Raw genomic sequence first — 226,410 nt, forward strand, 5'->3', positions numbered from 1 at the left:
GCAGGCCCACGAGGGCATCGCCGCCGTCCTCGCCGAGAGCGACCCGGCCGCCGCCGCCGAGCACCGCGCCGCCGGCCAGGCCATCCTGAACGAACTCGCCGAACTCTCGTAACGCCCGTAAATCGGAGCGCGCGTTACGCCGCGCCGCTCGCGGACGCCTCGTCCGCGCCGAGGCTCAGGATCGGGTCGAGCAGGCCCGGGAAGCGGTCGCCGAGATCGCCGTAGCGCGGCCGGATGCGCCGGTGCCGCCCGTCGACGGCCATGCTGATCAGCCCGGCCTCGCGGAGGATCCGCCAGTGGTTGGTCATCGTGGACAGCGGCACGTTCATGCCCTCGGCGAGCGCGGCGCAGTGCGAGTCGGGGCTGGTCCAGGCGCGCCGCACGAGCTCCAGCCGTACCGGATCGCCGAGCGCGTGCAGCACCGACGGCAGCGTCATCGACTCGCGCGCGGGCTCGGGTAGCAGTCGCATGCCCCGACGATACCCTATGGTTCGACAGTACGAGATTATCGAACTATCTTTGCCGGACGGCATCCCGCCTCACGAAGGGAACAGCGTTGTCCGCACCCGAAAACGCATCGTCCACTGGCGGAGGAATAAGCTCGAAACGGGCCGTACTGTTGGCCGTCGCCTGCCTGGGCCAGTTCATGGTGCTGCTCGACAGCACGATCGTCGGCGCGGCGCTGCCCGATATGCGGGAGCGGTTGCACACGGGGTTGAGCGGCCTGCAATGGATCGTCGACTCCTACGTCCTGCTGGTCGCGATGCTGCTGCTGTCCGGCGGCGTGTTCGCCGACCGCTTCGGCCGCAGGCGCGTGTTCCTCGCGGGTGTCGCGGTGTTCACGGCCGCGTCCGTGCTGTGCTCGGTCGCGCCCTCGCTCGGCTGGCTGATCGCCGGACGGGTGCTCCAGGGCGTCGGCGCCGCCGCGCTGAGCCCCGCTTCACTGGCCCTGCTCGCCACCGCTTATCCCGTCCCGCAGGAACGGGTGAGGGCGATCGGATTGTGGGCCGGATTCAGCGGAATCGGCCTTGCCGCCGGGCCGCTGGCCGGTGGAATTCTGGTGGACGCCTTCAGCTGGCCCGCCATTTTCCTCGTCAATGTTCCGATCGGCGCGGTGCTGCTCGCGGCCGGTCTGCGCGTCCTGGGGGAGTCGCGCAACCCGGGCGCGCCGGCGATCGACGTCCCGGGGACGGTCCTGTCCGTCCTCGGCGTGGGCGTGCTGACCTACGGGCTGATCGAGGGCGGCTCCCGGGGCTGGACCTCGCCCCTGATCCTGGGCTCCTTCGTCGCCGGGGCCGTGCTCCTCGCCGTCTTCGTCGCCGTCGAGGCGCGCACCGCGGCGCCGATGCTGCCGCTGCGGCTGTTCCGGCAGCGGCTGTTCACCGTCTCCAATACCGCGATGGTCGTCGTCGGCTTCGCGCTCATGGGCTCGGCGTTCTTCTTCTCCCAGTTCTTCGTGTACGTCCAGGGGAGCTCGATCCTGCGCGCCGGGCTCCAGACGCTGCCCAGCACGCTCGCGATGGTGGTCGTCAGCCCGTTCGCGGGCCGGCTGGCGGCCAGGTACGGCTTCCGGATCGTCGTCACGGTCGGCCTGGTGCTGGCCGGGCTGGGCCTGCTGGCCATGGGTTTCGCGCACGCGCACACCCCCTACGCGAACGTGTGGTGGCGGCTGGCCGTCGTCGGCGTCGGGTTCGCGCTGACGATGTCGCCGCTGACCGGAGCCGCCATCCAGGCGGCCGGCCCGCGCGAGGGCGGGCTCGCGTCCGGCGTCAGCAGCACCACCCGGCAGATCGGCGCGGTGCTGGGCGTGGCGGTGCTCGGCGCGGTCGTCCGCGCGCGGGAGTCGGGCGGCGCGTCGTTCGGGTCCGGGCTCGACAGCGCATTCCTCACGGCCGGGGCCGTCACGCTGGTCGGCGCGGTCCTCACCGGCCTGTGGCTACGACCGCAAAGCCACCAAGACATTACTTTTCGACCAGGCCAAGGGGACCGTGAGGGCAGTGTTGCCTCTCGGTGATACGGGGACCACGGAAAGGTGGCGACCCCCTTTCAGCGAGACAAGGTCCGGCTGGTCTTCGACGCCCTCGACCGCGACGGCGACGGCACCCTCCGCGCGGGCGACTTCGAGGCCCTCGCCCGCCGGTGGGCGGCGACCCGCGTGGCGGGCGACGAGGAACACCTGCTGGCGGCCATGCGCGGCTGGTGGACGACGCTCGCCGCGCACTCCCGCACCCCCGACGCGGTCGCGATCGAGGACGTGCTGACCGTCGTCGACCTGCTCACGACCATGTCCGAGGCGGTCACCACGACCGCCGCGCTCATGTTCGAGGCCGTGGACGAGAACGGCGACGGCCGCATCTCCCCGGCGGAGTACCGCCAGATGATCGAGGCGTGGCAGGGCGGCCCCACCGACGTCGCCGACACCTTCGCCCTGCTCGACACCGACGGCGACGGCGTGATCTCCCGCGAGGAGTTCGCCGCCCACTGGTACGAGTTCTGGGCCGGGGACGACCCCGCCGCCCCGGGCAGCCGGGTCTTCGGCCGCGTCCCGGGCTGACCCGGCGCCCCCTACCCGGTCAGCCCGGCCGCCGTCAGCGTGAGGTGCAGGGCCAGCACCTCGGCCGCCGCGCCGGCGTCGCGGGCCAGCGCCGCCTCCTCCAGCCGCCGGTGCTCGGCGATCCCGTCCCGGCCCGGGTCGCGGTGCGCCGACCAGCGGCGGGCCAGCTCGCTCGCGGTCCACATGCGGTCGAACGTCTCCAGCAGGACGGGGTTGCCGCAGCCCTCCAGCAGCGTCCGGTGGAACACGCGGTGCGCCTCGGACCACTCCTCGGTGTAGTACTCGCCGCCGTCGGACGCGTGGACCGGCGTGCGCGCCAGCCGGTGGTGGGCCGCCCGCACGCGCGCCTCCCAGTCGAGATCGCCGCGTTCGACCGACATGCGCAGCACGACCGGCTCGATCGTTCGGCGGGCCTCGGCGATCTCCTGCCAGCGGCGGTCGGAGTGGGACGGGACGGCGAAACCGCGGTTCGGCAGCCGGTCGGCGAGGCCGTCGCCGACCACCCGCACCAGCGCCTCGCGCACGACGGCCAGGCTCACGCCGTGCTGCTTGGCGAGCTCGTGCGGTTTGAGGGGGGCGCCGGGGGCGTGCTCCCCGCGCATGATCGCGTTCCGCAGGTGCGCGTAGACCTGCTCGGAGAGCATCCGCTTCCCGGACGCGGCTGAGGTTCCGGCCGTCTGGCTCATGCCGTCAGCATAGACGATTTGGCAAATAATCGATTATTACTGTTATGGTCGATCTGGTGGCGGGGCGATCCACCGAGATCGCCCGCCGCCCCGACGGCACGACCCTTGAGAGGAACGACCCGATGAACGACCCCTTCGCCCGCCTTCCCGAGGCGGCCTCCTTCACCGTCACCAGCGCGTCCGTCGCCGACGGCGCCGCCTGGCCGTCCGAGCAGCTCTCGTCCGGCGTCCCAGGCGGGAAGGACGTCTCCCCGCAGCTCTCCTGGAGCGGCGCCCCCGACGGCACCAAGAGCTTTGCCGTCACCGTGTACGACCCCGACGCGCCCACCGGCTCCGGGTTCTGGCACTGGGCGGTCGCCGACATCCCCGCGTCCGTCACCGAACTGCCGGAGGGCGCGGGCGACGACACCGGCTCGGCCCTGCCTGGGGGCGCGTTCCAGGTGCCCAACGACGCCCGCCTCGCCCGCTACATCGGCGCCGCCCCGCCCGCCGGGCACGGCCCGCACCGCTACCACGTCGTGGTGCACGCCCTCGACGTCGAGTCCCTCGGCGTCCCGGCCGACGCCACGCCCGCCTACCTCGGCTTCACGATCGCGGGCCACATCCTCGGCCGCGCGGTCCTGGTCGCCACCGCCGAGACGCCCGCCTGACCAGCGCTGCCCAGGCCCCGCTACCTGGTGAACCGCACCGTGATCGAAAGGCCGCCCCCGGGGCGGGCGGTGGCGGTCAGGGCGGCGCGGTGGGCCCGGGCGACGGCGTTGACGATGGCGAGGCCGAGACCGTGGCCGTGCCGGTCGGGCGACCCCTTCTGGAAGGTCTGGAAGAGCCGCTCGACCTGGTCTTCGGGAACGACCGGCCCGCTGTTGGCGACGGTGACGGCCGCCTCCGCGCCGAACGCCCGCGTGGTGACCGTCACCCACCCGTCCGCGTGGTTGTGGCGGACGGCGTTGTCGACGAGGTTGGCGACGAGGCTCTCGACCAGCCTCGGGTCCCCGGCCGACGTCGCGGGCGCCAGGCTCTCGGTGATCTCGATGCCCGCCTCCGCCGCCCGGGCCCGCCGGGAGGCGAGCACCTTCCCGGCCGTCTCGGCGAGGTCCAGCTCGTCCCAGCAGGTGACGCCGCGCTCGCTGGTCGCGAGGACGAGCAGCGACTGGACGAGCCGCTCCTGGTATCCGCCCAGGTCGAGGGCCTCCTCGCAGACCGCGCGGAGGGTGGCGGCGTCGGCGTCCGGATCGGCGAGCGCGACCTCCAGGAGGGTGCGCAGGCCCGCGAGCGGCGTGCGCAGCTCGTGCGAGGCGTTCGCGACGAAGTGGCGCTGCGCGTCGAAGGACGCCTGGAGGCGCGCGAACAGGTCGTCGAGCGTGCGGCCCAGCTCGGTCAGCTCGTCCACCGGTGCGCCGAGGTCGAGGCGCCGGTGCAGGTCCCCGGCGGAGATCACCTGGGCGGTGGCGGTGATGGCGCGCAGCGGACGCAGGAACCGTCCGGCCACGAACCAGCCGAGGGCCAGCGCGACCGGGACCAGCACGGCGAGGGCGACGGCCGAACCCGCGAGCAGGCGGGGGAGGCCGACGCCCGCCCCGGCGTCGGCCGGTGCGGGCGCGGCGCCCTCGGGCGTCGTCGACCCGACGCTGGCCAGCGGCACCGCGACCATGACGACCACGAGGAACCCGGCCGCGTAGATGCCCGCCGCGTAGGCGAGCGCGAGCCGGGTGCGGAGAGAGTGCCGCAGCGGGCGCCGCGCGGTCACGCCGGTCCGATGCGGTAGCCGCCCTCGCGGACGGTCTCGATCACGGGCGGGTCGCCGAGCTTGGCCCGCAACCGGTGCATGGCGTGCTTGACCGCGCTGCTGAACGGGTCGGCCGCCTCGTCCCAGACGCGTTCGAGCAGTTCCTCGGCGGACAGCACGCGGCCCGGCACGGCGAGCAGGCATTCGAGCAGCGCGAACTCGCGGGGGCTCAGCGCAAGCGGCCGCCCGGCCCGCGTCGCGACCCGGCGGGCCGGGTCGAGCGTGATGTCCCCGCAGGTCAGCACCGGCGGCAACGGCGGGGTGGCGCGGCGGGCCAGCGCGCGGACGCGGGCGACCAGCTCGGCGAACGCGAACGGCTTCGGCAGGTAGTCGTCCGCGCCGAGGGCGAGCCCGCCGACCCGGTCCTCGATCGTGCCGGACGCGGTGAGCATCAGCACGCGGACCTCCCGCCGGTCGTGGGCGAGGCGGCGGCAGATCTCGTCGCCGTGGACGCCGGGCAGGTCGCGGTCGAGGATCACCACCTCGTAGCGGGTGACCGCGAGGCGTTCGAGCGCGGCCGTCCCGTCGAGGACGACGTCGACCGCCATGCCCTCGCGGCGCAGCCCGGCCCCGAGCGAGCGGGCGAGGACCTCGAAGTCCTCGACGACGAGGACCCTCACCGCTCCGCACCAGGCCCGCCTGGTTGGAATGCCATGCGGGGCACGATGCCAGATGCCCGGTTCCAACCGGGTCGCAGTCGCTGCGACCCGGGTGAAACCGGGTACCGCGTACAACCGTCGGCATGAATCCAACCGGAATCACCGTCGCGGGCCTCCGCAAGCGCTACGGCGCGGCCCTCGCCCTCGACGGCATGTCGTTCTCCGTCCGCCCGGGGGTGGTGACCGGCTTCGTCGGCCCGAACGGGGCCGGGAAATCAACGACGATGCGCGTGATCCTCGGCCTGGACGCGGTCGAGGCGGGCACGGCGCTCATCGGCGGCAAGCCGTACCACGCCCTCCGGCGTCCGCTGACCCATGTCGGTTCCCTGCTGGACGCGGCGGCGCTGCACCCCGGCCGCAGCGGGCGCGACCACCTGCTGTGGCTCGCGCATGCCCAGGGTCTCGCCGCGCGGCGCGTCGACCAGGTGATCGAGCAGGTCGGCCTCGCCCCGGTGGCCCGCCGCAAGGGCGGCGCGTACTCGCTCGGCATGCGGCAGCGGCTCGGGATCGCCGCCGCGCTGCTCGGCGACCCGCCGGTCCTCATGCTGGATGAGCCGTTCAACGGCATGGACCCCGACGGCATCATGTGGATGCGCGGGTTCCTGCGGGCGCTGGCCGCCGAGGGCCGCGCCGTGCTCGTCTCCAGCCACCTGATGGGCGAGATGCAGGACGTGGCCGACCATCTCGTCGTGGCCGGACGCGGCCGGGCCGTCGCCGACGCCGCCGTGGCCGACCTGATCGCTGCCGTCTCCACAGGCCGGGTGACGCTGCGGACGAGGGCGGCCCCGCAAGCGATGCAGGCCCTCGTCCATGCCGGGGCGAGTGTGGCGGCGAGTGGGCGCGACACCGTCACGGTCTCCGGGCTGTCCGCCGATCGGATCGTGGCGCTGCTCGGCGCGAAAGCGGTGCCGTTCTCCGAGATTTCCGCGCACCGCGCCACCTTGGAGGACGTCTACCTCGAACTCACCCGCGAGGCGGTCGAGTTCCGCGCCGCGACCTCCACGGGGGAACCGCGATGACGCGCGGCGGCTTCCTCTGCCTGCTGCATGCGGAATGGACCAAGTTCCGGACCGTCCGGGGCTGGGTGGGCGGCATGGTGGCGGCGGCGCTGATGGTGGTGCTGATCGCCGTGCTGACCGGGCTCAGCAGCGCCGATGACGGCGGGCCGGACGTCCCGATCGGGCCGGACGGGAGCCCGGTCACCGACAGCTTCTACTTCGTCCACCGCCCGATGACCGGGGACGGCAGCGTCACCGCCTCCGTCTCCGCGCTGCGCAGCAGCCTCCCCCAGGGCCTGGCCGAACTGCGCCCCGGCAGCGTGCCGTGGTCGAGGGCCGGGCTGATCATCAAGGCGGGCACCCGGCCGGGATCGCCCTACGCGGCGATCATGGTGACCGGCGGGCACGGCGTGCGGATGCAGGACGCCTACACCGGCGACATGCCGGGCCCGTCCGGCGCGTCCCCGCGCTGGCTGCGGCTGGACCGCTCGGGCGACACGGTCACCGGCCTCGCCTCCGCCGACGGCGCGCACTGGACCAGGGTGGGCACCGTCCGCGTGCACGGGCTCGGACCGTCCGCGCAGGGCGGACCGTTTGTCGCGTCCCCGCCCGTGGTGCAGGGCATGGGCACGAGCGGCAGCGTGTCGACGGCCGTCTTCGAGGACCTCCACGTCCAGGGCACCTGGGCGAACGGCGACTGGAAGGGCGAGCAGGTCGGCCCGCGATCTCCCACCTTCTCCGGCTACCCGCAGAACGTTTCGGGTTCCGTGACGGAAGAGGACGGCCGGTTGACGGTGACCGGCGCGGGCGACATCGCGCCCGCCGTCCGCGAGACCCTGCCGACCGGCGGCACCGTCGGCGAGATCCTCACCGGCGCGTTCGCCGCGCTGGTCGCGGTGGCCGTCGTCGGGACGCAGTTCATCACCGCCGAGTACCGCAGGAAGCTGATCCACGTCACGCTCGCCGCCAGTCCGCGACGCGGCCGGGTGCTGCTGGCCAAGGCGATCGTGCTGTGGACCGTCACGTTCGTCGCCGGGCTGGCGGGGGCGGCCGTCGCGGTCCCGCTCGGTGTGCGGCTCGCGCGGGCGAGCGGCGTCTACATCTTCCCGGTCACGTTCGCGACCGAACTGCGGGTGGTGACCGGGGTCGCGGCGCTGCTCGCGACCGCCTCGGTGCTGGCCCTCGCCGTCGGCGCCGTCCTCCGGCACGGCCCGGGCGCGGTCACCGCCGTCGTCGTGGGAATCGTGCTGCCCCACGTCCTCGTCGCGATCCCGTTCATGCCCGCGAGCGCGGCGAACTGGCTGGCCCGGGTGACCCCGGCGGCGGCGTTCGCCGTCCAGCAGACGCTGGTGCCCTACGACCAGGTCGCGAGCATCTACACGCCGTACGAGGGCTACTATCCGCTGCCGCCGTGGGCCGGGCTCGGCGTCCTGGCCGGGTACGCGGCGGCGGCCCTCGCCGTGGCGGCCGTCCTCCTCCACAGGAGGGACGCGTGAGAGCGGCCCTGCATGCGGAATGGACGAAACTGCGCACGGTGGCCGCCCCCCGCTGGCTGCTGCTCGGCACGATCGCCGCGACGGTGGCCCTCGGCGCCGGGGCGGCCTCGGTGGCGACGTCCGCGACCGGCGGCGACGCGGCCGGGCTCAGCCTGATCGGGGTGCGGCTCGGGCAGGCGCCGGTGGCCGTCCTCGCCGTCCTGGTGCTCTCCGGCGAGTACGGCACCGGCATGATCCGCATCACCCTGACGGCGACGCCGCGCCGGGTCACCGTGCTCGCCGCGAAGGCGATCACGCTCACCGGCGTCGTGGCCGTGGCCGGGACCGTCGCCGTCCTCGGGGCGGTGGCGGCCGGACGGCTCGTCCTGCCCCCGGACGGCGACCCGGCGCCGCGTGCCGCCGCCGGGTCGGTCCTCTACCTGGTCCTGATCGCCCTGCTCGGCCTGGGCGTCGCCGCCATCGTGCGGGACGCGGCGTCCAGCGCCGGTGCCGTCCTCGCCCTGCTCTATCTCCCGCCGATCCTCGCCGGGGCCGTCGGCGACCTGCGGTGGCTCCAGCGGATGGGGCCGGCGGGCCCCGACGGCACCTGGACCGGCCTCGGCGCGACCGCGGGATGGGCCGCCGCAGCACTGCTGGTCGGCGGCCTGCTCCTGCACGTCCGCGACGCCTAGCCGATCATCACTCGACGGCGGTGCCCTCGAGCTCGACCATCAGCTCGGGGATCGCCAGCCGCGACACCCCGAGCATGGTGGTGGTCGGTGCGACCCCGGCGGCGCCGAGCCGCCCGGCCAGCACGCCGTAGTGCTCGAACAGCAGGTCGACGTCGGTGGTGTAGACGTTGAGCCGGACGAGGTCGGCGAGCGTCATGCCCGCCTCGCCGAGGACGGCCTCCAGGTTGTCCAGGGCCAGCGCCAGCTGCGCCGCCATGTCCCCGGCGTGCTGGGGCTTGCCCTCGTCGCTCATCGCGGTCTGCCCGGAGCAGTACAGGGTCCGGACGGCCCCGGAGACGACCTCGCCCTGGTTGTACCCCAACTGCGCCGACCACGGCCACGGGTTGACCGTCGTTCGCTCCACAGCCATATCTGCTCCATCCTTGACTGATTGATGTCGAGGTCAGAGCCTCGCAGGGCATATACGACATCCACTGTCGTGTATTTCGTAGAGTTCTCTCATGCGCGCCGATCGGTTGGTCTCGCTGGTCCTGCTGCTGCGGCAGCACGGCCGGCTGTCGGCGGCCCGGCTGGCGCGCGAGCTGGAGGTGTCGACCCGCACCGTCCTGCGCGACATCGAGGCGCTGTCGGCGGCCGGCGTCCCCGTCTACGCCGAACGCGGGCGGCACGGCGGGTTCGCGCTGCTGCCCGGCTTCCAGACCGAGCTGACCGGGCTGAACCACGACGAGGCGCTCGCGCTGCTGGTCGCCGGGTCGCGACGCGGCGCGCAGGTGTTCGGCCTCGGCTCCGCGCTCGCCTCGGCCATGCTCAAGGTGGCGGACGCCCTGCCCGAGGGCCACCGGAACATCGCGGCTGGGGCGGCGCGGCGGCTGCTCATCGAGCCGGAGACCGACCTGCTCTCGCGGCGCGCGCCCGCCGAGGAGGTGCCCGACGCCGTGGTCGGCGAGGTCCGGCGCGCGGTGTTCGCCGGGCACCGGCTGCGCATCCGGTACGCGCCCGCGGGCCAGACCCCGACGTGGCGCACGGTCGACCCGCTCGGCCTGGTCACCGCGCGCGGCCAGGGCTACCTGCTGGCCGTGCGGTCCGGCGAGGACCGCACCTACCGGCTCTCGCGACTCCTGGCCGCCGAGGAACTGGACGAGCCCGCGGAGCGTCCGGACGACGTCGATCTCGACCGGGCCTGGCAGGAGCGCAGCACGCGGTTCCGGACCGGCGGCGACCAGGTCGCGGTGCGGCTCCGGATGCACCCGGCGCGGCGGAAGGAGCTGGTGGACACCGCGCTCGCCGTCCTCGCCGAGCAAACGGAGGAGGGCGGCTGGCTGCGGCTAGAGGCGACCTTCCAGGACGCGCGGCACGCCGTGTGGGCGCTGTGGCAGCTCGGCGTGAGCGCGGAGGCCCTGTCCCCGGAGTGGCTGCGCACCTCCCTGCGCGACCGGGCCGTCGCGATCGCCGCCCGCTACGAACCCTGACGAGGGCCGGGACGGGTCAGCGGCCGGTCGCGCCGTCGATCAGCTCCCGCAGGATGTCCGCGTGGCCCGCGTGCCGCCCGGTCTCCTCGATCATGTGGGCGAGGGCCCAGCGGACGCTCGGCGCGGGACGTCCCGCCTGCGGCCGGGGGACCGGAGCGTCGAGGTCGGCGCAGCCGTCGAGCACCGCGTTGGCCCGCTCCACCGCCTCGTTGTAGCGGGCGACGACGTCGGCCGCGCTCGCGGTCGGCGCGGCGCGGAACGTCGCCTGCCAGTCGGTGACCTCCTCCCCGAGGAACATCGAGCGTTCGACGAAGGTCAGGTGGTTGAGCAGGCCGAGCAGGTTCGTGCCCGAGGGCACCGCCGCCTCCCGCACCTGCGGCTCGGGCGCGTCGACGACCTTCGCGGCGACCGACGTCCTGAGGTAGTCGAGGAAGCCGCGCAGGACGTCGGCCTCGCCGCGTCCGGTCCGGGGCGGCGGTGTGTCACGGCGCCTGGGCATGATGATCTCCTCCTGGTCGGAACATGCCCAGCCTGACCGCCGTGCCCACGATCCGGCACGAATTCTTGCGGTTCTGGCAAGCTGGCCGCCATGGACCCTGGAACGGAGGACGTCCTCGACGCGGTCGGCCCGCGCCTGCGCGCGCTGCGCCGCGACCGCGGCATCACGCTCGCCGACCTCGCCGCCGCGACCGGCGTCTCGGAGAGCACCCTGTCCCGGCTGGAGAGCGGGCAGCGGCGCGCGACCCTGGAGCTGCTGCTGCCGCTGGCCCGCATCTACGACGTCCCGCTGGACGACCTGGTCGGCGCCCCGCGCACCGGCGACCCGCGCATCCACCTGAAGCCGGTCCACCGGTTCGGCATGACGTTCGTCCCGCTGTCGCGGCGGCCGGGCGGCACGCACGCGTTCAAGATGATCATCCCAGCTCGGCCGGAGCCGCTGGAGCCGGTACCGCAGACGCACGAGGGCTTCGAGTGGCTGTACGTGCTCAACGGGCGGCTGCGGCTCGTCCTCGGCGAGCGCGACCTGACGCTGCCGCCCGGCGAGGCGGCCGAGTTCGACACGTCGCTGCCGCACTGGCTGGGCAGCGCCGACGGCGGCGCGGTCGAGCTGCTCATCCTGTTCGGGCAGCAGGGCGTCCGCTCGCACGTGCGCGCGACCTCGCACAGCCCGTTCCAGGGCTAGGACGCGGGTCAGCGCCCCTGCACCAGCGCCGCCAGCTCGCGCCATTCGGCCTCCGGCGCGGTGGACGGGTCGGCCGTGAGCACCTGAAGGCACACGTGATCGGCCCCGGCGTCGAAGTGGGCCTGGACGCGCTCGGCGATGGCGTCGAACGCCTTGGGCCCGCCGCCCGCCACCAGCGCGTCCACGACCCGGTCGGACGGGGTGCCGGTCAGCTCCTCCTCCGTGAAACCGAAACGCAGCTTGTCCTTGGCCTGCGCGCCCTTCATCCGGAGATATCCGGCGACATGGGCCCGCGCCACCTCGCGGGCCCGGTCGGCGTCGGGGTCGAGGACGACCGCCTGCTCGACGGCCAGCACCGCGTCCGGGCCGAGCCGGGGCCGGGCGTCCTCGGTGTGGGCGACCGGCACCAGGTAGGTCAGCGCGCCGCTGGTCCGCGCGGCGGACAGCGCCAGCATCTTCGGCCCGAGCACGCCCAGCACGCGGTGGTTCGGGACAGCCGGGGCGGGGCTCTGGAGCGGCACCGCGTCCATCGCGTCGAGGTAGTTGCCCACCGTTTCGACCGCGCGCCCGCCGGACGGGATGCGGTACCCCAGGTGGACCAGGGGCCGGTCGTCGGTCCGGTGCCCGCCGAGGCCGAGGACGAACCGTCCGGGGTGGGCCTCGGCCAGCGAGCGCTCCCCGGAGGCCATCGCGATCGGGTCGCGGAAGTAGATGTTGGCGATCCCGGTGCCGACCACGAGGTTCTCCGTCGCGTCGAGCAGCATCCCCGCCTGCGTCAACGCGTTGCGGCCGAACCCCTCGCCGACCCACAGCGCGCCGTACCCGAGCTCCTCGATCTCGGCGGCCAGCTCGCGGACGCGGGTGGCGGGCTGGGTGTCCAGGGCGAACGTCCACAGGCCGAGGCGGCCGGCAGCGAAGTCCATGCGTCCTCCAGTAGAGTGAGTGCCTCTCACCTTACGATAGTGAGGGGGTCTCATCTTGTCGAGGAGGTCGCGTGCCCGAACCGAAGGCGATGCGCGCCGACGCGCGCCACAACCGCGAACGGCTGCTCCGGATCGCGGACGAGACCTTCCGGCGCGAGGGCGTGGACGCCTCGCTCGCGGAGATCGCGCGCACCTGCGGGATCGCGATCGGCACCCTCTACCGGCACTTCCCGACCCGCGAGGCCCTGCTGCTGGCGTTGATCCACGACCAGGTCACGAGCCTGCGGGAGAGCGCGGAACGGCTCGCCGGCGCGCCCGCCCCCGACGAGGCGCTGATCGAGTGGTTGCAGGAGTTCGGCCGGTGCGCGTCGGGCTACCGGGGCCTGGCGGAATCGATACTGACCGCCGCCAGCGCCGAGGGATCGGACCTGAACTCCAGCGTCGAGAGCATGCGCGCCGCCGCCGGTGTGCTGCTGGCCAGGGCGCAGGACACGGGAGCCGTCCGCGCCGACGTCTCCCGCGCCGAGGTGTTCGCCCTTGCCTGCGGCGCGGGCACCGCGAGCCAGTACACCGGCGCCGACCCCGACCGCCTGCTGCGCCTCGTCGTCGAGGGCCTCGCGCCACGCTGAGCGCGCTTTCACCGGACGCGCGGAGGCGCCGCCCGGCCTGATATCGACCGGGCGGCGCCTGTCACGCGGGCAGCGCGAGGGTCTGCTTGCGGATCTTCATGGACGCAACTCCTTGGGAGCGTGGGAAATCACGTACGGTGTCACCGGTGGCGCAATACGTAGGCCGGGTCCTTTTTTGGAATGCGGCCCGGAATGCAGGCCCATCATTAGGCGGCCGCGAGCCGCCGGGAAATGTCTTAGGTCATAAAACTAAGCTATGACCGGCCGGGCCCTGCGAATATCAATGAATGCTGAGAGTCATTGGCCGCGTCCAATTTTTCTCCGAATATTTGATAGGAAATCTGGGCATCGACGGCCTAGGCTCGCCGCCATGACGATCATGTACGAGTGGCGGGGCGGCTTCGAGAACGCCTCCCTCAACGCCCTGCACGCGGAGGGCTTCGACCACCCCGTCCTGGACATCGACTGGCGGGCGCAACTGCACCGCCACAGCCTCGGCTGGGTCTGCGCCCGGGACGGCGCCGACCTCGTCGGCTTCGTGAACGTCGCGTGGGACGGCGGCGTCCACGCGTTCATCCTGGACACCCTGGTCAGGGCCGAGCACCGGCGCCGCGGGATCGGCACCGCGCTCGTCGCCGCCGCCGTCGCGGGCGCCCGCGACGCGCGGTGCGAATGGCTGCACGTCGACTTCGACGACGACATGCGCGCGTTCTACTTCGACGCCTGCGGATTCCGCCCGACGGAAGCGGGCCTCATCCCCCTGTGACCCCCGTCCACGCTCCGCCGCCCGTCCACCGCGCCTCCCGCCAGGGCGAGCCGGTCCGCACCCGCCAGCGGACACGCCCCTACCTGTCCGTCGCCTCAAACGAACAGGTCGCGATGGCCGCCCTCTGTCTTACCCCGCCAGATGTCCGAATCGATCGGATCTACCATTCAGTAGATCATGAAACCGACCAGGTTAAACATCTTCAAAAAGGATCTACCCGATAGCCGCTTTTCAGAGACTTGCTGTCGACTCTATAGTTGGGATGCAGGGCGAGCCGCGTGCGTGGAAGAGCGTCATGTGACCGAGACTTCATTCTCGAAGCGGCTTGCGTAGTACTCATTCGTGCAGCGCCATGATCTGTTCACTCCTCGCGCATTCATCGAACATCAGGGAGATGCACTGTGATCAAACGCAATCTGGGAATCGTGCTCGGAGTCGCCATCGCCGGCAACATCATGGGGGTTGTCCTGGCTCCGATGTCGCTCGCCGCCACGTCCGGGCCGCCTACCGAGGCGCAACTCCTCAAGCGCGCAGCTGATCAGTGCGAGGCCGGAGTGATCTGTTTCTGGGCGAACCGCGACTTCAGCGGGAACCATTGGAGCTGGAGCCCCAGGAACGGCTACCGGGACATGCCTCCCTACCTGCATGATAATGTGGCGTCGTTCTACGCTAATGCCGCAGGCTGCTTTATCGACTGGGAGCCGCGGCTGTACGTAAGAGTGGCTGTTGGAGATTACTCCAAATCCTACAAGGCGGGCGGCAAATTCGGCAGCAGAATCGACGCGGTCACAAAGCTCGGCGACTGTCACGCGTAGGTGCATGGAGTTAACCGATAAACAGGCCTGCCTCGCCCAGGCAACATGACGGTAGGCGTCAACGAGCAGGACTGGACGAGGCCCGAAGCCGGCTCACCCGCCTCTGCCGGATCTGGGCCGACAGGCTGGCCGCGCTCACCGCCGTCCAGCTCGACCGGTCGCCCGACGAGGGCTGGACGATCCGTCGGCTCGCGTTCCACGTGGCCGAGTCGACGTACTACGCCGACAGCGTCGGGAACCTGTCGGCGGCCCCTCGGATCGCGCGGGCCGGCCGGGGTGATCACAATCAGGTAAGCGGCACTACCGGTCCGTGAGCCGGCGTGGTTGTGTGCGACTGTGACACGGGACGTGGGAAGGGTCGTGCTCGGCCGCTACCGGCTGGTGGACGTGCTGGGCGAGGGCGGAATGGGCGCGGTCTGGCGCGCGCACGACGAGCGGATGCGCCGGGACGTGGCGCTCAAGCAACTCAAACTCCCGCCGGGCCTGGACGCCGGACAGCGCGAGCACCTCGTGGCGCGCATGGAGCGGGAGGCGCGGTCGGTCGGAATGCTCAAGCATCCGAACGTCGTCACCGTCCACGACCAGTTCCATGACGAGGACGGGCTTCCCTGGATTGTCATGGAACTCGTGCGCGGCCGCTCGCTGGCCGCCGTTATCGGCGACGAGGGCCCGCTGGACGAGGCGCGCGTCGCCCGGATCGGCGCGCGGATCGCCTCGGCGCTGGCCGCCGCGCACGAGGCCGGGATCGTGCACCGCGACATCAAGCCCGCCAATGTCCTGCTGGAGGACGAGCGGGTCGTCGTCACCGATTTCGGAATCGCCGCCGTCGCGGGGGAGACGACCCTCACCGCCAGCGGCGCATTGGTGGGCACCCCGGCCTATCTCGCTCCCGAACAGGTGAACGGCGCCGAGGCCACCGCCGCGTCCGATGCCTGGTCTCTGGGCGCCACCCTTTATGCCGCCGTCGAAGGCCGTCCCGCATTCACCGGCGGCACCCTCGCGGCGCTTCTCCTCGCCGTTTCGCAGGGGCGACCCGCTCCCACCCAGCACGCCCGGCGGCTGGCACCGGTGCTGCGTGAGCTGCTGCGTCGTGACCCCGCGCGGCGTCCCACCGCCGAGGCCGTCGCCGCCACACTGACCGCGCTGACCGACTCGGAACCCGCTCCGGAACCCGCGCCCGCACCGGTCCCGCCGCTGTTTCCGCAGCCCACGCGGCGCGCGCTTCTCGTCTCCGGGGCCGCCGCCGTCGCGGCCTTGTCCATTCCGATCGGCTTCGTTATCCGGCGCGACCACCGGACCGTCTCGCGCGGCCCTGTCGCGACTCCCGCCTCACGGCTGTCCGCGGGCCATCCCCTCATCGGTCACACCGATTCCGTCACCGCGATCGCATTCAGCCCTGACGGAAAGACCCTCGCCACCGCCAGCGAGGACGGAACGGTGCGGATGTGGGACGTGTTCACCCGCGCACCCACCGGCAATACGCTCGTCGGCCATTCCGGCACGGTCCAGGCGCTGGCCTTCAGCCCCGACGGCAAGACGCTGGCCACCGGAGGCGACGACAAGACCGTGCGGCGGTGGGACGCGGCGACCCATGCCCCTCTCGGTAAGCCTTTCGCCGAGCACACCGATTCCGTCCGGGCAGTGGCCTACAGCCCCGACGGAAAGACCCTGGCCACCGCCGGACAACTGGTGTTCCTGTGCGACGCGAACACCCTCAAAATCGTCGGCGATCCACTGGTGACCAGCGGTCTCGTCGGCACGCTCGCCTACAGCCCCGACGGCGAAATACTGATCACCGCGAGCAACGACAACATCGTGCGGCTGTGGGATATCACGGACCGCACACCGATGTTCCGGCAGCTCAAGGGCGACACCAATGCCGTCGGCGCGGTCGCTTTCAGCCCCGATGGAAAGACCCTCGCCACCGCGGGCCACGCCTGGGCGGTGTCGCTGTGGAATATGCGCACTCGCGTCCCCATCGGGAAGCCGTTGGTGTCCAGGGACGCGGTCGGCGCGGTGGCGTTCAGCCCTGACGGAAAGACCCTCGCCACCGCGGGCGAGGACAAGTCGGTGCGGTTGTGGGACGCGCACGCCCGCACACCCCTCGGCAAATCCCTCACCGGGCACACCGGCGCGATCACGGCGCTGGCGTTCAGCCCCGACGGCAGGACGCTCGCCAGCGCGAGCGACGACCGGACCGCGCGGCTGTGGGACGTGACGTCCACACCCCGCCCCACCGGGAACGGCGGCTAGGCCGACGCGCACACCGCGACCGGGAGCGGCTCCCCACCCGTCCGGGCGGGCTCCCGCCCCAGCCGCCGGACCGGCTTGATCAGCAGCAGCGCCACCACCATGCCCGTGGTCACCAGCGCCGACACCAGCATGAACGCGCGCGGCTCGACCACCGCCGTGACCGGGCCGGCCAGCGCCTGCCCGACCGCCATGCCCGCCACCGACCCGGCCACCTGGTAGGCGTTGACGCGGTTCAGCACGTCCGGCGCGACCTGGGTCTGGACGCTCGTCGACCACATCACCGACCAGAACGCCATCGCGCAGCCCCCGAGCAGGTGCCCGGCCATCAGCGCGGGCACCGGCGCACCGAGCGCGACCGTCAGCGGTGCGGGCACGTAGCCGATCAGCGCGATCGCCCCCGCCGCCAGCGGCCGGCGCGGCCGGAGCCGGATCGCCACCAGCCCGCCGAGCACGGTGCCGAGGCCGAGCGCCGCCATCACCCAGCCGTAGTCCGACCCGATGACCTGCGACGCCAGCGGCACCGACGGGCCGATCACGAGGACGCCCCAGAAGACCCACACGAGGATCACCGACCACATCCACGTCCTGGCCTTGAACTCCTCCCAGCCCCGGCGCAGGTCGCTGAGCACGTCGGAGGGTTCCGGCGTCGGCACCGCGACCCGGACCAGGAGCAGGCAGACCCCGCTGACCAGGAACGTCGACGCGTCCACCGCGTAGACGACGACGGGCCCGGCGAGCGTGATGAGCACCCCGGCGAGCGCGGGACCCATCAGCTGCGTGACCGCCTCCGCGATCTTCAGCGTCGCGTTGGCGCGCTGCGGATCGTCCGAGACGAGCGGGACCATGCCGTTGACGCCCGGCTCGAACACCCCGGCCGCCATGCCCGACAGGACCGCCATCGCCAGCAGCAGCGCGTACGGCGGGGCGCCGCCCACGAAGGCGATGGCGACGGTGCCCTGGGTGAGCACCCGGACCGCGTCCGCGCCGATCATCAGGCGGCGGGCGCCGATCCGGTCGGCGACGACCCCGCCGAACAGCATGACCAGCACGGCCGACGCCGTCCAGAGCGCGAGGACGTAGCCGACGCCCGCGATCCCGTAGTACCTGCCGACCGCGAGCGCCGAGGCGACGGGCATCATCGCGTCGCCGAGCAGGGAGATCGTGCGGGCCCCGAAGTAGAGGGTGAAACTCCTCGTCCACATGGGCCCAAGTCTGGATATTTCCAGCTCAGTCCGCCGGTGTCCTAAATGACATCGTTGGGTACATTTACGCCATGCCCCTCGACTGCCCGGAGACTCCGCCGGAGCCCGCCGCCCCGCACCGCGTGGTCGCGCTGGTCGCCCCCGACCAGGAACTTTATCCGGTGACCTCCGCCTCGGCCGTCTTCGGCTGGCACGGTCCCGACATCCCCCAGCACTACAGCTTCCGGCTGTGCGCGGAGCACCCCGGCTCGCTGCCCACCACGCTCGGCGTCCCGATCCAGGTGGACGGCGGCCTCGACGCCCTCGACGACGCCGACACCGTGCTCATCGCGGGCTGGACGCATCGCCGGTCGCCCGCCGTGCTCGACGCGGTGGGCCGGGCCCACGCCCGGGGCGCCCGCGTCGTCGCCGTCGCCGCCGGGATCTTCATCCCCGCCGCCCTCGGCATCCTGGACGGCCGCCGCGCCTCCGTCCACTGGGAGCTGGCCGCCGAACTCGCCGCACGGCACCCCCGCGTCATCCCCGACGGCACCGTGATCTACGTCGACCACGGCGACGTCGCCACCGCCGGGGCCTCGGCCGCCACCCTCGACCTGTGCCTGCACCAGGTGCTCCAGGAGTACGGCGCCGCCTACGCCATGCGCGTCGGCCGCCAGCTCGCGGCCGGTCCGCACCGCGAGGGCTGCCAGCGCCAGTACCCGCCGCTCCCCACCACCGGCCCCATGCCGGACTCGCTGGCGCCCCTGCTCGAATGGCTGCTGTCCCGGCTGCCCGAGCAGACCACGGTCGAGGACATGGCGGCCCGCTCGGGCGTCTCGCCCCGCACGCTCACCCGCCAGTTCACCGAGCAGCTCGGCGTCCCGCCCGGCCGCTGGCTGCTGGAACGCCGCCTGGCCGCCTGCCGCGCCCTGCTGGAGGAGACCGAACTGCCCGTCGAGACCATCGCGACCCGCGTCGGGCTCTCCTCGGCGGTCAACCTCCGCCGCCGCTTCCACACCGCCCTGCGCACGACCCCGGCCGCCTACCGCCGCTCGTTCCGCTGAGAACGCCGGGCGGGCGCATGGCCCGCCCGGCGTCCCCACCGCTCAGTTCACCGCTTGGTTCACCGCTTGGTTCACCGCGTTCCGAGCAGGACGGACGGCGGGATCCGCGTCGCCACCGGCGGCAGCTTCGCGTCGTGCCCGGCGGCCATCACGCTCGCGTCCGCCGGCCCCCGCGGCTTCAGCGCCGTTCCCGGGGCCTTCTCGAACGGCTGGATGTCGCCGACGCACACCTTGCCCGCGGGCGGCAACGTCCCCTTGACGAGGTAGGTCTCGATCGCCCCCGTCACGCACGCCGAGGTGCCGTAGGCGGTGTGCCCCCAGCTGTCGCTGGACAGCAACCGGCTGTTGGGCAGCAACTTGCTGGACGAGACCGCGTCGTTGTAGTTGGTGGCCGGGTCGTAGTAGTCGCCGACGAACAGCACGGGCGCGCTCGTCCGCCGGTTGAAGGGACCGTTGTAGGCGTCCTCGTCGCGGACCGTCCAGCTCTGGCGGGCGCACTGGACGGTGGTCCAGCCCCATCCGCCTCCGAAGTAGGGCGCCCGCCTGTCGGCCGCCGCCGTCAGCGCGGGCCAGTCCTCGGCCTTCTTCGGATGCGAGGCGTCGGTACAGATGACGCTGCTGAGCGCGTCGGGGCTGTTGTCGTAGGGGAAGTCCTTGGCCAGGACGTTCGCCGCGGCCTTCTGCTGCGCCTCGACCTCGGCCCGCCGCTGCGCGATGCGGGTCGCCAGAGCGTGGCGCGCGGCCTCCGCCTCCTCCGCCTTGATGGACGGCGCGGTCGCCTTCCACAGGTCGGTCAGCGAGGCGTCGATGATCAGGTAGCCGTCCGGCGAGTAGAGGTAGCCGAGCGTCCCGGCGACGAGGTCGGCGTAGGTGACCTTCTGCCCCTCGATGTCGGCGGGCTTCGCCTTCAGCCTTTTGGCGAGGACGTCGAAGTTCTTGACGGGATCCCCGTACGCCGCGAACGAGCACTTCTTCTTGCCCGCCTTGCCGCAGCGGACGAGCATTTCCTTCAGCGCCTTGTACGAGCCGTCCCCGGACTTGAGCCGGTCATCGAGAAGCTGCTTCTCATTGGCGCCGTGGCCGACCCAGGAAACCGGGTTGAGAACGCCGTCGGCGACCATGACGCGCAGCCGGTCGGGGAACATGTTCGCGTAGTACTGCGCGAGCGCCGTACCGTAGCTGAACCCCAGATAGGACAGTTTCTTGTCACCGACCGCACGGCGCAGGACGTCCATGTCGCGCGCCACCTCGGCGGTGGACATCGACCCCGACAGCGGCTTCCCGGTCGTCGAGCACCCCTTGGCGAGCGCCTTCGCCGACTTGATGTAGGCCCCCTCCTCTTTCGCGCCGACCGGGAAGGGCACCCTCATGCCCTCCATCGCGAGCGTCTGGTCCCTGGTGGACTTGAAGCACGTGACGTTCGAGCTGAACCCGATGCCGCGCGGGTCGAACCCGACGATGTCGAACCGGTCGAGGACGTCCGCGCCGAGCATGTCGGGCGCCGCGTAGGCCAGCGCGGTGCCCTGCCCACCGGGCCCGCCCGGGTTGACGAACAGGCTGCCGATCCGCTTCTTGGCGTTCCGCGCCTTCACCCGCAGCACGGCGATCTCGGTGGTCGCGCCCTTGGGATCGTCGTAATCCAGCGGCAACCGAACGGTCGCGCATTCGGCGTAGTCGTAGCACTTGTACCAGCCGAGCTTCGGGGTGGGCACCTGGTCGACGCGTTTCGCCTCGACCGGGCTCGTCCTGTCGCCGACCTGGGCTCTACCCGTGCCGGGGTCGGCGAGCGCGCTGACAGTTAAGGCGGGTACGAGCGCCGCCGCGGCCACACCGGCCACGAGAATTCTGGGTCCGAGGCGCATGCGATTCCCTTCGGGAGATGGATGCCTTTTCCGCGTGCGAGGCGGATGGGTGCACCGATTGTCGTTCGCGCGCCGTCCTCCCGTGATCCACCAATGGGACTCGTCCTTCGCCCGCAAAGATCACACCGATGACCGATTGACGCGCATCCCTGCGGGGCGTACCTGCCCCTCCGCTCCGGGATCGGCCCTGCGCCGGTGGTAGGCCAGCGTCGCGAGGGCGAGCAGCGGCCCCCAGGCGAGCATGGGCACGTAGGTGAGGCTCATCACGACCGCCGCCCCGCCCTCGGGGAAGTTCGGATCGGCATCGGCGCCGCTCAGCACCCATACGATCTTGAAGGCGAAGGCGACGCCGAACGCGGTCAGCAGCACGGAGGCGGCCGCCGCCGGGACGATGGCCGCAAGCGGACGAACCGTCCGGCCGCCGATGAAGGGAATCCACCCGGGCGCGCGCTCTCCCCACGGGCGGACCAGCCCCAGCGCCAGGAGCGCGCAGCCCTCGGCGACGAGGCTCAACACGATCGGCCATACCGACCCCGCACCCGGGATGTCGGCTTGATCGAGCCAGGCCTGGTCGAACCCGACGGGAGTGCCGGTCGCCATGGCGATCCGCCAAAGACCGGCGGGGGCGGGTGCGAGTGCTGCGGCGTGGGCCGTCCAGACGGCCTTGCGAGATGGTTTCTGCATGCGATCCACACTCGGCCGCGATGGCCATGCGCCACCAGATGCCGTTCGGCCTCGTCCCGCCTGGTAAGAGGTGCCGTTCGGCACGGGTCGGGCACCGGCGCGACGACCTAGGATCAGCGCCATGCACGTCCGCCGCCTCTGGCCCCTGGGGCTCGTCCTGGGCTCGGGCCTGGCCGTTCCCGCCTTCGGCTGGACGGCCGTGACCGCCGCCCTGGCCGGGTCGTCCGCCGTGCTCGGCGTCCGGCCGCGATCCGGGCCGAGCACGCGGTGGAGCGCGGGCGCGGCGGCGGCCGCCTCCCTCGGCGCCAGCGCCGCGTACCTGTGGACCGGCGCCCCCGAGCCCGTGATCGCGCTCGGTTACGCCGAGATGGCGGCGCTCACGATTCTGGTCTTCGGGCTGGCCCGCCGGGCACCGCTCCGGGAGGCGGTCGCGCTCGCGGCGGCCGCGAGCGCCGCGGTCGCCGCGCTCGTGCTCAGGCTCATCACGGCGAGCACCGACGTGCCGGCGGCGACGGCGGCGATCGCCTGCGCGATCTTCCTGACCGGCCCCGCCGCTGCCGCCGCGACCGGCGTCTACCTGCGCCTGCTGGACGCGCGCCGCCGCCGCGCGGTGACCGACGCGCGCCGCGACCAGCGCCTGGCGCTCGCCCAGGACCTCCACGACTTCGTCGCCCACGACGTCAGCGCCATCGTCGCCCAGGCCCAGGCCGGGCAGGTGATCGCGGCGGCCGACCCGGCCCGCGCCGCCGCCCTGTTCGCGGGCGTCGAACAGGCCGGACTCCGCGCCCTGGCCTCGATGGACCGCGCGGTCGAGGCCCTCCACCCGGACCGGGGCCTGGCGCCCATGCCCGGCCTCGCCGAGCTGCCCGAACTCGCCGCCGGATACTCGGCGGCGGGCCCCGCACAGGTCCGGCTGTCCCTGGAGCCGGGCCTCGCGGTTCCCCGGGAGCTGGGCGCCGCCGCCTACCGGGTCGTCGTGGAGGCGCTCACGAATGTGCGCCGGCACGCGTCCGCCACGAGGGTGGACGTGCGGGTCCGGTGCGTCCAGGGCGACCTGCTGGTCAGCGTCACCAACGACGGCGGGCCCCGGCGCCGCGTCGCCTTCGGCCGCGCCACCGCGGGCGGACTGGGCCTGCGCGGCCTGGACGAACGCGTGCGGGCCCTCGGCGGCACGTTGACCGCGGGCCCGCACGAGCAGGGCTGGCGCGTCCAGGCGACCCTGCCCTGCCAGGGGCGGGACGCATGATCGACGTCCTGCTCGCCGACGACCAGCAGGAGATCCGCGGCGCGTTCCGCCTCATCCTGGAGGCACAGCCGGACATCCGGGTCGTCGCCGAGGCCGCCGACGGCGCCGAGGCCATCGAACTGGCGCGGCGCCACCGTCCCGACGTCGTCGTCACCGACATCCGCATGCCCGTCATGGACGGCCTGGCGGTGACCCGCGCGCTGGCGGGCGGCGACGTCCGCGTCGTCGTGGTCACGGTCTTCGACCTGGACGAATACGTCGACACGGCGCTCCGCGAGGGTGCCTGCGGCTTCCTGCTCAAGCGCTCGGGCCCCGCGCTGCTGGTCGAGGCCGTCCGCGCCGCCGTCGCCGGGGACGCCCTGATCAGCCCGCAGATCACCGTCCGCATGCTGAGCCGCCTCGCCCGTCCGCGCCCGCCGAGCCCGGCGAATCCGGCGACCGAGCCGCTGACCCCGCGCGAGACCGACATCGCGCGGGGCGTCGCGTCCGGGCAGACCAACGCCGAGATCGCCGCCGACCTCCATCTGGCGCCCGGCACGGTCAAGAACCACATCGCCGCCATCCAGCGCAAGCTGAACGCCCGCAACCGCGTGGGCATAGCCACCTGGGCCTGGGACCACGCGCCGCCCCCTCGCTAGTCTGTGTTCATTGAAGTCCCGGCCCACTGCCCTCGCCTGGCGGCTCGGGCAGTGACCGTGCCTTTGCGGGCGCGGATCGCTTCGCGATCTTCCCGGTGGGGCCTCGCCTCCGCCTTCGGCCCCACCGCTCAGCTACGCGGGACGCAGCGTGCGGGCGAAGTGGGCCGCCGCGGCGTCCGCCGCCGTCGTGACCTGCGGTTCCTGGTCGTAGAAGGCGAACTGGTCGCCCCCGGTCCAGATGAACTCCTTCGGGCCGGCCAGCGCGGCGTGGAAACGCCGTGCCCCGTCCGGGATGGCGGCGTCCTCGCTGTGGACGAGCAGGACGGGCTGGGAAAGGCGGGGAGCGAGTGACAGCGAGTCGTAGCCGAGCCAGTCCGGCCATGCCATCACCGCGAAGCGGTTGGGCCACCGCGGAAGGCCGCCGCGCTCGGGATTGAGGTAGAAATCGATGTCGAAGGGCATGGCGGCGCGGGGGTCCGAACCGCTGACGACCGGCACGTACTCGACCTCGCCCGTGGACTCGTACCTCGCCCGCGCCCGCGAGGCCTCGGCGAGCCTGCCCTCGACCCCCTCCTCCCCGCCGTACACCTCCCGGCAGATCTCGGGGTCGTGCAGCCAGGGGGCGATGAGCGCCAGCGACCGGACGCGGGGGTCGCCCGCCGCGTTCCCGCTCATGTACATCGCGGCGGCGCAGACGCCGAGGGCGCCGAGCCGATCGGCGTCCACGGCGGGATGATCGGCGAGGAAGCCTACCGCGTGGTTGATGTCACGGACCTTGAGTTCCGGCACCTCGCAGTCGCGGGGCTCGCCCTCGGACTCCCCGTAACCGGTGAAGTCGAAGGACAGGGCGGCGAAACCGCGGTCGGCGAGCCGTTCGGCGTACCGGTCGGCCATCTGCTCCTTGACGCTCGTCCACGTGCCCGCGACCACGATCCCCGGAACCGGCCCGGCGCCGCCGGGCAGGAAGAGGTTCCCGGTCAGTGTCACGTCGCCGGCGGCGAATTTCACTTTCGTCACGGTGGTCATGAACGTTCGCTCCTTCGAGGAGTGCCCATGGGGCTGTTCGGCCTGGTGGACGAGCCGTCCAGGGGGAAGGGAGAAGAAGTCTCGGGCGGCGAGGCGGCGCGGTCCCGGTCAGCGGAAGTCGTCCGCGTGGGCCTGGGCCCATTGCTCGAAGGTGCGGGGAGCCCGGCCGGTGACGTCGCGGACGGTCGAGCGGACGATCGACTCGTCCAGCGTCCCGTTCACGTAGAAGTCGAAGAAGGCGTCCACGTACTCGGCGGGCGTGGTGGCGAGCAGGTCGGCGCGCGCCTCCTCGTTGGTGAGGCCGACGAATTCCAGGTCGCGGCCGAGGGCCTTGGCCAGCACGGCGACCTGGTCGGCGGGCGGCATCGCGACCGGGCCGGTCGGCTGGAGGATCTCGCCCCGGTAGTCGTCCGACAGCAGCGCGCGGGCGGCGACGGCGCCGATGTCGTGCGGGTCGACGCTCGCCGTCTGCACGTCCGGGAACGGAACCCGCACCCGGTCGCCCGACCGGATCTGCGGCGCCCAGCGCAGAGCGTTGGACATGAACGCGCTCGGACGCAGGAACGTCCACGGCAGCCCGGACTCGCGCACGGCCGACTCGGAGGCGACCATGAAGCGCGTTACCGCGTTGGTCATGTCGCCGCTCCCGGCCGAGCCGCCCGACAGCAGCACGACCCGCTCCACACCCGCGCGGCGGGCCTCGGCGACCAGGCCCGGCATGTCCGCGTAGCCGGGGAGGAGGAACACCGCGCGTGCCCCGTCCAGCGCCGCGGTCATGCTCTCCGGCCGGTTGAGGTCGCCCGCAACCGGCTCGACACCGTCCGGTAGCGACGCGGTCTCGGGGTTCCGTACCAGTGCCCGGACGGGTTCACCGTCCGCGACCAGCGCCCGGACCACCTCGGCGCCGACGTTGCCCATCGCGCCCGTAACCAAGATCATCCTGTTTCCTTCACGTGTGCTCACCAGGGGAGGGGGCGGCCGTCGCGGAAGAACCCGCCGGTCGGGCCGTCGTCGGGCAGCGTGGCCGCCCACACGATGCCCTCCGCGCCCTCGGCGACCGGACGCCCGCCGGGGCCTCCCATGTCCGTCGCGACCCAGCCCGGGCAGATCGCGTTCACCAGCACGCCGTCGCCCCGGAGCTCGGCCGCCAGCATGCGGGTCAGCGCGTTCAGGGCCACCTTGGTCGTGTTGTACGCCGGGGTGCCGCCGCCCATGTTGGTCAGCGACGCGGCCTCGCTGGACACGTTGACGATCCGGGGATGCGCGCTCTCGCGCAGCAGCGGCAGCAGCTCCTGGACCAGCCGCCAGGGGCCGTACAGGTTCGTCTCGGCCGCCGCGCGGACGACTTCCAGGTCGGCGGACGCGGCGTCCTGCCAGGTGTCGTAGGTGATGGCGGCGTTGTTGACCAGGACGTCCAGCTTTCCGTAACGCCCGGTAACCGTGGCCGCCGCATGCACGATGTCTTCCTCGGAGGTGACGTCCAGCCGCACCGGGGCGACGTCGCCGCCGATCTCCTTGGCCGCGGCCTCGGCCGCCTCCAGCGACCGGGCGGTCAGCAGGACCGTGTGCCCGCGTCCCGCCAGCTCACGGCAGACCTCCCGGCCGATGCCCCGGTTGCCGCCGGTGACGAGCGCGATCACTGCTCGCCCGCGGCGAGGGCCGTCAGGTTCCTGTTGCCGTCGGCCCAGGTGGCGGTCATGACCAGGCCGCCGATCCGCCACGCGCCGTCCGTCCGGACGAGGTCGAAGCGGTAGTTCCCGCCCAGCGTCCACAGCGGCGAGCCGAACGGGTCGGCGAGGCGGTGCGTGGCCTGGAACGCGGCCGTGCAGACCGCGGTGTCGCCGTCGACGGTCACCAGATGGTTCGTGATCAGATGCTGCGTGGCCTCGAACGCGCCGAGCGTGCCCGACCAGGCGTCGATGATCTGCGCCGGGGTCAGCACCGCGGGCTCGCCGCCGTTCAGGCTGGTGTAGTCGAGCGTCACCGCGTCCGTGAAGATCTCGCTCAGCCGGTCCCATTCACGCTGGTCGGCGTGCCATGCCAGACGGGTGCAGGTCTCGATGATCGCCAGGCGATCCTCCGTGGTGCTCATCCCGCAATCATGGTGTCGATCTTCCGGGCCCGTCCAATATCTGCTGTAATAACCAACGGTTATGGATGCTCATCTGCGTGACCTGCGCTACTTCGTGGCCGTGGCGGAGGAGCTCGGCTTCACCCGCGCGGCCGAGCGCCTGTTCATCTCGCAGCCCGCGCTCAGCAAGCAGGTGCGCCACCTCGAAACGCAGCTGCGGGTGCGGCTGTTCGACCGCGACCGGCGTACGGTGCGGCTCACCGCCGCGGGCGAGGCGCTGCTGCCCGCCGCCCGCGACCTGCTCCAGCGGTGGGACGAGGCCCAGCGCGCGGTCGGCGACGCCGCCGGGTCCTCCAGCCTGACCGTCGGCATGTCCACCAGCGTCGGACGCGGCCTCCTCGGCACGCTGCGGGACCGGTTCGCCGCCCGCCGCCCCGCCTGCGACCTGCGGCTCCGCCAGATCAACTGGGCCGACCCCACGGCGGGCCTCGCCTCCGGGGAGGTCGACGCGGCGTTCGTCTGGCTGCCGTTCCCCGGCCAGGACGACCTCAACGTCCGCGTCGTCGCCCGCGAACCGCGCTGGGTCGCCTTCCGGGACGACCACTGGCTTTCCGGACGGGACGAGGTCGAATTCGCCGAACTCCTCGACGAGAAGTTCCTGGCACTCCCCGAAAGCGCGGGCCCCCTCCGCGACCACTGGCTCGCCATCGCCGAGCGCGCCGGCCGCCCCCCACTGATCTGCACGACCGTGACGAACGCCGACGAGACCTTCGCCGCCCTCGAAAGCGGAATCGGCATCGTCCTCCTCGCCGCCGGAAACGCCGGGATCTACCGGCGCGAGGGCATCACGACCATCCCGGTCACGGACCTGCCGCCGACCGAACTGGCTCTGGCCTGGCGCCCCGGCGACCACCGCGGCACCATCCGAGCCCTACTCGAATCCCTGGACGACGTGACCGCGCGATAGGGGGCGCATCAGCCCCGCCGTTCGCCCGTGCGGAAACCGCTGGCGAGCATTTCCCGGAGCCGTCCCGCGGTCTCGCAGTCCGCGGCCTTGCGCGGCTTGGTCGCCTGGGCGGCCGTGGAGAGATAATCGGCCACGAGGCGGCTGAACGCGGCGTACCGCTGCGGTTCCGACTCGTTCCGGCCCGCCAGGGAACGCGCGTACTTCCGCACGAGCGGATGGAGACGGTAACGAGGTGTGGTGACCTGGCGGACGAGATGCTTGTCCAGCAGCGATTCCAGGACGGCTTCCGCCTCGCCGACCGGAACACCGGCCAACGCGGCCGCCGACGTCGCGGTGAGGTCCTCTCCGGAATGCTGCCCGATCATCTGGAAAATGTGCCGGTGATGCTCCGGGAGGCCGTAATAGGAGGCATCGAAAGAGGCCGCGTGTACCGACCCATCGTCCGCGTCGAGATGACGGAGGACACGGCGCAGCGCCCAGGCCGGACGGCATTGCAGCAGCCGCGCCGACGAAGCGATCGCGCCCGGCAGCCTTCCGCACGCCTCGACGATCTGCACGGCGGCCCGAGGATCGGCCGCGACCCGTTCCGGGCCGACGATCCGGCTCAGCAGGTCGATCGCCTCGCCGACGGGCAGCTCCTCCAGCGTCAACGGCCGGGCGCCCTCCAACCCGGCCAGGCTGTTCCGGCTGGTGATCAGCACCAGCGACCCGGGAGAACCGGGCAGCAGCGGCCGTACCTGGTCCTCGTCGGCCGCGTCGTCGAGCACCACCATCGCGCTCTTCCCAGCCAAGCAACTTCGATACAGCGCCGCCCGATGCTCCGACTCCATGGGAATCTGCTCCGCCGCCACGCCCAACGCGCGGAGGAAACCGTCGAGCACCACACCGGCATCGGCGGGCGACCGGTCCAGGTCGCGCCCATGCAAATCGGCCCATAACTGGACTTCGGCGAAGCGGCCCCGCAGGACGAGCTCGTGGGCGGCCCGGACCACCAGCCGTGTCTTACCGACCCCGGCCATTCCGCGCACCGTCACAACGTTCACTGGCCCGCTTGCCGACTCCTCCTCAGAACGGGCGCCGGCGAGGTCGGACAACCGCTGGAGTTCGACGGCCCGCCCAGTGAACTCGCCGATATCCCTGGGCAATTGCCGTGCGGCGATGGCGACACCGGCGGCATGCGACGGTGCCCCCTGCGCATCACATGCCGCCGCATCCCAGCCCTGCGGCACCGCCTCGCCTTGAAGCACCTCAAGATGGGCGCGACGTAATGGCTCGGAGGGGTCCACGCCGAGGACGTCCGCGAGCCTGCCCCGGGTGGCCTCGTAATGCCGCAAGGCCTGCGCCCGCCGTCCGCACGCGTCCAACACGCCAGCGGCGTCTCGGGAAAGACCTACTACTTCCACTTCAAGCTCTCGAAGAAGCACTCGATCGAGGCCAAGGCCTACTACGGCACGTAATCAGCCCCCCGCGTGACGAGAACCATCGCGCAGCAAGGGCCTCGGCCGGCAGCCCCCAAGGCTGCCGGCCGAAACCTTGACCGATAACGGCTCGAAAACACGGCGTGCTCCCGGCTCAGCCGCCCGACTCGCGAAGGACACGAACGGCTTTCGGCCCGACTCCGTGCATCGCCAGCAATTCGGCGTCGGACAGCGCAGCAACCTGGGCAAGCGTCGTAATGCCCGCCCCGGCCAGGGCCCGGGTAGCAGGCCCTCCAATCGACTTAGGCAGGTCACCGACCCCACCGGGCGCAGCGGCGTCCCCGGCGGCCACCCGTTTCGCCAACCTTTCCGGCGCCTGCGAAAGCCATGCGCGGCGCACCCAATGGTTGAGCTGCTGACCATTGATGTCCCCGATCGGCACACACGCACCGACCACCGCCCCTTCACTGCCCAGCGGCCGCGCCGTCGAATGCTCGCCAAGGACCCTCTCCGCCTCCGACGCGGGAAGCCGCAGCTCCACCAAACCGCCCTTGTCCATCGACACGAACCACTCCTCGTGCACCGCGAACTCGACGATTCCCGAATCAGTGACCCGCTCGACGGTCTCGGGACACGAAAAGGCGGCCTTGCGAAGCTGCGCGAGAGTCGTCATAGCCTCAACCCAACCACGCGAGGCTCGAATCCGGTCAGGGGTCGCCTGGCGCGCGGGGGTCGTCCGCCTCGTCGCCGAGGCTGAGCAACAGTGTGCGCAGAATCGCGGCGAGGTCGTCCCGCTGGCGCGGGTCGAGCGCGGCGAGGATGCGGCGCTCATTGTCGAGGTGGGCGGCGACGGCGCGGTCGATGAGGTCGCGGCCGGCGGGGGTGAGGGCGACGATGACGGTGCGCCGGTTGGCGGGATCGAGGTCGCGCGTGACGTAACCCTTGGCGACGAGGCGGTCGAGCCGGTTGGTAACCGCACCCGAGGTCACCATCGACGAGCGGGCCAGCATGCCCGCCGTCAGCCCCTCGGGGGAGCCGCTGCGCCGGAGGGTGGCGAGGACGTCGAACTCGCCCCGTTCGAGACCGAACTCGCTGAATAGCGCCTTGAGTTCGCGCTCGGCGAGCCGTGTCACCCGGGAGAGACGTCCGAGCACGCTCATCGGGGACGGGTCGAGGTCGGGGCGGGCACGGGCCCACTGCTCCAACACCAGGTCGACGGCGTCACGCGCCACGGCCGCACCTTTCAACGCTGAACTGTTTGACATCAAATTAGCACCCGTCCCACGCTCCTCAGCGCTGAACATTTCAACGTTGAAAGGTTCCCCATGTACCGTCCCGCACTCTCCGCCGCGCTGGTGCTCGGACTGGCCGCCGCGATGAGCGCCCCCGCGCGGGCGTCCGTCGCCCACCCCGATCACCGTCCCGGCGCGGCGGTGTACCCGACCACGATCCGGCTGCCCAACGGTTTCCAGCCCGAAGGCATCGCGACCGGACCGGGCCCCTTCGCCTACATCGGCTCGATGGCCGACGGCTCCGTCTACCGCGCCGACCTGCGTACGGGAGGTGGCGTGATCCTCAGCCGCGGGCCCGGCACCCCAGCCCTCGGCCTGAAGACCGACCAGCGCGGACGGCTCTTCGTGGCGGGCGGCACGGGCGGCGACGCCCGCGTCCTCGACACCCGCACCGGCAGGGTCCTGGCCTCCTACCGCCTGGCTACCGGCCCCGCCTTCGTCAACGACGTCATCCTCACCCAGGGCGCCGCGTGGTTCACCGACTCCACCAACCCGGTGCTCTACAAACTGCCGCTGCGCGGTGGACGGTTGCCCTCCGCCGCCGTCCGGATCCCCCTCACCGGTGACCTCGTCTACCACGGCGGCTCGGACAGCGCCGCCTTCAACGCCAACGGCATCACCCCGACACCGGACGGCCGGGGCCTGATCGTCGTCCAGTCGAACACCGGCGGCTTGTTCCGCGTCGACCCGGCGACCGGCACGACCCGTCGCGTGAACCTGCACGGCGAGTCGCTACCGGAAGGCGATGGCCTGCTCCTACGCGGCCGGACGCTGTTCGCGGTGCAGAACCGCTTCAACACCGTGGCCGTCCTGCGGCTGAACCCCGCAGGAACCGACGGCCGCCTCATACGGCGGGTGACACATGCCCGGCTGAACCTACCGACGACCGTGGCGGCCTTCGGCTCCCGCCTGTACCTCCCCAACATGCAGTTCTTCGCGACCGGCCCGACCCCTCACATCTCCTACACCGCCGTCGCGATCCCGCGCCCCTGACCGCGCGGTCAGGCTTCGGGACGTCCGGAGCCTCACGCGTACGGCTGCGATGGCCGTCATCGCCACCTCGCAGGGCGCGGACGGACCCGGCGACCCGCCCTGCCTGACCAACGGCTTCCAGACCGCCTTCATCGGAGCCGTCGTCGCCCCGGCAGGCGCCGCCCAGGCCCCCAACCCGGAGCGGCGCTGCCCTCGGCGGCGGGCCGTCCGCGGTCTGCCTCCGGGTCGTCAGCCGTCCGGGCGCAGCACTGTTCGGCCGGTCTGCATGACGAAGGCGACCTCGCCCATGGCCGTCATGTCGGTGAACGGGTTCCCGCGCACCGCGACGAGGTCGGCGACGGCACCGGGACGGATCCTGCCCAGGTCGGGACGGCGCAGCAGGTCGGCCGCGGTACTGGTGGCGGCCCGCAGCGCACGCAGCGGGCTGATGCCGACGCGGGTCATCGTCGGGAACTCGTGCCAGGTGTCGGCGTAGGGCACCACGCTGGCGTCGGTGCCGAACGCCAGCCGTACCGGTGAGTCCGTCAGCAGCCCGGCGAACCGCCGGATCCGGGCGTCGTGCCTGCGGAACTTCGCCCGCATGTGCTGCGGGAGATCGGACCAGAACTCCTCGTCGTCGAGGCGGTCGAGGTGGCGGAACACCGCGTACAGGGTCGGCACAAGGTAGACGTCGTGCTGGACCATCGACTCCAGCGTCTCGGGGCCGCACAGGCTGGCGTGCTCGACCGACCGCACCCGGGCTCTGACCGCGCGGATCACCGCCGTGTCGTTGACGGCGTGCACGGCGGTGCCCAGGCCAAGATCCTCCGCGGCGGAGACCAGCGTGGCCATCTCCGACCCGGTGTAGGTGACCGCCGTCGGGCTGTCGACGCGCGAGCCGAATCCACCGCTGGCGGCGAACTTGATCCAGTCCGCGCCGGCCCGGAACTGGGCGCGCACACACCGCAGGATCTCCGCGCTCCCGTCGGCGACCGTGCCCAGTTCGGCGTCCAGTTGCACCGCCAGACCGACGTCCTTGTCGCCGTGCCCTCCGCGGGCGGAGATGATGTGCGGTGCGGTGATCAGCCGCGGGCCGTCGATGAGGCCCTCCGCCTGGGCGCTCCGTAGTTCGATCGCGTTGGCCAGGTCGGTCCCGCCCAGATCGCGCACGGTGGTGAAGCCGTGCTCCAGCAGCGTCCGCAACACGGTCAGCGCCCGCAGGTTCTGTGCCGCGGCGGAGCTCAGTTTCCGGTCGTCCCGCAAGACGTGCACGTGGCAGTCGATCAGTCCCGGCAGCAGGGTGTGGCCGGGCAGTTCGACGACGTGGGCGTCCAGCGGGACGTCGACGTCGCGTCCGACGGCGACGACTCGGTCGTCATGGACCACGACTCGCACGCCGGGCACGGGGTTCCGCTCATCGCCGTCCCAGGTCAGGCCGGCGGCGATGACCTGGTGCGCCGGGGGCGCGCTGGGTCTGGCGGTCGAGCGGTGGGGGGATCGGTGCTCGGCGGTGGCGGTCTCCTCGGTGGTGGGCGGCCGGAAGTCCGGGTCGGACCACACATCCCCCGGGCCCGGGTTGTCGGGGAATGTCGATCCGCCCAGGTACCGCAGCACGCCCCAGGCGGCGTTGAGGCCCGAGGCCATCGCGTGGTCGAGCCAGCCTGACGACCACGCGGTGTCGTCTCCGGCCAGGAACAGGGGGTTCGGCGGCTCGCCCGGCACGGCCGCGGCCCCGGCGAAGTCCTTCATGAAGTGGGAGAACAGATCCCACTGGTAGCCGTACTCGCCGGGACGGGAGAACCGGCACATGCCGCGGAAGTTGCGCTGCCGCTCCCAGGAGATCGTGCACGCCTTCCCGGTGCCGACCTGGCGCAGCAGCTCTCCGGCCACCTCGGGGTGGATCTTTCCGAGCTCCCTCGCGAACAGCGCGGTCCTCTCCTCCAGGGTGGACGAGGAGACCTTCATCGCGTCCTGCGCCCAGGTGAAGCTGAGGAGCAGGACGGCGCGATCCCCGCCGGCGCCCGCCGGGGGGCCGTAGTCCAGGGTGTAGGCCGCCCGCGGCAGCCGATCGGTCAGCGTCACCCCGTCCAGGCTGGTCGACTCCCAGAACGGCTCGGAGGCCACCAGCGCGGTCTTGGCGGATTCCCAGTAGCTGACCCGCCGGATGGCCCGCAGCATCCGGGGCCCGAGCGGCGGCGTGCCGGTGCCCGGGGCGGGACGCACGTCCACCGAGGTCTCCAGCACGTGCAACTGCGGCGTGAAGATCACCGCCGGGAACCGTTCCGCCCGGCCGTCCTCGCTGTGCACCACGACGCCGGCCGTCCGGTCGGCGCCCACCTCCAGGGCGGTCACCGCCGGCCGCGGAGCGCCGTCGTTGACGTCGGCGAGGCTTGCGGTCTCACCGGAGGCGGTGCTGACCGGCCGCGACCAGAACGCCTCCGCGAGCGCGCTGCTGCCCTCGCGCAGGTGCCATACCCGGGCCGGTTCGCTACAGAGCAGCAGCCGGAGGATCTCGACGAACGACAGGTCGAAGAAGGAGTCCCACGCCGCCGTGGCGATCCCCGCCGTGCCCAGCAATCCGGCCTGGTCCTGGGTCAGCCCGACGCCGGCGGGATCTCGCAGGAAGCGCAGGAAGCTCCAGTGGTCGAAGCGGGTCACGAGCTCGGTCCACAGCGCTCGCAGACCCGCCAGGTCACGGGCCTGAACCCGCTCCCGCAGCTCGTCGAGACCGATCCGGCGCAGCGCCTCCAGCCACCGGGTGTGGGCCTCGCGGAACCGCTCGTCGCGCTGGTACAGGTCGGTGATCTCGCGTACGTCGTGACGGACGCCGCCGACGTCGAGCACCGTACGGGGCGTGGTCTCGGGGTCATATGCCTCGCGGAACGGCTGCGTGTGCAGCCCGAACCGGCCGACGTAGTGCCGCAGCAACCGGGCGGTGTCCGGAAAGCGCATGCATCCCAGCTCGACGACGGCGCTGTCGTGCGGACCGAGCCGCCGGGAGTACATGCGCCCGCCCAGGCGCCGCCCGCCCGGGCCAGCCGCGTCGGCCTCGGCCTCGTACAGTACGGGCCGGTAGCCGACGCGCAGAAGCTCGTAGGCGGCCGTCAGACCGGCGCCGCCGGTGCCGACGACGGCGATCGAGGTGCCCTCGGTCCCGGGCGCGGCTCGCCCGATGCGGCGGTCATCGCGCACATAATCGGCGTAATCGAACGGAAAGTCGACCTGGACGTCCGAGGCGCGCGCACTGCTGGCCATTCTCGCCTCCTCTGACGAGGCACTGATGACGGGTCAAAGCGAAACTATCCCGGCGAGAGTATCCACTTCTCCATCATGCTGACGGGGTGCTCGCCGCGACGGCCGGCGGCGGAGTTCTCTTCGTCCAGGACCGGTTCCGCGACGCAGGACCCGTCCGTGTGACTGGCGCGTTCGTTCTCCATGGGAACGCGACAGTTGTGCCGAGATCATGCCACGGGATTCAAGAACCCGATCAATACCGCTGCCGAGGGGACGAACCGCCCCAAGTCTAACGATTTCTCTCGCGCCGGTCGACGTGCGCTTCGAGTGGTCACAGGGTGTCCTGACATTCGGCGCATCACTATTGCCCGTCGCGCCACAGGCGGGCGTCCGCCCTTCTTGGGCGGGCCGGCGCAGGGGCTGCGGCCAGGTCGCATGAGGTGCACTCTAAGCCTGGAAATTCCCAGGTTCTGGATTAGTGCCGTGATTTTCCTGCGGGTGGTGGTCGGATGGAACCGGAAGATGTGCGTCCGGGGCGCCGGGCGGCAGCCTGTTGAGGAGCACACCGGTCATCGCGGTGGTGACCATGGCCATGACGATCATCGCCGCGTAGATGCCCGTGTCGATCGCGCCGAGCCTGAGGCCGATGGTGAGGAAGACTATCTCGGTGAGGCCGCGGGTGTTCATCAGCGCGGCGAAGGTCATCGCCGCTCTGGGGCACTGACCGCTCCACCGGGCGCCGAGATAGCAACCGCCCATCTTGCCGGCCACGGCCGCGATGACGACGGCGACGGTTTCGCCGGCCAGCCGCACATCGACGTCCGACAGGTCGATCTGCTGTCCGGCCCGCACGAAGTACAGGGGCATCAGCAGCGCGCCGACCGGCCGCAGCAGCCGGAGGGGAGCCTGCTCCCGCCGGCCGGGGTCGGCGGTGGAAGGGGGAGCGAGGACGAGGCCGGCGATGAGCGCCCCGAGCGCGAAGTGCCATCCCGTCCACTCGGTGGCGGCCGAGGACGCGCAGACGATCGCGACCGCCGTGTACTGCCGTGCTCCGCGACGCAGATGGAGGCGGTACAGGGGCCGCACCACCGCGAACATGATCACCAGGTAGGGCGCCCCCAGCACCAGCCGCCAGGGGGAGCCGCCGTGACCGCCCGTCGTGGTGGTCGCGGCGATGACCGCGAGCATCGTCCAGGCGATGGCGTCGGTGAACGTGGCCGCTTGCAGCGCTCGTGTCCCCGCGGGTGAGGAGGTCATCGACCGGTCGTCCAGTATGCGGGCCAGGACGGGCAGCGCCGTGACGGACATGGCGCCCGCGATGAACAGGACGAACGAAGCGGTGCTCCCTGGCGCGTGACGCGGTGCCAGCCCTACGGCCAGCAGCGCTCCCAGTCCGAACGGCGGCACCGTGGCCCCCGCCACGTGTTTGACGACGGAGGACGCTCGCTCGGTTGCGCGGGAGCGGGCCAGCTCGGAGCCGACGCCGTAGAGAAAGATCACGAGTCCGAGTTGGGCGGTGGCGTCGATCAGGGGAGCGAGCTCGTCCGGCGGTCTGTGGGGAAGGCAGGCCGCCAGCCCGGTGAGCAGCGCGCCGCAGAGGATCTCTCCGATGACCCGGGGCTGCCCGACCCGCGCGGCCAAAGCGCCGAAAAGGTTGGCCAACGCGATCAGGGTGGCGAACGCCGCGAGGAACGCGGCCGGCTCGAGCATGGGCGTGCACCTTTCGAGCCCGTGGGTTCGTCGAAGACCGTCCTGGGGGGCGCCGGGCTCCGGCCGATTCGGACCTGCGCCCGGCCGGCGTGGTCATGACCTCGGCGACGGGCCGGTCCCCGCCGCGCCCGGCTGGACCGAATCGCGGTACAGCGGTGAGGTGGACGTCTCCCACGCCCGCCCGACCTGGAGCGGTGCCGAGGAAGCCGAAGCCGGTTGGCGGGGACGGTCCGCCGGCAGGCCCGGGCCGTCCTTCGGCGCAGCGGTGACCAGCGTGTCCGGCCAGGCGGGGTCCGTCACCGCGACGCCTCCCACTCCCAGGCCGCGCGCCCTACGGTCTCCAGCGCCTGGAGGGGGTTGAGCCGAGGATCGCAGGCGGTTCCGTATCGGCGCGGAACCTCCGCGGGCGTTACGCCGACGATCCCGCCGGTGCACTCGGTCACCGAACCGGTGGCGGTCTCCAGATGCAGCCCGCCCGGCCACAGGCCGGACGAACGGCACGTCTCGAAGAAGGCGGTGACCTCGTCGAGCACGGCGTGCAGACCGCGCGTTTTGTGACCCGAGGGCAGTTTCGTCGTGTTGGCGTGCATGGGGTCGCAGCACCAGATCACTTCGTGCTCCTCGGCGCGGACCGCGTCCGCCAGGACGGGAAGCCGCCGGCGAAGGGTCGACGCCCCCATCCTGGTCACGAGCGTGAGCCTGCCGGGAATCCTGCGAGGGTTGACGGTGCGGCAGATCGCCAGCACCTCGTCGCCGGTCGCGTTGGGGCCGATCTTCACTCCGACGGGGTTGGCCACCGATGCCGCGAGGTCCAGATGGGCGCTGCCCGGCTTCCGGGTGCGTTCACCGACCCAGAGCATGTGCCCGGACAGCTCGTAGCGGGTGGCGGTCTCCTCATCGATCCGGATGAGGGGCTCCTCGTAGTCGAAGAGCAGGGCCTCGTGGGAGGTGTAGGTCGTCTTCCAGACGGGCGCCTCCTCCACGAAGAGCAGGACGTGCGAGGCGTCGGTCACCAGCCTGAGCCAGTCCGGGCCGCCGTCGGAGCCCGCGAACTCCTCAAGCGGGGCGAGGGCCTCCCGAATCCATACCCGGTCGATGCCCTGCCGGTCTGCGGCACGCAGGGCGTTCATGGTCGCGCCGGCGTGCAGGTAGGCCGCGATGAGGCGGTTCGGGTCGGGGCGGCGATCGGCCGGGGTCGGCTCCTGCCGGTTGACGGCGTCTCCGCGGTAGGTGGGCAGTGACCGCCCCTCGACCGTTTCCGTCTGTTCGCTGCGCGGCTTGGCGTACTGGCCGGCCATCCGGCCGACCGCGGTGATCGGAAGCCCCGTCCCGTAGGCGAGCACCGCGGCCAGCAGGTGCAGATGCGAGTGGCGGGCCCTGGTCTGGTGCGCCGTCAGCTCGTCGAAGGTCTCCGCGCAGTCGCCCACCTGGAGCAAGAGGGCCTCGCGTGCCGCGACCCGGGCCAGTTCCCGGGCCAGTTCCCTGGTCTCGGCCGGGCAGACCACCCCCGGCAGCCTCGCCAGTTCCTCGCGCACGGCCGCCGCCTGGCGGCGGTCCCAACTCGGCTGCTGCGACACGGACCCGGTCGCCCGCACTGCGGCACCGGCCGCGGACGGGGGAGCTGGCTCGGGGTGGTACGGACCGAACCTCTCCGACGCCGGAACATCCCGGCTCGCGGGGGAGACCAGCGAGGGGTTGAACAGCTCCTTCAGGTACATCAGCGGCTCTCCCGCCCGCATCACCACGTAGACCTTGCACGCCGCCGGTGCGCCGTCGGGTGGCCAGCGATCCAAGCCCGTCTCCACGATCTGGCGGTAGTGCTCGAAGGCGGTCTGCTCCATCGCCGCGCCGATGCCGTCGGCGACGCCGGTGAGCATGACGCTCGCCAGATGTTCGACGTCGTTCCGCATGACGACGCGGTTCAGCGACACGAGTCTCAGGTGCGCGTCGACCAGCGCCGAGCTCCGCTCGATCACCAGACCCTCGTGCGTGGTCGCCAGGGCCGCGCGCACCGCCCGCTCCAAGTCCCTGGCCTGGCCGACCCGCTGGTTCAGCACACGTATCCGGACGGCGTCGGCGTCCTGGCCGGGCAGGAGCGCCTTCAGAAGCCGGGTGGTCGAACCGTCACTCGACAGCAGCATGCGCGTGGCCGGGCTGTCGAACGATGACGGCGGGACCGTCAGCCGTACGTGCTCGCCCGTACCGACCGTGTCCATCTCAGTCGCGCCTCTCCCGTTGCGTATCTCGTCCACCCGCGGCAGTGGTTCGATGGATCAGTGCCGGCCGTCAGGCCGCCGGCGGAGGCCCAGGGCGGGGTCGACCACAAGCTGCAACACCTCGCCGGTGTCGGTGGGCGCGGCCAAGTCGAACGGCACGGAGTGGACGGGATAGAAGTTCAGGCCGCCGGGGGTGGTGCCGGGCTGGTGGGGCGAGTTGACCTGCTCCTCGCGCGCCTGCGCCGCGAACCGGTCCACGACGGCACGTGTCCACCGGTCGTCGCCGGTCAGGTCTCGCAGGTCCGCGAGCCCCGCGGACAGATCGACGAAGTCCCGTACCGAAGGCTCGTCCTCCGCGGAGGAGGCGGAGCCTCGGTTCAGCCGTCGTGCGGTGCGCAGGTAGTACTGGGGATCGGCGCGGCGCTCGTACATGTTGGCGACGAGGGTGAACAGGCGCACGTACGTGCCCCGCAGACCGTACTCGTAGAACTTGCGGGCCTCCTCGTCGGTGACCGTGCCGTCCAGGGTCGACACGATGCACGCACTGGCCAGCATGGCCGAGAACAGGGCGAGGTGGACCCCGGTCGAAAGGAGCGGATCGAGGAAGCAGGCGGCATCGCCGATCAGGTAGTAGCCCGGTCCGCAGAACCGGCCGGCCATGTACGAGTAGTCCTGTTCGATGCGCGTCCTGGCGCAGCGCGAACCCCCGGCCAGCAGTTCGCGGACGGCGGGGACCGCGTCGATCAGGTGCTCAAGGAGCTCGTCGTCGGTGGCGTGGCGGCGGCGCTGTTCGCGGAAGACGTCCCGATGGGTGACGTAGCCGACGCTCCATTGGCCGTTCGCCAGCGGAATGACCCAGAACCATCCGTCCTCGGTCGAGATCGAGTTGATACCGCCCGCCGGTGTCCCCGGCAGGGGCCTCGCCCTGTCCCAGTAGCTCCATATGGCGACGTTCTCGAACGCCTCGTTGCTCTTCCGGTCGTGGTGGTACTGGGCGGAGATCAGGCCCGCGCGGCCTGAGGCGTCGACGAGATAGGAGTACTGGGCCTCGTTGGCGACTCCCTCCGGGTCCGTCCACCGCACCCACGGATGCGCCTCGGAAAGGTCGATGCGCTCGACGCGCGCCCCTTCGAGGACGTTGACGCCCTGCTCTTCGGCGTTGTTCAGAAGTATCGCGTCGAAGGAGGAGCGGTCCACCTGCCATGCGTGGTGGTCCTCCCCGTACATCTCCTTCCAGTCCACCACGGTGTCGACACCGCCCCAGCGGAAGATCGCCCCCCACTTCTTGGTGAAGCCATGGGAGTCGACCGCTCTCTTGGCGCCGCTGAGCTCCAGAATCGGCACGACGGTGGGGAGGAGGGACTCGCCGATGTGGTAGCGCGGGAACCCGGTCCTTTCGAGCAGCGTGACTTTTTTTGCCCGCTTTCGCCAGAAGCGCGGCGGCGGTTGAGCCCGCCGGCCCGCCCCCGGCGACGAGCACACGATCCGAGACCATTAGCACTTCCCTTTCCAAAAATTCCCAAGAAAACGATGGCGAGCCGCTCGGCGAACTCGCCGTATGACGCTGCCGCAAGCAACCGTGCAGCGCATTTATCGCACGTCCGTCCTGTTTGCCTACCGCCTTCCGTCCGCAGTCGAGGCCCTTGCTCGGACGGTGTTCTCCTAGGCGACCGCCATAAACACGAGATCAGAAATTGGTGTTCTTGGGTAGAATGAGGTGCGCTGAATGAGCACGTATCTCCCGTGGCCCGAGTAGGCCCCGGCACGTCCTGCGAGCCGTCGCCCTCGATGGTGCTCCTGCTCTGCTTCTCGCCCCCGTGGCCTGTGTTCTCAGCCGGCTGTCATCTTCCGTGGCGGTCACGGATGCGTGACCGCCCCACGGGGCGTCGCCGGCCACTTTTGGAATGCGTTGGAAACGGGGCCGCGACTTGCGCTCGGCCTCCCGGAGGCGCGACATCGTCCAGGGGTCGGCGGAGCGGACCGACGTTGAGTCCGGGCCCGACGTTGTCGGCGGGCTATGGCGGGGGGCGCGGGTGCCGTTTAGGGCGTGGGGCATGAGGGTTTCGTACATCGCCCACGTCCACACGGCCAGGGCGCTGTGGGCGGGGGAGTAGATCAGGGAGCGCGGGATCTGGACGTGGCCGCGCGGCGCCGCGGTCATCCGGTGCGCCTGGGGCGGGGGTGCCCTTGATCATTCCGCGGATATTCCGTGGGCGGTGGCGTTCGGTGGCGGGCGCTGGCCTGCCGTGGCACACGGTGAGGGGTGGATCGCGGGGTGTTTGGGCAGGTGGGGGTGGTGATCGGGGTGGTGGGGGTGGCGCGCCCGGCAGGATTCGAACCCGCGACCGTCGGTTTAGAAGACCGATGCTCTATCCAGCTGAGCTACGGGCGCTCGGCGGCCCGGGAGGGCGCCGGGTGACAGTGTAAGGGGGGTGGTGGCTGGGCTCCACCTCTAAAACGGTCGTTACGGGCGTTGGTGGTGGCCGGGGGGTCATATCTTGGGGTGCTGTGGCGGTGGACAGGGAGATGCCGCTCTCCGGCGGGGACGTGACGGAGGGCGTGGTGCGGGTCGGGGACACGGTGCGCAGGCCGTTGCGGGCGCACAGTCCGGCGGTGCACGGGTTGCTGCGGCACTTGGAGCTGGTGGGGTTCGAGGCGCCGCGGGTGCTCGGGGTGGACGAGCGGGGGCGGGAGATCCTCAGTTGGGTGCCGGGGGAGGCGGCGTTGCGGCCGCTGGCTCCGCATGTGGTGACGGAGGGGGCGCTGGAGGGGGTGGCGCGGCTGCTGCGGGGATATCACGAGGCCGTCGCGGGCTATGTCGCGCCGGACGGGGCGCCGTGGGAGTCGGAGGCGTCCAACCTGGACGGGGAGCCGGAGATCATCGGGCACTGCGACGTGACGCCGGAGAACGTCGTCTTCCGGGACGGGGTGCCGGTCGCGCTGATCGACTTCGATCTGGCGCGGCCCACGACTCGGTTGTACGACGTGGTGACGGCGTTGCGGCACTGGGGGCCGATCGCGGATCCGGCGGATCGGGACGCGTTGCTCTACCGGGTGGACGTGGGGCGGCGGCTCCGGGTGTTCTGTGACGCGTACGGGCTGGATCGGGAGGAGCGGAGGCAGGTGCTTCCGGCGGCCCGGGTGAGGTTCGAGCGGTCGTACCGGGCGATGGAGTCGAAGGCCCGGCGCGGGGGCGGGTGGGCCCGGATCTGGCAGGGTGGGGCGGGGCCGCGGATCAGGCGGGCCCAGGACTGGTTGGAGCGGCACTGGGATGAACTTGACGCGCGTCTCTCCTGAGGGATTGCTCCTCGGGGTCGGGTTGGACCTTTTGTTGGGTGATCCGAGGCGGGGGCATCCGGTGGCCGGATTCGGCCGCGTCGCCTCTTGGGTGGAGCGGAAGGTTTACAAGGATTCGCGTGGGCGGGGTGTTGTTTTCGTTGGGGTTGTGGTTGGTGGGGCTTTTGGTGCTGGGGTTGTTTTGGGGCGGGTGGGGAAGGGGGAGGTTTCGCGTGTTGTTGTGACCGGGGTTGTTACCTGGGCTGTTCTGGGTGGGACGTCTTTGGGGCGTGAAGGGCTTTTCATGGCCTCGGCGTTGGAGCGGGGTGATGTGGAGGCTGCTCGGGCGCGGTTGTCGCATTTGTGTGCGCGGGATCCCAAGGGGTTGGAGAGCGCGGAGTTGGCGCGGGCGACTGTTGAGTCTGTGGCGGAGAATACGTCCGATGCGGCCATCGCGCCGTTGTTCTGGGGAGCCGTTGCCGGGGTTCCTGGGCTTGTGGTTTATCGGGCCATCAATACGCTTGACGCGATGGTGGGTTATCGGAACCCGCGTTACGAGCGGTTCGGGTGGGCGGCGGCGAGGCTCGACGATGCGGCCAACTGGATTCCGGCGAGGGTGACGGGGGTGCTGACCGTGGTGTACTCGGGGAGCGCGGAGGCGTGGCGGGTCCTGCGGAGGGACGGAGGGAACCATCCGAGTCCCAATGCGGGACGGTGCGAGGCGGCGTTCGCCGGGGCGCTCGGGGTGCGGCTCGGGGGCGCCAATTCGTATGGGGGAGAGGTCGAGCGTCGTCCTGAAATGGGGGACGGGCGTGCTCCCGAGGTGCGGGACGTGCGGCGGGCGGTGCGGTTGTCGAGAAGGGTCGGGCTCGCGGCGGCGGGAATGGCGGCGCTGGTCGCGTGGGGGTTGCAATGAGCGGGGCGCTGCTGGTGGCGGGGACGACGTCCGACGCGGGAAAGAGCGTGGTGACGGCGGGGATCTGCCGTTGGCTGGCGCGGCGGGGAGTCGGGGTCGCGCCGTTCAAGGCGCAGAACATGTCGCTGAACTCGATGGTGACGGTGGACGGCGCGGAGATCGGCCGCGCGCAGTACATGCAGGCGCAGGCGGCGGGGGTGCAGGCCAGGGCCGTGATGAATCCCGTGCTGCTCAAGCCGGGGAGCGATCGGCGCAGTCAGGTCGTCGTGCTGGGACGTCCTGTGGCGGAGGTCGACGCGCTGGGGTACGGGGCCCACAAGGAACGGCTCAGGGGGGTCGTCCAGGAGAGCCTTGCCGAGTTGCGGGACGAGTTCGACGTGGTCGTTTGCGAGGGGGCGGGCAGCCCGGCGGAGATCAATTTGCGGGCCGGGGACATCGTCAACATGGGGCTCGCACGGGCCGCCGACATCCCCGTCGTGGTGGTGGCGGACATCGATCGGGGCGGTGTCTTCGCGTCGCTTTTCGGGACCGTCGCGCTTCTGGAGGAGAAGGATCAGGCGCTTATCGCGGGGTTCGTGATTAACAAGTTTCGCGGGGCGCTGGAGTTGCTGGAGCCCGGGCTGGAGCAGTTGCGGGCGTTGACGGGACGGCCGACGTTCGGTGTCCTGCCTTGGAAACTGGGGTTGTACCTGGATTCGGAGGATACGCTTTCGCTGGACGCGCCGCGCCCGCACGCGAGGGCCCCGTACGGCAGGGAGACGCTGAGGATCGCGGTGGTGCGTTTCCCGAGGATCTCCAATTTCACCGACCTGGACGCGCTGGCGTGCGAGCCCGGGGTGGTGGTGCGCTATGCGGCCAGCCCCGGGGACTTGGCGGACGCGGACCTGGTGATCCTGCCGGGGAGCCGCGCGACCGTAAGCGATCTGGCGTGGCTGCGGGAAAGGGGAATGGCCGACGAGGTGCTGCGCCGGGCCCGGGACGGACGGCCCGTCCTCGGAATCTGCGGCGGATACCAGATGCTCTCCCGGGAGATCGAGGACCCCGTGGAGTCCGGCGCCGGACGGGTCGAGGGGCTCGGGCTGCTTCCGGTGCGGGTCGTGTTCGGCGAGGAGAAGGTGCTCGGGCGGCCGGAAGGGCGCGCGTACGGCGAGGACGTCCGTGCCTATGAGATCCACCATGGGGTCGCGGAAAGCGATGGTGGGGAGCCGTTCCTCGATGGGTGCCGGGAAGGCGTTGTATGGGGGACGACCTGGCATGGCGCTTGGGAGAACGACGGGTTCCGCCGCGCGTTTCTGAGGGAGGTCGCCGAGGTCTCGGGGCGTGATTTCACTCCCGCCCCCGATGTGTCGTTCGCGGCGCTGAGGGAGTCCACCCTGGACGTCCTCGGGGACCTCGTCGAGGAGCATCTCGACACCGAGGCGTTGTGGCGGCTGATCGAGGGCGGGGCTCCGGCGGGCCTGCCGGTGGTCCCTCCTGCGGGGCCCCCGAAGGCTATTTGACCAGGCCCTGGGCGCGCATCCAGTCGCGGGCGACGAACGCCGGGTCCTCGCCGTCCATGTCGACCTTGCTGTTCAGGTCGCGCATCGTGCCCGTGGTCAGCTTCGGGCTGATCCTGGCGAACAGCGCGGTCAGCTCGGGGTGCTCCCGCAGCACCCGTTCCCGGACCATGATCGCCGGGTTGTAGTTGGGGAAGAAGTGCCGCGAGTCCGTCAGCACGGTCAGGCCGTTCGCCTCGATCCGGGCGTCGGTGGAGGTGACCTCGCCGAGCACGCACCGGTTGTCGCTGACGCCCTGGTAGATGACGCCCTCGGTCATCACCCGGAAATTCCGCGCGGGGACGCCCGAGCCATAGGGGATTCCGTATGCCTTCAGCATTCCGCGGATACCGTCGTTCCGGGCGAGGAATTCCGGCGCGATGCAGAACGTCCGCTGCCCGGTGGGGAGTTTCGCGATGTCGGCGAGGTCGCGCAGCCCGTACTTCCGCTGCGCCTCCACCTTGACGGCGAGCGCGTAGGTGTTGTTGTAGGGCGCGGGCGGCGCGAGCCAGGCGATCTTGTTCTTGCGCAGGTCGAGGTCGCGGACGGCGTCGAACTGCGCGCGCGGGTCGATCAGCGGGTCCTCGCGTCCGAGATAGGTGATCCACGCGGTGCCGGTGTACTCCCAGCCGAGGTCGTTCTCGCCGCCGGTGATGGACTTGCGGAAGGTGACGCTGCCCTGCGCGCCCGTGTGGTCGACGACGTCGGCCCCGGCGGCCTTCAGCGCCAGCACCGCGATCTTGCCGAGGATGAGCTGCTCGGTGAACTCCTTGGAGGAGACGCGGATCCTGGCGTCCCGCAGGCCGGGGATCGGCCGGATCGAGCCCGGCTCGACGGCGGGGATGAACGCCGAGGCGGGCTTCAGCCCGCACGCGCCGAGGGCGAGCAGCACCGGGGTCAGCACCGCCGCGAGCGTCCGGCGCGAGACGAGGGACGGCATCACAGTCCCTTCGGCGCGAGGAGGCGGGTCGCCATGCCGCCGAGCCAGTCGATCAGCAGGGCGAGCAGGCCGATGAGGACGCAGCCGGTCAGCAGCACCGGCGTCCGCTGGGTGGTGACGCCGGTGGTGATCATGTCGCCGAGCCCGCCGCCGCTGATGAAGGACGCGATGCTGGCCGTGCCGACCATCAGGACGAGCGTGGTGCGGATACCGGCGAGGATGACGGGAGCGGCGAGCGGCAGTTCGACGCGGCCGAGGACGCGCGCGGGCGACATGCCGATGCCCCGGCCCGCGTCGGTCAGGTCGGGGTCCACCTGCTGGAGGCCGACCATGGTGTTGCGCAGCGCGGGCAGCACCCCGTAGGCGACGAGCGCGACGATCGTCGTCCAGAACCCGATGCCGAGCAGCACCGCGAGCAGCACGACGACGCCGATCGCGGGGGCGGACTGCCCGATGTTGGCGACGGCGAGCACGACCGGCGTGGCCGGACGCGCCCACGCGCGGCTCAGCACGATCCCGAGCGGGACGGCGATCACCAGCACGATCAGCGTGGACACCAGCGTCAGCTCGATATGCTCCCAGGTCCTCTCCCACACGTAGCGGGGCTTGAGGCTGCGCTCCTCGATGCTGTCGAGGTCCGAGGTCTCCACGTACAGCATCCACGCGGCGCCGACGACGAGGACGACCACAGGTTCGAGGAACATCCGCCAGGACCGGCCGGTCGGCGCGTGCAGCGCGGCGGCCGGTTCGTCCGCGCGGGCGGCGGTCTGGAGCTCGGACGGCGCGCTCACGCGTCCGCCGTCCCCTGGCGCCGGGCGCGGGCGCGGTCCTTCATCTCCCGCAGCGCGTTCTGGAGGGTGCCGAGCGTGACGGTGCCCTGGTAGACCTCGCGCGGGCCGACGACCGGAACCCATTCGTGCTCGATCTGGATCAGCCGTTCGAGGGCCTGCTGGAGCGTGAAGCGGGCGCGGATCGGCGTGGCCGTCGCCATGCCGCGGGTGCCGATCGGGCCGGTGACGCCGTCGAGGTCCTCCGGGTGGATCCAGCGGACGGGACGCCGCCGCTCGTCCAGCACGATCGCGAACCCGGTCTCCCCGGCCGCCATCCGCTCCCGGACGTCCGCCGCGTCGTCCTGCGGCGCGGCCTCGGGGACCCGTTGCAGCGGCACGTCCGCGACGCGGCCGACCTGGAGCAGGCGCATCGCCCCGCCGCCGCCGACGAACTGCTCGACGTACGCGTCGGCGGGGCTGAGCAGGATCTCCTTCGGCGTCGCGTACTGCGCGACGCGCGAGCCCTTGTCGAGGATCGCGATCCGGTCGCCGAGCTTGAGGGCCTCGTCGATGTCGTGGGTGACGAAGACGATCGTCTTGCCGAGTTCCTCCTGGAGCCGCAGGAGGGAGTCCTGGAGGTGCTCGCGGGTGATCGGGTCGAGCGCGCCGAACGGCTCGTCCATCAGCATGGCGGGCGGGTCGGCGGCGAGGGCGCGGGCGACGCCGACGCGCTGCTGCTGGCCGCCCGACAGCTCCCTCGGGTAGCGGTCGCGGAACGTCGCCGGGTCCATGTCGACGAGTTCGAGCAGCTCGTCGACGCGGGCGGCGATGCGGTCGCGGTCCCATTTCAGCATCTGCGGGACGAGCCCGACGTTCGTCGCGACCGTCATGTGCGGGAACAGACCGGCGTTCTGGATGACGTACCCGATATGGCGGCGCAGCTCGGTCGGGTCCAGGCCGTGCGCGTCGCGCCCGGCCACGATGATCTTGCCGGAGGTCGGCTCGATCAGCCGGTTGATCAGCCGCATCATCGTGGTCTTGCCGCTGCCGGACGGGCCGAGCAGCACGACGATCTCGCCGCCGGGGATCGTCATCGTGACGTCGTCCACGGCGGGCGTCCGCTGGCCGGGGTAGCGCTTGGTGACGTTGATCAGCTCGATTCCGCGCGCGTTGTCGGCGACGGGAGCGGACGGAGGGGCGGCGGCCGCGGTGGCGCCGCCGGGCGCGGGGTCGGACGCGGCGTCAGACACGGATGCCTCTCGGGGTGGTCAGGCGGCCGATCAGCATGAAGCAGCCGTCGAACAGCAGGGCGAGGAGGACGATGCCGAGCGTCCCGGCGAGCGTCATGTTGATCGCGTTCGCGCCGCCGAGCCGGGCGAGGCCGGCGAAGATCTGCTCGCCGAGCCCGGGGCCGTTGACGTAGGCGGCGATGGCGCCGATGCCCATGGCGAGCTGGGTGCTGACGCGCGCGCCGGTCAGGATCACCGGCCAGGCGAGCGGCAGCTCGATCCGCAGCAGGATCGCGGCGCGGGTCATGCCGATGCCGCGCGCCGCGTCCACGAGCGTGCGGTCGACCCCGGCGAGCCCGACGATCGTGTTCCGGACGATCGGCAGCAGCGAGTACAGCGTCAGCGCGACCACGCTCGGCGCCACCCCGAGCCCGAGCGGGGTGATGAGCAGGCCCAGCAGGGCGAGGGAGGGGACGGTGAAGAAGACCCCGGCGGCGCTGGTCGCGAACGCCGACAGCCGCGCGCTCCGGTAGACGGCGACACCGATCAGGACCCCGAGGACGAGCGCGACCAGGACGGTCTGGAAGACCATGCTGGCGTGCTGCCAGGTCTCGAAGAAGAGCCGCTCCCGCCGGCTGCCCAGATACTCCCAGAAACTCACGGTTCCCTCCGGGGAGATCATTACCCCCTCCCCACCACGGAACACCCAAGCGCGGGTCACGGATTCGGCGTGCGGACCCGTCGCGGCGGTAGTGTGATCCACTCTGGAAGGCGCGCGGGGCCAGTGCCAGCGGTCGTGTGAACACGGTCCTGCGACACCGCGCGCAGGCCGTCCGGAACGTCGTGCGGAAGCCATCAGGAGGAACGCCCCGTGACCGAGCCGCGGTCCAGTCTCATCGTCCCGCTGATGAAGGCCCGGGTGCCCGCCGAGGTCCAGCTGGAGTTCCCGCTGCCGCCGGAGGAGGAGCCGGTCCGCGACCCGTTCGCCGGTGACCTATATGTCACCTATGCGCTGGAGGTCGCGGACGAGGCCGCCCCGCTCGGCCGCCGCTACGAACATGTGGCGCGGCGGCACTGCGCGGAGCTCGGCGTGGTGGCGGACGAGCTGCGCCGGCTCGCGACGATCAACCTGCGGAACCGGCGTCCCGACCTGAGCCTGAGCTGGTATCCCGACGTCCGCGCGGTGACCGTGACGCTCGGCGACGGCGGCGGCCCCGCCGCTGCCGCGGGTGCCCAGGGCGGGCGGCGGGCGCGGCGCGGCGGCCTGGAGGCGGCCCTGCTGCTGGACGAGGGCTTCCTGGAGAAGCTCGCGCAGGACGTGGACGGCGACCTCGTCGTCGCGGCGCCCGCGCGGGACGTGTTCGTCGCGTCCGGTACCGGACATCCCGACGGCGTCGACAAGCTCCGCTGGGCCGTCGCGCAGGTGTGGGCGCAGGACCGGGGCGACGGCGCCGATCCCGCGTGGGACGTCCCCGCCGGGAGCCTGCTCACGCACGAGCTGATGGTGCGGCGCGGCGGAACCTGGAACACCCTGACCGCCTGACGCGCGACTGACCACCCGGCGGCGCGGAAAAATAGGTGGGAAACGGGCGGGACCGCCGCATAGCGTGCGGGCCATGGTGTCGACGCAGCAACTCCTGGCCTTCGCCGCGATGGCGCTGGCCATCATCGTGATCCCCGGTCCCACGGTGCTGTTCGTGGTGGGACGCGCGCTCGCGCACGGCCGCGCCACGGCAATGACCAGCGTGGTCGGCAACGAGCTCGGCGTCGTCGCGCTGACGGCGGCGGTCGCGTTCGGGGTCGGCTCGATCGTGGAACGCTCCCTCATCGTGTTCACGACGTTGAAGCTCGCGGGCGCGGCCTACATCGTCTACCTCGGAGTGCAGGCGTTCCGGCACCGGCACGCCCTGCACGAGGCGATCGGCCAGCCCGCCGCGCCCGACCCGGGACGCGCCAGGGAGCTGTGGCAGGGCTTCGTGGTCGGCGTGACCAACCCCAAGACCACGGTGTTCTTCGCCGCCGTCCTGCCCCAGTTCGTCGACCGCGACCTCGGGCACGTCCCGTTGCAGATGATGGTGTTCGGGCTGGTCTTCGCCGTGCTCGCGCTGCTGTGCGACAGCGTCTGGGGCCTCGCGGCGGGGACGGCGCGGGCCTGGTTCGCCCGCTCGCCCCGGCGGCTGGCGGCGGTCGGCGGCACCGGCGGCCTCATGATGATCGGCCTCGGCTTCGCGATCGCGACGACCGGCCGCAAGGACTGAGGAGCCCTCTACGCTGGTCCCGGACGGAGAAGGGGTCGGAACGTGATTCCAGACGCTGTGCCAGCCGCCAAGCCGGACGTGCTCGGGGACGGCTACGAGGCGATCGAACTGCCGATGGGCCGCGACGCCGAGGGCGAGGTCGTGGCGACGCTCGTCCGGCGGCGCGGCGCCGGGGCGTCCCGCGACCGCGCGGTGCTCTACCTGCACGGGTTCGTCGACTACTTCTTCCAGCGGCACCTGGCCGACTTCTACGTCGACCTCGGCTTCGACTTCTACGCGCTCGACCTGCGCAAGTACGGGCGGTCGCTGCGTCCGCACCAGACGCCGAACCTCATCGGCAGCCTGTCGGAGTACTTCCCGGAGATCGACGAGGCCGTCCGGATCGTCCGGGAGGTGGACGGGCACGGCACGCTGCTGCTGAACGGCCACTCGACCGGCGGGCTGATCGCCGCGCTGTGGGCCGACCGGGTACGCGGCCAGGGTCTCGTGGACGGCCTGTTCCTCAACAGCCCGTTCCTGGACCTCCCCGAGCCGCTCGTCACGCGCAAGCTCGGCGCGGGTCTGGCGCGGGCGCTGCGCTCCCGGTTCCCGAAGGCGCCGCTGCCCGCGAAGGTGTCCGACCTGTATCCGCGCAGCCTCCACCGCGATCACGACGGCGAGTGGGAGTTCGACCTGGAGTGGAAGCCGCTGCTCGGGTTCCCGGTGCGGGCGGCGTGGCTCGCGGCGGTGCGGCGCGGGCAGCTCCGCCTGCACCGGGGCCTCGACCTGGACGTGCCGGTGCTGGTGATGGCCTCGGCGCGCAGCGTCCGGCCGACGCGCCGGGCGCCGGACGTGACGGGCGCCGACGCCGTCCTGGACGTCGAGCACATGGCCCGCTGGGCGCCGCGGCTCGGCCGGACGGTCACGCTCGTCCGGATCGACGGGGGCCTGCACGACCTGGTGCTGTCCGCCGAGCCCGTGCGGGCGCGGGTGTTCGAGGAGCTGGCCCGCTGGACGAACGGCTACCTTCCCGCGCGCTGACGCGGCCCTAACCCAGGATCTTCGACATGTCGAAGTCGTCGAAGTCGGCCACGATCTGCTGCGCCGGGTTGCCGCCGCGCTCGACCGCGATCCCGGTCCACCCGGCGCCGAGCGGACGGTCGGTGTCGGTCGCGTCGATGACCCGCGCGCCGTTGACCCAGAGCCGCAGGCGCACCCGCTTGCCGCCGCCCTGGCTCTCGCAGGCGATCTGGACCTTGTTCGGCCCGCCGCGCCGGAACCCCGGGACGGAGTCGGGGGCCGCCAGCTCCTTCGCGCCCTGGCTGCCGTTGGCCTTGCGGAGCTGCGCGCCCTTGCCGTCGTTGCGGACGAGGAAGGCGTACCCGCGCTCGCCGTTGTCGTTCGCGCGGCAGAGCAGCCCGAAGCGGCTCTCGGGCGCCCCCTGGAGCACGCCGACCGTGGCGGTGGCGAGCACCGGGTCGGGGATCTCCTCCGCCTTCTCGGTCGGCACCCACTGCTCGCGGGCGTCGCTGCCCGCGTCGGTCTCCATCCGGTACTTGCCGTCCTTGTAGCCGTTCTGGCTGGTGAAGGGGCCGCCGCTCCAGCCGGATTCGGTCCGGGAGAAGTCGTCGCTGAACACGGTGGCGAGCCTGCCGGGCGGGCCGTCCGAGCCGCGGAGGCTGAACCCGACGACCGCGAGGACGGCCACCACCACGACGCCGACCGCGCCGCCGGCGATCAGCGGCCGGCGCGGCAGCCGCCGCGTCCGCGACCCGCCGGGGTCCCCTCCCGGAGCCGGGGGCGCGTCGCTGCGCGTCGTGTCGGGGCCGAGCAGGGCGGTGGCGGTGGCGGTCGCGGTGGCCGGCGCGGGCGTGCCCCCCGAGCCCGCCGAGCCCGCCGAGCCCGCCGAGCCCGCCGAGCCCGCCGCGGACGCCGACGAGGCGCCCGTGCCGCCGTGCCAGCTCGCCTGGACGGTCTCGGCCAGCTCGGCCGGGTCGGCCTGCCGGTGTCCGACGAGCCGTCCGAGCAGGTCCTGCACGGACGGGCGGCGCCGCGGGTCCTTGTCGAGCGCGGCGGCGACGACGTCCCGCAGCGCCGGGTCGAGGCCGTCCAGCTTCGGCTCGCCGTGCGCGACCCGGTAGAAGATCTCCGGGACGGTGTTCCCGGCGAACGGCGCGGTGCCCGTCCCGGCGTAGGCGACGACGCAGGCCCAGGAGAACACGTCGGACGCGGGCGTCACCGGCTCGCCGCGCAGCAGTTCGGGCGGCAGGTAGTTCGGGGTGCCGACGAACTGGCCGGTGCGGGTCGGTCCCTCGGCCGCGTCCAGCGCGCGGGCGATGCCGAAGTCGATGACGCGGGGGCCAGTGGCCGACAGCAGCACGTTCGCGGGCTTGAGGTCGCGGTGCACGATCCCGGCGCCGTGGATGGCGGCGAGCGCGGTCGCGACGCCGACCGCGAGGCCCTCCAGGTCGGAGCCGGGCAGCGGGCCGCGCTCGGCGACCGCGCGCTCCAGGCTCGGGCCCTCGATGTACTCGGTGACGACGTACAGCGGGTCGCGGTCGAGCTCGGCGTCCAGCACCGGCGCGGTGCAGAACCGCCGGACCTGTCCGGCGGCGGTCACCTCGCGCCGGAACCGCTCCCGGAACGCGCCCTCCCCGGCCAGCTCCCGGTTGATCACCTTGACCGCGACGCGGCGTCCGGTCCGGTCCTCGCCCAGGTAGACGGTGCCCATGCCGCCGCGCCCGAGCCGCCCGAGCAGCCGGTACGGGCCGACCTCCTCGGGGTCGAGGGGGCTCAGCGCCTCGCCGTGGTCTCCTGCGCGCGTGGTCATGGTGATCCTGGGAAATCGGGGGGCTTGTATCCGATGAAACCCTAGCGGGCCCCAGGAAACGAGAGGTTCGAGACGGCGAGGTCAGCGGCGAGGTCAGCGGCGCGCGCGCCGCGCCCGGGGGAGCGTCCGGAACGGCGGCAGCGTCTCGCCGGTGAGCCCGAACGCGTACGCCACGACCCGGCTCGACCAGCGCTGGCAGCCGACGACGAGCCGGTAGAGCGCGCGCGGGTAGGCGCCGGTGAACGGGATGAGCAGGCAGCTCGGCACCATCACGATCACCAGCAGCGCGTACATGACGAGCATGACGAACAGGTGCGGGATGACGAGCACGCCGCGCAGGAGGCTGAACCAGCGCTTCGGGCCGCGCCACGCCTCGGGGTAGGGCAGGTCGACGAGCACGGTCTGGTCGTCCAGCGCGAGCGCCGGGGGCCGGGGCTCGGCGGCGGGCGGCTCACCGGTGATCGCGTCGGACGTCGTGCGCGGCGGCGGGACGCTCGCGGCGGGCGCCGGGTTCGCGCCGTTCCCGGCGCCGGTCCCGGTACCGTTCCGGGCACCGCGGTCGCGTTCCTCGCGGTGCCAGGTCGCCGACACCGACTCGGCGACCTGCTCCGGGTCGGCCTCCTCCTGCCCGACGAGCCGCGCGAGCAGCGCCCGCGCCGTCGGACGCGCGGCCGGGTCCTTCGCGAGCGCCGCCGCGACGAGCGCGCGGAGCCGGGGGTCGAGGCCCTCCAGCACCGGCTCGGCCGTCCCGATCCGCTCGAACGTCTCCGCGACCGTCTTCCCGAGGAACGGCGGGCGTCCCGTCCCGGCGTAGGCGACGACGCAGGCCCAGGAGAACACGTCCGACGCCTGCTCGACCGGGTCGCCGTGCAGCACCTCCGGCGCGATGTAGGCGGGCGTGCCGACGAACTGGCCGGTGCGGGTGGGGCCGTCCGGGGCGTCCAGCGCGCGGGCGATGCCGAAGTCGATGACGCGCGGGCCGGTGGAGGACAGCAGCACGTTGGACGGCTTGAGGTCGCGGTGCACGATCCCGGCGCCGTGGATGGCGGCGAGGGCGGTCGCGACGCCGACTGCGAGACCCTCCAGGTCCGAGCCGGGCAGCGGGCCGCGCTCCAGCACGGCCTTCTCCAGGCTCGGCCCGTCGATGTACTCGGTGACGATGTAGGGCGGGTCCTGGTCGAGCTCGGCGTCCAGCACCGGCGCCGTGCAGAACCGGTGGACGCGGCGCGCTGCGGTGACCTCGCGGCGGAACCGGGCGAGGAACTCCGGCTCGCCCGCCAGCTCCCGGTTCACCACCTTCACCGCGACCCTGCGGCCGGTGGACTCGGCGGCGAGGTAGACCGTTCCCATCCCGCCCCGCCCGAGCCGTCCGAGGAGGCGGTAGGGGCCGAGGACGCGGGGTTCGTCGTGCTCGAGCGGTCCGGCGGCGTAGGTCGTCATGGGTGCTCGGGCTCCTTGATGATCTGTCTCTCCCGCGCACAGCCTAAGGTAGCCCGGGCCCCCGTTCCCCCGAAAGGGAGATCAGGGGCGGCCACCTCCGGGCGATGGTGCGGGGCCGATTCAGGGGATCAGCAAGAGCTTGCCGGTGGTCCGGCGGGCCTCCAGGTCGGCGTGCGCGGTGCCCGCCTCGCCGAGGTCGTAGCGGTGCCCGACGTGGACGTTCAGGTCGCCCGACGCGACCCACCCGTACACGGCGGCGGCGCGTTCGAGCAGCTCCTCGCGTTCGACTGTGTAGTCCACGAGCGTCGGACGGGTCAGGAACACCGAACCGGCCGGGTTGAGCCGCTGCGGGTCGAACGGCGGCACCTTCCCGCCCGCCGCGCCGTACAGCGCGAGGACGCCGCGCCGCCGCAGGCTCGCGAGGCTCCCGTCGAAGGTGGGGGCGCCGACGCCGTCGTAGACCGCCGCGACGCCCTCGCCGCCGGTCAGCTCACGGACCCGGTCGGCGAAGCCGTCGTAGCCGAGCACCTCGTCGGCGCCCGCGTCCCGCGCGAGCTTCTCCTTCTCCGCGGTGGACGCCGTCCCGATCACCCGGGCGCCGAGCGCCTTCGCGACCTGGGTGAGCAGCAGTCCCATCCCGCCCGCCGCCGCGTGCACGAGGACGGTGTCGCCCGGCCGGACCTCGTACGTCGAGTGCGTCAGGTAGTGCGCGGTCATGCCCTGGAGCAGGGTGGCCGCCGCGTCGTCCAGGCTCACCGCGTCCGGGACGGGGACGAGCCGCTCGGCCGGGACCGCGGCCCGCGCCGCATAGGCGCCGGGCACGTTCGCCCAGGCCACGCGGTCGCCCACGGCGAGGCCGGTGACGCCCTCGCCGAGCGCGGCGACGGTGCCCGCGGCCTCCACGCCCGGGACGGCCGGGAGGTCCAGCGGGTAGGCGCCCGTGCGGTAGTACACGTCGATGAAGTTGACCCCGCTCGCCGCGACGTCCACCAGCGCCTCGCCCGGCCCGGGGACCGGGTCCGGCCGCTCCGCCTCCCGCAGGACCTCCGGCCCGCCGGTCTCGGTCACGACGATCGCACGCATACCCACTCCTCAGTTCCTATTTTCAGCGGCAACCCGGCATGCTGACCAGCTATTCCGGCCGGATCCCCTTATCTCCGACCAGGCCCGCGCCATTCACGGGCCGTTTCCGGTCACGCCCATTCGCGCATGGTCGCGACGGCGAGCGCGAGGGACTCCTCGACCCGCGCCGCGACCGTCTCCGGGTCCCAGATATCGTGCCGCGCGCAGTCCTCGAAGGCCACCCGCGCCGCCGCCGTGTGGAACGCGACGACGAAATGGGGCCGCAGGTCGCGCGCGGGGTCCAGGCCCTCGCGGCGGGCGATCTCGGCGGCGAGGGTCTTCTCCGCCGCCGAGTAGCGGGCCGTCTGCGCGGCCTCCAGCGCGGGCGTCGACTCCAGCACCTGCCGGATGCGGCGGAACCGGGCGCTGTCGCCGCCGCCGGCGGCCACGCTCGTCCACAGCACCACCCGCAGCGACTCCAGCAGGGCGGTGAACGGCCGCTCGTGCGCCGGACGCGCGGCGAGCGCGTCCGCCATCAGCTTGTCGTACTCGCTGAGGAACGCGGTGACCACGTCCTCCTTGGTGGCGAAGTAGCGGAAGAACGTCCGCTGCGACACCTCCACCGCCGCGACGATCTCGTCGATCGTCGTCGCGTCGTAGCCCTTCTCCAGGAACAGGTCCAGGGCGGCGTCGATGAGCGCCAGCCGCGTCCGCCGCTTCTTGCGCTCGCGCAGGCCGGTGATCGCGGGGCCGAGCTCCGCCGGGCAGGGGAGCGCCGGGCGGCGGGCGCCGTCCGCCGGATCGGGCACGTCGCCGTCGGGGGCGGCGGTCATCGCTGGCTCCTTCGACCTGTCGCGGACGCCGGGCCGCGCGGGCCCGTCCTCGTCTCCGTCACCTCGTTCCCCTGGCTTCTATCATGACGCCGATTCCGGTGCCGGAGGCGGGTTCCGGCGTGTGACGAACCCCGCGCGCGGACCGCCGGGAAGGCCGAAGGGAAGGCCTCGGGGAAGGGCGCGGGGGGCCGATTGGCGCGGCCGGGCGGGGTGCGGCCCGCCCGCGGCCCGGGTCCATCGCGGGCGGGCCGGGAAAACCTCGCCGTACTCTCGGATTCCTCCTGCGCAGCAGCGGGTTTCGGGTCATGCTTGAACCCGGTCACCAGTTGTCGTCACGCGATCGCCCATGGTCATGGCATGGTCATGACCCAACCATGGCCCGGCCATGGCGGGGCGTCGGGATGACGGCCCGACCCGGTGCTGAGGCGGCTGATCAAGTGTCTGTAGTCGGTGGGCGGGAGATCCCCGAGGTGCGGCGGCGGCACCTCGCGGCGCTCGCGTACGAGGTCGAGGCGCGCGGTCTGTCCTGGCGGTTCGCCGGGCCCGCGGAGTCGGTGCTGAGCGTGCTCGGCCCGCGGACGCGGCGGCAGGTCATGGTGGTCGCGACGCCGGTCGCGGCGGGCTGGTCCTACCTGTGGCCGGGCGGCGGGATGGCGGACGTGGCGGAGGTCGCGCACGTCGCTGACCAGCTTGTCCGTCTCCTGGCCTAGCCGCGGGCGGGAACCTCGGACGGGGCGGTATCCCGTCTTGCCTCCGGGTCTCGTGCTTCCCTAGACTCCCCGCGAACGTGTGTTCGAATGTCCGCATGTCTTCCCCCGTGCGGCGAACCTGAGGGGGAGGCAGATGACGCGCGTCTTCGGCGATCCGGTGGACGTCTGGGTGAGCGACGGACGTCCGGTCCGGTTCGTCTGGCGTGGCCGGCTCCACACCGTGCGGCGGGTGCTGGAGCACTGGGTCACGACCCGCGACTGGTGGCGGGAGCGGCAACCCGACGGCGAGGCCACCGGCGAGCGGGAGTTCTGGCGGGTCGAGGCGACCCCGGGCGGGGAGATCGGGGTGTACGAGCTGCGCTATGACGGTGCGTCCGAAACCTGGCTGCTTTCCCGGGTATGGGACTGATTGTGCACCTTCATGTCGCTTCGGGGTATTCGCTCAGGTACGGCGCGGCGGCTCCCGCCGCGCTGGCCGAGCGTGCCGCTGCCCTGCGCATGGAGACGCTGGCGCTGACCGACCGCGACGGCCTGTACGGGGCGGTCCGGCACATGCGGGCCTGCCAGGACGCGGGTCTCGGCGCCGTCGTCGGCGCCGACCTGCGCCTCGGCCCCGAATCCGACGACCGCGTGGTCGTGCTGGCGGAGGGCCGGGCCGGATGGCGGTCGCTGTGCCGCCTGGTGACGGCGGCACACGCGGCAGGGGAGCGGGGACACCCTTTCGTCACTCAAGAGATGATCGCCGATCACGCGGACGGCCTGGTGGTGCTGCTCGGCCCCGCGTCAGACGTGGGACGGGCCGTCGCGGCGCGCCGTCCCGACCTCGCGGCCCGACACCTGGCCGCCTGGCGCGCCGCCGCCGAGACCGTGGTCGAGATCGTCGACCACCACGACCGGGGCGACGGGCACCGCGCCGCGCGGATGCTCGCCCTCGCCCGCGAGGCGGGGACACCGGCGGTGCTCGGCAACGCCGTCCGCTACCTGGAGGCCGCCGACCACCCGGTCGCACAGGTACTGGACGCGGCGCGCCGCCTCGTCCCGCTTGATCGGCGGCACCTGGACGACCGGACCGGCCAGTCCTACCTCAAGTCGGTGCCCGAGATGCGCCGCGTCGCCGAGGGAATCGCCGGCGCCGAGGCGAGGGCGCTGCTCGACGCGACGCGGCGGCTGTCGGAGCGCTGCGTCCTCGACCCGTCCGACCTCGGCATGGACGGCGTGCACCTGCCCGCCGTCGACGGCGACCCGCACGCGAAGCTCCTGGCGCGCTGCGCGGACGGCATGGCCCGCCGGGGCCTCGAAGGCTCGCGCGCGGCGGCCGACCGGCTCGCCACCGAGCTCGGCGTGATCGCCCGCAAGGGCCTGGCCGCCTACTTCCTCACGGTCGCGGACGCCGCCGCGCTGATCCGCGCGCGCGGCATCCGGTGCGCGATCCGCGGCTCGGGCGCGGGCAGCCTCGTCAATCACCTGCTCGGCATCGGCGACCTCGACCCGCTCCGCCACGACCTGGTCATGGAGCGGTTCCTCGCCGACAGCCGCGAGGGCCTGCCCGACATCGACCTGGACGTGGAGTCGGCGCGCCGCCTGGAGGCCTACGAGGCGCTGTTCGCCCGCTTCGGCGCGGACGGCACGGCGTGCGTGTCGATGATGGAGACCTACCGGGCGCGCAGCGCGCTCCGCGACGTCGGCGCCGCCGTCGGGCTGCCGCCGCACGAGATCGACGTGATCGCCAAGGCGTTCCCGCAGATCAGGGCCAGCCAGATCGGCGCCGCGCTGGAGGAGCTGCCCGAGCTGCGGCAGAGCGGCCTCGCGACCGCGCGGCTCGGGGTGCTGTTCCGGATCGCCGAGCGGCTGGACGGCCTGCCCCGGCATATCGCGATGCACCCGTGCGGCGTCCTGCTGTCGGACGCGACGCTCCGCGACCGCACCCCGGTCGAGACCAGCGCGGTCGGGTTCCCGATGAGCCAGTTCGACAAGGACGACGTCGAGGCGATGGGCCTGCTGAAGCTCGACGTGATCGGGGTGCGGATGCAGTCGGCGATGGCGCACGCCGTCGCCGAGGCCGCCCGCACCTCCGGCGACGAGATCGACCTGGAGGCCGTCCCGCGCGACGACCCGGCGACGTTCGAGCTGATCCGCACGTCCCGGACGCTCGGCTGCTTCCAGATCGAGTCGCCCGGCCAGCGCGAGCTGATCGGCCGGCTCCAGCCCCGCGACCTCGGCGACCTCGTCATCGACATCTCCCTGTTCCGGCCGGGCCCGGTGAACTCCGACATGGTCTCGCCGTTCCTCGCCGCCCGCGCCGGGACGCGCGAGCCCGAGTACCCGCACCCCGACCTGGAGCCCGTGCTGCGCGAGAGCCTCGGCGTGGTCGTCTTCCACGAGCAGGTGCTGCGGATCTTCGACGTGATGACCGGCTGCGGCCTCTCCAAGGCCGAGGCCGCGCGGCGGAACCTCAACCACGAGCAGGGCCAGGCCGTGGTCGGCGCGTGGTTCCGGGAGCGGGCGCTCGCGCGCGGCTACGACGTGCCGTCGGTCGAGCGGGTCTGGCGGACGCTGACCGCGTTCGGCGCGTTCGGCTTCTGCAAGGCGCACGCCGCCTCGTTCGCGCTGCCCACCTACCAGTCGGCGTGGCTGAAACGGCACCACACCGCCGCCTTCTACGCCGGGGTCCTCACCCACGACCCCGGCATGTACCCCAAGCGCGTCATCCTGGACGACGCCCGCCACTTCGGCGTCCCGATCCTGCCGCTGGACGTCAACCGGTCGGCGGCGGCCTGGCACGCCGAGCCGGTGTCACGGGGCGGGCCGTCCGGCATCCGGGTCGCGTTGAGCGAGGTCAGGGGGATCAGCGACGCGGAGGTCGGCCGCATCGTGGCGGGCCGCCCGTACGCGTCGCTGACCGACTTCTGGCGCCGCGCCCGGGTGTCGCGGCCGGTCGCGGAGCGGCTCGTCCTGGCCGGGGGGTTCGACGCGCTGTACCGGGAGCCGCCGGTGCCGCGCCGCGACCTGCTCTGCCGGGTCGGCGCGCTGCACCGCACCGGCCGCGCCGACCGCGCCGTCCCCGAGGGGCAGCTCCCGCTCGGCGGCCCGGAGGGCCTGGACCTCGCGGAGGACGTCCCCCTGGGCGAGCTGCCGCCGATGACGCCCGCCGAGATCGTCGAGGCGGAGCTGGACATCCTCGGCATGGACGTGAGCCGCCACGTCCTCAGCTTCTACGACGGGCTGCTCGGCGACCTCGGCGTCGTCCGCGCGGGCGCGCTGCCGGGCCGTCCCGACAAGAGCGACGTGCTGGTCGCCGGGGTGAAGGTCGCGACGCAGACCCCGGCGGTCAGGTCGGGGCAGCGCGTCATCTTCGCGACGCTGGACGACGCGTCGGGCCCGGTCGACCTCACGTTCTTCGAGTCGGTGCAGGAGCGGTGCGCCGCGACCGTGTTCGGCTCGTGGCTGCTGGTCGCCCGGGGCCGGTTGCGCCGGGCGGGCGAGCGCGCCTTCTCCGTCACCGCCACCGCCTGCTGGGACCTCGCCGCCCTGCACGAGATCTGGCGGCGGGACGGCCTGGACGCGGTCCGCGCCGCGATGGCCCGCCCCGGGCCGGTCGGCCGTCCCGTGGGGCACCGGATCGTCCAGCCGACGGGCTTCGCGATGTCCCGCTACTCCGACATCGGCCCGGCGGGACCGGCCGTCAGGCGCCCGCCCCGAGCCCGCCTCTGGCACACCAGCCAGGGCAGTTCGGGTTAGGTGTTGCGGGCGACCTGGAGGCGGGTGATCTGGAAGACGTTGGCCATGCACAGCGCGGCGGCGAGGGCCTGGAACGCGGCGGCGGCGACGCCGACGTGGACGTCGAAGCGGGCCTCGGCGAGCGTCTCCACGCTGCCGGCGGTGAACACGCGGGCGAGCAGGACGGCGAGCAGCGCGCACGTCCACCAGGCGGCGACGACGAGCCCCGCCGCCTGCCGCTCGGCCGTCCGGTACCGGCCACTGTTCACCCACACCTCGTAGACCAGGCGGGGCGGCAGCCACAGGTTGACGATCGGGCAGAGCCAGCCGAGCACCACCCACGCGCGGTGGTGCCGGTGCGGGCCCGGCGACTGCCGGTAGGCCCGCCACAGCCAGCCGAGATACAGCAGTCCGGTGACCGCCGCCATGATCGAGCAGATCAGGAACACGTCGGTGTAGGGCGCGAGCGCCCGGTGGGTGGCGCCCGGATCGTAGGTGTCGTGGGTCTCGCCGCGCAGCGGCCGCGCCATCCGCAACAGGCTGATCCCCGAGCCGAGCGCGACGAACGCGTTGAAGCCGAGCAGCATGAACACCGCGACGCCGACGGCCCGGAAGTCGCGGCGCCTGGCCCACGCGCCGCAGGCCGGGCAGCGGGCGACCTCGGTCGGGATGATGTCGCCGCACAGTGCACACGGCATGCTCCACCTCCGAGGGTTTCGAGCCGTTCCGGGGGGACGTGGGGCCGCCCCCCACACTGGACCGGCCCGCCTTGGCCATCCGTCGCTTCGGATACTACGTACGTTTGACTGACGTCGCCCAACGCGGGTTCACCCGTCCGGCGGGGTTCCTCGGAGGACCCGGCGGGGTTCCCTAGAGGACGAGGTGGCCCCCGAGGAGCGTCCCGGCGGCGGCGACGGCGGCCCACGACGCGAGCCTCCCGAGCCCGCCCGTGGCGACCAGCCGTTCCGGGCGCAGGCCGGTGACCAGCAGCAGCGCCCACCACTCGGCGGCCAGCACGATCAGCGACTGGAGCGAGCCGAACCCGATCAGCGAGCACAGCAGGACGACCGACGCCGGGGTCAGCGCGTGCGCGAACAGCGCGGGCCCGCGCGAGAGACCGTGCAGGCCGCGCCGCAATCCGACGTAAACGGCACCCCACCCGAGGACGCACATCGCCCACACGATCAGGACGGCCGTGGGCAGCCCGTTCATCGACTCCGGTGCCAGTGCCGTCCCCCCGTCGCTTCTTCCATCGTGCCCCGCTCCACCGCCGGTGCGGCGTCAGGTCATGAGGCCCGACTCCCACGCCCACGCGGCCGACTCGACCCGGTTCCGGGTGCCGAGCTTGCGGTGGATGCTGCCGAGGTGCGTCTTGACCGTGGACAGCGACACGAACAGCTCGCCCGCGATCTCCTCGTTCGTCCGGCCGCGCGCGACGAGCCGGACGACCTCCAGCTCGCGGTCGGTGAGCGCCTCGCGCGGCCGCACCGGCGCGGGCGGCGGCGTCGCCAGGTGCTCCAGCAGCCGGACGGTGATGGACGGCGACACCAGCGCCTCCCCGTTCGCGGCGGCGCGCACCGCCTCCACCAGCAGCGCGGGCCCGCTGTCCTTGAGCAGGAACCCGACCGCGCCGCCGCGCAGCGCCCCGTAGACGTACTCGTCCATGTCGAACGTCGTGACGATCACCACGCGCAGCGGGTCGGCGACGGTGGGGCCGGCCAGCAGCCGGGTCGCCTCCAGGCCGTCCATGCGCGGCATCCGGATATCGAACAGGCACACGTCGGGACGCAGCCGCCGGGCGAGCGCGACGGCCTCGGCGCCGTCGGCGGCCTCGCCGACCACCTCCATGTCGGGCTGGGAGTCGACGATCATCCGGAACCCGGTCCGGACCATCTGCTGGTCGTCGGCGATCAGTACGCGGATGGTCACGTCCCCGATTCTCTCAGGCCCGCCGGGCGCCGTGGACGGGCAGGACGGCGACGACCTCCCAGCCGCCCTCGGGGCGCGGCCCCGCGCTCAGCCGCCCGCCGAGGGCGTCGACCCGCTCGCGCAGGCCCGAGAGCCCGAACCCGCTGGAGGGCAGCCGCCGGCCGCGTCCCTGCCCGTCGTCGCGGACGGCGACCTCGACCGCCCCGTCCCCGAGCCGCGCGACGCTCACCTGGACGGACGTCGCGTCGGCGGCGTGCTTGCGGACGTTGGTCAGCGCCTCCTGCACTACCCGGTGCACCGAGGTCGCGACCTCGGGCGGCAGTGAGCCGAGGTCGGGCGCCCGCGCGAGGACGGCGGGCGGATGCCGGAACCCCTCGACGAGCCGCTCCAGCTGCGCGAGGTCGCCGACCGGACGGGTCGCCGACCCGCGCTCACCGGACGCGCGGGCGGGGTCGCCGAACGCCTCACCGTCCGCCGCGCTTGCGCCGTGCTGCGCGTCCCGCAGCAGCCCGACCATCCGGCGCATCGACGTGAGCGCCTCGGTGCCCGCCTGCTCGATGCCTTCGAACATCGTGTCGAGCTGCTCGGGGGACTGCCCGGCGCCCGACCGCGTGGCGAACCGCGCCGCCTGCGCCTGGACCACGATGCCGGTCACGTGGTGGGCGACGAAGTCGTGCAGGTCGCGGGCCAGCTCCAGCCGCTCGTCGCGCCGCGCGGCGGCCAGCGACCTGGACCGCCGGGCGTCCACGGCGCGCAGGTAGAGCCCGGCGCCGAGCGCGATCGCCACGCAGATGCCGAGCGGCGCGGTGAACAGCACGGCGCCGACCACCGACCAGCGCAGCGGGACGATCAGCACCGCGACGGCGAGCGCGACCGTGATCCAGACGAGCCGCCGGCGCGGCGCCCGCCAGACGACCCGGGCGACGACGATGAGCAGCCCGCCGATCTCGGCGAACATGCTCGGGTTGCCGAGGTCCGGCCCGATCACCGGCGCGATCAGCAGGGTGCTGAGCGCCGACGCCAGCGCCGCCGACGCCGCCCACACCAGCGGGAACCGGATCGTCACGGCGGCGACGTTGACGACCGCCGCCACCGCGATCAGCCACAGGCTCGTTCCGGTCTTCGGGGTGCCGAGCAGGCAGGCCAGCAGGTACAGGCCCGCGAAGCCGCCGTAGGCGCCGCGCACCAGGCAGCCGCCCACGGAGTGGATGCGGTCCAGCCGCGCGCCCGGGTCGTTCCGGGGTGTGCCCCTGCGGCGGGCCAGGTCGGTCATGGAACACGAGGCTACGACCCGGAGCCGACCCGGGGATCGACCGTTCGGCCGATGCCGAAGCCGCGGGCCTGGCCCCGCGCCCGATGCCGCGATGTGCGGCCCCGGCGCACGCTTGAGTCATGGAACTCATCTATGTGCCGCTGTTCATCGCTTTCGTCGTGTTCGTCGTCTATGGCGGGGTCGTCCTGCCCGCGCGGGAGATCGCCGACTCCGTCCGGAAGCACCGCCCGTGAGCCTGCCCGCCCCCGCCCCGCCGGAGGCCGTGCTCTCAGGGCACGGCCTCGTGAAGCGCTTCGGCGCGACCGTCGCGCTGGACGGCGTGGACCTCGCGGTCGGCCGCGCCGAAGCCGTCGCGATCATGGGCCCGAGCGGGTCCGGAAAGTCCACGCTGCTGCACTGCCTCGCCGGGATCACCCGTCCGGACGCGGGGGAGGTGCGGCTGCTCGGCCAGCGCGTCGACACGCTCGGCGAGCGGCGCCGGAGCGCGCTGCGCCGGTCCCGGTTCGGGTTCGTGTTCCAGTTCGGGGAGCTGCTGCCCGAACTGCCCGCCGAGGAGAACGTGGCGCTGCCGCTCATGCTGGACGGCACGTCCCGGCGCGAGGCGGTGAAGGCGGCCCGGGCGTGGCTCGGCCCGCTCGGCCTCCACGGGATGGGGCACCGCCGCCCCGGCGAGCTGTCGGGCGGGCAGGCGCAGCGCGTCGCGATCGCCCGCGCGCTCGTGCCCCGCCCGGCCGTGGTGTTCGCGGACGAGCCGACCGGCGCCCTCGACCAGGCCACCGGCCACGACACGATGCGGCTGCTCGTGGAGGCCACCAAGCACAACGGCGCGTCGCTGGTCGTCGTCACCCACGACCCGTCGGTCGCGGCCTGGTGCGACCGGGTGACCGAGGTGCGGGACGGCCGCGTCCAGAGGGCGGCGTGATGCGCGCGTCCCTCGGGCTCGCCTGGCGGCTGCTGCGCGGCGGAGGCGGCCGCGGGCTGCTCGGCTCCGTGCTCACGCTCGCCGCCGTCGCCGTCTCGACCGGGCTGCTGCTGTTCGCGATCGGCGCGAACCACGCGTTCCAGCAGCGCGCGCACCCCGACGCCTGGCGGCACCCCGAGAAGGCGGCCGCGGCGCCGACCGCGATCGAGGCCCTGTCGACCGACTACGTCCGGGGCCGGCCGATCTCGGTGATCGACCTCGCGGCGCTGAACGGCGCCGCGCCCGTCCCGCCCGGCATGCCGCGCTTCCCGAAGCCCGGCGAGGCGTGGACGTCGCCCGCCCTCGGCCGCCTCATGAAGGACCTGCCCGCCGACCGGCTCGCCGCGCGGTTCCCCGCGCCCGCCGGGACGCTCGGACGCGACGCGCTCGTCCACCCCGGCGAACTCGTCATCGTCATCGGGCGCGCCCCCGCCGACCCCGCCATGACGGCCGACCGGAACGCGTCCGAGTCGCTGGAGACCACCGACGGGCCCGTCCGGATCGACCGGTATCCGACCGCCGCGTCCACGCTCTCCAACACCTACCGGGTGCTGATGGCGATCGCCTCGGTGCTGATGGTCGCGCCGCTGCTGGTGTTCGGCGGCGCGGCGGCCCGGCTCACGGTCGCGCGCCGCGACCGGCGGCTCGCCGCGCTCCGGCTGGTCGGCGCCACTCCCGCGCAGGTCGTCGCGATCACCGTCGCCGAGGCCGTGCTGACCGCCGCCGCGGGCGCGGTCGCGGGCCTGCTGCTGTACGCGGCGGCGATCCCGGCGCTCGTCCACATCAGTGTCGCGGGCGGCGGCTGGTTCGCCGGTGACCTGTGGCCCGGAGCGCTCACCGTCCTCGGCGTGCTCGCGGCGGTGCCCGTCCTCGTCGGCGTCAGCGCGGTCGCCGGTCTGCGCCGCGTCGTGGTGAGCCCGCTGGGCGTGGCGCGCCGCGAGACCCCGCCGCGGTTGCGCGCCGTCCGGCTCGCCGCGCTCGTCGCCGTGCTGGTCTCGTTCGGCGCCGTGAGCGGCTCGCTGATGAGCCTCGGCCGGGCGGCGCTGGTCGTCCTGCTGGTCTTCCTCGCGCTGGCCTTCCTCACGATCAACCTCGCCGGACCGTGGGTGGTGGCGCTGATCGGCCGCGTCACCGTCCTGACCGCGCGCGGCCCGGCGCGGCTGCTGGCCGGACGCCGCCTGCTGGACGACCCGCGCGCCGCCTGGCGGACGGTCGCGGGCGTCGCGCTGACCGGCTTCGTCGCGGGCTTCCTCGCGCTGCTGAACACGCCGCCGTCGCTGTCCACGGACGGTATCCGCGACCCGCACGCGCTGCGGTTGACCGTCCCGCCGGCGCGGTCGGCCGCCGTCGCCGAGCAGGCGCGGCACCGGCTCGCCGGGACGGGCGCCACGGTCGGGGTGAAGGAGGTCAAGACCGAGGACGACCCGCTGGCGGAGCACGGCCGCATGACGGGGAAGGGCGTCGTCACGATCACGGTCCCCGGGGGCGCCGCGTCCACCGACCGCGCCCGGACGGCGCTGGCCGGCCTCGTCCCCGGCAAGGTCGCCACCAGCCGGCACGACGAGGACGTCTACGGGAACTACCTGCTCGGCGACCTGCGGACGGGCGCGTTCACCGTCCTGTTCGTGTCCTTCCTCATCGCGGTCACGAGCGCGGGCATCACGAGCGCGTCCGCCGTCCTCGACCGCAGGCAGGCGTACGCGATGCTGCGCCTCGCCGGGACGCCGCTGCGGGTGCTCGACCGCGCGCGGCGGCAGGAGACCCTGATACCGCTCGCCGTGATGGGCGGCGGCTCGCTGCTGACCGGCCTGTTCTTCTCCGCGCCGTTCGCCACCGGGTTCGGGACGCCCGGCCTCCTCACGCTCGTCGGCTTCGTCGTGATCGGTTTCGCGGGCGTGCTCGGGGCGAGCGCGCTCAGCCGCCCGCTGCTGCGCTCGGTCACGACCGACCCGGCGCCGCGTCCGGACTGACGGCGGGCCCGGCCGGGGCGAATATCTGTTCGAAAATGTCAGTGGTGGTGCGTAGCGTGAGCGCTGTGATCTCGGAGACATCCGGGAACACGGAACGAACCAAGTGGCTTGTACACGCGTACCAAGGGGTATGTGACAACCGGTGGTACCCGCAGGTGACGCGGCCACCGGGCATCAAGGAAGGGGTGTTGGCAGTGAGCGAGACGACCGGCACATTCCATCTCACCCACCCGCGGCTGGGCGGGCCCGCCGAGCGGACCGTCGTGCAGCCCTGGCTCACCGAACTCACCCACGCGACGCTGAACGCCTACGCCGAGACCGACACCTCGCCCGCGCTGGCGGTGGTCGAGGCGCTTCCCGTCCATACCTCCGATCCCGTCCCGGTGCCCGCCCGCGCCCCGGAACGCCGTATCGCGCTGGCCGCCTGACACCCGGCCGACCACGAGCCCGAGGCGTGCCGCCTCGGGCTCGTCCCATCTCTGGCTGTCTTGAAATATGAGACACGATTCTCATTTTGTGAGAAACGTCGTAAGGTTCGGGACATCCGCACAAAGAGGTGATGCCCGATGACCGCCGACGCGTCCTACACCCACGGCCACCACAGCAGCGTGCTCAGCTCGCACCAGTGGCGGACGGTCGAGAACTCCGCCGCCTACCTGATCGACCACCTGCGTCCCGGCCTGTCGGTGCTGGACGTCGGCTGCGGCCCCGGCACGATCACCGCCGGGCTGGCCCGCCGCGTCGCCCCCGGGCCGGTCACCGCCGCCGACGCGGCCGAGACCGTGCTGGACGAGGCGCGCAGGAGCACCGAAGGCCTGGACAACGTCGCCTTCGCGGTCGCCGACGTCCACGCGCTGCGCTTCGCCGACGACACCTTCGACATCGTCCACGCGCACCAGGTGCTGCAACACGTCGCCGATCCCGTGCTCGCCCTGCGCGAGATGCGGCGGGTCGCGAAACCCGGCGGGACCGTCGCCGTCCGCGACGCCGACTTCGGCAGCATGATCTGGTACCCGGACCCGCCCGGAATGGACTCCTGGCTGCCTGTCTACTACAACGTGGCGCGCGGCAACGGCGGCGAGCCCGACGCCGGGCGCCGCCTGGTGTCGTGGGCGCGCGCGGCGGGCTTCACCGACGTCACCGCGTCCGCGTCGAGCTGGTGCTACTCGACCCCGGCGGAGCGCGAGTGGTGGAGCGAGTCCTGGGGCGGGCGGCTGCGCGACTCCTCGGTCGCCGACAAGGCCGTCGCCGGAGGCCACGCCACCCGCGCGGAGCTCCAGCGCTTCTACGACGGCTGGAAGGCGTGGGCCGCCGCCGACGACGGCTGGTACTCCGTCACCCACGGCGAGGTCATCTGCCGCGCCTGACCTTATCGGTGGGGCCTCACATGGCCCAGCGGCGGAACCCGCCCTCGGAGTTGATGACCTGCCCGGTGATCCAGCGCCCGTCGTCGGAGACCAGCCAGCGCACCAGCCGCGCGACGTCGTCGGGCGCGCCCCACCGGCCGAACGGCAGCGCCCCGACGACCTGCGCGGTCAGCTCCTCGTCGGCCCAGCCGGTGTCCACCGGCCCCGGGTTGACCGTGTTGACCGTGATGCCCCGGTCGGCGAGCGCGTCGGCGAGCGTCAGCGTCATCTGCTGGATCGCGCCCTTGCTGATCGCGTACGGGATCTCCCGCCGCATCGGCCCGAGATGCTGGCCCGAGGTGAACAGCACGATCCGCCCGCCCGGCCTGGCGTCGTCGTGCGCGGCCGCGAACTCCTGCGCGAGCAGGGCGCTGGCCCGCGCGTTCACCGCCCAGCACATGTCGAGCTCGGCGGCCGTCAGCTCGCCGAGCCCCTGGAGCGAGCTGCGCGCGTGGTTCGCGACCACCACGTCGACCGCGCCGAACGTCTCCACCGCGTACTGGACGACGCGTCCGGGCGTCTCCGGCGCGGCGAAGTCGGCCGCGAGGTAGGCCAGCCGGGGGCCGGTCCCGCCGAGCGACTCCAGCACCCCGTCGATCCCGGCGGGGTCGGCGCCCCACGGCTGCTCGTCGTCGTGCGGCGTCCACGACTGCACCAGCACGCTCGCGCCCGCCGCGAGCAGGTCCCGGGCGATCGCGAACCCGATCCCCGCGCGCCGTCCCGCCCCCGTCACCACCGCCACCCGCCCGGCGAGGGGCCCGTCACCGTTGATCGCCATATCGCCAGGCTAGGGCCAAGGCGTACCGGACATTTGTGTCAGCGGCCATGCCCGGAACGACGCGCGCGCCTCAACGCGGGACCCGCGCCGGAGGGCGGTCGCGTCAGAACGGATCGGTGAGTTCACCCAGCTTGTCGGTGAGGCGGAGGTTGTGCGAGTAGTCGACCGGGACGGTGATGACCGAGACCGCGTCGTCGGCGAGCGCCTTGCGCAGCGTCGGCAGCAGCTCCTCGGCGGAACCGACCCGGTAGCCGCGCGCCCCGAAGCTCTCCGCGTACCTGACGAAGTCGGGGTTGCCGAACTTCACGTTCGAGCTCGTCCCGATGTCGAGGTCCATCTTCCACTCGATCAGCCCGTACGCCGAGTCGTCCCAGATCAGGACGGTGATCGGGATGTTCTCGCGGACGGCGGTCTCCAGCTCCTGCGAGTTCATCAGGAACGCGCCGTCACCGGTCGCGGCGAGCACCCTCCGGTCGGGGCGGGCCAGCTTGGCGGCGATCGCGCCCGGCACCGCGAACCCCATGGACGACAGCCCGTTCGACACCAGCAGCGTGTTCGGCTCGTAGGTCGGGTACATGCGCGCCATCCACATCTTCACCGCGCCGGTGTCGGCGAGCACGATGTCGTGGCGTCCCATGGCGGCGCGGACGTCGGCGACGATGCGGCGGGGCGAGAGCGGGAACCCGTCCTCGACCGCGCCCTCGGCCAGCTCCTCGCTCATCATCCGGCGGATCTCGCGCCCGGTCCCGTTGACGTCGAAGCGGCGGTGGACGGCCTCGGCGAGCGCGTGCAGCGAGCGGGAGATGTCGCCCTGGATGCCGACCTCGACCGGGTAGTGGTCGTCCACCTCGGCGGGGAACTGGTGGATGTGCAGGATCTTCTTGTCCGCGGCCGGGTTGATCTTGACGGGGTCGAACTCCTGGAGCTCGTAACCCACGGCGATCAGCACGTCCGCCTCGTCGAACCCGAAGTTCACGTAGTCGTGCCGCATGAACCCGACGGCGCCGAGCGCATGCCGGTGGTCGTCGGGGAACACGCCCTTGCCGTTGAACGTGGTCGCGACCGGCAGCCCGAGCCGCTCGGAGAAGTGCACGAGCGCCTCGCCCGCGCCCGCCCGGGCCGCGCCGTGCCCGGCGAGGATGATCGGCTGCCGGGCGAGCGCGATCACGTCCGCCGCCCGCGCGATCTGCGACGCCGACGGCTCCTGCGGCCGGACGACGTTCACCTTCAGCGGCTTCAGGTCCGCCGCGACCTTCGCGGACTCCACGTCCTCGGGGATCGCCAGGTACACCGCGCCGGGACGCTCGGTCTGCGCCGTCTTGAACGCCTTGCGCACCATCTCCGGCAGCGCCTCGGCCGTCGGCGCCAGCTCCGCCCACTTGGTGATCGGGCGGAACAGCGACACGAGGTCGACGATCTGGTGCGACTCCTTGTAGATCCGGTCCAGCCCGACCTGCGCGGAGATCGCCACGACCGGCGTGCTGTTGGTGGTCGCGTCCGCGACGCCGAGCTGGAGGTTGATCGCGCCTGGCCCGAGCGTGGCCGAGGCGACCCCGGCCCGGCCGGTCAGCCGCCCGTAGATCTCGGCCATGAACGCCGCGCCCTGCTCGTGCCGGACGAGCACGTAGCGGATGCTGGACTCGTTCAGCGCGTGGACGAAGTGGATGTTCTCCTCACCTGGAATGCCGAAGACGTACTCGACGCCCTCCGCCTCCAGGGTCCTGACGAGCAGCCGGGCCGCGTCCTGCTGCTCCGGCGCGCCTCCCGGGCCGTCCGGCCCGGGCGCGGAGGCCCCTTCCCCTACGGATGCGGCTTCGCTCGCGGGCGCGGCTTCTCCCGCGGGCGCGGTCTCGTGCACGGACGCGGCTTGCTCAGCGGACATCGTGTGCCCATCTCCACTCATCGATCGCTATCCGGGGAGCCGGGTTCCCGCTCCCCGAAGGTGCAGCCCCCGCTCGGTCCCTCCCATTCCTCTCCCCGTTGTGCGATCCCTCACGTGCCAATTCGGACGGGTCCGAAATAGGCCGGGCAGGCCGAGGGGCCGCGGCGTCCGCCGCGGCCCCTCGGGTCGTGCTCGCTGCTGCTATGCCTCCCGGAGCGAGGTGAGCAGGGTCCGCCAGGCGGCCTGCGTCAGCACCAACGCGGGCCCGGCGGGGTCCTTCGAGTCGCGGACCGCGCGCAGGTCACTGGCCAGGGGGGCCACCTCGACGCACTGGTCTCCGCTGCCGCTGTGGGACGACTTGCGCCAGCACGCTCCGGTGAGTTCGCGCTGCAGGTTGGTCACGGGCTGCTCCTTGCTGCCTCGGCGATGAGGTGCGCGGAATCCTCGGGGGACAGGGCCTCCGCCTCGATCCGATCGAAGCGGTCCCTATGTTTTGCTATTTCCTCGGCGCTCTCAAGGTAAACGTCGCCCATGGTGCCCTCGACGTAGGCGATATCGGGGTCCGCCGCATTCGGATACGACAATATGGTGAAACGTCCGTCAAGGCCTGCATGCTCCTGGGCTGTATAAGGAAGTACCTGAACGCATACGAATGGGCGAGTTTCGACCGCCAGGTTGAGCGCCTCCAGCTGGGCGCGCATCACCTCGGGCCCGCCGATCTGCCGGTGCAGCACCGACTCGTCGAAGATGACGTGCAGTTTCGGCGCGTTCTCACGGTCCAGCAGCGCCTGCCGGATCGTGCGCGCGGCGATCCGCCGCTCGATCTCCTCCTGGGCGGGCAGCAGCCGCCCCGCGGTGATCACGGCGCGGGAGTACTGCTCGATCTGCAACAGCCCGTGGATGAGCTGCGGGTCCCAGGTGCGGATGTGCGACGCCTCGTCCTCCAGGGCGACGTAGCTGCCGGTGAAGACGTCCTGGTAGGCGGTCCACCAGCCGCGCTGGCCGGCCTGCCGGGCGAGCGTGATGAGCGCGTCCCTGGCCGGGCTCGGGACCCCGTACAGGTCGAGGATGTCGGCGATGTCGCCGGGACGCGGCCGGGTCTGGCTCGTCTCCAGCCGGGACACGGTGGCCCGCGACCAGTCGAGCCGGTCGGCGACCTCCTGCAAGGTCAGCCCCTGCTCCTCGCGCAGCTTGCGCAACTCCCGGGCCAGCCGCCGTCCACGAACCGTTGGTCGGTAGGTCATGGGCATGGAGTCTTCCCACTCTGGCGCCGCCCCACAACGCGAATGGCGAACCCGGCGCCCCGGGCAGAGCAATCTCCTCAAGGCGGTTGCGATTGTGAGATTCTCACGGGAGTCTGGATGCTGTGACCATCCGGGGACGTAAAGTAACCGACGAAGGTCGCGCGTCCCTGCGCGCGTAGACCACGGGAGGACCCGTGAAGACCTCGCCCGACATCACCGGCGGCGCCATCCCCGCGGCGTCGCCGCCCCGGACGCCGGCCACCGCGAGACCCGGCCGGGCGTGGGCGCTGCCCCGCGGCCCGGGCTGCGCCGGGCACGCGCGCCGCGTCCTCGCCGGCGCGCTCGCCGCGATCGGCGCGCCCCCGGACGTGATCGCCGACGCCCGGCTCATGGTCAGTGAGCTGGCCACCAACGCCCACCAGCACGCGGGCGAGCACGGCCCGCACGAGCTGTGGCTCGACCGCGACGGCCCGCTGGAGGTGCGCTGCGCGGTCTTCGACGCCTACGCCGACGCGTTCGGCGACGCCTGCGCCGACCCCCTCTACGACACGCGGCTGCCCGGCTACTCCTGGACGTCCGGCGACTGCGGGCGGGGGCTCAGCATCGTCCGGGAGCTGTCGGAGGGGTGCTGGGGCATGCACCGGACGCTGTCGCGGCTCGGGCCGCCCGTCCAGGGGAAGGCCGTCTGGTTCGCGGTGCCCGCGCGCGACCTCGGCGAGCCGTCCTTCCCGGGCTCCTGACCCCCGCGGGGGACTCCTCGCGGGCGTGATCCGCTCGGGTGTGCGATCCTGTGCCTTGCGACGGAAGCGGAGGAACCCGGTGCGAATCCGGGGCTGTCCCGCAACTGTGACCAGGGGAGTTCCCCCTCGCTCGCGCCACGGCCGCCTTCGGGACGGCTGGAAGGCCGAGGGGGAGCCGTGATCCGGGAGCCAGGAGACTCCGGCCGTCGGACAGGAACCGCCACGGGCGTGGACACCCGAGGAAAGGACGACGAGGCATGCCCCCTGCCGAACCGGCGCCGACCCGCGAGACGTCGCCGCCCCCCGCGACACCCCCGAACCCCGAGCGCGGACGCGCCGCGCGCTACCCGTTCTCCGCCGTCGTCGGGATGGCCGACCTCAAGCTCGCGCTGCTGATCAACGCCGTGTCGCCGGGCGTCGGCGGCGTGCTGGTGCGCGGCGAGAAGGGCACCGCGAAGTCGACGATCGTCCGCGCGCTGGCCGCGCTGCTGCCGCCGGTCGAGGTCGCCCACGGCTGCCGCTTCTCCTGCGACCCGCGGACGCCCGATCCGGGCTGCCCCGACGCACCGCACCCCGGCGCCGGGGGCGAGCGGCCCGCGCGGCTGGTCGAGCTGCCGGTGGGCGCCTCGGAGGACCGGCTCACCGGCTCGCTGGACATCGAGCGCGCGCTGACCGAGGGCGTGCGGGCGTTCGAACCCGGCCTGCTCGCGGCGGCGCACCGCGGCGTCCTGTACGTGGACGAGGTCAACCTGCTGCACGACCACCTGGTCGACCTGCTGCTGGACGCGGCGGCGATGGGCGAGTCCCACGTCGAGCGCGAGGGCGTGTCGGTGCGGCACGCGGCGCGGTTCCTGCTGGTGGGGACCATGAACCCGGAGGAGGGCGAGCTGCGGCCGCAGCTGCTCGACCGGTTCGGGCTGACGGTGGAGGTGGCCGCGACCCGCGACCCCGCCGAGCGCGCGGAGGTCGTCCGGCGGCGGCTGCGGTTCGAGGACGACCCAGAGCGCTTCGCCGCGGGCTTCGCCGACGACGAGGCCGCGCTGGCCGAGCGGATCGCCGCCGCCCGCGACCGGCTGCCCGGCGTCGAGCTGACCGACGCGGCGCTCCGCCAGATCACGGCGGTGTGCGCGTCGTTCGAGGTGGACGGGCTGCGCGCCGACCTCGTCACGGCGCGGGCGGCGATCGCGCTGGCCGCCTGGCACGGGCGGGCCGCCGTCACCGCCGACGACGTGCGGACCGCCGCGCGCCTCGCCCTGCCGCACCGGCGCCGCCGCGACCCGTTCGACGCGCCGGGCCTCGACCGGCAGAAGCTCGACGAGGTCCTGGACGAACACGGCGACCCCGATCCCGACCCCGACCCCGATCCCGGGCCGCCGGACGACGGGCCGGACGGCGGGCCCGGCGGCGGCCCCGACGGCGGGCCGAGCGTGGAGGCGCCGGGGGACGTCCCCCAGGACGGCGGGGAGTCGTCCGAGCCGTCCGTGGAGAGCGGACAGGGGCGGTCGTCGGACACCGAGCCCGCCCCGGCCGACGCCGCATACAGGCCTCGCCTGTTCACCGTGCCCGGCGTGGGCGCGGGCGCCCCGGGACGGCGTTCCAAGGCGCGCAGCCCCTACGGACGCGTGTCCGGAGCCCGTCCGGGCGCGCGCGGCCTGCACCTCACCGCGACGCTGAGGGCCGCCGCGCCGCACCAGGTCGCGCGCGGGCGCGCCGGGCACGGGCTGGTCGTGACGCCGGAGGACCTGAGGGAGGCCGTCCGGGACGGCCGTGAGGGCAACCTCGTGCTGTTCGTCGTGGACGCGAGCGGGTCGATGGCGGCGCGCAAGCGGATGCGCGCGGTCAAGGGCGCGGTGCTCAGCCTGCTCATGGACGCCTACCAGCGGCGCGACAAGGTCGGCCTCATCACGTTCCGGGGCGCGGACGCGGAGCTGGCGCTGCCGCCGACGTCCTCGGTCGAGGCCGGGGCGCGCCGCCTCGACCGGTTGCCGACCGGCGGCCGGACGCCGCTGTCGGCCGGTCTGCTGCGCGCCGCCGAGGTGCTGCGGGTGGAGCGGCTGCGCGACCCGGCGCGCCGTCCGCTGCTGGTCGTGGTCACCGACGGGCGCGCCACGCACGGGCCAGATCCGGCCAGGGTCGCGGGGCTGCTCGCGGGCTCGCTCGGGAGCGGCGCGGCGGTGGTCGTGGACTGCGAGTCGGGGCCGGTGCGGCTCGGGCTCGCGGGCGCGCTCGGCGCCCGGCTCGGCGCGGAGGTCGTGCACCTCGACCGGCTGGGCGCGGACTCGCTCGCCGGGGTCGTCCGGGACGCGCGGAGCGTCGCATGACAGTCGTGGGAACCCGAGCCTTCGTAGGACGCCGCGAGAAGGGCGGAAGCTGATGCCGCAGGGCAAGCCGGAGTACGTGCCGCAGGACGGGATGACGACGCGGGAGCGCCGCAACCGTCCGCTGGTGGTGGTCCACACCGGGCCGGGCAAGGGCAAGTCGACCGCCGCGTTCGGGTTGGCGCTGCGCGGGTGGAACCAGGGCTGGCCGATCGGGGTGTTCCAGTTCGTGAAGTCCGCGAAGTGGCGCATCGGCGAGGAGAACGCGCTGCGCGCGCTGGGCCGCCTGCACGACGAGACCGGCGAGGGCGGGCCGGTGTTCTGGACGAAGATGGGCGAGGGCTGGTCGTGGATCCAGCGGCCCGGCTCCGAGGCCGACCACGAGGCCGACGCGCGCGAGGGCTGGGAGCAGATCAAGCGCGACCTCGCCGCCGAGACCTACCGCCTCTACGTACTGGACGAGTTCACCTACCCGATGAAGTGGGGCTGGGTCGACGTCGAGGACGTCATCGCCGCGCTCCGCGACCGGCCCGGCAACCAGCACGTCGTGATCACCGGCCGGGACGCCGACCCGCGGCTGATGGAGTTCGCCGACCTCGTGACCGAGATGGGCAAGGTCAGGCACCCGATGGACCGGGGGCAGAAGGGCCAGAGGGGCATTGAGTGGTGAGCGGGTGGTGACCGGGTGGTGAGCGGGGTTCCGCGGATCGTCGTCGCGGCGCCCGCGTCGGGGAGCGGCAAGACGACCGTGGCGACCGGGCTGATGGCCGCGTTCACCGCGCGCGGGCTCGCGGTGTCCCCGCACAAGGTGGGCCCGGACTACATCGACCCCGGGTACCACGCGCTCGCCACGGGACGTCCCGGGCGCAACCTCGATCCGTGGCTGACGTCGGAGGACCTCGTCGTCCCGCTGTTCCTGCACGGCGCGGCCGGCGCCGACGTCGCGGTCGTCGAGGGCGTGATGGGCCTGTACGACGGCACGGCCGGGACGGTGCCGTCCGGCTCGCTGGGCGGCGGGGACTACGCGTCCACCGCGCACGTCGCGACGCTGCTGGACGCCCCGGTCGTGCTGGTCGTGGACGCCTCGGCGGCGGCCGGGCGCTCGGTCGCCGCGCTCGTGCACGGGTTCCGCTCGTTCGGGACGGCCAGGGTCGGCGGCGTGATCCTCAACCGGCTGGGCTCGGACGGGCACGAGCGGATGTGCCGCGAGGCCCTCGCGGAGCTGGGGCTGCCGGTGCTGGGCGCGCTGCGGCGGCACGAGGACGCGGCGACGCCGTCCCGGCACCTCGGGCTCGTCCCGGCCGCCGAGCGCAGGCCGGACGCGGTGGCGAGCGTCCGCCGGATGGGCGAGATGGTCGCCTCGTCCTGCGACCTGGACGCCGTGCTGGCGCTGGCCCGCGACGTCCCCGCGCTGGACGCCGCCCCCTGGGACCCGGCCGAGGAGGTGGACGCACCTTCCGGCGGCGAAAGGCCGCGGATCGCCGTCGCCGGAGGGCCCGCGTTCACGTTCGGCTACGCGGAGAACGAGGAACTCCTGGACGCGGCGGGCGCGGAGGTCGTCCGGTTCGATCCGCTGCGGGACGAGGCGCTCCCCGAGGGGACGCGCGGCGTCGTCATCGGCGGCGGGTTCCCCGAGGTGTACGCGGCTGAGCTGTCGGCCAACGAGCCGCTGCGCAAGGACCTGGCCGCGTTCGCGCAGTCGGCGCGTCCCCTCTACGCGGAATGCGCGGGCCTCCTCTATCTCGCGGAGGAGTTGGACGGCGCGCCGATGTGCGGCGTCCTGGACGGGGTCAAGGCGACCATGGCCCCGCGCCTGACACTGGGCTATCGTGCCGCGGTGGCGGTGACCGACTCGGTCGTCGCCCGGACGGGGGAGCGGCTGCGCGGCCACGAGTTCCACCGCACGGTCACGGAACCGGGCCACGGGGGCTCGTCAGGCAAGCCCGGCGGGCCCGGCGGGACGTGGCGGGCGGCGTGGCAGTGGTCGACGTCCGGTCCGGAGGGTTTCGTGAAGGGCGAGTGTGTCGCGTCCTACCTGCATCTGCACTGGGCCGGGTCGCCGTGGCTCGCGAGCAGGATGGTGAGGGCCGGCGGAGGGGACCGTCAGTGAACGCCTTCAAGGAGATCGAGCGCCTGGAGGGCGGGCGGCTCGTCCTGCGCCCGTTCGGGCTCGACGACGCCGCCGACGTGATCGAGGTGATCCGCGCCGGGGAGGACTTCCTCCCGCCCAACTTCCCGACCGTGCTGGAGGCCGAGCCGATCGCCTGGTTCCTCCAGGAGGGCATCCACAACGTGCAGCGGCTCGGGTTGGCCCTGCACCTCGCCGTGACCGACCGCGAGACGAGCCGCCTGCTCGGGACCATCGGGCTCTTCCGCCTCGACTGGAACCACCTCACCTGCGAGGTCGGCTACGGGGTGCGGCCGAGCGCGCGCGGGAACGGCTACGCGACGGAGGCCCTGAAGCTCGTCACCCGGTGGGCCCTACGCGAATGTGGGCTGTTCCGGGTGGAGCTGCGCGCGCTGGTCAGCAACCACGCCTCGATCCGCGTCGCGGAGAAGGGCGGCTACCAGCGCGAGGGGGTGGCGCGGGGGGCGGAGCGCCGTTCCGACGGCGTCAACGAGGACATGGTCGTCTTCAGCATGCTCGCCACCGACCCGCTCGTCGCGTTCCCCGGCAGCCTTGTCGACCAGGGGGAGCGGCGGACATGACGGCGGCGGACGCGGCGTCGCACGGCGAGACGACCCTGGTGCTGTACGGGGAGGGCGCGGGCGAGGCCGCCCGGCGGATGCTCCCGGCGCTCCCGGACGCCTGCTTCGCGCCCGTGGATCTGGACGAGCTGGCTGAGCTGACCGCCGCCGTCGAGCACGGCCTCGCACAGGTCGTGCTGATCGCGGGCCTGGACGAGCAGGCCGCGCTCGCGACCGCACCCGCGTCGGACGTCCTCGGTTCGATCACGCGGGACATGGACGGCGGCCCCGCGCTGTCCGCCGAGATAGCGGGCGCCCCCCGGCGCGCCTACGAGCTGTGGGAGGCGGCCGGGAAGCTCGGCCCGTGCGGCCGCGAGCTGTGCCGCCGCACCGCCGGTGAGCTGGAGCGGCGCGCGGCTCAGGTTGCGGGCTCGGCGGAGAGCCCGATCGCGGCGCAGGTCGTGCTGGTGGACTCGACCGGGCAGCGCATGGTCGGCATGTTCGGGCGGATGGCGCGATGACACGCGTTTCCCTGGCGGGTCTGGCGTTCGCGCGGGCAGGCCTTTCCCCGGACGGCGCGCTCGTCGTGTCGGCGCGCGAACTGCGGCGGGCGGTGAACGTGTGCCGCGCCCACCCGAAGGTGGCGGTGCTGACGGCCCCCGACGCGGGGCCGGCGGAACTGGCGCGCGCGTTGTTCCCGCAGACCCCGCGCTCGTTCGTCGTGTGCGAGGGGCTGGACGGGCCCGAGGAGCGCATCGTGCACGTCCGCCCGGCGGAGGCGACCACGCGGCCGTGGACCAACCCGGATGTGGTCCTTGTCCTGGACGACCGTCGTCCGCCGGAGGAGAACGGCTGGATTCACGGTGCGGCCCTGGGGCCGTCCGAGTGGGCCCTTCCGCAGGAGGCGTTCGGTGACGCGACGGGCCTGGAACCGGGGATTCGCGCGTTCGTGCTGGCGAAACTGGGGCCGCGCCTGGGCGACATGGTCTGGGACGTGGGTTCCGGCGACGGTTCGGTGGGCATCGAGTGCGCGCGCTTCGGCGCCGCCGTGGTCGCCGTCGAACGCGACAAGGCCGACTATGAGCGCGTGCGGGAGAACGTCCGCGCGCACGGGGTGAGGGTGGCGGTGTCGCGGGGGGAGGTCCCGTCCGTCCTCGACCATCTGCCCGAGCCCGACGCCGTGTTCACCGGACGCGGCGGCCCCGAGACCCTCGCGGCCTGCGCCGAGCGTGCGCTGAGCCGGGTCGCCGCCGTCGCGACGGCCGAGGAGGCTCCCGCCCTGCTCGAGGTCCTGTCCGGGCGGGGGTTCACCGCCGGAGCGGTCGAGCTGCGGGCGGCCCCGATGCCCGCGCCGGTGACGGTCGTCTGGGGACGGCGCGGCGGGCCCGCCGCGCCGTCGCGCCCGCCCAGGGACGTCCGGCGGGTGGAGACGATCCCGATCGTGGGCCTCGGGCCATGACGCGCGCGGTGGTCGGTGTCGGCGCGTCCAGCGGAGCCGGCGCGGGCGAGGTCGCCGACCTCATCGGCAGCGTCCTGGACGAGGCGGGCCTGGAACCCGGCGCGGTCTGGTGCGTGGCGACCGCCGACGGCCGGGCCGCCGAGCGCGTCCTGCGCGCCGCCGCCGGACGTTGCGGGCTGCCGCTCGTCGCCTACCCCGTGGACGTGCTGGCGCAGGTGGAGGTGCCCTCCCCGTCCGACGCGGTCCGGGCGCGGACGGGAACCGCGAGCGTCGCGGAGGCCGCCGCCCTGCACGCGGCCCGCTCGGCCGGGGGCGAAGGCGTCCGGCTCGTCGTGCGCAAGCGCAGATCGGCCCGCGCCACCGCGGCGGTCGCCCGAACCGCCACAACAACCGAAATAGACCGTCATGCTCGTCTATTTATCGACAAGTCAGGCGGAGACTGTTCAAAGGCGTGATGTCCGGCAACCCGTGCCACCCTGGTTCGGGACCCCGCGCCGTCCCCCCCAACGCCCCCGACCCCCGAGCCCGACACCGGCCCGCCCATCCCGGCGACAGCGAGGAAGACCATGACCAGCCTGGAGGCTCAGTGAGCGTACGCCAGCCCCATCCGATCGAGATCCGGTCGTATGAGATCCTGCGCTCCCGCGTGGACCTGTCCGCGCTGCCGCCGCTGTCGCGCGCCGTCGCCGAGCGGGTGATCCACGCCACCGGCGACCTCGCGTACGCCGACGACCTGGTCACCGAGGAGGAGTCCCTCCGGCAGGGCTGGGCCGCGCTGCGCACCGGGGCGCCGATCGTCACCGACGAGGGCATGGTCGCCGCCGGGATCAGCGCCCGCGAGACGCTCTGCCACGCCACCGATCCCGCCGCCGCCCGGATGGCGCGCGCCGCCGGCGTCACGCGCTCGGCCGCCGCCGTCCGGCTGTCGTACTCGGAGGTGGGGCCGGGCGCGGTGTGGGCGATCGGGTCGGCGCACGAGGCGATCACCGAGATCATCGAGCGGCGGGTGCGGCCCGCGCTGGTGGTCGGCGTGCCGGCGGGCTTCGTCGGCGCGTCCGAGGCCAAGGAGGCGCTGCGCGCCAGCGGACTCCCGCAGCTCAGCAACGTCTCGGAGAAGGGCGGCTCGGTCGTCGCGGCGGCGGCGGTCAACGCGCTGCTCTACCACGAGCCCGCCGCGCCCTGAGCGGGGAGACGGGGCCACAGCATGCGAGCACGACGATGTCGGACGATCGAACAGGGGGTTCAGCGGTGAACGGGCCCACGGGGCACGCCGAGACGGCGGCGCCCGACGAGGTGGATCTGCGGCACCACGGGGACGCGGAGGTCGGCGACGGGCTCGCCGACTTCGCCGTGAACGTGCGCACCGGGACGCCGCCGCCATGGCTGGCCGAGCGGCTGCGCGCGTCCGTCGCGGGCCTGGCCGCCTACCCCGACCCGCGCCCCGCGCGCCGGGCGGTCGCGCGGCGGCACGCCAGGGCGGCGGGGGAGGTGCTGCTCACCTCGGGCGCCGCCGAGGCGTTCGTGCTGCTCGCGCGGGTCCTCGCGCCGCGCCGGGCGATCGTGGTGCACCCGCAGTTCACCGAGCCGGAGGCCGCGCTGCGGGCCGCCGGGCACCCGGTGGGACGGGTCGTGCTCGGCAAGGACTTCACGCTCGACCCCGCCGCCGTCCCCGACGACGCCGACCTCGTCGTGATCGGGAACCCGACCAACCCGACCTCCGTCCTGCACCCGGCCGACGCCGTCGCCGCGCTGGCCAGGCCCGGCCGGACGGTCGTCGTCGACGAGGCGTTCATGGACTGCGTCCCGGGCGAGCCGGAGACGCTCGCCACCCGCCTGCCGTCCGGCGTCGTCGTGATCCGCAGCCTCACCAAGACGTGGGGGCTCGCCGGGCTGCGCGCCGGATACGTCCTGGCCGCGCCCGGCCTGGTCGCGCGGCTGGCCGAGGCGCAGCCGCTCTGGGCCGTCTCCACGCCCGCGCTCGTCGCGATCGAGGCGTGCTCCGCGCCGGACGCGGTCGCCGAGGCGGAGCGGTGGGCCGTCGAGGCGGCGGCGGAACGCGACCGGCTCGCGGCCGAGTTCGCCGCGCGCGGGCTCTACGTCGTCCCGGAGGCGCGCGCGTCGTTCCTGTGCCTGCGCGTCCCGGACGCCCTCGGCATCAGGGCGCTCCTGCGCCAGCGCGGATACGCCGTCCGCCGGGGCGACACGTTCCCGGGGCTCGGCCCGGACTGGCTCCGGATCGCCGTCCGCGACCGCGCGGCCAACGACGCGCTGCTCGGGGTGCTCGGTGAACTCGGCATCTAGCGACGTCTTCGACGAGGCCGAGATCGACGCCGTCTACCGGGTCGTCACGGAGCGGCGCGACATGCGCGACGGCTTCCTCCCGGACCCCGTGGACGACGCCGTCCTCACCCGCGTCCTGGAGGCCGCCCACCGCGCCCCCTCGGTCGGGCTGACCCAGCCCTGGGACTTCCTCATCGTCCGCGACGCGGCGAAACGGCGCCGCATCCGCGACCTCGCCGCACGGCAGCGCGCCGTCTACGCGGCGAGCCTGCCGCCCGCGCGCGCCGCCGTCCTGGACGGCCTCAAGGTGGAGGCCATCCGCGAGGCGCCCGTCAACATCGTCGTGACCTGCGACCCCACCCGGGGCGGCCGGAACCCGCTCGGACGCCACGTCCAGCCCAGGACGGCCCACTACTCCGTCGCCTGCGCGGTCGAGAACCTGTGGCTCGCCGCCCGCGCCGAGGGCCTCGGCGTCGGCTGGGTGAGCTTCTTCGACGAACGCGAACTGGCCGCCGAGCTGGGCCTGCCCGCCCACCTGGAGATCATCGCCTACCTGTGCGCGGGACGCGTCGAGGCGTTCCCGCCCGCCCCCATGCTCGCGCTCACCGGCTGGGCGCGGCGCCGTCCCCTCGCGTGGGCGGTGCACGACGAGGAATACGGGCGGCGCGCGCTGCCCGGAGAGGACATCGTGAACCCCATCGAGCAGACCGTCGCCGCGATCCGTCCGCTGGACGAGGCCGCCATGCGCGACGCCCGCGACCACCAGGCCCGCCTCACCAAGCCGCCCGGCGCGCTCGGCGTGCTGGAGGACCTGTCGGTCCAGCTCTCCGGGCTGGCCGGGCAGTGCCCGCCGCCGCTCCCCGAACCCGCCGCGGTCGCGGTGTTCGCCGCCGACCACGGCGTCCACACGCAGGGCGTGACCCCCTGGCCGCAGGAGGTCACCGCGCAGATGGTGGCCAACTTCCTGGCCGGGGGAGCGGTCGTCAACGCGTTCGCCGCGCAGGTCGGCGCCGAGGTCAGCGTCGTGGACATCGGCGTCGCCGCCGAACTCGACCCCGCCCCCGGACTGCTCCCGCGCAAGATCGCCCACGGCACCGCCGACATGACCCGCGGGCCCGCGATGACCATGGACGAGGCCCGCCGCGCCGTCGAGACCGGCATCGAGGTCGCCCGCGACCTCGTCTCCTCCGGTGCTCGCTGCCTGGTCACCGGCGACATGGGGATCGCCAACACCACCGCGTCCGCCGCGCTCGTCGCCGCGTTCACCGGCCTGCCGCCCGAGCGCGTCACCGGCCGCGGCACCGGCATCGACGACGCCACCCACGCCCACAAGATCGAGATCGTCCGGACGGCGCTGGAGCTGCACGGCCTCCCGGGCGAGCGCGATCCTCTGGAGGTGCTCGCGGCGGTCGGCGGGCTGGAGCACGCCGCGATCGCCGGGTTCGTCCTCGGCGGGGCGGCGCTGCGCGTCCCCGTGGTCCTGGACGGGGTGATCGCCGGGTCCGCCGCGCTCGCCGCCGCCGCGCTGTGCCCCGGCGTCCTCGGCGCCTGCGTCGCCGGGCACCGCTCCGCCGAGCCGGGCCACACCGCCGCGATCGAGGCGCTCGGCCTGCGCCCGCTCGTCGACCTGGAGCTGCGGCTCGGCGAGGGGACCGGCGCCCTGCTGGCGTTGCCGCTGGTCCAGGCCGCGGTGCGGGTCCTGCACGAGGTCGCCACGTTCGACTCGGCGGGGGTCAGCGGCAAGGACGCCGAACGGCGTAACGACGCGATCACGGAATGAGTCACGCTCGGCTATCGACTCGCCCGCGGACCTCTCCATGAGCTCGCCAACCCGAGTACCGTTGTTCCACAAAGACCGGCGCCGGTCACCGACGCCCGCGAGAAACGACCCCGGACACCCGATCGAGAGATTCACCACGTGCCCCCGTACCTGCTAGGCCTGCGACTCGGCGGGCGACGCGTCCTCGTCGTCGGCGGGGGCCGGGTCGCCCAGCGCCGCGTGCCCGCGCTGCTGGCCGCCGGAGCCGACGTGGTGCTCGTCTCCCCGCACGTCACCGCCTCCCTCGAAGGGCTGATCGACGCCGGCCGGGTCGACTGGCGGGCCCGCCGCTACGAGCGCGGCGACTGCGCGGGCGCGTGGCTCGTCCAGGCCGTCACCGACGACGCCAAGGTCAACGCCGCCGTGGTCGCCGAGGCCGAGGCGGCGCGGATCTGGGCCGTCCGGTCCGACGACGCCGAGTCCTCCCCGGCCTGGACGCCCGCGAGCGGCCAGGCCGGGGACGCGACCGTCGGCGTCCTGCTCGGCGGCGACCCCCGGCGCGCCGCCGGAATCCGCGACGCCGTGGTCGACGGGCTGCGCTCGGGCGGCCTCGAATCCCGGCACTCCCGGCGCAAGCCCGCCGGGGTCGCGCTCGTCGGCGGCGGCCCGGGCGACCCGGGGCTGATCACCGTCCGCGGGCGGCAGCTGCTCGCGATGGCCGACGTCGTCGTCACCGACCGGCTCGCCCCCGGCTCGCTGCTGGACGAGCTCGCCGACGACGTCGAGGTCATCGACGCCGCCAAGATCCCCTACGGCCGCACCGTCACCCAGGAGCGCATCAACGAGCACCTGGTCGAGCAGGCCCGGCAGGGCAAGTTCGTCGTCCGGCTCAAGGGCGGCGACCCGTTCGTGTTCGGACGCGGCGGCGAAGAGGCGCTGCACTGCGCCCGGCACGGCATCCCCGTCACCGTCGTCCCCGGCATCACCAGCGCGGTCGCCGTGCCGTCCGCCGCCGGCATCCCGGTCACCCACCGCGGCGTCGCGCAGGAGTTCCACGTCGTCTCCGCGCACGTCCCGCCCGGGCACGCCGAGTCCACCGTCGACTGGGAGGCGCTCGGCCGCGCGAACGGCACGCTCGTCCTGCTCATGGCGGTCGAGCGGATGGCGGTCATCGCGGCCGCGCTCATGCGCTATGGTCGGTCGTCCGACACCCTGGTCGCCGTGATCCAGGACGGCACCCTTCCCGGCCAGCGGACGCTGACGGCGACGCTGGGCACGGTGGCCGGGGAGATGGCCGCCGCGGGAGTCCGGCCCCCGGCGATCGTGGTCGTCGGCGACGTGGTCGGCGTGGCACGAGAGATCGAACTGATTCGAGCCGACATGGGACGGGATCCGTGACACCCCCGGCAGAGCAGAGCGCGGTTCACGACGAGGAGGCGGGCACCGGCCCCGGACGCGCGGGCGAGACCCCGGGCACGTCCGGCGGAGCGTCGGCGCCCGCACCCGCCGTGCCCGCCGAGGACGCGGCGTCCCCGGCCGAGCCGGAGGCGCCGGAACCCGCCAAGTCCGCCCCCGCGAAGGGGCGGTCGCGCAGAGGCCGCCGCCGCTCCACGAAGGGCGCCTCCGCACCGTCCAAGAAGGCGCCCCCCGCCCCCGCCGAACCGCCGCGACCGGACCGTCCCGCCAAGCCCGCGGACCGCCCCGCAGAGGCCGCGGAAGGTCCCGCCGAGGCCGCCGACCGCCCCCAGGAGGCCGCAGGCAGGCCCGCGGAGCCCGCGGGTAGGTCCGCGGAGGCCGCGGACGGCCGCACGGAGACCGCTGATGGACCCGCGGACGACTCGGCGAAGGCCGCGCCCCAGCAGCCGAAGGGATTGCGCGGCGACGGCTTCCGGGCCTCCGGCGACACCCGCACCGCGCCCCGCACCGGCGGTGGGACGGCGCGCCAGGGCGAGCTGATCCGCGCCCTCACCCTGCTCCGCGACCAGCTCGGCACGTTCGAGTTCGTCCTGGACGTCCCGGGCGTCGAGGAGGCCCGCGAGGCCCGCACGGAGCTGCGCAACCAGCTCGTCGACTACGTCCTGCCGCGCGTCCAGGCGGCGGGGACGCCGATGCTCGTGGTCCTCGGCGGGTCCACCGGCGCTGGCAAGTCGACGCTGGTCAACACCCTCGTCGGCGCCCGCGTCAGCGCCACCGGCGTGCTCCGCCCTACCACCAGCAGCCCGATCCTCGTCTGCCACCCCGACCACGTCGCGTGGTTCATGGAGGGGCCGATGCTGCCCGGCATGGGCCGGGTCCGCGGGCCCGCGCCCGACGCCATCGCCGGTGACCAGCTGGTCATCATCGCGAGCGACGCGCTGCCGCCCGGCCTCGCGCTGCTCGACAGCCCCGACTTCGACTCGGTCTTCGAGGACCACTACGAGTTCGCGACCAAGCTGATGGCCGCCGCCGACCTGTGGCTGTGCGTCACCACCGCCGCCCGCTACGCCGACGCGCAGGTGTGGCAGATGCTCCAGCGCGCCAAGGAGAACGGCGCCACGATCGGCGTCGTGCTCTCCCGCATCCCCCAGAGCGAGGGACGCGGCGACCGCTCCGGCGAGACCGGCTGGGGCGGCGCCGAGGTCGCCGAGCACTTCGGCGAGATGCTGGACGAGCACGAGGTCGGCGACGCGCGGCGCTTCACCGTCCCCGAGACGCGGATCGAGGAGAGCCGCCTCCCCGAGGACGCCGTCGCCGACATCCGCGCCTGGCTCGTCGGCGTCGCCGAGGACACCGACGGCCGCGAGATCGTCGTGAGCGATACGCTCGCCGCCGTCCTGGACAGCTTCCGCACCCGCGTCCCCGAACTGGCCCGGCACGTCGAGGCGCAGGTGGCGCAGCGCGCCGAACTGGCCCAGCAGGTCGAGGCCGCCTACGCCACCGTCCTCGCCGAGCTGGACGAGGCCACCCGCAACGGCTCCCTCCTGCGCGGCGAGGTCCTCGCCCGCTGGCAGGAGTTCGCCGGGACCGGCGACCTGCTGCGCGCCCTGCACGTCCCGCGGCCGCGCCGGGGACGCTCCGCGAACCGCCGCCACCGCAGCCCCGCCCGCGTCCGCGCGCTCAAGTCCGCGCTGCGCGACGCCCTCGAATCGCTGATCATGTCGTCCGCCGAGCACGGCGCCGAGCAGGTCCTCGCCCGCTGGCGGGAGCACCCGGCGGGCGGTCACGTGATGTCCGGCCCGGCCGCGACGCTCAGTGGCGTCTCCCCGGAGCTGTCGCGCCGCGTCACCCGCGCCGTCAGCTCCTGGCAGGACCACGTCCAGGAACTGATCCGCACCGAGGGCGTCACCAAGCGCTCGGTCGCCAAGCTGGTCTCCTTCGACACCGAGGCGGTCTCGCTCGTCCTGATGATCGGGCTGCTCGGCTACGGCACCTCCGACGTCGCGGTCGAGGGCGGCAACAGCGCCGTCCCGCAGCGGCTCCTGAAGGCCCTGTTCGGCGCCGAGTCGCTGCGCGGCATGGGCGCCAAGGCCCGCGCCGACCTGCGCAGCCGGATCGGGATGCTGTTCGACGAGGAGGCGATCAGATACGGGCAGGCGCTCGACGCCGCCGGCATCCCCGACGAGACCGTCCCCGTCCAGCTCTACCAGGCCACCTACAATCTCGAGGTTGCCCGATGACCACCTCGGCCATCCCCGCGAACTCCGCCGCCGGCGCCCTCGGCACCCCCGTGTACCCGCCGCCGCCCCCGCCCGAGCCGACCCCGCTGCCCGAGCGGCTCGACGGCCTCGACCGCCTCCTCCAGGCCGGGACGGGACGTCTCGACCAGCCGCTCCTCGACGACGCCGGCGCCCTGCTCGACCGCGCCGGGCAGCGGCTGCGGCTGTCGGGCGACCACACGGTCGTGACCCTCGCCGGCGGGACGGGCAGCGGCAAGTCCTCGCTGTTCAACGCCATCTGCGGCCTCGAACTCTCGCCCACCGGCATCCGCCGCCCGATGACCTCGCAGGCCCACGCCTGCGTCTGGGGGCTGGACGGCGCCGGGCCGCTCCTGGACTGGCTCGACGTCGACAAGCGCCACCGCTACGCCCGCGCCAGCGCCCTCGACCTCGAACGCCCCGACAACTCCCTCCAGGGCCTCGTCCTGCTGGACCTGCCCGACCACGACTCCATCCAGGCCCTGCACCGCGCCGAGGTCGACCGGTTCGTCACGATCGCCGACCTCCTCGTCTGGGTCGTGGACCCGCAGAAGTACGCCGACGCCGCCCTGCACCGCAACTACATCGTCCCGTTCGCCCGGCACGCGGGCGTCACGCTGATCGTCCTCAACCAGGTCGACCGCCTCGGCCCGGACGAGATCGACGACTGCGTCGCCGACCTGCGCCGCCTGCTGGAGGCCGAGGGCCTCGCCCACCCGCGCATCGTCACCACGTCCGCGGTCAGCGAGGACGGCGTCACCGGCTTCCGCGACATCCTCGTCGACACCGTCGCCGCCCGCCGCGCCCGCGGCGAACGCCTCTCCGCCGACGTCGACAAGGTCGCCGAGCGCTTCGCCGTCCACCGCTACACCGCCGACCCGCCCACCGCCGTCGAGGACGACCGCCGCCAGGACCTCGTGCAGGCCCTCACCGACGCGGCGGGCGCGCCCGCCGTCGCCGATGCCATGGAGAGCGCCTACGAGCTGCGCGCCGCCGACTTCGTCGGCTGGCCCGTCACCGCCCTGATCACCCGCCTCCGCTCCGACCCGCTGCGCCGCATGCGCCTCACCGAACTGCGCGAGGAACTCCGCGACGCCTTCACCGGCCCCATCGGCGCCCAGCAGGGCGACGTCGACAACGCCCTGCACGCCGTCACCACCGGCGTGGCGGCCGAACTCCCGCCGCCCTGGGCCCGCTCCGTCCGCGCCGCCGCCCGCACCCACGCCGTCGAGATCCCCGAAGCCCTCGGCGACTCCCTCAAGGACGCCCTGCCCGGCTTCAACCAGGTCCCCCGCTGGTGGTGGCTGATCAAGACCTGGCAGTACTTCCTCATCCTGGTCGCCGTCCTGAGCGTCGTCTGGATCGGCCTCCTCGTCGCCTACGGCGTCCTGGACGCCGGCCAGGACCCGCCCGACCTCGTCGGCGAGGCGGGCCTCATCCCCTATGTCGCCGTCCTGGCCGTCTGCACCCTGGGCATGGGGCTGCTCACCTCGTCCGCCTGCCGGAACCTGGTGGCCCTCTCGTCCGCCAAACACGGCGACAAGATGGAACACCACATGCGCGAGGGCATCGAACGCGTAGCCGACCAAAAAGTCATCGCCCCCATCACCGCGGAACTGGAGCGCTACGCCCGCTACCGCGAAGACGTGGCCAAAGCCCTAGGCCACTAACAGCCCTCGCACGGCCCCTGGAAACGCTCCAGAACACAACACCTCGCCCGCCACCGGCCGCCCTGAGAACAAGGGCGGCGGGCCTCCAAGCGAACTGGGGCGCAGGCGCAGCGGGTATGCACGCCGCCCGCCCTCAAGCGGACAAGGCGCGCAGCCGCGCCCATCTACCCTCGGCCCCCCGTCCACCTCCCCTCCCGCCACCGTCCCGGTCCGCCCCCGGGGCCATTAACATCCTCACCACCCTGCGCAAATGCTCCACTGCGCCGAGTTATCCACAATTGACACGCCCCCTTCCCTCCCGCCCCACCCCTCAGCCACCGTTGTACTCGTCACAAAGAGCAACGGAGGAACCCATGAACGAAGCGCACATCACGATCATCGGCTGGATCGCCGCCGAGCCCCACTACACCGTGACCACCAACGGCACCTCGTTCCTGTCGATCAGAGTCGGCTGCACGCCGCGCCGCTACGACCGCGATACGGGCCAGTGGCAGGACGTCGACACCCTGTTCGTCACCGTCAACTGCTGGCGCGGCCTGGCGGACAACGTCAACGCCTCCGAGTTCCAGCGGGGGCATCCCGTCCTGGTCACCGGCCGCCTCCGCATCCGCCAGTACGAGCGCGACGGCCAGTGGCGCTTCTCCGCCGAGATCGAGGCCACCACCGTCGGTCACGACCTGAGCCGGGGCACCGCCGACTTCCGCCCCGTCCAGCGCGGCGGCGCCCTGACCGAAGGGGACCGCCAGGAGGCCCGCGAAGTAGCCGACCAGTGGGCCATGGCCCCCACAGAAGTCGAGACGGAGAAAGCAGCCTGAACACCACACCGCCACCACGGGAGCCATCCGAAGCCGACCAGTCCCACGAAACCAGAACTGCGCCCTGACCCCATCAGGAAGCGATCCGCGAAGGAGGCGAGATGAAGCCGGGGAGGGGCGTCGCTTGAGCCGCCGAGGCGGCGGCGCCCACCCCGCGCTGGTCACTACCTGCCCGAATCCGCCGAAAACCGCGCATGAAGCCGCCCTCTCCACCAGACGCCGAGACACCCGAACCCGGTGCCAACGAACCCGTCGGGCTGGAGGAGCGTGCCCGAACGGTCACCCTCATGTGCGCTCTCGAACGTATTGGTTTCCCGCCCACTCCGCACACGTCGCAACTATTGTGTTACACAACGTGATGCGCGTAAGGGGGAAGGATGACGGCAGTGCAGTCGTCCGCCGAGGACCGTGGTGGGGAACTGACCCCCAGGCCCCGGCGCCGAACGTTCCCAGGGCGCAGGTCCCTGCTCATGATCTATGTGCCGGCGGTGGTCGCCGTCCACGCGGGGCTGATCATCGCGGGGCTCGTCACCACTTCTCCGGAGGTCGATGACTTACTGACATTCGTCGCCCTGCTGGCCTGCGGTGCGGTGTGCATCGAGGCGACGCGGCGGCTCGGCATCCCGGCGGGCGTCGGACGCGACCTGCTGTCGGCCTGGTGGCTGCCGGTGGCGCTCCTCCTGCCCCCGCTGTACGCGCTGCTGATGCCGATTCCGCTCCAGGCGCTGCTCCAGTTCCGGGTGCTCCGGACACTCGTCCACCGGCGAATCCTCGTCGCCTCCGCGCTCGGCATAGCGGGAGCCTGCGCCTCCGCGGTGTTCCACCTCGTCGTGAACGACCCCCTGGACTCGTCCCCGGACTGGGTCGTGGACGCCTCTCCAGGAATCCCGGCGGCCGTGGGCTGCGCGGTGCTGTTCACCGTTGTGAACACGGTACTGGTGGCGGTCGCCGCGCACGCGGCCAACCCGGAGAGCCGGTGGCGTGACGTCCTGTGGACGCGCGAAAGCCTGCTGCTGGACGTGGTGGACCTCTGCGTCGGCATCCTCGTGGCGATCACGAGTTCGCTGACGCTCGGCCTGCTCGTCCTGGCACTGCCGCCCGTGATGCTGCTGCAACGCAGCCTGATGCACCAGCAACTCCAGGCCGCGGCGAGGACCGACTCCAAGACCGGCCTGCTGAACGCCGCGGCCTGGCAACGGGAGGCCGCCACGGAACTCGCCCGAGCCCTGCGCACCCACGACCCCCTGGCCGTCCTGCTGATCGACATCGACCACTTCAAACGCGTGAACGACACCCACGGCCACCTGATCGGCGACGAGGTGCTGGTCGGCGTCGCCAACACGCTGGGCCACCAGCTACGCGACTACGACCTGGTCGGACGTTTCGGCGGTGAGGAGTTCGTGGTCCTCCTCCCGGGCACCGACACCGTCGAGGCATGCCGCGTGGCCGAACGCCTCCGCGGCCGCGTCCGCCGCCTGGCCGTGCCCGCCGAGGAGGGAACGGTCGTCGTCACCGTCTCCATCGGCGTCTCCCTCTACCGCACGCACGGCGAAGACCTCATCGAACTCATGGCCGCAGCCGACCTGGCCCTCTACCGAGCCAAAGCATCCGGCCGCGACCGCGTCTGCCTCCCCGCCCTGGAGGGCCCCAAAGCCAAATAACCCCCACCTCCCACGACAACAACGCCCCCCACAGCCGCCGCCGGGGCCCACCCCGCCCCCGGCCGCGGCAGTGGCTACCACAGCACCACCCTCCAACCACAGCACCACCCCCCAACCACCCACCCTGCACAAACCCCACCCCCCCGCGACCCCACCACCCCGCGAACCCCACCCACCCCGCGACGCCCACCCACCTACCGCGCCGCCCACCTGCGAGGTCCGCCCACCTGCGGGCTGCCCGCCTAGGAGGTCCGCCTACCTCCGAGGCCCGTCCGCCTACGGGCCCCGCCCGCTGGGAGGTCCGCCTAGCTTCGAGGCCCGCTCACCTCCGGGGTCCGTTCGCTTGCGGGGCCCGCCTGCTTGGAAGGTCCGCCTGCTTGGAAGGTCCGCCCACCTGCGGTTTCCGCCTGCCTACGGGCCTGCCCGCCTGAGAGGTCCGCCTACCTTTGAGGCCCGCTCACCTCCGGGGTCCATTCGCTTGCGGGGCCCGGCCGCCCGTGAGGTCCGCTCGGCTGCGTGATCTGCCTGCCCGCAGGGCCCGCCTGCCCGGGAGGTCCGCCTGCCTCCGGGGTCCGCTCACCTGCGGGGTTCGCCTGTTTGTGGGGCCCGCTGGCGTGCGAGGTCCGCCCACCTCTGACGCCTGCTCACCTGCGGGCCCGCCTGCCTGGAAGGTCCGCCCACCTGCGGGCCTGCCCGCCCCGCTTGGGAGGTCCGCCTACCTCTGAGGCCCGTCCGCACGCGGGGTCCGTTCGCTTGCGGGGCCCGTTTGCCTGCGAGGTTCGCTCACCTGCGGGGTCCGCCTGCCTGCGGGGCCCGTCCGCTTGGGAGGTCCGTCCGCCTGCGAGGCTCGTTCGTCGCGAAGCCCGCCTACCTCGAAGTCCACCCCCGGCGGCCCATCCCTGCAGCTCGACTGCGACTGCGCCAATACCGCCGGAGCTGGCCATCGCCCCCTGCCCCCAGAGAGAAAGCGTGGTCACAGCCGCCGAGCGCCGTGCTCCGCGGTCTCGCCGAGGAGGGTCGGAAGTGAGTGAGAAGCCGAAGGGACTGCGTTTGCCAAGCGGTACGACTTGAACCACTCCAACCGCCCTGGCACCTCTACTGTCGCCGGGCCTGACCATCGCCAAGGACGGCTTGGCGGTGGTCGGAGAGTTGAAGCGGCTGTGACGTGGCCCGGCCCGCCCCTTGGTCGTAGCCCGCAGTTGCCGAGCGCCGCGGCCCGAACCACCCCCGATCTCCCAGGGCGTGGTCGTGGTTGCGTCCGCTCAAGCGGTGTGAGCTCAGCTAGCCGACCCACCTTTGGGCAGGCCCGCAGCCGCCAGGACACCACGACCCATGATGTCGAGCTCCTCAGGCCCGGCATGGTTGTGCCCCCGGATGCTGGGCGTCGCGACAGGTTGGCTGGCGGGCGGGGATGGATGGTGTGGTGGGTGTGTCGGATTGTGCGGGTAGCTGGTGGGCGGGTTGTGGTGTGTCGGGGGTCGTCTGGTGAGAGTTGGAGAAGGGCCTTGGGGCTGGGTCAGGGTGGGTCGGTTAAATCGCTTGTTCGTTGTTCCGGGACGGCATTACGTTGCCGCAGTGGACCTCTTCTCACGTTCTTGGACGGCATTGCGCGCGGCGGTCGACGACCTTTCGGGGGAGGACTGGGAGCAGCCGTCCGGCTGTGCCGGCTGGCTCGTGCGGGACCTGGTGTGCCACCTGATCATCGACGCCCAGGACGTCCTGATCACGCTGGTCACGCCCACCGACGCCGAGCCGACCGTGGACGCGGCCACCTACTGGGACCTTGTCGATCCGCCGACCGGCGAGGACCCGCTGGACGCGCTGATTCCCCGGCTGGCCGCGGCGTACGGCGAGCCGAGGTGGCTGAAGTTCCACTTCGACGACATCGGTTCCGCCGCCGGGCGCGCCGCCGAACTCGCCGACCCGGGGGTTCGCGTCAGTACCCAGGACAAGGTGCTGACCACCGGCGACTACCTGTCCGCCTACGTCATGGAATGGACGCTGCACCACCTCGACCTGATCGTCCACCTGCCCTCGGCCGCCGAGCCGCCCGCGGAGACCCTCGCGGCCGCCCGCGCGTCGCTGGAGAAGATCGCCGGGGTGTCGATCCCGGCGGTGTTCTCCGACACCGACGCACTGCGGGTCGCCACCGGACGTCGTCCTCCGACGGACGAGGAGAGCGCCGCGCTCGGCGGACTGGCCACGCGAATCCCCTTCGTGCTGGGCTGATTGGCCCTTTTCAGGGGCTGGAAGCCGCCGCTGTCCCGATTGTGCGGTGCGGTGGGGTGGGAGTGCGCTGCCACCGACTGCTGGTGCGCCGCCGCATCGGGGCTTTGAGCTGCCGTAGTTCTGTGCTGCGTGGTGGGGGACGGCGGCGGAGCGGTGGGATTTGTGGGGGTTCCTCGGGTGGGGTGGGGAAGCGCGGCGAAACGGTGCCGTGGACCCCCTACCCTTGTCAATATGGCCGAGTACATCTACACGATGCAGCGCGTGCGCAAGGCGCATGGCGACAAGGTCGTCCTGGACGACGTCACCCTGCATTTCCTGCCGGGCGCCAAGATCGGCGTCCTGGGGCCGAACGGCACCGGTAAGTCGACGTTGCTGCGCATGATGGCCGGTCTGGAGCAGCCGTCCAACGGCGACGCGCGGCTGATGCCGGGGTACAGCGTCGGGATGTTGCAGCAGGAGCCCCCGCTGAACGAGGAGAAGACCGTCCTCGGGAACGTGGAGGAGGGCGTCGCCGAGACCAAGGCGATGGTCGACCGCTTCAACGAGATCGCCGAGAAGATGGCGACGGACTACTCCGACGAGCTGATGGAGGAGATGGGCAAGCTCCAGGAGCAGCTCGACCATCGCAACGCCTGGGATCTCCAGAGCCAGCTCGAGCAGGCGATGGACGCGCTGCGCTGCCCGCCGGGCGACGCCGAGGTGACCAAGCTGTCGGGGGGTGAGCGCCGCCGGGTCGCGCTGTGCAAGCTGCTGCTGGAGGCGCCCGACCTGCTGCTGCTGGACGAGCCCACCAACCACCTGGACGCCGAGAGCGTGCAGTGGCTGGAGCAGTTCCTCGCCAAGTACGAGGGGACGGTCCTGGCCGTCACCCACGACCGGTACTTCCTCGACAACGTGGCCACCTGGATCCTGGAGCTGGACCGGGGCCGCTGCTTCCCCTACGAGGGCAACTACTCCACCTACCTGGAGAAGAAGGCCGACCGTCTGAAGGTTGAGGGCAACAAGGACGCCAAGCGCAAGAAGCGCCTCCAGGACGAACTGGAGTGGGTCCGGTCCAACCCGAAGGCGCGGCAGACCAAGTCCAAGGCCCGCCTGGAGCGGTACGAGGAGATGGCGGCGGAGGCCGCCAAGACCCGGAAGCTGGACTTCGAGGAGATCCAGATCCCGCCGGGTCCGCGCCTCGGCAACACGGTGATCGTGGCCGACAAGCTGACCAAGGGCTTCGACGACCGCCTCCTGATGGACGACCTGACGTTCAACCTGCCGCCGAACGGCATCGTCGGCGTGATCGGCCCGAACGGCGTCGGCAAGACCACGCTGTTCCGGATGATCGTCGGCGAGGAGCGGCCGGACGGCGGTGAGCTGCGGCTCGGCGAGACCGTGCAGGTCTCCTACGTCGACCAGGGACGCGGCGGCATCGACCCGAAGAAGACGGTCTGGCAGGTCGTGTCGGACGGCCTCGACCACATCAACGTGGGCCAGGTCGAGATGCCGTCCCGCGCCTATGTCGCGGCGTTCGGCTTCAAGGGGCCCGACCAGCAGAAGCCGTCCGGGGTGCTGTCGGGCGGCGAGCGCAACCGGCTCAACCTGGCGATGACGCTCAAGCAGGGCGGCAACGTCCTGCTGCTGGACGAGCCCACCAACGACCTCGACACCGAGACGCTGTCGAGCCTGGAGAACGCCCTGCTGGAGTTCCCCGGCTGCGCCGTGATCACCTCGCACGACCGGTGGTTCCTCGACCGGATCGCCACGCACATCCTCGCGTGGGAGGAGGGCTCGAACTGGTTCTGGTTCGAGGGCAACTTCGCCGACTACGAGAAGAACAAGATCGAGCGTCTCGGCGCCGACGCGGCCCGCCCGCACCGGGTCACGCACCGCAAGCTCAAGCGCGACTGAATTTATTTAGTCCCGGCCCACGTCCCTTGGCGGGCGCGGAGTCGCTTCGCGATCTTCCCGGTGGCGCGCCCGCGCGACGGTTGAGGTCGCTTCGGGGCATGTCGAACGCGGAACGGCCGGGTGATCAATGATCACCCGGCCGTTCGCGTTGTCGCGGTGTGGGGTGGGCCGGGGCTCCCGGGTCGGGTGGGGCTCTTGATGATCTTTCGGTGGACGCGGCGCGGGGGCGGAGATCCGCGGCGGGTACCATCGGGCGCACCGGCGGACCCCCGTGACCCGACCCCCAGGCGAGGACATGCAGCAGACCGACCTGCCCGAGGCCGAGTACCGGCACGTCTATGAGTTCCACCTCCGTTTCGGGGACATCGACTCGCAGGGCCATGTGAACAACGTCAAGTTCCTCGGCTACCTGGAGGACGCGCGGATGGAGATGTTCCATGGCGGTCCGGTGCGCAAGGGGGAGCAGCCCGTCCGGGGCATGGTGATCTCCCGGCACGAGATCGACTACCGGTTGCCGCTGCTGCCGACGGTCCATCCGGTGCGCGTGGAGACGTGGGTGACCGAGGCGCGGGTCGCGTCGTTCAAGCTGGCCTACGAGGTGCGCGACGACGAGAACGTCTACGCGACCGCGACGTCGACGCTGGTGGCCTTCGACGCGTCCACGAACCGCTTGCGCCGGTTCACGGAGCAGGAACGGGAGTTCATCGGCCGCTACCTCGCCCCCGGGGCATGACGGCGGTCGCGGGCCCCGCGCTCGGTGACGGTCCCCGTGATCCGCTGCCCGGGCTCGGTATCGGACGCGGCGTCGCGCTGCGGCTCGCCGTGGACGCGGACGCGGAAGCGCTCGCCGTCCTGTGCCTGGAGAACCGCGAGTACCTGCGGCCGTGGGAGCCGGAGCGGGCCGAGTCCTATTTTACCGTCGAGGGCCAGCGGGCCAACCTGCGCGCGCTGCTGGACGCCTATGACGCGGGGGAGATGTGGCCCGCCGTCATTCTCGTGGACGGGGAGGTCGTGGGCCGCATCACGCTCAACAACATCCTGCGCGGCCCCCTTCAGAGCTGTTTCGTCGGCTACTGGGTGGCGCGTGCGCACGCCGGACGGGGCGTCGCGACCGAGGCCGTCCGGCAGGCGCTGGACGTGGCGTTCGACGAGCTGCTCCTCCACCGGGTGGAGGCGTTCACGAGGATCGACAACCACGCCTCCCAGCGCGTCCTGGAGCACAACGGCTTCACCGTCGTCGGGACGGCCCGCCACCACATCCACGTGGACGGCCGCTGGCACGACGAGCGCTTCTTCGAGCGGCTCGCGCCGTGGGACGACGGGATCGCGCCGCTCCCTCCGGCGTAGCGATCATTGTTGCCGGGTATTACCGGTAAGAATGAGTCTTCCGAATCGAGACGCCATGTCCCCCTATCTCGCCGCCTGGATCCTCTGGATCGGGATGTTCCTCGCCATCGAACTGCCCGCCGTGTTCAACCGGCAGAAGGACGACACGTTCTCCGAACTGGTGTGGAGCGTGTTCGCCATTCGCGGCAAGCCGGTCGGCTGGCAGGTGCGCCGCCTCGCCCTGATCGCCGGGCTCGGCTGGCTCGTCGCCCACTTCCTGACCGGCGGCGCCGTCTGACCGGCGGCGCCGTCCAGCCGTGCGGTCAGCGTGAGGCCAGCCACGGGTCCTTGAGGTCCAGGAACGTGAAGTTCCCCTCGTAGAACTGCTGCATCTCCTCCATCGCGGCCTGCATCTCCGGTGCCGGGGCCTGGGACTCGCCGATGCGGGCCTCCGCCTCGGACGTGAAGTACACGGCCTCGGTCATGCCGCCGTCCCCGTGGGCCGCCCAGACGCCGCCGAGGATGTCGGGGCGGTGCCGGGTGAGGATGCCGTAGTCCGCCCGGTCCATCCACGCGCGCAGCCCGTCCAGGTCGCGGACGCGGCTGTGCATGATCTGGACGAATCCGGCGTCGTCGGAGCCGCCGGACATCCAGGTTCCGGTGGCGGCGCAGTCGTGGAAGGTCACCTCGCCGGTGAACAGCTTGGACAGCTCCGTCCACCACTGCTCCTGCTCGTGGCGGTGGCTGTTGCGGCGCGCCGCGTCCGGCGACTCGAAGCGGGCCAGCGCGACGAACGTGCCGTCGTCGGTGACGCCCGCGGTGCTGCCGAGCCAGCCGACGGCTCCGGGCGCGAGGTCGCGGATCCAGCGGTCCATCGCCTCCCGCACCTCGTCGCGGTCGGTGATCTTTCCCTGGATGACCTGGATGAACATCGCGCACCTCCTCGTATGGGATCGCCTGGGGCCGACGCGCGGGCCGAGCGCCTGAGACGGCCTGAACTGGGCATTCGCCCCCGTTTCGGGTATCCGGCCCCCGATGGCCCCTCTGAAACCGACGTTACGCCTGGAGTCGGGCGAAGACCACTGAGCCGTCACGGGTCGGTAACAAGCCCATACGAATCCGCATTTGTCGGAGTTATCCCTCTAAGGTCGCTTCGCGAAATGTGGAGATCCCACGTGGAAGGGGCATGATGCGGCGCGTCTCAACAGGAGCGATGGCACTGCTGCTGGCCGCGGGAGTGAGCGGGGCCGGCGCCACGGCGGCGCAGGCGGCGGTCACGGCCCGGACGGGCCCGGCCCAGGCCGGCCAGGCTCAGGCGGGCGACATCCTCGCCCAGCTCAAGGCCATTCCCGGCATGCAGGTGACGGAGCAGCCCTCGACGCTGCCCGGCTACCGGTGGTTCTGGCTCACCTACCGCCAGCCGGTCGACCACCGCAACCCGAAGGGCAAGTGGTTCGAGCAGCGGATCATGTTGCAGCACAAGTCGGCGGACCGGCCGATGGTGCTGTACACCAGCGGATACAACACGCCCGAGACCATGTTCACCTCCGAGCCGACGGCGCTGATCGACGGGAACCAGATCTCCGTCGAGTACCGGTACTTCACGCCGTCCCGACCCGAGCCCGCGGACTGGCGCAAGGACACGATCTGGCAGGCGGCCACCGACGAGCACCGGCTGATCGGCGCGCTGAAGAAGATCTACAAAGCCAGATGGATCTCGACGGGCGCCAGCAAGGGCGGCATGACCGCCGTCTACCACAAGCGGTTCTACCCGCGTGACGTGGACGGCAGCGTCGTGTACGTGGCGCCGAACGACGTCGACAACAACGACGACCGCGCCTACGACAAGTTCTTCCAGACGGTCGGCACCGACGCGCAGTGCCGCGCGCACGTCAAGGCGCTCGCGCGGGAGTTCCTGAAGCGCCGCTCCGCGATGCTGGCGCGGTTCAAGGACGCGGCGGCCAAGAACGGCTGGACGTTCGACATCCTCCGCTCGCCCGACCGCGCGTTCGAGAACTCGGTGATGGACTACGAGTGGGCGTTCTGGCAGTACAGCCTCCAGGCCGACTGCCCGACGCTGCCCGCCGTGGACGCCTCCGACGACGAGATCTACGGGACGCTCGACGCGATCTCGGGGCTGTCGTTCTACACCGACCAGGGCCTCCAGCAGTACATCCCGTACTACTACCAGGCGGGCACGCAGCTCGGATGGCCGACGCCGCAGTTCACGAGCCTGCGTCCGCTGCTGCGCTACGAGAGCAGCTACCAGCCCCGCACCTACGTGCCGCGTGACATTCCGATGCGGTTCGACGGGGGCAAGGCCATGCGGGACGTGGACCGGTGGGTCCGCGACCACGGCAGCCGGTTGCTGTTCGTGTACGGCGGCAACGACCCGTGGGGCTCCGAGCGGTTCCGGCTCGGCCGCGGCAGCCGCGACTCGGCCGTCTACACCGCGCCCGGCATGAACCACAGCGGCCGCCTCATCGCCAAGCTGACCGACAAGGACAAGGCTAAGGCGACCGCCGACCTGCTGCGCTGGGCGAACGTCCAACCTGGCGCGAAGACGCTGACGACCGCCCCCGGCGCGGACGACCCGCTCCAGCTCCAGCGCCCCCCGCTGTAACCCCATCCGCTCCGCGGCGGGTCGTGGCACGACGACCCGCCGCGGGTCAGCGGGTGGTCAGCCAGGCGGCGGAGTTGCCCGGGAGCAGGTCGCCGTAGAGCGGGATGCTGGTCAGCAGCGGGCGCCCCTCCGGGAGCCGGACGGGGTTCTCCCCGCAGTTCAAAGCGCAGGTCAGCGCGCCGCGCCGGAAGAACAGCGCGGTTTCGGACGAGTCGAGCCACTCCAGGCTCTCGGGCAGGTCGCCGGCCCAGTCGCGCCGGAGTGTCAGTGCCCTGCGGTAGAAACCCAGTGTGGAGGACGGGTCGTCCCGCTGCGCCTCGGCGGTCAGCGACGCCCAGCCCCGTGGCATCGGCAACCACGGGCGGGTGCCGTTCGGCGCGAACCCGTACGGCTCGGCGCGGCCCGACCAGGGGAGCGGGACGCGGCAGCCGTCCCGCCCCGGGCCGCCGCCGCGCTTGAAGATCGGGTCCTGGCGCGCCTCGTCGGGCAGGTCGGTGACCTCGGGCAGGCCCAGCTCCTCGCCCTGGTACAGGTACGCGGAGCCGGGCAGCGCGAGGAGCAGCAGCAGCGCCGCCCTCGCGCGCGCCAGCTCGATCCCCGGCACGCCCCCGGGCCGTTCGTAACGGGTGACGTGCCGGACGGAGTCGTGGCTCGACAGCACCCACGTCGGCGCCGCACCGGTGGGCGCGACGGCCTTCAGCGCCGCCGTCACCACGTCCCGGAACGCGGTGGCCGACCACGGCGCGAGCTGGAGGTCGAACTGGAACACCTGGTGCAGCTCGTCCGGACGCAGGTAGAGCGCGAGGTCCTCGGGGCCGTCCGTCCAGACCTCGCCGATGGCCATGCGGTCGCCGTCGTAGCCGTCCAGGATCCGGCGCCACCGGCGGTAGATCTCGTGCACCTCGGGACGGCTGTAGATCGGCCCGTTCGCCGTGCGCCGCCCGCGCCCGGCGAGGTCGGCGAACGTCTCGTCCTTGACGAGCCCGGCGGCGACGTCCACGCGGAAGCCGTCGACGCCCCGGTCCAGCCAGAACCGCAGGATGTCCTCGAACTCGTGCCGCACCTCGACGTTGCGCCAGTTCAGGTCGGGCTGCTCGGGCGCGTACAGGTGCAGGTACCACTCGCCGCAGGGCAGCCGCGTCCAGGCGGGGCCGCCGAACGAGGACGGCCAGTCGTTCGGCGGGTCCTCCTCGCCGGGCACCGCCCCCGGCCTGCCCCGCCGGAAGATATAACGGGCGCGGGCAGGTGATCCTGGCGGCGAGGCCACCGCCTCCTGGAACCAGCGGTGCCGGTCGGAGGTGTGGTTGGGGACGATGTCGACGATCAGCCGCAGCCCGTGCGCGTGCACGTCGGAGACCAGGTCGTCGAAGTCGCCGAGCGTCCCGAAGCGGGGGTCGACGTCGCGGTGGTCGGCCACGTCGTAGCCGCCGTCGGCGAGCGGGGAGCGGTAGAACGGCGTGAGCCACAGCGCGTCCACGCCGAGGTCGCGCAGGTAGCCGAGCCGGGACCGGATTCCCTGGAGGTCGCCTTCACCGTCCCCGTCGGAATCGGCGAAACTGCGGACGTACACCTCGTACACGACGGCACTGCGCCACCAGGGGGATCGCGTCATACACGGCGATCTACCCGTTTAGGACGGAGCGTTCACCATGCTCCGCGCGGCCATCGTGAAGTAGTCCCAGAGCGTCTTCTCCAGGTCCGGGGGGAGGCCCAGCTCGTCCACCGCGTCGCGCATGTGCCGCAGCCACGCCACCCGCTCGGCCTCGCCGATCACGAACGGGACGTGCCGCATCCGCAGCCGGGGGTGCCCGCGCTGCTGGCTGTAGGTGGTGGGACCGCCCCAGTACTGGATGAGGAAGAGGCGGAGCCGCTCCTCGGCGGGGCCGAGGTCCTCCTCGGGGTAGAGCGCGCGCAGGTCGGGGTCTTCAGCGACCCCCTGGTAGAAGCGGTGCACCAGCTTGTGGAAGGTCTCCTCGCCGCCGACCGCTTCGTAAAAGGTCACCTTGTCAGTCATCGCGCACCCAGCCTATGCGATCACGCGGACGCGGAGCCCGGCCCCCAAGGGATCAGGCCGCCCCCGGTCAGGTGGCCAAGGTCAGGTGGCCAAGGTCAGGTGGTGGGGGCGGGGGTGGCCACAGTCACGCCCGCCGCGTCGAACGCGCGCTTGACCCGCTCGCGCAGTTCGCGGGCGACGTCGGCCTGCTTGCCCGGCGCGGTCTTCAGCACGACGCGGATCACCAGCGCGTCCCCGGCGAGGGCCTGCACGCCCCACACTGACGGCTGCTCCAGGATCACGTCCTGCCAGGTGGAGTCGGCGGCCATCTCGTCGGCGGCGGCCTGGAGGATCTCCTTGACCTTCTCGGTGTCCTCGTGGATGTCGACCGGGATGTCGAGGACGGCGCGGCCCCAGTTCTGAGACTCGTTCCCGACCTTCTTGATCTCCCCGTTGGGGACGTACCAGACGACGCCGTTGACGTCCCGCATGCGGGTGACCCGCAGGGTGACGGCCTCGACCGTCCCCTTGGCGCTGCCCACGTCGATGACGTCGCCGACGCCGTACTGGTCCTCCAGCAGCATGAACAGCCCGGCGAGGAAGTCCTTGACGATGTTCTGCGCGCCGAAGCCGACCGCGACGCCGATCACGCTCGCGCTGGCGAGGATCGGCGCGAGGTTGAGCCCGAGCGAGCCGAGGATGCTGAACGCCGCCGTCCCCATGATCAGGATGGACGCGACCGAGCGCAGCACCGAGCCGAGCGTCTGGGCGCGCTGGGCCCGCCGCTGGTTGAGCAGGGTGGGGCTGCCCTCGAAGACCGTCCGGGACCGTTCCCTGACCTTCTCCGACATCGTGCCCTCGGCCATCCGCACCGTGACCTTGGTGATCATGCGGTGCGCGATGTTCTTCACGATCAGCGCGACCACGAAGGTCAGGATGATCATGAACAGGGTCGCGAGCGGCTTGTCGAGCCAGTTGGAGTAGAACGTGGTGAAGTCGGTGCTGTGGGAGATGTTCCAGACCAGGCGGCACGCGGTGGTCGGCGTCCGGTCGCTGTCGGCCGAGGCCCGGCAGGCGTTCTCCACCGTCCCCGACTGGGCCCAGGGCAGCAGTGTGGCGGCGGCCAGTGACATCGACGGACCCTCCCCGGTCGTCTCGTGGTCGCGACGCCCCGCCGTGGACCAGCGGCGGGCACGAGCCCGATCGTAGGGGACGGTGACGACCGATTCGTACCGCGCCGGGCGGGACCGGCACGACCCGGCCGGGGAGGGCCGGTCGGCGAACGCGCCCCGCGGGCCGGTGGCTGCCGCGCCGTTCCGGCCACGACCCGCGGGGCACGCCCGGCTCTAGGTGCGGCCCACCGCCCGCCCGCGCGCCTCCCGGCACAGCGGTTGCAGGACGTGCGCCAGCTTCAGCGCGGCGCCGCCCGGGTCGTCCACGCGGTGCATCCGCTCGCCCCAGGACCACCAGTAGTAGTGGTCGTGCGACTCGGGCGCGGGCGCGCAGGTGACGTCCTCCGCGAGGCTCGCCGCCTCCGGGTTCACCACACGCAGGAACGCCGGACCCGAACGGGTCCGGACGACGCGGGCCACGAGCCCGCGCGTGTCGAGTTCGCGCTCCAGCTCTTCCAGGTAGTCGACGCGCGTGTCGCTGACCACCCGCCCCACCCCCTCCAGTTGTCGTGCGAGGACTGCATCGCCGGATCCCGTGTGGTCGCCTCGCCCTGAGAGAGCCCGCCGATCCGGTCGGCGCCGTCGACGCTCCGGATCGGTTCGTTCACTCGCGGCGAGAATTGCAACTGTCGGGCACCGGGTCAAGGGCCGGGTCATGTCGCCGGGAACCGGATTACCCCACCTCGGGGCAAGTTTCCTTCGTCTCGGAGGAAGAATCTCTACCCTGAGGGGCGGGGACGCGTTCCCGAGCAGCAGACTTCCCCGGAACCGCTTGGCCTGTGGCGGTGGCAGGGTTACGCTGCGTGCGCGAGAGATTATCTGTCGTGGTCATCAAGTTACCGGTCGCCGTGTGGGGAGACCGGTCTCTCCCCCCGGAGAGTCGGCGCCCCCGCCCAGCGGTGAGGAGGCCGGAGCCACAATGTCGGACACCCCTCGGCGAGAGACCGACGCCGCCCGCAGGATCCGCGCGCACGGCCTCGCCAGGGGGCGCGGCGCCGTGGACATCGCGCACGACATCCACGAGCAGTGCGGGCCGCTGTTCGGCACCAGCCGGGTGAAGGCGCATCGCCTCGCCCACGGTGTCGCGCTGTCCGACATCGTGGCCCAGGTCAGGGCCCTGTACGAGGTCGACGGCAAACCGGCGCCCAAGCTGGGGGAGACGCTGCTGTCGGCCTACGAGAGCGGATACAAGAGACCGGGTCCCGAGTATCTGCACTACCTCTGCGCCGTCTACCGGGTGGAGCCCGACGTGCTCGGGTTCCTCGGTCCCTGCATCTGCGGCCGCGGCCACGGGACCCGCCCGAGCGTCGCCGCCGTCCCCCAGCCACGGGCGCCGGAACGGCACGCGACCCGCGAGACCGACGGTCCGCTCGTCGGGTCGATCATCACCAGGGCCGAGGAACGGCCCTGGATCACCGTCAACGAACTGGGGGCCCCCGACCGCGCCGAAGGCCCCCTGTCCATTGATGTGGGAGAGGAGGACATCGTGCTTCGTAGAACCCTTCTGCAACTCCTGGCCGGAGCGGGCGTGGCGCTCGACGGACAGTTCCTTGGGGCGGTCGACGGTCTTCGCCGCAAGATGGACGACACGCTGGTCGGCGCGACGGTCTCGCCGACCATGCTCGACCAGTGGGAGGAGACGACCTACGGCTACGGCCAGCAGTACCAGGCCACCCCGTCCCTGCGGATGCTCTGCGACGTGCTGCTGGACTTCAGCGAGGTCCGCCGCATGTGCGACAAGCGGCAGCCGGTCGAGCTCCAGGAGCGGCTGTGCCGGATCGCCGCGCAGCTGTCCGGGCTGTCCGGCCTGATCATGATCAATCTAGGCGACCACCGGCTGGCCCGGTCGTTCTTCCGCACCGCGCGCACCGCCGCCGACGAGACCGGCGACCGGCAGCTGCGCGCGTGGGTGACCGTCCGGGAGTCGCTGGTGCCGATGTACTACGGCGACCCGCGCGAGGCGCTGCACCTGGCCCGCAAGGCCCAGGACCTCGCCGGACGCACCCCGGGGGTTGCCGCCGCGATGGCGCCCGCCGTCGAGGCCCGCGCGCTCGGCATGCTCGCCATGCGCGGACGCGGCGACGCCGCCCCGAGCGCTCGCCGCGCCCTCGTGCGCGGCCGCGCCGTGTTCGACCAGCTGTCCAAGACCGACACCGGTGACCTGGTGTTCGGCTTCACCGACCGGCAGATGGCCTTCTACGAGGGCGACACCTTCACCAACCTCGGCGACCACCGGCACGGCGACGAGGTGCTCAGCCACGCGCTGACCCTGTACGCGCCCACCGACCGGGTGGACCTCACGCTCGTCCGGCTCGACCGGGCGACCTGCAGGCTGCACGCCGGGCATCCCGACGCGGCGCTGACGGCCGGGCAGGAGGCCATCCTCGAACTGCCGCCCGACCACCGCTCCGACATCCTCGTCCACCGGGCCCGCCAGATCGGCGCGGCCGTCGTCGCCAAGCACGGCGCGAGCCAGGCGACGAAGGACTTCTTCGAGGCGCTCGCGGGGCCCTGGGTCACCAGCCCCGCGGACCAACGCTCCAACCACCTGTGGGGCGGCCCCCCACAGCCCCCGGAACCGCCCGTGCCTCCGGCCGAACAGGTCTGACCGGCGATGGCCACGGCAGACGGCGCCCCCGGGCAGGACGCCCCGAAACACGGCGACCCCACCGGCGCGCGGACGCTCGTCCGGCTCCAGTGGGAACCCCCCGAGTGGGCCTACGCGGAACTCCGGGTGCGCCGGTACCGGCCCACCGACCACGCCACCGTCCTCGCGCTGCACCGGGAGGGGCTGGCCCAGGTCGGCCTGCGCCCCGGCGACGGCGTCTACTACGACCACGACTTCTTCCGGATGGAGGACATCTACCTCCGCAACGACGGCGAGTTCCTCGTCGGCGAGGCCGACGGGCGGATCGTCGCGATGGGCGGGCTCCGCCGCGCCGACCTCGTCCCGGGCGGCAGCGCCCGCGCCTACGGCGGGTTCGCCCTCGGCACCCCCGCCCTCGACGCGGTCGAGATGGTGCGGCTGCGGGTCCGGCCCGCCGTCCAGCGCCGGGGGTACGGCGCCGCGCTGGTGCGGGCCCTCGAAGGGCGCGCCAGGGAGTACGGCTACCGGGTCCTGCGCGCCGACACCACCGAGCTCCAGGGTCCGGCGCTCGCCCTCTACCGCAAACACGGCTGGACGGAGACCCGCCGCGAGGTGATCGGCGGGATCGTCAACATCTACATCGAGAAACGGCTGAGATAAGTCCTGCGAACCCCGCCTTCTGGGACATCCGGGAGGCGGGGGCGCACCGGTGTCAGGCGCGCTGCCCGGCCACCAGCTGCATGAGCGGGTAGCGGCGGCGCCGGACGCCGGTGAACCCGCGCTCGGCGAGGGCGCCGGTCACCTGGCCGTCGCCGAAGACGGTGAGCCCGGTGAACCCGGCGGCGCGGCGCCGCACCTCGCGTCCGATCGGGCCCGCGGGCACTGGGAACGGGCGTCGGGACGTCAGGATGATCAGCCGTCCGCCCGGCTTGAGGACGCGCGTCATCCCGTCCACGGCCCGCCACGGGTCGTCGAACAGGTACAGCGCCCCGAAGCAGCAGACGGCGTCGAACGCCGCGTCCCGGAACGGCAGATCGACCGCGTTCCCCCGCACGTAACAGACGGGCGCCCCACCGTCCTCAGCCGCCCGGGGCTGTTGCGAAGCGGCCTCAGCCACCGCGCGGGCGTGTGGCTGAGCGGTGGGGCGACGCCGGAGGCGAGCCCCGCCGGGAAGATCGCGAAGCGATTCCGCGCCCGCCAAGGGACGTGGGCCGGGACTTCGAGATACAGCGCGGCTGAGCATGGTCGCGGACGCGTCCAGGCCGACGACCAGGCCGTCCGCGCCGACGCCCGCCGCGAGGGCGCGGGTCACGTTCCCGGGGCCGCAGGCCACGTCCAGGACGTTCAGCGCGGGTCGCACGCTCTCGCCGGGCTGCCCGAGGCCGAGCCAGTCGCGCGCCATCGCGTGCTCCTCGGCGGTGTCCGGCCCGATCGGCCAGCCCTTCGCGAGGTTGAACCCGGCGGGCCGCCACACCTTCTCGTAGATCTGCGGCAGGAACGTCGACCGCATCGCCGACTGCGCGAGCGACGGCGGCGGCTCCGTCGCGGGGCCGAGGAGGTCCAGGTAGCCGGCGGACAGGTCGGGCTCGTCCGGCGGGTCGGCGAGCAGCCCGACGGCCCGCTCGGCGGGGGTTCGCACCGAGGTACTCACGCCCCCATAAGATCATTTATCCGGACGGATGTCACCGCCCGACATGACCGGGTCACCGTCGGGGACGAGGTCGAGGCCCGTCTGGGACGCCAGGAACGACAGGGTGTCGGTCATCAGGTCGACCGACCGGCTCACCGACCGGGCCGAGTGCCCGACCTCCGCCTCGTCGCGCAGCAGGACCGGCGCGTCCGACGCGGTCGCGTGCTGGAGCGCGGCGCACATCTTGCGGGCGTGCAGCGGGTCGACGCGGGTGTCGCTGCCGAACGTCGTGAACAGCGTGGCCGGGTAGGCCGTTCCGGCGTGGACGTGGTGGTAGGGGGAGTAGCCGATCAGCCAGCCGAACTCCTCGGGGTCCTCGGCCGTCCCGTACTCGTCGTTCCAGGTCTGGCCGAGGCCGAACCGCTCGTAGCGGACCATGTCGAGCAGCGGCGCCGAGCAGACGACCGCCCGGTACAGCTCGGGGCGCTGGGTGAGCGCGGCGCCGACCAGCAGGCCCCCGTTCGAGCCGCCGGAGATCGCGAGGCGGGACGGGGTGGTCAGCCCGTCGGCGATCAGCTTCTCGGCGGCGGCGTGGAAGTCGTCGAAGACGCATCGCTTACGGTCGCGCATGCCCGCGCGGTGCCACTCCTCGCCCTCCTCCGACCCGCCGCGCAGGTTCGCGACCGCGTACACGCCGCCCGCCTCGACCCACGCGAGGATGCTCGCCGAGTACGCGGGGGTGAGCGAGATGTTGAAGCCGCCGTAGCCGTACAGGATCGCCGGGCGCGGCCCCGAGACGCCGGGCCGCGAGGCCACGAGCATCCGCACTTGCGTGCCGTCCGCCGAGGCGTAGCTGATCTGGCGGGTCTCGATCTCGGGGACGTCGACCGTCCCCGGCGCGGACGCCCACAGCGTCGTCTCCCCGGTGCGCGCGTCGTAGCGCAGCACCGAGGCGGGCGTGACGTGGTCGGTGTAGCCGAACCACGCCTCGTGCCCGCCCTCCGGACGCTCGATGATCCCGCCGATCGAGCCCAGCCCGGGCAGCGGGACCGCGCCGATCCGCTCGCCCGTCTCCAGGTCGTGGACGGTGATCTCGCTGATCGCGTGCCGCGTCCACCCCGCCAGCAGCACGGGCCGGTCGAGATCGTCCAAGATCGCGAAGTCGCTCAGCACGGCCTCGGGGTCCTCGGGGATCAGGTCGCGCCACGTCTCGTACGAGGGGTCGGACGGGTCGGTCACGCACAGCCGTGAGCGTGGCGCGTCGCGGTCGGTGAAGACGTAGGCGCGCCCGTCGCGCCCGACATACAGGCCGGTCTCCGCGTCCACGCCCTCCTGGACGACCCGCAGCGCGGGCCGCTCCAGCGGCGACGCGGACAGGTCCGCGATCCACAGGTCGTTGCGCGGCGAGGTCCCCTGGGACGAGGACAGCGTCAGCCAGCGCCCGTCGCGGCTCACCCCGACCCCGTAGTAGTCGGTCTTGTCGCGCCCCTCGCCGAAGATCAGCACATCGTCGGTGTCGGGGTCGGTGCCGACCCGGTGCAGGTAGACGCGGCGGTGGTACTGCTCCTCGCCGTCCGGGACGTCCCCCGCCGGGAGCCGCCGCACGTAGTAGTACGCCTCCCCGCCCGGCAGCCACGCCACCGAGGAGTCGCGGGCGCGGTCGATCGGGCCCTCGACCCGCTCGCCGGTCGCGATGTCCATGACGTAGAGCAGGGACTCCTCGTCGCCGCCGGTCGACACCTTGTAGGCGAGGCGGCGGCCCTCCTTGTCGGGGCGCCAGCCGTCCAGGGTGGTGGTGCCCGCCGGGTCCAGCGCCATGGGGTCCACCAGGGCGCGCTCGGCGCCGTCCGCGCCCACCGTGTACAGGACGGGGTGCTCCTGACCTGCCGTCCGGCGGGTGAAGAACCGCCGCCCGTCCCGCCACACCGGCGATCCGACGCTCCCGGCGCCCAGCAGCTCGGCGAGCCGCCGCCGCAGCGCCTCGCGTCCCGGCAGGACGTCGGTGACCTTGTGGAACAGCTCGTCCTGCGCGGCGAGCCACCGCCTCGTCGCCTCGTCGTCGGCGTCCTCCAGCCAGCGGTAGGGGTCGGTGACCCGGTGACCGTGGATCTCCTCGACGATGTCCTCGCGGCGCGCGGGCGGATACGGCGTCATGGATGCACTGTATTGCCCGTGATGGGGCGAACCGGACCGGCCGCCGCGCGCGGCCGGAAACACCCGGAGGGCCGTCCCCACAGCGGTTTCCGAAGCCCCGGGGCGTGTTTTTGCGTTCGATCACGCACGTGGTGGGGGATTATTGGGGTAGCGGACAGGCTCCTCAGACGCCACACTGATGCCGGGTCGGTTCGCCCCTGAGGAGGACCTCATGGCGAGTGCGCAGGTGCCGGAGACAATAATCGGGCCTCGGTGGGAGGCGCGCTCAGCCGCGCCCGCCGAGGCCAACGGAACGCACTATCCCCGAACGCATCGCCCCAGAACCAGGGCCCGTCCTCCCAGGACGCTGCCTCCCAGGACGCTGCCTGCCGCGACACGGCTTGCCGGCGAGCGGTCTCTCAGCACGCGGCGTGCCGCGTACCGGCGCGCGGCGGAGGGCGTCTGATGCGACAGGTCCTCCTGCTGAACGCGACATACGAACCGCTCACCACGCTCCCGCTGAGGCGGGCCGTCTGCCTCGTGCTCCGGGAGAAGGCGGAGATCGTCCACCACGACACCTCCGGCGCCGTGCTGCACTCGGCGACGATGACCGTCGACGTCCCCTCCGTCATCCGGCTCCGCCGCTACGTGCGGATCCCGTTCCGCACCCGCGTCCCGCTCACCCGCGCCGCCCTGATGCGCCGCGACAGCTTCCGCTGCGTCTACTGCGGCCGCCGCGCCGAGACGATCGACCACGTCCACCCGCGCAGCCGGGGCGGCAAGCACGTCTGGGAGAACTGCGTCGCGTCCTGCATGACCTGCAACCACCGCAAGGCCGACCGCCTGCTGGAGGAGCTGGGCTGGACGCTCAGCATCACCCCCGGCGTGCCCCGAGGCGCCCACTGGCGGCTCATCGGCATCGTCCACGACGGCGACCCCCAGTGGGCCGCCTACGTGTCCGAACCGGCCGCCTGACCGCCCTTTCCCCGGCGGGGGCCGTATCCTGGGCTCGTGCCACGCTACGACTACCGCTGCCGCGCGTGCGGGTCCACCTTCGAGGTCTCCCGCCCGATGATCAACGCCTCCGATCCGGCGCCGTGCCCGGAGGGCCACGACGACACGGTGAAGCTGCTGTCCACGGTCGCCGTCATGGGCGGGGCGGGGGCCCGCAGGCCCGCGCCGCCGTCCGGGGGCGGGGGCTGCTGCGGCGGCGCCTGCTGCTCCTGACGCCGCCGCCCCCGCCGGATCAGCCCAGCCCGTCGAGCTGGGAGACGTCGCGGGCCGCGCCGGTCGAGGCCGAGGTGGCCATCGCGGCGTAGGCCCGCAGCGCCGCGCTGACCGGGCGCTGCCGGTCGCGCGGCCGGTAGCCGCCGAGGTCGGCCAGCAGCTTCGCGCGGCGGGCCTCCAGCTCGTCGGCCGGGACGTCCAGCTCCAGCGTCCGGTTCGGGATGTCGATCACGATGCGGTCGCCGTCCTCGACGAGGGCGATGATCCCGCCGCCCGCCGCCTCGGGCGAGGCGTGCCCGATCGACAGCCCGGACGTGCCGCCGGAGAACCGCCCGTCGGTGATCAGCGCGCACTCCTTGCCGAGCCCCCGGCCCTTGAGGAAGCTCGTCGGGTACAGCATCTCCTGCATGCCGGGGCCGCCCTTCGGGCCCTCGTAGCGGATCACGACGACGTCGCCCGCCTTGATCCGGCCGCCGAGGATGCCCTCGACGGCGTCGTCCTGGCTCTCGAAGACGACGGCGGGTCCGGCGAAGGTCCACAGTTCCTCGTCCACCCCGGCGGTCTTCACGATCGCGCCGTCGGGGGCGATGTTGCCGCGCAGCACGGCGAGGCCGCCGTCGGCGGTGTAGGCGTGCTCGGCGTCGCGGATGCAGCCCTGCTCGCGGTCGAGGTCGAGGCTCTCCCAGCGGGCGCTCTGGCTGAACGCGGAGGTCGTGCGGACGCCGCCGGGCGCCGCGTGGAACAGCTCCACGGCCTCGGGCAGGACGCCGGGGGAGCGCACGTCCCACTTGCCGAGGAACTCCTCCAGGGACGCGGAGTGGACGGAGTGGGTGGCCTTGTGCAGCAGCCCGGCGCGGTGCAGCTCGCCGAGCAGCGCGGGGATGCCGCCGGCGCGGTGGCAGTCCTCGACGTGGTACTTGCCGGTGGCCGGGGCGAGCTTGCAGATGCAGGGGACGCGGCGCGACAGCTCGTCGATCTCGGTGAGGCCGAAGTCGACGCCGCCCTCGTAGGCCGCCGCGAGCAGGTGCAGGATCGTGTTGGTCGAGCCGCCCATGGCGATGTCGAGCACCATCGCGTTCTCGAACGCCTCGCGGGTGGCGATGCTCAGCGGCAGCACGGACTCGTCGTCGCCGTCGTAGTAGCGGTGCGCGACCTCGACCACGGTGCGGCCCGCGTCCTCGTAGAGGCGGCGGCGGGCGGTGTGGGTGGCGAGCACGGTGCCGTTGCCGGGCAGCGCGAGCCCGATCGCCTCGGTGAGGCAGTTCATGGAGTTGGCGGTGAACATGCCCGAGCAGGACCCGCAGGTCGGGCAGGCGCTCTCCTCCATGGCCAGCAGCGTCTCCTCGGCGACCGAGTCGTCGGCGGAGGCGATGATCGGATCGATCAGGTCGAGCTTGTGGCCGCCCATGACGCCCTCGACGGGCTTGCCGGCCTCCATCGGCCCGCCGGAGACGAACACGGTGGGGATGTTCAGCCGCAGCGCCGCCAGCAGCATGCCGGGCGTGATCTTGTCGCAGTTGGAGACGCAGACCAGCGCGTCGGCCTGGTGCGCGTTGACCATGTACTCGATGGCGTCGGCGATCACCTCGCGGGACGGCAGCGAGTACAGCATGCCGTCGTGGCCCATGGCGATGCCGTCGTCCACGGCGATCGTGTTGAACTCGCGGGGGACGCCCCCGGCCTCGCGGACGGCGCCCGCGACGACCTTGCCGACCTCGTCGAGGTGGACGTGGCCGGGCACGAACTGGGTGAAGCTGTTGGCGACCGCGACGATCGGCTTGCCGAAGTCCTCGCGCTGGACGCCGCTGGCCCGCATGAGCGCGCGGGCGCCCGCCATGTTCCTGCCGTGGGTGACCGTGCGTGACCTGAGGGCGGGCATCTCGGACCTCTCCAACCTGTTCCAGACCTGTGACGTGCCGTGACACCGATCGTACGTCCGCCGCCGCGCCGGTCGGGCGGTTCGGGCGGAGGTCCGGGGTGCGCACCTGAACGGACGCGGTGTCCGCTTAATGGACGGGGCGTCCACCTGAGGGGGCGTTTCCGCAGCGGCGGATCGCGGCGCTGCCGGGCCGGCTCAGCGGAGGTCGCGCGAGCACCGGCCGGTTCCCCATCGTACTCGGGGACGGCACGAATGGAGCAGTGGTGAGGGAGGCGGCCCCGGGGAAGGCTGGGCCGCCCGTTCCGTACTCAGTTGAGCTGCCGTGCTCAGTAGAGCTGCCGTACTCAGTCGAGCAGGGTCCTGTCACTCGGGGTACTTGGGCGGGAGCGCCTGCTCGGCCGCCGTGAAGATCCGCTGGACGTCGGTCTCGGTGAGGATCTTCGGACGGCGCCGCAGGTAGGCGCGTGCCCGGTTGCCGGCGTAGACGTCCACGTCCCGTACCCGCATGACCTTCCACGGGATGGACGGGCCGTAGATCGCCACCGACGGCTGCACCGGCACCTCGAAGCCGACCCGTCCGCCGATGATCCGGCTGGCCTGCTCGGCCTCCCAGCGCGCCTCGTCCAGGCGGTCCTTCTTGTTGAAGGGGCCGTGGAAGAGCTTGAGGTGGGACTGGGTGCGCACCGGCAGGCGCTTGTCCCACTTCTCGGAGTCGATGGCGTAGACGCCGCTGGGGCCGATAACCAGGTGGTCGATCCGGCCGTCGCTGACACCCTCGTCGTCGCGGGGCACGGCGCGCGCGTGCAGCACCAGGTACCCGTTGCGCTGGAGCGACCTCAGCTGCTTCTCGGTGCGCCGTTCGGCGGCCGAGGACTTCTTCCAGGCCGCGACGCTGGAGTCCTTGCGGGAGGTGCGGACGGAGTCGACCAGGACCACCAGGACCGCCGCGGCGATGCCGAGCCGGACACCGAGAGCGACCGACAGCACGGCGCCGACGACGATCGCGATGCCGATCCGCCACATCCACTGGCGGATCTGCGGGTCGCCGAGCAGTGCCCCGGCCGCTCGCGGCCCCTCCGCGTCCCGCGCCGCCGTCTCCTCCGGCACCGTCTCCTCGGCCGTGATCCGTGTCGCGTCCTGCGCTGTGTCCTGGTCCGGGTCCTGCGCCGGGTCCTGCACGGTGGCCTGCGCTGATTCGTCCGCCGATTCGTCCGCCGACTCGCGCAGCGGATTCACCGGAGCCTCGTGCCGGTGTTCACGTGTCTCCTCCGACTCTTCCCGAGGCCGGCCCCGGGCCCCCTGCCCTTTGCCCCGCTCCGTGATCGCCATGAGTGACGCTCCGTATTCCTTTCCCATCAGGGGCATGATCCTCCGTGCGCAGAGTAATCATTCCGAAGGTTGGCGACTAGTCATGCCGGGTTAATACTTATGTCGCCATCGGTAGGTGATTCACTGCCGTCGCGGACGGGTACCATGGTATTCATTTTCCTGTAGTCCGGATACCGGCGGCGGCGGGCGAGATGCCTGCCTTTGCCGCGCGGCCTTTGCCGCCCGGCGGCCCGGCGTCTAGCGTTCGCCGATGTGACACATACCCATGACCTCAGCGTCATACGGATGGCCGCCGCCGTTCGATCCGGCGAGCTCTCGCCGGTCGAGCTCGCCGACCACTACCTCGACCGCATCGAGCGGCTCGACCCGCGGGTGGGCGCCTTCGTGACGGTGACCGCCGACCTGGCCCGCGACCAGGCGCGGCGGGCGGAGAAGGCGGTGGCGGACGCGCCGGACCCGGCCGCGCTGCCGCCGCTGCACGGCGTCCCGGTGCCGGTCAAGGACCTGAACATGGTCGCGGGCGTCCGGGCCGCGTTCGGGTCGGCCGCGTTCGCCGATCTGACGGGTTTCGCCGACGACCACATCGTGACCGTGCTGCGCCGCGCGGGTTCGGTGCTGCTCGGCAAGACCGCGACGCCCGAATTCGGGCTGCCCTGTTACACCGAAGGGGACGTGTCGCCTCCCACGCGGACGCCGTGGGACCTCACCCGGTCGGCGGGCGGTTCGAGCGGCGGCGCGGCCGCCGCGGTGGCCGCCGGGCTGGCCCCGGTGGCGCAGGGCAGCGACGGCGGCGGCTCGATCCGCATCCCGGCCAGCGCGTGCGGCCTGTTCGGGATCAAGCCCACCCGGGGCCGGATCTCGCAGGGGCCGCTCAAGGCCGACCTCTTCGGGCTGGCCACGAACGGCCCCCTCGCGCGCACGGTCCGGGACGCGGCGCTCCTGCTGGACGTGATGGCGGGCCCGGTCCCCGGCGACCTCTACACGGCGCCGCCAGTGGAGGGAACGTTCCTTTCCTACGCCGACCGGCCGCCGGGGCGGTTGCGCGTCGCGCGGAGCCGCACGCCCGCCGTGCCCGGCGTCGAGGTCCACCCGGACTGCGTCGCCGCCTACGACGAGGCGTCCGCGCTGCTGGAGGAGCTGGGCCACGAGGTCGTGGAGCTGCCGCCGGTGCTCGGCGCCGACCTCGTCCCGCACTTCGAACTGCTGTGGGGCGTGATGGCGACGCTGACGCCCGTCCAGGAGGAGCGCGAGCACCTGCTCCAGCCGCTCACCCGCTGGCTGCGCGAGCGCGGGCGCGCGACGACGGCGACGCAGGTGTTCCAGGCGCACGCCGCGTTGCAGAGCGCGCTGCGCACCGCGTTCCCCGTGATGGACGAGTTCGACGCGATCCTGCACCCCACGCTGGCCCGGCCGCCCGTCCCCATCGGCCACTTCCATGATCAAGAACCCGAGGAGAACTTCCGCCGCCAGACGCAATTCACGCCGTTCGCGGCCGCGTACAACATCTCGGGGCAGCCCGCCGTCAACGTGCCACTTCATCAGAATGCGGAGGGACTCCCGATCGGGATCATGCTGGCCGGACGGTTGGGCGGCGAGGGAACGCTGATCTCGCTTTCCGCCCAGATTGAGGAAGCTCGTCCCTGGATCAGGCGCAAGCCTGCTATCTGGCATGACTAACCCGATTGATCCCGCTTTTCGGGTCGCGCTGAAGGGGCATGCCCCAGGCGTGGCCGAGGACGAACTGAGCATGCTCGCCGGACGGTACGGCGTCGCGCCCCGCTACATCGACTGGAAGGGCGAGGAGGTCGGGGTGCGGCGCGAGACCCTGGTCGCCGTCCTGGCGGCGCTGGGCGTGGACGCCTCGTCCCCGGCGGCCGTCCGGGGGGAACTGGCCCGCGCGCCCGCTCCCGCGCAGCCCTACGGCGACGCGGGGAACATGCTGCCGCCGGTCGTCGTGCTGAGGCGGGGCGTCCCGGCGCCGTTCGTGCGGGCACGGCCGGGCGAACCCCTCGACCTCGCCGTGGAGCTGGACTCCGGCGAGACGATCCCGCTCGTCCAGGACCCGTTCGCGCAGGACGAGGTGCCGCTGGGATGGCACCGCCTGCACGCCCGGCAGGGCGACAGGCACGAAACCGCGCCGTTCCTGCTCGCCCCGAGGGCACTGGAGCCGCCGCCGCGGATGTGGGGGTTCACCGCGCAGCTCTACTCGGTGCGGTCCCGGGCGTCGTGGGGGATGGGCGACCTGCGCGACCTCGCCGATCTCGCCGCCTGGAGCGGGCACGAGCTGGGCGCGGGCTTCACGCTGATCAACCCGCTGCACGCGGCCGAGCCCGTCCCGCCGGTCGGCGCGTCCCCGTACTCGCCGATGAGCCGCCGCTTCGCCGCGCCGATCTACCTGCGCGTCGAGGACCTCCCCGAGTACGGGGCGCTGCCCGCCGCCGACCGCGAACGGCTCGCCGCTCTCGCCGAACCCTTGCGCGCGCCACACGACCGGATCGACCGCGACCGGGTGTGGACGGCCAAGCTGAAGGCCCTGGAACTGCTGTATGGCGTCCCGCGCGACGCCGAGGCGCGGCACCGGTTCGAGGAGTTCCGCCGCCGCGAGGGCGAGGCCCTGAGGGCGTTCGCGATCTGGTGCGCGCTCGCGGAGGAGCACGGCGCCGACTGGCGGCGCTGGCCCGCCGAGCTGCACGACGCCCGGGGCCGCGCCGTCGCCGAGGCCGCCGGACGGCTCGCCGGACGCGTCGACTTCCACGCCTGGCTGCAATGGCGCCTGGACGGGCAGCTCGGCGGCGCCCAGCGCGCGGCCAGGGAGGCCGGGATGCAGGTCGGGATCGTCCACGACCTGGCGGTCGGCGTCGCGCACGGCAGCGCCGACTCCTGGATCTACCGGGACCTGATGGCGCCCGGCATGAGCGTCGGCGCGCCGCCGGACGAGTTCAACCAGCGCGGCCAGGACTGGGGCCAGCCGCCCTGGCACCCGCGCCGCCTCGCGGACGCCGCCTACGTCCCGTTCCGCGAGATGGTGGCCGCCGCGTTCCGGCACGGCGGCGGGCTGCGGCTGGACCACGCGATGCAGGTGTCGCGGCTGTGGTGGGTGCCCGAGGGCGGCTCCCCGGCCGAGGGCACCTACGTCCGCTACGACCGGAACGCCCTGCTCGGCTGCCTGACCTGGGAGGCGGCGAGGGTGGGCGCGGTGGTCGTGGGGGAGGACCTCGGGACGGTCGAGCCGGAGGTCCGCGACGACCTCGCCGCCCGGGGCATCCTCGGCACGTCGCTGCTGTGGTTCGAGCAGGACGGGCAGGGCCGCCCGAAGCCCCCGGACCGGTGGCGGGAGCTGTCGCTGGCCACCGTCGGCACCCACGACATGCCCCCGATCACGGGCTACCTGCACGGCGACCACACCGCGCTCCGCGACCGCCTCGGGCTCCTCACCCGTCCGGCGGCCGACGAGGCGGACGAGCACCGGCAACGCCTCGCGGACTGGCTGCGGCTGCTGCACGAGCACGACCTGCTGGACGTCCCGCCCGGCGAGATCCTGCGCGCGCTCTCGGGCGGCTCGACCGCCTACGACGAGCGGCTGGTGGAGGCGCTGCACGCGTTCCTCGCGCGCACCCCGGCCCGCCTCATCGGCGTCGCGCTCGCCGACGCCGTCGGGGAGCGCCGCACCCAGAACCAGCCGGGCACGATCGACGAGTACCCGAACTGGCGCGTCCCGCTGGCCGGGCCCGGCGGGACGCCCGTCCTGCTGGAGGACCTCCAGACCGACCGGCGGGTGCGGGACGCGCTGCGGGGCCTGCCGGTCAGCCGAGCGTCGCGGTGATCCGCGTGCTGACGTCGTGCAGGAGCGTGTCGGGTTCGAGCGGCGCGTCCGCGATCTTGGAGAACAGCGCGGGCAGGCCCGCCAGCGGGTAGCGGTCGTCGTCGGCGTCCCGGAGCGCGGCGCGGCCGAGGGGCTGGTGCGACAGCGACTTGCGGGCCCGCGCCCACGCCGTCTGCACCTCCTCCGGCGACGGGACGCCGAAGCCGTGCCCGACCGGTGCCGCGTGCCGGAGCTTGACCAGGGCGCTGTCGGTGAAGTCGGCCGCGAGCCTGCACCGCTCCGACAGGCTCGCGCGGACGCCGTCCTCCAGCCGCGTCATCACCGTGCAGGGGGTGCGGCAGCGGGCGGCGCAGTCGCCGAGCGCCGAGGCGACCTGGCTGTGCTGCCGGTCGAGGTAGGCGCGCCAGCCGGGCGGCGGCTCGGTGGAGACCCGCAGGGCCCGATCGCAGGCGGCGCGCTCGGGACGGGTGTGGTCGCACACCCGCGCGGAGCCCGGCTCGACCGGGACGCCGAACCGGCTGCCCTCGCCGTTCACCGCCGGGCCGAGCCGCGCCGGGTCGCCCGCGTGCCCGAGGACGGGCTCCCAGGCCAGCATCGCCAGGTACTCGCTGGCGATGTGCACGGCCGCGACCAGCGCCGCCATGTCGCGCCGGTACCAGCGGATCGAGATGACCTCCAGCAGCAGCCGGTAGGCGGGCCGCAGGCTCGCGAGCGCCCCGCGCGGCTGCTCCCGCGGCGCCTGCGGCATGCGGCTGGCCCGCGCCCGGTCGAGGAGGTCGTGCGGGACGTCGCCCACCTCCTCGGGCATGCCGAAGTCCTCCGCGTCCAGGTCGAGGACCCGCTGCCCGAACGCGCACAGCGCCGCCACCCCGTTCGCCCCGTCCCCCGGCGCTAGCGCCCCGTGCGTCAGGAGCGCCTCCAGATCACCGAAGGCGTACCGGTGCGCGAGTGCCTTCAGAACGTCCTGTGCTGTGCGCACGCGCCCACCTTCCCACTTGTCACGATCGTCACCCCGCGTCGCATCCGGCTCCCCGAGACGCTTCCCGCGATGATTTCACCTCCGAAGGCCAATGCGCCCCGTGACCATGCATTCCGTCCGGTATGGGAAGCATCCGGATCCGGTCACAGGGCCACGGGGCGCGCGATTTCGAGGCGGGGGGTGTCAGGCGGCGGAACCGTCCTGTCAGGTGGCGGAGCCGTCCTTGGCGCGGGCGCGCAGGGCGCGGGCCACGCCGTCGCGTCCCTCCGACAGCAGCCGGACGAGCGCCGCGGGCGGCCGCTGCTCGGTGATGTAGGCCTCGGTCCGGTCGACGGTGGACTGCTCGATCACGAGGAACGGGTAGGCGACCTCGACGAAAGTCTGCGACATGTCGCTGCTCCACTCCTTCCAGATCCGGCCGACCTCGGTGAAGTAGGCGTCCACGTAGGGGAGCAGCAGCTCGGCCTGGTCGGGCTCGACGAACCCGCCGAGCGTCGCCCGGAACACCGCGTTCGGCAGCGTCCCGGACACGATCCGCTCCCACGCCGCCGCCTTGGCCTCCGCCGAGGGGACGGCGGCCTTGCAGGCGGCGGCGTGCCGTTCTCCCGCGGCGGTGCGGTCCCGCTCGTGCTCGGCGTCGATCTCGGCCTCGCCCGCCTCGCCGGTGACGACCAGGCGGCGCAGCAGCGCCCAGCGCAACTCGGTGTCGACCTTGAGCCCCTCCAGCGCCTGGGTCCCCTCCAGCAGCCCCCGGACGAACGCCAGGTGCTCGGCGCCGACGGCGGACGCCGCGAACGCCTGCACGTAGGCGAGCTGGAAGTCCGAGCCCGGCTCGGCCTCCCGCGCCAGCCGCGACAGCGTGTCCGCCATCAGGCGCACGCCCTCCTCGCGCCACGCCGGGTCCGCGTACTGCTGGACGGCCGTGCGCGCCTGCCGCAGCAGCGTCTGCGTGACGGAGATGTCGGTGACGCCGTGGATGCCGCGCATGACCAGCCGGACGTAGTCGCGGGTCGCCATCTCGGCGTCGCGCGTCATGTCCCACGCCGCCGACCAGCACAGCGCCAGCGGCAGGCCCTCTTTGATGTCGGCGATGCCGTCGACCAGCGTCTGCTGCGAGTGCGCGTCCAGCCGGATCTTGGCGTAGGTGAGGTCGTCGTCGTTGACCAGGACGAGGTCGGGCCGCTTCCGGCCGATCAGCTCCGCGACCTCGGTGCGGGCGCCGACGACGTCCAGCTCGACCCGGTCCCGCCGGACGATCCCCTCGGCGGTCCGGTCGTACAGGCCGATCGCGACGCGGTGCGAGCGCAGCGTCGGGTAGTCGGCCTTGGCCTCCTGCGCCACCGCGAACGAGGAGAAGTTCCCGTCGCCGTCGACCTCGTACTCGGCGCGCAGCGTGTTGACGCCGGCCGTCTCCAGCCACTCCTTCGACCAGGCGGCGAGGTCGCGTCCGGACGTCTCCTCCAGCGCCCCCAGCAGGTCGGTCAGGACGGTGTTGCCCCACGCGTGCCGGTCGAAGTAGCGCCGCACGCCCTCCAGGAAGTTGTCGCGGCCCACGTACGCGACGAGCTGCTTCAGCACGCTCGCGCCCTTGGCGTAGGTGATCCCGTCGAAGTTGACCTCGACCGCGCGGATGTCGGGGATGTCGGCGGAGATCGGGTGCGTGGAGGGGAGCTGGTCCTGCCGGTACGCCCACGCCTTCATGAGGTTCGCGAACGTCGTCCACGACATCGTCCACTTGGTGGCCTCGGCCTGGCACAGCACGCTCATGTACGTGGCGAACGACTCGTTCAGCCACAGGTCGTCCCACCAGCGCATGGTGACGAGGTCGCCGAACCACATGTGCGCCATCTCGTGCAGGATCGTCTCGGCGCGCCGCTCGTAGGCCGCGTCGGTGACCCGCGACCGGAAGACGTAGTCCTCCAGGAACGTGACGGCGCCCGCGTTCTCCATCGCGCCCGCGTTGAACTCCGGCACGAAGAGCTGGTCGTACTTGGCGAACGGGTACGGGCGGCCGAAGACCTTCTCGAAGTAGGCGAAGCCCTGGCGGGTCACGTCCACGATCGCGTCCGCGTCCAGGTGCTCGGCGAGCGAGGCGCGGCAGAACACCCCGAGGGGGATCACGGTGCCGTCCTCGCGGCGGTGCTCGTCCCGGACGACGTGGTAGGGGCCCGCGACCAGCGCCGTGATGTAGGTCGAGATCTGCGGGGTCGGCGGGAAGTGCCAGCTCCCGCCCTCGGCGCGGTCGGCGGCCTCGTTGGTGACGACCTCCCAGTTCTGCGGGGCGCGCACGGCCAGCTCGAACGTCGCCTTGAGGTCGGGCTGGTCGAAGCAGGTGAACATGCGGTGCGCGTCGGCCGTCTCGAACTGCGTGTACAGGTACACGCTCTGGTCGACGGGGTCGACGAAGCGGTGCAGGCCCTCACCCGACCGCGAGTACGCGCAGTCGGCGACCACCCGGAGTTCGTTGTCGGCCGCGAGGTCCGGCAGCGGGATCCGGCCCTTCTCGGCGTCGTAGGACGCGGGGTCCAGGTCACGCCCGTTCAGCGTCACCTCCCGCACGAGCGCGCCATGCAGGTCGATGAAGGTCGAGGCGCCCGGCTCGGCGCTGTCGAACCTGGCCACCGTGGTGGAGCGGAACCGGTCCTCACCCGTGGTGAGGTCGAGCTCGACCGCGTACGACCGCGCGGTGAGCAGCCGGGCCCGTTCCCGCGCCTCATCGCGCGTGAGGTTGCCTGCCACATGAACTCCTTGGTCGGCTTATCTGCTTGCTGCCCCCCATGTTTACCAACCGGTCGGTGTACAGGTCCCGGCGCCACGGCCTTCGGTCACTCCGAACCGACCGGAAACGGTACGAATTGGTGGGGAATCCGCGCGGACCGGCCCGGGTTGTCGTCTGTGGGAACCCGCCGGGGAACCGGTGAACCCCTGGTGGGAACCCTGTTCCCCGCCTGGTTTATGCGCCCGTGTTCGTTTTCTGAGGAGGCCGACGTTGCCGAACGATGCTGTGACACCCGTGGACTTCTGGTTCGACCCGCTCTGCCCCTGGGCGTGGATGACCTCGCGCTGGATCCTCGAGGTCCAGCGACAGCGTCCGATCGAGGTGCGCTGGCACGTGATGAGCCTGTCCGTCCTCAACGAGGACAAGGACGTGTCCGAGAAGTACCGCCAGATGCTCGAAACGGGCTGGGGCCCGGTGCGGGTCGCGATCGCCGTGGAGCAGAAGTACGGTCCCGAGGCCCTCGGCCCCTTCTACACCGAGATCGGGACGCGGCGCCACCACGGCCGGCGCGAGTTCGGCCGGGAGCTGTACGAGGAGGCGCTGACCGCCGCCGGGCTGGACCCGGAACTCGCCTCCGCCGCCGACTCCACCGACTACGACGACGCCGTGCGGGCCTCCCACAAGGACGGCATCGACCGGGTGGGCCAGGAGGTCGGCACCCCCGTGATCGAGGTCGAGGGGCACGCGTTCTTCGGCCCGGTCGTGACGCCCGTGCCGCGCGGTGAGGCGGCGCTGAAGCTGTTCGACGGCGTACTCGCGGTCGCCTCCACCGACGGCTTCTTCGAGCTGAAGCGCACCCGCACGCGCGAACCGATCATCGACTGACGGCCCGGCCCGGTCATGTGACGCGAAAGACAGGTAGTTGCGACCGTATTGCAACTGCCTGGGATGCGCCCCCAAACTGGTCCTACAGCCATTAACAGGTAGGACGGTGAGGGACGTGCACGTACCGGACGGATTCATCGATGCTCCGGTCTCGATCGCGGCGGGCGCGGTCGCGGTGGTGGGCGTGGGGGTGGCGCTGCGCGGCGCCCGGCGCGAGCTGGACGACCGCACCGCGCCGCTCGCGGGCCTGACCGCCGCGTTCGTGTTCGCCGCGCAGATGCTCAACTTCCCCGTCGCCTCGGGGACGAGCGGGCACCTGCTCGGCGGCACGCTCGCGGCGATCCTCGTCGGCCCGTACACCGGCGTGCTGTGCGTCTCGGTCGTCCTGCTCATGCAGGGGCTGCTGTTCGCGGACGGCGGCCTCACCGCGCTCGGCGTCAACATCACGAACATGGCGCTGGTCACGGTCCTCGTCGGCTACGGGCTGTTCCGGGTGCTGCTGCGCGTGCTGCCGAAGACGCGGGCCTCGGTCGCCGGGGCGTCATTTGCCGCCGCCGTGGTCTCGGTCCCGGCCGCCGCCGTCGCGTTCACGCTGATCTACGCCGCCGGCGGCACCACCGACGTGTCGGTGGGCAAGGTCGCCGCCGCGATGATCGGCGTGCACGTGCTGATCGGCATCGGCGAGGCGCTGATCACCGCCGTGACGGTCTCCAGCGTGCTCGCCGTCCGTCCCGACCTCGTGTACGGGGCGCGCGGCATGGTCAAGCCCCTGGAGCTGCGGCGCGCCGGAGCCGACGGCTCGGCCGAGCCGTCCCGCGCCTGAGCCCGGACCTGAAGGAGGATCATGAACATCAAGCGTTTCTTCGCCGGGTTCCTGCTGGTCTCGCTCGTCCTCGCCGGGGTGGTCAGCTACTACGCCAGCGCCAGCCCCGACGGCCTGGAGAAGGTCGCCGCCGACAAGGGCATCGACTCCAAGGAGAAGGACCACTCGCTCAAGGACTCCCCGCTCGGCGACTACGGCGTCAAGGGGGTCGACGACGCGCGGCTGTCCGGCGGCCTCGCGGGCGTGATCGGCGTCGGCGTGGTGCTGCTGGCCGGGGGCGGCCTGTTCTGGGTGATGCGGCGCCGAAGTCCTTCTGAGGACGCCTCGTAGTGGGCGCTGGGCACGCCCACCGCCTCTACGTCCCGCGCGCGTCGCCGGTGCATGGGCTGCCGCCGCAGTGCAAGATCGTCGCCGTGCTGGCGTTCGTGATGCTGGTGGTGGCGACGCCGCGGGAGCGGCTCTGGGCCTTCGGCGCGTACGCGGTGCTGCTCGCGGCCGTCGCCGTGACCGCCCGGGTGCCGTTCGGCACGATCGCGCGGCGGATCGCGATCGAGGTCCCGTTCGTCGCGTTCGCCTTCCTCATGCCGTTCGTGGCGAACGGCGAGAAGGTCACGGTGCTCGGGCTGCGGCTCAGCGAGAGCGGGCTGTGGGGCGCCTGGAACGTGCTCGCCAAGGGGACGCTCGGCGTCGTCGCGTCCATCCTGCTCGCCGCGACCACCGAGCCGCGACTGCTGCTGCTCGGCATCGAACGGCTCCGGATGCCGCAGCTCATCACGCAGATCGCCACGTTCATGCTCCGGTACGGCGACGTCGTCACGGCCGAGCTCGGCCGGATGCGGGTCGCGCGGGCCTCGCGCGGGTTCGAGGCGCGCGACCTGCGGGCGACGCGCGTCCTCGCCAAGTCGGTCGGGGCGCTGTTCCTGCGCTCCTACGAGCGGGGCGAGCGCGTCCACCTGGCCATGGTGAGCCGGGGCTACGACGGCCGGATGCCCGTCCTGTACGACGTGGGCGCGACCACCGCGCAGTGGACGGCCGCCGCCGCGCTCCCCCTGGCCGCCGCCCTGGTGACCGCGGCCGCTTGGATGGCGTCATGACCTCGTCCGCGCAAGACTCGCCCGCCGACGCGCCCTCGCTTGAGGTGAAGGGCCTCGCCTACGCCTACCCCGACGGCACGCAGGCGCTCTTCGGCGTGGACGTCACCATCGGACGCGGCGAGCGCGTCGCGCTCCTCGGGCCCAACGGCGCGGGCAAGACCACGCTCGTCCTGCACCTGAACGGAATCCTGCACGGCGGCCTCGGCGAGGTGCGCGTCGGCGGCCTCGCGGTCGACCCGAAGGACCGGGCGGCGCTGCGGGAGGTCCGGCGCCGCGTCGGCATCGTCTTCCAGGACCCCGACGACCAGCTCTTCATGCCGACCGTCCGCGAGGACGTCGCGTTCGGCCCCGCCAACCTCGGCCTGCGCGGCGCCGAGCTCGACGCGCGCGTGCACGACGCGCTGGCGCGGGTCGGCATGGGCCACGTCGCCGACCGCCCGCCGCAGCACCTCAGCTTCGGCCAGCGCCGCCGCGTCGCGGTGGCCACCGTCCTCGCGATGGAGCCGGAGATCCTCGTGCTGGACGAGCCGTCCTCCAACCTCGACCCGGCCAGCCGCCGCGAGCTGGCCGAGATCCTGCTGGGCCTGGAGGTGACCGTGCTGATGGTCACGCACGACCTCCCGTACGCGGCGGAGCTGTGCCCCCGCTCGGTGATCCTGTCCGGCGGCGTGATCGCCGCCGACGCGCCGACCCGCGATCTGCTCACCGACGCCGAGCTGCTGCGCGCGCACCGGCTGGAGCTGCCGTTCGGCTTCGACCCGGCCGCAGCCCTCCGCTGACGGCACGCCACCAGCGCCTCCACTCACGCCCTTCGGTGGCGTATGCCGCCGTGTACGGGCGGGTTCACACGGGGTGAATTTTCGGTTCGGGGTTTCTGCTTGCGCGCGTCCCCGAGGCTTGCCACACTCGTGCCGACATTGAAAGTGGCAACGGTTTTCATCTCCGAATTGAGGCATTCGTGAAGGTTGCGTTCGTCGGCAAGGGCGGCAGCGGCAAGACGACCCTGTCGTCGCTGTTCGTACGGCACCTCGCACGGCGCGGGCTACCGGTGGTGGCCATCGACGCCGACATCAACCAGCATCTCGGCGCGGCGCTCGGACTCGACGAGGAGCACGCCGCCCGGGTCCCGGCACTCGGCGATCACCTCGCCGCCATCAAGGACCATCTCCGGGGTGACAACCCGCGCATCTCCTCCACCGAGGCGATGGTCAAGACCACGCCGCCCGGCGCCGGGTCGCGGCTGCTGCGCTTCCGCGGCGACGACCCCGTGCACGCGCTCGGCCACGAGCTGGACGGGATCACGCTGCTCGCCACCGGCCCCTTCAACGAGGACGACCTCGGCGTCGCCTGCTACCACTCCAAGACCGGCGCGGTCGAGCTCTACCTGAACCACCTCGTCGACGAGCCCGGCGAGTACGTCGTCGTCGACATGACCGCCGGGGCCGACACGTTCGCGTCCGGACTGTTCACGCGGTTCGACCTGATGTTCCTGGTGGCCGAGCCCACCCGCAAGGGCGTCGGCGTCTACCGCCAGTACACCGAGTACGCCCGCGACTACGACGTCGCCATCCGCGTGGTCGGCAACAAGGTGCAGGACGAGGAGGACGTCGCCTACCTGCGCGGCCACGTCGGCGACGACCTGCTCACCTGGGTCGGCCAGTCCTCGGCCGTCCGGGCGCTGGAGCAGGGCCGCAGCGGCGTCGTGCTGGAGGAGCGCAACGAGAGCGCGCTCGACCTGATGCTCGCCGAGGTGGACGCGCGCGCCAAGGACTGGGACAAGTTCCAGCGGCAGGCCGTCGAGTTCCACGTCAAGAACGCGCGGAGCTGGGCGAGCCGCGCGGCGGGCGAGGACCTGGAGACGCAGGTCGACCCGGAGTTCCGCTTCCCGGTCGCGTACGCGCGGTGATGAGGGCCCTACCGGCGGACGGAGATCTTCACTAATCTGCCCGCCATGACGACGCGGCGGATGTTCGTGATGGCGGGCGGCGCGTTCGCGCCCGTGCTCCTGCTGACCCTGCTGTTCGGCAACCAATGGGTCGTCGACTCGATCCGCGACAGCGACTTCAACCCCGAGAAGGGGCTCGGGCCGCTCATCCTCTGGCTCCAGTATCCGCAGTGGCGGCTCACCGGCGGTGACCAGCACTTCCCCGGGAAGTTCGTCTTCGCCCTGGACTTCAGTCTGCTGGTGTTCCTCGCCATGATGGCCCTGTTCGCGCTCGCCGCGGTCCGGACGATCGACCCGCGCCGCGGCGTGTTCGGCGTGGTCATCGCCGGCTGGTGGGCCACGGTCGCCGCGGGCGGGCTGTCCGGCTTCGTCGCCGGGCCGCTCCTGCACTGGAGCCTGGACCTGTCCGGCCGGTCGATGAGCCGGGCCGTCTGGACCCTCGTGGGCGACGGCGCGAGCTTCGGCCTGATGTTCGGCTGGCTCGCCGGGCTCGGCGCGCTGGCCGCCTTCATGGTCACCAGGACGCCCGAGGAGCGCCTCGCGCAGCAGATGCCGCACGCCGCCGCGCCCTACGGCAGCCCGCTGCATCCTGTCGCCCTGCCCCCCGGCGGCCCGGTCCCGCAGGGCGGCCACATGCAGCCGGGCCAGGTCCCGCCGGGCCAGATGTACCCCGGGCAGATGCAGCAGGGGCACGTCCAGCCGGGGCAGATGTATCCGGGACAGCCGGGCCAGCCGGGACACCCGGGGCAGATGCCGCAGGGGCCGATGGTGCCGCCGCAGGCGCAGGGCGGCCAGGCGCTTCCGCCGCAGCATCCGGCCGCCGTTCCCTACGTCCCGCCGGGCGGTCAGCAGCCGCAGCAGCCGCAGTGGGGCGCCGCGCCCGTCCCGCAGCAGGGCCAGCAGTACCCGGGCGCCCCCGTCCCGCAGCAGCCCGTCCCGCAACAGCCCGTGGCGCCGCAGCAGCCCGCGCAGCCGCAGGCGCCCGCCGTCCCGCCGCCGACCCCTCCCGCGGACGAGGCCGCCGCCGAGCGGTCCGGGGACGAGACCGTCGGCGACGAGCCGTCCGAGACGCCCGAGAAGCCCGAGGCGGCGCCGCCCAAGGGCCCCGCGGACGAGACGATGCTGGACGGCAGGCCCGACGGCGACGGCCCCCTCCCGCCGCCCAGGTGACCCGGGCGCGCGCCGTCCCCCGCGGCCTGCGAGAATCGGGCGCATGCGCGTCTTCCTGGGTACCGACCACGCCGGTTACGAGCTGAAGGAGCACCTCGTCTCCTGGCTGAAGGCGAACGGGCACGAGCCCGTCGACTGCGGCGCGTTCGAGTACGACGCCGTCGACGACTACCCGCCGTTCGTGCTGCGCGCCGCCCAGCGGACCGCCGCCGAGCCGGGGACGCTCGGCATCGTGCTCGGCGGGTCCGGCAACGGCGAGGCGATCGCGGCGAACAAGGTGAAGGGCGTCCGCGCCGCGCTGGTCTGGAACGAGGACATCGCGCGGCTCGCCCGCCAGCACAACGACGCGAACGTCATCAGCCTGGGCGCGCGGCAGCACGACGCCGAGACCGCGACCCGGTTCGTCGAGGTGTTCCTGGAGACGCCCTACTCCCAGGAGGACCGGCACACCCGCCGGATCACGATGCTCAGCGAGTTCGAGACGACGGGCGAGCTTCCGCCGGAGAAGTCCGGAGCCTGACCCGGCCGCCCTTCTCAGGCGCCGGTCTCCGGCGACGGCCTGCGGGCGGCGCCGCCGCGCTTGCCGAGGCGCCGCCGCTCGTTCTTGGCGGCCCTCGTGTTCCTGGCGGTGTTCGTGTTCTTGGCGGCGCCCGTGTTCCCGGGGCCGCTCGCGCGCGGCGCGGGCTCGCCGGGCCGTCCGGCGGCGCCGGACCCCGACTGCGCGGCCGGCGGCTCCTCGCCCTCGGGACGCGGGGGCGAGACGTCCCGTGCCCGCATCGCCGCGTCCACCGTGATCCGCATGCCCGGCTGGCTCATCCGCCGCCCTCCTCGCCGCACGTCCGGAGAACCGTCCGGGGAGGACGGACCCACCTGGTCCATTGGACACCATCGGCCCCGGGATCAGGCAAGACCCGGGATGTCACCGGGTGGTCGAAGTCACGTTGCTGGAGCGCTGCAAGGAGGCAGCCCTGGCGCGGATGAGCGACCGCCGCCGCCCAGGGTCGGTACAGTGCCGGAGTCATGCTTCAACGACTGGTGCACCTCATGCCGCCGGGAGTCCGCGCCGTCCTGCGCAGGATTCCGCTGCTGGTGGCGCTGTACCGGTGGCTCCGGCGGGGGCGGCTGACCAGGGAGCGGTACGTGTTCGCCGCGCTCGCCGTCCTCGCGATCGTGACCGGCGTGGCGGCCGCGACCGACACCCGCGGCCTCGCGCCCTCCGGCGCGCTCGTGCTGATCGTGCTGGGCGGCGGCCTGCTGCTGCGGGTGCGCAGCCTCGTCGCGCTGCTGGTGGTGGTCGTGGTGATGGTGGCCTACGACGCCTGGCACGACATCGCCGCGATCGGTCCCGGCATGATCGCGACGCTGGCGATCACGACGGTGCTCGCGCTGACGCTCGCGCGGACCCGGCAGCAGCTCGGCGTGCAGGGCCTGCGCGGCGACTCGATGCTGCTGGAGCTGCGCGACCGGCTGCGCCGCCAGAGCGAGATGCCCGAACTGCCCGACGGCTGGGCGTCGCAGGTCGTGATGCTCCAGGCGGGCGGGTCCTCGTTCGGCGGCGACTTCGTCGTCTCGACCTGCGACGGCGCGAAGCTGGAGGTGGCGCTGGTCGACGTCTCCGGGAAGGGGACCGACGCCGGTACGCGGGCGCTGATGCTGTCCGGCGCGTTCGGTGGCCTGCTTGGATCGATCCAACCTGATCGCTTCCTGCCCGCCTGCAACGCCTACCTGCAACGCCAGCGCTGGGAAGAGGGCTTCGTCACGGCGGTGCACGTCGTCGTCGACCTCAAGACCGGCGAGTACGTCGTCGAGTCGGCCGGGCACCCGCCCGCCGTCCAGTTCGACGCGGCGACGGGGGAGTGGAAGGTGAGCCCCGCGAAGGGCGTCGTCCTCGGCGTCGTGCCCGACCTGCGCTGCGTGCCCGAGAGCGGCCAGCTCGGACGCGGCGACGCGCTCCTGCTCTACACCGACGGCCTGGTGGAGTCGCCCGGCAGCGACCTGGACGCCGGGATCGACCGGCTGCTCGGCGAGGCGGAGCGGCTCGTCCCGCGCGGGTTCGGGGAGGGCGCGAAGGAGCTGGTCGAGACGATGGCGGCGGCCCGCGACGACGACTGCGCGCTCGTCATCATCTGGCGCCCCTGACCCCGTGCCGGGCGCCCAGCCTGCCCAGCCCGCCGAGGATGACCGCGCCGACCAGGATCGTCCCGGCCCCGGCCAGCACCCGGTTGCGCGTGGACGACAGGAACCCCGCCAGTTCGAGCCCGACCGGGGTGAACGCCTTCGTCGCGCTGTCCTCCGCCTCCACCTCGCGTGCCTCGCGCGGGTCCACGCCGGCACTCCCGCACGCGTGGTCGCCGCCCTGCTCGACCAGCGCCAGCAGGAGGTCGGGCGCGGACGGGCGGTCGGCCGGGTCCCGCGCCAGCGCCGCGCGGACGCAGGGCAGCAGCGACTCGGGCAGCCCGGCGAGGTTGGGTTCCCCGAGCGTCCCGCGAGTGGACGCGAGGTCGTCGCCGAAGGGCAGCCGCCCGGTGCCCGCGTGGGCGATGAGGCAGCCCCAGGCGAAGATGTCCGCTGCCGGGGTCGCCGGGCCGCCGAGCAGCACCTCGGGCGCCATCCACCCCGGCGTGCCGAACACCCGGCCGTTGGCGGCGGTGCGCCCGCGCGAGGTCGATCCGTGCGAGTTCGGCCTGCCTGCGTTCGGCCCGTGCGAGTTCGGCCCGGGAGAGTTCGGCCCGCGCGAGTTCCGCCCGTGTGAGGTCGATCCGTGCGCGACGCTGCGCGCGATGCCGAAGTCGATGACGCGGCAGCCGGACAGCGTCAGCATCACGTTGCCGGGCTTCAGGTCGCGGTGCACGAGCCCGGCCGCGTGGATCGCCGCCAGCGCCGAAGCGACCCCGACGGCGACGCCGTGCAGGTCGGCGGGCGGCAGCGGGCCGTCCCCGCCGAGCCGGTGGTGCAGCGACACGCCGCCGACGTAGTCGGTGACGAGGTAGGGGCGGCCGTCCTCCTCGCCGTGCGCGAGGACCCGGGCGGTGCAGAACGAGGCGACGCGGCCGGCGAGCGCGGCCTCGTCGCGGAACCGGCGCCGGTAGGACGGGTCGCCCGCCAGATGCGGATGGATGGTCTTGACCGCCACGCGTCCCCCGGACACCGGGTCGGTGCCGAGGTAGACGGTGCCCATGCCGCCCGAGCCGAGCCGTCCGATCAGGTGGTGCCCGCCGACCACGCGCGGGTCGGCGGGTTCGAGTGGTCGAATGTCGCCGTCCATGAGGAAATCCCGAATCTGGTGTATCTGGCGCCCCTCCGTCCCGTCCATCCCCGTTTGTCGGCAAAGTATGGCGCCTTCCTGCACGAACAGAGGAAACGCTTTCGTCATGTCGATGTGGCCCCCAGTGCATCCAGGGGGTGCAGAGTGGGGGGCGTTCCGCAGCGAAGACCGGTCCGCGGGTGGACCCGGTGGCTGGCGGCACCGAAGGCGATGTCCGCGTGGACGGCACCCCAGGGGTGGGAGGAGCCGGTCCGCGCGGACATCGGGCTTTCCGGGCCTTGGTCGGCCGGTTTCCCGATATAACCTATTGACTTAGTAGGAGATACGGACCACGATGGGAACCGCGAGTTCCGCGCTCGCCGTCCCCGCTGTTCGGGGCGCTCTTACGGCGGGGACCCGCCGGGTGACCGGGATGGTGCGGCACGGCCTGTCCCGGTCACCGGCGACCTCCGTCCGCGCGAGGTTTCACGGGCGGCCGCCGGGCAAGAACCACTTTTGCGCAGTCCCCCCGACGCGCGGCGGGCAGGGGAGGGCGCCGGAGTGCGGATTGTCGCGGACGGGCTGTCGCCCTCCTGCTGGTCGGTGCGGACGCGGGTGACCGTCGCCGCGACGCTGATCGTCGCGCTGCTGCTGGTCGCCGGCGTGACCCTGTTCTACCAGGCCGTCCGGCACACGGTGCTCCAGGAACTGCGCGCCCGCGGGGTGCTCGCCGCCGCCGGGGTGGTCACGATCGTCCGCAACGAGGACCCGCACGGCGGGCTGGCGGTCCAGGACGCCGACTTCTCCCTCCTCCAGGTCGTGGACGACCGGGGCCGCGTGCTCGCCTCCAGCGAGGCGCTGCGCGGCCGGGGCGCGCTGGACGTGCCGCGTCCCCCCGACTCCGGGCGGCCCGAGGTGCACACGGCGCACGTGCCGGGCGTGGCGGCCGACGTGTACGTGGTCAGCGAGCGGACGTCCAGCCCCTACGGCTTCCGGACCGTGCACGCGGGCGCCCCGATCACGGAGCTGACCCGCAACCGGCGGTTCTTCATCGCCGCGCTCGCGGCGGCGGTGCTGCTCGCGACGGCGGCGGTGGCGTGGATCGTCGCCGTGTCGGTGCGGCGCGCGCTGAGCCCGGTGCGGGTGATGAGCGCTGAGCTGGCCGACATCACCGACATCACCGGCGGCGAGGGAGAGCGCCGGGTGACGGTCCCGGACCCGGTCGACGAGGTCTCCGACCTGGCCCGCTCGGTGAACGTGACGCTCCACCGGCTGGAGGACGTCCTGCTCCGCCAGCGCGCGTTCGTCGCGGACGTCTCGCACGAGCTGCGCAGCCCCCTCACCGGCCTGCGCGCCCAGCTGGAGGTGGCGCTGGAGCATCCCGAGGACGAGGACTGGCCGGCGGTCGCGCGGTCGGCGCTGAGCGACGCCGACCGGCTCCAGGGCATCGTGACCGACCTGCTGATCCTGGCCCGGCTCGGCGCGGGCGTCCCGGCCGGGCGGGAGCGGGTGGACCTCGGCGAGCTGGTCCGGGGCGAGGTGACGCGCCGGGCGCGGCGGGTGCCGGTCGAGACCGACCTGCGGGACGGCGTCGTCGTCTGGGTCACCCGCGACCACCTGATCAGGGTGCTGACGAACCTGCTCGACAACGCCGAGCGGCACGCGCGCTCCCGCGTCCGCGTGACCGTGGCCACCGAGCGGGACGACGCCGTGCTGGTGGTCGCCGACGACGGCGCCGGCATCCCGCCCGAGGACCGCGAGCGCGTCTTCCGGCGCTTCCACCGCCTGGCCGAGGGGCGCCGGCGCGACCGCGGCGGGACCGGGCTCGGGCTGACGATCTCCCGCGACATCGCCCACGCGCACGGCGGCAGCCTCGTCGCCGAGGGCGGCGGCATCGGCGGGACGGGCGGCGCCACGAACGCCGCGAACGGCGGTGCCCGGCTGATCCTCCGGCTCCCGCTGGCCTCATGACCCCCGGCGCGATGATCCTCGGCGCGGGCTCACAGCGGAGGGCGGCGGCGGCCGTGCCCGGTGGCCTGCTCGAAGGCGTGGCCGATCTGGAGGACGGCGAGGTCCGCCCGGTGCGGGCCGACGATCTGGAGGCCGACCGGCAGCCCGTCCGAGGTGAACCCGGCGGGCACCGACAGCGCGGGGCAGCCGGTCGCCGAGACGAGGAAGCAGGACCGCATCCACTCCAGGTAGTCGGGCATGGGCTGCCCGGCGACCTCGCCCGGGTACTCCAGCGACGCGTCGAACGGCGGGACCTGGCTGACCGGCAGCAGCAGCGCGTCGTAGCGCTCGAAGAACGCGCGGACGCGGTGGAACAGCGCCGTGTGCAGCACCTCCGCCCGCCCGACGTCGGCGCCGGAGAGCGCGCGCCCGGCCGCGATGTTCTCCCGCAGCGACGGCTTGATGTCGCCCGGCCGGGCGTCCAGCAGGGCGCCCAGCGACAGCTCCCACTGCCAGGCCCGCAGCGTGCGGAACACCTCGTCCGCACCGGAGAGGTCGGGGCACGCCTCCTCGACGGCGCAGCCGAGGTCGGTGAAGGCCTTCACCGCCGGTTCGAGGACGCCGGTGACCGCCGGGTCGACCGGGACGGCCCCGCCGAGGTCGGGCGACCACGCCAGCCGCAGCCCCGCCAGGTCGCGTGCGAGCGGCACGGTGAACGCCTCGCCCGGAGTGTCGAGCGCGATCGCGCTGCGCGGGTCGGGCCCGGCGAGCACCGACAGCAGCAGCGCGACGTCCGCGACCTCGCGCGCCATCGGGCCCTGCACGCCCATCGTCGCCCAGCCCGCCGGGACCGGCCACGACGGCACGCGGCCCGGCGACGGGCGGAACCCCACCACGTTGCAGAACGACGCGGGGTTGCGCAGCGACCCGCCCATGTCGCTGCCGTCCGCGAGCGGCTGCATCCCGCAGGCGAGCGCCGCCGCCGCGCCGCCGCTGCTGCCGCCCGCCGACCGCGACAGGTCGTAGGGGTTGCGGGTGAGGCCGAAGACCGTGTTGAACGTGTGCGAACCGGCCGCGAACTCCGGCACGTTCGTCTTGCCGACCGCGATCGCCCCGGCGGCCCGCATCCGCTCGATCACCAGCTCGTCGGTGTCCGGGACGTGGTCGGCGAAGATCGGCGAGCCCGACGTCGTCCTGATCCCGGCGGTGGCGTGGGTGTCCTTGTGCGCGATCGGCAGCCCGTGCAGGGCGCCGGGCTCGGCGCCCGCCGCCAGCCGCTCGTCGGCCTCCGCGGCCCGCTGGAGGGCCCGCTCGGCGTCCAGCGTGACGATGGCGTTGACCTGCGGGTTCGTCGCCTCGATCCGGTCGAGGTGCGCCTGGAGGACCTCCCGCGCCGACAGCTCCCGGTCCCGGATCAGGCGTGCCAGCTCACGGGCCGAGGCGAAGTGGATCTCGTGCGACAAGGCGGTCCCCTCCCGGCGCGGCGTCTGCTACGAGGTCATCATGCAGGGAGGACACCGCCGAAAGCGAGGGAGGGGCCCGGTGAGCGAGCGGGTGGGCGCGCGTGAACTGCTGCGCCGCGTACTGGACGGCGAGTGGACGTCCTGGGACGCCCCGATCGACCCGGGCGGCAGCGAGGAGCTCATCGCCGCCCGCGAGCGCAGCGGTTGCGACGAGGCCGTCCTCACCGGCGCGGGCGCGCTGCGGGGCCGCCGCGTCGCGTTCGTCGTGTCGGAGTTCCGCTTCCTCGCGGGCTCGATCGGCCGCGCGACCGCCGACCGGATCGTCGCCGCCGTCGAGCGCGCCACCGCCGAGCGCCTCCCGCTGCTCGCGGCGCCGTGCTCCGGCGGGACGCGGATGCAGGAGGGCACGGCGGCGTTCGTCGAGATGGCGCGCATCACCGCCGCCGTCATGGCGCACCGCGCGGCGGGCCTGCCCTACCTCGTCTACCTGCGCCACCCCACCACCGGCGGCGTGTTCGCGTCGTGGGGGTCGCTCGGCCACGTGACCGCCGCCGAGCCCGGCGCGCTGATCGGCTTCCTCGGCCCGCGCGTGTACGAGGGGCTGCGCGGTGAGCCGTTCCCGGCGGGCGTGCAGGTCGCCGAGAACCTCGCCGCCAAGGGCCTGCTGGACGTCGTGGGCGGCGTCGACCAGCTCGCGGAAACCGCGTCCCGCGTCCTCGACGTCCTGTGCGCGCGGCCGCCCGCCGAGAAGATCACCGAACCGCCGTCCGCGGTCGCGGACGATCCCGTGTGGGACTCGATCGTCCGGTCGCGCGCCCCGACCCGTCCCGGCGCGCGCGACCTGCTCCACCACGGCGCGACCCAGGTCACACCGCTCTCGGGCACGGGACGGGCGGAGCCGGGCCTCGTCCTCGCCCTGGCCCGGTTCGGCGCCGCCCCCTGCGTCCTCGTCGCCCAGGACCGCCGGAGCCAGCGCGGCGGCCACCCCCTCGGCCCGGCCGGCCTGCGCGTCGCCCGCCGGGGCATGCGGCTGGCCGCCGAACTCGCGCTGCCGCTGGTCACGGTCGTGGACACCCCCGGCGCGGTGCTGTCGGCCGAGGCCGAGGAGGGCGGGCTGGGCGGCGAGATCGCCCGCTGCCTCGCCGACCTGGTCACGCTGCCCGCCCCCACGCTGTGCCTCCTGCTGGGCGAGGGCGCGGGCGGCGCGGCGCTGGCCCTCCTCCCGGCCGATCGCGTGCTCGCCGCCCGGCACGCCTGGCTCGCCCCGCTGCCGCCCGAGGGCGCGTCGGTGATCGTCCACCGCGTCCCCGACCGGGCCGCCGAACTGGCCGCCGCGCAGGGCGTCCGCTCGGCGGACCTGCTCCGGGACGGCATCGTGGACGCGATCGTCGACGAGCGCCCCGACGCGTCCGCCGAGCCGGCGGAGTTCTGCCGCCGCGCCGCCCGGGCGATCGAGCGCGGGCTGTCGGGCCTCGTCCCCGGCACACCGGCGGCCCGCCAGGCCCGCCGCCGTTGACCACAATTCGTTTGGGTACGTACGATCTGGGACCAACGGTCCAAGGAGGTTCGGTGCGCGCCCTGCTCATCCACCACGATCACCTCTCGATCCCCGGCCCGGTGGGCGAGCGCCTGACCGAACACGGCTGGGACCTCGAGGAACGCCTGATCGTCCCCGAGGACCGGCACCGCGCGCCGGGCGTCGACTTCCAGTTCCCCGACCCGCTCGCCTGGGACCTGATCGTCCCGATGGGCTCCCCGTGGTCGGTCAACGACGAGCTCGTCGCCTCCTGGGTGGGCCCCGAGCTGGCCATGCTCGGCAAGGCCCACGCGGCGGGCGTCCCGATCCTCGGCATCTGCTTCGGCGGCCAGGCGCTCGCGGCGGCCCTCGGCGGCACCGTCGAACGCGCGCCCCGTCCCGAAATGGGCTGGGTGGAGGTCGAGACCGACGACCCGTCGCTGGTCGGCCCGGGCCCCTGGTTCCAGTTCCACTACGACCGCTGGACGCTCCCGCCCGGCGCCGTCGAGATCGCCAGGTCCGCCGTCAGTTCGCAGGCGTTCGTCATCGGGCGGTCGCTGGGCCTCCAGTTCCACCCGGAGATCACCGCCGCCGAGCTGGAGTCGTGGCTGGTCAACGGCGGGGCCGCGCACATGCGCGCCGAGGGGATCGACCCGGACGCCGTGCTGGCCGACGTCCGCCGCACCGAGGCCGCTGCCGCCGCCCGCACCCACACGCTCGTGGACGCCTTCCTGACCAGGGTGGCCACCGTCTGATCAGGGGTCGAGCAGCCCGGCGCGGTGGGCGAGGATCGCGGCCTGGACCCGGTTGCCGAGCGCGAGCTTGGCGAGGATGCGGCTGACGTGCGTCTTCGCGGTCGCCTCGCTCATGTGCAGCGCCGCCGCGACCTCGGGGTTGGAGAGCCCGCCGCCGACCGCGACGAGCACCTCGCGCTCCTTGGCGGTGAGGACGTCCAGCCGGCCTCGCGCCTCGGAGCGCCCGGTCCCGGCGAAGTCGCGGAGCAGCCGCCGGGTGATCTTCGGGGAGAGCATCGCGTCGCCGTGCGCGGCGCTGCGGACGGCGGCGAGCATCTCCGGCGCCGTGGCGTCCTTCAGCACGACGTCCGGGGCGTGGGCGGCGGCCTGCTCGACCGCCTCGTTCCCGTCGGAGGCCTCGCCCACCACGGTCATATCGGGCGCGGTCTCCATGATGGTGCGGAGCATGGCCCGGACCATCCACTCGTCGTCCACGATCAGCACCCGGATCACAGCGGCACCTCGGCCCTGACCTCGAAACCGCCCTGCGGGGTGGGACGGGTCGTCAGCTCCCCGCCGAGCAGCCGGATCCGCTCCGCGATCCCCAGGAGCCCGAAGCCGCCACGGGGGATGCCGCCGTCCGCGATCCCGGTGCCGGGCGTGCCCGCGCCGTTGGCGACGCACAGTCGGAGGACGCCGGGCCGCTGGACGACACGCACCTCGACGTCAGCCCCGCGAGCGTGCTTGTGGACGTTGGTCAACGCCTCCTGCACGACCCGGTAGACGGCGTGCTCGACGAGCGACGACGGCGCGGAGCCCGGCTCGTCCACCCTCTCGAACGCCACCGGCATACCGAGGCGGCGGGTCTCGGAGATCAGGGCGTCCAGGTCGGCGAGGCCGGGCTGCGGCGCCAGGGGCGCCTCGCCGTCGGCGCGCAGGACCTCGACCAGCGAGCGCAGTTCGCCGAGGGCCTCGCGGCCGATGTCGCCGATCCGGCGGCCGGCCGCGACGGCGTCGCGTCCCTCGGCGGCCTCCAGGGCGGTCGCGTTCAGGACCATGAGCGCGACCCGGTGCGTGACGACGTCGTGCATGTCCCGGGCGATCTGGGCGCGCTCGTCGCTGCGGGCCTGCCGGACGCGCTGGTGCTGCTCGCGTTCGAGGCGCTCGGCGCGCTCCCGGACGCGGTCGACCAGCTCGCGCCGGGTCCCGGCGTAGAGGCCGAGGAGCGCGGGGGCGAGGCAGATCGCGGCGGTCAGCGGCGCCGCCGCGTCCGGGCCGCCGAGGAGCCAGAGCGGGGTGCCGACGACGAGCGCCGCGACCAGGGTGGCGGCGGCGGTCCGGCGCCGGGAGCGGGAGCGTTCCGCGAGCGTGTACTGGGCGACCATGACGGCGACGAACGCGGCGAGCGCCGTCCAGACGACGAGGGCGAGCGCGAGCAGCACCTCGGGCCGCCGGTTCCGCAGGATCGCGGCCCCGACCAGCAGGCCGAGCGGGACCGCGATCCAGAGCGGGGGATCGAAGCGGGCGATGGTGTGCTCGCCGAGCGAGCGCCCCACGCCGAGGTCGCCGGACGCGGTGCTCACGGCGACCCCGACCGCCACTGCCAGGTTCGCCGCCCTCATGGACGCTCACGCTATAGGCGCGCAGGAACGCGGGCATCCATAGAAAGTCGTACGCCCGACCGCCTTCCCTTACAGCGTGGCGCCCTCAGCTTGCCGCACGGACCAACGCGGTGAACAGGGACTGCTGCGCGCGGTCGGTCGCGGCGGTGTCCTCCGGGTGCCACTGGACGGCGAGGAACCAGCCGCCGGCGGGGTCGGCGAGCTCGGCGGCCTCGATCGTTCCATCCGCCGACCGCGCGGTCGCCGTCAGGCCCGGGGCCAGCGTGGCGACCGCCTGGTGGTGGTAGCAGGAGGCGATCGTCTCCTCGGCGTCGAGGGTCTTGGCCAGGAGCGTGCCGGGGGAGACGGCCACCGGGTGGACGTGGTGGCGGTGGTCGCGCTCCATGTGCTGGTCGAGCGTGCCGCCCAGCACCGCGTTCACGACCTGGAACCCCCGGCAGACCGCGAGCGTCGGCACCCCGGTCTCCAGGACGTGGGACGCGAGCGCCAGGTCGAACTCGTCCTGGAGGTCGTCCACGTCGTAGAGGGCCTCGTGCTCGGAGGTGTCGCCGTAGTGCCGCGGGTGGACGTCGCCGCCGCCCGGCAGCAGCACGCCGTCGCAGCGCGCCAGCCGGGACGCCTCGAACGGCGCGGCCGGGTGCATGACGAACGGCTCGCCGCCCGCCCGGTAGACGGCCTCCACCAGCGCCCGCGCCGCGACCTCGGCCGCGTACCGCAGCGCGGAGGCGCCCGCGGAGAACCGGGCGGGGATCGCGATCAGGGGCCTGGCGGCGGTCACAGTTCGATCCAGGTGGTCTTGAGGTCGGTGTACTTGTCGAGCGCGTGCAGCGACTTGTCACGCCCGTGGCCGGACTGCTTCACGCCGCCGAAGGGGATGCTCATGTCGCCCTCCTCGTAGCAGTTGACCCAGACCGTCCCGGCGCGCAGGGCGCGCGACACCCGGTGCGCGGTGGACAGGTTCGACGTCCACACGGCGGCGGCGAGGCCGTAGTCGCTGTCGTTGGCGATCGCGACGGCCTCGTCGACGTCGTCGAACTCCAGCGCGGCGAGGACGGGTCCGAAGATCTCCTCGCGGGCCACCGGCATCTCCGGCTTGACCTGGTCGAAGACCGTGGGCGCGTGGAAGAAGCCGTCGCCCTCGGGTACGGCGCCGCCGCCGGCGCGCAGGCGGGCGCCGGAGCCGAGCGCGGTCTCGACGTGCGAGGCCACCCGGCCCCGGTGGGCGGCGGAGACGAGCGGGCCCATCTCCGTGGCCGGGTCGAGCGGGTCGCCGACGCGCAGCGACCCGGCGCGCGCCACGATCCGGTCGAGGACCCGGTCGGCGACCGAGCGGTGGACGAGCAGCCGGGACGGCGCGCTGCACATCTCCCCGGCGTTGAAGAAGATGCCCCAGGCGGCGGTGTCGGCGGCGGCGTCGAGGTCGGGCGCGTCCGGCAGGATGATGTTGGGGGACTTGCCGCCGAGTTCCAGCCAGACCCGCTTGAGGTTGGACCCGGCGGCGTAGCGCAGGAAGTGCCGGCCGACCTCGGTGGAGCCGGTGAAGGCGAGCACGTCCACGTCGGGGTGCTCGCCGAGGGCGCGTCCGGCGATCTCGCCCGGCCCGTTGACGACGTTGAACACCCCGGGCGGCAGCCCGGCCTCGGCGGAGAGCGCGGCGAGGTGCAGCGCCGACAGCGGCGACTCCTCGGCGGGCTTCAGCACGACCGTGCAGCCCGCCGCGAGCGCCGGGGCGATCTTCCAGGCGGCCATCGTCAGCGGGAAGTTCCACGGGACGACGGCCGCGACGACGCCCGCCGGCTCCCGGGTGATCAGCGCGAGCGACGAGGCGGCCGTGCGGGGCGACTCGTCCAGCTGCTTGTCGGCGGCCTCGGCGTACCAGCGCAGGCAGTTGATCAGGGCGCGCAGCTCGATCCCGTAGGTGTCCTTGATCGGCTTGCCCATCTCCAGGCTGACCAGCAGCGCGAGCGTCTCGCGGTCGCGCTCGACGAGGTCGGCCCAGCGCAGCAGGGCGGCCTTGCGCTCGGCGGGCGCGAGCCGGGGCCAGGGCCCGGCGTCGAAGGCGCGGCGGGCGGCGGCGACGGCGTCCCCGGCGCGGGCGGCGTCGGCGGACGCGACGTGCGCGATCGTCCGCCCGTCGCGGGGGGAGACGACGGGGCTCGTCCCGAGGCCGTCGAGGAACGCGCCGTCGATGTGGTGCCCGGTGTGGGGGTCGAGCCCGGCGGCACGGCCGCGCCACTCCTCATACGGGACGTCGGTCACGGTGGCCCCTCCTCACGCTAATGTTCGTTTGACCCCAAACATTAGCGCCGGTGGGTTGACCCCGCCATCCCCGCTTCCTAGATTATTTGGGACCAAACAAACTGGAGGTGCACAGCGATGGCAACAGTCGCGGGCGTCGCCGTCGATACCGGGCACTGGATCGGAGGTGAGCGCGTCGTCTCCGCCGGGGGCGGGGCGACCTTCACCGACGTCTCGCCGATCGACGAGCGGCCGATCGCCGAGATCGCGCGCGGCGGGGCACGGGAGGCGGAGGCCGCGGTGGCCGCCGCGAACCGGGCGTTCCCCTCCTGGTCCCGGACGAGCCGGGAGGAGCGGGCGCGGCTGCTGCACGCGGTCGCCGACGGCGTCGAGAAGCGGATCGAGGAGCTGGCGCAGGTCGAGACGGCCGACAACGGCGCCCTGATCCGCTCGCACCGGCGCGGCGTCATGCCGCGGGTGGCGCACAACTTCCGGTTCTTCGCCGACTGGCTGCTGAACCTCGGCCATGACGACTTCGAGACGCGCGGCCACACCAACCATGTCAGCTGGGACCCGGCGGGCGTCTGCGCGCTGATCACGCCGTGGAACGCCCCGCTGATGCTGGCGACCTGGAAGATCGCGCCCGCGCTGGCGGCCGGGAACACCGTCGTGCTCAAGCCCGCCGAGTGGACGCCGCTGACCGCGTCCCTGCTCGCCGACATCGCGGCCGAGGCCGGGCTGCCGGACGGGGTGTTCAACGTCGTCCAGGGCTACGGCGCGGAGGTCGGCGGCCCGCTGACCGCGCACCCGGACGTCAAGCGGATCAGCTTCACCGGCTCGGTGCCGACCGCGCGGGCGATCGCCGCCGCCGCGGCCCCCAACCTGACGCCGCTGTCGCTGGAGCTGGGCGGCAAGTCGCCGCTGATCGTCTTCGCCGACGCCGATCTCGACCTCGCCGTCGACCTCGCGGTGGAGCAGTACGACAACGCCGGGCAGGTCTGCCTGGCCGCGACCCGGCTGATCGTCGAGTCCTCGATCGCGGAGGAGTTCACCCGGCGGTTCGTCGAGAAGGCGGGCCGGATCGCGCAGGGCGACCCGCGCGAGGAGACCACCGACATCGGCCCGCAGATCCACCGCCGCCACCTGGAGCGCGTCGACGGCTTCGTCCGGCGCGCCAAGGACGCGGGGGCCCGCGCGCTGATCGGCGGCGGCCCCAACGAGGACCTCGGCGGCCTGTACTACCGCCCGACCCTCTTCGTGGACGCCCCGGAGGGCGCCGAGATCCTCACCGAGGAGGTCTTCGGGCCCGTCCTGACGCTCCAGACCTTCGACACCGAGGAGCAGGCCGTCGCGATGGCGAACGGCACCCGCTTCGGCCTCGCCGCGACGCTGGCGACCGGCGACGAGGAGCGCGCGCGGCGCGTCACCGACCAGTTGGTGGCCGGAACGGTCTGGGTGAACTGCTTCTTCGTCCGCGACCTGAAGGCGCCGTTCGGCGGGTCCCGCCAGTCGGGTGTGGGACGCGAGGGCGGCGACTGGAGCTTCGACTTCTACTGCGACCTCAAGAACACGGTGACGGCGCCATGGGCCAGGTAGTCGGCGCGGGTCTGCTCGCGCACGTTCCCACGATCGTGCTCCCCGAGGTGACGCGGCGCGAGCTGAACCACGGCGAGGACACGACGCTCGTCCCGGGCCTGAAGCGGCTCCGCGCGGACGTCTTCGACCGCGACGACTACGACACCGTCGTCGTGCTGGACTCGCACTGGGCCACGACCGTCGAGTTCGTCACCACCGCCCACGACCGGCGCGCGGGGCTCTACACGTCCGAGGAGCTGCCGCGCGGCATGTCCCGCATGCCGTACGACTTCCCCGGCGACCCCGAGCTGGCCCGCGCCGTCGCCGACTACGCCGGCAAGCACGGGACCTACATCACCCCGATCGACGACCCGTACCTGCCGATCTACTACGCGACCGTCAACCTGTGGACGCACCTCGGCGTGCGCGACGACCCCTACCTCGGCGACCCCGGCCGCAAGTGGATCTCGATCGGCGTCTGCCAGACCGCCGACACCGAGGACTTCCTGCGCCTCGGCCGCGCGCTCGGCGACGCGATCGCGGCCGTCGACCGCCGCGTCCTGCTGATCGCGTCGGGCGCGCTGTCGCACACGTTCTGGCCGCTGCGCGTGATCCGCGACCACGAGGCGGCCGGGCCCGAGCACATCTTCACCCCCGAGGCCCGCGCGGCCGACGAGGAGCGCATCGGCTGGCTCAAGGCGGGCGACCACGCCCGGGTCCTGGACACCATGCCGGAGTTCCTCAAGTTCAAGCCCGAGGCCCGCTTCGGCCACTACCTGATGATGATCGGGGCGCTCGGGGAGCGCGCCTGCACGGCCCCCGGCCGCCTCTACAGCGAGTACGAGAACTCCGTCGGTACCGGCCAGGTGCACATCTGGTTCGACCGCCCCGAGCATGGATGGACCAGCTGACGTGACCGAATACCGGAGGATCCTCCTCGACGGCGCCGCGACCCAGGTCGTGCGGGACGGCGAGGAGCTGGTCAGCGCCGACGGCCGCCGCGTCCGCGCGGACGAGGCCGTGCACCTGCCGCCGTGCGAGCCGTCCAAGGTGATCGCGGTGCACCTCAACCACCGCAGCCGCGTGGAGGAGTTCCAGACCAGCCTGCCGCCCGCCCCCACGTTCTTCCACAAGCCGATCTCGGCGCTGAACGCGCACGGCGGCGCGGTCGTCCGCCCGGAGCGGTGCAAGTACCTCAACTACGAGGGCGAGATCGCGATCGTCATCGGCCGGACGGCGCGCAACGTGTCGCCGAAGGAGGCGGGCGACTACATCGCGGGCTACACCGTCGCCAACGACTACGGCCTGCACGACTTCCGCGACACCGACGCCGGGTCGATGCTGCGCGTCAAGGGCTCGGACACGCTGTGCCCGCTCGGCCCCGGCCTCGTCACCGGCTGGGACTTCCACGGCAAGTACCTGCGCACCTACGTCAACGGCGAGCTGGTGCAGGACGGCAGCACCGACGAGATGGAGTGGGACATGCACTACCTCGTCGCCGACATCGCCCGCACGATCACGCTCTACCCCGGGGACGTGCTGCTCTCGGGCACCCCGGCCAACTCGCGTCCCGTCCAGCCGGGCGACGTCGTCGAGGTCGAGGCGGAGGGCCTCGGACGGCTCCGCAACCACATCGTGGCCGGTCCCGTCCCGATCCGGGACGACTGCGGGGCGCAGCCGACCGAGTCCGAGGAGGTCATCTCGACCACGTTCGGCGGCGACTGGGAGTTCCGGGGCATCCGCGCCCCCCGCCGGTAATAGCTTTCTCCCGCACACTGCCGCGCCCCTTCCGGACCACCGTCCGGGAGGGGCGCTCGGTGTATCGCGGGCTTATCGTTTCCCGCATACGCCCCGGCAACAGCCTTCCGTCTTCAGTGGAGGCATGCACCGCAGCGCGAATCCACCTCTGGCGATCAAGACGCGTGTCCTCGCGTCCCTCACCCGGCTCGTCGCCGTGTCGCTGGTCCCGGTCGCCTTCTGCCGCGCCCCGGGCCGGGGCCGCTTCACGGCCTGCCAATGGGCGCTGGCCCTCCGCTTCCCGGCCGAGGACCTGCGCGGGCTGGCGCCGCAGACGCTCGCGGCGTTCACGCACGCCCGGGCCGAGGCGTTCTGGCGCGACCGGCAGCTGATCGGCCTCACCTCCGGATACCGCGACCCGGCGGAGCAGCACCGGATCTTCGCCGCGGAGGTGGCGCGCACCGGCTCGGTGGCCGCCGCGCGGCTCCGGGTGCTGCCGCCGGAGGAGTCCAGCCACGTGCGGGGGCTCGCCCTCGACGTCCGCCCCACCGAGGGCGCACTGTGGCTCGAACGGCACGGCTGGCGGTACGGCCTCTACCGCATCTACGACAACGAGTGGTGGCACTTCGAGTACCGCACGGTCGCGCCCGTCCGGCTGCCGAGCCCGGCCGCCGCGCGGTGGCCGCGCCGCGCCCACGGCGACGGGCCCTGGCGCCACGCGCCGCGTCCCGACGGCGGCCGCCCACCGTACATGAACGCGACCGCGGGACCGGCGGCGTGAAAGGGAGTGTCGGAATGACCAGGGAGCACCGGGTGAACGGGGAGCGGCGGATGGCGCGGCGGGTCGTGGTGATCGGCGGCGGGGAGAACGCCGAGCACGAGGTGTCGCTGGCCACGGCGGCGGGGATCGCGGAGGCGCTGCGCCGCGGCGGCTTCGACGTCGACGAGCTGACCATCGACCGCGACGGGACGTGGCGCCGGGGCACGGAGGTGCTCGGGGCGCGGGCCGCCGGTTCGGTCGCCGCGGCGCTGACCGTGATGGAACGTGCCGACGTGGTTTTTCCCGCGGTCCACGGCCCGTGCGGCGAGGACGGGACGCTGGCGGCGCTCTGCGCGCTCGCGCACACGCCGATGGCGGGCTCGGGCGTGCGCGCAGGAGCGGTCGGCATGGACAAGTGGACGACCAAGCTCGTCGCCGACGCCGTCGGAATCCGCACCGCCCCCGCCCGGCTGGTGCACGCGGCGGACATCGCCGACATCGAGTTCGACGCCCAGGTGGTGGTCAAGCCCGCCTCGGCCGGGTCGAGCCACGGCGTCGCGCTCGCCCGCGACGCGTCCCAGCTCCGCGAGGCGCTGCGCGAGGCGGCGCGGTACGACGACCGGATCCTGGTCGAGCGGCTCGTCGCGGGCCGGGAGATCGACCTGGCCGTCCTGCGGGAGGCGGACGGCCACCGGTGGGCCGCGCCGCCCCTGGAGATCCACGCCGACGGGCTGTTCGACACCGAGACCAAGTACGACGGCTCCGCCCGGTTCTCCGTGCCCGCCGACGTCTCCGACGCCGAGCGGGAGGCCCTCACCGGCGCGGCGCTGCGGATGTTCGACGCGCTCGGCTGCGCCGGGCTCGCCCGCGTCGACTTCTTCCTCACCGACCAGGGGCCCGTGCTCAACGAGATCAACACGATGCCGGGGATGACCGCCGAGTCCCAGGTGCCGAGGATGTTCGCCGCCGCCGGGCTCTCCTACGAGGAGCTGGTCGCGCGCCTGGTCGACGCCGCGACCGTGCCCGGCCCGGCGAAACCGGTCCTCAGCGCGTGAGGGGACGGGGCATCCCGGGCCGCGGGATGCCCCGGTCTCGCGTCAGGACATGAGCGCGTCGGTGCGCTTCACGACCTCGCGGCAGAACGCGCCGACGCCGTTCGGGTCGTCGGTGAACTGGGACGGCTTGATGCAGAACGTCGTGAACCCCTGGGCGACCTGCTCGGGGATGCTCTCCAGCGCCGGTTCGAGCGGCGACACCGAGTCGTCGTCGGGGAACACCGGGCGGCAGCCGCCGATGCGCTCCAGGTCGGCGAGGTCGCGTCCGGCGGCCGTCATCGCGGCGGACAGCGTCTCCAGCTCCTCTGGCGTCGGACGGCCCAGCGGGTGGAACCCGTGCGCGTACTTCACGATCCGGTCCAGGAGCCTCGGGTGCAGGTGCTGGCCGCCGAACCACATGCGCGGCCCGTCCGGGCGGTAGGCGCGCGGCTCGAAGTAGACGTCCTCGAAGGAGAAGTGCTCGCCGCTGTAGGAGACGGGGGAGCCGCGCCAGAGCAGGTCCCAGATCTCCAGCTGCTCGTCGAGGATCGCGCCGCGCTTGTTGAAGGGGACCTGCATCGCCGCGTACTCGTCCCGGCTCCAGCTGACCGTCGGCTGGACGACGAGCCGCCCCTCCGACAGCAGGTCGAGCGTGCCGATGTCGCGGGCGAGCGCGAGCGGGTGCTTCAGCGGGGCGAGGATCGCGGCGGCGGCGAGCCGGATCCGGGTGGTGACCGAGGCGATGGCGCCGAGCAGCATCAGCGAGCCGGGCCAGGGCGTGAACGGGTCCTGGTTGCCGGGCAGCGCGTACTCGCGCGGGTTGCCCATCACGCCGTCCGCGCCCGCGTCCGGGCCGAGGACGACGTGCTCGCTGACCATCACGGCGTCGAACCCGGCGTCCTCGGCCTCCCGCGCCCAGCGGACGAGGGTGGGCAGGTCGCGGCCGGTGGTCAGCGTCCAGTTCTCGCTCAGCACGAGTACGAAGCGTGGCGTCATCCGGTCATCGTACGGGCCCAAACGATTCACGGGCAAGGCTCTCCGGCGGCGGGCCTCAGGAGCGGGGACGGCGGCCCGAGCGGCGCGGGGGAGGAGGCGGGGAGTCGGCCCGCAGTGCCGCGCGCCGCTCGTCGCCCTCCTCCTCCAGGTGCTCGACGACCGACCTCAGCGTCTGCGCGAGCGCCCGGTTCGCGTCCCCGTCCAGCCGCTCGACCACGAACGCCTCCTCGGCGTTGAAGGCCGGGAACAGCGTCCGCATGAGGTCCTGCCCCTTGTCGGTCAGCCGCAGCAGGACGAGCCGCCCGTCCCGCGCGTGCTGGCCGCGCTCGATCAGCCCGCGCCCCTCCAGCGTCTTGACGACCCCCGTGAGCGTCCCCTTGGAGATGCCCGCCTCCTCGGCGACGTGCCGGGTCTCCATCTCCTCCCAGATCCACACCACCCAGAGCACGACGAACGAGGTCCAGGTGAGGTCGGCGCCGCGCAGCACCGAGCTCTCGAAGTGCTGCCGGATCGCCGCGGCGGCCCGGTAGATGTTGGAGACCGCCATCATCGCGTCGTGGCGCAGGGGCACGTCGCCGAGCCGCCGCTGGATCGCCTGCTCGGTCTCTTGCAGTGTGTGATGCCCGGTCACGTACGTCCTCCCCTGGAGCCCTGCGTAGTCGAATACTCGCGGGCCGAAAGGTGAATCTACTCTTGTCCGTCATTGTTCGGGCCCGTACGATCTCCCGCAATCCTCATCTCGTGCGGACCCAAACGAATATCCCCCGGGTCCGTACCGGCACTGGAGCTGCCCATGGCGATCCCGGAAGCCGCGCCCCCCTCGTCCCCGTCGTCCCCCTCGTCCGGCGCGTCCGGACGGCGCCGCCTCGGCGTCCCCGAGATCGTATTCTTCGTCGTCGCCGCGTCCGCCCCGCTGACCGTCGCCGCGGGCGGCCTGCCGACCTCCTTCGCCGTCACCGGCGTGACCGGAATCCCGCTGCTGTACGTCGTGCTGGCGGTGCTGCTCACCATCTTCACCGGCGGTTACGCCGCGATGAGCCGGTCGATCGCGAACGCGGGCGCGTTCTACGCCTACATCACCTACGGCCTCGGACGCGTCGCCGGGGTCGGCGCCGCGTTCGTCGCCCTCATCTCCTACAACACCATGCAGATCGGCCTCTACGGCCTGTTCGGCTTCACGACGGCCGACTTCCTCAAGACCAAGACCGACCTCGACCTCCCCTGGTGGACGGTGGCCCTCGCGGGCGTGGCCGTTGTCGCGATCCTCGGCTTCCGGCGCGTCGATCTCAACGCCCGCGTCCTCGGCGTGTTGCTCACGGTCGAGTTCCTGACCGTCCTGGTGTTCGACGTCGCCCAGCTCGCGGACGCGCCGGACGGCGTGTCGGCCGCCCCGCTCGGCCTCGACGCCGCCACCACCGGCGCCACCGGGGCCGCGTTCTGCTTCGCGATGGCGAGCTTCATGGGCTTCGAGGCCGCCGCCCTCTACAGCGAGGAGTGCCGCGACCCGCGCCGGACCGTCGGACGCGCCACCTACGTCGCCGTCGCCGTCATCGGCGTGTTCTACGCGTTCACCGCCTGGGCCATGACCGTCGGGACCGGCTCGTCCCAGATCATCGCCCGCGCCCAGAAGGACGGGCCCGCGCTCGTGTTCGTCCTGTCCGAGGAGCACGTCGGCAGGCTGTTCTCCGACCTCGCGCAGATCTTCCTGATCACGAGCCTGTTCGCGGCGCTGCTGTCGTTCCACAACGCCGTCGCACGCTACTTCTTCTCACTCGGACGCGAGGGCGTACTGCCGTCCCCGCTCAGCCGCACCCACGCCCGGCACGGGTCCCCGCACGTCGGCTCGGCCACCCAGACCGTCCTGGCGGCGGCCGTGGTCGTCGTCTTCGCCCTCGCGGACAAGGACCCGGTGCTGAGCCTGTTCAACTGGTTCACCAACCTCGGCGCCCTCGGCGTGATCGGGCTGCTGGCCCTCACCTCCGCCGCGGTGGTCGGCTACTTCGCGCGCGACCACCGCAGCGAGAACATGTGGAACCGCCTTGCGGCGCCCGCGCTGGCCTTCCTCGGCCTGGGCGCCGTCTTCGTCGTCAGCCTCCTCAACTTCGACGCGCTCCTCGGCGCCGAGAAGGGCTCGTCCCTCACCTGGGTCCTACCGGGGCTGATCTTCGTCGCCGCCGCCCTCGGGGCGGCGTTCGCCGCGTACCTGCGCACCGCCCGCCCCGACACCTACACACGCATCGGCTCCGGTGGTTAGGCGAGGCGGCGGCCGCCGTTCCAGACGACGCCGACCTGGCGGTAGTAGGCGCCGATGATCTCCTCCACCGCGAGGTCGGTGAGCTCCTCGGTGGGGGAGTCGAACAGGCGGAGCTCGGCCTCGCCCTTCCAGGCGGGGCCGGCCTCGAACGACGCGGCGCCCGACTCGATCAGTTCGTCCAGCGCGGGCGGCTGTCCGGGCTCGATGGAGGGCAGGAAGCGGTGGTGCGCCATCGGGTGGCCGTTCACGAAGCCGTTGGTCTCCGACGGCTCGCGCAGCGTCACGACGGCCTCGGCCAGGCGGCGGTCGGCGGCGGCGAGCGTCGCGCCGAACCGTCCACCGGCGCCGATGCGGGGCGCGCCCTGCCCGTACGGGTGGGGGCGGGTCTGGTGGATCGAGCCCAGCTTCTTCGGGTAACCCTGGTGCAGGCCGCGCCCGATCGCGAAGTCCTTGTCGACCCAGATGTAGACGCAGCGGGAGTACGTCCGGCCCTCGAACGAGCAGCGGACGACGACGAAGCACTCCTTGTACTGGGACCGGACGGGGTCGAGCAGTTCCTCGCCGGACTCCGAGCACGACTGCCAGTCCGCCCAGATGATCGCGACGGCGCCCGGGTCCTCGGGCGCGGGCGACAGCGGCTCGGGCAGCAGCGCGGCCACGCGGGCGGGGTCGGTGCGGTACTCGACGGTGAGCAGGTCGCCCGAGTAGTGCCACGGCGGGTTCGGGATCAGCGACGACCGGCCGGTCGCGGTCTTCGGGAACAGGAAACCTCGGACGGATGCCACCGCGCTCCTCCTGGAATGTCGTTTGGGTCCGTACGATAGGCCCTGCGGTGCGGTTTCGCCACCCGGGCACTGGTGATCAATGCCCGTGGCCAGGGAGTCTTGTCACAGACCCCGGGCCGCCATATGGTTTGAGCCCAAACGATAAGCCCGTGAAGAGGGAGAGCCCGGCGTGAGTCGACAGGACCCCGCAGCAGACCGCGACGTCCACGAGGTGGTGGAACGGCTCACCGCGGACGGCGTCGACGTCGTCCGCGTCTCCTTCACCGACCTGATCGGCGTCGAACGCGCGCGGGACGTGCTGGTCGAGCGGCTGCCGTCGGTGATGGACCACGGCCTGTCGTTCTGCCGGGCGATCTACCACACGACCCCCGGCGGCGACACGGTCGGCGTTCCGGGCGGTCTCGACGCGGGCCTGCCCGACATCAGCATCCGCCCCGACCTGTCGACGCTGGTCACCGTGCCGTGGGAGCCGGGCGTCGCGTCCTGCCTCGGGGACGCCTTCGAGCCGGACGGCAGCGCGCCCGCCGCCGAGGCGCCGCGCGAGGTGCTGCGCCGCGCCATCGAGAAGATCTCCGAACTCGGCCTCGCCCCGGTCGTCGGGCCGGAGCTGGAGTACTACGTCTGCGAGCCCGACGCCTCCGCGCCGTCCGGCTGGCGCCGCTACAGCGACGCGACCGGCAACGTCTACACCGCCGGACGCAAGGGCGACACCGGCGGACACCTGCTGCGCACCCTGCGCCACCTGCGCGACCTCGGGCTCGGCGTCACGATGGGCAACCACGAGTTCGGCGGCGGCCAGTTCGAGATCAACCTCGACCACTCCGCCGCGCTCGACGCCGCCGACCGCGCGTTCCGGTTCAAGGCCGCCGTCCAGGAGCTCGCGCGCGCCGACGGCCTGCTCGCCACGTTCATGGCCAAGCCGTTCAACGACGAGGGCGGCTCCGGCTTCCACGTCCACCTGTCGTGCCTGGACGCCGAGGGCCGCAACCTCTTCCAGGGCGAGGGCCCCGACGGGCTGTCGGAGACCGCGCACCAGGCCATCGCGGGCGTGCTGGAGCACGCGCCCGCGCTCGCCGCGCTGTTCAACCCGACGATCAACTCCTACAAGCGGTTCGGGCCCGACTCGCTCGCGCCCTGGCTGATCGACTGGGGCCTGGACAACCGCAGCGCCATGGTGCGGATCCCGCCCGAGCGCGGCGCCGCGTCCCGGATGGAGGTCCGCCTCGGGGACGCCTCCGCCAACCCCTACCTCGGCGTCGCCGGCCTGCTGGCCGCCGTCTACCTGGGCGTCCGTGACAAGCTCACCGCGCCCGCGCCGCTCGAGGGCTACGGCTACGACGCGTCCAAGGCCCCCGTCCTGCCCGGCGACCTGCCGACCGCGCTGGACGCCCTCGCCGCCGACACCGCCCTCGTCGAGGTGCTCGGCGAGGAGTTCGTCTCGGCGTTCCTCACCTACAAGCGCGACGAGGTCGCCCGCTTCCACCGGCACGTGACCGACTGGGAGTTCGGCGAGTACGCGTACCACCTGTGAACGGAGCCCCCCGTTGCCGATCGACACCTTCGCTGACCTCGCCGACCCCGACAACTTTCTTGACGACGAGACACCTTGGCGGATGTTCGAGGAGCTGCGCCGCTCCGCGCCCGTCCACTGGAACCCCGAGCCCGACGGCGGCGGCTTCTGGTCGCTGACCCGGCACGCCGACATCGTCGCCGCCGACCGCGACCAGGCCACGTTCACCTCCGAGAAGTTCGTCAACCTCGAAGAGGTGGACGAGCGGCAGGCCGCGATCCGCCGCTCGATGCTGGAGACCGACGGCCCCCGCCATCTGGCGCTCCGCCGGATCCTGTCCCGCGAGTTCACCCCCCGCGCCGTCGCGGGCTACGAGACGTTCCTGCGCGGCCTCACCGCCCACACCCTCGACCGGGCCCTCGCCAAGGGCACCTTCGACTTCGTCGCGGAGGTCGCGGCCGACTTCCCGATCAACGTCCTGGCCCGCATGCTGGACGTCCCGGACGACGACACCCAGCGCCTCATCGACTGGGGCAACCGGATCATCGCCAACACCGACCCCGACTACGCCGACGTCCTGCTGCACAGCGCCGAGAGCGAGCGCTACCGCGATCTGCCCTTCCGCAGCCCCGCGTCGCTGGAGGTCTTCGAGTACGGCCGCGAGCTGGCCGCCCGCCGCCGCGGCGGCACGTCCGCCGACCTCGTCAGCCGCCTGGTCAACCAGACCCCAATCGACGGCGAGCCGCTCTCGGACCGCGACTTCGACAACTACTTCCTGCTGCTGGTCGTCGCGGGCAACGAGACCACCCGGCACGCCATCACGCACACGATGCGCGCGCTGATCGAGCACCCCGACCAGGCCGACCTGCTGCGCGCCGACCTCGACCGGATGCCCACCGCGGTCGAGGAGTTCCTCCGCTGGTCCTCGCCCGTCTACCACTTCCGCCGGACGGCGACCCGCGACACGGAGGTGAACGGCACCGCGATCCACGAGGGCGACAAGGTCGTCCTGTGGTTCGCGTCCGGCAACCGCGACGAGGACGTCTTCGCCGAACCCGGCCGCTTCGACGTCACCCGCACCCCGAACGACCACATCACGTTCGGCAAGGGCGGCCCCCACTACTGCATGGGCGCCGCGCTGGCCCGCCTGGAGATGCGCGTCCTGTTCGAGGAACTCCTCCCGCGCCTGGCCGACATCCGCCCGGCGGGCGACGTCCGCCGCGTCCGCTCCAACTTCGTGAACGGCATCAAGGAAATGCCGGTGACCGTAACCCTCGCCTGAACACACGAACGCGGGGCCCCACCGTGGGGCCCCGCGTTTCGTGTGTTCAGAGGGGGAGGCCGGTGAAGATGAGGACCTTCTCCTCCGTGTAGTCGGCCATGGCGGAGCGGAGGCCCTCGCGGCCCACGCCCGAGTCCTTCACGCCGCCGTAGGGCATCTGGTCGGCGCGGTAGGACGGGACGTCGCCGATCACGACGCCGCCGACGTCCAGCTCGCGGTGGGCGCGGAACGCGATGTCGAGGTTCCGGGTGAACACGCCCGCCTGGAGGCCGAACTTGGAGTCGTTGACCAGCGCGAACGCCTCGTCGACGCCGTCCACGGGCTGGACGAGCAGGACCGGGCCGAAGACCTCCTCGCGCGCCACCTTCGCGTCGGCGGGGACGTCGGCGAGGACGGTGGGGGCGTAGGCCGCGCCCTCGCGGGTGCCGCCCGCCAGGACCTTCGCGCCGGCCGCGACCGCCTCGTCCACCCAGGACTCGACGCGCTCGGCGGCCTCCTCGCTGACCAGCGGGCCGACCTGGGTCTTGTCGTCCCACGGGTCGCCGGTGACGAGGCCCTCGACGGTCTCGATCAGCTTGGGCAGGAACGCGTCGTAGACGGACCGGTCCACGTAGACGCGCTGGACGGCGATGCAGCTCTGCCCGGCCTGGTAGTTGGAGAACAGGCCGATCCGCTTGGCGGCCCAGTCGAGGTCGGCGTCCGGCAGGACGACCGCCGCGCCGTTGCCGCCGAGCTCCAGCGTGACGTGCTTGCGGGGCACCTGGTCGTTGATCGCCCAGCCGACGGGGACGGAGCCGGTGAACGACACGATCGGCAGGCGCGGGTCGTCCACGAGCGCGGCGGCCCGGTCGTTCGGGACGGTCAGGACGGAGAACATCCCGGCGGGCAGGTCGGTCTCGGCGAGCAGCTCGCCGAGCAGGAGCGCCGACAGCGGCGTCGCGGGCGCGGGCTTCAGCACGATCGGGGTGCCCACCGCGATCGCCGGGGCGATCTTGTGCGCGGCCAGGTTCAGCGGGAAGTTGAACGGCGAGATGCCGAGCACCGGGCCCTTGGGCACGCGGGTGATGTAGGCTATCCGGCCCTCGGCGGCGGGGTCGGTGTCGAGCCGCTGGGTGGTGGCGCTGAACCGGCGGGTCTCCTCGGCGGCGAACCGGAACGTGGAGATCGCGCGGGTCACCTCGCCGCGCGCCCACAGCAGCGGCTTGCCGTTCTCGCCGGTGATCAGCCGGGCGACCTCGTCGGCGCGCTCGGCGAGCCGCGCCGACACGTGCGCGAGGGCCTCGGCGCGGACGTGCAGGGGCAGCGCCGCCGCCTTCGCGCGGACGGCGTCGGCCGCCGCGAGCGCCTCCTCCACCTGGTCCGGGGTCGGCACGGCGACGGTCCCGACCACCCGGCCGTCGTAGGGGTGCGTCACGGTCAGCTCGCCGGCACCGGTCTCGGCCCGGCCGGCCAGCCAGAATGGGGTCACGTTCATGCGCTCACGCTATCTCCGGCGGGACGGAACGCGAGGCTCCAGCATGTCCAATCCGGCCGTCCCCGCTGGACGTCACGGCCAGCGCGATCCACAGCTCCGCGCGCACGGCCGGGTCGTCCAGGTCGCGGTCGAGGAGTTCGGCGGCCTTGCGCATCCGGGCCCGCAGCGTGTGCCGGTGGACGCCGAGCGCCCGCGCCGCCGCCTCACCCTGCCCGTTCGCCACGACGTAGGCGCGCAGGGAGTCCACCAGGCCCTCCGCGCGCAGCGGCGCCAGCAGGCCGTCGGCGAAGGCCCGGGCCGCCCCGGGATCGAGCAGCCCGAGCAGTCCCTGACCGGGCAGGTCGGAGTAGTGGAGCACCGGTTTCCCATGGCGGCGGGCCGCGCTGAGCGCCTCCTCCGCCTGCTGGAGCGCACTCACCAGCTCCCCGCCCTGCGCGATCGCCAAGGTGACCGGCTCGCTCACCCCGACCGGCCCGGTAGAGCCCGGCGAGCTTGCGGCCGACAGGTGCGGGGCCGCCAGGCCCGAGCCCCGCGCGCTGGAAGTCAACGCGGTCGAAGCCGACAAACGTGAAGCAGACGGGGCTGAAGCCGACGGCCGTGAAGCCGACGGGGGCGGGGGCGAGAGGCCGTAGGACGGCGTGGTTGAGCCCGGCGTGGTCGAGGGCGACGGGCCGTGGGAGGGCGCGGTCGAGCCCGGCGTGGTCGAGGGCAACGGGCCGTGGGGCGGCGTGGTGGAGGGCGGTGGAGCCGAGGGCGACGGGTCGTGGGACGGCACGGTTGAGCCCGGCGTGGTCGAGGGCAACGGGCCGTGGGGCGGCGCGGTGGAGGTCGAAGGGCCGTGGGATGGCGTGGTGGAGGGCGGTGGAGCCGAGGGCGACGGGTCGTGGGACGGCACGGTTGAGCCCGGCGTGGACGAGGGCGACGGGTCGTGGGGCGGCGCGGTGGAGGGCGGTCGGGCCGAGGGCGACGGGTCGTGGGGCGGCGTGGTGGAGGGCGGTGCGATCGAGGTTGACGGGGTGTAGGGCGGCGTGGTGGAGGGCGAGGGGGACGGGGTTGGGGCCGCCGAGACTCCGGTCAGTAGGGACGTGATGGTGTCGGTCAGCTCGTCGGGGACGATGACGGCCGTCCGGCGGCCCGGGCCCGGTAGCGGGACGGCCAGGCAGCGCTCGCCGGACGGGTCGGAGTCGAGCGCGTCCAGCACGGGCCCCGCGCACGCCAGCACGCGGACGGGCCCGCGCGGCACGGCCGGGCCCGCCGGGGGCAGCCCGAGGAGCAGCGCGCCGAGCGCGGCCCGGGTCTCGCGGCCCGAGCGCGGGACCTCCGACTGCAAGGTCAGCAGCGCGACGGCCGCCCCCACGATCGTGTGCGCGACGTGGGGGAGCGGCGCCCCGGTGCCCACGGCCAGGAAGCCGCGCGGCCGCCCGCTCAGCCCGATCCGATGCAGGACGATGTTCTCACCCGGCACCGACAGAGCGACGCTCGCCAGCCCGCCGTCGGCGGGACGGGCGTTCGGCCCGCGCAGCCGCGCCAGGTCGGCGGCGAGTACCTCGGCGCGCTCGCGGGCGGCGGCGGGCTCGGCGGCCCGGACGGCGCCGGACGGGTCGAGCAGCAGCGCCCAGCCGTCCAGCAGCCGCGCGAGGCGGGCGACGAGGGGTCCGGGCCCGGCGAGGGCGGCGCGGGTCAGCTCGCGCTGGGCGCCGAAGGCGCGGGTGACGTCCTCGTACCACTCGGCGGCCAGCATGCGGGAGACGGCCTTGCCGACGGCGATGAACGGGGTCGGGCGCGGCACCTCCAGCAGCACGAGGCCGCGATCGCGGGCGGCGTCGATCAGCTCGGCCGGGACCTCGGCGTGGATCACCCCGACCGCGAAGCCGAGCCCGGCGACGCCCCGTCCGACCAGCCGGTCGACGTAGCGGGCGGCGCCCGCCGGGGTGAGCCGCATGCCGGTGGTCAGCACCAGCTCGCCGCCCTCCAGGAAGGGCGTCGGGTCCTCCAGTTCGCTGACCGCGACCCACACGACCGGGGTGTCCGGGACGCGCGGCCCGGTGAGCACCCGCAGCCCGAGCTGCGGCAGCGCGGCCACGGCGGCCAGGGTGGGCGGCATGAGCGGTCCTTGTGCAGGGTGTCCATTCGGGTGGACGGATTTCGCCGTCCCGTACGGTTCATCGTAGGCGCGGTCCGGCTTATGTTCGCGCCATGACCAGCGAGGATCTCGGCGGTTCGAGCCGCCTGCCGCAGGAGCGCCGTGTCGTGACCGAGATCCCGGGGCCGCGCTCCCGGGAGTTGCAGGGGCGCCGCGCCGCCGCGGTGCCGCCGGGCGTCGGCAGCGTCCTGCCGGTGTACGTGACGGACGCGGGCGGCGGCGTGGTCGTCGACGTGGACGGCAACAGCCTGATCGACTTCGGCTCGGGTATCGCGGTGACCAGCGTCGGCAACGCCAACCCCCGGGTGGCCGAGCGCGTGAAGGCGCAGGCGGACCGGTTCACGCACACGTGCTTCATGGTGGCGCCGTACGAGTCGTACGTACGGGTCTGCGAGAACCTCAACCGGATCACGCCCGGCGACCACGAGAAGCGGTCGTTCCTGGTCAACAGCGGCGCGGAGGCGGTGGAGAACGCCGTCAAGATCGCGCGGTACGCGACCGGGCGGCAGGCCGTCGTGGTATTCGACCACGGCTACCACGGCCGGACGCTGCTGACGATGACGCTGACCGCCAAGAGCATGCCCTACAAGCACGGGTTCGGCCCGTACGCCCCCGAGGTGTACCGGATGCCGCTCGCGTACCCGTTCCGGTGGCCGTCCGGGCCGGAGAACTGCGGTCCGGAGGCGGCGGCGCAGGCGATCGATCAGATCTCCAAGCAGATCGGCGCGCAGAGCGTCGCGGCGGTCGTGGTGGAGCCGATCCAGGGCGAGGGCGGGTTCATCGAGCCCGCGCCCGGGTTCCTCCCGGCGATCGCGGAGTTCTGCCGGGACAACGGCATCGTGTTCGTCGCCGACGAGGTCCAGACGGGGTTCGCGCGGACGGGCGACCTGTTCGCCTCCGAGCACGAGGGGATCGTCCCCGACATCGTCGTGACGGCGAAGGGCATCGCGGGCGGGCTGCCGCTCGCGGGCGTCACCGGCCGCGCCGAGATCATGGACAAGGTGCACGGCGGCGGCCTCGGCGGCACGTACGGCGGCAACCCACTGGCGTGCGAGGCGGCGCTGGCCGTCCTGGAGGAGATCGAGGAGGGCAAGCTCACCGAGCGCGCCCACCGGATCGGCGAGGTCATGCTGCCCCGGCTGCGCGCGCTGGCGGAGCGCCATCCCGCGATCGGAGACGTGCGCGGCCGCGGCGCGATGATCGCGATCGAGCTGGTCCGGGAGGGCACCAAGGAGCCCGATCCGGCGCTCACGGCCGAGATCGCCCGCCGCTGCCACGCGCAGGGGCTGCTGGTGCTCACGGCCGGGACGTACGGGAACGTCCTGAGGTTCCTGCCGCCGCTCGTCATCCCCGAGCATCTGCTGGTCGAGGGCCTCGATGTTCTTGAGGCGGCTCTCGCGGGCTGACCTGCGGAAACCCAGGCCACCGGCCCCCAGTGGGGGGACCGGTGGCCTTATGCTGCCCAGTGGGAAGTGAAGTGCGTCACTCTGTTATAGGTTCGTGATTGACCGTTCATCGTTTGGCCCCATACGTTCGCCATACGTTTGGGCCCAAATTAAGGAGCAGGGGCGCACATGAACCACTCCCCGGACCTGGTGCTACTGGACGGCGAGGTCCTCACGGCCGACGCCCGGTTCTCGGTGGCGCAGGCTGTGGCCATCACCGGCGGGAAGATTACAGCGGTCGGTTCGACCGATGACATACGCGCGCTGGCCGGACCCCGCACCCAGGTCGTCGACCTGCGCGGACGCACGGCCCTGCCCGGCATCAACGATTCGCACCTGCACGGCTGCGCGTTCGGCGTGAACCGCCCGCCGCTCGCCCTGGACGTGGCGCACCCGGCGGTCCGATCGATCGCCGACATCGTGGCCGTCGTGAAGGACGCGGCGTCCCGCACCCCCGAGGGCGAATGGATTCGCGGGAACGGCTGGGACCCCGGCTACCTGACCGAGAGCCTTGAGAGCGGGCGGATGCCGAACCGCACCGACCTCGACGCGGTCGCCCCGTCCCACCCCGTGTACCTCCAGGACTTCAGCGGCCACCTCACCTGGGCCAACACGCGGGCACTGGAGCTCGCCGGGATCACCGCCGACAGCGAGTCCCCGGAGGGCGGCCGCATCCACGTGGACGGCGCCGGGAACCCGACCGGCCTGCTGGCCGAGGGCGCCCAGGACCTCCTCCAGCGGCACCTGCCCGCCTACACCCGCGCGCAGATCGAGCAGGCGATCCGCGAGGCGGTCGCGGTGCTCCAGCAGGAGGGGATCACCAGCTACACCGAGCCCGGCCTCGGGCCGGGCGGCAAGAGCCTGTTCGCGGGCGCCGCGAGCCAGCTCACCCTGGACGTCTACGGCGACCTCGCCCGCGCCGGCGAACTCGGCGCGCGGGTCAGCGTCCTGCTGCTGCTCACCGGCATGAGCGGCTCGGCCGCCGAGATCGCGGAAGGTCTCGCCACCGCGAAGACCCCGCAGGACGTCGACCCGCGCATCCTCAACGTCATCGGCGTGAAGCTGTTCGCCGACGGCATCCCGCCGAACGAGACCGCGTGGATGCGCGACCAGTACCCCGGCGGCGACTTCGGCTGCCTGTGCGTGCACGGCGCCGCCGACGCGCTGCGCACCCGCGAGCTGAATGAGATGATCAGGCTCGCGCACGTCGCGGGCCACCAGCTCGGCGTGCACGTCACCGGGGACCGCGCGATCGACGCCGTCGTGGACGCGTTCGAGGCCGCGCAGGCCGAGCACCCCCGCGACGACCCGCGCCACTACGTGATCCACGCCGACCTGCTCGGGCCGCAGAGCATGCGCAAGCTCGCCCGGCACGGCTTCGGCGCGAACATGAACCCGGCGATCAAATGGATGATCGTTGACATGCTGGAGGAGCAGCTCGGCCATGAGCGGGCGGCCTACCAGTACCCCGTCCGATCGGCGATCGAGGCCGGTATCCCGGTCTGCGCCAGCTCGGACGCGCCCGTCGCCTCGCCCAACTGGCGGCAGGGCGTGGCGGCGATGCTGCTGCGCGAGTCCAAGGCCAGCGGCCGGACGTTCGGCCCCGAGCAGCGCGTCGGGCTGCCGGAGGCCGTCCGCGCCTACACCGTGAACGCGGCCTGGCAGGACTTCGCCGAGGACTGGAAGGGCACCCTCGAACCCGGCAAGGCCGCCGACGTCACCGTCCTGGACGGGACGCTCACCGCCCTCGACCCCCACGACCTCCCGGACGTCCCCGTCGCTCTGACCGTGTTCGACGGCGGGATCGTCCACAGCACCGAAGGTCTCTGACATGCGAATCGCACATATCCTCGCCGCGGCCGTCCTGGTCGCCCCCCTGGCGGCATGCGCGGACGACAGCGCCGGCGGCGGCTCCGGGCCGATCAACATCGGCTCGGTGTCGACGCTGAGCGGCCCGGTCACCTTCCCCGAGGCGTCGCAGGCGGCCCGCGCCGTGTTCGATGACGTCAACGCGAACGGCGGCATCAACGGCCGGAAGATCGCCTACACCGCCGGCGACGACAAGGGCGACCCGGCCAGCGCCGCGCTGGCCGCCCGCGACGTCATCCAGAACAAGAAGGCCGTCGCGCTGGCGGGCGGCGCGAGCCTCGTCGACTGCCAGGTCAACGGCCCGCTCTACAAGCGCAACAAGATCACCGACGTGCGCGGCATCGGGGTCGACCCCGGCTGCTTCACCTCGTCGAACATCTCGCCGGTCAACACCGGCCCGTTCTTCGGCTCGACCGTGACGCTGTACTACGCGTCCGAGAAGCTGAAGCTGAACAAGATCTGCGCGTTCTTCTCCATCATCGGCAGCACCGCCAACGCCTACCGCGAGGGCGTGGACCGCTGGTCCAAGATCACCGGCAAGAAGCTGCTGGTCAACGACCTGAGCCTGTCGGCCTCCACCACCGACTTCACCCCCTATGTGCTGCGCGCCCGCAGCGCTGGCTGCGAGGCCGTGCTGTTCAACGGCGTCGAGCCGATGTCGATCGGCTGGGTCAAGGCCGCGCAGGCCCAGAAGATCAACAACATCAAGTGGCTGTTCCTCGCCTCCACCTACACGGTCGAGGCGTCCAAGGCCCTCGGCCCGGCGGGCAAGAACGTCGTGGCGCTGTCGGAGTTCGAGCCCTACACCGACGAGCAGTCCGCCGCGAACAAGGACTGGCGGGCGACGATGACCAAGCACAAGGTGCCGCTCACCGCGTTCGCCCAGGGCGGCTACCTCGCCGCCCAGCACCTGGTCACGGTGCTGCGCTCGATCAAGGGCGACATCACCCGCGAGAAGGTCACGAAGGCGATGGAGGACCTCAAGCCGCTGCCCTCGGGCATGACCGGGATGCCGTTCGCGTTCGGGACCGGCGACTCGCACGCCTCCAACCTCGCCGCCAAGTTCGTGAAGCCGGACGCGAAGGGCGGATGGACCGTCCTGACGCCCGAGTGGGTCAAACTTCCCAATGCTTGAGGGAGCGATCGCCGGACTCGCCGGCGGCGGCGCCTACGCCGCACTCGGGCTCTGCCTCACGCTCATGTTCCGGCTGGTCAGGGTCGTCAACTTCGCGCAGGTCGCGATCGGCGTGATCGGCGTCTACACGATGGCGGTGGCCTCCGAGCACGGCTGGCCCTACGGGGCGGCCGCGCTCGCGGGGCTGCTCGCCGCGACCCTCGTCGCCGCCGTGCTCGGCTGGGTGATGGGCAAGTGGTTCGGGGAGGCGGGCGCCGACCAGCGCTCGGCGATCTCCATCGCGTTCCTCGTCGGCCTGCTCGCCGTCTCCTACCTGGTGTTCGGCACCGACCCGCGCCGCATGCCGGGCAAGTTCGGCGGCTCGCTGTTCACCCTGGACGGGATCACGGTCACGCAGGCGGCGGCCGTCTGCGCGGTCGGCTCGGTCGTGGTCGCGGGCGCGGCGTGGCTCGTGCTCACCCGCACCGTCCTCGGGCTGCGGCTGCGGGCGCTGTCGGAGCGCCCGACGACCGCCGAACTGCATGCGATCCCCTCCCGCCGCCTCGGCGTCGGGATGTGGGCGGTCACGGGGCTGCTGGCGGCGGCCGTGCTGCTGGTCGTCGCGCCGCAGCAGACCAGTGACCAGACGTCGCTGGCGCTGATGGTGATCCCGGCGGGCGCGGCGGCGCTGGTCGGGGGCTTCAGCAGCCTCGGCCGGACGGTCGCGGGCGGGCTCGGGCTCGGCACGCTCCAGGGCGCGCTCGCGCACGTCACCGAGTTGCAGCAGTACCGCGACACGGTTCCGTTCGTGGCGATCCTCGCCATCTTGATCTGGTCCCAGAGGCGGGAGGTGTGGGATGCGGCTCGCTGACAAGCAGACGAACCCGGCCGCGTCGGTGCTCGGCCCGCTCGCGCAGCCGGCCGTCGCGCTGCTGGTCATCGCGGTCGCGGCGGCGGTCGTCCCGCAGTACTGGCTGTTCCTCGCGACGTCGGTGCTGGTGTCGGCGGTCGCGCTGCTCGGCCTCGGCATCGTCGGCCGCGCCGGCATGAACTCGCTGTGCCAGCTCGCGTTCGCGGCCGTCGGCGCGTGGACGGTCGCCCAGCTCAACGTCTGGCAGGCGCCGGGCGGGCTGATCGTCTGGACGATCGCGGGCGGTGTCGTCGCGATGCCGTTCGGCGTGCTGATCGGGCTGCCGGCGCTGCGGCTGCGGGGCGTGCACCTCGCGGTCGTCACGCTCGGGTTCGCGGCGGCCGCCGACGTGGTGATCGCGGCGGTCAACTTCCCCGGCGTCGAGACGGGCGAGCAGGTCCTGCGGCCGATGTTCATCGCCACCGACCGGCAGTACTTCGTCTACGCGGGGGTGCTGTTCGTCGTCGCCGCGATCGGCGTCGAGTGGCTCGGGCGGACCCGGATGGGCGCCGCGTGGCGCGCCGTCCGGTTCTCCGAGCGCGCGACCGCCGCGTCCGGGACGAGCGTCGCCCGCGCCAAGCTGTCGGCGTTCGCGCTGAGCGCGTTCGGCGCGGGCCTGGCGGGTGGGCTGCTCGCCGGGCAGATCGGCATGATCACGGCGCAGAACTTCACCACGATCAGCTCGCTCGCGCTGTTCGTCGTCGCCGTGATGGCGGGCAGCGAGTACGTGGTCGGGGCGCTGTTCGGCGGCTTCCTGATCGCGTTCGTGCCGGAGATCTTCCGCCGCGCCGGGATCAACCAGGACTGGGCGAACGTGCTGTTCGGCGTCGGCGCCGTCCAGGCGCTGTCGCAGGGCAGCAGCATCAGCGAGGGCATGGCCCGCAGGCTGCGGGCGCGCAGACCCGTGAAGGTCCCCGAGCCGAGGCCGTCGCAGGAGAGCGGCGAGCCGCCGCTCGGGACCAAGCCGCTGCTGGAGGTCGAGGGCCTCGGCGTCCGCTTCGGGCAGGTCGTCGCGCTGGAGAACGTGGACCTCGTCGTCCCCGAGGGCACCGTCATGGGGCTCATCGGGCCGAACGGCGCGGGCAAGTCCACGCTGACCGACGCGCTGTCGGGGTTCCTCACGTCCGCGACCGGGTCCGTCACGCTCGACGGCCGCAAGCTGGACGGGATGCCCGTGCACCGCCGCGCCGCCGCCGGGCTGCGCCGCACGTTCCAGCAGGACCGCGTCCCGACCGGGCTCACCGTCGGCGCCTACCTGCGCTTCGCCGCGCACCGCTCGGTGACGCGGGAGGAGCTGGAGGAGGTCCGCGCGTTCCTCGGCTGCCCGGCGCTGAACGCCCACGTCCTCGACCTGGACGTCGGCAGCCGCCGGCTGCTGGAGGTGGCCGCCGCGCTGCTCGCCCGGCCGAAGCTGATCATCCTGGACGAGCCCGCCGCCGGCCTCGCGCACGCCGAGTCGCTCGCGCTCGCCGACCGGCTCGTCGAGGTGCCCGCGCGGTTCGGCGCGTCGGTGCTGCTGATCGAGCACGACCTCGACATGGTCCGGCGGGCCTGCGCGAGCGTCGTCGTCCTCGACTTCGGCTCGGTCATCGCGTCGGGACCGCCCGCCGAGGTGCTCGCGCGGCCCGAGGTCGCCCGCGCCTACCTGGGAGACGAGGTGGCACTCACGTGAAGGAACTGAGGCTGGAGGACGTCGCGGTCGCGCGCGGCGCCGCCCCGATCGTCCGGGACGTCACGCTGGCCGTCCCGGCCGGGGAGGTGACCGTCCTGCTCGGCCCGAACGGCGCCGGGAAGACGACCCTGCTGGAGGCGGTCGCGGGCGTGCTGCCGATCGCGTCCGGACGGCTGACCGGCGACGGCGACGACCTCGCCGGGCTCGACCGGGTCGCGCGGGCCAAGCGCGGCATCGCGCTCGTCGAGCAGGGCCGGACGGTGTTCACCCAGCTCACCGTCGCGGAGAACCTGCGGGTCGTGCGGCGCGGCAGCGGCCCCGACCGGACCGCCGAGCTGTTCCCCGAGCTGGACAAGCGGATGGACACCCCGGCCGGGCTGCTGTCGGGCGGCGAGCAGCAGATGGTCGTGCTCGCCCGCGCGCTCGCGATGGCGCCGTCGGTGCTGCTGATCGACGAGATGTCGCTCGGCCTCGCCCCGGTGATCGTGAAGCGGCTGCTGCCCGCCGTCCGCCAGCTGGCGGACGAGGGCGTCGCGGTGCTGCTCGTCGAGCAGTTCGCGACGCTCGCGCTGGAGATCGCCGACACCGCGCACGTGCTGGCGGGCGGGCGGCTGACCCACAGCGGCCCGGCGGCGGCGCTGCGCAAGTCGCCGGAGCTCCTGCACGCCGCCTACCTGGGCGAACCTGGCCGAGTCGAAGAAGAGGGAGCGTGAGATGGGACGGGTGCTGATCGTCACCGGTGGCGGCAGCGGGATCGGCGCGGCCGTCGCGCGCGGCGCCGCCGCGGACGACCACGTCGTGATCTGCGGGCGCCGCAAGGAGGCGCTGGAGCGGGTCGCCGCCGAGAGCGGCGCCGAGCCCCGGGTCTGCGACGTCGCCTCCCCGGGCGCGGTCGCCGAGCTGGTCGAGGACGTCGTCGCCGCGCACGGCCGCCTGGACGGTGTCGTCGCCAACGCGGGCGCGCTGCGCAACGGCGCCGTGCTCGACCTGTCGCCCGAGGACTGGCAGCTGACCATCGACACCAACCTCACGTCGGTGTTTTTGCTGGCCAAGGCCGCGCTGCCGCACCTGATCGAGGCGCGCGGGTCGCTGGTGGCGGTCTCGTCGGTGGCGGCGCTGCGGGTCCCGACGGGCGTCGCCGCGTACGCGACGTCCAAGGCCGCGCTGACCATGCTCACCCAGACGATCGCGGCGGACTACGGGCCGCGCGGCGTCCGCGCGAACGTGGTGTGCCCCGGCTGGATCCGCACGGAGATGTCCGACCGGGAGATGGAGGAGTTCGGGGCGCCGCACGGCATCGGGCGCGAGGAGGCCTACGAGGAGGTCACCCGGCTCGTCCCGCAGCGCCGGGCGGGCACGCCCGAGGAGGCCGCGGCGGCGGTGCTGTGGCTCCTCGGGCCCGAGGCGTCCTACGTCAACGGCGCCGTGCTGAGCGTGGACGGCGGCACCGCCCTCCCCGACCCGGGCACGGTCCCGTTCGAGTTCCAGATCCGTCCGCGGGTTCAATGAAGTCCCGGCCCAAGGCACTCGCCTGGCGGCTGCGTTCATGAAGTCCCGGCCCACGTCCCTCGCCTGGCGGCTCGGGACGTGACCGTGCCTTGGCGGGCGCGGAATCGCTTCGCGATCTTCCCGGTGGAGGCTCGCCTCCGGCGTCGCCCCCACCGGTCAGCTACGCGCCCGCGTGACGGCTGAGGTCGCCGCGCGGCGCGGGCCGGGGTCGCCGCGCGACGCGCGGCCTAGGCGGGGGCCAGGGCGTCCTGGTACAGCTCCGCGAGGATGTCGTAGGAGCGCAGGCGGTCGGCGTGGTCGTACACCATCGTGGTGACCATGACCTCGTCGACCGCCGTCCGCTCGATGAGCGCGTCCATCTGCCGCCGGACGGTCTCCGGGCTCCCCATCACCTGGTCGGCCAGGCGCGCGTCGATCATCTGGCGCTCCAGCGGCGTGTAGGGGTGGGCGGCGGTCTCCTCCGGCGTCGGCATCAGCCCGGGGTTGCCCTGCCGCAGCCGCAGGAACGCGAGCGCCTGCGGGGCGGCCAGCTCGCGCGCCCGCTCGTCGGTCTCGGCGGCGGTGACCGAGACGCCGATCATCGAGTACGGCTCCTCCAGCGCGCCCGGACGGAACGACTCGCGGTACAGCGCCAGCGCGGGCACCGTGTTCTCGGCGCTGAAGTGGTGCGCGAACGCGAACGGCAGCCCGAGCAGCCCGGCGAGCCGCGCGCTGTAGCCGCTGGATCCGAGCAGCCAGATCGGCGGCTCGTTGCCCGCGGCGGGCGTCACCTTGCTCGCGGCGTCGAAGTAGTTGCGCAGCTCCACGACCTGCTCGGGGAAGTCGTCCACCGAGAGCGCGTCGGGGGAGCGGCGCAGGGCCCGCGCGGTCGCCTGGTCGGTGCCGGGCGCGCGGCCGAGGCCGAGGTCGATGCGTCCCGGATACAGCGCCTCCAGCGTCCCGAACTGCTCGGCGACCACCATCGGCGCGTGGTTCGGCAGCATGATCCCGCCCGATCCCACCCGCAGCGCCGACGTCGCCGCCGCGACCTGCCCGATCAGCACGGCGGTGGCGGAGCTGGCGATCCCCGGCATCGCGTGGTGCTCGGCGAGCCAGTAGCGGTGGAAGCCGAGCCGCTCGGCGTGCCGGGCCAGGTCGAGGGTGTTGCGCAGGGCCTGGCCGGACGTGGAGCCGCTGACGACGGGGGCCAGGTCGAGGACGGAGAAGGGGACGCTCATAACGGGTGACAACCCGCCTGGTGGCCGTCCTCTTCCCGTCCGGTTCACCCGACGAGCGCGACGACCGCGGCGAGGCTCCCCACGACGAGGGCGAGGGCGGGCAGCGGCGTGATGCACACCCACGACCACGTCACCAGCCGACGGCCGCGCTCCACCTCGCCCGAGGCGAACCGCTCCTCGGCGCGGGTGTAGAGCAGCGCGGCGACCACGATCAGCGGGAAGAAGAGGAGCATCGTGAGCACGCCGAGAAGGAACGCGGCGACCTGGCCGCCGAGCGTGTAGGTCCCGTCGGCGCCGACGCCGAGCGCGAGGTGGTCAGAGGCGGCGGGGCGGAAGACGGGCTGCTGGGGGACGGCCTCGTACATGTGCACACCGATCTGGTCGTCGGAAATGTGACCCAGATCATACGCTCGGTGACAGTCGTTCGCGAGACCCGCACACCGCCTTTCCGGTATCTGGAAGTGGCCTGTGGTATCGGCGTGCGAAACGAGGGCGTGTGCGGGCTCGATTAACGGCAGGGGACGCAACGAGGGCGTTGCGAGAGGGAGGACCGTGACCGAGTCGCCGGTCGGATCCGAGTACGCGCGTGCCCGGGACATCGTCGTCGCGTCCGCCGTCCTGCTGGTGTTCACGGCGGTGCTGGTGGTCGTGCTCGTGCAGGCGTGGCCGTCCGCGCCGGGCGTGGGGCCGGACGGGCGCGTGCGTCCCGAGCCGGAGACGGTCGCCGTCCACCTGCCGGGCTGGACGCCGCGCCTGACGCGGGAGGCGAGCCTGTTCGTCGTGGTGATGGCCGCCGGGGCCCTCGGCGCGATCGTGCACGCGCTGCGCTCGCTGTACTGGTACGTCGGGAACCGCGCGCTGCGCCGGAGCTGGCTGATGATGTACCTGTTCCTACCGTTCGTCGGCGCGCTGCTCGGGCTCGTGGTGTACCTCGTCCTGCGCGGCGGGCTGACGAGCCCGGTGGGCGGGTCGGCGGAGATCAACCCCTACGGCGTCACCGCGATCGCCGCGCTGGTCGGGCTGTTCTCCCAGCAGACGGCGGAGAAGCTGCGGACGGTCTTCGCAACGCTGTTCGCCCCCGCCGAGCCCGGACGCGACCAGGCGCTTCAGCCCGGACGCGACCAGGTGTACCGGCCCTGGATCACCCGGATCGAACCGGCGTCGGGCCCGGTCGGGACCCTCGTCACGGTCCACGGCACGAGCCTCGGCGCGGCGACCTTCGTCCGGTTCGGCGACGTGGACGCGGCCGCCGCCGACGTCACCGACACGCGGCTGCGGGTGCGGGTGCCGGAGGGCGCCACGACCGGAAGCGTCGTCGTGCACACCACCGCCGGCCCGGCCGCCGCCCCCGGCACGTTCACGGTGGGGTGAGCGCGGGGAGCGAGGCTACTTCGCGGCGGGCAGGTGGGCGTGCCAGACGTCGTAGGCGGCGCCGGGCAGCACCCGGGGCAGCTCGGCGGTCGCGAGCCTGCCCAGCTCGGCGCCGGTGCTGGCGCTGCCGAACTGGAGCTCGGTCGCGTAGGCGGCGCGCTCCAGGTCGGCGGGCCCGGCGACCAGGCAGGTGTGGCGGGCGCCCTGGAGCTCCTCGTCCGGGATCGCCGCGCCGACGGCCAGGCTGTTGGACACCACGACCCAGCTCCCGAGGCCGGACACCTGCCGCTCGGCGCCCTGCTGCTCCCAGCGGTACTCCAGGATCGGCTTGGAGAAGATCGGGACGAGCAGGTGCGACACCCCGCACGCCTGCACCTCGCGCTCCCAGCCGATCGAGCGGCCGAGGTCCTCGCAGATCAGCGTGGCGAGGCGGCCGAGCGAGGAGTCGAGCACGGCGACCCGGGTGCCGGTCGCGGCGTACTCCTCGGCGGTGCCCTCCGCGGGCGCGCCCGGCAGCCGCCACAGCCGCATCTGCGCCGCGTCCAGCGTGAAGCCGGAGAGCTTGTCCTGGACGAGCAGCTCCCGGCCCGTCCAGCGGTCGATGAGCACGGCGCGGTTGGGGGGCGGGTCGCCGCCGCCGACCGGGCCGCTGCCGACGAGCAGGAACCGCAGCGGGTGCCGGTCGCGGTCGCGTCCGGCGGTGTCGAAGGCGACCTCCTTCCAGTGCTCCAGCAGCGCGTCCGACAGCGAGGACTCGGGCATCACGGCGATCTGCGCGCCCGACTCGTCCAGCCGCCGGACGATCGCCTTGATCCGGGAGCGGATGCCGGCCGAGTCCATCGGGCGCAGCCGGTAGACGGTCATGCCGAGCCGTTCCTCGAACTCGATCTCGATGTCGTCGAAGGTCTCCAGCACCGGCGCGCAGCCGACCGGGACCGGCGCGTCCCGGGTGAAGTGCGGGTCGCTCACGGCGGGCAGCACGCGGTGGTCGACGCGGTCCCACTCGGCCTGCGGGACGCGGTGGACGCCGAAGAACTCGGCCTTGGAGCGGCGTCCGAGCGGGCGGCCGGGGAAGGCGCAGCGGGGCAGCAGCGCGCCGGAGGTCTCCGGGCCGTTGAGCCTGCCCTCGGTCAGGTAGTTGACCAGCAGGCCGGTCAGCCGGGGGGCGTCGTAGTAGGGCCCGTAGGGGCTGGCGTGCGCGAGCGCGATGTCGAGCCCGAGCAGCAGGACGAACCGGCCGAGATCGCCGCGTCCGGCGATGGCCTCCTCGACCTGTCCGGGGGGCAGCGAGCCGGTGTCGAGAACGGTCGAGGCGATGCGCTCCGCCTCCTGCCGGACCTGCGAATCCTCGTACCAGCGGGTGGCCGTCCAGTCCTGGAAGACGCCGTCGTCGATGGCGTCGTACAGCAGGACGAACAGGTCGGCCGGTCCGGTGGTGCGGGCGGTTTCCGGCACGTGGTCGATCATAGGCGGCCCCCGGGGAAGGCGATTGTCACGAGCGGTCGCCCGATCGTAACTCCGCTGACCGCCGCCTTTCAGTGGCATTCGCAACAGAGTCATGTACCGGTTCGGAGAGCGTGTCCGGCATCACTTGACAGTCACTTGGCATTCGGCGCACCCTGAAGGAGTCCGGGTTCCGTCCAGCGACCGAGGAGCAGCCGTGAGCACTGGGGACGACCGCCGAGCGGAGGTCCGGCGTCTCATCGACGAGATGGAGCACGACACCAAGAACATCAGCGAGGGCCAGTTCAGCGCGCTCGGCATGCTGATCACCGACGCCTCGCTCAGCGCCGACGAGCCCGCCCTGGTCGAATGTCAGGACGGGCTCCAGTGGTTGCACCGCCGGTACCTGGACGTCGGCGCCCTCGACGGGCAGGAGCGCGAGCTGCGCGGGCGCATCCTCGGCCTGATCGACGTGGTCCACTGGGCGCTGCGGCGGCTGCCGTCCGGGCTCCAGCTCGCGCTCCAGCCGGGCGGGCACGCGGCCCGCTTCCTGGTCGCGGTCGCGCGCAAGCAGGGCCTGTCGAACCAGCAGCTCGCCGCCGAACTCGGCACCGACGAGACCGAGATCAGCCGGGTCGGCCGCAGGCTCCTGTCGGCGGGCGTGGTGTGGCGCCGCAAGGAGTGGCGCCACAACGCCTGGGACATCACCCCCCGCGGCCGCCAGTACCTGGAGACCTCCGGCCTCCTCCCGGCCCCCTCCGCTTAGCCCTTCCCGGTCTCCAGGAGCGGGACCAGGCGCTGGAGCGCGTCGGCGCCGTGGCCCTCGGCGACGGCGCGGTCGAGGAGGTCGCGCATCGGCAGCAGGAGCGCGGGGTCGACGCCCTGCCTGACGCTCGTCTCGATCAGCGTCGGGAAGGCGACCTGGCTGGTCGCCACGCTGGAGACGTGGGTGCCGAACTCGCCCGCGTCCAGGGCCCGCGCCTGCTCGGGGAACGAGCGCATCATCGCCGCCATCCAGTCGGTGACCATCGGCGCGAACGCCGACGCCGTGATGCCCTCGGACCGGGCGAGCGCGAGCGCGTGGTAAAAGCCCGCGTACATCCCGTACATGGCGTCCAGCAGCGCGAAGTCGAGCAGCGGCGCGAGGCCCGGGTCGGCGCCCACGTGGCGCGCCTCGGCGAGCACGGCCAGCACGTCCTTGTGGCGGGTGAAGGCGTCCTCATCGCCGGAGTACAGGATCAGCGCGCCGGGGCCCCCGATCATCTGCGGGACGGCCATGATCCCGCCGTCCAGGTAGCGGGCGCCGCGTCCGGTGACGAGGCCCGCCATCGCGCGGGCCTGGTCGGGGCTGCCGCTGGTCAGCTGGACGACCGTGCGTCCCGCGAGCGCGTCGGTCGCGAGGATCTCCTCCGCGTTCGCGTAGACGGACAGGCACACGATGACCAGCTCGCTCGCCTCGATCGCCGCGCCCGCGTCGGACGCCTGGACGGCCCCCTTCGCGACCAGCGGCGCGGCCTTGGCGGCGGAGCGGTTCCAGACCGTGACCGCGTGGCCTTCCGCCAGGAGGGCCTCGGCGAGCGCCGTTCCCATCAGGCCCAGTCCCAGCACCGTTACAGAGGTCTTTTGCATAGCGAATCTCCCTTTCCGTGTTGCCCCCAGCCTGGGACGGCCCGCTTCGGGAACCCTTCGGGTCGGATTACGGTGGCGGTATGCGCTTCGGGGTACTCGGTCCGCTGGAGGTGCGGACCGGGGAGGGCGTGCCGGTCCGGGTCGCCGACCTGAAGGTTCGCGCGCTGCTGGCGGATCTGCTCGCGCACGCGGGACGGGTCGTCCCGTCCGCGCGGCTGATCGACGACCTGTGGGGCGACGCGCTGCCCGCCAACCCGGCCGCGACCCTCCAGGCGCGCGTCTCCCAGCTCCGCCGCGCCCTGGAGGACGCCGAGCCCGGCGCCCGCGCGCTGGTGGAGTCACGCCCGCCCGGCTACCGGCTGGCCGCGCGCGCCGACGACGCGGCGCGGTTCGAGGAGCTGGCGGCGCGGAGCCGGGAGGCGGCGGAGCCGTCCGTCCGCGCCGCGCTGCTGGACGAGGCGCTAGGGCTGTGGCGCGGCCTCGCCTACGCCGGGTTCGAGGACGCCGCGTTCGCCGCCCCCGAGATCGCCCGGCTGGACGAGCTGCGCCTCGCGGCCGTCGAGGGGCGGGCCGAGGCGCGGCTGGACCTCGGCGAGCACGAGGCCCTGGCCGCCGAGCTGCGTCCGCTTGTGGCCGAGCATCCGCTGCGGGAGCGGCTCCGCGCCGCCCACATGCGCGCCCTGTACCGGACGGGCCGTCCCGCCGAGGCGCTCGCGGCGTTCGAGGAGCACCGCCGCAGGCTCCGCGACGACCTCGGCGCCGACCCCGGCCCGGACCTCACCGCCCTGCACCGCGCGATCCTCCGGCAGGACGACGAGGGGCGGCGCGCGGCGGTGTCCAACCTGCCCGCCGAGGTGAGCGCGCTGGTCGGCCGCGACGCGGACGTGCGGGAGGTCGCCGACCTGCTCGGCGCCGCGCGGCTGGTGACGCTGCACGGCCCCGGCGGCGTCGGCAAGACGCGGCTGGCGGTCGCGGCGGCGCGGAAACACCCTGGCGGTGGGGTCTGGTTGGTCGCGCTGGACGAGGGCGCCGCGTCCGGCGCGTCGGCCGACGAGGTCGCCGCGCTGGTCGCGGGCGTGCTGGGGTTGCGGGAGGACGCGGGAATCCCGGGCGGCCCGGCGGGACGGCTGGCCGGGGCGCTGCGCGGCAGGCGGGCGCTGCTCGTCCTGGACAACTGCGAGCACGTGCTGGAGCCGGTCGCGCGGCTGGCGGCGGCGCTGCTGCGCGACGTCCCCGACCTGCGGATCCTCGCGACGAGCCGGGAGCCGCTCGGCATCGGCGGCGAGCACCTGCGCGCGGTCGCGCCGCTGACCGCCGACGCGGCGGCGGAGCTGTTCATGGCCCGCGCCGGGCTCGCCGAGAAGTCGGAGGCGGTCGCGGTGATCTGCGCGCGGCTCGACGGGCTCCCCCTGGCGCTGGAGCTGGCGGCCACCCGCGTCCGGGCGCTCGGCGTGGTGGAGCTGGCGCGGCGCCTGGACGACCGGTTCCGGCTGCTGTCCTCCGGCGCCCGGGACGCCCCGGCCCGGCAGCGGACGCTGCGCGCGGTCATCGACTGGAGCTACGAGCCGCTCGCCGAGGACGAGCGGGCGATGCTGCGGCGCCTCGCGGTGCACACGGGCGGCGCGTCGCTCGACGCGGCCCTGCGCGTGGGCGCCCAGAGCGGCGTGGAGGTGCTGGCGCGGCTCGTCGACCGTTCGCTGGTCGTGGTGGGGGACGGCCCGCGCTACCGCATGCTGGAGTCGGTGGCCGCGTACTGCGTCGAGCGGTTGCGCGAAGTAGGGGAGTACGAGGAGACGCGGCGCCGCCACTTCCGCCACTACACGGCGCTCGCCGAACGGGCTGAACCCCGCCTGCGCGGCGCGGACCAGCGGCAGGCGCTCGCCGAGATGCGGCTGGAGACCGGCAATCTCAAGACGGCGCTGGACACGGCCGTCCACGAGGGCGACGCGGATTCCGCGTTTCGGCTGGTCAACGCCATGGGGTGGTGCTGGTTCCTGTGGGGCCGTCCGAGCGAGGCGTGCCGGGCGTTGGCGCAGGCCATGACCGTCCCGGGAGGGGCGCCCGCCGCGCTGGCCAGGGCGCGGACGTGGCACACCGGATTCACCATGCTCGACGGCGACGGCACCGACCGCGACGCGCGCTGCCGGGCCGCGCTCGCCGCCTACGACGGCGTGGACGACCCGTGGGGGAGGGCCTGGGCGCACTGGTTCCTCGGCTTCGCCCGGACCGGGTTCGGCGACCTCGCGGCGATCGACGACCTGACCGGCGCCGCGCTGGCGGGGTTCCGGGCGCTGCGGGACCGCTGGGGCGAGGCTGCGGCGCTCGCGACCCGCGCCGCGCAGGCGGTCGCCGGAGGCGATCTCGACGCGGCGGCCCGCGACGGCGCGCGCGCCCTGGAGCTGTTCGGCGCGGCGGGCGACCGCTGGGGGCGGCTCCAGGTCTCCGACACGCTCGGCCTGATCGCCGAGGTCACCGGCGACTACACCCGCGCCGCCGCGCTGCACGAGGACGCGCTGCGCGACGCCGAGGAGCTCGGCCTGTGGACGGAGGCGTCCGCGCGGCTCTCCCGCCTCGGCCGGATCGCGCTGCTCACCGGCGACCACGAGCGCGCCGACGACCTGCACGAGCGGGGCCGGAGGCTGGCGGTCCGCGAGTCGCACCGGCGGGCCGAGCACTTCGCCGACGTCGGGCTCGCGCTCGCGGAGCGGCGGCGCGGCCGGCTGGACGCGGCGGAAACCCGGCTGCGCGGCTGGCTCGACTGGTGCCGCGCCATCGACGGCGCGCCCGGCCTGGCGTTCCTGCTCGCCGAACTCGGGTTCATCGCCGAGCTGCGCGGCGACGCGGACACGGCGCTCGCCCTGCACGCCGAGGGGCTCGCGGCGGCCCGCGCCACCGGCCACCCGCGCGCGGTCGCGCTCGCCCTCGAAGGCACGGCCGGGGCGCACGCGCTCGCCGGGCGCGTCGAGGACGCCGCGAAGGCGCTGGACGCCGCGTCCGCCGCCCGCGCCGCCGCCGGGGCGCCGCTGCCCCCGGCCGAGCGCGGCGACGTCGCGCGCATCGAGGCCCGGATCAGGGGCGGCGGAGGATCAGCGGAAGCGTGACCACCATGGCCACGCCGGTCAGCAGGAACGCCGACGGGTAACCGGTCTGCGCGGCGACCAGCCCGAACCCGGTGCCGCCGACGCCCATCCCGCCGTCGTAGGCGAGGTTCCACACGGCGCTGACCGTCCCGTACCCGGAGACGGGCACGTGCTCGAACATCACGGCCAGGCTCGCGTTCTGCATCACGCCGAACCCCACGCCGAACAGCGCCATCGCGGCCACGGTCAGCGCGGGGCTGTCGGTGGCGACGAGCCCGGCCATGCCCGCCCCCGAGATCAGCAGCCCGGGGACGAGCAGCCGCCGGGAGCCGTGCCGGTCCCCGAACCGCCCGGCCCACCAGCGCGCCAGCGTCGCGGTCGCGGCCTGGACGAGCAGCGCCGCCGCCGCGACGTCGCCGACCGCCGTCGGCAGGAACGTGACGACGATCCCCGCGCCCATCGCGGACGTCCCGAACAGGACCGACATGCGCACCAGCACCGGGGACCGCAGCCCGGCCAGCATCCCGAAGCCCTCCTCCCGCGCCTCCCCGCCGGAGCGGCGGCCGGGCAGCCCGGGCAGCCCGAGCAGCGGCGCGAGCGCGACCAGCGCCGCGACCGTGCCCGCCACGAACACGGGCGTGTAGCCGACGTGCCCGGCGAGCCAGACGCCGAGCGGCAGCGCCAGCACCGCCGGGACGCCGACGACGATCCCGGACACGCCGAGGCCCTCCGCGCGCCGCTCCGCCGGGACCAGCGCCGCCACCAGCGCGCCCGACACCACGACCATGACCCCGAAGCCCAGCCCGCGCACCAGGCTGACCGTGAGGACCATCGGCATCCCCGCCGAGAGCGGCAGCGCGAGCGCGGGCACCCCGAGCAGCACCAGTCCGAACGCCAGGTCCGCCCGGTGCCCGTACCGGTTGATGAGCCGGGGCGAGACCAGCTCGGCCGCCACGGTCGACAGCATCAGCGCGCCGGTCGCCAGTCCGGCCGCGACGCCGCTCCCGCCGTCGCCCGCCCCGCCGGACGCCGCGTACAGCGGGACGACCGAGAACAGCAGGTGGAAGCTCGTCGTCGCGCAGAACGTGGACACGAACAACAGCGCCAGCGGCCTGCTGACCAGTGGGGGACGGGTGACCGGCGCCCCCGGGGCGACCTGGATCTGCTCGCTCATGCCGACGACCGTAGGACGATAAGCGGCCTCCTGTATGGTCCAGTTCCATGGCGATTCAGTGGGCCGGTTCGACTCCGGAGCTGCTGCTGAGCCTCGACCGCGACGGCGCGGAGACCCTGCGCGCCCAGCTGGAGACGGGGCTGCGCGACGCGATCTGCACCGGGCGGCTGAAGGCAGGGGAGCGGCTGCCCTCGTCCCGAGACCTGGCCCGGCAGCTCGGCATCTCCCGAGGGCTCGTCCAGGAATGCTACGGCCAGCTCACCGCCGAGGGATATCTGTGTGCCCGGGCGGGTTCGTCCACGCGGGTCGCGCCGGTCCGCGTGGAGCCGGCCGCCGCTCCGGCCGCCCCGGTCGAGGGCGCGGCGCCCGGAGTGCGGATCGACTTCGCGGCGGGCCTTCCCGACCTCGCGTCCTTCCCGCGCGGCGACTGGGCCTGGGCGCAGCACGAGGCCGCCCGGACGGCACCGGCCGCCGAACTCGGCTACGGCGACCCGCGCGGGAGCGCGGTGCTCCGCGACGTCCTCGCCGGGTACCTGCGCCGCGTCCGCGCGGCGGTCGCCGAACCGGAGGACGTCGTGGTCTGCTCGGGTTTCGCGCAGGGTCTCAACCTGGTGCTGCGGGTGCTCGCGCGGCGCGGCGTCCGCCGGGTGGCGTTCGAGGACCCCGGCTACGGCGACGGCGCGACGATGGAGGCGGCGGCCCGCGCCGGGGTGGCGGCGGTCCCCGTCCCGGTCGACGGCGACGGCATCGACGTGGCCGCGCTCGCCGCGTCCGGTGCCCGCGCGGTCCTCGTCACGCCCGCCCACCAGTGGCCGACCGGCGTCGTGCTCGCGCCCGAGCGGCGCCGCGCCCTCGCCGACTGGGCCCGCGACCGCGACGCGCTCGTCGTCGAGGACGACTACGACGCCGAGTTCCGCTACGACCGCGAGCCCGTCGGCGCGGTCCAGGGCCTCGCGCCCGCGCACGTCGTGGTCATCGGCACCGTCAGCAAGTCGCTGGCGCCCGCCCTCCGGCTCGGCTGGGTGCTCTGCCCGCCCGCGCTGACCCGCGCGGTCGCCGAGGAGAAGCGGCAGGACGACCGCGGCTCGCCCGTCCTGGACCAGTTCGCGCTCGCCGCGCTGATCGGGTCCGGCCGGTACGGGCGGCACCTGCGGCACATGCGCCGGGTCTACGCCGGGCGGCGCGCCGCGCTGGTGGTCGCGCTCGCCGAGCACGCGCCGGGCGTCGAGCTGACCGGGCTGGACGCCGGGTTCCACGCCGTCGCGCACCTGCCCGCCGGTGCGGACGAGCGGCGGGTGGTGGGCGCGGCGCGCAGGCGGTCGGTCGGGCTGTACGGGATGAGCACCTACCGCGCGTCCGGCGCCGCCGACCCGCCGCGCCTCGTGCTCGGGTTCGGCGGGCTGACCGAGGGCGCCGTCCGGGACGGGATCGCCGCGGTCGCCGACCTCCTGCGCGGCTAGGGGCCCGGCAGGGTCAGGAGCACGACGGCTGCGCCCGCGCCCGCGAGGCCGACCGCCTGCGCGGCCGAGAGGCGCTCGCGCAGGGCGGTGACGCCGAGCAGCACCGGCACCACCGGATACAGCGACGACAGCACGACCGCGACGACGACCAGCTGCTCCCGCGTCGCCAGCAGGTACAGGACGAGCGCCGCCGCCGCGATCCCGCCGGTCAGCGCCGAGAGCACCGCGACCCTCCCCGCCGGGAACCGCCGCTCGCCCGCCCGGCCCCGGATGTCCGGCCAGGCGGCGGGGGCGATCGCGAGGACGGCCGCGACCCGTCCGATCGCGACGGGCCAGAGCCCCGCGTCCGCGCCCGCCCGCGCCAACGCGAGGTACTGGACGCCGATCCCGGCCCCGGCGAGGAGCCCGTTCACGATCGCGGGACGCGTCGCGCCCTCGGCACCGGCAGGCGACCGCGACACCAGCCACAGCGCGGGCAGCACCACGGCGATCCCCGCCCACGCCGCCGCCGTCGGACGGTCGCCGAGGAACGCCACCCCGGCCGCCACCGGCAGCGCCACCCCGCCGACCGCGCTGACCGGCACCGTCACGCTCATGTGCCCCCGGCTGAGCCCCCGGTAGAGGAACACCATGCCGATCCCCGTCCCGACGCCGGAGAGCGCGCCCCAGCCGAGGTCGGCGGCGGTGACGCCGGGCGCGGGCACGAGCAGCGCGGCGACCAGCGCGCAGCCGAGGCCGCCGAGCTGGCCGAGGAGCGCGACGCCCGCGAAGCCCGCGCGCCGCGACAGCAGCCCGCCCGCGACATCGGCGACCCCATAGGCGAGCGCCGAGCCGAGCGCCGCCCACGCTCCCGTCATGCTTTCGCCGCGTCGCGTTCGGCCTGGCCGACGGGGCAGACGGCGCCCGCCGTGCAGCACGTGCGGTCGCACATGCGGCACAGGACCTCCGAGTCGCCGACCTGCTCGTACAGCCGGGCCAGGAGTTTCGACAGCAGCGCGGCCAGCGTCTCGCGCTCGGAGTCGTCCAAGGCCGCGAGCGTGCCGGTGAGGGGCGCGGCGCGAGCAGTGAGCATCCGCGCCGCCGCGTCCTCGCCCCGCCGGGTGAGGCGGACGTGGACGGCGCGCCCCCCGCTCCGGCGGCGCTCGGCGAGGCCCGCGGCCTCCAGCCCGTCCACCAAGCGCGCGGCGGCGGACTGGCTGAGGCCGACCCGCCGCCCGAGCTCGGTGACGCCGAGATCGGGGGCGGCCGACAGCACGATCAGCGCCGAAGCGCCGCTCGCGCTCACCCCGGCCGCCCCGGTGGCCTCGTCGAGCACGAGGTCGGTCACCGCCAACGCGGTGGCGCCGAGCAGGTTCGCCAACCGTTCATGCATGACTCATGCATAACAAGCGGGCCGGGCGGAGCGCAACCCGGGTGCCCGGGCGTGCGATGCTGGCGGCATGGAGCGTGAGGCACCGGTCACTCCCGGAGACGGGCGGCGGCGCATCCCCCGCACCGACGTGCTGCTCGCCGACCCGCGCCTCACCGAGGCCGCCGGACGGCTCGGCCGCGGCGTCGTGAAGGCGGCCGTCGTCACCGCGCAGCGGCGGGCGCGGGCGGGCGAGATTCCGGCGGAGGACGTGGCGGCCGCGGCGGTCGCGGCGCTGCCGGGCACCGCGTCCGGGCTGCGGGCCGTGGTCAACGCGACCGGCGTGCTGCTGCACACCAACCTCGGGCGGGCGCCGCTGTCGGCGGCGGCGCGGGAGGCGGTCGTGCTCGCCTCCGGCGCGACCGACGTCGAGCTCGACCTGGCGACGGGCACCCGGGCCCGTCGCGGACGGTCGGCGCTGGCCGCGCTGTTGGAACGGGTGCCGAGCGCCGGGGCCGCGCACGTCGTCAACAACGGCGCGGCGGCGCTCGTGCTGGCCGCGACCGCGCTCGCCCCCGGACGGGAGATCATCGTCAGCCGGGGCGAGCTGGTGGAGATCGGCGACGGGTTCCGCATCCCCGAGCTGCTCGCCGCGACCGGCGCGCGGCTGCGGGAGGTCGGCACCACCAACCGCACCTCGCCCGACGACTACGCGGCGGCGGTCGGGGAGGAGACCGGCTTCGTGCTCAAGGTCCACCCGTCCAACTTCACGATGACCGGGTTCACGCGCGAGGCCGATGTGTCGGAGCTGACCGGCCTCGGCGTGCCGGTCGTCGCCGACATCGGCTCCGGCCTGCTCGGCCCCGACCCGCTGCTGCCGGACGAGCCCGACGCGTCCGGGCGGCTCGCGGCGGGCGCCGACCTCGTCACGGGGTCCGGCGACAAGCTGCTCGGCGGCCCGCAGTGCGGGATCGTCCTCGGCCGCGAGGACCTCGTCCGGCGCATGGCCCGGCATCCGCTGGCGCGCGCGCTGCGCGTCGACAAGATGACGCTCGCGGCGCTGGAGGCGACGCTCCGGGGCCCGCGCACGCCCACCGACGAGGCCCTGCACGCCGACGTCGCGGTGCTGCGCGAACGCGCGGAACGGCTCGCCGCTGCGCTCCGCGACGCGGGCGTGGACGCGCGCGCCGTCGACAGCGAGGCCGCCGTCGGCGGTGGCGGCGCGCCGGGCGTCGTGCTGCCGAGTGCGGCCGTGTCGCTGCCGGAGCCCTACGCCGCCCGGCTCCGGCAGGGCGACCCGGCGGTGATGGGACGGGTGGAGGACGGCCGGTGCCTGCTCGACCTGCGCGCCGTCCCGCAATCTCAGGACGGCGACATCGGTACGGCGGTGCGCGCGCAGAAAGGGATCTGAATGCACGTCGTCGCCACGGCCGGGCACGTCGACCACGGCAAGTCCACGCTGGTCAGAGCGCTTACCGGAATGGAGCCCGACCGGCTGGAGGAGGAGCGGCGGCGCGGCCTGACGATCGAGCTGGGCTTCGCCTGGACCGACCTCGCCGGAACCCCGCTCGCCTTCGTGGACGTGCCGGGACACGAGCGGCTCGTCACGACGATGCTCGCGGGCGTCGGCCCCGTCCCGGCGGTGCTGTTCGTGGTCGCGGCCGACCAGGGCTGGCAGCGGCAGTCGGCGGAGCACCTGGAGGTCCTGGACGCGCTCGGCGTACGGCACGGCCTGCTCGTCGTGACGCGCGCCGACCTCGCCGAGCCGGACGCCGCCGCCCGCGTCCGCGACGACGCCCTTGCCCACATCGCCGCCACGTCGCTCGGCGCGGTCGACGCCGTGACGGTCAGCGGCGTCACCGGCCACGGCCTGGGTGATCTCCGCGCCGCCCTCCGCCGGTTGACCGGCGCGCTGCCCCCGCCCGACCCCGGCGCGGACGTGCGGCTCTGGGTCGACCGGGTGTTCACCGTCCAGGGCCGGGGAACCGTCGTGACCGGCACGCTCGGCGCTGGAACGATCCGCGTCGGCGACCGTCTCACGTCCGCGACCGGCGGCGAGACGTTCCGCGTGCGGGGCCTGCAAAGCCTCAAGCGCGACCGGGACGAGGTCGGCGGCGTCGCGCGCGTCGCCGTCAACCTGCACGGCGGCTCCGACGGGCCGCGACGAGGCGACGCGCTGCTGACCCCGGACCACTGGCTCACGACCGACGTGATCGACGTCCGGCTGCGCGGCGACCCGGCCCACGACCTGCCGAGGGAGCTGACGCTGCACGTGGGGACGGCGGCCGTGCCGGTGTGCGTCCGCCCACTCGGCGACGACACCGCGCGGCTCTCCACGACCCGGCGGCTGCCGCTGCGCGTCGGCGACGTCGCGTTGCTGCGCGACCCCGGGCGGCATCGCGTCCCGGCGGGCGTCACGGTGCTGGACGTCCGTCCGGGCCCGTTCGCCCGGCGCGGCGCGGCGGCGGCGCGGGCGCGCGAGCTGGCGGCCATGACCGGCGTCCCCAACGGCGCGGACGAGCTGCGCCGCCGCGGCCTGGTCCGCCGGCCCGACCTAGTCGCGATGGGCGTCCCGGCGCCGTCCGAGCCGGTCGCGGGGGACTGGCTCGCCGACCCCGGCCACTGGGTCGCGCTCGCGGACCGGCTCGGCGCGGCCGTCGAGGAGCACGCCTCCCGCCACCCGACCGACCCCGGCATGCCCGCCGATGCCGCCCGGCACGCGCTCGGCCTGCCCGACCGCGCGCTCGTCGAGGCGCTCACCACGAAGGCCGGGCTCCGGGCGCGCGGCGGCAGGATCTACGGCACCGCCACCGCGCCCGCGCTGCCGCCGCCCGTCCAGGCTGCCGTGGACGCCGTCCGGCGCGACCTCGCCGACGACCCTTTCCGCGCCCCCGACGCGGGACGCCTCGCCGACCTCGGCCTCACCCCGCGACTGCTCGCGGCGGCGGCCGCGGCGGGCGCGCTGCTGCGGATCGCCGACGGTATCGTCCTGCTGCCGGGCGCCGACGAGCGGGCCGCCGAGATCCTCGCGAAACTGAACCGACCCTTCACACTCAGTGACGCTCGCCGCACGCTGGGTACCACTCGTCGCGTCGCCGTCCCGCTCATGGAGCATCTCGACGCGCGCGGGTACACCGTACGGGTGGACGACCTCCGGCGGCGTTGCCGCGTTCACCCCGAAGGGACACTATGAAGACGATCGATCCCTCCACGATCGAATATGAACGTCTGACCGGCTACGCGAGCGGCGGCGGCTGCGCCTCCAAGATCCCGCCCGGCGAGTTGGAGGAGGTCGTGGGCCGCCTCGCCGCGCTCGCCGCCCCCGTCCCCCGGGCGGAGCTGCTGATCGGGCTCGACACCGGCGACGACGCGGCCGTGGTCCGGCTGCCGGGCGCCGCGGACGGGCTCGCCGCCGTCGCCACCGCCGACTTCTTCACCCCCGTCGTCGACGACCCCTACGACTGGGGACGCATCGCCGCCGCCAACGCGCTCTCCGACGTCTACGCGGTCGGCGGCCGCCCGCTGGTCGCGGTGAACCTGCTGGCCTGGCCGCGCGAGCGGCTCCCCTTCGACCTGGCGCGCGAGGTGCTGCGCGGCGGCCTGCACGTCGCGACAGAGGCGGGCTGCCTGGTCGGCGGCGGCCACAGCGTCGACGACGCCGAACCGAAGTACGGGATGGCGGTGACCGGCGTCGCCGACCCCGACCTGCTGCTCCGCAACGACCGGGGCCGCCCCGGGATGCCACTGACGCTGACCAAGCCGCTCGGCGTCGGCGTGCTGAACAACCGGCACCGGGCGACCGGCGAGGTGTTCCCGCACGCGGTCGAGACGATGGCCGAGCTGAACCGGGCGGCGTCGGCCGCCGCGCTCGACGCGGGCGCCGTCTGCGCCACCGACGTCACCGGGTTCGGGCTGCTCGGCCACCTGTACAAGCTGGCGCGCGCGTCCGGGGTGACCGCCGTGCTCGACTCCGCCGCCGTCCCCTACCTGGACGGGGCGCGCGCGTCCGCCCGCGCGGGCTACGTCAGCGGCGGCACCCGCCGCAACCTCGACTGGGTCGCCCCGCACACCGACTTCGGCGCGGCCGACGAGGTCACGCGGCTCCTGCTGGCCGACGCGCAGACCTCCGGCGGCCTGCTCGTCGCGGGCGAGATCTCCGGCGCGCCCGTCATCGGCGAGCTGGTCCCGGCCGGAGAGCACGCCCTCGTCGTCCGCTGACCCTCACATCTCCGTGCCGGTCCGGTCCGTGATCCCGGCGCGGTCGCGGTAGTCGCGCAGGAGCGCGAGCGCGTCCGGCCCGCGCGGGCGCCGCCCCGGACGGATGTCGCACGCCAGCGCCTTCGCCTCCTGGATGTGGGTGTTCGGGTCCAGGACGAGGTGCAACAGCTCGTTGGCGGCGTCGCCGGTGCTGAGGCCGTTCGGCCCCCAGTGGTAGGGGAGACCGACCTGGTGCAGCGTCCGGCCGTCCACGGTCAGCGGCGCCATCCGCGCGGTGACCATGACCCGCGCCTCGATGACGCCGCGCGCGGACACGATCGTGGCCCAGCCGCCGTGCTCCAGGTCCCGCTCGTCCGCCAGCTCGGGCGAGATCTCGCAGAAGAACTCGGGTTGCAGCTCGGCCAGGTACGGCTGCCAGCGCGACATCCCGCCCGCCGTGTGGTGCTCGGTCAGCCGGTACGTCGTCGCCACGTACGGGAACACCTCCGAGCCGGGGTCGGGGCCGCTCGGCGCCGACCGGTCGTCGGGGTGCGGCTTCAGCAGGTGCCGGACGGGGTTGCGCTGCTGCCCGTACAGCGGGTTCGCGAACGGCGACTCCTGCGGCTCGTAGTGCGCCGGGAGCGGCCCGTCCACGAGGCCCGCCGGGACGTGCAGCCACGCCTTGCCGTCCGCCTGCATGATGAACGGGTCGTCCCCGGCCAGCGCGTCCGGTCCCTTGGCGCCCGGCGGCGGCCGATAGTCGGGCGGGCGGTCGGCGACGAAGTCGGGCACGTCGTGGCCCGTCCACCTGCCCTGCTCGGCGTCCCACCAGACGAGCGCCTTGCGTTCGCTCCACGGCTTCCCGTCGGGGTCGGCGGACGCGCGGTTGTACAGGACGCGCCGGTTCGCGGGCCACGCCCAGCCCCATTCGGGCGCCACCCAGCTCTGGTCGCGGCCGGGCTTGCGGCGCGCGGCCTGGTTGACGCCGTCCGCGTACACGCCCGCGTAGATCCAGCACCCGCACGAGGTGGACCCGTCCGGCTTCAACTGCGTGTACGACGAGATCGGCCTCCCCTCCGCGTCCCGTCCGTTGATCTCGGCGAGCACGGCTTCGGCGTCCGGCTCGGCGAGGTCCCCGTGCGTGGGATAGTCCCAGGTCAGATCCAGCAGGGGCCGGTCCATCTCGTCCTCGGACCCGGCCAGCTTCTCCCGGATGATCCGCCCCAGGTGGTAGGTGAACCACAGGTCGCTGCGGATGTCCCCGGCCGGTTCGACCGCCGCGTGGTGCCACTGGAGCATCCGCTGGGTGTTGGTGAAGCTGCCGTCCTTCTCGGTGTGCGCGGCGGCGGGCAGGAAGAACACCTCCGTGCCGATGTCCTCCGGACGCGTCTCGCCGGTCTCGACCTCGGGGCCGTCCTTCCACCACGTCGCCGACTCGATCAGCGAGAAGTCCCGGACGACCAGCCAGTCCAGGTTCGCCATCCCGAGCCGCTGGATCTTGGCGTTCGCCGACCCGACCGCCGGGTTCTCGCCCAGCAGGAAGTAGCCCTTGCACACCCCGTCGATCTGCGCCACGCACGTCTCGTAGGTGCTGTGGGTGCCGGTCAACCGGGGCAGGTAGTCGAACCGGAAGTCGTTGTCCGCCGTCGCCGCGTCCCCCCAGTACGCCTTGAGCAGGCTGACGAAGTAGGAGCGCATGTCGCCCCAGAAGCCCTTGTGCGTCGCCTCCGCCTCGATGAACGCGTCCAGGTCCTCGTTGGTGTGCGCGTGCGGCATCGGAATGTAGCCGGGCAGCAGGTTGAACAGCGTCGGGATGTCGGTCGAGCCCTGGATGGACGCGTGCCCGCGCAGCGCCAGGATGCCGCCGCCGGGACGCCCGATGTTGCCGAGCAGCGTTTGCAGGATCGACGCCGTCCGGATGTACTGCACGCCGACCGTGTGCTGCGTCCAGCCGACCGCGTAGGCGAACGCGGTCGTCCGGTCGCGCCCGGAGTTCTCGGTGACCAGCTCGCACACCTTCAGGAACTGCTCCGGTGGGACGCCGCAGATCCGCTCCACCATCTCCGGCGTGTAGCGGGCGAAGTGCCGCTTCAGCACCTGGAACACGCAGCGCGGATGCTCCAGCGTCGGGTCGCGCTCCGGCTCGCCCTCGCCGATGTCCGCGCCGCCGGACCCGTGCGCCTCGCCGCGCCCGGCCTCCGCGACCGACTCGGCGTGCTCCCCGTCCTCGATGCGGTCCTCGTACTCGGCGTCCCGCTCCCCGGCGGCCGACTGGACCTCCAGGCCCGCGTACTGCCACGTCCTCGGGTCGTAGCTGCGCGAGTCCGGGTGCAGGCCGGAGAACACGCCGTCGAGGTCCTCGGTGTCGCGGAACTCCTCGGTGAGGAGCACCGGCGCGTTCGTGTACGCGACCACGTAGTCGCGGAAGTACTTCTCGTTCTTCAGGACGTAGTTGATGATCCCGCCGAGGAAGGCGATGTCACTGCCCGCGCGCAGCGGGACGTGCACGTCCGCGACCGCGCTCGTCCGCGTGAACCGCGGATCGACGTGGATCAGCTTCGCGCCGCGCGCCTTCGCCTCCATCACCCACTGGAACCCGACCGGATGGCACTCGGCCATGTTCGAGCCCTGCACGACGATGCAGTCGGCGTTGGCCAGGTCCTGCTGGAAGGTGGTCGCGCCGCCGCGTCCGAACGAGGTTCCCAGACCGGGAACGGTGGAGGAGTGTCAAATACGCGCCTGATTCTCGATCTGCACCGCGCCGAGCGCGGTGAACAGCTTCTTGATCAGGTAGTTCTCCTCGTTGTCGAGGGTGGCGCCGCCGAGGCTCGCGAGGCCGAGCGTCCGCCGCACGCGGACGCCGTCGTCCTCCCACTGCCAGCCCTCCTGCCGGGCCGCGATGACCCGGTCGGCGATCATGTCCATCGCCTCGTCGAGGTCGAGCGGCTCCCACTCGGTGCCGTGCGGGCGCCGGTAGAGCACCTTCTGCTCCCGCGCCGCCCCGGTCGTCAGCTGGAGGCTCGCCGAGCCTTTCGGGCACAGCCGCCCGCGGCTCACGGGGGAGTCGGGGTCGCCCTCGATCTGCGTGACCTTCCCGTCCTGCACGTACACGTTCTGGCCGCAGCCGACCGCGCAGTACGGGCAGATGGACTTCACGACCCGGTCGGCGGTGCTCACCCGCGCGGTCAGCCGCTCGCTGCCCGCGCTCTTGGCGGCGGCGCCGCGTCCGAGCCGGTCGGACCCGGTGACCTGCCGGTAGACGGGCCACGACCCGATCCACTGGCGAACACCCATGCCCAGCCTCCCGCCTGACTCCGTGGACGCGCGCCTTCTACCCGGCGCCCCGACCGTGAAACACGCGCCTAGGACGTCGCCAGCCCGCCCTCGACCTCGTCGAACAGCGCGGCGGTGCGCCGCGCGGAGTCCCGGGCGCGGCGTCCGGTGCTGATCAGGCACAGGGCCAGGATCCCGGCGCCGAGCCCGGTCACCAGCCACCACACCCCGCGCTCCGCATGCGTGAACGCGCTCCCGTCCGCCCCGGACCCCACGATCGACCCGGCGACCGCGACGCCCAGCGTCGACCCGACCTGCCGTCCGGTGGAGGAGAGCGAGGCCGCCACCCCCGCCATCGAACGCGGCATCCCGGACACCGCCGTGTTGGTGATCGGCGCGTTGACGGTCGCGAGGAACACGCCGAACAGCAGGTAGACCGCCAGCACGGCCGGAACCGGCGTGGCCGGGCCGAGCCACAGCGACGCGGCGCCGCCGAGCGCGAGCGCGGTCCCGGCGACCAGCAGCGGCGGGCGGGGGCCGTGCGTCCCGACGATCCGCCCGGTGCGCGGCGACAGCACCATTGTCACCACGCCGACCGGGAGCAGGCACAGCCCGGTCGCGAGCGCCGACATGCCGCGCACGTCCTGGAGGTACTGGGTCGTCACGAACAGGTACCCGTTGAAAGCGCACAGCGAGAACAGCGCCATCACGATCGCCAAGCTGAACGGCGTGCTGCGGAACAGCCGCAGCTCCAAAAGCGGATCGGCACGGCGCGGCTCGTAGGCGAGGATGCCCAGCACGCCGAGGACGGCGGCGGCGAGCAGCGCGAGGATCACCGGCGAGTCCCAGCCCAGCCGCCGGGACTCGATGATCGCGTACACGAGCCCACCCAGCGTGAGCACCACCAGAAGCTGGCCCACGGGGTCGAAGCGACGGGCCCGCGCGGCGCGCGACTCGGGGACGAACAGCGCGCAGCCCACGATCGCGACGGCCACGATCGGCACGTTGACCCAGAAGACCGAGCGCCAGCCGAACGCGTCGACCAGGGCGCCGCCGGCGATCGGCCCGAGCACCAGCGCCAGCCCCGACACCGAGCCGAACACGCCGATCGCCCGCGCCCGCTCGGCCGGCTCGGGGAACGTCGCGGCGACGATCGCCATCGCCACCGGGTTGAGCATCGTCCCGCCGACGGCCTGGAGCGCGCGTGCCCCGATCAGCCAGCCGATGCTCGGCGCGAGCCCGCACAGCAGCGACCCGAGCCCGAACAGCGCCAGCCCGGTCTGGAAGACGCGCCGCCGCCCGACCCGGTCGGCCGTGGACCCGGCGAGCAGCAGGAAACCGGCCAGTACGAGCGTGTAGGCGTCGACCGTCCATTGCAGGTCGGTCACCGAGGCGTGCAGGTCGCGGCGGATCGCGGGCAGCGCGACGTTGACGATGGAGATGTCCATCACGACGACGAGCATGCTGGCGCAGCAGATGCCGAGGACGAGGAGGCGGTGGTCGGCGGGAGGTCGGTTCATGCCTTGGACGGTAGAATTTAGAGCGTGCTCGAAGTCAACCGGAGACCCGACATCCCGGCGGAGGGCCTCGCCATCGCGGAGGCCGCCCGCCGCACCGGCGTCAGCGTCCACACCCTGCGCTACTACGAGCGCGCGGGCCTCGTCGTCACCACCGTCGACCGCACCACCGGCGGCTGGCGCCGCTACCACCGGCTCGACCTCGAATGGATCCTCGTCTGCACGCGGCTCCGCGCCACCGGCATGCCGATCAGGTCCATCCGCCGCTACGCCGAACTCGTCGCCGCCGGACGCGGCAACGAGCAGGAACGCCTCGCGCTCCTGGAGGCCCACCGCGCCGACGTCCGCGCCCGCCTCGCCGAAATCCAGGAGAACCTGACGCTCATCGACCACAAGATCGACGTCTACCGGGGCCGCCTGGCCGCCGGAGACGCCGACCAACTGTGGGCTCCGGGCCTCCCCGACTAGAGGACGACCGGCCTGTCGGGCGGCCCCCGAGCTCGTCGTTCTCGGGGGCCGCCCCTCGCCGTCCGGTGGACCGCACCCGCCCGACGGTATTGGCGGGGGTCTCGAACACCGGACGGCGGGCTCACACGGTTCCCCGGATAAGCAACCGTGTGAGCATCTCGGCACGGGCCCCAGGACAGGGAATCTCGGGTACAACCCCCGCCCCGGGGCCCGCCTATCCGCGCAGTGGTCAAGGGGGGCTGAACCCACCACGCGGAAGTCTGTTCGCGGTCTATCGCTCCGGCCGGACGACCCGCCGCGCCTCCCGCAAAAACCCCGAATGGCCCGCATCGCCATTGCCGCAGACCTGGTTGCCGAGCCGATGCGCGGCATCGCGAATCATCGTCACCGTGCCCCCCAGGTATCCGGCCTCCTCCAGCAGGACGCGGACATGCCGGGAGACCTCGTTCAACGCGGTGCAGAACGCGTCCGCCGCAGGCACCTCGGCCTGCTCAGCCAGCGCATCCTCCGCCCGCTCCCGCGCGGTGTCGGCGACATGCCGGATGATCGCCTTAGGACGCCCCTGCGCCGCCATGACCTCCTCGAACGCAGCGGCCGCCGTCTGCGCAAGCCGTGCCGGAGACATCATCACCGGCTCCATTTCAGCCCCGCCTAACAAAGCCGAAGACCCAGACAACGACCCCGCACCCAGCGCCGTAGGTCACCACCTCGGCGACCATTCGCAGCGCGCTCACGCCGTCCTCCACCGCATATCACTGATCGCGAGATTGGCCGCTGTGAGTGGCTGCCGAGCAGGCGCAAGCCAAGCAGTCCCCCCATCCGCGCACCGCGCGACGATCCACCACTGCCCCTGATCCCGGTGATACGCACACCCCAGAGTGAGCGTCCCGCCGACCCCGTCCACCCGCGAGACGGCCAGCGCCGGATACCCGTCCGACTCCACCAGCACACACGCCATGTCCGACACGTCCGAGAAACACTCAAGCACCATCCGAAGCGCCGAAAGCCGCTCCGAATGCACCGGCGTAAGCACCTCCAGAAGCGCCGACACCGACCGATGCCCCTCCCCATTAGGAACGGCCCCAGGAAACGGCAACCGATACCCCCGAGGCGCCCCCACCACACCAGGCGGATTAGCCCGAATAGGCCGCTTTTGTCGCGCATGCGTACCCATAAGCCGGTCTCACCTCGCAGGCCAGAGGATTTGTCGAACGGGGTACAGGATGCGCCGCCGCGAGGTATGTTCGCTACGTTCCTTGAACGTCGAGCAACGAATTGGATCATGAAATGCAGCGTCGACCGGAGCCGGAAAAGCAGCGGCCTTCTACGATTGGCCTGCGAGAACACAAGGCGCGGACGCTCGATCCCGCGCGTTCTCTGTGGGACCTAATTGCCGTGGAGATGCGTAGGCAGATCTACGTTCAGAGCACGTCCCAAGCTCGCGTATCGGAGTATTTGGACGTATCGCGCTCTCACGTCACGCGGTTAGTAAACGGGACACGTCGGTTGTCTCCGGAGCACGCAACGGCCCTTGACGCTTATTGGCAGTTGCGCGGCCTGCTCGCGCACCTGGTGGCTCACGCCCTCGCCCGCCCGGATGACGACTGGATGACGTCCCTGGCTGCGTACGAGGCTCGGGCCACGCGCGTCCGCTCTTGGGATATGGGGGCCGTCCCCGGACTGTGGCAGACACCCGATTATGCGCGGACCATGTTCGAGCGAGGCCACGCAGCCGGACTTCTCTCGGACGTGGATGCAGCGCTGGCTACCCGACTGGAGCGTCAGGCAGCCGTATGGGGGCGTGCGGACCCGCCCCGAGTGTCTGCCTTCATCTCATGGGTTGCGCTTTCGTCCCCACCCGGCAGGGATCCGCAAGTGATGCGGGATCAACTTGCGTACCTTCTGGAGCTCTCGGAGCGTCCGGGGGCTAGCGTGCGCGTCGTGGGTCAACACATGGGATGGCATATCGGGCACGATGGCTCGTGCAAGCTTCTCACCGTAGGGGCTGACATGGCGTTCGCGGAAGCGGCCGGAACGGTCGGCAAGCTGATCTTGGACCCTGACCGCGTTGAGCACTACGCGCGGCGCATGGAACAGATCAGTGATCTAGCCTGGAACGCGGAGGAATCCCGTACCGCGATTCAGCAAGCGATGAGGACGTACGCATGACCATGTGGCGCAAGGCAAGCAAGAGCACGTCCGATGGTGGGGACTGTGTTGAACTCGCGGAGTTCCCCCTGGCGGTTGGCATCCGGGACAGCAAGGACCCCCACGGCCCCAAGATCGCACTCCCCACCACCAGCTTCCGTGACCTGATGACCGCCATCAAGCGCGGCGAGCACGACACCCCCTGACCCGCCCCCGGCACCCAGAAACCCTCGGTCACCCCGGTAGGCCGGGGGTTTCTGCCGTCCACACACCCGGGTATCTGATCCGTGCACTGCCCCCACCAACGGAGGTGCACACATGACCACCTGGCGTAAGTCCAGTCGCAGTGGGACGAGCGGCAACCAGAGCGATTGCGTCGAAGTTGCGGCGCTCACCTGGCGCGAGGCGTCGCGCAGCAACACGTCCGGCGGTGACTGTGTGGAGGTTGCCCCGCTCTCGGGAACCATCGGGGTCCGGGACAGCAAGGATCCGCAGGGGCCCGTGCTGGAGTTCACGCCGGTCGAGATGGCCGCCCTGTTCGAAAGAGTGAGAGCCGGGCTGGTCGCGCTCTAGGGTAACCAGCATGAGAACGTGCTGGCAGTGCTACTCGTGGCACGGTGCTGAGATCGACGTTGCGGGCGCGCCCGACGAAGAGTGGACCAGCCCCGAGGGTGCGGTGGAGTTCCTGCGGACTCAACTCACCACGCACGGGCTGTACTCCAAGGAAGTCCTTGTCGAAGCCCTGCGGGACCTCCGTAGTGGCGGCTCCGTGTCGCTCGGCAACGACCTGCCCGACGGCGACCGCCTCCACCTCGCAGTCAGGCCCGTGCAGGCCGGCGAGTAGCCCGACCGCTGCGCCGCCCCCTCCGCGCCGTCTCGAGGTGGGACGTTTGCTGCGGCACGGGACGCTTCCGCGAGCTGGTCAGGGCCATCGAACACGGCAACACGACGCACCCTGATCAACCCCGAACCTTCCAGGAACGACGCCGTGGGCGCGGACGCAGGCCATGTCGTCCTCGCCGCCTGGCCGCCGTCCATCCTAAAATCGCAAGTCGGCTGGTGAACGGTGCTGCGGGGGCACACGGCCGAGTGGGCCCTTGCTGTGTGGACCTGTGGGTGGCGCTGAGGTGACCGAGGGGTTGGTACGGGTCGTCGCGATGTGTCGGGAGACGCTGGGTGACGGGCCGGGAACCAGGCGTCCTCTGGCGGAGGATTCGTCCCTCGACATTGTCGAGATCACCTGTCGTGACGATCGGCGGTCGTTTCGTCCGCCGGTCATGGTCTCCGGGCCCGATGCCGGGGTCATGCGAATGTTGTTGGTCCGCTCCGGCGGGTTCTTGGCGCGGGTCAACGGCCGTGAGGAGTTCACCGACCCGGTCACGGGATTCGTGCTCCACCAGGGCGACGATGTGGCCTTCGCCCACCCCGCCCACACCCGCGACGTCAGCACGATGCTCGATCTCGGCCAGGACGTCTACGGCGACGTCTGCGGTGACCTCCTGCCACCGGCCCGGAATCCCGTCGTGCCGGTCACCGCCGCGCTCGACCTGGCCCACCGGCGGCTGGTCTCCGCCTGCCGGGCGGGGATCGACCGCTTCGAGGTCGCCGAGCGGGTGCATCACCTGCTCACCACGGTTTCCACCCCGCGCACTCCGGCACGGACCGGGCGGCGCCCCGCCACCGTCCAGGCGCACCGCAGGCTGGTCGACCACACGCGGGCCGTACTGATCGACGGGCCGCTGACGGCGAGCCTGGAGGAACTCGGCCGCCGGGTGGGCTGCTCCCCCTTCCACCTCAGCAGGGTGTTCCACCAGGTCACCGGGCAGACCCTCAACCACTACCGCAACCAGTTGCGGGTCCGCGCCGTGGCCGAGGACCTCGCCGACGGACACTCCTCACTGCGGACGCTGGCCACCACCTACGGCTTCGCCGACCAGGCCCACATGACCCGCGTGTTCCGACAGCACACAGGACAGGTGCCCAGCGCGGTTCGGGCGATGCTGAGACCGCCCGGCCCGGGTGAGCGGATCTGAACAGAAATCTTCTACGCCACCGCGGTACGCCCACGTGATGATCATCAACGAATGCTGTCACGGGCTAAATGAGAGGGAACTGGGTGAAATACCGCATTATCGGCGCTGACCCGGCGACGCGGCGTGAGGTGAGCGTGCTCAGTCTCGGCGCGATGTTGTTCGGCACGACCACCGACGAGGAGACGTCCTTCGCGATTCTCGATCGGTATGTCGAGGCGGGCGGCACGTTCATCGACACCGCGAACAACTACGCGTACTGGAACACCGGTAGCCAGGGCGGGGAAAGCGAGGCGTTGCTCGGCCGCTGGCGGCGCAGCCGCGGGGTCGGCGAGGAGATCACCATCGCCACCAAGCTCGGCGGCCGGCCGACCGCCGCCACCAAGCCGACCGGCTCCACCAGCGGGCTGGCCCCCTCGGACGGCGTTGAGGGGGTGAACGCCAAGGTGATCCGGGAGTCCTCGGCCGCCAGCCGCGAGCGCCTCGGCGTGGAGCGGCTGGACCTGTTGTACGCGCACATCGGGTTTCCGGACGCGCCGTGGCAGGAGATCGTCGAGGCGTTCGGCGCACTGGTCGCGGACGGCACGGTCGGCCTGCTGGGCGCCAGCAACCACTGGGCGTGGAACGTGGAGCGGGCCAGGAACCTGGCCGCCGCCGCCGGCCTGCCGGGCTACGAGGTCCTCCAGTACCACCACAGCTACCTGCGGCGGCGGGGCGACCTGCCCGGCAGGCGCTCCCCGGACGGGGAGATCGGCCTGGCTTCCGGTGACCTGCTCAGCTATGTGCGGGCCGAGCCCAGCCTCACGCTGGTCGCCTACTCCCCGCTGCTGGGCGGCGCCTACGTACGCCAGGACAAACCCCTGGACGCCGCCTTCGACCACGCGGGCACGCCCGCCCGCCTGGCGGCGCTGCACCAGGTGGCCGACGAAACCGGGGCGACCCCCAACCAGGTGGTGCTGTCCTGGCTCATCGGCGGCGAGATACCGGTCATCCCCCTGGTCGGCGCGTCCTCGGTGGCGCAACTGGAGGAGAGTCTGGCGGCCGTGGACCTGGAGCTGACCGGGGAGCAGCGCGCCAAACTGGACGCGGCACACTGAGCCTCTCGGTTGGCGACGGCGTGTGATCGTCAAGCAGCCCGCCGGTGGCCCAACGCCCGGAAAGCCGTCCTCATGCGCCACCTACTGAACTGGTAGAGGCGCGTGGCCTGGACGCCGTGATCGCCGAGAACCTCGTGGACGACATCACCGCCCAGGACGCCGAGCACCGGATGCGAGCGGCCCTCAAGGACAACCCGGAGGGCGCCGAAGGGCTCGTCGAGGTCGACCGGCTACTGGAACTGGCAACGCCGTACGTGGGCGGGCACCGCATCCGGTTCGCGCCGAACCTCGTCCGAGGCCTGGACTACTACACGGGGGCGATCTGGGAAGTGACCGCGCCCGGCCTGCCGGGGTCGATCGCGTCAGGCGGCCGATACGATTACCTGATCAGGTGAGCGTCGCAGTCGGGGCGGTGTGCGCCTCCCCGCTGCCGGGTTACCACATCGCGCCCGGCCCGGTCGGGCAGAACGTCGCCGGCAGCGCCCGCCAGCAGGCCACCTGCGCCCAGCCGGGCACCGTCCCGCTGGGCGTGGGCGGCAACAGCGCCGGCCAGCCCCGGCTCGGCCTGTCGGCCCTTTACATCGACCAGGCCAACGGCGCCTACCGCGCCAACGTCGCCATCAACCAGAGCCCCGCCGGCGGCAACTCCGTGCAGGCCATCGTGGTCTGCGCCGCCCCGCCCACCGGCTACGAGCTCGTCACCAGCCCCCTCAGGACCTCGGTCCCCTCCTACTCCAAGGTGCCCATCGCCTGCCCGTCGGGCAAGACCATCGTCTCCGGCGGCCTGTCCATCCCCGGCACCTACAGCTACATCAGCCAGATCAACCCCAGCAGCGTCAGCGGGTACTGGGAAGCCTCCGCCTTCACCCCCCCGGCGGCGACGGCAAGTACAGTGCCACCACCAGCGCCATCTGCACCTCCTGACCTGAACACCCCGAGGGGGTCGGGCACGCCAACCCCACAGTGCCCGGCCCCCTCGGAGAGCCCGGCGCTCGGGGCTGGCTGCCCAGGTCGCGCGGCGCGGCGTTCCGGGCCGCGAGGAGGATCAGCGCGGAATGATCAGCGCGACCTCCTCCGGCCGCATGGTGCGGAAACGGCCGGTCCACATCTCACTCCGGACCATCGCGACGTCGAAGAGGTAGAAGCATTCACCGTCGATGACCTCGGAGCGTGACCGACTGCCAGCGCATCCGCACCGCCAGAGTCCTGGCCATGGGCGAAGCCCACGCACGTCCAGCCCAGTACAAGAAGGGAATCGGAAGCCGACGCCAGGTCTGGAACGGACAGCTTAACAACAATGGACTAATGGACACGCAGGTCAGGCGTCAGTGACAACTCGATCTTGGTCGAGCGGGCGGAGTTTACGCGAAGTTACATAGCTGCCGCGACTGGAACCTGGCATGCTCTGTCGCAGGGCCAAGGAAATGGCTTCGCCAACCCGAGGAGATTTCATGCGTCAGCCGCTTTCTGGAAGTGCGTCCAGCGCGTCCTTAATCCTCAAACCGCTAGTCGTCATGGCAGCGGCCGGTGCCGCTCTCTTCGCCGCGCCGGCGGCGGCATCCGCCGCACCCACCGGCACGGTCTCGCCGGGCGCCCACGCCCAGGCCGCCACCTCTATCTCAGGCACCGCGAGCAGCAAGCACGCCGGCGCCGGCATCGCCGCCGTCTTCAACTGCCGGTACTTCGGCCGTCCGCCGTATCAGGAGCTCCAGTTCAACTGCTTCATTCAGTCCGGTCACCTCCGGACGGTCCTCAATTGCGTCGACGGACGGCGCATCTCCGGCCCCACCTTGGGACCGACCGGCTACTGGCAGCCCTTCACCATCAGCTGTGCGCCCGCCCAATACTCCACCTTCGACTACTACGGTAGCGACTGACATATTCCAAAAAGTCCGACAGTGCCGCAGTCCCCGCGTGGATGACCGCTAGTGCCGCATCAAGCAACGCGGGTCCTCGAATTCGGAGCGAGCGCGGCTAGGTGCGGTGGGGACCTCGGCAGCAGAACGGGCACAGGTCCTGGTGATCACGGAGTTGCAACGCTCTGTGATCGCCGGGACCTGCGCCCGCGCTGCCCTCATGGCTGACCGAACCGCTCTGGGACCTGATCGCTGTGGCCGATGAGATTGCGGGACCCAGGCCGAAGTGTCCATCCAGGCCGGTGCCTCCGCTGGCGCGGGACGATCTCATGCTCGACCCCTACTCGGGGCTCACCCTGGCCGATCTTCGCCAGAAGCCGGCGGAGCCGGTGGGGTACGCGGGCCCATACTCCTTCCGTCGTGCGGCGGCCGCTCCCGTGCCCTCGCACGGGGGTGCCGGCGTTCTCGCGCGCCACGGCCGGCACCCTAGACACGGGGGTTGCCGTTCCGCGGCCTGGACCGCGGATGGCCCATGCCGGTTGGGGCGTTCGACTGATCGGAGGTGGTGTTGGGGGAAGGATGCCTTTCATGTTGGTGATGCGTCCGGCAACTCCTGAGGATCGGCCTGCGGTCCGCCATCTGATCCTTGCGCGGTGCGTGTGGATGGAGGAACGCGGGATGCCCTCGTGGCGGCCGCAGTTGGAGGATCTGGTTTCCCAGTGCGATAACCCGTGCGGTGATGTGTGGGTGCTTGAGCAGGACGGCGAGCGGCTCGTCGGCCGGACAACGCTTCAGGAGCACGCGCCCCCCTGGGGGTGGACTGAGCAGGAGAAGGGCGAGCCGTCGCTTTATATGACCACGTCGATGACTGACCCGGCATTTCGAGGGTTCAAGCCTGGGACGCTCATGGCGTGGTGGGCGGTCGACCGCGCGGCGACGTTGGGATTGTGGTGGGTGCGCCGGGACTGCATGTTTCCTGAGCTCGCCACGTACTACTCGAGCCAGGGCTACGACCTGGTTCGCGAGGTCGAGTTCAAGGGTCACCGGCTGTTCATGATGGCCCGCGAGGCCGAACGGCTCGACCTCGCGGAGCCGTTTCACAGGTAGGCGGTCGCGGCCAGGTGCAGGTCGATGACCTGGAGGAGTTTGGCGTGAAACTCCTCGTCGTAGGGCTCGGTTCCGATGGTGGCGATCGTGGCTTTCAGCCCGTCGGGGTCGATCAGGTGCGCCTCGATGAGTGGGGATCCGTCGGCCAGCATCTGCTCCAGGAGCGGGATTCCGTAGGTCTTGAGGGAGGATTCCACGAGCCAGACGAACGATTCTCGCTCCACCGGGTTGCAGACGTCGTCGCCGAGGCCCAGTGCCGCCATGTGGCGCCGCTGGAGGTTCTTGAACTCGCGCCAGTGCAGGGGGAGTTGCTCACCGAGGCTGATCATCGCTGGCTGGGTGAAGGGGTGGATGGGCCACAGGCCCGCCCGCAGCAGCGGGGGCGCCGCGGTTTCCAGGGAAAGCAGCGTGATCGCGTTCACGATCGCGGGCGGTGCGATGCCGTCATCTCCGTACCGGACGGCGGGCCTGGCGTCGGGGCCGAGCCAAGGGAGTTTGTCGGTGATGTGGGCGTTGGCCGCGGCGACCGCCTCGGACTCCTGAGGTGAGAGCGCGACCATCTCGTCTCCGCCCAGGCCGGTCACCACGGCTTGGGCGCCGTGGTCGGCGATCTGGCCGGTGAGCCGGTGGAAGGGCAGGAACAGCGGCTCCTCGTACGGGCTGATCGCCTCGCCGCGGATGCGTGGGCAGTCTGGATGGAGGGGCGGCGCGTCGGCGCAGTCGACGAGCAGGTCGGTTGCGCCGAACGGCAGGGCGGCGCGCATCTGGACGCGGCGCCGTTTCTGCTGGGCCCGTCCTAAGCCGGTGACTTGGAGCGCGGCGGTGGTGATCTGGTCGGGCTGGCGAATGGCCGCGCGGGTGGCGATGGTGCCGGAGTCGAATCCGCCGGTCAGATGGAAGACGGTGGTGGCGGGGTCGAGCGGACGCAGGTCCAAGGCGGCGTCGATGGACTGGGTGAGCGCGGCCAGAACCTCGCCGTCGGGGCGGAGGTCGCGGGGTCGGAGGTGGAGGGCGGGTTCGGGGTAGTGCAGGTGCAGGGCGCCACCGAAGATGGCCTTGGCCCGTTCGGTGAGTCGGCGGATGCCGGTGAAGAGCGTCTCGGTGCCGTAGCGGGGCTGGTAGATGAGCAACCGGGCGGCCTCGCGCGGGCTGATGCCCTCCACGAACGGTCGAAGGTCGGCCATGTCCCAGGAGCCGTGCAACACGCCGTTGCCCTCGGCTAGGTAGAGGGGTGTGGTCCGGGCGGCTCCGGCAAGGACCTCGACCGGATGTCCGGGACGGGTCTCGACCAGGACGAAGTCCGCGGGCCACTGGGTGGCGAGCGACCGCGCCTGGTCGTAGGCGGTGGATCCGACGATCCGCGGATCGGGGGCGGCGGGCCTGCGACCGGCGATCCGTTCGCGGACGGTGATGAAGGTGCGGACGCTGTCGGTGACGGCGAGGTGTTCCAGCATGGGGTGGCTGAATGGGGTGACCTGGCTGGTCTGGTCGTCGGTGATGTACGTCGTCGCCGTCCAGGACCAGGTTGTCGAGGTGTAGGGGGTGAGGCGGATGGTGAGCACGCGCGCTACCTCCAAGCGGGGTTCGGGCCCGGCCCGTGGATGACCGGGCCCGCATACCCCTGTCGGGCCTAGTCAGGTGATGGGGGTGTCGTAGGTCTGGGCGCCGTCGGAGGAGCCGGACCTCTTCTTGGTCTGGTGTGCGTCGATGGGCGTCTGGACGATCAGGACGGCCGGGCTGGTGAACAGGTCGTCCGCGATGTCGCTGATGGCCTCGGGCGGAGCGAGGTCGTCCAGGACGGGATCGAGCGGCAGGGTGCTCATCGGTTCCTCCCAGGAGACTCGGGCGTCTGTCCTACGCACGATCGCCCAGCTCAGGGGGAGGCTCCAGTCGTCTGGTTGTGGGTCGTTTGCCGATGCGGTGTCGACCGCTTGTCGTCGGCAGTCCCGTCCGTGCTGGTCGCAAGCCGTCAGTGGTGCAGTAGCGCGTCCAAGGCCAGGTGGTATGCGGCCTGGACGGGTTCGATGGTGTCCAAGCGGATCCGTTCGTCGGTGGCGTGCAGACCGACGTGGTCGACGCCGAAGCCGGCGGTCGCCGGGATGCCGAGGCCGGCGAGATAGTTCCCGATGTTCGAGGGGCCAGCGATCTTCGGGGTAGGGGCGAGGCGAACGGCATGGGCGGCGTTCAGGAGGGCCGCTCGCAGCGCGGAGGTCGCCGGGAGAGCGTATTCGGGCCAGCGGGTGGTGAAGTCGAGGCTCGTGCCCGGGGTGTCAGGCCACGCGGCGTCGACTGCGGCCGCTTGCCCCTGGAGGAGCTCGACGGCGTCCTTGTGGGTGAGGGCTGGGGTGAGCCGAGTATCAACGTTCAAAACGCACAGGTCCGGGACGGTCGAATAGCCCTGGCCGCCGGTGATCGCGGTGACCGTGAGTTTGCCCGGCAGCGGGAACCCCTCGCCCGCCGTGGCCGGAAGGTCGAGTGCGTGCAGCGCCGAGACCAGGTGGGCGGCCTTGGCGATCGCGCTGGACGCCGCCGACCGCGCGCCGGAGTGGGCGGCGACGCCGTGCACTCGGATCTGCGCCCTCAGGACGCCGCGTCCACCGATGACGACATGCTCGATTCCGGGATATCCGATCATCACGCCGTCCACCCGCGAGGGCGCGTCCGGCCCGTCGAAATAGGCCCGGGCGCCACCGAACCCGCCGGTGTGCTCGTCGACGTCGAACAGCAGGACCAGGTTGCCGCCCCCACCATCCAGAGCGGGCCTCAAGCGGGCCGCCACATGGGCGAAGATCGCCGCACCGGCCTTGGAATCGCTCGTCCCTCGGCCGTGCATCCATCCATAGACCAGGTCTCCGGACGTCGGGGGGCGGCTCCAGGCCGCCTCGTCCCCGAACGGCGCGGTGTCCAGACAGGCGTCCAGGACATAGCGGGGCCCGGCCGGATCACCGGTGATCTCACTGACCAGCGCCACCGTCGCGCCGTCGGCGTCGGTGAGCCTGCGCGTGGGTAGACCGTGGCTCTCCAGCCAGGTTTCCATTCTCTCCAGCACCGGGTCGTAGGAGTCGATGCCGCCGCGGCTGGGCAGGCGCACCAGTTCGCCGGTCAGGGCGATGACGCTGTCGCGGTCGTCGGCGGCGAGCTTCAGCGCTTCGGTGACGGTGCAGCCGGTCATGTGGTCGCGTCTCGCTTCCCTACGACGTCGAGGGCGCGGACGGCCTGAAGGGTCTCGATGCGGCGGGCGGCCGCGTAGGCCTGCCTGCCATGGTCGAGCAGCCGACATGCCTCCGCCCTGCCCAGGCTGATACCGGAGTCGAAGGCCTCCAGCGAGGTGAGCGATGGTATCGGGACAACGGCGCGCCGCTCGCTCGCGCACAAGAACCGTTCCGGTCTCCCACGATCCTCGACGAGCCCGATGTGCAGCGTCTTGAGGCCGTGGGTGCGGTCTGACGGATCGCGCAGATCCAGCAGGCGAATCAGATGGTCGGCCAGGACCTGGTGGAAGGGCGGGCCGAACAGGACCCGGTAGTGCACAAGCGTCGGCCGCTGGTCCAGGGCCTCCTCGATCGCCTTCAGATAGGCGAGGTCGCGCGACCGCGACCCCATCACCACCAGGCACTCGCGTGCGTCCTGCACCGTCCCCATCAGCGCCCGCCGCAACTCAGGCACGCTCGCCAAAAGCTTCGGAGCGGCTTTCCTCAGGCCCTGGTCCTGGTGGGCGAACAGCACTTCGGGTGGCTGCTGGTAGATCTCGCACAGGGTCTTACGGTGCCCCATGCTGGTGGCGTGCTGGTCCAACTCCCAGCCACTGACCATGCTCGGTGTCACCCCTGACTGACCGCCCGGCGTCCGCAAGTCGATCTCCTCGACCACCTCCTCGAGCGTCCAGTTCCGCGTTAACCGTGCTCTTCGCAGCGGGGACGGCTCGACCTCGCTTCTGGACGGCCGACGGGGCATGACCAGGCCACCTCCGCCCTTCAGGTGACGTACGACTGAAATCTCCCGCCCTCATCATGACTGCTGCGGGCCAGGTGGGCGATGACTTGGGATGTGATGCGGCTGAGGGCGGGAGGTCGAGCTTGTCGGCCCGCCGCAGCGGTCAGGGGGTGAAGTCGGCGGAGCGCCACGGCATCTCCTGGAGGACCCAGGTGTTGCCGTCGGGGTCCGCGAACGGCACGAACAGCATGGCGCCCTCGTGCTCGTCGACCTCGCCCACGTCGACCCCCTTCGCGGCGAGCTCGGCGCGGGTGGCGCGCGCGTCGGCGACCACCAGGTGCAGGCTGCGCAATGAGCCCGGCGTCATCTCCGCGATGCCCGGGAGTCCCCTGCTCAGCAAGATCGAGCACGCCGACCCCGGTGGGGTCAGCTGCACGATCCGCGGACCCGACCCGGGTTCGACGTCCACGTCGACCGCGAACCCGAGCTTGTCGGTGTAGAAGGCCTTGGCGCGGTCCACGTCGGCGACCGGCACCGGTACGAGTTCGAACTTCATCTGCGTCATCACGGATACTCCAGGTAGGAAAACAGATCAGGTGGCGGGAACGGAACGCCGGTAGATCAGGTGTGTCACCCCGGCGCCGACGATCACCTCGGGGTCGCCGAAGTCGACCGGTGCCGTCGCGACGCCGTCCAGCATGCGCACACCGCCGCCGAGCACGACCGGTACCAGGTCCAGCCGCAACTCGTCCAGCAGCCCCAGGTCCAGGGCCTGGCCGACCAGGCTCCCCGGGCCGATGCCGACATCGCGCGCCCCGGCGGCCGCGACCGCCTGGCGGACCGCCGACTCGACGCCGTCGGTGACGAAGGTGAACGGGGTGACGGTGTTCACCCAGCCCGCCGGTGGACGGTGGGTCACCACGAACACGGGCACGTCCCCGATCGGATGCGACCCGCCCCATCCACCGGTCAGGTCGAACTGGCCCCGGCCGACCACCAGGGCCCCGGTGCGCGCCATCGTGTCGCGCAGATAGCCCGCCGTCCCGGCCGAGGTGCGGTACGTGAGCCGGTCGGGTTGCGCCGACAGCGTCGCCACGTCCCCGGCGGTGCACCACGCGAACAGGCGGTCGAATCCCGAACCGCCCGGCCCCGCGATGAACCCGTCCAGAGACACCGATGCCTGCGCGACAACCTTGCCCATTTCGCCTCCGCGTGGATCATGCCGTTCTACCAGGAGAGACCACGGGCGTGCGGGAAACTCATCGGTCGCGGCCAACCGTGATCCGTCCGATCTACAGCCGCAACTCCCGGCAGGTCTACGAGGGCGTGATCGTTAGACGGTTTCGAACCTGCGGCGTGTTCCAGGCCGAGCGTCAGATGCGGCCGGTCTCGTGGGCCCACATGGCGACCTCGACGCGGTTCCGGGCGCCGAGCTTTCGCATGAGGCTGGCGAGGTGGGCTTTGACGGTGCTCGGGGTGATGTGGAGCTCGTCGGCGATCTCGTTGTTGGTGCGGCCTTGGGCTACCGGCACGAGGACTTCCTCCTCGCGGGCGGTGAGCGGTTCTATCGGCTGCCTCGGTGGTGGGGTCTGTACGTGGGCGAATGCTGCGAGCAGCCGGACGGTCACGCTGGGTGTGATCAGCGCGTCTCCGGCGGCGGCCGCGTGGATGGCCTGGGTCAGCAGGGCGGGTCCGGCGTCCTTGAGGAGGAACCCGCGGGCGCCGGCCTTGAGCGCCCCGTGGACGTACTCGTCGAGGTCGAAGGTGGTGATGACCACGATCGGCAGGGGATCGGGGACGTCGGGGCCGGCGAGGCGCCGGGTGGCCTCGATGCCGTCCATCAGCGGCATGCGGATGTCGAACAGGCCGACGTCGGGGCGCAGCCGGAGCGCCAGGCGGACCGCCTCGCGCCCGTCGGCGGCCGCGCCGACCACGTCGATGTCGGGTTGGGCGTCGAGCAGCATGGTCAACCCGGTGCGCACGATGGGCTGGTCGTCGGCGATGAGGACCCTGACGCTCATGATGGCGTCCCGGTTCGAGGCAGGACCGCCTCCACCCGCCAGCCCCGCTCGGCGGCGGGGCCCGCGTGGAAGGTGCCGCCGAGCAGTGCGGCGCGTTCCCGCATGCCCACCAGGCCGTAGCCCGCCGGGGCGCGGCCGCCGGCGGCGGAGCCGTCGTCGTCGATGGTCAGCCGTACCCGGTCGGCGTCGCCTGTGACGGCGACGGTGACCTGGGACGCGTGCCGGGCGTGCCGTCGGGCGTTGGTGATGGACTCTTGGGCCAGGCGATAGATCGCGGCCCCGACCGCCGGGCTGAGGTCGTCGAACTCGCCGGACAACGTCACCTTGACGCGGGGACGCGTCCGGTCGTCGGTGGCGAGCTGCTCGACCTCGGCCACGCCGGGCTGCGGCGCGAACTCGGTGTCCTGTGCGGCGCGGAGCACGCCGACGATGGCGCGCAACTCGGTGAGGGTGCGGCTCGCCGCGTCCTCGATGACGGCCAGGGCCTCGACGGCGCGCTCGGGGTGGGAGGCCGCGACGGCACGTCCCGCCTGGGCCTGGATGGCGATGCCCGTGACGCGGTGGGCGACGGTGTCGTGGAGGTCACGAGCGAGCTGTTCGCGTTCGCGGGCCTTGGCGTGGTCGATGTCGCGGACGCGGACCTTCGTGCGATAGCGGATCGCGGTGCCGAGCGCGGCGGCGAACAGGAAGAACGCGTATCCCGCGACCAGCTCCGCATGGCTGGTGGGGTCGGCGCCGAGGGTGGTGATGACGGCCGGCCAGAGCAGGATGACGCCGAGGCCGCTTGCGGCTTCCCGGCCGGAGCCCCACCGGAACAAGGCGTAGGCCAGGATCAGCACCGCAATGCTGCTGTTCAGCAGGGCGCCGTGCGACCCGGTGAGGATTCTGACGATGTCGACGATCGTCAGCGTGCCGAAGGAGGCCGCGACCGCGACGAGCGGGTGCGTGCGGCGCCACAGCAGGGGGCCGAGGACCGCGAGCACCGCGACCAGCAGCAGCGGACGTGGCGCCAGGTCCTGGCGAAGCACCGCTTCCAGCACCGACCAGCAGATCAGTACCGCGACCAAGGCCCAGTCCCGCGGCCCCAGGTCCGGGGCGTTCGGGGGGCGCGGTTCGGCCCACAGCGAGCGGAGTGCGTTGGCGGCCATCTGGTCAGCCTAGGCAGCCCGCGCGCCCGGTGTATCCGCCAAAAGTACAAGAGCCCGGCTGTGCAAACGGCCAGGTAGAAGCAGGCTCGGCGGCTGATGTGCCCGCCGCCGGCCTCCGTGAGGGTGGAAGCACCCACCCGATCAAGCCAGGGAGCATTGTGATGAGAACGCCCCAATCCCATACCGCGTCGAAGAATCCGCCGACCCGGAGCACCCTGGAAGATCTGCGCATGCCCGTGCAGGCCAAGCTCGCAGCGGCATGGACCAGCTTCATGTTCCTCTACATCTACGTGGACTACCTCGCCCTGTACAAGCCCGGCTTCCTCGACGACCTCCTGGCCGGCACCGTCCACGAGTTCGACACCGGTCCGACCTTCGTCGCCGTCGCGCTCACGCTCATGGCCGTCCCGATCCTCATGATCCTGCTCTCCGTGACACTGCCCGCCCGTGCCAACCGCACCGTCAACCTCGTCGTCGCGACGCTCTACGTTCCCGTCTCGATCTTCAACGCGGCAGGGGAGAGTTGGACCTACTCCTACTTCTACGGCCTCTCCATCGGACTGGAGGTGCTGCTCCTGGCCTTCATCCTGCGCTCCGCCTGGGCCTGGCCACGCCGCAGGCCGCAGCAGGCGTGACCGCCCCCTCACCCGACCACCCAAGACGCTCGGCTGGGGGATACCAGCCGAGCGTCTTGGGTGGTTGGGCTTCGGGGCCCTTCGGCTACGGGACGAGGGCGCCGGAGCGGGCGACGATGCGGCCGTCCTTCATGACCAGGGTGCGCTCCGGGGGCGTCACGACGATCTCGCCGAGCGCCTCGCCCGGCAGGACGACGAGGTCGGCGACGTCGCCCTCCTCGACCTCGCAGCGGGGGGCGCCGAGGACGGCGCGGCCCAGCGTCGTGCCCATGCTCAGCGCGAACTCCAGGTCGTCGTCCGTCCGCCAGTACTGCTTGTAGGCCAGGAACGTCGAGCGGGCGAGGATGTCGCCCTCGCCCCACGGGGACCAGCGGCTCCGGGAGGAGTCGGAGCCGAGGCACATCCGCACGCCCATCTCGTGCAGGGCCTTGACGTCCGGCACCGGGAGGAGGCCGTGGACGCCGACGGCGACCGCGATGTCGGCCTCCGCGAGCACCGAGCCGAGACGCGCGAACTGGGCGGGCGTCGGCTCGGCCAGGCTGAACACGTCGCACAGGCTGACCTTGCCCTGCATGCCGAGCGCCTTGACCCGCTCGGCGATCCGCTCGATGAGCCAGATGCCCAGTTCGCCGGACTCGTGCGCGTGGAAGTCCACCGATACCTGGTAGCGGTCGGCGAGGCCGAACACGATGTCGAGCTGGCGCGCGGCGTCGCCGTCGACGCCCGCCGGGTCCAGGCCGCCGACCGCGTCGGCCCCGAGCCGCAGCGCCTCCTCCAGCAGCTCCGCGGTGCCCGGCTTGCGCAGGATGCCGAGCTGCGGGAACGCCACGATCTGGAGGTCGGTGAGGCCGGTCATCTCCTCGCGCACCTGGAACATGCCCTGGACGCCGTCGAGCCCGACCTCCGGCGCGACGTCCACGAACGTCCTGATCGACGTCGAGCCGTAGGCGACGCACTTGTCGAGGAAGGCCCGGGCCCGCTTCGCGACGGGGGTCGTGATCTCGGCCCACTGCTGGAGCTGGTCCTCGAACATCTGGTCCATCGTGATCGGCTCGGACGTCCGCCGGACCCACGGCTCGCCCCACAGGCTCTTGTCGGCGTGGGCGTGGCCGTCCACGAAGCCGGGCAGGACGATCTGCCCGCCGAGGTCCTCGACGTGGTCGGCGGGGCCGAGGTCGGCCGGCGCGGCGCCGACGGACACGATCTTGCCCTTCTCGACGGTGACGGCCTGCGGGTCGCCCACGCCGTTCACGCGGACGTTGGACAGCACAATTCTGGACATGATTTGCCTTCTCGTGTTTCCCGGCCATCCGGGAGAACCTGCGGTGTTTCCTCTATTCGAGGCGGCTGATCGCGGCGTCTTCGAGCGCGCCCGCGAGGCGGTAGGCCATGAGCGAGGCGAGCAGCACGATCGCGACGCCGCCCCAGACGAAGTCGTAGTCCGACAGCGTCGCCGCGACGGTCATCGACGCGCCGAGCCCGTAGCCGGTGGCGAGCCACTCGGCCACCATCGCCGCGCCGATCGACAGCGGCAGCGCGATCTTGACCGAGGCCAGCAGCGCGGGCAGCGCGTAGGGGATGAGCAGTTTGGTGATGTGGTGCCCGCGCTTCGCCCCGACGGCGGTGAGCAGGTCGCCCGCGCTGCGCGGGACGGCCCGCATCGCCAGCAGGACGTTGACGAGGATCGGGAAGAACGTCATCACCGCGATCAGGACGGTGACGGCGGCGATCCCGCGTCCGAACATCAGCGCCAGCAGCGGCATCGCGGCCACGATCGGAATCGAGCGCAGCGCGATCGAGATCGGCATCAGCACCCGCTCGATCACCGGGAACTCGTGCGCGACCACGGCCATCGCCACCGCGAGGACGAGCCCCACGAGGAACCCGATCCCGGCGTCCCCGATGGTGCGCAGCAGCGACGACAGCATGTACGGCAGCGGGTCCTCCGCCTCGCCGGACGCCGTCACCAGCTGCGTGTCGCCGTTCAGGAAGTACCGCGTGACCTCCCACGGGCCGCGGGCCACCGCGTTCCCGCCCGGCACGACCAGGACGAGCAGCCACCAGCCGAGCACGACGCCGCCGACCGTCCCGGCCACCGACAGCACCGCGCGCCGCACGCGGGCGAGCGGACGGGTGTCGCGGCGCCCGAGCCGGGCGGCCCGCGCGCCGAGGACGGTGTCCATCGAGCGGGTCCACGGCAGCGCCGCCCGCACGATCAGCGGCAGCGCCAGGAACGCCACGGCGGCGAGCAGCGAGGTCACGATCGCGAGGCCCCAGGCGCGGGGGATGTCGAACGCGCCCTGCGCCTGCACCATCGCGACGCCGAGGCCCTCCGAGCCGCCCATGTACTCGCCGATGATCGCGCCGAGGATGGCGCCGGGCGCCGCGACCTGGAGGCCCGCGACCAGGCTCGGGATCGCGGCGGGCAGCCGCACCCGGCGGATCACCGTCCACTCCGAGCCGCCGGAGGCGCGCACCACGTCGACCGAGGTGCGGTCCACGCCGGTGAGGCCGAGGATCGCGGCGACCAGGGTGGTGAACACGACCGCCTGCGCGGCGAGGATCACGCTCGGCATGTTGCCCCGGAACGCGATCGCGAGCAGTGGCGCGACGGCGATGAGCGGCAGCGCGATCGCGCCGACCGCGACCCGCTCGAACAGCGCCTGGACGCGGGGGAACGGCAGCGTGCACAGCGCCAGCGCGATCGCGATGCCGTTGCCCCACAGATAGCCCTGGAGCGCCGACGCCATCGTGACCCGCACGTTCGGCCCGTAGTAGCCGGCGTCGTCGCGCATCTGGCCGAGCACCTCGGCGGGCTTCGGCACCAGCGACCCGAACGCGCCGGTCGCCATCACCTGCCACGCGACGGCCAGCACCACCACGGTCAGCAGCGGCGGGACGAGGTCGCGCAGGCGCGCGGCGAGCGGCGAGCGGCCGAACGGCCGGGCGGCGGCGGTCACCGGCCCGCCCGCCCGGCGCCGCTGAACAGCTTCTCGGACAGCTCGTCGCAGATCGCGTGGAACGCCGCGTCCTGGAGGATCTCGGGCGTGCGCGGCCGGGGGAGGTCGACGCGGACGACGTCCAGGATCGTTCCAGGACGCGGCGACATCAGCACGACGGTGTCGGAGAGCAGCACGGCCTCGGCGATGCCGTGCGTGACCAGCACCGTGGTCGTGCCGCGCTCGGCCCAGATCCGCTGCAACTCGAAGTTGAGCCGCTGGCGGGTGAGGTCGTCCAGCGCGCCGAACGGCTCGTCCAGCAGCAGCAGTTCGGGGTCGGTGACCAGGGACCGGGCCAGCGACACGCGCTGGCGCATGCCGCCCGACAGCTGCGACGGGCGGGCCTTCTCGAACCCCTTGAGCCCGACGAGCTGGATCAGGTCGGCGATGGCGGCGGGGTCCTTGCGTCCCGCCACCTCCAGCGGCAGCCGGATGTTGGCCTCGACGCTGCGCCACGGCAGCAGGCCCGCGTCCTGGAACGCGATCCCGACGCCGTGGCCCTCGCGCAGCTCGCGCGGGGTGCGGCCGTGGACGGTGACGGTCCCGGCGGTGGGGCTCTCCAGGTCGGCCAGAGTCCGCAGGACGGTGGACTTCCCGCACCCCGACGGGCCGAGCAGCCCGACGAACTCGCCCCGGCGGGAGTCGAAGGTGAACTCGCGCAGCGCCTCGACCGGCGCCCCCTTGGCCTCGAAGACCTTCCTCAGCCCGCTCGTGTGGATCCCCTCGGATCCGGCGGCGGCCTGCGTCGCCGCCTTCTCCGGCGACGGTGTCTGCTTCGTCATGGCGCGCCTCAGCCTTCGAGGAGTTCGTTGGTGAACAGCGACCGGTCGACCTTGATCCCGATGCTGCTCAGGCTGGTGATCGTCTCTTGGATGAGCGTGTCGGACATCCAGAACAGCCCCCCGGAGCCAGGGGTGGCGCCGGGCTTGGACCCGCCGCCGGTGGCGCTGACGTAGGGCGCGATCGCGGCGAGCGACTTGGCCTGCTCGCCCGGCTTGAGGCCGAGCTTCTCGCCGTACTTCTTCATGATCACGTCGGTGGCGTGCCGCTGGTCGCGCAGCGCCGCCTCCCAGCCCTGCCTGCTGCCCGCCATGAACTTGCGGGCGCGCTCGCGCGCCGCGCGGTCGCTCAGCGTCTTCTCCGAGACGAAGAAGACGCTCTGCATCCGGTTGAACCCGAAGTCGGCGAGCGGCATCACGTGGGTCTTCATGCCGCGCAGTTCCAGCGACACGGGCTGGTTGGAGGCGAATCCCCAGATCGCGTCCACCTCCCGCGCCGCTAGCGGCGCGGGGTCGAACTGGATCGGCACCAGCTTCACTTTGCTGACGTCGACGCCGTTGCGCTTCATGAACACGAGGGCGGTGTTCTTCCCCGCGAGCGTGATGCCGAGCGTCTTGCCCTCGATCTCCTTCGGGCTCCTCACCGGACGGTCGGCGAGCGAGATCCACGACTCCGGGCTCTTGCGCAGCCCGGCGCCGACGATCTTCAGTTTGGCGCCGCGCGCGACGGCGGTGGCGACGTTCTCCGGGATCGCCTCGATACCGACGTTCACCCGGTTCGTCGTGACCATGGGGACGACCGCGGAGTTCGGCCCGCCGGGGAGGATGTCGACGGTCAGGCCCTGCTTGCCGTAGAGCCCGTCCTCGGCTCCGACGAAGATGCCCGCGTACTCCGCGTTCGGGATCCAGGCGAGCTTCACCGTGAGCCGGCCCCCGCCGGAGCCGCCGTCGGCCGAGCCCGTGCCGCACCCGGACAGCCAGGGGACGGCGGAGCCCGCGGTCAGCACGGCGGCGCTCTGGCCGGCGGTCCGCAAGAAGGAGCGCCGGCCCATTCGAGGCGGCGTGTTGTTATGGGTCATGCGTGCTCCCGAAAAGGGTCGTCCGCGCTCCCGAAAGAGTCGTCGTGATAGTTGCGTGATATGTGGTTACGCGTTACGCGAGATCGATCTCGGCGAGCAGCGTGTGAATGACGTGCGCGTTGCCGCTGTTCGCGAACTGCTCGGTCTCGCGGATCATTCCGTCGAGGTGCACGACCATGAGCCGCTCGGCGCCGTCGGCATCCCGGTCGGAGATGCTCGCGACGATGTCGCGGTGCTCCTGATCCCAGCGGGCCAGCGCGTCCTGCTTGACACCGATCATCATGAGCAGGCGTTCGAGCAGTTCCAGGCGGTCGTCGAACAGCGAGGCGCTGATCGCCTGGATCTGCTTGTTGTGCGAGGCGTGGCCGATCGTCTTGTGGAAGGCGAGCCGTTCCCGCCAGCGCGCCTCCCCTCCCGTCTCGACCATCGCGCGCAGGTCGGCGAGCTCCTCCGGGCGTGCCCGGAGCGCGGCGGCGCGCGCCGCCTCCCGCTCGATCCCGCGCCGTCCGGCCAGGTGGTCGACCAGGTCGTGGACGTCGCGCAGGTTCAGCGCGTCGGCGAAGTAGGACGCCCGCTCGCTGTCGAGCTGCTGGTTGGCCGCGACCCGGACGCCCTCCTCGGTGAGGATGCGCCCCTTCTTGCCGAGCGAGCGGGTGAGGGCCCGCTCGTCCAGGTCGGTGAGCAGCCGGCTCACCGTCGACTCGCTGACGTCGAAGCCGCGTTCCCGCAGGTACCGGGCGGCGGCGCGCGCCCCCACCGGGCCCTGGTGATCGCTCATGACCGCCAGGATCGCGGACTCCATCGCCGGCGTGTGCCGCACGGTTGCCTCCTCGCCCGGCTGCGCTCGCCGGGCACTCGCTCCTTGGGCGGCGCCGCCTCGTCAGGCAACGCCGCTGGTCCGGGGTACCGGACCGTTCCCGGAACCGTAAGCGCCTCGTCCCGGTATGTCAATAGTGACGAACGTGGTCGGTATATGACACTGTTTGACCGCAATTGAACGACGAAAGGAAACGGATGAGCACCGACCAGCTCGCGCACCACCTGCACCTACGCCGAAACGACGTCGGCGGGTACGCGCTGCTGCCCAGCAACCCCGACCAGGTCGAACCGCTCGCCGCGCTCATGGACGCCCCCGAGTTCGTCGCCCGCAACCGCGAGTTCGAGACGTGGCGCGGCACGGTCGGCGGCGAGACCGTCGTCGTGACCTCCACCGGCGTGGGCGGCCCGTCCACGGCCCTCGCGGTCGAGGAGCTGGCCGCGCTCGGGGTGGACACGATGATCCGGGTCGGCGTGTCCGGCTCGATGCAGCCGGGCACCCGCAACGGCGAACTGGCCGTCCTCACCGGGGCGATCCGCGACGAGGGCACCACCCGGCAGTACATGCCGGTCGAGTTCCCGGCGATCGCGTCCATCGACGTCGTGCTCGCCCTCCAGGACGCCGCGAACCGCGCCGGCGCGACGTACCGGTGCGGGCTCGCGCACACCAAGGACTCCTACTACGGCGAGACCGAACCCGCCCGGATGCCGATGGCGGCCATGCTCACCGAGCGTTTCGAGACCTGGCGCCGGGGCGGCGCGATCTGCTCGGAGATGGAGACCGCCGCCGCGCTCGTCGTCGGCAGCGTGCTCGACGTCCGGATGGGCAGCGTCGTGCTGATGTGGAGCCAGGAGGCCATCGACACCGGCACCGCCCCGCCCGCCGAGCCGCTCTACGCCACCGCCGTGGGCGCGGTCCGCACGCTGATCGCGGCGAGGGCCCGAACGGCGTCGGACGCGTGACGACCCCGGCACGCGGTCGCCCCGGAGCGGCGCCGTGACCACGAACCGTCCTCCGCTGGAGGCCGCCGGGGACCCGTCCGGCGACCCGTCCGGCGCCGAGGCCGCGGGGGAGGCGCGCGCCCGCGGCACGCCACCGCGTCCCGCGCTCGTGCTGGTCGCCGTCGTGCTGGTCGCCGTGAACCTGCGCGTCGCGGTGACGAGCCTCGGCGCCGTCCTCGACCGGGCCCGGGACGACCTCGCGATGTCCACGCTCGCCGCGTCCACCGCCGCGACCCTGCCCGTCGTGTGCTTCGGCGGCGTCGCGCTGGTGACGCCCCGGCTCATCCGGCGGGTGGGCGCGACGGCCGGGCTCGGGCTGGCGCTCGGCCTGCTGCTGGCCGGGCTGCTGGTCCGGGTCGCGGGCGGCGAGGCCGTGCTGCTCGCCGGGACGTTCGTCGCCTGCGCGGGCATCGCCGCGGGCAACGTCCTGCTCCCGGTGATCGTCAAGATCGAGTTCCCGGGCCGGATCGGCGAGGTCACCGGCGCCTACAGCGCGGCGATGTCGGCCGGGGCCGCGATCGGCGCCGCCGCGACCGTCCCGCTCGGCGACGTCCTCGGCGGCTGGCGGGGCGGGCTCGCCGCCTGGGCCGCGCTCGCCGCCGCGACCCTGCTGCTCTGGCTGCCCCGCGTCCGCCGGACGGCGCCCCCCGCGCGGGCCGAGGCGCCGGTGACGGGCCTCGCGCGCAGCCCGGTCGCCTGGGCGGTCACGCTGCTGTTCGCGACGCAGTCCGTGCTCGCGTTCGTCGTCATGGCCTGGCTCCCGACCATCTACACCGACGCGGGCTACGCGCCGGGCGAGGCTGGAACGCTCCTGGCCGTGGCGCTGCTGGTCGGCGTGCCGGTGTACTTCGCCGTCCCGATCCTTGCGGCGCGGATGCGGCGGCAGGGGGCGCTCGGCGCGGGGATGACCGCCGCGCAGATCGCCGGGCTGGCCGGCCTGCTGCTGCGTCCGGAGTCGGTGCCCTGGCTGTGGGCGGTGCTCATCGGCATCGGCGGCGGCGTGTTCCCGCTGACGCTGGCGCTGTTCAGCATGCGCACCCGCACCGCCGCGGACACGGCCGCCCTGTCGGCGATGGCGCAGAGCGTCGGCTACCTCCTCGCCGCGCTCGGCCCGTTCACCGTCGGCGTCCTGCGCGACGCCACCGGCTCCTGGACGACGCCGATCTCGCTGCTCATCGCGATCTGCGCCGTCCAAGCGGCGCTGTCCTTCAGTGCCGGACGGCCGCGCCTGATCGACACCTCCGGCCCGGGCTAGTCGGGACGCGGCGCCGGGCGCGCCGCGCGTGCCCGCAGGTAGCGCTGCTCGGGGAGGCTGAGCGTGAGCCGGGCCGCGCGCCGGTAGTTCTCACGCGCGGCGTCGTCGTCGCCGGCCAGTTCCTGGAGATGCCCCCGGACGGCGTACAGGCGGTGGTGCCGGGCCATCCTCGGGTCGTCGTCGAGCGGTTCCAGCAGGTCGAGGCCCGCCCGGGGGCCCCGGGTCATCGCGACCGCGACGGCGTGGTTGAGGGTGACCATCGGGTTCGGCGCGATCCGTCCGAGAATCCCGTACAGGACGCGGATCTGCTCCCAGTCGGTGTCCTCGACCCGCGGCGCGCGGTCGTGCAGCGCGGCGATCGCCGCCTGGAGCTGGTAGGGGCCCAGGGGAGAGGCGGCCATGGCGCCGGACACGAGCGCGGTGCCCTCCGCGATGGCGGCGGCGTCCCACCGGGCGCGGTCCTGCTCGGCCAGCGGGACGAACGTGCCGTCCGGGCCGACGCGGGCGGCGCGGCGGGCGTCGGTGAGCAGCATCAGCGCCAGCAGCCCGGCGACCTCGCCGTCGCCGGGCAGCGCCCGGTGCACCGCGCGGGCCAGCCGGATCGCCTCGGCGGTCAGCTCGCGGCGGTGCAGGTCGGGCCCGGAACTGGCGGCATAGCCCTCGTTGAAGATCAGGTAGAGGACGTGCAGGACGGCGCCGAGCCGCCCGCTCCACTCCCGCGCGTCCGGCCGCGCGAACGGCGCGCCCGCCGCCCTGATCCGCCGCTTGGCCCGGCTGATCCGGGGCGCCATCGTGGCCTCGGGCACCAGGAACGCCTGCGCGATCTCGGCGGTGGTGAGGCCGCCGACCGCGCGCAGCGTCAGCGCCACCTGCGAGGCGGGCGTCAGCGCGGGATGGCAGCACAGGAACAGCAGCGTGAGCGTGTCGTCGCGGTCGGCCGGGCTCTCCTCGCCGGGCGCGGCGGCGACATCGGCGTCCGGGACCTCCCGCGCCGCCGCCGCGACCTCCCGGCGGCGGCGCGCCCGCTCGCTGCGCACCTGGTCCACGAGACGGCGGGACGCGACGGTGACCAGCCACGAGCGCGGGCTGTCGGGCACCCCGTCCACCGGCCACTGCGTCGCGGCGGCGAGCAGCGCGTCCTGGACGGCCTCCTCGCACTCCTCGAACCCGCCGTACCGGCGCAGCAGCACGCCGAGGACCTGCGGCGCGAGCTCGCGCAGCAGGTCCCCGAACCGGTCGGGCGCGGTCACATCTCCATCCCGGCCGCGTCCATCAGCGGCCACACCTCGACGCCCCCGGGCCAGCCGGCCGCCGACAGCGCGGCCAGCTCGACGGCGCGGTCCAGGCTCGGGCAGTCCAGCAGGTACTGGCTCGCCAGCGGCTCGGCGTCCCGCAGGTAGGGCCCCTCGGACACCTCCGCCGCCCCGGCCCGCACCCGCACGACCACACTGACGGACGGGTCGGCGAGCACATGCCCGCCGATCAGCTCCCCGGCCTCGCGCGCCACGGCCAGGAACTCCTCGCGGCCGCTCCCGGGCCCGGCGGCGGCCTCCGGGCCCAGGTACAGGTTCACGACGAACTTCATCGCGCCGCTTCTCAGCGTCCCGGCGCGTCCTGGTAGATCACCGGACGCACCTCGACCCCGAGGCCCTCGACCCCCGCGTCGGGAATGAGCGCGGCCAGCTCCAGGGCGCGCTCCCTGCTCTCGCACTCGACCAGGTAGTAGCCGCCGAGGAACTCCTTGGCCTCCAGGTAGGGGCCGTCGGTCACCACCGGGACGCCGCCCCGGGTCCGGGCCACCGCGCTCTCGGACGGGTCGGCCAGCACGACCGTGCCGACCATCTCGCCGGACTCCTTGATCTTCTCGACGAACGGGGCGTGCCCGCTCATCACCTCCTTGCGCTCCTCCTCGGTCAGCGCGTCCCAGACCGCGGGGTTCACATGCATGAGCAGCAAGAACTGCACGTCGTCTCCTTCTCGTCCGGCGCCCCCGGTGGGCGCGGCTCACAGGTGGGTCGGAGCCGGAATCCCGGTTTTGACATCCCGGACGGAACGAACCGCAAGAATCCGGCCGCCGCTCCGACCCACCTCCGAACAACGCCCCCACCTGGGCGTTCACCCTATTGGAGGACATATGGACCTGCCGCGCATCGGTGTGACGCTCCAGCACTTCGGCCGGTACGCCGGTCCGGAGGGCATCGCGACCCTGGCGGTCGCGGCCGAGCGGCTCGGGTTCCACAGCCTGTCGGTCAGCGAACGGCTGCTGATCCCCGTCGGGCCGCACTGGAACAACGACGCGGGCCTGCCCGAGGACCCCTGCTGGGACTCGCTGGAGGTGCTGACCTGGGCCGCCGCGCACACCCGGCGGATCCGGCTGTGCACCGGCATCCTGAACACGATCTTCCAGCCGCCGGTCGTGCTGGCCCGCAAGCTCGCCACCCTCGACCGGCTCTCGCACGGACGCCTCGACGTCGGGATCGGGCAGGGCGGCGGCACCCGGCTCCCCCCGTACTACATCCCGGAGGAGTTCACGGCGGCGGGCGTCCCGGTCGCGCGCCGGGGCGCCGGGTTCGCCGAGCACGTCGCCGCGATGCGCGCCTGCTGGGCCCCCGACCCCGTCGAGTTCCACGGCGAGCACTACACGATCCCGGCGTCCAAGGTCGGGCCGAAGCCGCACGGCGGGCGGATCCCGCTGCTGTTCGGGGCGATCACCCGTCCGACGATCGAGCGGGCGGCCCGCATCGGGGACGGCTTCGTCCTCGTCGCCGTGGACTGGGACGTCGCCCGCCAGCAGATCCGGTGGTACCGCGAGGCCGGCGGCACCGGAACCGTCATGCTGAGCGCCTTCCCCGCGCCGCCGGGCACCGACCTCGCGGTCGGCGACTTCTCCGACGCCGTGCTGGCCGACCTCGACCGCGCCGCCGACGCCGGAGCCGACGAGATGCACGTCGTGACCACGCTCCTGGACGTCTCGATCGAGCGTCAGGTCGAACTGCTGGAGGCACTCGCGACCCGGGTCGGCCTCTAGTTAGAGGGTCTCACGAACGTGATTGACACTCCCAGTGCCGGTGGGTTATAACTTCTAACGAACGCAAGAAGGAGTTATCGCGAGGGAGGCCGGGATGCACACCGGAGAGCACGTCGAGATCGTCCTGCCGGGCAAGGTCGAGCCGGAGGGGCTGGAGATCCGGCACGCGGACGTCCCCGCCGCCGGGCCCGGCCAGGCGCTGATCCGCATGGAGGCGACCGGCGTCTCCTACGCCGAGCAGCAGATGCGCCGCGGCCGCTACTTCGACCAGCCGCCGTTCCCGTTCGTGCCCGGTTACGACGTCGTCGGGACGGTGCTCGCCACCGGCGAGGGCGTCCGGCCCGGCCTGGTCGGGACGCGGGTCGCCGCGATGCTCAAGGTCGGCGGCTGGGCGACCCACGTGCTCGTGGACGCCGCCGACGTCGTGCCGGTCCCCGACGGGGTCGGCGCGGCGGAGGCGGAGACCCTCGTGCTCAACGGGCTCACCGCCTGGCAGATGCTGCACCGCAAGGCGCGCGTCCGCGCCGGGCAGACGATCGTGGTGCACGGCGCCAGCGGCGGCGTCGGCTCGGTGCTGGTCCAGCTCGCCCGCGCGGCCGGAGTGCGGGTCATCGGGACCTCCTCGGCCCGCCACCACGACTCCCTGCGCGCCTTCGGCGTCACGCCCATCGACTACCGCACCGAGGACGTCGCCGCGCGGGTCCGCGAACTCGCCCCCGGCGGGGTGGACGCCGTCTTCGACCACGTCGGCGGGCGCAGCGTGGTCGACTCCTGGCGCCTGCTCGCACCGGGCGGCACGCTCGTCTCCTACGGCACCGCCTCCACCCGCGACGCCCAGGGGTCCAAGCAGTGGCCCGTCCTCAAGATCCTCGGCCGGGTCTGGACGTGGAACGTGCTGCCCAACGGCCGCCGCGCCTACTTCTTCAACGCCTGGGCCGGACGCGCCATCTCCAAGAGCCGGTTCCGGGCCCGGCTGCACGCCGACCTTACCGAGGTCTTCGCCGCCCTCCAGCGCGGCGACATCACACCGCGGATCGCGGCGCGGCTGCCTTTGACCCGCGTCGCCGACGCGATGCGGCTGGCCGAGTCCGGAACCGTCACGGGCAAGGTCGTCCTGACCCCGTAGCTCCGCCTTTCCCGTCCCGACTTTGGACCCGCACGCCAATAACGAGAGGAACCCTCATGTTCAACGAAAATTCGTCCCCCCAACTCCGCGTTCGACGCAATCGCGTACGCGTCACCGCGCTCACGCTCTCGGTCGCCGCCGTCGGTGTCCTCGCGAGCACCGTTCCCGCGTCCGCCGAGGGGCCGGACCACGGGCGGACGTACCAGTGCCGCGGTGAGGGCGTCGATCGCAGCGCCCGCATCCGCTATCAGACCGACGTCACGATCAAGGCCCCGCTGAGCACGGTCTTCAGGCTCCAGACCGACGTTGCGCGCTGGCCGACCTGGCAGCCTCCCGTCCTGACCGCGAAGCGCCTCGACCACGGGCACCTGCGGAAGGGCTCGCGGTTCCACTGGACGACCCCGGCGCCGCCCACGGTCCCGGACACGACCATGCACATCACCTCCACCGTCCGGCAGCTCCGGAACAACTCCTGCATCCTGTGGGCCGGACCGGCGGTCGGGAAGGGCGCGCGCATCGACGAGGGCGTCCACCTGTGGACGTTCACCAAGGTCAGGGGCGGCGTTCGGGTCCACACCGAGGAGACGTGGACCGGCCGCCAGGTCGAGGAGGACGTCCCCGGATCGACCGCGATGCTCGGTGCGGGCCTCGAAGATTGGCTGCGCAACCTGAAGGCCGCCGCGGAGGCCCGTCACTGACCGGCCCGATCCGCTCACGTTCGCCGCCGCCCTCCTCGTTCCCGAGGAGGGCGGCGGCGCGTTTGGGGACGCCTGTGGGGAGGCGGCCGTCGGACGAGACGAAAGGGAGCCGTGAGACGGCCGAAGGCGCGACCGGCTCCGGCCATTCTCTGCACCGCGTAATACCAGTTCATCGCCCTTACGGCGGCATCGGCAATGCTTGGACAGCACAATGGAACGATCCTTGTCAAAAGGTCGCTATTGACGTTCGACAATCGATGATCTCATTGAACGAGACGCTCTCTAGTGTCAATTAAACCTGATTCGAAAAAGTTGAAAATTTCTAGATTGACAAACACTTTGCGAAAAAGTTACTCTCCCTTCAGATCCTGGATCAAGATCGATTCAAGGCGCCGATTCAAACCGGACACCACGCTCCCCGCCTCTTCGGCCGCCGAATATTAATCCTCCCATCCCCAGTGAAGAGGAATCGCATGCGTAAAGGGATCGCCATCTCCGCCACCGCCCTGGCCGCGCTCGCCGTGACCGCGGCTCCAGCCAACGCGAACTCCTGGGGGGACGTCCCGCCCCCCGACAAGGTGACGATAAAGGTCATAAACCTCAACGGCTCCGGCTGCCCGAAGGATTCCGCAACCGCGGTCGTCTCCCCGGACAGGGAGGCGTTCACCATCGCCTACAGCGCGTACACCGTCCAGGCGGGCGGCAACATCCCCCCCATCGAAGCTCGCAAGAACTGCCTGATCACCTTGACCGTGCTGGTTCCGGGGGGCTTCACCTATGCCGTCGCCTCGACCGACCACCGCGGCTATGCCGACCTGCAACCGGGCGCGATCGCGTCCCAGGGGGCCAGCTACTGGTTCCAGGGGCACTCGCAAACGACGCTCACCCAGCATTCCATTCCTGTGGACTCGACGAACTGGCAGTTCACCGACAAGGTTTCGATTCCCAACCTGATATACCGCCCGTGCGGTGAGGACAGATACTTCATCATCAACACGGAACTGGGCGTCCGCGCGGGGACGGACAAGTCGAAGATCAGCCTCCTTGCCCTGGACTCCACCGACGGCAGCATCAAGACGACGTATCACTTCGCCTGGAAGAAGTGCTAGCAATTCCCGTACCCCGTGAAGGAGATGAATCCATGCGTAAGGGAGCCACCGCCACGGCGGCCTGCCTGTCCGCTCTGGTGCTGTCCGCGGGCATGGCCCCCGCGGCATCGGCGGCGACGAGCGAGCCGCCGCCCGGCCGGATCACCATCGAGGTCGTCACGGTGAACGGCTCCGGCTGCCCCGCCGGAACCGCGGCCGTGGCCGCGGCGAAGGACGACAGCGCCTTCACCGTCACCTACAGCAAATACCTGGCCCAGGCCGGCGGGAACTCCCAGCCGACCGACTTCCGCAAGAACTGCCAGCTCAGCCTCGGCATCCACATCCCGCAGGGCTTCACCTACGCGATCGCCAGCGCCGACTACCGCGGGTTCGCGAGCCTGGCGAGCGGCGCGTCCGCGATAGAGCGGGCGAACTACTACTACCAGGGCATGCAGCAGACGACGCCCATCAGCCACAGCCTCAAGGGCAAGTACTCCGACTCCTGGCAGTTCACCGACCGGACGCCGGTGGCCGAGCTGGTCTGGAAGCCGTGCGGTGAGGACCGCCTCCTCAACGTCAACACCGAACTGCGCGTGGACAAGGGCACCTCCGCGCCCGGCGACACCAGCTTCATTTCGTTCGACTCCGCCGACGGCAGCATAAAGACCATTTACCACTTCGAGTGGAAGAAGTGCCCCGGACGACGCTGATCCGGATTCGACCAGGCCGTGCCCTCCACCAGGACGGGCGCGGCCCGGTCGCGTTCGCGGGCCGTCCCGCGTCACAAGTTGCCCGCGCGGTACTCGCGCGGGCTGGTGCCGTAGGCCGCCTTGAACAACCTGCTGAAGCGCGCGGCGTCGACGAAGCCCCGGCGGGCCGCGATGGCGGTGACCGAGCGTCCCACCTGGAGGGGATCGCGCAGGTCGCGGCGGCAGTGTTCGAGCCGCCGCCCTCTGATCCACATCGCGACCGTCGTGCCCTCCGCGTGGAACAGGTTGTACAGGTGGCGGATCGAGACGTAGTGCGCGGCGGCGATCGCGTCGGGGGTCAGGTCCGGGTCGTCCAGATGGCTCTCGATGTAGGCGCGGACCCTGACGAGCAGCGCCCTCCGGCGCGCCTCGGTCGTGCCCGCCGCCACGTCCGTCCGCTCGGCCAGCAGCGTCACCAGCAGGTCGATGATGTTGTCCCCGAGGCGCTGGCCCGCCGGGTCGCCGAGTTCGTCGAGGTGCTGGGCCAGCTGGACGAGGAACGCCGACAGCAGCGCGCCCAGCCCGCGGCGGCCGGAGAAGCGGGTCGCGGTGACCCCGGCGACCGCGTCCTCGGGAAGGCAGAGCAGGCGGCGGGGGAACATCAGCACGAGCTGCCGGTAGGAGCCGTCGAAGGCGAGCGTGTACGGACGGGTCGTGTCGTAGATCGTCAGGTCGCCGGGGGAGAGCGGGGCCTCGCGCCCGTCCTGGGTGAGGACGCAGCGCCCGGTCAGTTGCACTCCGAGTTTGTAGTGCCCCGGATCGGACCGCGCGATCAGCGCGTCGGTGCGCCGCACCAGATGCGGGGTGGCGGACACCTCGGCCACCTTCAGCGAGCCGAGTTCGGAACCGCGCATGTATCCGTCGAAGGCCTCGCAGTCGGCGGGGTCGGTGCGCAGCGGCACGAACATTTCCGAGACCGTGCTGGACCAGAAATCGAATCGCTCGTGGACGGGAAGCTCTGACGTTCGGATCTGCATCGACATGGACGTTCTCCCGATGGATGCCCCGATGTTTCTGCTGGTCACCGGCACGAGGTGACACTGCCGCTGGGGGCCGGTGACGCGGGAGCCGTGTTCTTTTGTCCGTCTCGGAAAGGGGTCGCGACCGGTGGGCCTGTACCGGTCGCGGCCCCCGTCCTTCGCACGGGGCCGAGAGCGTCCTCTGCTTGGTCTGTCTCGACCGCGCGTACGTTCGGTGCCGGAGACCACGTCACCGGCGGTGCGTTTCCGTCACTGACGTCCGGATCCGGTGGGGGATTCGTAGGTGGGGTTCAGCGACAGGGCGATGAAGGAGAGCGGGCGGTCGACCCGCTGGTAACCGAGCGGGCAGTGCCGCATGCCCCGGGGAATGTAGATCGCCGCCGAGGTGTCGATGACGTAGGTCTCGCCCTCCAGGTCGATCTCGGCCACCGCGCCGAGGTCGTCCAGGTCGTGCGGGTTGTCGCCCATGAAAAGGAGGACCTCGTCGTAGTCGTGGACGTGCTCCAGCACATAGGGATTGGGGGTCGGCACCTCGTGGATCCAGCTGTAGGCGATATGGACCTGGCTCAGGTCCACCTGCCATCCGCTCATCATGGCGAACGCGCCGCTGGTGCCCTTCTCCTCCTCGCCGTACCGCAGGACGCCCTCGTTCGGGAGTTCCTCCCGCACCATGTTCCGGACGATGAGTTTCTCGTGCTTTCCCGAGTTCTTACGGGCAGTCGTGCTGGTCGCCATTCCGCGGTTCCTCCGATAGTGTGGGGGTGATCTGCTCCCTTACTTCCATGGTGTCAAGGCAATGGCCGCGGTCACAGGGACATTTCCCGGGCGTTCTGGTACTTTTCGCGGATCACCCGCCGGAAGCCGAGCGGGCTGATACCGGTCTCGCGCTTGAAGAACCGGCCGAAGTAGGACGGGTCGGTGAAGCCCAGTGCGCTGGCGACCTGGGCGGCGTTCAGCTCCGTCAGCGCCAGCATGCGCTTGGCCTCCAGCGCGAGGGCGCCGCGGATGACCTGCCCCGGCGTCCGCCCGGTCGCCTGCTTCACCACCTCGGTCAGGTGACCGGCGGTGACGCCCAGCTTGTCGGCGTAGGCGCGCACCGACGGCTCGTCCGCGTCGTGCTCGGCGGCGAGCCGCACGAACCGCCGCGCCAGCGCCGACGACCGGTGCTCCGCCGTGGCCGGAGCGAACGCGTGCATGCGGTACGCGGTGACGAGCAGAATGTTCAGATAGGCCCGCGAAACGCACGTGTGACCGGCCTCGCGCCGATGGTACTCCTGCTCGATCGGCACCAGCAGATCGCTGATCGCGCGGTCGCCCGCCGCGTCCAGGCGCAGTTCCGCGTTCTCGCTCAGGACGTCGAAACAGGGCGGCTCGTCGCTCACGCCGCGCTCGTTCGAGCGGCCGAGCATAAAATTCTCGGTGAACACCAGGACCCGTCCCTGAAGGGGAGTGTCACAGTCCCAGAAATGCACCTGGCCCGGCGAAAGGAAATACATCACGGGCGGCTTGATCTGGTAGTGGACGAAATCCACGACATGCGTCCCCGACCCGCCGGTGATGTGCAGGACCTCGTAGAAGTCGTGCCGGTGCGCGAAACCGGCCGTGGTGTAGCTGCCGATCTCCGGAAAGGACCCGATCGCGAGCGGGGCGGTCCCGCTGGGCGCGGGCACCTCGATATGGTGCAGGGGAAGCGCGCTCACGAGGCCCCCGACCGCCGGCTCACGCGGCACCGCCCTTCGCGGTCGCGAGGTTGATGCCCGGCGTGATCGACTTGGAGCCGTAGCCGCCGAGGATCGTGTCGAGCGTCCCGTCCTTCTTCAACGCGGTCAGCGCGCCGAGCAGGGCCTTCGCCAGTTCGGTCTGCTTGGAACCCACGTACATCCCGACATAGGCGGGCACGTACCCGCGCGCGACGATCGCGATCGGCGAGCCCTTGCGGATCGCGTACTCCGCGGTCTCCGCGACGTTGATCTCGAACTTCTCCCGTCCCGACCGCAGCGCGAGGTCCGCGTCCTGCGCGGTCGGGTACTGCGTGACCCGCACCGGCGGCTTCCCCTTCGCCGTGCAGTCCGCGGAGATCTTCTTCGCGGTGTCCACGTCCGTGGTGCCGCGGATGGTCGCGATGCCGTTCCCGCACGCCGCGTCCTGCGACTTCGCGCCGCTGTTGGCCTTGGCGGTGACGAGCACGCTGGAACTCTGCATGTAGTCGACGAAGATGCCGACCTTCTGGCGCTCCGGGGTGTCGGAGATCCCGTCGTCCGCCATCATGTACCGGCCCCCGGCGACGCCGGGCAGCAGCGCCTCCCAGGCCACGTTCTTGATCGAGTACTTGAGCCCCAGCTTGGCCGCCACCGCCCTCCCCACGTCCGGCGTGATGCCGCCGGTGATGTTGTTGGCGGAGTCGGTCAGCAGGTAGGGGACGTTCGGCAGCGTCGTCCCGACGTCGAGCGTCCCGGCCTGGCGGACGGCCGCGGGCAGCATCGCCTGGAGGGCGGGATCGACCGCCGGTGCCTTGACCGAGGGCCGAGGCTTGTCGGCGGCGACGGGATCGCCGCCGCCGCATCCCGCGACGAGCAATGCGGTGCAGGTCAGCAATGGTGTCAGTGCGCGTCTCATGGTGGGTGCTCCTTCGATGATCACAGAACGTGGGCGAGGAACTCCGCGGTGCGCGCGGAGGACGGGGAGCTCAGCACCCTTCTGGCCGGGCCGCTCTCGACGATCACTCCGCCGTCCATGAAGACCGCCGTGTCCGCGACCTCCTGGGCGAATCCGATCTCGTGCGTGACGACGACCATGGTCATTCCCTGGCCCGCGAGGTCGCGCATGACCGCGAGCACCTCGCCGACCAGCTCGGGGTCCAACGCGCTGGTGGGCTCGTCGAACAGCAGCACCGACGGGTCCATGGCGAGCGCCCGCGCGATCGCCACCCGCTGCTGCTGGCCGCCGGAGAGCTGCCCGGGCCGCTTGCCGGCATGATCCTTGAGCCCGACCCTGCCGAGCAGCGCGCGGGCCTCGCGCTCGGCGTCCGCCGCGTCCCGTCCGAGGACGCGCACCGGCCCGAGCATCACGTTGTCGAGCGCCGACAGATGCGTGAACAGGTTGAAGTGCTGGAAGACCATCCCCATGCGGCGCCGCAACCGGGCGGTCTCCTTCTCGGACGACTCGTGCAGCCGTCCGCCGCGCGGCTCGTACCCGATCAGAATCCCGTCCACGAGCACGAAACCCGCGTCCACCCGCTCAAGGTGGTTGATACAGCGCAACAGCGTGCTCTTCCCGCTGCCGGACGGCCCGAGCAGGCACACCACCTCGCCGGGCGCGACCTCCAGGTCGATCCCGCGCAGCACCTCGGTCCCCGCGAACGACTTCCGGATGCCCTTCAGGACGAGGCTGCCCCGGGCGCTCATCGCCGTCCCCCGAACGCGTTGCGGGCGACGCGTCTCAGCAGCCCGCCCTGGGACTGCCCCCGGACGGCCCGCTCCAGGAAGTACTGCCCGACACTGGAGATCGAGACGAGCACCAAGTACCAGATCGACGCCACCATCAGCAGTGCGATGACCTGGTAGTTCATCCCGTAGATCTGCTGGGACCGGGTGAGCAGGTCACCGCCGCCGATCACCGACACCATCGACGTCCCCTTGAGGATCAGGATGAACTGGTTCCCCAGTGGCGGCAGGATCACCTGCACCGCCTGCGGCACGGCGATCTTCCGCACCGCCTGCCCCCGCGTCATTCCGATCGTCAGCGCCGCGTCGATCTGCCCCTGCGGAACGGCGAGGAACCCGCCGCGGATGATCTCGGCCATGTACGCGGCCTCGTGCAGCGCCAGCCCGCACAGCGCGGCGACGAACGGCGTGATCACATGGTTGGTCTCCGCCGTCCACCCGAGCCCGGTGCCGGGCAGCCCGACACCGAGCCGGGGGAACAGCAGCGCGAGGTTGAACCAGAACACCAGCTGGACCAGCAGCGGCGTGCCCCTGAAGAACCACACGTACGCCGCGCTGACCGCGACCGCCACCGGATTGCGCGACTGCCGCATCAACGCCAGCACGCCCCCGATGAGCAGCCCCGCCACCATCGTCGCCGCCGTCAGCACGAGCGTCACCCCGACCCCGCGCATGATCGGCTCGGCGAACAGGTAGTCCCCGACCACGCCCCAGTTCAGGTTCGGGCTGCGGGCCACCGTCGCCACCAGCCACCCCGCGAGCGCGGCCAGCACCACCCCCGGCACCCACCGCGCCAGGACCGCCCGCCGGGGCACGATCGTGAGCGTGTCCAACCGGTCCAGCAGGCTCTCGTGCCCGCCGGCTCCCACGTCCGGATGAGAAGCCACCACAGGACACCCCCTCGCGAAGGGCCGCGCGACCCCCGGCGGAAGTGCCGGGAGGACGCTCGGCGATTTCGCGAAACGCTAATCAGCGCCCGAACAGGGGTCTTGTCGCCGGTGGCACGCAACTTGGCTCCGCTTGCACAAGTACCATCCGGCGCCGCTCGACCCCCCGGTCAGACGGGTGCCCGTTCACACGAGACGTGTTCTGTACCGCCCTTCACCACACAGAGGAACCAACCGCCTCAGCCCATGTAGCGCCGATCGAGGGCAATCCCCTCGCCCTCCGGTCGGCGCACGGAGCGGAGACCTGGCAGCCGCTCAGCGCCTGGAAGGATGAGCCCGCGCCTGTTCACGCGGGTCCAGGCTCTCCACGAAGCGCGAGACGCCGGCTCCGCGGCATTTCTCAGCGAACCCTAGACTCAGGCTCCGCCCGCGCCGAGGACGCAGAAGTCATTGCCCTCTATATCGGCCATGACCTTCCACGACACGTCGCCCTGCCCGAGGTCGACGTCGGTGGCGCCGAGCCCCCGCAGCCGGGCCACCTCCGCCGCCCCTTCCTCCCGGGAGTGCGGCATCAGGTCGATATGGATGCGGTTCCAGTAAGCCCTCTCGCCGGGCTTCCGAAGGAACTCCAGATACGGCCCGACCCCCTGGGCCGAACGCAGCACCGCCTGCTCGTCGGTGACCTCGTGCACGGTCCAGTCCGTCGCCTCGCCCCAGAACCGCGCCATGGCCCGCGGATCGGCGCAGTCGACCACCATCGCGGCGATCGGCCCGGTGTCCTGGTAGATCTCCCGAGGCTCCAAGACGCAGAACACATTGCCCTCAGGGTCGGCCATGACCGTCCAAGGAACGTCCCCTTGCCCCACATCGACAGGCGTTGCCCCGAGCTCCTTCAGCCGCGCGACCAACTCCGCCTGATGTGCCTCAGACTTCGTGGCGAGATCAAGGTGCACCCGATACTTCACGGTCTCAGGGTCCGGAACGCGGACGACATCAATGCAAACAGCCGTGGGGTCAGGCCAGTCGAACCCCAAGGGCTCGACGTTCGTCACGCCGGGCGCCTCGTGGGACACACCCCACCCGAACGCGTCAGCCCAGAACTGGCCGAGCGCCGCGTCGTCCCGGGCCTTGAAGTTCACCTGAACCAGCTGCAAAGCCATGGCGCCGATCATAGGCCCGGCTGAACGCTGACCTGCGCCCACGCCGGCCCCGGCCAGAGGTGTCGCCCGCCACGCCCTGCTGAACAGCACCCGGCGACCGCCTAGTTCCGTCCCAGCCCAAGAGCCGTGCCGTCCCCATCGGTGCTGACCGAAGCAGCCCCAGCATGCTCATGGGTGGCGGCGAGGCCGTACTCGATCGCCGTGGCGAACGCCAGCAACCCGCCCAACACCACCCCCGCAGCAACAACCCGCCCCCGCCTACCACCCACCCGGCGACCGCCAGCCGTACCAGTTGACGCCTTCATCGCGACCCTCCTGCCTGAAGTGCGAACCGTCCACCACTACATATGCCCAAGGGTTACACCAAAGCCCCGCAGGGCCGGGTACTCCGCTCAGGTTGCCTTGTAGCAGGTGTTCTGCCTCATGCCTGTCGAATGTCGCTCGTAAGACCTGAAAATATTAATTACCTCGTCCACGACTTCGTGGTATCCCATCCCTTGTTTCGTGATGGCGTCATGGGCCTTGCGCTTCGTCGCCGCCATTATGGATCAGGACCGCATAGTACGTGTGGAGGTTGGAGATCGTGATGTTGTGGACGCTCTGTTGGTGGGAAGTCCAGCGGGTGGCGGCGGTCACCTGGAAGTAGGTGCCGTCGGAGCTCAGGACCCGGTGCCTGAGGCGGAGCTGTTTCTCAGGCAGGCCCGTAGGCCCTTGAAGGGCCGGCTGCCGCCCTCCATGCCGAGCTTCGCCTCGCCACCGCCGCCATTCCACCGACCTCTGCGATGCCCTCAACGCCCGGGGTACCGCTTGCACCGTCAAGGTCGTCGCCGGGACGCATGGCTTTGCCGGCTTCTTCGACACCAACCGGTGGGACGTCGTCCTCTGGCTGCGATCCCTGCTCTAGTGCCAGGGGGTGGGGGGCGCGGCTTCTTTATGTATCGCTCGGTATAGTATCGTTCCTACTTCTATATCGATCGGTACACAACGGAGGTTCGCCATGCTCCTCGAAGGCAGGGTCGCGCTGGTCACGGGAGGGTCGAGGGGGATCGGCGCGGCGACGGCACGGGCGCTCGCCGAGCAGGGCGCGGACGTCGCGCTCACCTACGCCGCGTCCGCGGACAGGGCGAAGGAGGTCGTGCGCGATGTCGAGCGGGCCGGGCGCAGGGGCGCCGCCTACCGGGCCGACCAGGCCGACCCGGCGCAGATCTCCGATCTGGTCGCCGCGGTCGTGGCGGACTTCGGCCGTCTCGACGTGTTGGTCAACAACGCGGGCGTGAGCAGCCGGGAGGTTCTGGCAGGAGAGGGTGGTGATCCGGCGGCGCGTGAACTGTTGTACAAGGTGAACCTGAACGGCGTGGTGGCCGCGATCCGTGCCGCCGCCCCGGTCCTCGGGAAAGGCGGGCGGATCATCACGATCGGGTCCACGCTGTCGGGGCTGGCGCGGTGGCCGGGCATGGCCGACTACGCCGCGACGAAGGCGGCGATCATCGGATACAGCAAGGGCGCCGCGCGCGACCTCAGCCCGCGCGGTGTCACGGTCAACGTCATCAGGTCGGGCGCGGTGGCCACCGACATGAACCCTCCCGAGGGCGATTTCGCCGACTCGCAGCGGGAGACCAACGCGATGGGACGCTTCGGACGGCCCGAGGAGATCGCGGCCGGGGTGGTCTTTCTGGCCAGTCCTGGAGCCTCCTACATCACCGGCGCCGTCCTCGACATCGACGGCGGATACCTGGCCTGAGATGAAGGGCGTTTGTGCCGGGCGTCGCGGGGCTCGACCGGCCTGCGGCGCCCGGCGGAGCGTTCAGATATGCGCTTCGGCGATTGCGGTGCCCATCTTGTAGTGGACGCCTTCCTTGGCCGTAATGTTGATGGCGCTCTCGGCGAAGAGGACGACGATGTCGGAGCCGCCGAACTGGAAGTAGGCGAGCTCGCCTCCCCTTTTCACAGGGTCGCCCTCGGCGACCGAGAGTCGGACCGACGAGACCTGGGCCATGCCGATCGGCAGGACCGCGACGAGCCCGACGGCTGTTTCGAGCACAATGAGGCCGCGGGCCTGCGCGAACTGGTATCCCGGGCTGTCGGGGGCGTCCATGAAGTGCTCTTCGGGGGCGTCCATGATGCGGATCGCGTTCAGCCGGTTCCGCTTCTCGCGCGCCTCGCGGTCGAAGGCCTTTTTGATGGTGACCTCAAGGTAGACGTCCCCGGGGATCACCTTCGCCTCAAGCACCTTGCCGCCGACGGGGGCGTGCAGGCGGTGGTAGTCGAGCGGGCCGAGGAACGCGTGGACGAACGTCCCGCCGGTGAACCTGCTCGCGTACTTGCTGTCCGCCAGGAGCTCTTCCACCGTCCAGTGCAGGCCCTTGAGCGTGATCTTCGAGTCGGCGCGGATCTCCCACTGCCCGCCGAAGGTGGAGTCCGCGGGACTGACGACGACGTTCTCATTGGTGGGTGCGGCGATGGGCCGGGCGCCCTTTTTGACGTGCCGCGCGAAGAAATCGTTGAACGACTTCCAGCCTTCGAGCGGCTCAACGTACTCGCTCAGGTTGTAGTTCGGGGAATTCTCGAATGTTTTGCGAGTTTCCGTGGTGAACGATCTCCTTTCGTCGAGGAAGTCGCCCAGCTTGTCGGCGTATTCGACCATCCAGTCGGACAGCTTGCTCTCCGGCTTGATGCCGTCTCTCGGGCGGATCGGACGCTGTAGTTCCCGCACGGTCGGCTGGTCGAGCACGAAGTGGAACTTGTTGAGCCGGTTCATGACCTCGTCGCCCTGCGTGTTCTCCTGCGGGGCCCACTCGAGGAAGTCGTTGATGTACTTGTAGTAGTCGTCGATCGAATTGATGTCCCAGCCATGGATTTCGGCGCGTTTCGCCGCCTCGATGGCCTTGTTGAATTTGTCCTTCCATCCGGTCTCGGTTTCGATGAGGCTCTTGAGCTTCTTGACGATGTCCGCGTATTCCAAGGCTCCCCCAATTGGATGCGTTAGATGATCATTTTGCTGTTCAAGCTAGATCGGCCGTTGGCCCGGTGTCAATCGCCGCGGGAGCGCCCATGGCCGGATGGCGCGCCCGGGCTTGACCTGATTCGCGCGATTTCTTGGCCCGGCGCTGACCCGGCCGCCCGGACTCAAGGTGGCTGTGCTGTTCGAGAGCTTGGGAAGATCGGCTCTCGGTCGGCCGCCCGCCATATATGAATGGCGATGAATTGCGGGCCGCCGTGTGTCGGGATTTTCCAAGATCGAGATATAGGTAAAATCGGTCGGCCGCCCGCGACGATCGCCGTCCCGGTCCGAGCGTCACCGGTTCGGGCGTCGCGTCAGGCCTGAGGGCTGCGCAGGGAATGCACCGTGGGGCCGAGTTCGGGGTCGGCGGCGAGAGCGTCGAGTGCCGAGGAGAGGACCTCCGCGTAGGTGGCGCGCGCGGCTTCGTAGCGCCGGCGCCCTTCGTCCGTGATGACGGCGTAGACGCCCCGCTTGTCGGACGGGCACAGGTCCTTGTAGGCGAACCCCGCCGTTTCCAGTCGTCCCACCAGACGGGTCACCGACGACTGGTTCAGGCCCACCTTCTCGGCCAGGTCCTGCATGCGCAGTTCGCTGTTCTCGGACCCGTGCAGGTGCTCCAGGGAGCGGAACTCCGACAGGCCGATCGCGTGCCGCCGTTGCAGCGCCACGCTCAACTCGCGCTCCACGTGCGCGTGGACGACGAGTACGCGGTTCCAGGCGGCCTGCTCGAAGGTGCGCTGGGTCACGCTGGGGGAAGCGGCCATGGCGTCCTCCTCGGGTAGCGGGTTGACAACAACTTACATGTACATGCAAGCTCTTGTCGTTCCCGCGGTCGCCCACCGGACGTTCGCGGCCCGTGCTTACTTGCATGTACAAGCATGCAAGCCCATCGAGGAGGCACCATGCACTGGCTCTACCTGGCCGTCGCCGTCGTGTTCGAGATCGCCGTCGCGCTCGCGGCGGGGAAGGCGGAGGGCTTCACCGACCGCAGGTGGACGGCCGTCACCCTCCTCAGCGGCGCGCTCGCCACCTACTCCCTCAGCCGGGCCCTGCTGACGTTCGACGTCGGCGTCGGATACGCGCTGTGGACCTCGGTCGCGGGCGTCGGCATCACGATCCTCGGGGCCCTGCTGTTCGGCCAGCGCCTCACCTGGCGCAAGGCGCTGGGCATCGCCGTCGTCATCGCCGGGGTCGTCGGCCTCCAGCTCAGCGGCGCCGCCTGACCCTCACCGCCGTACCCGTTCACCCTCATCGAAAGGACCCATGACCATGTTCTCCTCCCGTCTCTCCGGAACCAACGCCTGGCTCGTGCTCCTCCTGGCCGGAGGCTTCGAGATCGCCTACGCGCTCTCGGTCGGCGGCAGCCAGGGCTTCACCGTCCTGTCCTGGTCGCTCGTCG

Annotated in this window: 211 protein-coding genes, 1 tRNA gene and 1 riboswitch (2 of these 213 cut by a window edge); of the genes, 116 read left to right on the plus strand and 96 right to left on the minus strand. The window is 72.5% G+C overall.

What is annotated here, in order from left to right; translation table 11 throughout:
• Window positions 1-112, plus strand: partial view of a tetratricopeptide repeat protein gene (locus K2F47_RS18335; RefSeq protein ID WP_242905096.1) — the 3' end only. 2,384 nt of this gene lie to the left of the window's left edge; the window shows 112 of its 2,496 coding nt (coding positions 2,385-2,496); its start codon lies off the left edge, out of view; it ends in the stop codon at window positions 110-112.
• Between the two features lie 22 nt (window positions 113-134).
• Here the strand turns inward: K2F47_RS18335 and K2F47_RS18340 are convergent, their stop codons facing one another.
• Complete coding sequence (locus K2F47_RS18340) at window positions 135-470, minus strand: ArsR/SmtB family transcription factor (protein WP_242905098.1); 336 nt, start codon at window positions 468-470, stop codon at window positions 135-137.
• Between the two features lie 149 nt (window positions 471-619).
• Between K2F47_RS18340 and K2F47_RS18345 the strand changes: the two genes are divergently transcribed.
• Both K2F47_RS18345 and K2F47_RS18350 read left to right on the plus strand, forming a co-directional pair.
• The gene (locus tag K2F47_RS18345; RefSeq protein ID WP_242905109.1) at window positions 620-2,014 is read left to right on the plus strand and encodes a DHA2 family efflux MFS transporter permease subunit; all 1,395 of its coding nucleotides are present in this window, start codon (window positions 620-622) and stop codon (window positions 2,012-2,014) included.
• 18 nt (window positions 2,015-2,032) lie between these two features.
• Complete coding sequence (locus tag K2F47_RS18350; RefSeq protein ID WP_242905112.1) at window positions 2,033-2,554, plus strand: EF-hand domain-containing protein; 522 nt, start codon at window positions 2,033-2,035, stop codon at window positions 2,552-2,554.
• Window positions 2,555-2,565: 11 nt separating this feature from the next.
• Here K2F47_RS18350 and K2F47_RS18355 read toward each other — a convergent pair whose 3' ends face one another.
• Window positions 2,566-3,240: a GntR family transcriptional regulator gene (locus tag K2F47_RS18355; RefSeq protein ID WP_242905114.1), complete on the minus strand. Its 675-nt coding sequence runs from the start codon at window positions 3,238-3,240 to the stop codon at window positions 2,566-2,568.
• A gap of 122 nt (window positions 3,241-3,362) precedes the next feature.
• Here K2F47_RS18355 and K2F47_RS18360 point away from each other — a divergent pair, with 122 nt between their 5' ends.
• Complete coding sequence (locus K2F47_RS18360) at window positions 3,363-3,890, plus strand: YbhB/YbcL family Raf kinase inhibitor-like protein (protein WP_242906003.1); 528 nt, start codon at window positions 3,363-3,365, stop codon at window positions 3,888-3,890.
• Between the two features lie 20 nt (window positions 3,891-3,910).
• Here the strand turns inward: K2F47_RS18360 and K2F47_RS18365 are convergent, their stop codons facing one another.
• Both K2F47_RS18365 and K2F47_RS18370 read right to left on the minus strand, forming a co-directional pair.
• Entirely contained in the window at window positions 3,911-4,987 is a 1,077-nt protein-coding gene (locus tag K2F47_RS18365; protein ID WP_242905116.1) for a sensor histidine kinase, read from the minus strand.
• On the minus strand, window positions 4,984-5,646 hold the full coding sequence (locus K2F47_RS18370) for a response regulator transcription factor (protein WP_242905118.1): 663 nt from the start codon (window positions 5,644-5,646) through the stop codon (window positions 4,984-4,986). The genes K2F47_RS18365 and K2F47_RS18370 overlap by 4 nt, the downstream gene beginning before the upstream one ends.
• 122 nt (window positions 5,647-5,768) lie before the next feature.
• On the opposite strand from K2F47_RS18370, the gene K2F47_RS18375 reads away from it, so the two are divergent.
• From K2F47_RS18375 to K2F47_RS18385, 3 genes are read left to right on the plus strand one after another with little or no spacing between them, the layout of a single operon-like run.
• Window positions 5,769-6,704, plus strand: coding sequence for an ATP-binding cassette domain-containing protein (locus K2F47_RS18375; protein ID WP_242905126.1), 936 nt, complete (start codon window positions 5,769-5,771; stop codon window positions 6,702-6,704).
• Window positions 6,701-8,179 (plus strand): ABC transporter permease subunit, encoded by a 1,479-nt coding sequence (locus K2F47_RS18380; RefSeq protein ID WP_242905128.1) that lies wholly within the window; start codon window positions 6,701-6,703, stop codon window positions 8,177-8,179. Before K2F47_RS18375 ends, K2F47_RS18380 begins: the two co-directional genes overlap by 4 nt.
• Complete coding sequence (locus tag K2F47_RS18385; protein ID WP_242905130.1) at window positions 8,176-8,850, plus strand: ABC transporter permease subunit; 675 nt, start codon at window positions 8,176-8,178, stop codon at window positions 8,848-8,850. Before K2F47_RS18380 ends, K2F47_RS18385 begins: the two co-directional genes overlap by 4 nt.
• Window positions 8,851-8,857: 7 nt before the next feature.
• Here the strand turns inward: K2F47_RS18385 and K2F47_RS18390 are convergent, their stop codons facing one another.
• On the minus strand, window positions 8,858-9,253 hold the full coding sequence (locus K2F47_RS18390; RefSeq protein ID WP_242906005.1) for a RidA family protein: 396 nt from the start codon (window positions 9,251-9,253) through the stop codon (window positions 8,858-8,860).
• A gap of 97 nt (window positions 9,254-9,350) precedes the next feature.
• Between K2F47_RS18390 and K2F47_RS18395 the strand changes: the two genes are divergently transcribed.
• Window positions 9,351-10,319, plus strand: coding sequence for a helix-turn-helix transcriptional regulator (locus tag K2F47_RS18395; RefSeq protein WP_242905138.1), 969 nt, complete (start codon window positions 9,351-9,353; stop codon window positions 10,317-10,319).
• Window positions 10,320-10,335: 16 nt separating this feature from the next.
• Here K2F47_RS18395 and K2F47_RS18400 read toward each other — a convergent pair whose 3' ends face one another.
• Entirely contained in the window at window positions 10,336-10,818 is a 483-nt protein-coding gene (locus tag K2F47_RS18400; protein WP_242905140.1) for a DinB family protein, read from the minus strand.
• 90 nt (window positions 10,819-10,908) lie between these two features.
• Here K2F47_RS18400 and K2F47_RS18405 point away from each other — a divergent pair, with 90 nt between their 5' ends.
• On the plus strand, window positions 10,909-11,502 hold the full coding sequence (locus K2F47_RS18405; RefSeq protein WP_242905142.1) for a helix-turn-helix domain-containing protein: 594 nt from the start codon (window positions 10,909-10,911) through the stop codon (window positions 11,500-11,502).
• A gap of 8 nt (window positions 11,503-11,510) precedes the next feature.
• On the opposite strand, the gene K2F47_RS18410 is transcribed toward K2F47_RS18405, so the two are convergent.
• Window positions 11,511-12,425: a TIGR03620 family F420-dependent LLM class oxidoreductase gene (locus K2F47_RS18410; protein ID WP_242905149.1), complete on the minus strand. Its 915-nt coding sequence runs from the start codon at window positions 12,423-12,425 to the stop codon at window positions 11,511-11,513.
• Window positions 12,426-12,496: 71 nt separating this feature from the next.
• Between K2F47_RS18410 and K2F47_RS18415 the strand changes: the two genes are divergently transcribed.
• The 4 genes from K2F47_RS18415 (at window position 12,497) to K2F47_RS18430 (ending at window position 16,888) form a co-directional block, all read left to right on the plus strand.
• Window positions 12,497-13,054 carry a TetR/AcrR family transcriptional regulator gene (locus K2F47_RS18415; protein ID WP_242905150.1) on the plus strand — a complete coding sequence of 186 codons (558 nt, stop codon included), beginning with the start codon at window positions 12,497-12,499 and terminating at the stop codon, window positions 13,052-13,054.
• Window positions 13,055-13,424: 370 nt separating this feature from the next.
• Complete coding sequence (locus K2F47_RS18420; RefSeq protein ID WP_242905158.1) at window positions 13,425-13,820, plus strand: GNAT family N-acetyltransferase; 396 nt, start codon at window positions 13,425-13,427, stop codon at window positions 13,818-13,820.
• A gap of 401 nt (window positions 13,821-14,221) precedes the next feature.
• A complete protein-coding gene (locus K2F47_RS18425; RefSeq protein ID WP_242905161.1) occupies window positions 14,222-14,635 on the plus strand; it encodes a peptidase inhibitor family I36 protein in 414 nt (137 codons plus the stop codon).
• A gap of 336 nt (window positions 14,636-14,971) precedes the next feature.
• Window positions 14,972-16,888 (plus strand): WD40 repeat domain-containing serine/threonine protein kinase, encoded by a 1,917-nt coding sequence (locus K2F47_RS18430; RefSeq protein WP_242905163.1) that lies wholly within the window; start codon window positions 14,972-14,974, stop codon window positions 16,886-16,888.
• On the opposite strand, the gene K2F47_RS18435 is transcribed toward K2F47_RS18430, so the two are convergent.
• Entirely contained in the window at window positions 16,885-18,114 is a 1,230-nt protein-coding gene (locus K2F47_RS18435; protein WP_272497216.1) for an MFS transporter, read from the minus strand. The genes K2F47_RS18430 and K2F47_RS18435 overlap by 4 nt on opposite strands.
• A 47-nt stretch (window positions 18,115-18,161) precedes the next feature.
• Between K2F47_RS18435 and K2F47_RS18440 the strand changes: the two genes are divergently transcribed.
• Window positions 18,162-19,133, plus strand: coding sequence for a GlxA family transcriptional regulator (locus K2F47_RS18440; RefSeq protein WP_242905167.1), 972 nt, complete (start codon window positions 18,162-18,164; stop codon window positions 19,131-19,133).
• A 71-nt stretch (window positions 19,134-19,204) separates the two neighbouring features.
• On the opposite strand, the gene K2F47_RS18445 is transcribed toward K2F47_RS18440, so the two are convergent.
• Window positions 19,205-20,995, minus strand: coding sequence for an alpha/beta hydrolase (locus K2F47_RS18445; protein ID WP_242905169.1), 1,791 nt, complete (start codon window positions 20,993-20,995; stop codon window positions 19,205-19,207).
• Between the two features lie 120 nt (window positions 20,996-21,115).
• Entirely contained in the window at window positions 21,116-21,679 is a 564-nt protein-coding gene (locus K2F47_RS18450; protein ID WP_242905171.1) for a hypothetical protein, read from the minus strand.
• Between the two features lie 121 nt (window positions 21,680-21,800).
• Between K2F47_RS18450 and K2F47_RS18455 the strand changes: the two genes are divergently transcribed.
• Window positions 21,801-22,925, plus strand: a complete 1,125-nt coding sequence (locus tag K2F47_RS18455; RefSeq protein ID WP_242905179.1) for a sensor histidine kinase — start codon at window positions 21,801-21,803, stop codon at window positions 22,923-22,925.
• Window positions 22,922-23,563, plus strand: coding sequence for a response regulator (locus tag K2F47_RS18460; RefSeq protein WP_242905181.1), 642 nt, complete (start codon window positions 22,922-22,924; stop codon window positions 23,561-23,563). The genes K2F47_RS18455 and K2F47_RS18460 overlap by 4 nt, the downstream gene beginning before the upstream one ends.
• A 132-nt stretch (window positions 23,564-23,695) precedes the next feature.
• Here the strand turns inward: K2F47_RS18460 and K2F47_RS18465 are convergent, their stop codons facing one another.
• From K2F47_RS18465 to K2F47_RS18480, 4 genes are all read right to left on the minus strand, one after another.
• Window positions 23,696-24,589 (minus strand): alpha/beta hydrolase, encoded by an 894-nt coding sequence (locus K2F47_RS18465; protein ID WP_242905183.1) that lies wholly within the window; start codon window positions 24,587-24,589, stop codon window positions 23,696-23,698.
• A gap of 108 nt (window positions 24,590-24,697) precedes the next feature.
• Window positions 24,698-25,528, minus strand: coding sequence for an NAD(P)H-binding protein (locus K2F47_RS18470; protein ID WP_242905185.1), 831 nt, complete (start codon window positions 25,526-25,528; stop codon window positions 24,698-24,700).
• A 20-nt stretch (window positions 25,529-25,548) separates the two neighbouring features.
• Window positions 25,549-26,229, minus strand: coding sequence for an SDR family oxidoreductase (locus K2F47_RS18475; RefSeq protein ID WP_242905193.1), 681 nt, complete (start codon window positions 26,227-26,229; stop codon window positions 25,549-25,551).
• Complete coding sequence (locus K2F47_RS18480) at window positions 26,226-26,681, minus strand: nuclear transport factor 2 family protein (RefSeq protein WP_242905195.1); 456 nt, start codon at window positions 26,679-26,681, stop codon at window positions 26,226-26,228. The genes K2F47_RS18475 and K2F47_RS18480 overlap by 4 nt, the downstream gene beginning before the upstream one ends.
• A gap of 61 nt (window positions 26,682-26,742) precedes the next feature.
• Here K2F47_RS18480 and K2F47_RS18490 point away from each other — a divergent pair, with 61 nt between their 5' ends.
• Complete coding sequence (locus tag K2F47_RS18490; protein ID WP_272496934.1) at window positions 26,743-27,627, plus strand: LysR family transcriptional regulator; 885 nt, start codon at window positions 26,743-26,745, stop codon at window positions 27,625-27,627.
• Window positions 27,628-27,635: 8 nt separating this feature from the next.
• Here the strand turns inward: K2F47_RS18490 and K2F47_RS18495 are convergent, their stop codons facing one another.
• Window positions 27,636-28,961 carry an NB-ARC domain-containing protein gene (locus tag K2F47_RS18495; RefSeq protein WP_242905200.1) on the minus strand — a complete coding sequence of 442 codons (1,326 nt, stop codon included), beginning with the start codon at window positions 28,959-28,961 and terminating at the stop codon, window positions 27,636-27,638.
• On the opposite strand from K2F47_RS18495, the gene K2F47_RS40750 reads away from it, so the two are divergent.
• Window positions 28,953-29,084, plus strand: a complete 132-nt coding sequence (locus tag K2F47_RS40750) for a hypothetical protein (protein ID WP_272496935.1) — start codon at window positions 28,953-28,955, stop codon at window positions 29,082-29,084. The genes K2F47_RS18495 and K2F47_RS40750 overlap by 9 nt on opposite strands.
• A 115-nt stretch (window positions 29,085-29,199) precedes the next feature.
• On the opposite strand, the gene K2F47_RS18500 is transcribed toward K2F47_RS40750, so the two are convergent.
• Both K2F47_RS18500 and K2F47_RS18505 read right to left on the minus strand, forming a co-directional pair.
• On the minus strand, window positions 29,200-29,718 hold the full coding sequence (locus tag K2F47_RS18500; RefSeq protein WP_242905202.1) for a helix-hairpin-helix domain-containing protein: 519 nt from the start codon (window positions 29,716-29,718) through the stop codon (window positions 29,200-29,202).
• Between the two features lie 34 nt (window positions 29,719-29,752).
• Window positions 29,753-30,277, minus strand: coding sequence for a MarR family winged helix-turn-helix transcriptional regulator (locus K2F47_RS18505; protein WP_242905210.1), 525 nt, complete (start codon window positions 30,275-30,277; stop codon window positions 29,753-29,755).
• Between the two features lie 93 nt (window positions 30,278-30,370).
• Between K2F47_RS18505 and K2F47_RS18510 the strand changes: the two genes are divergently transcribed.
• The gene (locus K2F47_RS18510) at window positions 30,371-31,330 is read left to right on the plus strand and encodes an NHL repeat-containing protein (protein WP_242905212.1); all 960 of its coding nucleotides are present in this window, start codon (window positions 30,371-30,373) and stop codon (window positions 31,328-31,330) included.
• A 228-nt stretch (window positions 31,331-31,558) separates the two neighbouring features.
• Here K2F47_RS18510 and K2F47_RS18515 read toward each other — a convergent pair whose 3' ends face one another.
• The 5 genes from K2F47_RS18515 to K2F47_RS18535 form a co-directional block, all read right to left on the minus strand.
• Window positions 31,559-34,564 (minus strand): FAD-dependent oxidoreductase, encoded by a 3,006-nt coding sequence (locus K2F47_RS18515; RefSeq protein WP_242905225.1) that lies wholly within the window; start codon window positions 34,562-34,564, stop codon window positions 31,559-31,561.
• 426 nt (window positions 34,565-34,990) lie between these two features.
• On the minus strand, window positions 34,991-36,253 hold the full coding sequence (locus K2F47_RS18520) for a cation:proton antiporter (RefSeq protein WP_242905227.1): 1,263 nt from the start codon (window positions 36,251-36,253) through the stop codon (window positions 34,991-34,993).
• Between the two features lie 296 nt (window positions 36,254-36,549).
• On the minus strand, window positions 36,550-38,469 hold the full coding sequence (locus tag K2F47_RS18525) for a 3-deoxy-7-phosphoheptulonate synthase (protein ID WP_242905229.1): 1,920 nt from the start codon (window positions 38,467-38,469) through the stop codon (window positions 36,550-36,552).
• A gap of 57 nt (window positions 38,470-38,526) precedes the next feature.
• Window positions 38,527-39,813, minus strand: coding sequence for a tryptophan 7-halogenase (locus K2F47_RS18530; RefSeq protein ID WP_242905231.1), 1,287 nt, complete (start codon window positions 39,811-39,813; stop codon window positions 38,527-38,529).
• A 971-nt stretch (window positions 39,814-40,784) separates the two neighbouring features.
• A tRNA-Arg gene (locus K2F47_RS18535) sits at window positions 40,785-40,861 on the minus strand.
• A gap of 116 nt (window positions 40,862-40,977) precedes the next feature.
• Here K2F47_RS18535 and K2F47_RS18540 point away from each other — a divergent pair.
• Genes K2F47_RS18540 through K2F47_RS18550 form a run of 3 tightly spaced genes read left to right on the plus strand, consistent with a single transcriptional unit; the run spans window position 40,978 to window position 44,160 of the window.
• Window positions 40,978-41,766 (plus strand): phosphotransferase, encoded by a 789-nt coding sequence (locus tag K2F47_RS18540; RefSeq protein WP_242905233.1) that lies wholly within the window; start codon window positions 40,978-40,980, stop codon window positions 41,764-41,766.
• The gene (locus K2F47_RS18545) at window positions 41,741-42,661 is read left to right on the plus strand and encodes a cobalamin biosynthesis protein (RefSeq protein WP_242905235.1); all 921 of its coding nucleotides are present in this window, start codon (window positions 41,741-41,743) and stop codon (window positions 42,659-42,661) included. The genes K2F47_RS18540 and K2F47_RS18545 overlap by 26 nt, the downstream gene beginning before the upstream one ends.
• Window positions 42,658-44,160, plus strand: coding sequence for a cobyric acid synthase (locus tag K2F47_RS18550; RefSeq protein WP_242905237.1), 1,503 nt, complete (start codon window positions 42,658-42,660; stop codon window positions 44,158-44,160). Before K2F47_RS18545 ends, K2F47_RS18550 begins: the two co-directional genes overlap by 4 nt.
• Here K2F47_RS18550 and K2F47_RS18555 read toward each other — a convergent pair.
• Genes K2F47_RS18555 through K2F47_RS18570 form a run of 4 tightly spaced genes read right to left on the minus strand, consistent with a single transcriptional unit; the run spans window position 44,153 to window position 47,796 of the window.
• Entirely contained in the window at window positions 44,153-45,136 is a 984-nt protein-coding gene (locus tag K2F47_RS18555) for a glycine betaine ABC transporter substrate-binding protein (RefSeq protein WP_242905238.1), read from the minus strand. The two genes, K2F47_RS18550 and K2F47_RS18555, sit on opposite strands and share 8 nt — an antisense overlap.
• Window positions 45,136-45,927, minus strand: coding sequence for an ABC transporter permease (locus tag K2F47_RS18560; RefSeq protein WP_242905239.1), 792 nt, complete (start codon window positions 45,925-45,927; stop codon window positions 45,136-45,138). The genes K2F47_RS18555 and K2F47_RS18560 overlap by 1 nt, the downstream gene beginning before the upstream one ends.
• A complete protein-coding gene (locus tag K2F47_RS18565; protein ID WP_242905241.1) occupies window positions 45,924-47,156 on the minus strand; it encodes a betaine/proline/choline family ABC transporter ATP-binding protein in 1,233 nt (410 codons plus the stop codon). The genes K2F47_RS18560 and K2F47_RS18565 overlap by 4 nt, the downstream gene beginning before the upstream one ends.
• Window positions 47,149-47,796, minus strand: a complete 648-nt coding sequence (locus K2F47_RS18570) for an ABC transporter permease (protein WP_242905248.1) — start codon at window positions 47,794-47,796, stop codon at window positions 47,149-47,151. The genes K2F47_RS18565 and K2F47_RS18570 overlap by 8 nt, the downstream gene beginning before the upstream one ends.
• A 210-nt stretch (window positions 47,797-48,006) precedes the next feature.
• Here K2F47_RS18570 and K2F47_RS18575 point away from each other — a divergent pair, with 210 nt between their 5' ends.
• From K2F47_RS18575 to K2F47_RS18585, 3 genes are all read left to right on the plus strand, one after another.
• Entirely contained in the window at window positions 48,007-48,678 is a 672-nt protein-coding gene (locus K2F47_RS18575; protein ID WP_242905250.1) for a DUF1444 domain-containing protein, read from the plus strand.
• Between the two features lie 73 nt (window positions 48,679-48,751).
• Complete coding sequence (locus K2F47_RS18580; protein ID WP_242905252.1) at window positions 48,752-49,393, plus strand: LysE family translocator; 642 nt, start codon at window positions 48,752-48,754, stop codon at window positions 49,391-49,393.
• Between the two features lie 42 nt (window positions 49,394-49,435).
• Entirely contained in the window at window positions 49,436-50,413 is a 978-nt protein-coding gene (locus K2F47_RS18585; protein ID WP_242905254.1) for an alpha/beta hydrolase, read from the plus strand.
• A 7-nt stretch (window positions 50,414-50,420) separates the two neighbouring features.
• Here K2F47_RS18585 and K2F47_RS18590 read toward each other — a convergent pair whose 3' ends face one another.
• The 4 genes from K2F47_RS18590 to K2F47_RS18605 form a co-directional block, all read right to left on the minus strand.
• Window positions 50,421-52,202: a serine/threonine-protein kinase gene (locus K2F47_RS18590; RefSeq protein WP_242905256.1), complete on the minus strand. Its 1,782-nt coding sequence runs from the start codon at window positions 52,200-52,202 to the stop codon at window positions 50,421-50,423.
• Between the two features lie 93 nt (window positions 52,203-52,295).
• On the minus strand, window positions 52,296-53,642 hold the full coding sequence (locus tag K2F47_RS18595) for a protein kinase domain-containing protein (RefSeq protein ID WP_242905265.1): 1,347 nt from the start codon (window positions 53,640-53,642) through the stop codon (window positions 52,296-52,298).
• A 120-nt stretch (window positions 53,643-53,762) separates the two neighbouring features.
• Window positions 53,763-54,725, minus strand: coding sequence for a quinone oxidoreductase family protein (locus K2F47_RS18600; protein ID WP_242905267.1), 963 nt, complete (start codon window positions 54,723-54,725; stop codon window positions 53,763-53,765).
• Window positions 54,726-54,835: 110 nt separating this feature from the next.
• On the minus strand, window positions 54,836-55,537 hold the full coding sequence (locus tag K2F47_RS18605) for a TetR family transcriptional regulator (protein ID WP_242905269.1): 702 nt from the start codon (window positions 55,535-55,537) through the stop codon (window positions 54,836-54,838).
• A 437-nt stretch (window positions 55,538-55,974) separates the two neighbouring features.
• Here K2F47_RS18605 and K2F47_RS18610 point away from each other — a divergent pair, with 437 nt between their 5' ends.
• The 3 genes from K2F47_RS18610 to K2F47_RS18620 all read left to right on the plus strand — a co-directional run bounded on the left by K2F47_RS18610 (window position 55,975) and on the right by K2F47_RS18620 (window position 59,985).
• Complete coding sequence (locus K2F47_RS18610; RefSeq protein WP_242905271.1) at window positions 55,975-56,247, plus strand: hypothetical protein; 273 nt, start codon at window positions 55,975-55,977, stop codon at window positions 56,245-56,247.
• 133 nt (window positions 56,248-56,380) lie between these two features.
• Complete coding sequence (locus K2F47_RS18615; RefSeq protein WP_242905273.1) at window positions 56,381-56,656, plus strand: DUF6504 family protein; 276 nt, start codon at window positions 56,381-56,383, stop codon at window positions 56,654-56,656.
• A complete protein-coding gene (locus K2F47_RS18620; RefSeq protein WP_242905279.1) occupies window positions 56,647-59,985 on the plus strand; it encodes a DNA polymerase III subunit alpha in 3,339 nt (1,112 codons plus the stop codon). Before K2F47_RS18615 ends, K2F47_RS18620 begins: the two co-directional genes overlap by 10 nt.
• Here the strand turns inward: K2F47_RS18620 and K2F47_RS18625 are convergent.
• The 4 genes from K2F47_RS18625 to K2F47_RS18640 form a co-directional block, all read right to left on the minus strand.
• Window positions 59,982-60,662 carry a DUF4328 domain-containing protein gene (locus K2F47_RS18625; RefSeq protein ID WP_242905280.1) on the minus strand — a complete coding sequence of 227 codons (681 nt, stop codon included), beginning with the start codon at window positions 60,660-60,662 and terminating at the stop codon, window positions 59,982-59,984. The genes K2F47_RS18620 and K2F47_RS18625 overlap by 4 nt on opposite strands.
• A gap of 172 nt (window positions 60,663-60,834) precedes the next feature.
• A complete protein-coding gene (locus tag K2F47_RS18630) occupies window positions 60,835-61,176 on the minus strand; it encodes a hypothetical protein (RefSeq protein ID WP_242905281.1) in 342 nt (113 codons plus the stop codon).
• Between the two features lie 69 nt (window positions 61,177-61,245).
• Window positions 61,246-61,893, minus strand: a complete 648-nt coding sequence (locus K2F47_RS18635; protein WP_242905282.1) for a response regulator — start codon at window positions 61,891-61,893, stop codon at window positions 61,246-61,248.
• 13 nt (window positions 61,894-61,906) lie between these two features.
• A complete protein-coding gene (locus K2F47_RS18640) occupies window positions 61,907-63,166 on the minus strand; it encodes a sensor histidine kinase (protein ID WP_242905283.1) in 1,260 nt (419 codons plus the stop codon).
• 229 nt (window positions 63,167-63,395) lie between these two features.
• Here K2F47_RS18640 and K2F47_RS18645 point away from each other — a divergent pair, with 229 nt between their 5' ends.
• The 4 genes from K2F47_RS18645 (at window position 63,396) to K2F47_RS18660 (ending at window position 67,464) form a co-directional block, all read left to right on the plus strand.
• On the plus strand, window positions 63,396-64,088 hold the full coding sequence (locus K2F47_RS18645) for an ABC transporter ATP-binding protein (RefSeq protein ID WP_242905284.1): 693 nt from the start codon (window positions 63,396-63,398) through the stop codon (window positions 64,086-64,088).
• The gene (locus K2F47_RS18650) at window positions 64,088-66,097 is read left to right on the plus strand and encodes an FtsX-like permease family protein (protein ID WP_242905285.1); all 2,010 of its coding nucleotides are present in this window, start codon (window positions 64,088-64,090) and stop codon (window positions 66,095-66,097) included. The genes K2F47_RS18645 and K2F47_RS18650 overlap by 1 nt, the downstream gene beginning before the upstream one ends.
• A gap of 194 nt (window positions 66,098-66,291) precedes the next feature.
• The gene (locus K2F47_RS18655; RefSeq protein WP_242905286.1) at window positions 66,292-66,525 is read left to right on the plus strand and encodes a hypothetical protein; all 234 of its coding nucleotides are present in this window, start codon (window positions 66,292-66,294) and stop codon (window positions 66,523-66,525) included.
• Window positions 66,526-66,663: 138 nt separating this feature from the next.
• Window positions 66,664-67,464: a methyltransferase domain-containing protein gene (locus tag K2F47_RS18660; RefSeq protein ID WP_242905291.1), complete on the plus strand. Its 801-nt coding sequence runs from the start codon at window positions 66,664-66,666 to the stop codon at window positions 67,462-67,464.
• Window positions 67,465-67,480: 16 nt separating this feature from the next.
• On the opposite strand, the gene K2F47_RS18665 is transcribed toward K2F47_RS18660, so the two are convergent.
• From K2F47_RS18665 to K2F47_RS18680, 4 genes are all read right to left on the minus strand, one after another.
• Window positions 67,481-68,281, minus strand: a complete 801-nt coding sequence (locus K2F47_RS18665) for an SDR family oxidoreductase (protein WP_242905301.1) — start codon at window positions 68,279-68,281, stop codon at window positions 67,481-67,483.
• 103 nt (window positions 68,282-68,384) lie between these two features.
• Entirely contained in the window at window positions 68,385-70,163 is a 1,779-nt protein-coding gene (locus K2F47_RS18670) for an acetolactate synthase large subunit (protein ID WP_242905303.1), read from the minus strand.
• A 201-nt stretch (window positions 70,164-70,364) separates the two neighbouring features.
• Window positions 70,365-70,565 (minus strand): DUF397 domain-containing protein, encoded by a 201-nt coding sequence (locus K2F47_RS18675; RefSeq protein ID WP_242883965.1) that lies wholly within the window; start codon window positions 70,563-70,565, stop codon window positions 70,365-70,367.
• On the minus strand, window positions 70,562-71,407 hold the full coding sequence (locus K2F47_RS18680; protein WP_242905304.1) for a helix-turn-helix domain-containing protein: 846 nt from the start codon (window positions 71,405-71,407) through the stop codon (window positions 70,562-70,564). The genes K2F47_RS18675 and K2F47_RS18680 overlap by 4 nt, the downstream gene beginning before the upstream one ends.
• 194 nt (window positions 71,408-71,601) lie before the next feature.
• On the opposite strand from K2F47_RS18680, the gene K2F47_RS18685 reads away from it, so the two are divergent.
• The 21 genes from K2F47_RS18685 (at window position 71,602) to K2F47_RS18785 (ending at window position 96,220) form a co-directional block, all read left to right on the plus strand.
• Complete coding sequence (locus tag K2F47_RS18685; protein ID WP_242905305.1) at window positions 71,602-72,147, plus strand: ATP-binding protein; 546 nt, start codon at window positions 71,602-71,604, stop codon at window positions 72,145-72,147.
• Between the two features lie 69 nt (window positions 72,148-72,216).
• Window positions 72,217-72,347, plus strand: a riboswitch (cobalamin riboswitch).
• A gap of 57 nt (window positions 72,348-72,404) precedes the next feature.
• Window positions 72,405-74,468: a putative cobaltochelatase gene (locus tag K2F47_RS18690; protein ID WP_272496936.1), complete on the plus strand. Its 2,064-nt coding sequence runs from the start codon at window positions 72,405-72,407 to the stop codon at window positions 74,466-74,468.
• 52 nt (window positions 74,469-74,520) lie between these two features.
• The gene (gene cobO / locus K2F47_RS18695; protein ID WP_242905314.1) at window positions 74,521-75,135 is read left to right on the plus strand and encodes a cob(I)yrinic acid a,c-diamide adenosyltransferase; all 615 of its coding nucleotides are present in this window, start codon (window positions 74,521-74,523) and stop codon (window positions 75,133-75,135) included.
• Between the two features lie 18 nt (window positions 75,136-75,153).
• The gene (locus tag K2F47_RS18700; RefSeq protein WP_242905316.1) at window positions 75,154-76,575 is read left to right on the plus strand and encodes a cobyrinic acid a,c-diamide synthase CobB; all 1,422 of its coding nucleotides are present in this window, start codon (window positions 75,154-75,156) and stop codon (window positions 76,573-76,575) included.
• Window positions 76,572-77,174 (plus strand): GNAT family N-acetyltransferase, encoded by a 603-nt coding sequence (locus K2F47_RS18705; RefSeq protein WP_242905325.1) that lies wholly within the window; start codon window positions 76,572-76,574, stop codon window positions 77,172-77,174. Before K2F47_RS18700 ends, K2F47_RS18705 begins: the two co-directional genes overlap by 4 nt.
• Entirely contained in the window at window positions 77,171-77,674 is a 504-nt protein-coding gene (locus K2F47_RS18710; protein ID WP_242905327.1) for a hypothetical protein, read from the plus strand. The genes K2F47_RS18705 and K2F47_RS18710 overlap by 4 nt, the downstream gene beginning before the upstream one ends.
• Window positions 77,671-78,612: a hypothetical protein gene (locus K2F47_RS18715; RefSeq protein ID WP_242905337.1), complete on the plus strand. Its 942-nt coding sequence runs from the start codon at window positions 77,671-77,673 to the stop codon at window positions 78,610-78,612. Before K2F47_RS18710 ends, K2F47_RS18715 begins: the two co-directional genes overlap by 4 nt.
• A complete protein-coding gene (locus tag K2F47_RS18720) occupies window positions 78,609-79,067 on the plus strand; it encodes a cobalamin biosynthesis protein (protein WP_242905339.1) in 459 nt (152 codons plus the stop codon). The genes K2F47_RS18715 and K2F47_RS18720 overlap by 4 nt, the downstream gene beginning before the upstream one ends.
• 131 nt (window positions 79,068-79,198) lie before the next feature.
• Window positions 79,199-79,795, plus strand: a complete 597-nt coding sequence (locus tag K2F47_RS18725; RefSeq protein ID WP_242905341.1) for a precorrin-8X methylmutase — start codon at window positions 79,199-79,201, stop codon at window positions 79,793-79,795.
• A 65-nt stretch (window positions 79,796-79,860) separates the two neighbouring features.
• Window positions 79,861-80,913, plus strand: coding sequence for an Rv2231c family histidinol phosphate aminotransferase CobC (gene cobC, locus K2F47_RS18730; protein ID WP_242905348.1), 1,053 nt, complete (start codon window positions 79,861-79,863; stop codon window positions 80,911-80,913).
• Window positions 80,897-82,672, plus strand: coding sequence for a nicotinate-nucleotide--dimethylbenzimidazole phosphoribosyltransferase (cobT, locus tag K2F47_RS18735; protein ID WP_242905355.1), 1,776 nt, complete (start codon window positions 80,897-80,899; stop codon window positions 82,670-82,672). Before cobC ends, cobT begins: the two co-directional genes overlap by 17 nt.
• Before the next feature lie 138 nt (window positions 82,673-82,810).
• Window positions 82,811-84,049 carry a uroporphyrinogen-III C-methyltransferase gene (gene cobA, locus K2F47_RS18740; RefSeq protein ID WP_242905361.1) on the plus strand — a complete coding sequence of 413 codons (1,239 nt, stop codon included), beginning with the start codon at window positions 82,811-82,813 and terminating at the stop codon, window positions 84,047-84,049.
• Window positions 84,046-86,307: a GTPase family protein gene (locus K2F47_RS18745; RefSeq protein ID WP_242905363.1), complete on the plus strand. Its 2,262-nt coding sequence runs from the start codon at window positions 84,046-84,048 to the stop codon at window positions 86,305-86,307. The genes cobA and K2F47_RS18745 overlap by 4 nt, the downstream gene beginning before the upstream one ends.
• Window positions 86,304-87,995 (plus strand): GTPase family protein, encoded by a 1,692-nt coding sequence (locus K2F47_RS18750; protein WP_242905366.1) that lies wholly within the window; start codon window positions 86,304-86,306, stop codon window positions 87,993-87,995. Before K2F47_RS18745 ends, K2F47_RS18750 begins: the two co-directional genes overlap by 4 nt.
• 353 nt (window positions 87,996-88,348) lie before the next feature.
• The gene (locus K2F47_RS18755) at window positions 88,349-88,810 is read left to right on the plus strand and encodes a single-stranded DNA-binding protein (protein ID WP_242905373.1); all 462 of its coding nucleotides are present in this window, start codon (window positions 88,349-88,351) and stop codon (window positions 88,808-88,810) included.
• Window positions 88,811-89,280: 470 nt separating this feature from the next.
• A complete protein-coding gene (locus K2F47_RS18760; RefSeq protein ID WP_242905375.1) occupies window positions 89,281-90,471 on the plus strand; it encodes a sensor domain-containing diguanylate cyclase in 1,191 nt (396 codons plus the stop codon).
• Between the two features lie 1,575 nt (window positions 90,472-92,046).
• Window positions 92,047-92,700: a maleylpyruvate isomerase N-terminal domain-containing protein gene (locus K2F47_RS18765; RefSeq protein WP_242905383.1), complete on the plus strand. Its 654-nt coding sequence runs from the start codon at window positions 92,047-92,049 to the stop codon at window positions 92,698-92,700.
• 231 nt (window positions 92,701-92,931) lie between these two features.
• Window positions 92,932-94,596 carry an energy-dependent translational throttle protein EttA gene (ettA, locus tag K2F47_RS18770; protein ID WP_242905397.1) on the plus strand — a complete coding sequence of 555 codons (1,665 nt, stop codon included), beginning with the start codon at window positions 92,932-92,934 and terminating at the stop codon, window positions 94,594-94,596.
• A gap of 295 nt (window positions 94,597-94,891) precedes the next feature.
• The gene (locus tag K2F47_RS18775; RefSeq protein WP_242905399.1) at window positions 94,892-95,329 is read left to right on the plus strand and encodes an acyl-CoA thioesterase; all 438 of its coding nucleotides are present in this window, start codon (window positions 94,892-94,894) and stop codon (window positions 95,327-95,329) included.
• Window positions 95,326-95,943, plus strand: coding sequence for a GNAT family N-acetyltransferase (locus K2F47_RS18780; protein WP_242905401.1), 618 nt, complete (start codon window positions 95,326-95,328; stop codon window positions 95,941-95,943). Before K2F47_RS18775 ends, K2F47_RS18780 begins: the two co-directional genes overlap by 4 nt.
• 55 nt (window positions 95,944-95,998) lie before the next feature.
• On the plus strand, window positions 95,999-96,220 hold the full coding sequence (locus K2F47_RS18785) for a hypothetical protein (protein WP_242905403.1): 222 nt from the start codon (window positions 95,999-96,001) through the stop codon (window positions 96,218-96,220).
• Between the two features lie 25 nt (window positions 96,221-96,245).
• Here the strand turns inward: K2F47_RS18785 and K2F47_RS18790 are convergent, their stop codons facing one another.
• Window positions 96,246-96,854, minus strand: a complete 609-nt coding sequence (locus tag K2F47_RS18790) for a hypothetical protein (RefSeq protein WP_242905405.1) — start codon at window positions 96,852-96,854, stop codon at window positions 96,246-96,248.
• A 281-nt stretch (window positions 96,855-97,135) separates the two neighbouring features.
• Between K2F47_RS18790 and K2F47_RS18795 the strand changes: the two genes are divergently transcribed.
• Window positions 97,136-98,545, plus strand: a complete 1,410-nt coding sequence (locus K2F47_RS18795; protein ID WP_242905406.1) for a S28 family serine protease — start codon at window positions 97,136-97,138, stop codon at window positions 98,543-98,545.
• Window positions 98,546-98,591: 46 nt separating this feature from the next.
• On the opposite strand, the gene K2F47_RS18800 is transcribed toward K2F47_RS18795, so the two are convergent.
• From K2F47_RS18800 to K2F47_RS18815, 4 genes are all read right to left on the minus strand, one after another.
• A complete protein-coding gene (locus K2F47_RS18800) occupies window positions 98,592-100,157 on the minus strand; it encodes a glycoside hydrolase family 13 protein (RefSeq protein WP_242905414.1) in 1,566 nt (521 codons plus the stop codon).
• An 18-nt stretch (window positions 100,158-100,175) separates the two neighbouring features.
• A complete protein-coding gene (locus tag K2F47_RS18805) occupies window positions 100,176-100,559 on the minus strand; it encodes a globin (protein ID WP_242905416.1) in 384 nt (127 codons plus the stop codon).
• Window positions 100,560-100,654: 95 nt separating this feature from the next.
• Window positions 100,655-101,671 (minus strand): mechanosensitive ion channel family protein, encoded by a 1,017-nt coding sequence (locus K2F47_RS18810; RefSeq protein WP_242905418.1) that lies wholly within the window; start codon window positions 101,669-101,671, stop codon window positions 100,655-100,657.
• Between the two features lie 213 nt (window positions 101,672-101,884).
• Window positions 101,885-102,196 (minus strand): hypothetical protein, encoded by a 312-nt coding sequence (locus tag K2F47_RS18815; protein WP_242905420.1) that lies wholly within the window; start codon window positions 102,194-102,196, stop codon window positions 101,885-101,887.
• 433 nt (window positions 102,197-102,629) lie between these two features.
• Between K2F47_RS18815 and K2F47_RS18820 the strand changes: the two genes are divergently transcribed.
• On the plus strand, window positions 102,630-104,318 hold the full coding sequence (locus K2F47_RS18820) for an NsdA family TPR-like regulatory protein (protein WP_242905430.1): 1,689 nt from the start codon (window positions 102,630-102,632) through the stop codon (window positions 104,316-104,318).
• A gap of 6 nt (window positions 104,319-104,324) precedes the next feature.
• The gene (locus K2F47_RS18825; protein ID WP_242905432.1) at window positions 104,325-104,957 is read left to right on the plus strand and encodes a GNAT family N-acetyltransferase; all 633 of its coding nucleotides are present in this window, start codon (window positions 104,325-104,327) and stop codon (window positions 104,955-104,957) included.
• Window positions 104,958-105,009: 52 nt separating this feature from the next.
• On the opposite strand, the gene K2F47_RS18830 is transcribed toward K2F47_RS18825, so the two are convergent.
• The gene (locus K2F47_RS18830; protein ID WP_308198426.1) at window positions 105,010-105,948 is read right to left on the minus strand and encodes a class I SAM-dependent methyltransferase; all 939 of its coding nucleotides are present in this window, start codon (window positions 105,946-105,948) and stop codon (window positions 105,010-105,012) included.
• Between the two features lie 12 nt (window positions 105,949-105,960).
• A complete protein-coding gene (locus K2F47_RS18835) occupies window positions 105,961-108,081 on the minus strand; it encodes a prolyl oligopeptidase family serine peptidase (RefSeq protein ID WP_242905434.1) in 2,121 nt (706 codons plus the stop codon).
• A 444-nt stretch (window positions 108,082-108,525) separates the two neighbouring features.
• On the opposite strand from K2F47_RS18835, the gene K2F47_RS18840 reads away from it, so the two are divergent.
• Together K2F47_RS18840 and K2F47_RS18845 are read left to right on the plus strand one after the other, a co-directional pair.
• Window positions 108,526-109,035: an HNH endonuclease gene (locus K2F47_RS18840; protein ID WP_242905436.1), complete on the plus strand. Its 510-nt coding sequence runs from the start codon at window positions 108,526-108,528 to the stop codon at window positions 109,033-109,035.
• 36 nt (window positions 109,036-109,071) lie between these two features.
• Window positions 109,072-109,287 (plus strand): FmdB family zinc ribbon protein, encoded by a 216-nt coding sequence (locus tag K2F47_RS18845; RefSeq protein ID WP_242905438.1) that lies wholly within the window; start codon window positions 109,072-109,074, stop codon window positions 109,285-109,287.
• Between the two features lie 19 nt (window positions 109,288-109,306).
• Here the strand turns inward: K2F47_RS18845 and ilvD are convergent, their stop codons facing one another.
• Entirely contained in the window at window positions 109,307-111,166 is a 1,860-nt protein-coding gene (gene ilvD, locus K2F47_RS18850) for a dihydroxy-acid dehydratase (protein ID WP_242905440.1), read from the minus strand.
• 363 nt (window positions 111,167-111,529) lie between these two features.
• Window positions 111,530-112,402, minus strand: a complete 873-nt coding sequence (locus tag K2F47_RS18855) for a nuclease-related domain-containing protein (protein WP_242905448.1) — start codon at window positions 112,400-112,402, stop codon at window positions 111,530-111,532.
• A gap of 345 nt (window positions 112,403-112,747) precedes the next feature.
• Between K2F47_RS18855 and K2F47_RS18860 the strand changes: the two genes are divergently transcribed.
• On the plus strand, window positions 112,748-114,172 hold the full coding sequence (locus K2F47_RS18860; RefSeq protein ID WP_372490862.1) for an amidase: 1,425 nt from the start codon (window positions 112,748-112,750) through the stop codon (window positions 114,170-114,172).
• Between the two features lie 49 nt (window positions 114,173-114,221).
• Entirely contained in the window at window positions 114,222-116,318 is a 2,097-nt protein-coding gene (malQ, locus tag K2F47_RS18865; protein ID WP_242905452.1) for a 4-alpha-glucanotransferase, read from the plus strand.
• Here malQ and K2F47_RS18870 read toward each other — a convergent pair.
• Both K2F47_RS18870 and pepN read right to left on the minus strand, forming a co-directional pair.
• On the minus strand, window positions 116,299-117,297 hold the full coding sequence (locus K2F47_RS18870; RefSeq protein ID WP_242905453.1) for a hypothetical protein: 999 nt from the start codon (window positions 117,295-117,297) through the stop codon (window positions 116,299-116,301). The two genes, malQ and K2F47_RS18870, sit on opposite strands and share 20 nt — an antisense overlap.
• A gap of 204 nt (window positions 117,298-117,501) precedes the next feature.
• Window positions 117,502-120,036 (minus strand): aminopeptidase N, encoded by a 2,535-nt coding sequence (gene pepN, locus K2F47_RS18875; RefSeq protein ID WP_242905454.1) that lies wholly within the window; start codon window positions 120,034-120,036, stop codon window positions 117,502-117,504.
• A gap of 313 nt (window positions 120,037-120,349) precedes the next feature.
• Between pepN and K2F47_RS18880 the strand changes: the two genes are divergently transcribed.
• From K2F47_RS18880 to K2F47_RS18915, 8 genes are all read left to right on the plus strand, one after another.
• Complete coding sequence (locus K2F47_RS18880; protein ID WP_242906010.1) at window positions 120,350-120,901, plus strand: mycothiol-dependent nitroreductase Rv2466c family protein; 552 nt, start codon at window positions 120,350-120,352, stop codon at window positions 120,899-120,901.
• 106 nt (window positions 120,902-121,007) lie between these two features.
• Complete coding sequence (locus K2F47_RS18885) at window positions 121,008-121,724, plus strand: energy-coupling factor ABC transporter permease (protein ID WP_242905455.1); 717 nt, start codon at window positions 121,008-121,010, stop codon at window positions 121,722-121,724.
• Between the two features lie 21 nt (window positions 121,725-121,745).
• Window positions 121,746-122,054 (plus strand): PDGLE domain-containing protein, encoded by a 309-nt coding sequence (locus K2F47_RS18890; protein WP_242905456.1) that lies wholly within the window; start codon window positions 121,746-121,748, stop codon window positions 122,052-122,054.
• Complete coding sequence (gene cbiQ / locus K2F47_RS18895) at window positions 122,054-122,818, plus strand: cobalt ECF transporter T component CbiQ (protein WP_242905458.1); 765 nt, start codon at window positions 122,054-122,056, stop codon at window positions 122,816-122,818. Before K2F47_RS18890 ends, cbiQ begins: the two co-directional genes overlap by 1 nt.
• Entirely contained in the window at window positions 122,815-123,597 is a 783-nt protein-coding gene (locus K2F47_RS18900; protein WP_242905459.1) for an energy-coupling factor ABC transporter ATP-binding protein, read from the plus strand. Before cbiQ ends, K2F47_RS18900 begins: the two co-directional genes overlap by 4 nt.
• A gap of 179 nt (window positions 123,598-123,776) precedes the next feature.
• Window positions 123,777-124,724, plus strand: coding sequence for an ATP-binding protein (locus tag K2F47_RS18905; protein WP_242905460.1), 948 nt, complete (start codon window positions 123,777-123,779; stop codon window positions 124,722-124,724).
• A gap of 45 nt (window positions 124,725-124,769) precedes the next feature.
• Window positions 124,770-125,933 carry a hypothetical protein gene (locus K2F47_RS18910; protein WP_242905467.1) on the plus strand — a complete coding sequence of 388 codons (1,164 nt, stop codon included), beginning with the start codon at window positions 124,770-124,772 and terminating at the stop codon, window positions 125,931-125,933.
• Between the two features lie 43 nt (window positions 125,934-125,976).
• Complete coding sequence (locus K2F47_RS18915) at window positions 125,977-126,453, plus strand: ribose-5-phosphate isomerase (RefSeq protein ID WP_242905476.1); 477 nt, start codon at window positions 125,977-125,979, stop codon at window positions 126,451-126,453.
• A 14-nt stretch (window positions 126,454-126,467) separates the two neighbouring features.
• Here the strand turns inward: K2F47_RS18915 and K2F47_RS18920 are convergent, their stop codons facing one another.
• Window positions 126,468-126,749 carry a hypothetical protein gene (locus K2F47_RS18920; RefSeq protein ID WP_242905481.1) on the minus strand — a complete coding sequence of 94 codons (282 nt, stop codon included), beginning with the start codon at window positions 126,747-126,749 and terminating at the stop codon, window positions 126,468-126,470.
• A 204-nt stretch (window positions 126,750-126,953) separates the two neighbouring features.
• On the opposite strand from K2F47_RS18920, the gene K2F47_RS18925 reads away from it, so the two are divergent.
• On the plus strand, window positions 126,954-128,072 hold the full coding sequence (locus K2F47_RS18925; protein WP_242905482.1) for a PP2C family protein-serine/threonine phosphatase: 1,119 nt from the start codon (window positions 126,954-126,956) through the stop codon (window positions 128,070-128,072).
• On the opposite strand, the gene K2F47_RS18930 is transcribed toward K2F47_RS18925, so the two are convergent.
• Window positions 128,056-129,198, minus strand: a complete 1,143-nt coding sequence (locus K2F47_RS18930) for a serine/threonine-protein kinase (protein ID WP_242905483.1) — start codon at window positions 129,196-129,198, stop codon at window positions 128,056-128,058. The two genes, K2F47_RS18925 and K2F47_RS18930, sit on opposite strands and share 17 nt — an antisense overlap.
• 540 nt (window positions 129,199-129,738) lie before the next feature.
• Between K2F47_RS18930 and K2F47_RS40755 the strand changes: the two genes are divergently transcribed.
• A complete protein-coding gene (locus K2F47_RS40755) occupies window positions 129,739-131,148 on the plus strand; it encodes a sensor histidine kinase (protein WP_308198427.1) in 1,410 nt (469 codons plus the stop codon).
• Window positions 131,149-131,177: 29 nt separating this feature from the next.
• Here the strand turns inward: K2F47_RS40755 and K2F47_RS18945 are convergent, their stop codons facing one another.
• The gene (locus K2F47_RS18945) at window positions 131,178-132,590 is read right to left on the minus strand and encodes an amidase (protein WP_242905484.1); all 1,413 of its coding nucleotides are present in this window, start codon (window positions 132,588-132,590) and stop codon (window positions 131,178-131,180) included.
• A gap of 40 nt (window positions 132,591-132,630) precedes the next feature.
• Between K2F47_RS18945 and K2F47_RS18950 the strand changes: the two genes are divergently transcribed.
• Window positions 132,631-134,106 carry a carboxyl transferase domain-containing protein gene (locus K2F47_RS18950; protein WP_242905485.1) on the plus strand — a complete coding sequence of 492 codons (1,476 nt, stop codon included), beginning with the start codon at window positions 132,631-132,633 and terminating at the stop codon, window positions 134,104-134,106.
• Window positions 134,107-134,159: 53 nt separating this feature from the next.
• A complete protein-coding gene (locus K2F47_RS18955; protein WP_242905486.1) occupies window positions 134,160-134,861 on the plus strand; it encodes a type 1 glutamine amidotransferase in 702 nt (233 codons plus the stop codon).
• Here the strand turns inward: K2F47_RS18955 and K2F47_RS18960 are convergent, their stop codons facing one another.
• The 4 genes from K2F47_RS18960 to K2F47_RS18975 form a co-directional block, all read right to left on the minus strand.
• Window positions 134,862-135,353, minus strand: a complete 492-nt coding sequence (locus tag K2F47_RS18960; RefSeq protein WP_242905487.1) for a response regulator transcription factor — start codon at window positions 135,351-135,353, stop codon at window positions 134,862-134,864.
• A complete protein-coding gene (locus K2F47_RS40760) occupies window positions 135,350-136,462 on the minus strand; it encodes a sensor histidine kinase (RefSeq protein ID WP_272496941.1) in 1,113 nt (370 codons plus the stop codon). Before K2F47_RS40760 ends, K2F47_RS18960 begins: the two co-directional genes overlap by 4 nt.
• Window positions 136,463-136,547: 85 nt before the next feature.
• A complete protein-coding gene (locus K2F47_RS18970) occupies window positions 136,548-137,240 on the minus strand; it encodes a gamma-glutamyl-gamma-aminobutyrate hydrolase family protein (RefSeq protein ID WP_242905488.1) in 693 nt (230 codons plus the stop codon).
• Window positions 137,237-138,721 (minus strand): aldehyde dehydrogenase, encoded by a 1,485-nt coding sequence (locus tag K2F47_RS18975; RefSeq protein WP_242905496.1) that lies wholly within the window; start codon window positions 138,719-138,721, stop codon window positions 137,237-137,239. Before K2F47_RS18975 ends, K2F47_RS18970 begins: the two co-directional genes overlap by 4 nt.
• Before the next feature lie 117 nt (window positions 138,722-138,838).
• Between K2F47_RS18975 and K2F47_RS18980 the strand changes: the two genes are divergently transcribed.
• From K2F47_RS18980 to K2F47_RS19000, 5 genes are all read left to right on the plus strand, one after another.
• Window positions 138,839-140,296 carry an aldehyde dehydrogenase gene (locus tag K2F47_RS18980; RefSeq protein WP_242905498.1) on the plus strand — a complete coding sequence of 486 codons (1,458 nt, stop codon included), beginning with the start codon at window positions 138,839-138,841 and terminating at the stop codon, window positions 140,294-140,296.
• On the plus strand, window positions 140,284-141,186 hold the full coding sequence (locus K2F47_RS18985; RefSeq protein WP_242905500.1) for a 3,4-dihydroxyphenylacetate 2,3-dioxygenase: 903 nt from the start codon (window positions 140,284-140,286) through the stop codon (window positions 141,184-141,186). Before K2F47_RS18980 ends, K2F47_RS18985 begins: the two co-directional genes overlap by 13 nt.
• A gap of 1 nt (window position 141,187) precedes the next feature.
• The gene (locus K2F47_RS18990; protein WP_242905509.1) at window positions 141,188-142,033 is read left to right on the plus strand and encodes a fumarylacetoacetate hydrolase family protein; all 846 of its coding nucleotides are present in this window, start codon (window positions 141,188-141,190) and stop codon (window positions 142,031-142,033) included.
• Window positions 142,034-142,157: 124 nt separating this feature from the next.
• Window positions 142,158-142,793, plus strand: a complete 636-nt coding sequence (locus tag K2F47_RS18995) for a M15 family metallopeptidase (RefSeq protein WP_242905511.1) — start codon at window positions 142,158-142,160, stop codon at window positions 142,791-142,793.
• Window positions 142,794-142,807: 14 nt separating this feature from the next.
• On the plus strand, window positions 142,808-143,827 hold the full coding sequence (locus K2F47_RS19000; RefSeq protein WP_242905513.1) for a D-alanine--D-alanine ligase family protein: 1,020 nt from the start codon (window positions 142,808-142,810) through the stop codon (window positions 143,825-143,827).
• A 42-nt stretch (window positions 143,828-143,869) separates the two neighbouring features.
• On the opposite strand, the gene K2F47_RS19005 is transcribed toward K2F47_RS19000, so the two are convergent.
• Both K2F47_RS19005 and K2F47_RS19010 read right to left on the minus strand, forming a co-directional pair.
• On the minus strand, window positions 143,870-144,802 hold the full coding sequence (locus K2F47_RS19005) for an LLM class flavin-dependent oxidoreductase (RefSeq protein WP_242905515.1): 933 nt from the start codon (window positions 144,800-144,802) through the stop codon (window positions 143,870-143,872).
• Between the two features lie 55 nt (window positions 144,803-144,857).
• Window positions 144,858-145,433: a MarR family winged helix-turn-helix transcriptional regulator gene (locus K2F47_RS19010; protein ID WP_242905524.1), complete on the minus strand. Its 576-nt coding sequence runs from the start codon at window positions 145,431-145,433 to the stop codon at window positions 144,858-144,860.
• Window positions 145,434-145,595: 162 nt separating this feature from the next.
• Here K2F47_RS19010 and K2F47_RS19015 point away from each other — a divergent pair, with 162 nt between their 5' ends.
• Window positions 145,596-147,056: an APC family permease gene (locus K2F47_RS19015; RefSeq protein WP_242905526.1), complete on the plus strand. Its 1,461-nt coding sequence runs from the start codon at window positions 145,596-145,598 to the stop codon at window positions 147,054-147,056.
• On the opposite strand, the gene K2F47_RS19020 is transcribed toward K2F47_RS19015, so the two are convergent.
• Window positions 147,053-147,841 carry an acetoacetate decarboxylase family protein gene (locus K2F47_RS19020; RefSeq protein ID WP_242905528.1) on the minus strand — a complete coding sequence of 263 codons (789 nt, stop codon included), beginning with the start codon at window positions 147,839-147,841 and terminating at the stop codon, window positions 147,053-147,055. The genes K2F47_RS19015 and K2F47_RS19020 overlap by 4 nt on opposite strands.
• A gap of 169 nt (window positions 147,842-148,010) precedes the next feature.
• Between K2F47_RS19020 and K2F47_RS19025 the strand changes: the two genes are divergently transcribed.
• Window positions 148,011-149,372 carry a glutamine synthetase family protein gene (locus K2F47_RS19025; protein WP_242905530.1) on the plus strand — a complete coding sequence of 454 codons (1,362 nt, stop codon included), beginning with the start codon at window positions 148,011-148,013 and terminating at the stop codon, window positions 149,370-149,372.
• Window positions 149,373-149,385: 13 nt separating this feature from the next.
• The gene (locus K2F47_RS19030) at window positions 149,386-150,633 is read left to right on the plus strand and encodes a cytochrome P450 (protein ID WP_242905536.1); all 1,248 of its coding nucleotides are present in this window, start codon (window positions 149,386-149,388) and stop codon (window positions 150,631-150,633) included.
• Window positions 150,634-150,679: 46 nt separating this feature from the next.
• On the opposite strand, the gene K2F47_RS19035 is transcribed toward K2F47_RS19030, so the two are convergent.
• Both K2F47_RS19035 and K2F47_RS19040 read right to left on the minus strand, forming a co-directional pair.
• Window positions 150,680-152,107: an aldehyde dehydrogenase family protein gene (locus K2F47_RS19035; protein ID WP_242905537.1), complete on the minus strand. Its 1,428-nt coding sequence runs from the start codon at window positions 152,105-152,107 to the stop codon at window positions 150,680-150,682.
• Window positions 152,108-152,111: 4 nt separating this feature from the next.
• Window positions 152,112-154,211 carry a PucR family transcriptional regulator gene (locus K2F47_RS19040; protein ID WP_242905539.1) on the minus strand — a complete coding sequence of 700 codons (2,100 nt, stop codon included), beginning with the start codon at window positions 154,209-154,211 and terminating at the stop codon, window positions 152,112-152,114.
• Between the two features lie 92 nt (window positions 154,212-154,303).
• Between K2F47_RS19040 and gabT the strand changes: the two genes are divergently transcribed.
• From gabT to K2F47_RS19075, 7 genes are all read left to right on the plus strand, one after another.
• Window positions 154,304-155,656 carry a 4-aminobutyrate--2-oxoglutarate transaminase gene (gene gabT, locus K2F47_RS19045; RefSeq protein ID WP_242905541.1) on the plus strand — a complete coding sequence of 451 codons (1,353 nt, stop codon included), beginning with the start codon at window positions 154,304-154,306 and terminating at the stop codon, window positions 155,654-155,656.
• A gap of 168 nt (window positions 155,657-155,824) precedes the next feature.
• Window positions 155,825-157,525 carry an amidohydrolase gene (locus K2F47_RS19050; RefSeq protein WP_242905543.1) on the plus strand — a complete coding sequence of 567 codons (1,701 nt, stop codon included), beginning with the start codon at window positions 155,825-155,827 and terminating at the stop codon, window positions 157,523-157,525.
• Window position 157,526: 1 nt separating this feature from the next.
• Complete coding sequence (locus K2F47_RS19055) at window positions 157,527-158,699, plus strand: ABC transporter substrate-binding protein (RefSeq protein ID WP_242905545.1); 1,173 nt, start codon at window positions 157,527-157,529, stop codon at window positions 158,697-158,699.
• A complete protein-coding gene (locus K2F47_RS19060; RefSeq protein ID WP_242905547.1) occupies window positions 158,692-159,549 on the plus strand; it encodes an ABC transporter permease subunit in 858 nt (285 codons plus the stop codon). The genes K2F47_RS19055 and K2F47_RS19060 overlap by 8 nt, the downstream gene beginning before the upstream one ends.
• On the plus strand, window positions 159,536-161,260 hold the full coding sequence (locus K2F47_RS19065; protein WP_242905560.1) for a branched-chain amino acid ABC transporter ATP-binding protein/permease: 1,725 nt from the start codon (window positions 159,536-159,538) through the stop codon (window positions 161,258-161,260). Before K2F47_RS19060 ends, K2F47_RS19065 begins: the two co-directional genes overlap by 14 nt.
• Window positions 161,257-161,973 carry an ABC transporter ATP-binding protein gene (locus K2F47_RS19070; protein ID WP_242905562.1) on the plus strand — a complete coding sequence of 239 codons (717 nt, stop codon included), beginning with the start codon at window positions 161,257-161,259 and terminating at the stop codon, window positions 161,971-161,973. Before K2F47_RS19065 ends, K2F47_RS19070 begins: the two co-directional genes overlap by 4 nt.
• A 1-nt stretch (window position 161,974) precedes the next feature.
• On the plus strand, window positions 161,975-162,769 hold the full coding sequence (locus K2F47_RS19075) for an SDR family NAD(P)-dependent oxidoreductase (RefSeq protein WP_242905566.1): 795 nt from the start codon (window positions 161,975-161,977) through the stop codon (window positions 162,767-162,769).
• A 227-nt stretch (window positions 162,770-162,996) separates the two neighbouring features.
• Here K2F47_RS19075 and K2F47_RS19080 read toward each other — a convergent pair whose 3' ends face one another.
• The gene (locus tag K2F47_RS19080) at window positions 162,997-163,986 is read right to left on the minus strand and encodes an LLM class flavin-dependent oxidoreductase (RefSeq protein WP_242905567.1); all 990 of its coding nucleotides are present in this window, start codon (window positions 163,984-163,986) and stop codon (window positions 162,997-162,999) included.
• 44 nt (window positions 163,987-164,030) lie between these two features.
• Entirely contained in the window at window positions 164,031-164,351 is a 321-nt protein-coding gene (locus K2F47_RS19085; protein ID WP_242905569.1) for a hypothetical protein, read from the minus strand.
• 187 nt (window positions 164,352-164,538) lie between these two features.
• Between K2F47_RS19085 and K2F47_RS41415 the strand changes: the two genes are divergently transcribed.
• A complete protein-coding gene (locus K2F47_RS41415; RefSeq protein WP_242905570.1) occupies window positions 164,539-165,357 on the plus strand; it encodes an IPT/TIG domain-containing protein in 819 nt (272 codons plus the stop codon).
• A gap of 15 nt (window positions 165,358-165,372) precedes the next feature.
• Here K2F47_RS41415 and K2F47_RS19095 read toward each other — a convergent pair whose 3' ends face one another.
• Window positions 165,373-166,812 (minus strand): hypothetical protein, encoded by a 1,440-nt coding sequence (locus K2F47_RS19095; protein ID WP_242905572.1) that lies wholly within the window; start codon window positions 166,810-166,812, stop codon window positions 165,373-165,375.
• A 205-nt stretch (window positions 166,813-167,017) separates the two neighbouring features.
• Between K2F47_RS19095 and K2F47_RS19100 the strand changes: the two genes are divergently transcribed.
• Window positions 167,018-167,566 carry a helix-turn-helix domain-containing protein gene (locus tag K2F47_RS19100; protein ID WP_242905574.1) on the plus strand — a complete coding sequence of 183 codons (549 nt, stop codon included), beginning with the start codon at window positions 167,018-167,020 and terminating at the stop codon, window positions 167,564-167,566.
• Here K2F47_RS19100 and K2F47_RS19105 read toward each other — a convergent pair.
• Window positions 167,563-168,429, minus strand: coding sequence for an NAD(P)-dependent oxidoreductase (locus K2F47_RS19105; RefSeq protein WP_242905576.1), 867 nt, complete (start codon window positions 168,427-168,429; stop codon window positions 167,563-167,565). The two genes, K2F47_RS19100 and K2F47_RS19105, sit on opposite strands and share 4 nt — an antisense overlap.
• An 80-nt stretch (window positions 168,430-168,509) precedes the next feature.
• Between K2F47_RS19105 and K2F47_RS19110 the strand changes: the two genes are divergently transcribed.
• Complete coding sequence (locus K2F47_RS19110; RefSeq protein WP_242905591.1) at window positions 168,510-171,530, plus strand: AfsR/SARP family transcriptional regulator; 3,021 nt, start codon at window positions 168,510-168,512, stop codon at window positions 171,528-171,530.
• Here K2F47_RS19110 and K2F47_RS19115 read toward each other — a convergent pair.
• Window positions 171,499-172,683: an MFS transporter gene (locus K2F47_RS19115; protein ID WP_242905593.1), complete on the minus strand. Its 1,185-nt coding sequence runs from the start codon at window positions 172,681-172,683 to the stop codon at window positions 171,499-171,501. The genes K2F47_RS19110 and K2F47_RS19115 overlap by 32 nt on opposite strands.
• 47 nt (window positions 172,684-172,730) lie before the next feature.
• Here K2F47_RS19115 and pdxR point away from each other — a divergent pair, with 47 nt between their 5' ends.
• Entirely contained in the window at window positions 172,731-174,143 is a 1,413-nt protein-coding gene (pdxR, locus tag K2F47_RS19120; protein ID WP_242905595.1) for a MocR-like pyridoxine biosynthesis transcription factor PdxR, read from the plus strand.
• Here pdxR and K2F47_RS19125 read toward each other — a convergent pair.
• Window positions 174,140-175,000: an EamA family transporter gene (locus tag K2F47_RS19125; RefSeq protein ID WP_242905597.1), complete on the minus strand. Its 861-nt coding sequence runs from the start codon at window positions 174,998-175,000 to the stop codon at window positions 174,140-174,142. The two genes, pdxR and K2F47_RS19125, sit on opposite strands and share 4 nt — an antisense overlap.
• The gene (locus K2F47_RS19130; RefSeq protein WP_242905605.1) at window positions 174,997-175,515 is read right to left on the minus strand and encodes a MarR family winged helix-turn-helix transcriptional regulator; all 519 of its coding nucleotides are present in this window, start codon (window positions 175,513-175,515) and stop codon (window positions 174,997-174,999) included. Before K2F47_RS19130 ends, K2F47_RS19125 begins: the two co-directional genes overlap by 4 nt.
• A 67-nt stretch (window positions 175,516-175,582) precedes the next feature.
• Between K2F47_RS19130 and selA the strand changes: the two genes are divergently transcribed.
• The 3 genes from selA to selD are packed head-to-tail and all read left to right on the plus strand — an operon-like array spanning window position 175,583 to window position 179,709.
• On the plus strand, window positions 175,583-176,902 hold the full coding sequence (selA, locus tag K2F47_RS19135) for an L-seryl-tRNA(Sec) selenium transferase (protein WP_242905617.1): 1,320 nt from the start codon (window positions 175,583-175,585) through the stop codon (window positions 176,900-176,902).
• Window positions 176,903-178,684, plus strand: coding sequence for a selenocysteine-specific translation elongation factor (locus K2F47_RS19140; RefSeq protein WP_242905619.1), 1,782 nt, complete (start codon window positions 176,903-176,905; stop codon window positions 178,682-178,684).
• Window positions 178,681-179,709, plus strand: coding sequence for a selenide, water dikinase SelD (selD, locus tag K2F47_RS19145; protein WP_242905621.1), 1,029 nt, complete (start codon window positions 178,681-178,683; stop codon window positions 179,707-179,709). Before K2F47_RS19140 ends, selD begins: the two co-directional genes overlap by 4 nt.
• Window positions 179,710-179,712: 3 nt before the next feature.
• Here the strand turns inward: selD and fdh are convergent, their stop codons facing one another.
• Together fdh and K2F47_RS19155 are read right to left on the minus strand one after the other, a co-directional pair.
• Window positions 179,713-182,982, minus strand: a complete 3,270-nt coding sequence (gene fdh, locus K2F47_RS19150; RefSeq protein WP_242905622.1) for a formate dehydrogenase — start codon at window positions 182,980-182,982, stop codon at window positions 179,713-179,715.
• Between the two features lie 68 nt (window positions 182,983-183,050).
• Window positions 183,051-184,481, minus strand: a complete 1,431-nt coding sequence (locus tag K2F47_RS19155; protein WP_242905624.1) for an MFS transporter — start codon at window positions 184,479-184,481, stop codon at window positions 183,051-183,053.
• A gap of 24 nt (window positions 184,482-184,505) precedes the next feature.
• Between K2F47_RS19155 and K2F47_RS19160 the strand changes: the two genes are divergently transcribed.
• On the plus strand, window positions 184,506-184,946 hold the full coding sequence (locus K2F47_RS19160) for a MerR family transcriptional regulator (RefSeq protein ID WP_242905630.1): 441 nt from the start codon (window positions 184,506-184,508) through the stop codon (window positions 184,944-184,946).
• Window positions 184,947-185,217: 271 nt separating this feature from the next.
• On the opposite strand, the gene K2F47_RS19165 is transcribed toward K2F47_RS19160, so the two are convergent.
• A complete protein-coding gene (locus K2F47_RS19165; RefSeq protein WP_242905631.1) occupies window positions 185,218-185,586 on the minus strand; it encodes a hypothetical protein in 369 nt (122 codons plus the stop codon).
• A gap of 761 nt (window positions 185,587-186,347) precedes the next feature.
• Here K2F47_RS19165 and K2F47_RS19170 point away from each other — a divergent pair.
• The 10 genes from K2F47_RS19170 (at window position 186,348) to K2F47_RS19215 (ending at window position 193,184) form a co-directional block, all read left to right on the plus strand.
• A complete protein-coding gene (locus tag K2F47_RS19170) occupies window positions 186,348-187,115 on the plus strand; it encodes a Scr1 family TA system antitoxin-like transcriptional regulator (protein ID WP_372490874.1) in 768 nt (255 codons plus the stop codon).
• Entirely contained in the window at window positions 187,112-187,300 is a 189-nt protein-coding gene (locus K2F47_RS19175; RefSeq protein ID WP_242905632.1) for a DUF397 domain-containing protein, read from the plus strand. The genes K2F47_RS19170 and K2F47_RS19175 overlap by 4 nt, the downstream gene beginning before the upstream one ends.
• A gap of 112 nt (window positions 187,301-187,412) precedes the next feature.
• Window positions 187,413-187,667, plus strand: coding sequence for a DUF397 domain-containing protein (locus tag K2F47_RS19180; RefSeq protein ID WP_242905633.1), 255 nt, complete (start codon window positions 187,413-187,415; stop codon window positions 187,665-187,667).
• A 10-nt stretch (window positions 187,668-187,677) separates the two neighbouring features.
• The gene (locus tag K2F47_RS19185) at window positions 187,678-187,938 is read left to right on the plus strand and encodes a beta/alpha barrel domain-containing protein (RefSeq protein WP_242905634.1); all 261 of its coding nucleotides are present in this window, start codon (window positions 187,678-187,680) and stop codon (window positions 187,936-187,938) included.
• Between the two features lie 460 nt (window positions 187,939-188,398).
• The gene (locus K2F47_RS19190; RefSeq protein ID WP_242905635.1) at window positions 188,399-189,127 is read left to right on the plus strand and encodes a helix-turn-helix transcriptional regulator; all 729 of its coding nucleotides are present in this window, start codon (window positions 188,399-188,401) and stop codon (window positions 189,125-189,127) included.
• Between the two features lie 83 nt (window positions 189,128-189,210).
• Window positions 189,211-190,221, plus strand: a complete 1,011-nt coding sequence (locus K2F47_RS19195) for an aldo/keto reductase (RefSeq protein WP_372490863.1) — start codon at window positions 189,211-189,213, stop codon at window positions 190,219-190,221.
• 116 nt (window positions 190,222-190,337) lie between these two features.
• Entirely contained in the window at window positions 190,338-190,616 is a 279-nt protein-coding gene (locus K2F47_RS19200) for an ATP phosphoribosyltransferase regulatory subunit (RefSeq protein WP_242905644.1), read from the plus strand.
• Entirely contained in the window at window positions 190,613-191,395 is a 783-nt protein-coding gene (locus K2F47_RS19205; protein ID WP_242905646.1) for a hypothetical protein, read from the plus strand. The genes K2F47_RS19200 and K2F47_RS19205 overlap by 4 nt, the downstream gene beginning before the upstream one ends.
• Before the next feature lie 277 nt (window positions 191,396-191,672).
• Window positions 191,673-192,098, plus strand: coding sequence for a hypothetical protein (locus K2F47_RS19210; protein WP_242905648.1), 426 nt, complete (start codon window positions 191,673-191,675; stop codon window positions 192,096-192,098).
• Between the two features lie 567 nt (window positions 192,099-192,665).
• Entirely contained in the window at window positions 192,666-193,184 is a 519-nt protein-coding gene (locus K2F47_RS19215) for a GNAT family N-acetyltransferase (RefSeq protein WP_242905650.1), read from the plus strand.
• On the opposite strand, the gene K2F47_RS19220 is transcribed toward K2F47_RS19215, so the two are convergent.
• From K2F47_RS19220 to K2F47_RS19255, 8 genes are all read right to left on the minus strand, one after another.
• On the minus strand, window positions 193,175-194,746 hold the full coding sequence (locus tag K2F47_RS19220) for an asparagine synthase-related protein (RefSeq protein ID WP_242905652.1): 1,572 nt from the start codon (window positions 194,744-194,746) through the stop codon (window positions 193,175-193,177). The two genes, K2F47_RS19215 and K2F47_RS19220, sit on opposite strands and share 10 nt — an antisense overlap.
• A 72-nt stretch (window positions 194,747-194,818) precedes the next feature.
• The gene (locus K2F47_RS19225) at window positions 194,819-195,007 is read right to left on the minus strand and encodes a hypothetical protein (RefSeq protein ID WP_242905654.1); all 189 of its coding nucleotides are present in this window, start codon (window positions 195,005-195,007) and stop codon (window positions 194,819-194,821) included.
• Between the two features lie 146 nt (window positions 195,008-195,153).
• The gene (locus tag K2F47_RS19230) at window positions 195,154-196,356 is read right to left on the minus strand and encodes a M20 family metallopeptidase (protein ID WP_242905656.1); all 1,203 of its coding nucleotides are present in this window, start codon (window positions 196,354-196,356) and stop codon (window positions 195,154-195,156) included.
• The gene (locus K2F47_RS19235) at window positions 196,353-197,054 is read right to left on the minus strand and encodes an XRE family transcriptional regulator (RefSeq protein ID WP_242905658.1); all 702 of its coding nucleotides are present in this window, start codon (window positions 197,052-197,054) and stop codon (window positions 196,353-196,355) included. Before K2F47_RS19235 ends, K2F47_RS19230 begins: the two co-directional genes overlap by 4 nt.
• 226 nt (window positions 197,055-197,280) lie before the next feature.
• The gene (locus K2F47_RS19240) at window positions 197,281-197,682 is read right to left on the minus strand and encodes a VOC family protein (protein ID WP_242905667.1); all 402 of its coding nucleotides are present in this window, start codon (window positions 197,680-197,682) and stop codon (window positions 197,281-197,283) included.
• Window positions 197,683-197,709: 27 nt separating this feature from the next.
• On the minus strand, window positions 197,710-198,318 hold the full coding sequence (locus K2F47_RS19245; protein ID WP_242905668.1) for a dihydrofolate reductase family protein: 609 nt from the start codon (window positions 198,316-198,318) through the stop codon (window positions 197,710-197,712).
• A gap of 172 nt (window positions 198,319-198,490) precedes the next feature.
• The gene (locus tag K2F47_RS19250; protein WP_242905670.1) at window positions 198,491-199,138 is read right to left on the minus strand and encodes a response regulator; all 648 of its coding nucleotides are present in this window, start codon (window positions 199,136-199,138) and stop codon (window positions 198,491-198,493) included.
• Complete coding sequence (locus K2F47_RS19255; protein WP_242905671.1) at window positions 199,135-200,286, minus strand: sensor histidine kinase; 1,152 nt, start codon at window positions 200,284-200,286, stop codon at window positions 199,135-199,137. Before K2F47_RS19255 ends, K2F47_RS19250 begins: the two co-directional genes overlap by 4 nt.
• A 230-nt stretch (window positions 200,287-200,516) precedes the next feature.
• Between K2F47_RS19255 and K2F47_RS19260 the strand changes: the two genes are divergently transcribed.
• Window positions 200,517-200,921: a DUF6326 family protein gene (locus K2F47_RS19260; RefSeq protein WP_242905672.1), complete on the plus strand. Its 405-nt coding sequence runs from the start codon at window positions 200,517-200,519 to the stop codon at window positions 200,919-200,921.
• A gap of 85 nt (window positions 200,922-201,006) precedes the next feature.
• Here the strand turns inward: K2F47_RS19260 and K2F47_RS19265 are convergent, their stop codons facing one another.
• The 5 genes from K2F47_RS19265 to K2F47_RS19285 all read right to left on the minus strand — a co-directional run bounded on the left by K2F47_RS19265 (window position 201,007) and on the right by K2F47_RS19285 (window position 206,598).
• Entirely contained in the window at window positions 201,007-202,203 is a 1,197-nt protein-coding gene (locus K2F47_RS19265) for an amidohydrolase (protein ID WP_242905673.1), read from the minus strand.
• Window positions 202,204-202,255: 52 nt separating this feature from the next.
• Complete coding sequence (locus K2F47_RS19270) at window positions 202,256-203,881, minus strand: ABC transporter permease (protein ID WP_242905674.1); 1,626 nt, start codon at window positions 203,879-203,881, stop codon at window positions 202,256-202,258.
• On the minus strand, window positions 203,878-204,702 hold the full coding sequence (locus K2F47_RS19275) for an ABC transporter ATP-binding protein (protein ID WP_242905676.1): 825 nt from the start codon (window positions 204,700-204,702) through the stop codon (window positions 203,878-203,880). Before K2F47_RS19275 ends, K2F47_RS19270 begins: the two co-directional genes overlap by 4 nt.
• An 8-nt stretch (window positions 204,703-204,710) precedes the next feature.
• Entirely contained in the window at window positions 204,711-205,778 is a 1,068-nt protein-coding gene (locus K2F47_RS19280) for an ABC transporter substrate-binding protein (protein WP_242905678.1), read from the minus strand.
• Window positions 205,779-205,851: 73 nt separating this feature from the next.
• Entirely contained in the window at window positions 205,852-206,598 is a 747-nt protein-coding gene (locus K2F47_RS19285) for an FCD domain-containing protein (RefSeq protein ID WP_242905680.1), read from the minus strand.
• A 194-nt stretch (window positions 206,599-206,792) separates the two neighbouring features.
• Here K2F47_RS19285 and K2F47_RS19290 point away from each other — a divergent pair, with 194 nt between their 5' ends.
• Both K2F47_RS19290 and K2F47_RS19295 read left to right on the plus strand, forming a co-directional pair.
• Window positions 206,793-207,557, plus strand: coding sequence for a nucleoside phosphorylase (locus K2F47_RS19290; protein ID WP_242905682.1), 765 nt, complete (start codon window positions 206,793-206,795; stop codon window positions 207,555-207,557).
• 34 nt (window positions 207,558-207,591) lie between these two features.
• On the plus strand, window positions 207,592-208,851 hold the full coding sequence (locus tag K2F47_RS19295; RefSeq protein ID WP_242905684.1) for an MFS transporter: 1,260 nt from the start codon (window positions 207,592-207,594) through the stop codon (window positions 208,849-208,851).
• Here the strand turns inward: K2F47_RS19295 and K2F47_RS19300 are convergent.
• From K2F47_RS19300 to K2F47_RS19310, 3 genes are read right to left on the minus strand one after another with little or no spacing between them, the layout of a single operon-like run.
• Window positions 208,848-210,101, minus strand: a complete 1,254-nt coding sequence (locus K2F47_RS19300; RefSeq protein ID WP_242905685.1) for an RNA polymerase sigma factor — start codon at window positions 210,099-210,101, stop codon at window positions 208,848-208,850. The genes K2F47_RS19295 and K2F47_RS19300 overlap by 4 nt on opposite strands.
• Entirely contained in the window at window positions 210,098-210,436 is a 339-nt protein-coding gene (locus K2F47_RS19305) for a YciI family protein (RefSeq protein ID WP_242905688.1), read from the minus strand. Before K2F47_RS19305 ends, K2F47_RS19300 begins: the two co-directional genes overlap by 4 nt.
• 11 nt (window positions 210,437-210,447) lie before the next feature.
• Window positions 210,448-210,816, minus strand: a complete 369-nt coding sequence (locus K2F47_RS19310; protein ID WP_242905689.1) for a YciI family protein — start codon at window positions 210,814-210,816, stop codon at window positions 210,448-210,450.
• A 169-nt stretch (window positions 210,817-210,985) separates the two neighbouring features.
• Between K2F47_RS19310 and K2F47_RS19315 the strand changes: the two genes are divergently transcribed.
• The 5 genes from K2F47_RS19315 (at window position 210,986) to K2F47_RS19335 (ending at window position 215,501) form a co-directional block, all read left to right on the plus strand.
• Window positions 210,986-211,879, plus strand: a complete 894-nt coding sequence (locus tag K2F47_RS19315) for a TIGR03619 family F420-dependent LLM class oxidoreductase (protein ID WP_242905691.1) — start codon at window positions 210,986-210,988, stop codon at window positions 211,877-211,879.
• 94 nt (window positions 211,880-211,973) lie between these two features.
• Entirely contained in the window at window positions 211,974-213,005 is a 1,032-nt protein-coding gene (locus K2F47_RS19320; protein WP_242905692.1) for a medium chain dehydrogenase/reductase family protein, read from the plus strand.
• 56 nt (window positions 213,006-213,061) lie between these two features.
• A complete protein-coding gene (locus tag K2F47_RS19325; RefSeq protein WP_242905694.1) occupies window positions 213,062-213,703 on the plus strand; it encodes an SRPBCC family protein in 642 nt (213 codons plus the stop codon).
• A 473-nt stretch (window positions 213,704-214,176) separates the two neighbouring features.
• Window positions 214,177-214,812, plus strand: a complete 636-nt coding sequence (locus tag K2F47_RS19330) for a DUF4360 domain-containing protein (protein WP_242905696.1) — start codon at window positions 214,177-214,179, stop codon at window positions 214,810-214,812.
• A 32-nt stretch (window positions 214,813-214,844) separates the two neighbouring features.
• Entirely contained in the window at window positions 214,845-215,501 is a 657-nt protein-coding gene (locus K2F47_RS19335) for a DUF4360 domain-containing protein (protein WP_242905698.1), read from the plus strand.
• A gap of 71 nt (window positions 215,502-215,572) precedes the next feature.
• Here the strand turns inward: K2F47_RS19335 and K2F47_RS19340 are convergent, their stop codons facing one another.
• The 7 genes from K2F47_RS19340 to K2F47_RS19370 form a co-directional block, all read right to left on the minus strand.
• A complete protein-coding gene (locus K2F47_RS19340; protein ID WP_242905700.1) occupies window positions 215,573-216,523 on the minus strand; it encodes an AraC-like ligand-binding domain-containing protein in 951 nt (316 codons plus the stop codon).
• Window positions 216,524-216,769: 246 nt separating this feature from the next.
• Window positions 216,770-217,255: a cupin domain-containing protein gene (locus K2F47_RS19345; RefSeq protein WP_242905702.1), complete on the minus strand. Its 486-nt coding sequence runs from the start codon at window positions 217,253-217,255 to the stop codon at window positions 216,770-216,772.
• A gap of 71 nt (window positions 217,256-217,326) precedes the next feature.
• Window positions 217,327-218,220, minus strand: coding sequence for a helix-turn-helix domain-containing protein (locus K2F47_RS19350; RefSeq protein WP_242905704.1), 894 nt, complete (start codon window positions 218,218-218,220; stop codon window positions 217,327-217,329).
• A gap of 19 nt (window positions 218,221-218,239) precedes the next feature.
• Complete coding sequence (locus K2F47_RS19355) at window positions 218,240-219,136, minus strand: transporter substrate-binding domain-containing protein (protein ID WP_242905705.1); 897 nt, start codon at window positions 219,134-219,136, stop codon at window positions 218,240-218,242.
• A gap of 20 nt (window positions 219,137-219,156) precedes the next feature.
• Entirely contained in the window at window positions 219,157-219,924 is a 768-nt protein-coding gene (locus tag K2F47_RS19360) for an amino acid ABC transporter ATP-binding protein (RefSeq protein WP_242905706.1), read from the minus strand.
• Window positions 219,921-220,832 carry an amino acid ABC transporter permease gene (locus K2F47_RS19365; protein WP_242905707.1) on the minus strand — a complete coding sequence of 304 codons (912 nt, stop codon included), beginning with the start codon at window positions 220,830-220,832 and terminating at the stop codon, window positions 219,921-219,923. Before K2F47_RS19365 ends, K2F47_RS19360 begins: the two co-directional genes overlap by 4 nt.
• Before the next feature lie 434 nt (window positions 220,833-221,266).
• Complete coding sequence (locus K2F47_RS19370) at window positions 221,267-222,010, minus strand: VOC family protein (RefSeq protein ID WP_242905708.1); 744 nt, start codon at window positions 222,008-222,010, stop codon at window positions 221,267-221,269.
• 997 nt (window positions 222,011-223,007) lie between these two features.
• On the opposite strand from K2F47_RS19370, the gene K2F47_RS19375 reads away from it, so the two are divergent.
• Complete coding sequence (locus K2F47_RS19375) at window positions 223,008-223,751, plus strand: SDR family NAD(P)-dependent oxidoreductase (protein ID WP_242905709.1); 744 nt, start codon at window positions 223,008-223,010, stop codon at window positions 223,749-223,751.
• 63 nt (window positions 223,752-223,814) lie between these two features.
• Here K2F47_RS19375 and K2F47_RS19380 read toward each other — a convergent pair whose 3' ends face one another.
• Window positions 223,815-224,972 (minus strand): phosphatidylserine decarboxylase, encoded by a 1,158-nt coding sequence (locus K2F47_RS19380; RefSeq protein WP_242905710.1) that lies wholly within the window; start codon window positions 224,970-224,972, stop codon window positions 223,815-223,817.
• Between the two features lie 353 nt (window positions 224,973-225,325).
• A complete protein-coding gene (locus K2F47_RS19385; RefSeq protein WP_242905712.1) occupies window positions 225,326-225,775 on the minus strand; it encodes a MarR family winged helix-turn-helix transcriptional regulator in 450 nt (149 codons plus the stop codon).
• 138 nt (window positions 225,776-225,913) lie between these two features.
• Here K2F47_RS19385 and K2F47_RS19390 point away from each other — a divergent pair, with 138 nt between their 5' ends.
• Entirely contained in the window at window positions 225,914-226,234 is a 321-nt protein-coding gene (locus K2F47_RS19390) for a DMT family transporter (RefSeq protein WP_242905713.1), read from the plus strand.
• Between the two features lie 46 nt (window positions 226,235-226,280).
• Window positions 226,281-226,410, plus strand: partial view of a DMT family transporter gene (locus K2F47_RS19395; RefSeq protein WP_242905714.1) — the start only. Its footprint extends 248 nt past the window's final position; only the first 130 of its 378 coding nucleotides appear in the window; the start codon lies at window positions 226,281-226,283; its stop codon lies beyond the right edge, outside the window.

The organism is Actinomadura terrae (assembly GCF_022751215.1).
Taxonomy (GTDB): domain Bacteria; phylum Actinomycetota; class Actinomycetes; order Streptosporangiales; family Streptosporangiaceae; genus Spirillospora; species Spirillospora terrae.

Bases quoted from the DNA above. Each gene is read 5' to 3' on its own strand.
- K2F47_RS18340 (WP_242905098.1), bottom strand. From the start codon at position 470: ATGCGACTGCTACCCGAGCCCGCGCGCGAGTCGATGACGCTGCCGTCG.
- K2F47_RS18355 (WP_242905114.1), bottom strand. From the start codon at position 3,240: ATGAGCCAGACGGCCGGAACCTCAGCCGCGTCCGGGAAGCGGATGCTC.
- K2F47_RS18360 (WP_242906003.1), top strand. From the start codon at position 3,363: ATGAACGACCCCTTCGCCCGCCTTCCCGAGGCGGCCTCCTTCACCGTC.
- K2F47_RS18375 (WP_242905126.1), top strand. From the start codon at position 5,769: ATGAATCCAACCGGAATCACCGTCGCGGGCCTCCGCAAGCGCTACGGC.
- K2F47_RS18380 (WP_242905128.1), top strand. From the start codon at position 6,701: ATGACGCGCGGCGGCTTCCTCTGCCTGCTGCATGCGGAATGGACCAAG.
- K2F47_RS18395 (WP_242905138.1), top strand. From the start codon at position 9,351: ATGCGCGCCGATCGGTTGGTCTCGCTGGTCCTGCTGCTGCGGCAGCAC.
- K2F47_RS18400 (WP_242905140.1), bottom strand. From the start codon at position 10,818: ATGCCCAGGCGCCGTGACACACCGCCGCCCCGGACCGGACGCGGCGAG.
- K2F47_RS18405 (WP_242905142.1), top strand. From the start codon at position 10,909: ATGGACCCTGGAACGGAGGACGTCCTCGACGCGGTCGGCCCGCGCCTG.
- K2F47_RS18410 (WP_242905149.1), bottom strand. From the start codon at position 12,425: ATGGACTTCGCTGCCGGCCGCCTCGGCCTGTGGACGTTCGCCCTGGAC.
- K2F47_RS18420 (WP_242905158.1), top strand. From the start codon at position 13,425: ATGACGATCATGTACGAGTGGCGGGGCGGCTTCGAGAACGCCTCCCTC.
- K2F47_RS18440 (WP_242905167.1), top strand. From the start codon at position 18,162: ATGCCCCTCGACTGCCCGGAGACTCCGCCGGAGCCCGCCGCCCCGCAC.
- K2F47_RS18445 (WP_242905169.1), bottom strand. From the start codon at position 20,995: ATGCGCCTCGGACCCAGAATTCTCGTGGCCGGTGTGGCCGCGGCGGCG.
- K2F47_RS18450 (WP_242905171.1), bottom strand. From the start codon at position 21,679: ATGCAGAAACCATCTCGCAAGGCCGTCTGGACGGCCCACGCCGCAGCA.
- K2F47_RS18455 (WP_242905179.1), top strand. From the start codon at position 21,801: ATGCACGTCCGCCGCCTCTGGCCCCTGGGGCTCGTCCTGGGCTCGGGC.
- K2F47_RS18460 (WP_242905181.1), top strand. From the start codon at position 22,922: ATGATCGACGTCCTGCTCGCCGACGACCAGCAGGAGATCCGCGGCGCG.
- K2F47_RS18465 (WP_242905183.1), bottom strand. From the start codon at position 24,589: ATGACCACCGTGACGAAAGTGAAATTCGCCGCCGGCGACGTGACACTG.
- K2F47_RS18470 (WP_242905185.1), bottom strand. From the start codon at position 25,528: ATGATCTTGGTTACGGGCGCGATGGGCAACGTCGGCGCCGAGGTGGTC.
- K2F47_RS18480 (WP_242905195.1), bottom strand. From the start codon at position 26,681: ATGAGCACCACGGAGGATCGCCTGGCGATCATCGAGACCTGCACCCGT.
- K2F47_RS18490 (WP_272496934.1), top strand. From the start codon at position 26,743: ATGGATGCTCATCTGCGTGACCTGCGCTACTTCGTGGCCGTGGCGGAG.
- K2F47_RS40750 (WP_272496935.1), top strand. From the start codon at position 28,953: ATGCCGCAAGGCCTGCGCCCGCCGTCCGCACGCGTCCAACACGCCAGC.
- K2F47_RS18500 (WP_242905202.1), bottom strand. From the start codon at position 29,718: ATGACGACTCTCGCGCAGCTTCGCAAGGCCGCCTTTTCGTGTCCCGAG.
- K2F47_RS18510 (WP_242905212.1), top strand. From the start codon at position 30,371: ATGTACCGTCCCGCACTCTCCGCCGCGCTGGTGCTCGGACTGGCCGCC.
- K2F47_RS18515 (WP_242905225.1), bottom strand. From the start codon at position 34,564: ATGGCCAGCAGTGCGCGCGCCTCGGACGTCCAGGTCGACTTTCCGTTC.
- K2F47_RS18520 (WP_242905227.1), bottom strand. From the start codon at position 36,253: ATGCTCGAGCCGGCCGCGTTCCTCGCGGCGTTCGCCACCCTGATCGCG.
- K2F47_RS18525 (WP_242905229.1), bottom strand. From the start codon at position 38,469: ATGGACACGGTCGGTACGGGCGAGCACGTACGGCTGACGGTCCCGCCG.
- K2F47_RS18545 (WP_242905235.1), top strand. From the start codon at position 41,741: ATGAACTTGACGCGCGTCTCTCCTGAGGGATTGCTCCTCGGGGTCGGG.
- K2F47_RS18550 (WP_242905237.1), top strand. From the start codon at position 42,658: ATGAGCGGGGCGCTGCTGGTGGCGGGGACGACGTCCGACGCGGGAAAG.
- K2F47_RS18555 (WP_242905238.1), bottom strand. From the start codon at position 45,136: ATGCCGTCCCTCGTCTCGCGCCGGACGCTCGCGGCGGTGCTGACCCCG.
- K2F47_RS18580 (WP_242905252.1), top strand. From the start codon at position 48,752: ATGGTGTCGACGCAGCAACTCCTGGCCTTCGCCGCGATGGCGCTGGCC.
- K2F47_RS18590 (WP_242905256.1), bottom strand. From the start codon at position 52,202: ATGACCACGCGCGCAGGAGACCACGGCGAGGCGCTGAGCCCCCTCGAC.
- K2F47_RS18595 (WP_242905265.1), bottom strand. From the start codon at position 53,642: ATGACGACCTACGCCGCCGGACCGCTCGAGCACGACGAACCCCGCGTC.
- K2F47_RS18600 (WP_242905267.1), bottom strand. From the start codon at position 54,725: ATGCGTGCGATCGTCGTGACCGAGACCGGCGGGCCGGAGGTCCTGCGG.
- K2F47_RS18605 (WP_242905269.1), bottom strand. From the start codon at position 55,537: ATGACCGCCGCCCCCGACGGCGACGTGCCCGATCCGGCGGACGGCGCC.
- K2F47_RS18615 (WP_242905273.1), top strand. From the start codon at position 56,381: ATGACGCGCGTCTTCGGCGATCCGGTGGACGTCTGGGTGAGCGACGGA.
- K2F47_RS18620 (WP_242905279.1), top strand. From the start codon at position 56,647: ATGGGACTGATTGTGCACCTTCATGTCGCTTCGGGGTATTCGCTCAGG.
- K2F47_RS18625 (WP_242905280.1), bottom strand. From the start codon at position 60,662: ATGCCGTGTGCACTGTGCGGCGACATCATCCCGACCGAGGTCGCCCGC.
- K2F47_RS18630 (WP_242905281.1), bottom strand. From the start codon at position 61,176: ATGAACGGGCTGCCCACGGCCGTCCTGATCGTGTGGGCGATGTGCGTC.
- K2F47_RS18640 (WP_242905283.1), bottom strand. From the start codon at position 63,166: ATGACCGACCTGGCCCGCCGCAGGGGCACACCCCGGAACGACCCGGGC.
- K2F47_RS18650 (WP_242905285.1), top strand. From the start codon at position 64,088: ATGCGCGCGTCCCTCGGGCTCGCCTGGCGGCTGCTGCGCGGCGGAGGC.
- K2F47_RS18660 (WP_242905291.1), top strand. From the start codon at position 66,664: ATGACCGCCGACGCGTCCTACACCCACGGCCACCACAGCAGCGTGCTC.
- K2F47_RS18665 (WP_242905301.1), bottom strand. From the start codon at position 68,281: ATGGCGATCAACGGTGACGGGCCCCTCGCCGGGCGGGTGGCGGTGGTG.
- K2F47_RS18670 (WP_242905303.1), bottom strand. From the start codon at position 70,163: ATGTCCGCTGAGCAAGCCGCGTCCGTGCACGAGACCGCGCCCGCGGGA.
- K2F47_RS18680 (WP_242905304.1), bottom strand. From the start codon at position 71,407: ATGACCTACCGACCAACGGTTCGTGGACGGCGGCTGGCCCGGGAGTTG.
- K2F47_RS18690 (WP_272496936.1), top strand. From the start codon at position 72,405: ATGCCCCCTGCCGAACCGGCGCCGACCCGCGAGACGTCGCCGCCCCCC.
- cobO (WP_242905314.1), top strand. From the start codon at position 74,521: ATGCCGCAGGGCAAGCCGGAGTACGTGCCGCAGGACGGGATGACGACG.
- K2F47_RS18710 (WP_242905327.1), top strand. From the start codon at position 77,171: ATGACGGCGGCGGACGCGGCGTCGCACGGCGAGACGACCCTGGTGCTG.
- K2F47_RS18715 (WP_242905337.1), top strand. From the start codon at position 77,671: ATGACACGCGTTTCCCTGGCGGGTCTGGCGTTCGCGCGGGCAGGCCTT.
- K2F47_RS18720 (WP_242905339.1), top strand. From the start codon at position 78,609: ATGACGCGCGCGGTGGTCGGTGTCGGCGCGTCCAGCGGAGCCGGCGCG.
- K2F47_RS18750 (WP_242905366.1), top strand. From the start codon at position 86,304: ATGACCACCTCGGCCATCCCCGCGAACTCCGCCGCCGGCGCCCTCGGC.
- K2F47_RS18755 (WP_242905373.1), top strand. From the start codon at position 88,349: ATGAACGAAGCGCACATCACGATCATCGGCTGGATCGCCGCCGAGCCC.
- K2F47_RS18760 (WP_242905375.1), top strand. From the start codon at position 89,281: ATGATCTATGTGCCGGCGGTGGTCGCCGTCCACGCGGGGCTGATCATC.
- ettA (WP_242905397.1), top strand. From the start codon at position 92,932: ATGGCCGAGTACATCTACACGATGCAGCGCGTGCGCAAGGCGCATGGC.
- K2F47_RS18775 (WP_242905399.1), top strand. From the start codon at position 94,892: ATGCAGCAGACCGACCTGCCCGAGGCCGAGTACCGGCACGTCTATGAG.
- K2F47_RS18780 (WP_242905401.1), top strand. From the start codon at position 95,326: ATGACGGCGGTCGCGGGCCCCGCGCTCGGTGACGGTCCCCGTGATCCG.
- K2F47_RS18785 (WP_242905403.1), top strand. From the start codon at position 95,999: ATGTCCCCCTATCTCGCCGCCTGGATCCTCTGGATCGGGATGTTCCTC.
- K2F47_RS18790 (WP_242905405.1), bottom strand. From the start codon at position 96,854: ATGTTCATCCAGGTCATCCAGGGAAAGATCACCGACCGCGACGAGGTG.
- K2F47_RS18795 (WP_242905406.1), top strand. From the start codon at position 97,136: ATGGCACTGCTGCTGGCCGCGGGAGTGAGCGGGGCCGGCGCCACGGCG.
- K2F47_RS18800 (WP_242905414.1), bottom strand. From the start codon at position 100,157: ATGACGCGATCCCCCTGGTGGCGCAGTGCCGTCGTGTACGAGGTGTAC.
- K2F47_RS18805 (WP_242905416.1), bottom strand. From the start codon at position 100,559: ATGACTGACAAGGTGACCTTTTACGAAGCGGTCGGCGGCGAGGAGACC.
- K2F47_RS18810 (WP_242905418.1), bottom strand. From the start codon at position 101,671: ATGTCACTGGCCGCCGCCACACTGCTGCCCTGGGCCCAGTCGGGGACG.
- K2F47_RS18820 (WP_242905430.1), top strand. From the start codon at position 102,630: ATGTCGGACACCCCTCGGCGAGAGACCGACGCCGCCCGCAGGATCCGC.
- K2F47_RS18825 (WP_242905432.1), top strand. From the start codon at position 104,325: ATGGCCACGGCAGACGGCGCCCCCGGGCAGGACGCCCCGAAACACGGC.
- K2F47_RS18835 (WP_242905434.1), bottom strand. From the start codon at position 108,081: ATGACGCCGTATCCGCCCGCGCGCCGCGAGGACATCGTCGAGGAGATC.
- K2F47_RS18840 (WP_242905436.1), top strand. From the start codon at position 108,526: ATGCGACAGGTCCTCCTGCTGAACGCGACATACGAACCGCTCACCACG.
- ilvD (WP_242905440.1), bottom strand. From the start codon at position 111,166: ATGCCCGCCCTCAGGTCACGCACGGTCACCCACGGCAGGAACATGGCG.
- K2F47_RS18880 (WP_242906010.1), top strand. From the start codon at position 120,350: ATGACCTCGCGCTGGATCCTCGAGGTCCAGCGACAGCGTCCGATCGAG.
- K2F47_RS18890 (WP_242905456.1), top strand. From the start codon at position 121,746: ATGAACATCAAGCGTTTCTTCGCCGGGTTCCTGCTGGTCTCGCTCGTC.
- K2F47_RS18900 (WP_242905459.1), top strand. From the start codon at position 122,815: ATGACCTCGTCCGCGCAAGACTCGCCCGCCGACGCGCCCTCGCTTGAG.
- K2F47_RS18910 (WP_242905467.1), top strand. From the start codon at position 124,770: ATGACGACGCGGCGGATGTTCGTGATGGCGGGCGGCGCGTTCGCGCCC.
- K2F47_RS18915 (WP_242905476.1), top strand. From the start codon at position 125,977: ATGCGCGTCTTCCTGGGTACCGACCACGCCGGTTACGAGCTGAAGGAG.
- K2F47_RS18920 (WP_242905481.1), bottom strand. From the start codon at position 126,749: ATGAGCCAGCCGGGCATGCGGATCACGGTGGACGCGGCGATGCGGGCA.
- K2F47_RS18925 (WP_242905482.1), top strand. From the start codon at position 126,954: ATGCTTCAACGACTGGTGCACCTCATGCCGCCGGGAGTCCGCGCCGTC.
- K2F47_RS18930 (WP_242905483.1), bottom strand. From the start codon at position 129,198: ATGGACGGCGACATTCGACCACTCGAACCCGCCGACCCGCGCGTGGTC.
- K2F47_RS18950 (WP_242905485.1), top strand. From the start codon at position 132,631: ATGCAGGGAGGACACCGCCGAAAGCGAGGGAGGGGCCCGGTGAGCGAG.
- K2F47_RS40760 (WP_272496941.1), bottom strand. From the start codon at position 136,462: ATGAGGGCGGCGAACCTGGCAGTGGCGGTCGGGGTCGCCGTGAGCACC.
- K2F47_RS18980 (WP_242905498.1), top strand. From the start codon at position 138,839: ATGGCAACAGTCGCGGGCGTCGCCGTCGATACCGGGCACTGGATCGGA.
- K2F47_RS18985 (WP_242905500.1), top strand. From the start codon at position 140,284: ATGGGCCAGGTAGTCGGCGCGGGTCTGCTCGCGCACGTTCCCACGATC.
- K2F47_RS18995 (WP_242905511.1), top strand. From the start codon at position 142,158: ATGCACCGCAGCGCGAATCCACCTCTGGCGATCAAGACGCGTGTCCTC.
- K2F47_RS19000 (WP_242905513.1), top strand. From the start codon at position 142,808: ATGACCAGGGAGCACCGGGTGAACGGGGAGCGGCGGATGGCGCGGCGG.
- K2F47_RS19005 (WP_242905515.1), bottom strand. From the start codon at position 144,802: ATGACGCCACGCTTCGTACTCGTGCTGAGCGAGAACTGGACGCTGACC.
- K2F47_RS19015 (WP_242905526.1), top strand. From the start codon at position 145,596: ATGGCGATCCCGGAAGCCGCGCCCCCCTCGTCCCCGTCGTCCCCCTCG.
- K2F47_RS19035 (WP_242905537.1), bottom strand. From the start codon at position 152,107: ATGAACGTGACCCCATTCTGGCTGGCCGGCCGGGCCGAGACCGGTGCC.
- K2F47_RS19040 (WP_242905539.1), bottom strand. From the start codon at position 154,211: ATGCCGCCCACCCTGGCCGCCGTGGCCGCGCTGCCGCAGCTCGGGCTG.
- gabT (WP_242905541.1), top strand. From the start codon at position 154,304: ATGACCAGCGAGGATCTCGGCGGTTCGAGCCGCCTGCCGCAGGAGCGC.
- K2F47_RS19050 (WP_242905543.1), top strand. From the start codon at position 155,825: ATGAACCACTCCCCGGACCTGGTGCTACTGGACGGCGAGGTCCTCACG.
- K2F47_RS19055 (WP_242905545.1), top strand. From the start codon at position 157,527: ATGCGAATCGCACATATCCTCGCCGCGGCCGTCCTGGTCGCCCCCCTG.
- K2F47_RS19060 (WP_242905547.1), top strand. From the start codon at position 158,692: ATGCTTGAGGGAGCGATCGCCGGACTCGCCGGCGGCGGCGCCTACGCC.
- K2F47_RS19065 (WP_242905560.1), top strand. From the start codon at position 159,536: ATGCGGCTCGCTGACAAGCAGACGAACCCGGCCGCGTCGGTGCTCGGC.
- K2F47_RS19075 (WP_242905566.1), top strand. From the start codon at position 161,975: ATGGGACGGGTGCTGATCGTCACCGGTGGCGGCAGCGGGATCGGCGCG.
- K2F47_RS19080 (WP_242905567.1), bottom strand. From the start codon at position 163,986: ATGAGCGTCCCCTTCTCCGTCCTCGACCTGGCCCCCGTCGTCAGCGGC.
- K2F47_RS19085 (WP_242905569.1), bottom strand. From the start codon at position 164,351: ATGTACGAGGCCGTCCCCCAGCAGCCCGTCTTCCGCCCCGCCGCCTCT.
- K2F47_RS19105 (WP_242905576.1), bottom strand. From the start codon at position 168,429: ATGCAAAAGACCTCTGTAACGGTGCTGGGACTGGGCCTGATGGGAACG.
- K2F47_RS19110 (WP_242905591.1), top strand. From the start codon at position 168,510: ATGCGCTTCGGGGTACTCGGTCCGCTGGAGGTGCGGACCGGGGAGGGC.
- K2F47_RS19115 (WP_242905593.1), bottom strand. From the start codon at position 172,683: ATGAGCGAGCAGATCCAGGTCGCCCCGGGGGCGCCGGTCACCCGTCCC.
- pdxR (WP_242905595.1), top strand. From the start codon at position 172,731: ATGGCGATTCAGTGGGCCGGTTCGACTCCGGAGCTGCTGCTGAGCCTC.
- K2F47_RS19125 (WP_242905597.1), bottom strand. From the start codon at position 175,000: ATGACGGGAGCGTGGGCGGCGCTCGGCTCGGCGCTCGCCTATGGGGTC.
- K2F47_RS19130 (WP_242905605.1), bottom strand. From the start codon at position 175,515: ATGCATGAACGGTTGGCGAACCTGCTCGGCGCCACCGCGTTGGCGGTG.
- selA (WP_242905617.1), top strand. From the start codon at position 175,583: ATGGAGCGTGAGGCACCGGTCACTCCCGGAGACGGGCGGCGGCGCATC.
- K2F47_RS19140 (WP_242905619.1), top strand. From the start codon at position 176,903: ATGCACGTCGTCGCCACGGCCGGGCACGTCGACCACGGCAAGTCCACG.
- selD (WP_242905621.1), top strand. From the start codon at position 178,681: ATGAAGACGATCGATCCCTCCACGATCGAATATGAACGTCTGACCGGC.
- K2F47_RS19155 (WP_242905624.1), bottom strand. From the start codon at position 184,481: ATGAACCGACCTCCCGCCGACCACCGCCTCCTCGTCCTCGGCATCTGC.
- K2F47_RS19165 (WP_242905631.1), bottom strand. From the start codon at position 185,586: ATGGAGCCGGTGATGATGTCTCCGGCACGGCTTGCGCAGACGGCGGCC.
- K2F47_RS19170 (WP_372490874.1), top strand. From the start codon at position 186,348: ATGCGTAGGCAGATCTACGTTCAGAGCACGTCCCAAGCTCGCGTATCG.
- K2F47_RS19175 (WP_242905632.1), top strand. From the start codon at position 187,112: ATGACCATGTGGCGCAAGGCAAGCAAGAGCACGTCCGATGGTGGGGAC.
- K2F47_RS19180 (WP_242905633.1), top strand. From the start codon at position 187,413: ATGACCACCTGGCGTAAGTCCAGTCGCAGTGGGACGAGCGGCAACCAG.
- K2F47_RS19185 (WP_242905634.1), top strand. From the start codon at position 187,678: ATGAGAACGTGCTGGCAGTGCTACTCGTGGCACGGTGCTGAGATCGAC.
- K2F47_RS19190 (WP_242905635.1), top strand. From the start codon at position 188,399: ATGCGAATGTTGTTGGTCCGCTCCGGCGGGTTCTTGGCGCGGGTCAAC.
- K2F47_RS19210 (WP_242905648.1), top strand. From the start codon at position 191,673: ATGCGTCAGCCGCTTTCTGGAAGTGCGTCCAGCGCGTCCTTAATCCTC.
- K2F47_RS19215 (WP_242905650.1), top strand. From the start codon at position 192,666: ATGTTGGTGATGCGTCCGGCAACTCCTGAGGATCGGCCTGCGGTCCGC.
- K2F47_RS19225 (WP_242905654.1), bottom strand. From the start codon at position 195,007: ATGAGCACCCTGCCGCTCGATCCCGTCCTGGACGACCTCGCTCCGCCC.
- K2F47_RS19230 (WP_242905656.1), bottom strand. From the start codon at position 196,356: ATGACCGGCTGCACCGTCACCGAAGCGCTGAAGCTCGCCGCCGACGAC.
- K2F47_RS19240 (WP_242905667.1), bottom strand. From the start codon at position 197,682: ATGACGCAGATGAAGTTCGAACTCGTACCGGTGCCGGTCGCCGACGTG.
- K2F47_RS19245 (WP_242905668.1), bottom strand. From the start codon at position 198,318: ATGGGCAAGGTTGTCGCGCAGGCATCGGTGTCTCTGGACGGGTTCATC.
- K2F47_RS19250 (WP_242905670.1), bottom strand. From the start codon at position 199,138: ATGAGCGTCAGGGTCCTCATCGCCGACGACCAGCCCATCGTGCGCACC.
- K2F47_RS19255 (WP_242905671.1), bottom strand. From the start codon at position 200,286: ATGGCCGCCAACGCACTCCGCTCGCTGTGGGCCGAACCGCGCCCCCCG.
- K2F47_RS19260 (WP_242905672.1), top strand. From the start codon at position 200,517: ATGCCCGTGCAGGCCAAGCTCGCAGCGGCATGGACCAGCTTCATGTTC.
- K2F47_RS19265 (WP_242905673.1), bottom strand. From the start codon at position 202,203: ATGTCCAGAATTGTGCTGTCCAACGTCCGCGTGAACGGCGTGGGCGAC.
- K2F47_RS19275 (WP_242905676.1), bottom strand. From the start codon at position 204,702: ATGACGAAGCAGACACCGTCGCCGGAGAAGGCGGCGACGCAGGCCGCC.
- K2F47_RS19280 (WP_242905678.1), bottom strand. From the start codon at position 205,778: ATGACCCATAACAACACGCCGCCTCGAATGGGCCGGCGCTCCTTCTTG.
- K2F47_RS19290 (WP_242905682.1), top strand. From the start codon at position 206,793: ATGAGCACCGACCAGCTCGCGCACCACCTGCACCTACGCCGAAACGAC.
- K2F47_RS19305 (WP_242905688.1), bottom strand. From the start codon at position 210,436: ATGAAGTTCGTCGTGAACCTGTACCTGGGCCCGGAGGCCGCCGCCGGG.
- K2F47_RS19315 (WP_242905691.1), top strand. From the start codon at position 210,986: ATGGACCTGCCGCGCATCGGTGTGACGCTCCAGCACTTCGGCCGGTAC.
- K2F47_RS19320 (WP_242905692.1), top strand. From the start codon at position 211,974: ATGCACACCGGAGAGCACGTCGAGATCGTCCTGCCGGGCAAGGTCGAG.
- K2F47_RS19325 (WP_242905694.1), top strand. From the start codon at position 213,062: ATGTTCAACGAAAATTCGTCCCCCCAACTCCGCGTTCGACGCAATCGC.
- K2F47_RS19330 (WP_242905696.1), top strand. From the start codon at position 214,177: ATGCGTAAAGGGATCGCCATCTCCGCCACCGCCCTGGCCGCGCTCGCC.
- K2F47_RS19335 (WP_242905698.1), top strand. From the start codon at position 214,845: ATGCGTAAGGGAGCCACCGCCACGGCGGCCTGCCTGTCCGCTCTGGTG.
- K2F47_RS19340 (WP_242905700.1), bottom strand. From the start codon at position 216,523: ATGTCGATGCAGATCCGAACGTCAGAGCTTCCCGTCCACGAGCGATTC.
- K2F47_RS19345 (WP_242905702.1), bottom strand. From the start codon at position 217,255: ATGGCGACCAGCACGACTGCCCGTAAGAACTCGGGAAAGCACGAGAAA.
- K2F47_RS19355 (WP_242905705.1), bottom strand. From the start codon at position 219,136: ATGAGACGCGCACTGACACCATTGCTGACCTGCACCGCATTGCTCGTC.
- K2F47_RS19360 (WP_242905706.1), bottom strand. From the start codon at position 219,924: ATGAGCGCCCGGGGCAGCCTCGTCCTGAAGGGCATCCGGAAGTCGTTC.
- K2F47_RS19370 (WP_242905708.1), bottom strand. From the start codon at position 222,010: ATGGCTTTGCAGCTGGTTCAGGTGAACTTCAAGGCCCGGGACGACGCG.
- K2F47_RS19375 (WP_242905709.1), top strand. From the start codon at position 223,008: ATGCTCCTCGAAGGCAGGGTCGCGCTGGTCACGGGAGGGTCGAGGGGG.
- K2F47_RS19385 (WP_242905712.1), bottom strand. From the start codon at position 225,775: ATGGCCGCTTCCCCCAGCGTGACCCAGCGCACCTTCGAGCAGGCCGCC.
- K2F47_RS19390 (WP_242905713.1), top strand. From the start codon at position 225,914: ATGCACTGGCTCTACCTGGCCGTCGCCGTCGTGTTCGAGATCGCCGTC.